Source organism: Rhodanobacter sp. UC4443_H10 (genome assembly GCF_052978325.1).
Genome location: NZ_CM129668.1, coordinates 1 through 228220 on the forward strand (window position 1 = coordinate 1; position 228220 = coordinate 228220).

Here is a 228220-nt window from a genome sequence, read left to right on the forward strand (position 1 = left end):
GTCATTCCGGGTGAAAACACGGTGGAATTGACGGCGGTATTAAGATGCACCAAGCGCTGCAACTTGTTGGTCTGAGGAGGCCGGAGCCATATCGTGTACGGGGACGAGCAGGTGGTGGGTTGCGGGGTTAGACTGCATTTCGAAATCTACATAGCGTTGGACGTCACCGGTTACATCTTGGGGGACTTGAATGGAGCCACACGGTATTGTCATACACTGGGATTCTGCCGACGAATATGTGCAGCTTGACGTTGCCGCACTCTTGGCGGGCGCGGAGATCACGGCAACATCAGAATGGTGGCCGAATGAGCGTCGAATGGTCACTTACAACACAACGTCTCAGGTGCGTAGGTCCGGCAATAGCGAAGTCGAAATAACGGTGTTCTACGATCATTCGAAGAACACCCATATCGGGTTTGACGATGCATGTTGGGGTAAGTCTGTCATTCGTTTCCGAGAGTCGGCGCCGAATGGCAGCGCAACTTGGTACGATAACGACGACAAAGATCGGAACGGCGAAGCCTCTTGGGAGCGCCTTGCTAGTGATTTGTTCAAAGAGGCGAAGCGTGAGTATTACTCACGGCTTCAACGTGAGCAGGATATCTTCCGCGCCGCGTTACTGGCATTTGATAGGTGCTGTGTCATATCTAAAGAGTCAATGAATGAGGCGCTGGAAGCTGCGCACATTATTCCGTCGAAGATGTGCGGCGCAGAGGTAGTGGGAAATGGAATACTTCTTCGCTCCGATATCCACAGGCTTTACGACAGCGGATGTTTCGTCATTGATCCATCAGGCACGGTTATTGTAGTTCGCGAAGTTTCAAAAAATTACAGCTCAATTCTTACCGGAGCACGCCTGCCTAGTAAAACAGTTCAACGAGTCAGCATTGCGCTGGCGCATCAGTGGAAGACAGCCGCCCAACAGATCGCTGCAGCCGACCGGCAACTCGCTACTCGGGCTGCCGGCGGTTGAGCTCAAGCGTTAGGTGGTAGAACAGACTCTTCTAGCGCGGGCGGAAGTAGCCACAGAGCAAATCTAGTCGAGGTCCTAAGGGGAGCACAGTGGCGGACATCGGTAGTGCGGCGGATTGGGCAGCTGTTGGTGTAACCACCATCGGTTTGGTCGTTAGTGTCGGTGTAGTTCTCTACCAGCTGGGAAAGCAACACAAAGGGTCGCTCAAACTACAACGATCCAATGCCCGAGAAGCACTGAGGCTGCGGGTCTATGAACTTCTCGGTGAAAAGGCTCGATCATTCTCAGACGCCGATTCTGAGGCGGGGGCGTATGCGAGGTCTATTATTCGCGACATTGAATCCGCAACTTGGGCGGCGCAGGTCGGGTTACCTCACGAGGCGTCGAGTCTGAGGGCCCAGCAGCTATCAAAGCTCCATTACGAAGCTTCTTCGGCGCTGACAGAACTCATCGTAACCATAGAAGACTGGGAGATCGCGTTCCCGGCGGCCGAACTTTTCCGAGTAGCGTTCTCTTCGGCAAATCGCGACATCGAAGATGCGTTTGCGCCTTTATTCCAAGAAGTCGTTCGCCTTCTCCCTGTTGAGATGCTCGATGGCACAACAATTTCCCAACCTCTACCTAGCAATGAGAAGCTTGCCGAGCTCAAGGCATTGGTAAATAGTTACGGAGATGCCCGAACTACCTTGCGGACCTACACCCATGATCTCACCGTGGAAGCACAGAACCTCCTACTCTCTAAGTTGTTCAGAAGGCGCGTCAAGATCCGTGAACCCATTGACCCCGCTTATAAAGTCGTCACGGCGGCCAATACGGAGGCACTTATGACGTACTTCAAGGCTGAAACAGCAGCAGGTAGGTCGTGGGAAGAAGCGAAACGCAGCGTGCGCGAGCGACTGCTGGCCGAAGGCAGAGCGCCCCGACAGTGAGAAGTGCGGGTAATAATCTCGGTTGACCCTGATTTCCACCGGACTGGCAATGGCGGCCAAACGCGACGCTGCCGCTCAATCGTGCCTTGGCGGCGAAGCAGGTCGCCGCTTCACCCCGGCGCCCAGCGCCGCGATCAGCAACACCGTCAGCACGATCTCCGCCACCGCCAACCAGCGTTCGCCGGCCGAACTCCATGCCTCGGACACGCCGTGGCAAAAGTAGAACAGGCTGAGGATGCCGACCCAGAGCAGGGCGCGGCGCACGTCGCGGATGGCGAGCAGGGGCAGCAGTAGCGGGATGACGGTGATCGCCAGCAGCAGGGTCAGCGGCATGCTCTGCGATGGCACCAGCCACGCATGCCAGACGAGCTGCAGCACGACGAGCAAGGCCCAGGCGGTCAGGCCCACGCGATAGACGGGAAGGATGGGCGCGTGCGTGGCGGAGGTCATGGCGTGTCCGCCAGGCGGCGGGCCACGTCGGCCAGGCGGCGGCCCAGCGCGCGGGCCAGCTCGCGCTCGTGTTCGCTGATCGGGTTGTCGCCCTTGGCGCCGGCGACGTGGCTGGCGCCGTAGGGGGTGCCGCCGCTCTGCGTGCTCGTCAGTGCCGGCTCGGTGTACGGCACGCCGACGATCAGCATGCCGTGATGCAGCAGCGGCAGCGCCATCGAGAGCAGGGTGGATTCCTGGCCGCCGTGCATGGTGCTGGTGGAGGTGAACAGCGCCGCCGGCTTGCCGGCCAGCGCGCCGCTGGCCCATTCGGCGCCGGTGGTGTCGAGGAAATATTTCAGCGGCGCGGCCATGTTGCCGAAGCGGGTGGGGCTGCCCATGGCGAGTGCGACGCAGTCGAGCAGATCCTGCTTGGTCACGTATGGCGCGCCGTCCTCCGGTTCCGGCGGCTGCGCGATGTCGGTCACCGGCGCCACCGGCGGCACCTGGCGCAGGCGCGCGCGCATGCCGGGTACCTCCTCGATACCACGCGCGATCAGGCGCGCCAGTTGGGCGGTGTGTCCGCTGCGGCTGTAATACAACACCAGGATTTCTCGGGCCATGCGGCGATTCCACGCGTTGAGGCGTTCACGGGCAATGGGCTAGTGTACCGGCCGATACCCCGAACACCGGAAGCGGCAGGCTGCCGCGACAACCCGAGGATAGCGATGGCCCGCCGCTTCGATCCCGATCGCATGCGCTATTTCCGCCGCTTCGTGTGGCAGCGCTTCATCGACGACAAGTGCTTCGAGACGGCCGGCGCGCTGTCCTACACCACGCTGGTGTCGCTGGTGCCGCTGACGGTGGCGGTGCTGGCGATGTTCGCGGTGTTCCCGGTGTTCGCGGGCGCGCGCGACACGCTGCTCAATTTCGTCTTCAACAATTTCGTGCCGACGGCCGGCGAAAAGGTGCAGGCGGCGCTGCAGAGTTTCGCCGACAACGCCAAAGGGCTCACCGGCGTCAGCATCCTGGTGATGCTGTTCAGCGCGCTGTCGATGATGATCAGCATCGAGGACCGGCTCAACCGGATCTGGCGCGTGCACCAGGCGCGTCGCTGGAGTTCGCGCCTGCTGCTGTACTGGGCCGCGCTGACGCTGGGGCCGATCCTGGTCGGCGGCGGCATCGCCACCACGTCGTACGTCACCGCGATGCCGTTCCTCAGCGTGGCGGCCGGCCAGATCCACTCGATCGGCGCCAGCCTGCTGGCGACGCTGCCGTTCCTGGTGACCTTCTGCACGTTGTGGCTGATGTACGCAGTGATCCCCAACACGCGGGTGTCGCGTCGCGACGCGGCGATCGGCGCGCTGCTGGGCGCGGTGCTGTTCGAGATCGCGCGCTGGGGCTTCGGCCAGTTCGTGGGGCACGCGCAGACCTACCAGCAGATCTACGGCGTGCTGGCGACGATCCCGATCTTCCTGCTGTGGATCTACCTGTCGTGGGTGATCGTGATCCTGGCCGCCTCGGTGGCGGCGTCGATCTCCGCCTACGAGTACGTGCCGCCCTCCGCAACCCTGCCGGCAGGGGCCGAGTTCCTGGGCCTGCTGGTGGTGCTGGGGGTGTTCGTCGACGCGCAGCGCAAGGGTGCGTGCGTGGACGTGGCCGAGGTGCGCCTGGGCGCGCCGAGCCTCAGCGCGGGTGCGGTCGCCGGCTATTTCGACGACCTGCAGGACGCCGATCTGATCCAGCGCGGGGAGGCGGGCGGCTGGCTGCTCTGTCGCAGCCTGGACAGCACCGACCTGCTGCGGCTGTATCGTTGCACTCATCATCGCCTGCCGCTGCAACCGCGCGAGGAAGCCACGGCGATGAACGTGGTGCTGCCGGCGGAACTGCTGCTTCTGCTCGACGAGGTGGCCGCCGCGTTGCACTCGAAGCTGGGCACCCGGCTCGACCAGATCTATCCCCCGGCCGCCGACCCGGCCGCCGACACCGAGGAACTCCCCGCATGATGCTGCTGAGCCGTTTCGCCGCCGTCGCCCTGGCGCTGGCTTTCGTCACTCCGTTGCAGGCCGCGATGCCGGAGCAGCCAACGCTCAAGGTCAGCACGCTCGATGGCAAGAGCTTCGACCTGGCCGCGCAGCGCGGGCACTGGGTCATCGTCAACTACTGGGCGACCTGGTGCGTGCCGTGCATCAAGGAAATGCCGGACATCTCGCACTTCGTCGCCGCGCACCAGAACGTGCGCGCGATCGGGCTGGCCTACGAGGACAGCGACACGGCCGACATCAAGGCGTTCCTGGCCAGGCACCCGGTGGTCTATCCGATCGCCCAGGTCACCGTGGACAAGCCGCTGAAGGATTTCGACGCGCCGCGCGGCCTGCCGATGACCTACCTGATCGACCCGCAGGGCAAGGTGGCGCAGCGGAAGCTGGGGCCGGTCACCGAGGCCCTGCTCAAGCAGTGGATCGGGGCGGACTGATGCCGACGGCGCGGTTTCTCGTGGACGGTCGCGTGCAGGGCGTGTTCTTTCGCGCCAGCACCCGCGAGCAGGCGCTGACGCTGGGCATTGCCGGTCACGCGAGGAACCTGGATGACGGTCGCGTCGAGGTGCTTGTCGGCGGGCGCGCCGAGGCGCTCGACGCGCTGGAGCAGTGGCTGTGGCAAGGCCCTCCCGCGGCCGAGGTGACCGCGGTCGATCGCGAGGATCTGCCCGAACGGGAGCTGCACGGTTTCCACACCGCCTAGCCTGCTCTGGGAGGGGCTCAGGCGCCGCCGAGGGCCTGCAACTGGTCGGCCTGGTGTTCGCGGGTCAGCGTGTCGATCAGTTCGCCCAGGTCGCCCTGCATGATCTCGGGCAGGCGGTAGAGGGTGAGGTTGATGCGGTGGTCGGTGATGCGGCCCTGCGGGTAGTTGTAGGTGCGGATGCGCTGGCTGCGGTCGCCGGAGCCCACCTGCAGGCGCCGTTCCTGCGCCTGCGCGGCGGCCTGCTTGCCTTGCGCCTCGTCGAGCAGGCGCGCCTTCAGCAGGCTCATCGCGCGCGCGCGGTTCTTGTGCTGACTGCGTTCGTCCTGGCACTCCACCACGGTGCCGGAGGGCAGGTGGGTGATGCGGATTGCCGAGTCGGTCTTGTTGACGTGCTGGCCGCCGGCGCCGGAGGCGCGGAAGGTGTCCACTTTCAGGTCGGCCGGGTTGATCTCGATCTCGTCGATCTCGTCCAGCTCCGGCAGGATCGCGACGGTCGCGGCCGAGGTATGGATGCGGCCCTGCGATTCGGTTTCCGGCACGCGCTGCACGCGGTGCGTGCCCGATTCGAACTTCAGTTGCGAGTACGCGCCCTTGCCCTCGATGCGCGCCACGATCTCCTTGTAGCCGCCGTGCTCGCCGGCGTGCTCGCTGAGCACCTCGACGTGCCAGCGGCGGCTCTCGGCGTAGCGCACGTACATGCGGAACAGGTCGCCGGCGAAAATCGCCGCCTCGTCGCCACCGGTGCCGGCGCGCACTTCCAGATAGAGATTGGCCTCGTCGCGCGGGTCCTTCGGCAGCAGCAACAGCTGCAGTTCGCCGTCGAGATCCTGCAGGCGGCGCTCCAGGCGGGCGACGTCGTCGACGGCCATCTCGCGCAATTCGGGATCGTCCAGCATCGCGCGCGATTCGGCCAGATCACGCTCGGCGCGCTCGTGCTCGCGCAGCGAACCGGCGATCGGTTCCAGCTGGGCGTACTCCTGCGACAGCTCGCGAAAGCGGCTGTTGTCGGCCAGCACCTCGGGCTGCGACAGCAGCAGGCCGATTTCCTGGTGGCGCTCGGCGAGTGCTTCGAGCTTGCGGCGGATCGAGGGGGTCATGGGGAGGGGCGAGAAGTGAGTGGAGAGGAGTGAGAAAAGAGAGGGCCGGAGCGATGCTTTCTCTCACTTCTCACTTCTCATCACTCGCTTCTGAATCAAGCCCGTACAGCCGCCCCGCGGCGTGCAGCAGGTCGAGATCGCCGCTCAGGGCGGCTTCGCGCAAGCGCGCGCTGGGATGGTGCAGCAGCTTGTTGGTCAGCGTGTTGGCGAGAAAGGCCAGTGCCTCGTCCGGCGACTTGCCGTGGGCGAGCATCGCGCGGGCCTTGCCCAGCACCTCGTCGCGGTAGACCTCGGCGTGCTGGCGCATGTCCAGGGCGGGGTTCTTCGTGGTCAACGCGCGGCGCCAGGCCATGTAGCGGTCGACTTGCAGGTCGATGATCGCATCCGCCTCGCGGGCGGCCGTTTCGCGCGAGCGGCGGTTGTCGTCGATCACCTGGCGCAGGTCGTCGATGCCGTAGAGATAGACGTCCGGCAGTTCGGCGACGGATTCCTCGATGTCGCGCGGCACCGCGATGTCCACCATGAACATCGGCTTGCGCCGGCGGCTCGCCATTGCCTGCCCGACCATCGTGCGGGTGACGATCGGCTGCCGCGCCGCAGTGGAGGAGATCACGATGTCCGCCTCGGCCAGGTGCTGCGGCAGGTCGGCCAGTGCCACCGCGTAGCCGCCGTAGCGGCCGGCCAGATCCTGCGCGGTTTCCAGCGTGCGGTTGGCCACGATCAGGCGGCGGGCGTGGCGTTCGGTCAGGTGGCGCGCGGCCAGCTCGATGGTGTCGCCGGCGCCGATCAGCAGTATGCAGGCCTGTTCCAGGTCGGTGAATACCTGCTCGGCCAGGCGCACCGCGGTGAATGCCACCGACACCGTATGCGCGCCGATGCGGGTGTCGGTGCGCACCCGCTTGGCCACCGCGAAGGTGTGCTGCAGCAGGCGATCCATGGGCGCCTTCAGCGCATGCGCCAGGCGCGCCTGCTGGTAGGCGTCCTTCACCTGACCCAGGATCTGCGGCTCGCCCAGCACCATCGAATCCAGCCCGGTGGCGACGCGGAACACGTGGCGTACCGCATCGCGTTCCTCATGCCGATAAAGGAACTCATCGAGTTTGCCGGGGGTCAGATGATGATGACGGTTCAACCACACCTGCGGGATGTCCTCGGCACCTTCGGCCACGCCCACGTACAGCTCGGTGCGGTTGCAGGTGGACAGGATCATCGCCTCCTCGATGCCCGGCTCGCTGGCCAGCTCGCGCAGCGCTGCGCTGGCGGCGTCCTCATCGAACGCCACCTGCTCGCGCAGGCTGACCGGCGCGGTGAGGTGATTGAGCCCGAGGGCGATCAGTGGCATGGGATGGCGGATATCTCGGCGGCAGGAGTTTGGCGGCGTAGGCTAAGCTTGGCGCGAGCGCCGATCATCGCGGATACGGCTGCAGCAGGTCGGTTGACGGAGAACAGTGTGCGGAGCGGGTCGAACAAGTTCAAGCAACTGCGGCATTTTACGGCACTGGCCGCAATGGCGCTCGCGCTGGGCGCCTGCACCACGGCGCCGCTGCGTCCGCAGGCCGCGCCGACGCCGCAGCCGCTGGCGCATCTGGTGGTGGCCACGCCGGATGCCGACCACGACTTGCTGGCGCAGTTGCTGGCCGGCGAAATGGCGTTGGGGAACACCGATCTGCCCGCCGCGTCGGCTCATTACGACAAGGCGATGGCCCTCAGCACCGATCCCGCCGTTGCCGAGCGGGCAGCGGAGCTGGCCATCGCCGTGCATCACGGCGAGGCGGCCGGCCGCGCGCTGGACCGCTGGCAGGCCTTGGGCGCCAAGCCCGCATCCATTGCCCGCGCGCGCGCCGAGCTGGCACTCGACCAGGGCAATGCGACCGAGGCGGAACAGCAGCTGGAACGCTTGGTCACCAGCGGCGACAAGGATGCCTGGCGCCAGTTCGGCCGCGTGCTGCTGGGCGCGCGCGACCAGGCGCAGGCGGCGCGCCTGCTGGAGGCGCTGGCCGTGCCGGCGCGATTGCCGGCCGACCCCAAGGCCTGGCTGGCGATGAGCGAACTGGGCGACAAGCTCGGCCGCCATGCCTATGCGCAGCAGATCGCCACGGCGGCGGTGCAGCGCTTCCACAACGCCGAGACCTACGCCTGGGCCGCGCAAATGAAAGCCAAGGACGGCGACCGTGCCGGCGCGCAGGAGCTGTTGCGCAAGGCGCTGGCACAGGCACCGTCCGATACGCGCCTGCGCCTGGCCTACGCCGGCCTGCTCAGCGCGTCGGGTGACGACGCGGCCGCCAGCCGGCTGCTCGCGCACGGCACGCAGGACGCCGACACCTACGCCATGCGCGCGGGGTTGGCCGCCCGCCACCAGGACGCGAAGGCCCTGGCCACGCTGTACCGCCAGTTGCAGCAGGCCCCGCCCGACGTGCGCGTGCAGAGCAGCTACCTGCTCGGTCAGCTGGCCGAGATGCAGCATCGCGAGGCCGAGGCGCTGGACTGGTACGAGCAGGTCGGCGACGACGATCCGCATGCGTTCGACGCCGCGATACGCAGTGCGCTGATCCTGCACACGCAGGGCAAGCGCGAACAGGCGCATCAGTTGCTCGCCCAGCTGGAAATCGACTACCTCGAACAGCCCGAGCAACTGAGTCAGGCCTTGCAGGCCGATGCCGAGCTGTACCTGCGCGAGCAGGACTACGCACAGGCGGAAACCGCGTTCGGCCGCGCCCTGCAGGTGATGCCCGACGATCCCGGCCTGCTCTACGGTCGCGGCCTGGCCTATGCCCAAGCCGGCCAGATCGACCTGGCGGTGAAGGATTTCCAGCACCTGCTGAAGATCAAGCCCGGCGACATCGATGCCAGCAACGCGCTGGGCTACACCCTGGCCGACGCCAATCGCGACCTGGCCGAGGCGAAGAAGCTGCTGCAGGTCGCGCGCGCGGCCAAGCCCGACGATCCGGCCATCGCCGATTCGTGGGGTTGGCTGCAATATCGCCTCGGCCATCTGGCGCAGGCCGAGCAAACCCTGCGCGGCGCCTGGCTGGCGCGCAAGGACGCCGATGTCGGCGTGCATCTGGGCGAAGTGCTGTGGAAGCAGGGCCGTCGCCACGATGCGCAGCAGGTGTTCGACGAGGTGCGCAAGCTCGACCCGCACAGCCTCGCCCTGCGCGATGCCCTGAAGCGCCTGCTGCCGGTCGGAGCGCATCCTTGAGCCGGATCACCGCGTACGGCGCGGCATTGCTGCTGCCGTTGCTGTTGGCCGCCTGCGCGCCGGCGGTACGCATGCCCGGCGACGCCGGCCTGCTTGCCGCCCAGCGCGCGCGCGAACACGCGCTGTCCGACGCCGGGCACTGGTCGCTGCAAGGCCGGCTGGGCGTGTCGGATGGCCACGAAGGCGGCAGCGGCAGCTTCAGCTGGAGCCAGGACGGCGCGCGTTACGAGTTCGTGCTGCGCGCGCCGGTGACCGGCAAGAGTTTCCGGCTCAGCGGCGATGCGCACGATGCCTTGCTCGAAGGGCTGGACGGCGGGCCGCTGCGCGGCAACGACGCCGAGGCGCTGATGCGCAAGGCACTGGGCTGGGAAGTGCCGCTGCGCGAGTTGCGCGCGTGGGTGCTGGGCCTGCGTGCCGCTGGCGGTCCGGCGGAAATCCGCTTCGGCGAGAACCGGCTGCCGTCGCTGCTGCGGCAGGACGGCTGGTCGGTGGAATACCGCAGCTGGGACGAAACCCGCGATCCGCCGTTGCCGACCAAGGTCTACGCCGCGCGACCGCCGTACAAGGTGCGGCTGTCGATCGAATCCTGGCAGTTTCGGTAAGCGCCGTCGGTTGGGTTAGGCTTTGCGCCCTGCCGACGGTGCGCCGCTGCCATCCATGAACGTCCACATCGACCGTGCCCAGCCGGGCCATGTCGCCGCCCTGTGTGCGATCGAGCGCAAGGCCGTGCAGCTGTTTCGCGGCCATCCGGCGTGGCCGGCGTACGCGGCGGTGTCGATGCCGGTCGAACTGCTGCGGCAGGCTGTCGAGCGCGGCCTGGTCTGGGTGGCGCCGGATGAAGCGGGCGATCCGCTCGGCTTCATCTGGCTGGACGAGGAGCCGGGCGACGGTGCGATCGGCGTCGCCGAGATCGACGTGCTGCCCGGGCATGGTCGCCGCGGCATCGGCGCGGCCCTGCTCGAACACGCCTGCAACTGGGCGCGCGAGGCGGGCTATCGGCGGGTGGATCTGGGCACCCTTGCCGACGTGCCGTGGAACGCGCCGTTCTACGCACGGCATGGTTTCGCGGTGGTCGACAAGAACGCCCCGGCGTTCGCCAACGCCCGCCAACGCGATCGCGAGCACGGTTTTCCCGACGACCTGCGCGTCTTCATGAGCCGCCCGCTGGCCACGCCGGCGCGCGGTGAATGGACCGCATGGCCCGCGCCGGCCAAGCTGAACCTGTTCCTGCGCATCACCGGTCGCCGTGCCGACGGCTACCACGAGCTGCAGACCGTGTTCCGCCTGCTGGACTGGGGTGACGAAGTGCGCCTGCGGGTGCGCGACGATGGCGAAGTGAAGCGCCTGCACGGCGCGCTGGGGGTGGCCGAGTCGGACGACCTGGTCGTGCGCGCGGCCCGCTTGCTGCAGCAGCATGCCGGTTGTGCGCTGGGCGCGGATCTCGCCGTCGACAAGCGCATCCCGATGGGCGGCGGCCTCGGCGGCGGCAGTTCCGACGCGGCCACCGTGCTGGTGGCGCTCAATCACCTGTGGCGGCTGGATCTGGACGAGGACAGCCTGGCCGCGCTGGGCGGCCAGCTCGGCGCCGACGTGCCGGTATTCGTGCGCGGACGTTCGGCCTGGGCCGAGGGCGTCGGCGAGCGGCTCAGCCCGATCCATCTGCCGCGAAGGCATTACGTGGTGCTCGACCCGCGCGAGCAGGTGCCTACTGCAGCGCTCTTTCAAGCGCCTGAATTGACACGAAATGCGCCGCGGGCGACAATTTCGTCCTTTGTTTCCGGCGCAACGGTCGAGAACGCCTTCGAGCCGGTCGTGCGGGCGCGTTACCCGCGGGTCGCGGCAGCGCTGGCGTGGCTGGGCGGTTTCGGCACGGCGAGGCTTTCGGGTACCGGCGGCTGCATGTTCCTGGAGCTGCGCTCGCTCGCGCGTGCCCACGCCATCGCAGAACGTTGTCCGGCGACATTCAGGGTACACGTGGCGAGCGGGATGGATGTCTCGCCGCTGCATCAGGCGCTGGCGCGGCAACGCGCAAGTTGACGGATTTCAGGCAAAGGCACGACCGAATACACCAAGACACTGGGGCGTCGCCAAGCTGGTTAAGGCACGGGATTTTGATTCCCGCATTCGCAGGTTCGAATCCTGCCGCCCCAGCCACTTCATTGTTGGCTGAGTTTTCGAGGTAGCACCGTGGACACGTCCACCCCGATGATGCTGTTCACCGGCAATGCGCATCGCGCATTGGCCGAGGATGTCGCCCACCGCCTGGGCGTGCCGCTGGGCAAGGCCCTGGTCGGCACCTTCAGCGACGGCGAGGTGCAGATCGAGATCGAGGAGAACGTGCGCCGGCAGGAAGTGTTCGTGATCCAGCCAACCGGTGCGCCCAGCGCGGTGAACCTGTTCGAGCTGCTGGCGCTCACCGACGCGCTCAAGCGCGCCTCGGCGGCCAGCGTCACGGCGGTGATCCCGTACTTCGGCTACGCCCGGCAGGATCGCCGGCCGCGCTCGGCGCGGGTGCCGATCACCGCCAAGCTGGCCGCCCGCATGATCGGCGCCGCGGGCGTGGACCGGGTGCTGACGGTGGACCTGCATGCCGACCAGATCCAGGGCTTCTTCGACATCCCGGTCGACAACGTGTACGCCTCACCGGTGCTGCTGGCCGACATCTGGCGCAAGTACAGCATGGAAGACCTGATCGTGGTCAGCCCGGACGTGGGCGGCGTGGTGCGTGCCCGGGCGATCGCCAAGCGGCTGGACGACGCCGACCTGGCGATCATCGACAAGCGCCGTCCGCGCGCCAACGTCTCCACCGTGATGAACATCATCGGCGACGTCGAAGGCAAGACCTGCGTCATGGTCGACGACATCGTCGATACTGCCGGCACCTTGTGCGCGGCCGCTGCAGCTCTCAAGGAGCGCGGCGCCCGCAAGGTGGTCGCCTACTGCGTGCATCCGGTGCTGTCCGGCGCGGCGATCAGCAACATCGAAGGCTCCCAGCTCGACCGGCTGGTGGTCACCAACACCTTGCCGTTGCGCCCCGAAGTCCAGGCCTGCAGCAAGATCCGCCAGCTCTCCGTCGCCGAACTGCTGGCTGAAACCATTCGCCGCATCGCCTTCGGCGAGTCGGTGAGTTCGCTGTACGTGGATTGAATCCGGGAATAGGGAGTAGGGAATAGGGAATCGAAGAGCCGCACCCACGCTTTTCCTATTCCCTATTCTCCATTCCCTATTCCCCTCCAAGGGCTCTCCTGGTCGCGGGAGAGTCACCCATCCGTCGCAAGGCGGAAAACGCAACCCAAGGTAATAAAACAATGACCCAGACTCATGAAATCAAGGCGCAGAGCCGCAAGGACGAGGGGAAAGGTGCGAGCCGCCGCCTGCGTCGCGCGAGCTTCGTGCCGGCCGTCGTCTACGGTGGCAGCCAGCCGCCGGAAAGCATCCAGATCGAGCACAACACCATCCTGCTCGCCGCCAAGAACGAATGGTTCTTCTCCTCGATCCTCGACCTGAACGTCGACGGCAGGGTGCAGAAGGTGCTGGTGCGCGACTGGCAGAAGCATCCGTTCAAGCAGCTGATGATGCACATGGATTTCCAGCGCATCGACGAGAACGCGAGGCTGCGCGCCAACGTGCCGCTGCATTTCCTGAACAAGGAACTGTCGCCGGCCGGCAAGATGTCCGGCGTGGTGATCTCGCACAACCTGACCGAAGTGGAAGTCAGCTGCCTGCCGAAGGATCTGCCGGCGTTCATCGAGCTGGATCTGGGCGCGCTGCAGGCCGGCGACATCATTCACCTGTCGCAGCTGAAGCTGCCGGCGAACGTGGAACTGCCGGCTTTGCTGCTGGGTGAAGCCCACGACGTCGCCGTGGTGACCGTGAACGCGGTCAAGGAAAGCGCCGCGGATGTCGCGGAAGACGCTGCCGAAGCCGAGGCCGAAGCGACCAAGGCCGCGGCTGCCAAGCCGGGTGCGAAGTCCGACGCCAAGCCGGCTGCCGACAAGAAGTAAGTCGTGCGGCCCCGCGCCAGACCGGCGCGGGGCCATGCATGGCTGGCTGCGCAATGGCTGGATTGAAACTCATCGTCGGGCTGGGCAATCCCGGCGCCGAATACCTCAGAACCCGGCACAATGCCGGGTTCTGGCTGGTGGACGCCCTCGCCGGCGGCCAGGGCGAGCGGTTCGCCTTCGACGGCAAGCTGCATGGCGAGAGCTGCCGCGTGCGCCTTGGCGGCGAACCGGTCTGGCTGCTCAAGCCCGCCACCTTCATGAACAAGAGCGGCATCGCCGTGGTTTCGGCGCTGCGCTATTACAAGATCGAACCCGAACAATGTCTGGTCGCGCATGACGACCTGGACCTGCCGCCCGGCACCGTGCGCCTGAAGTTCGACGGCGGCCACGGTGGGCAGAACGGCCTGCGCGACATCATGGGCCACCTCGGCCACGGCAAGTTCCATCGCTTGCGCGTGGGCATCGGCCACCCCGGCCACAAGGATCAGGTCACGCCGTGGGTGCTGGGCCGGCCTTCCGCCACGGACGAAACCGCCATCCTGGACGGCGTCGCGCGCGCCCTGGACGTGCTGCCGCTGGCGGTGGACGGGCAGTTCGACAAGGCGATGCAGCAGTTGCACACGACGAGGGAATAGGGAATGGGGAATAGGGAGTCGCAAGAGCATCCCGACCCCCGCTTTTCCTATTCCCTATTCCCTATTCCCTATTCCCGGAATCAAATCCATGGGCATCAAATGCGGCATCGTCGGACTGCCCAACGTCGGCAAGTCCACCCTGTTCAACGCGCTGACCAAGGCCGGCATCGCGGCGGCCAATTTTCCGTTCTGCACGATCGAGCCGAACGTGGGCGTGGTGCCGGTGCCGGACCCGCGGCTGAATGCGTTGGCGGCGATCGTCAACCCGCAGAAGGTGGTGCCGACCGCGGTGGAGTTCGTCGACATCGCCGGCCTGGTCGCCGGCGCGTCGAAGGGCGAGGGCCTGGGCAACAAGTTCCTGGCCCACATCCGCGAGGTCGACGCGATCGCCCACGTGGTGCGCTGCTTCGAGGGCGACGTGATCCACGTCGCCGGCAAGGTCGATCCGATCGCCGACATCGAGACCATCGACACCGAGCTGGCGCTGGCCGACCTGGAGTCGGTGGACAAGGCGCTGAACCGCGCCGAGCGCGCGGCCAAGGCGAACGACAAGGATGCGTTGGCGAAGAAGCCGGTGCTGCAGAAGCTGGCCGCCGGGCTCAACGAAGGCAAGTCCGCGCGCAGCCTCGGCCTGGACGAGGAAGAGAAGGCGCTGGTGCGTGACCTGTTCCTGCTCACCCTGAAGCCGCTGATGTACATCGCCAACGTCGCCGACGACGGCTTCGAGAACAACCCGTTGCTGGATGCCGTGCGCGAGCGCGCCGTCGCCGAGGGTGCCGAGGTGGTGCCGGTGTGTGCGGCCATCGAGGAGGAACTGGCGCAACTCGACGAAGCCGACCGCGACGAGTTCCTGAAGGACATGGGCCTGGACGAGCCGGGCCTGAACCGGGTGATCCGCGCCGGCTACAAGCTGCTCGACCTGCAGACCTATTTCACCGCCGGCGTGAAGGAAGTGCGCGCGTGGCAGGTGAAGCGCGGCGCCACCGGGCCACAGGCTGCAGGCGTGATCCACAGCGATTTCGAGAAAGGCTTCATCCGCGCCGAAACCGTCTCCTACGACGACTTCATCCAGTACAAGGGCGAAGCCGGCGCCGCCGCCGCCGGGCGTCTGCGCAAGGAAGGCAAGGACTACATCGTCAAGGACGGCGACGTGCTGCACTTCCTGTTCAACGTCTGACGACCAGCGGGCTATGCCCGCCGCAAGATCGTGGGAGCGCACTTGTGCGCGATGCTCTTCGTCACGCTGCGGAAAGCATCGCGCACAAGTGCGCTCCTGCGGGAAGGTTGGCTGCTAAAGCGCGCTGCCGCCGAACTTGTAGGTGAACTGCACGTAGTAGCTGCGGCCGGCCGCGTCGAACCACGAGATGTCGTAGTACGGGTATGACGTGTAGCTGGGGTCGCGTGGCGGCATCTTGTCGAACAGGTTGTCCACCGCCAGCGACAGCTGCGCGTGGTCGCTGAACTTGTATTGCAGCGTGGCGTTGTAGCGGTAGGTGGCGTGTACCCAGGCCGGTTCGCCCGCGCCGGTGTCGACGATCTGGTCGTACGAATCCGAGTTCGGCAGCCGTCCGAGGCGCGTGCCGAACAGGGTGGCCGACCAGGCCTTGCGCTCCCATGACACGCTGGCGCTGGTCTTCTCGCGCGGGATGTCGAAGCCGCTGTTGACTGCCAGCTCGTCCAGGGTGGGGTCGCCGGGATATTGCTGGAACAGGTGATTGCGCGTCCAGGTATGGCTGCCCGCGAGGCGGAATGTGCCGATCGCGGTTTCCAGCTTGTAGTGGGCGCTGGCGTCGATGCCGCTGGTGCGCTCGTTGGCCACGTTGATCGGGTTGACGTAGATGCCGTACAGGCCGCCCGGATCGACCGCGCTGTCGGTCGGATAGCGGTTCACGCGCGAGATCGCGTCGAGGCAGCTGGGCGAATTCGCGTCCACCGGATTGCCGCCGACGTCGGTGCCGATGCGGCAGTTCGCCTCCAGCTGCAGGATGCGGTCGGTGCTGAGGTCCTGCACCTGGTTCTTCATGCGGATGTTGAAATAGTCCACCGACAGATCCAGATTCGGCGTCGGCGACCACACGAAGCCGCCGGTCCACGAGGTGCTGGTTTCGGAGTTCAGGTCGCGGTTGCCCTGGCGCGTGCGGATCAGGCCTTCGTCGGCGTAATCGCAATCGGTGATGTCGACATCCGGCTCCTCGGTGCGGCAGCGGTAGTAGTCGTTGCCGGAGGTTTCGTCGTTGCCGATGCCGGCGTAGACGTAGTGCAGGTCCGGCGCACGGAACGCGGTGCCGTAGGAGCCGCGCAGCAGCAGGCTGTCGAGCGGGCGCCATTCCAGCCCGGTGCTGTAGGTCAGCTTGCCGGTCTTGTGGCCGGAGAAGCGGTACTGGTCGTAGCGGCCGGCCAGGCTGAGGTTGAGCGATTCCAGCAGCGGCAGGCGCAGCTCGCCGGCGGTGGCCCAGCGGTTGCGGCTGCCGTGGCCGTCGGAATCCTTCCAGCTGTAGTAGTAGTACTGGGTGGCCAGCGGGTCGGGGTTGAGGTCGTAGGCCTGGTTGCCGAACTCGACCACGCCGGCGAAACCCGCCGGCCCGGCGGGCAGGTTGAACAAGGCGGTGTTGGTCAGGGTGAACGCCAGCGTGTCGCTGCGCGATTCGGGGTGGTAGTTGGTGCGCGCGGTGATCGCGTCGTACTCGGCGCGGGTCAGCGGCGTGTACAGGCGGACGGGATCGGCGTCGAAGATCGGCAGGCCGCTGTCCGGGTCCACGCCCAGTTGCGGGCCGAGGTAGAGATCGTTGGCCTTCGCGGCGACGGTCTGCGGCCAGCTGATCAGCGCCTTGTACTGCGAGTGGCTGAGCGAGGCCTCGTAATCCCAGGCCTGGCCGAACGTGCCCTTGAAGCCGGTGGTGAGGCTGAAGGTCTTCTGCGTGTTCTCGATCATGCCGCGGCCGAGGCCGCCCATTTCCTCGGGCGTGAACTGGCGATACCAGTTCTCGATGCCGCCGCTGTGCGCGTTGTAGAAGTAGCCGTCCTCGTTGCCGTCGGGCGCCTGGTAGTTCCATTGCTCGACGTCGCGGAACAGCTCGACCTTGCTCCAGCCCAGCTGCATGTCGCCGAACCAGCTCAGGTTGTCGTTGATCTTGAAGTTGGCCGAGGTGTAGGTGTTGATGCCGCGGCGCTGGCTGAGGATGGTGCCGTAGCCGATCGACTCGGCGCTGCCACAGAAATTGCCGTAGCGCGGCCGGTTCGCATACACCGTGGTGCCGCCGTTGAGGTACGACAGCGCGTCGCAGGTGGCCTGGCCGGGGTCGATGTAGTCGTCGTTCCAGTCGCCGTTGAGGAAGGTACGGCGCGGCACCTGCGAGCGCGCGGTGGGCGCGTCGGCGGTGGAGTCCTGGATCTTGCGGTCGTAGGCCCACAGCGGCTTCTGGTCGATCAGCTCGGCGCCGAACACCAGGTTGAAGTCACCCTGCGAGAAGCCGGTGGAGAAGTTCAGCTTGGTCGACGCGCCGCCGCCGCGGGTGGTGTCGCCGTAGCGCAGGTCGATGGTGGTGCCGTCGGCGTGGTCCTTCAGGATGAAGTTCACCACGCCGGAGATCGCATCCGAACCGTACACCGCCGAGGCGCTGCCGGTGAGCACCTCGATGCGGTCGATCATGCCGATCGGGATGTTGGAGATGTCGGTGAAGTTGCTGCGGCCCTTGAACGGCAGCGGAAAGTCGGCGATGCGCCGGCCGTTGACCAGTACCAGGGTGTGGTTGGGGCCGAGCCCGCGCAAGTCGACTTCCTCGGCGCCCGGCGAAAAGTCGGCGCCGCTGGAGGATTGCTGGCTCTGCGTCTCGCCGCTGTTCTGGGTGATCGCGCGCATCACGTCGGGCACGCTGGCGAAGCCGGCGGCCTTGATCTCCTGCGCGGTGACCACGGTGACCGGCGCCGGGCCCTCGACCTGCACCCGCGGGATGCGCGAGCCGGTGACCTGCACTTCGTCCAGCCGTGTGGCCTGTTCCGGGTCCGGTTCGGCGGAGCCGCTGCCGGCAGGCGCGGGTGCGGTTGGCGGCGCGGTTCGGCGGGCCGCCTTGACGATCACTACCGCGCCGGACTCGTCGTGCTGCGTGGTGAAGCCGCTGCCGGCCAGCAACCGCCGCAGCGCCTCGTCCGTCGACAGCGTGCCGCGCACGCCGGCGGTGCGCAGTCCGCGCAGCTGGTCGGCCTGGTAGATGAACTGCGCGCCGGACTGGCGGGCCAGCGTATCCAGCGCGGTGACCAGGTCACCGGCCGGGATGTCGACCGGCCGCGTCGCCGGGGCCTGTGCGGCGGCGAGGGCCGGTGCCGAGCAAGCAAGGATCAACAGCGCGCCGCGTAGCGAACGAGTCATGTGCAGTTCTCCCCGGGCAGGCGCGCACGATGCGCACCGCGTAGATGCCATGACGAGCGGGCGCGGAAAATCCCCCCAGGCACCGCTCCGCTCAGCGCGGACTCAACACGATGGTGTTCCCGCGCGCGGTGGCCTTGACCGGGAAGCCGCGCGTCAGCAGCCGCACGAAGGCGTCGGTGTTGGACCAGCGGAAGTTGCCGCCCACGCGCATGGCGCCGACCCGCGCATCGTCGATCACGATCTTGCGCTGGTTGTAGCGGTTGAACTCGGCCACGGCGGTGGCCAGCGGGGTGTCGTGGAAGCTGACGAAACCGTTGCGCCAGCTCAGGTATTCCTGCGCCTGCTGCACGGTTCCCGAATGCACGACCACGCCGCCATCGCTGGCGATGGCCACGCTGCCGGCCGGCAACAGGGTGGTGGCCTGGTGCGGGCCGTCGGGACGACCGTCGGATTCCAGCCGCACCAGGCCCTGGGTGACCACCACGCGCAGATCCGCCGCGTCACGGCGCACCGCGAAGCGTGTGCCGACGGCGATCACCCGGCGCGCGTCGGCGCTGACCACGAACGGTCGTGCGCGATCCTTGGCCACGCTGAAGAACGCCTCGCCTTGCTCGAGATCGACGTGGCGTTCGCGGCGCGACCAGGTCAGCCGGATGCGGCTGTCGCTGCTGAGCGTGGCCACCGAGCCGTCCGCCAGTTGCACCTCGCGCAGCTCGCCAACGGCGGTTCGATAGGACGCCTGCTCCACCGCGCCGTACCCATGCCAGGCCAGCGCCAGCGTCACGACCACCAGCAGCGAAGCGGCGACCGCCAGCAGCCGGGCGTGCGGCCAGGATCGGCGTCGCGTGGCTGCCCGCCAGCCGCGCGGAGTCGCGGCAGGGTGCGGTTGCGCCAGCGCAGGTGCACCGGTGTGCGGCGTCGCCCAACTGCCACGCGGCGGCACGCCGCCGGCGCGCCAGCCGGCACCCAGCGCCTGCAGCCGGCCGCTTTGCTGCCACGCCGCGTCGAGCCGCACGTAGGCCACCCGGTGCGCGGTTGACGCATCCAGCCACGCGTCCAACCGGCGCTGGTCGCGCTCGTTCCAGTGCTCGCCGTCGCGTCGGGCCAGCCAGCTCGCGGCGATGTGTTCGATCTCCCTGCTACTGGTCATGACCAAGCTCGATGGCGGTTTCCTGTTCGCCTGCACGGGTGTGGCGATGGGCGTGGCGATCGCCGTGCACATACTGAGCGATCAGCCGCGCGCCCTTGGCGATCTGCTTCTCCACGGTCTTCTCGCTGATGCCCATGCGGGCGGCGACCTGTTTCTGCGACAACTGCTCGACGCGGCGCAGCCAGACCACCTCGCGGCAGCGGTCGGGCAGGCGGTCGAACGCGTCGGCGAGGCGTTTCAACTCCTGGTGTGCGTCCAGCCGGCGGTCCGGCGTGACCTCGTCCACCGAGACGTTCAACGCGTCGATATCACCCACGGCCTCGATCGAGACCACCCGTTCGCGGCGCAGGCGGTCGGTCATCAGGTGGCGCGCCGTGGTGAACATGAACGACTTGGGTTGGGTCGGGCGCGACCGTGCCGCGGCTTCGTAGACGCGCACGTAGATCTCCTGGCGCAGGTCGTGGACCTCCTCGCGACGGAACCAGCTGCGCCGCAGATAGCGCATCAGGGCGCCCTCGTGGACGAGGATTTCGCGGGCAAACCAGCTGTTGAGGGAATTGTCCACGTGGCGACCTTAGCGCCAATCCGGGGCGGCTGGACAGCGGGGCGAACGTGGGGGATATCCGCGGGCCGCTCGTCCCGGACGATAACCACGGACGGGCATGCGCCCGCTCTGTCATGGCCCGGGGAAGTGCCGATGAAAACGTTCCGACCAACTTTCCGCTGGCTGTGGCTGGCGTGCTGCCTGCTGTTGGCGGGCTTCGGGCCCGGCAGCGTGGCCAAGCCGTCGGGTGCGGGCTACGACTATTACCGGATCGGCAAGCTCGACGCCGCGCGCCCCGGAACCACCGAGCCGGCGCTGCTGCTGATGGGCGGTGGTGACTGGCCGCCGGCGGCGTTCGCATGGTTCGCCGCCAGGGGCGGGCACGGGCATTTCGTGGTCCTGCGCGCCTCCGGTGCCGATGAATTGCAGAAGGAGCTGTACGAAGACATCGGCGGCGTGGCCTCGGTGCAGACCCTGGTGTTCCACGACCGCGCGGCGGCCAGCGATCCGCGCGTGCTGGAGATCGTGCGTTCGGCCGACGGCATCTTCATCGCCGGCGGCGACCAGGCCAACTATGTGCGGTTCTGGAAAGGCACGCCGTTGAACGCCTTGCTGGAACGCCATGTGGCGCAGGGCAAGCCGCTGGGCGGCACCAGTGCCGGCCTGGCGATCCTCGGACGCTTTGCCTATGGCGCGCTGGACGGCGGCAGCATCACCTCGGATGAAGCGCTGGCCGATCCGCTGGGCAAGGCGGTGACCGTGGTCGAAGGTTTCCTGCATCTGCCGTACCTGCAGCACGTCATCACCGACACCCACTTCCATGCGCGCAAGCGGCTGGGCCGGTTGGTTGCGTTCATCGCCCGGTTGCGCCACGAGGGGCATGCCGACGTGATCGGCCTGGGCGTGGATGAGGATGCCGCGTTGTGCGTGGAGGCCGATGGACAAGGGCATCTGGTCACCCTGAACGACGGTTTCGCCTGGCTGGTGCGCCCCGCGGGTCCGCCGGCGCGGGTCGTTGCCGGCCAGCCGCTGGACTATCGGGGCATTCGCGTGACCGGCATCGGCCCGCACAGTCGGATCGACCTGCGCGATCTGAGCGTGCAACGCCCGGCGTTCGAGGTCACCGCTGACGTGCGCGACGGCAAGCTTGAGTTGCACGGCGATGCCGTGCCGGCCGCGACGCCGGCACGTTAGCTGGCTTCGGCGCGCGCATGGCGACGCCGGTTGCCGGCGTAGCGATCGTGGTGAGTGGGTGAAGCGGGCATAATCGCCCTTCCGATCTTGCTTTCGCGGACCCGCCATGCCCGGAAAACAGCAGGAAGTCAGTTTCCGTTTTCTCGCCCAGCCCACCGACGTCAACTTCGGCGGCAAGGTGCACGGCGGCATGGCGATGAAGTGGATCGACCAGGCCGGTTATGCCTGCGCGGTTGCCTGGAGTGGAGCGTATTGCGTCACGGCCTCGGTCAGCGGCATCCAGTTCGTGGCGCCGATCCTGATCGGCGACCTCGTCACGGTGAGGGCGCGCCTGATCCATACGGGCCGCAGCAGCATGCATCTGGCCGTCGACGTGATGGCCAGCGACTTGCGCAAGGGCGACCAGCGCCTGGCGACCAGCTGCGTGATGGTGTTTGTGGCGCTGGACGGCGCCGATGGCAAGCCCACCCCGGTGCCATGCTGGGAGCCGCGCAACGAGGCCGACCGGCGCCTGCAGGCCAAGGCCCGGCAACTGCTCGAGTTGTCCCGGGGGATGGAACAGTTGGTCGATCCGCAAGACCTTGCCGACACCTGACGGGCACGACCGGATGGCGCGCCGACATGCGATATGCGTGCCATGAGGTGTTGACAGTTCCCGGCACGATCCACACAATACGCGTTCTTTGTTGGAGGGATACCCAAGCGGCCAACGGGGGCAGACTGTAAATCTGCTGGCTTACGCCTTCGGTGGTTCGAATCCACCTCCCTCCACCAGCAACAAGCGACGCGAAAGCGGCGCGCAAGACACGATTTCCGCGCAGGGCGGGAGTAGTTCAATGGTAGAACCTCAGCCTTCCAAGCTGATGATGCGGGTTCGATCCCCGTCTCCCGCTCCATTGCACTGCAAGTGTCAGAAGCTGTTGATCGACGCGATCGCGGCATAAGTTTCGAATCATCCGGCAGGACGCCGGTCTGTTCTTCGTCATCATGGAGGATGGCTGAAGTTATGAAGAGTCCGACAGGATGTCGGTCTTGTCTTTGCCGTCATGGAGGACGGCTGAAATACACGCTCATGTAGCTCAGTCGGTAGAGCACTTCCTTGGTAAGGAAGAGGTCACAGGTTCGATTCCTGTCATGAGCACCAGCTTCCGGCCTTCACGGCCAGCCCGTAAACGGGCTGTTCTTTTTCTACAATTGATTGACTCCATCGGGGTTTAGCGCGCATGGCAAAGGGTAAATTCGAACGCACCAAGCCGCACGTCAACGTCGGCACGATTGGTCACGTGGATCACGGCAAGACGACGCTGACGGCGGCGCTGACGAAGGTCGGTGCCGAGCGTTTCGGTGGAGAATTCAAGGACTACAGCGCGATCGACGCGGCGCCGGAAGAGAAGGCGCGCGGCATCACGATCTCGACCGCGCACGTGGAATACGAGTCGCCGACCCGCCACTACGCGCACGTCGACTGCCCCGGCCATGCGGACTACGTGAAGAACATGATCACCGGTGCGGCGCAGATGGACGGCGCGATCCTGGTGTGCTCGGCCGCGGACGGCCCGATGCCGCAGACGCGCGAGCACATCCTGCTGTCGCGCCAGGTCGGCGTGCCGTACATCGTGGTGTTCCTGAACAAGGCGGACATGGTCGATGACGCCGAGTTGCTCGAACTGGTCGAGATGGAAGTGCGCGAGCTGCTGAGCAAGTACGACTTCCCGGGCGACGACACCCCGATCATCCACGGTTCGGCGCTGAAGGCGCTGGAAGGCGACCAGAGCGAAATCGGCGTGCCGGCGATCATCAAGCTGGTGGACGCGCTGGACAGCTACATCCCCGAGCCGGTGCGCACGATCGACAAGCCGTTCCTGATGCCGGTGGAAGACGTGTTCTCGATCTCCGGCCGCGGCACCGTGGTGACCGGTCGTATCGAGCGCGGCGTGATCAAGGTGGGCGACGAAATCGAAGTGGTCGGCATCCGCGACACGCAGAAGACCACGGTCACCGGCGTGGAAATGTTCCGCAAGCTGCTGGACCAGGGCCAGGCGGGCGACAACGCCGGCCTGCTGCTGCGCGGCCTGAAGCGCGACGACGTGGAGCGTGGCCAGGTGCTGGCCAAGCCGGGCACGATCACCCCGCACACGGACTTCGAGGCCGAGGTGTATGTGCTGTCGAAGGACGAGGGTGGCCGTCACACGCCGTTCTTCAAGGGCTACCGCCCGCAGTTCTACTTCCGCACGACCGACGTGACCGGTGCCGTGACCCTGCCGGAAGGCGTGGAAATGGTGATGCCGGGCGACAACGTGAAGATGGTGGTGAGCCTGATCCACCCGATCGCGATGGACGAAGGCCTGCGTTTCGCCATCCGCGAGGGCGGCCGCACCGTCGGCGCCGGCGTGGTGGCCAAGGTCATCAAGTAAGTACTCTCATCCCGGCAGCGAGCTGCCGGGGTAACTCCCGCCGTTGAACCGGACACGGCTGCGCCGCGCCGGTTGACGCCGGGGCAAGTCAAGGGCAGCTCCGGAGACGGACTGCCCGAAGCTGTTGATGAATAGTCCGGCGTGGATGCCGGTTTTGCTTTTGCCGTCAGGGATGACGACATAAATTTACGCCAGTAGCTCAATTGGCAGAGCAGCGGTCTCCAAAACCGCAGGTTGGGGGTTCAAGTCCCTCCTGGCGTGCCACTTTTCCCGAGGATTCGGACGGGTGACGATGGCAGGGTCGACCGCAAGGCTCGGCGTGCTGCCGCCACTCGACAAGCGCACATGATTACCAAGGCAGAACAGCCCAAGGGCACCAACGCTGGCGACATCGGCAAGCTGATACTGGCGGGGCTGGTGCTGGCAGCGGGCATCTTTGCCTATTCCTGGTTCGGTCGTGACGGCAGCGTCCCCGTGTCGATGCGCCTGCTGGGCGTGCTCGCCGCGCTGGTGATCGCCGTGGCGATCGCCGCGTTCACCGGGCTGGGGCGGCGGGTCAGGAATTTCCTGGCCGAATCGCAGTTCGAGATGCGCAAGGTGGTCTGGCCCACGCGCGACGAGACGATCAAGACGACCGGCGTCATCCTGCTGGTGGTGATCGTCCTGTCGCTGCTGCTGGGGTTGATCGACCTGATCCTGAAGTCGGTCATCCTCGACTGGCTGTTGAAGCTGGGTGGTTGAGATGAGCATGAGCAAGCGCTGGTACGTGGTGCACGCCTATTCGGGCTTCGAGAACCAGGTCAAGCGTTCTCTCGAGGAGCGCATCAAGCGCGCCGGGATGGAAGAGAAGTTCGGCGAAGTGCTGGTGCCGACCGAGGAAGTGATCGAGATGCGCGGCGGGCAGAAGCGCCGCAGCGATCGCAAGTTCTTCCCCGGCTACGTGCTGGTGCAGATCGAGTGCAGCACCGAGGGCAAGGCGCCACGCATCGACGACGAGTGCTGGCACCTGATCAAGGAAACCCCCAAGGTCATGGGGTTCATCGGCGGCACCGCCGATCGCCCGTTGCCGATCAAGGACAGCGAAGCCGACGCCATTCTCAGTCGCGTGCGCGAGGGCGTCGAGAAGCCCAAGCCGAAGGTGCTGTTCGAGCCGGGCGAGATGGTGCGTGTCACCGAGGGCCCGTTCAACGATTTCAACGGCGTGGTCGAGGAAGTCAACTACGAGAAGAGCCGCCTGCGCGTGGCCGTGTTGATCTTCGGGCGTTCGACCCCGGTGGAACTGGAGTTCGGTCAGGTCGAAAAGGCCTGAGTCCAGGGAAAAGATTGCCCGGAGCGCACTCGCTCGGCATCTTCGTCTTTTCCTCCGCTGGCGGGGGAGGGTAGCGCCGGTCAGGCCGACACTCTCCGCTTCCGATTTCGGTCTTGGTGCCGCAACTGGCACGGGGCTTGCTGATGATCCGGTAAATCTCTATACTGCGCGGTTCACGCGGGGTCTTTTTGGCCCGGCGTGTCCGCGTTTCGGATCTGCACGAGGCAGGTCTTCCTTCCATCCACGGAGCGGTGAACAGCGAGGAGCCGCAAGGCGCCTGGACTCGCGAGGAAAATCCCATGGCAAAGAAAGTTGTCGGTTACATCAAGCTGCAGGTCAAGGCCGGTCAGGCCAACCCCTCGCCGCCGGTCGGTCCCGCCCTCGGTCAGCGCGGCCTGAACATCATGGAGTTCTGCAAGGCGTTCAATGCCGCCACGCAGAAGCTGGAGCCGGGTCTGCCGATCCCGACCATCATCACGGCCTATTCCGACCGCAGCTTCACCTTCATCACCAAGACCCCGCCCGCCACCATCCTTCTGAAGAAGGCCACCGGCGTCGCCAAGGGTTCGCAGAAGCCGAACACCGACAAGGTCGGCAAGGTCACCCGCAAGCAGCTGGAAGACATTGCCAAGCAGAAGGAGCCGGATCTGACGGCTGCCGATCTCGACGCCGCGGTGCGCACCATTGCCGGTAGCGCCCGCAGCATGGGCCTTGTGGTGGAGGGTTAAGACATGGCAAAGCTCACGAAGCGCATGAAAGCCGCGCAGGCCGCGGTGCAGCCGGGCAAGTTCTACGGCCTGGAAGAGGCCCTGAAGATCGTCAAGGACAACGCCAAGGCGAAGTTCGCCGAGTCGGTCGACGTGGCCGTGCGCCTGGGTATCGACGCAAAGAAGTCGGACCAGGGCGTGCGTGGCTCCTCGCTGCTGCCGCATGGCACCGGCAAGACCGTCAAGGTCGCCGTGTTCTGCCCGCCGGGCGAGAAGGCCGAGGCGGCCAAGGCCGCCGGTGCCGACGCGGTCGGCATGGACGACCTGGCCGAGCGCATGCAGGGCGGTGATCTCGACTTCGGTCGCGTGATCGCCACGCCGGACGCGATGCGCGTGGTCGGCAAGCTCGGCCAGTTGCTCGGCCCGCGCGGCCTGATGCCGAACCCGAAGGACGGCTCGGTCACCGCCGACGTCGCCACCGCGGTGAAGAACGCCAAGGCCGGCCAGGTGAAGTTCCGCAACGACAAGGCTGGCATCGTCCACGCCACCATCGGCAAGGCCAGCTTCGAGGCCGCCCAGCTGGCGGACAACCTCAACGCGCTGATCGCCGATGTGATCAAGGCCAAGCCGTCGACGGCCAAGGGCGTGTTCCTGCAGAAAGTGGCGTTGTCCAGCACGATGGGCGTCGGCGTTGCCGTCGATACCTCGTCGCTGACGATCGCCGCCAAGTAATCAAGCCCCGCGTCGACCTCGAAGTCGACGCGGGCAGTTTTTGAGGGCAGTCCCGGCCCGTTCGCGAAGCCGGGATCGCTGTCAAAGACCGCAGGCGCAACCAACGCGCGACGACGACGGGCAGGGAGCTCGAACCTGGCAGGGAATCGCCGCGTCGCCAACGGGGTTGCTTAATCGGAGTCGCCACGATCCGGCCTGCGCAGATGGTGCTGCCCCTACTGGAACGGTTCGTTGTTCAGTTCTGGAAAGGCCAACACCCGGGGCACGAGGTGTCCCCGGCGCCAGGGATGGCGTCGCCCAGGACCGCAAGCGGCAGGAGCCGCGAGCGGAGTTCATTTGGAGGAGTGCAATGGCTCTCAATCTGTCTCAGAAGCAAGAAGTAGTCGCAGAGCTGGCTGAAGTTGCCGCGAAGGCTCACTCCCTGGTCGCTGCCGAGTATGCGGGCACCACGGTCGCTCAGATGACCGCGATGCGCAAGAAGGCCCGCGAATCCGGTGTGTACTTGCGAGTCGTCAAGAACACGCTGGCGTCGCGCGCCGTGGCCGGTACCGAGTTCGAGGTCGTCAAGGACGCCCTGGTCGGTCCGCTGCTGTACGCATTCTCGACGGAAGAACCCGGCGCTGCCGGGCGTCTGATCAAGGAGTTCGCCAAGGACAACGACAAGCTGCAGGCGAAGCTCGTCTCGGTCGAAGGCAAGCTGCTGCCGGCCTCGCACGTCGACGTGCTGGCCTCGCTGCCGACCCGCGAACAGGCGTTGGCCATGCTGGCCCGCGTGCTGGCCGAGCCGGCCACGATGTTCGCCCGCGTCGTCAAGGCGGTGGCCGACCAGCAGGGTGGTGGCGAAGTCGCCGCCGAAGCCCCGGCTGAAGCCGAACCGGCCTGATCGATCTGCGTCTCATCAAACCGAACCGAAATACATCCAGAGGTAAATGCAATGTCCCTGACCAACGAACAGATCGTTGAAGCCGTCGCCGCCAAGTCGCTGATGGAAGTGATGGACCTGGTGAAGGCGATCGAAGAGAAGTTTGGCGTGACCGCCGCCGCCCCGGTGATGGTCGCTGCCGGCCCGGCTGCTGCCGGTCCGGCTGCCGAAGCGCAGACCGAGTTCGACGTGATCCTGAAGAGCGCCGGTGCCAAGAAGGTCGACGTGATCAAGGCTGTCCGCGCGATCACCGGCCTGGGCCTGAAGGAAGCCAAGGACCTCACCGAGGCCGGCGGCGTCCTGAAGGAAGCCGTGTCGAAGGAAGACGCCGACAAGTTCAAGAAGGATCTGGAAGCTGCCGGCGCCACCGTCGAATTGAAGTAATCGGCGTTTGTACGCCGCTGCTTCGACTTGATGTCAAGCGAGCCTGGGAGCGAAAGCTCCCGGGCTTTGCCCGTTTGAACGGGAATGGGGAATGGAGAATGGCGAATCGTCAGTAACGGCCTTCGGGCCTTGACCGATTCCCCATTCTCGATTCCCGAATCCCCGGCCCGGATGGCGTTGGCCGTCCGGCAAAGACAAATCATCCCTTCAGCCGGTGTGTGCACCGCCGGCGTCACTGCGAACCGAGGCGCTACCGATCATGGCCTACTCGTTTACCGAGAAGAAACGCATCCGCAAGGACTTTGGCAAGCGTCCGCCCGTACTGGGCGTGCCCAACCTGCTGACCATCCAGACCGATTCCTACCGTGAGTTCCTGCAGGAGCACGTCGCGCCGAAGCAACGCGGCGAGAAGGGTTTGCATGCCGCGTTGAAGTCGGTGTTCCCGATCTCCAGCTATTCGGGCAATGCCGCACTCGAGTATGTCGACTACCGCCTCGGCGAGCCGGCGTTCGACGAGCGCGAATGCCGCAACCGCGGCATGACCTTCGGCGCACCGCTGCGCACCACCGTGCGCCTGGTCATCTACGACAAGGACAGCCCGGCCTCCAAGAAGGTGGTCAAGTACATCAAGGAGCAGGAGGTCTACATGGGCGAGATTCCGCTCATGACCGACACCGGCACCTTCATCATCAACGGCACCGAGCGCGTGATCGTCTCGCAGCTGCATCGTTCGCCGGGCGTGTTCTTCGACCACGACCGCGGCAAGACGCACAGCTCGGGCAAGCTGCTGTTCTCGGCTCGCGTGATCCCCTACCGCGGCTCATGGCTGGACTTCGAGTTCGACCCGAAGGACGCGCTGTTCACCCGCATCGATCGTCGCCGCAAGTTGCCGGTGACGGTGCTGCTGCGTGCGCTCGGCTACAACAACGAAGAGATGCTGGGCATCTTCTTCGAGCACAACGTGTTCCACCTGGGCAAGAAGGGCGGCACCACGCTGGAGCTGGTTGCCGAGCGCCTTCGCGGCGAGACGCTGAGCTTCGACCTGGCCATCGGCGGCAAGGTGCTGGTGGAAGCCGGCAAGCGCATCACCGCGCGCCATGTGCGCCAGCTGGCGGCCGAGAACATCACCGCGCTGGAAGTACCGGATGACTATCCGGTCGGCCGCATCGTGGCGAAGGACATCGTCGACAGCAAGACCGGCGAGCTGCTGGCGTCGGCGAACGACGAGATCACCGCCGAGCAGTTGGAGAACTTCCGCAAGGCCGGCATCGAGATCGTGCCGACGTTGTACGTCAACGACCTGGACCGCGGCGCCTACATCTCGCACACCCTGCGCATCGACAACACCACGACGCCGCTGGAGGCGCTGGTGGAGATCTACCGCATGATGCGTCCGGGCGAGCCGCCGACCAAGGACGCCGCGCAGAACCTGTTCTTCAACCTGTTCTTCACCTTCGACCGTTACGACCTGTCGAGCGTGGGCCGGATGAAGTTCAACCGCCGCGTGGGCCGCAAGGAAATCCTCGGCCCGGGCGTGCTGTACGACTACAAGTACTTCAGCGAGCGCAAGGAAGAGGAGTCGCAGCGACTGGTCGCCGAGCAGGGCGAGAGCTCCGACATCCTCGACGTGCTGAAGGTGCTGATCGACATCAAGAACGGCCACGGCACCGTGGACGACATCGACCACCTGGGCAACCGCCGCGTGCGTTCGGTGGGCGAAATGGCGGAGAACACCTTCCGCATCGGCCTGGTGCGCGTGGAGCGTGCGGTTCGCGAACGCCTCAGCCTGGCCGAGGCCGATGGCCTGACCCCGCAGGACCTGATCAATGCCAAGCCGGTCGCGGCGGCGGTGAAGGAGTTCTTCGGTTCCTCGCAGCTGTCGCAGTTCATGGACCAGAACAACCCGCTGTCGGAAGTTACCCACAAGCGCCGCGTCTCCGCGCTCGGGCCGGGTGGCCTTACCCGCGAACGCGCCGGCTTCGAGGTGCGCGACGTGCATCCGACCCATTACGGCCGCGTCTGCACCATCGAAACGCCGGAAGGCCCGAACATCGGCCTGATCAACTCGCTGGCCGTTTACGCGCGCACCAACGCCTACGGCTTCCTCGAGACGCCGTACCGCAAGGTGGCCGGCGGCAAGGTCACCGACACGGTCGATTACCTGTCGGCGATCGAGGAGGGCGACCACGTGATCGCGCAGGCGAACTCGCCGCTGGACAAGCATGGCGCCTTCATCGAGGACTTCGTGTCCTGCCGCTTCCGCGGTGAATCCGAGCTGCGCCCGGCGTCCGAAGTGGACTACATGGACGTCTCGCCGATGCAGACCGTGTCGGTCGCCGCGGCGCTGGTGCCGTTCCTTGAGCACGACGACGCGAACCGCGCGCTGATGGGCGCGAACATGCAGCGTCAGGCGGTACCGACCCTGCGTTCGCAGACCCCGCTGGTCGGCACCGGCGTCGAGCGAGCCGTGGCGCGCGACTCCGGCGTCATCGTCTCGGCCAAGCGCGGCGGCGTGATCGACCAGGTCGACGCGGCGCGCATCGTGGTGCGCGTGAACGAGGACGAGGTGGGCGACAACGACGCCGGCGTCGACATCTACACGCTGACCAAGTACACCCGCTCCAACCAGAACACCAACCTCAACCAGCGTCCGCTGGTCAACGTCGGTGACGTGGTGGCAAAGGGCGACACGCTGGCCGACGGCTCGTCGACCGACCTGGGCGAGCTCGCGCTCGGCCAGAACATGCTGATCGCGTTCATGCCGTGGAACGGCTACAACTTCGAAGACTCGATCCTGCTCTCCGAGCGTGTCGTGCAGGAAGACCGCTACACCTCGATCCACATCGAGGAGCTGTCCTGCATCGCGCGTGACACCAAGCTGGGCGCCGAGGAAATCACCGCCGACATCCCGAACGTGGGCGAGCAGGCGCTGGCGCGGCTGGACGAGTCCGGCATCGTCTACATCGGTGCCGAGGTGAAGGCCGGCGACATCATGGTCGGCAAGGTCACGCCGAAGGGCGAGAGCCAGCTGACCCCGGAAGAGAAGCTGCTGCGCGCGATCTTCGGCGAGAAGGCATCCGACGTGAAGGACTCGTCCTTGCGCGTGCCGCCGGGCATGGACGGCACCGTCATCGACGTGCAGGTGTTCACCCGTGACGGCATCGAGAAGGACAAGCGCGCCAAGCAGATCGAGGAAACCGAGGTCAAGCGGGTGCGCAAGGATCTGGACGACCAGTTCCGCATCCTGGAAGGCGCGATCTACAGCCGCATGCGCACCCAGCTGGTCGGCAAGACCGCACAGAGCGGTCCGGGCGGCCTCAAGCGCGGCACCGAGATCACCGACGCCTACCTCGACGGCCTGAAGAAGGACGACTGGTTCAAGATCAACGTCAAGGACGAGGACGTCACCGAGTTCCTCGAGCGTGCCGCCGACCAGATCAAGCGCCACAAGGAAGAGTTCGACAAGCGCTTCAAGGAGAAGCAGGGCAAGATCACCCAGGGCGACGACCTCGCGCCGGGCGTGCTGAAGATGGTCAAGGTGTTCCTGGCCGTGAAGCGCCGCATCCAGCCGGGCGACAAGATGGCCGGCCGCCACGGCAACAAGGGCGTGGTTTCCAACGTGGTGCCGGTCGAGGACATGCCGTACATGGCCAACGGCGAGGCGGTGGATATCTGCCTCAACCCGCTGGGCGTGCCTTCGCGCATGAACATCGGCCAGATTCTGGAAGTGCATCTGGGCTGGGCCGCCAAGGGCCTGGGCAAGAAGATCCAGAAGATGCTCGAGGCGCAGGAGAAGGTGGTCGAGATCCGCAAGTTCCTCGACCAGATCTACAACACCCACGTCGCCGGCGCGGTGCAGCACGTCGACCTGAAGTCGCTCACCGACAAGGAGATCCTGGCGCTCGCCACCAACCTGCAGGAAGGCGTGCCGATGGCGACGCCGGTGTTCGACGGCGCCGAGGAGACCGAGATCAAGGCGATGCTGAAGCTGGCGGATCTGCCCGAATCGGGCCAGACCACGCTGTACGACGGCCGCACCGGCGAGGCGTTCGATCGCCCGGTCACCGTGGGCTACATGCATTACCTGAAGCTCAACCACCTGGTTGACGACAAGATGCACGCACGCTCCACCGGCCCGTACTCGCTGGTCACCCAGCAGCCGCTGGGCGGCAAGGCGCAGTTCGGCGGCCAGCGCTTCGGCGAAATGGAAGTCTGGGCGCTGGAAGCCTACGGCGCGGCCTACACCCTGCAGGAAATGCTGACGGTGAAGTCCGATGACGTGCAGGGCCGCAACCAGATGTACAAGAACATCGTCGACGGCAACCACGAGATGTCGGCAGGCATGCCGGAGTCCTTCAATGTGCTGGTGAAGGAAATCCGCTCGCTCGCCATCAACATCGACCTGGAAGAGGTCAAGTGATTGACGGGGTTCGGGATACGGGATTACCAGACATTCGTCTGTTAAAAGCCGGGATTTGCAAAAGCAAACCCGGTCCCGGCCCCGGATCCGGCGAACCTGATCTTGTTCGAACCGCGGACCTCGACCCAAGAATTTGCTCCGACCGGAGATTCAAATGAAAGACTTGCTCAACCTCTTCAACCAGCAGCGTGCGACGCCGGATTTCGACGCGATCAAGATCGCGCTCGCATCGCCGGAGCTGATCCGCTCGTGGTCGTACGGTGAAGTGAAGAAGCCGGAGACGATCAACTACCGTACCTTCAAGCCGGAGCGTGACGGCCTGTTCTGCGCGGCCATCTTCGGTCCGGTGAAGGACTACGAGTGCCTGTGCGGCAAGTACAAGCGCATGAAGCATCGCGGCGTGGTCTGCGAGAAGTGCGGTACCGAGGTCACCCTGGCCAAGGTGCGTCGCGAGCGCATGGGCCACATCGAGCTGGCCAGCCCGACCGCCCACATCTGGTTCCTCAAGTCGCTGCCCTCGCGCATCGGCCTGATGCTGGACATGACCCTGCGCGACATCGAGCGCATCCTGTACTTCGAAGCCTTCGTGGTGATCGACCCGGGCATGACCGCGCTGGAGCGCGGCCAGCTGCTCAGCGAGGACCAGTACCTGGAGGCGACCGAGGAACACGGCGACGAGTTCGACGCGCGGATGGGTGCCGAGGCGGTATTCCACCTGCTGAAGTCGCTCGACCTGCCGGGCGAAGTCATCCGCCTGAAGGAAGAGATCGCCTCCACCAATTCCGAGACCAAGCTGAAGCGGCTGACCAAGCGCGTCAAGCTGATCGAGGCGTTCCTGGAATCCGGCAACAAGCCGGAGTGGATGGTGCTGACCGTTCTTCCCGTGCTGCCGCCGGATCTGCGTCCGCTGGTGCCGCTGGATGGCGGCCGCTTCGCGACCTCCGACCTGAACGACCTGTACCGCCGCGTCATCAACCGCAACAACCGTCTGAAGCGGCTGCTCGAGCTCAATGCGCCGGACATCATCGTGCGCAACGAGAAGCGCATGCTGCAGGAATCGGTCGATGCGCTGCTCGACAACGGCCGCCGCGGCCGTGCCATCACCGGCACCAACAAGCGCGCGCTGAAGTCGCTGGCCGACATGATCAAGGGCAAGCAGGGCCGCTTCCGCCAGAACCTGCTCGGCAAGCGCGTGGACTACTCCGGTCGTTCGGTGATCGTGGTCGGCCCGACCCTGCGCCTGCACCAGTGCGGTCTGCCGAAGAAGATGGCGCTCGAGCTGTTCAAGCCCTTCATCTTCGCCAAGCTGCAGGCGCGTGGCGAAGCCACCACCATCAAGGCGGCGAAGAAGCTGGTCGAGCGCGAAGAGGCCCAGGTGTGGGACATCCTCGAAGAGGTGATCCGCGAACATCCGGTACTGCTGAACCGTGCGCCGACCCTGCATCGCCTCGGCATCCAGGCGTTCGAGCCGAAGCTGATCGAAGGCAAGGCGATCCAGCTGCATCCGCTGGTCTGCACCGCGTTCAACGCCGACTTCGACGGCGACCAGATGGCTGTCCACGTGCCGCTGTCGATCGAGGCGCAGCTGGAAGCGCGCACCTTGATGATGTCGACCAACAACATCCTGTCGCCGGCGAACGGCGAGCCGATCATCGTGCCGACCCAGGACGTCGTGCTGGGCCTGTATTACCTGACCCGTGAGCTGATCAACGCCAAGGGCACCGGCATGGTGTTCTCCGGCATTGGCGAGGCACGTCGCGCATACGACAACCGCGCAGTCGAGTTGCACGCCAAGGTCAAGGTGCGCATGAAGCTGGTGCACATCGCCGAAGACGGTACCCGCACGCAGCAGACCAGGATCGTCGATACGACGGTCGGTCGCGCCTTGCTGGCCGAGATCATGCCCGAGGGCCTCCCGTTCGAGCTGGCCAACACCGAGCTGACGAAGAAGAACATCTCGCGTCTGATCAACTCCAGCTACCGTCTGCTGGGCCTGAAGGACACGGTCGTGTTCGCCGATCAGCTGATGTATGCCGGCTATCGCTACGCGACTCGTTCGGGCATCTCGATCGGCATCGACGACATGCTGATTCCGGCCGAGAAAAAGCCGATCCTGGAAGAGGCCGAGAAGGAAGTCGTCGAGATCCAGCAGCAGTACCAGTCCGGTCTGGTCACCGCCGGCGAGCGCTACAACAAGGTGGTCGACATCTGGTCGCGCACCAGCGAGCTGGTGGCCAAGGCGATGATCGACGGCATCGGCACCGAGAAGGTGGTCGATGCCGACGGCAAGACGGTCAACCAGAAGTCGATGAACTCGCTGTACATCATGGCCGACTCCGGCGCGCGTGGCTCGGTGGCGCAGATTCGCCAGCTGGCCGGCATGCGCGGCCTGATGGCGCGCCCGGACGGCTCGATCATCGAGACCCCGATCAAGGCCAACTTCCGCGAAGGCCTGAACGTGCTGCAGTACTTCAACTCGACCCACGGCGCCCGCAAGGGCCTGGCCGATACCGCGCTGAAGACCGCCAACTCCGGTTACCTGACCCGTCGCCTGGTCGACGTGGCGCAGGACGTGGTCATCACCATGGACGACTGCGGCACCGAGGACGGCATCACCATGCAGCCGATCGTCGAAGGCGGCGACGTGGTCGAGCCGTTGCGCGACCGCGTGCTCGGCCGCGTGGTGGTCGAGGACGTCTACGCTCCGGGCGACGACGACCAGCCGATCGTCACCCGCGACACCCTGCTCAACGAGGCACTGGTCGAGAAGCTGGACAAGGCCGGCGTGCAGATCATCAAGGTGCGTTCGCCGATCACCTGCGAAGCCGAACATGGCGTGTGCAAGCTGTGCTACGGCCGCGATCTGGCCCGTGGCCATCTGGTCAACATGGGCGAGGCCGTGGGCGTGGTGGCCGCGCAGTCGATCGGCGAGCCCGGCACCCAGCTGACCATGCGCACCTTCCACATCGGCGGTGCGGCTTCGCGTGCGGCGGCGGTGGACAACGTGACGGTGAAAACCACCGGTTCGCTGAAGTACAACAACCTGAAGTCGGTGCAGCACAAGCAGGGCCATCTGGTGGCGGTGTCGCGTTCCGGCGAACTGAGCGTGATCGACGCCAGCGGCCGCGAGCGCGAGCGCTACAAGGTGCCGTACGGCGCCACCATCGCGGTCAAGGACGGTGCGGCGGTCAAGCCGGGCCAGACCGTGGCCAACTGGGACCCGCATACCCATCCGATCGTCACCGAGGTGGCCGGCGTGGTGCGCTTCATCGACTTCCTCGACGGCGTCACCGTGCAGAGCCAGACCGACGAACTCACCGGCCTGGAGTCGGCGGTGGTCACCGATCCGAAGCGCCGCGGCGCGCAGGCGAAGGACCTGCGTCCGATCGTGCGCCTGGAAGACGCCAAGGGCCGCGAGCTGAAGCTGCCGGGCACCGACATTGCCGCGCAGTACTTCCTGCCGGCCGGTGCGATCGTGTCGATCCAGAACGGCGCCGAGGTGGGCGTGGGCGACGTGATCGCGCGCATTCCGCAGGAAAGCTCGAAGACCCGCGACATCACCGGCGGTCTGCCGCGCGTGGCCGACCTGTTCGAGGCGCGCAAACCGAAGGAGCCGGCGATCCTGGCCGAGCGTTCGGGCATCGTCAGCTTCGGCAAGGACACCAAGGGCAAGCAGCGCCTGGTCATCAAGGACGTCGACGGCAACGAGCACGAGGAACTGATTCCGAAGTGGCGTCAGGTCATCGTGTTCGAGGGCGAGCATGTGGAGAAGGGCGAAACCGTCGTCGACGGCGAGCCGAGTCCGCATGACATCCTGCGCCTGCTGGGCGTGGAGCCGCTGGCCGGTTACCTGGTCAAGGAGATCCAGGACGTGTATCGCCTGCAGGGCGTGAAGATCAACGACAAGCACATCGAGGCGATCATTCGCCAGATGCTGCGCAAGATCGAGATCGTCGAGCCGGGCGACAGCCATTACCTGCGCGGAGAGCAGATCGAGCGCGTGCGGATCAACGCCGAGAACGAGCGGGCCGTGGCCAAGGGCGAGCGACCGGCCGAATACCAGTCGATCCTGCTTGGCATCACCAAGGCTTCGCTGGCGACCGAGTCGTTCATTTCGGCCGCCTCGTTCCAGGAAACCACCCGCGTGTTGACCGAAGCTGCGGTGCGCGGCACCCGTGATACCTTGCGGGGCCTGAAGGAAAATGTTATTGTCGGCCGTCTCATTCCGGCAGGCACGGGCTTGGCGTACCACGCATTGCGTCGTCGCCAGGGCGGTTTGACCGCCACGGAGCTCGAGACGCTTTCCGGAACCACGCCTGCGACCCCGGTCGCAGAGGTGACCGGTGCAGATGGTGGTGCCGAGTAAGCCCGTTCGAGGCTTCACTCGCTGACATACGAAATGAGGCGCAGGGACGCGCCTCGTGTTCGGGTCAAGGACGGCAGGGCGTCAGCTTGCCCATGGCAAGCGGCTCATGTTAAATTCCCGCTTCTTGGCAGACCGAGCTTGATCGGGCTGCCTTTATGTTTTCAGGAACAGCTACGCATGACGACAGTCAACCAGTTGGTGCGCAAGAACCGCAGTCCCAAGACCTACAAGAGCGGTTCGCCGGCCTTGCAGAGCAGCCCGCAGCGCCGCGGCGTCTGCACGCGCGTTTACACCACCACCCCGAAAAAGCCGAACTCGGCCCTGCGCAAGGTCGCCAAGGTGCGCCTGACCAACGGTTTCGAGGTCATCAGCTACATCGGCGGTGAAGGGCACAACCTGCAGGAGCACTCCGTGGTGCTGATCCGCGGCGGCCGTGTCAAGGACCTGCCGGGTGTGCGCTACCACACGGTGCGCGGCAGCCTCGATTGCGCCGGCGTGACCAAGCGCCGCCAGTCGCGTTCCAAGTACGGCGCCAAGCGCCCGAAGAAGTAACGCCCGGGCCTGCCAGGCAGGCAGGCGGGCAGGGTCGACCGCCCGGGTTGCCGGGTCGGGCACCTGCAAGAGTGAGACATCTGGAAAGTGCGGCCATGGACGGGCGCTTTGGCTTCGCAGGCGGGATGCCTGCAAAAACATCGATGCGGCCATAACGGCTGCTTTTCGTGCGGGCAGGGTTGCCTGCGAAAACAACGGACAACAAACATGTCGCGCAAAGGTTCACATCCCGCCCGTCTGGTTCTGCCGGATCCCAAGCATGGCAGCCAGCTGATTGCCCGCTTCATCAACATGGTGATGAAGAGCGGCAAGAAGTCCGTGGCTGAGAGCATCGTTTACGGTGCGCTGCAGCACATCGGCGAAAAGAATGCCGAGCCGGTGGCCCTGGTCGAGAAGGCACTGAACAACATCGCCCCGGCGGTCGAGGTGAAGTCCCGCCGCGTGGGTGGTGCCACCTACCAGGTGCCGGTCGAGGTGCGTCCGGGCCGTCGCATGGCGCTGGCGATGCGCTGGGTCATCGATGCTGCCCGCAAGCGTGGCGAAACCTCGATGCCGCGCAAGCTGGCTGCCGAGCTGCTGGAGGCCTCCGAAAGCCGCGGCGGCGCCGCCAAGAAGCGTGAAGAGACGCACCGCATGGCCGAGGCCAACAAGGCCTTCTCGCACTATCGCTGGTAATTGAGTTGCGCTTGCCGCCAAACAGTGGCGGCGAGCGACAAAAGCCGCCGTCCATGGCGGACCAGGGATACCGGGCCGCTTCAATGGCGGCCAAAAGCAAGCCGCCTTCAAGGGCGGATTTCTCACAAGCTCTCGGCCCGGACGGCCGCGTCCAGACATGGGGCAGGGCTGCCCGGCAAAGGTAATCATCCATGGCACGCAACACTCCCCTCGACCGCTACCGCAACTTCGGCATCATGGCCCACATCGATGCCGGCAAGACCACGACCACGGAGCGCATCCTGTTCTACACCGGCGTCAGCCACAAGATCGGCGAGGTGCATGACGGCGCGGCCACCATGGACTGGATGGAGCAGGAGCAGGAGCGCGGCATCACCATCACCTCCGCGGCTACCACGGCCTTCTGGAAGGGCATGGATGGTTCGATGGAGCAGCATCGCTTCAACATCATCGATACCCCCGGACACGTCGACTTCACCATCGAGGTGGAGCGCTCGCTGCGCGTGCTCGACGGCGCCGTATTCGTGCTGTGCGCGGTCGGTGGCGTGCAGCCGCAGTCCGAAACCGTGTGGCGCCAGGCCAACAAGTACAAGGTGCCGCGCCTTGCGTTCGTCAACAAGATGGATCGCACCGGCGCCAATTTCGAGAAGGTCGTCGGCCAGCTGAAGTCGCGCCTCGGTGCCCACCCGGTGCCGATGCAGGTGCCGATCGGTGCCGAGGACAACTTCACCGGCGTGATCGACCTGTTGCGCATGAAGGCGATCAGCTGGGACATGGAAACCCAGGGCATGAAGTTCGAGCTGAACGACATCCCCGCCGAGCTGGCCGACAAGGCGGCCGAGGCGCATTCCTTCATGGTGGAATCCGCTGCGGAAGCCACCGAAGAACTGATGAACAAGTACCTCGAAGGCGGCGACCTCTCCACCGAGGAGATCATTGCCGGCCTGCGCCAGCGCACGCTCGCCAACGAGATCATTCCCGTGTTCTGCGGTACCGCGTTCAAGAACAAGGGTGTGCAGGCGATGCTCGACGCCGTGGTGCAGCTGTTGCCGTCGCCGGCCGACCGCCCGCCGGTGGCCGGTATCGACGAGAACGAGCAGGCGGCCACGCGCAAGGCCGATGACGCCGCGCCGTTCTCCGCGCTGGCGTTCAAGATCATGACCGACCCGTTCGTGGGCTCGCTGACGTTCTTCCGTGTCTACTCGGGCACGCTGAACTCGGGCGATGCCGTGTACAACCCGGTCAAGAGCAAGAAGGAGCGCATCGGCCGCATCCTGCAGATGCACGCGAACGAGCGTCACGAGCTGAAGGAAGTGCGTGCCGGCGACATCGCCGCCGCGGTCGGCCTCAAGGACGTGACCACCGGCGACACGCTGTGCGCGCAGGATCACGTGATCACCCTGGAGCGGATGACGTTCCCGGAGCCGGTGATTTCGATGGCGGTCGAGCCGAAGACCAAGTCGGACCAGGAAAAGATGGGCATCGCGCTGGGTCGCCTGGCTGCCGAAGATCCGTCGTTCCGCGTCCGTACCGACGAGGAATCCGGTCAGACCATCATTTCCGGCATGGGCGAGCTGCACCTGGACATCCTGGTCGATCGCATGCGCCGCGAGTTCAACGTCGAGGCCAATGTCGGCAAGCCGCAGGTGGCTTACCGCGAGACGATCCGCGCTTCGGACGTCAAGTCGGACTACAAGCACGCCAAGCAGTCGGGCGGCAAGGGTCAGTACGGCCACGTCGTGATCGAGCTGTCGCCGATGACGGAAGAGGAGCGCAAGAGCCCGGACGTCAAGGACGATTTCCTGTTCGTCAACGAGATCACCGGCGGCGTAATCCCGAAGGAGTTCATCCCCTCGGTCGAGAAGGGCCTGCGCGAGACCATCACCAGCGGTCCGCTTGCCGGGTTCCCGGTGGTGGGCGTCAAGGTGAAGCTGGTGTTCGGTTCGTACCACGACGTCGACTCGTCGGAAATGGCGTTCAAGCTGGCCGCCTCGATGGCGTTCAAGCAGGGCTTCAACAAGGCCAATCCGGTGCTGCTCGAGCCGATCATGAAGGTCGAGGTGGTGACTCCGGAGGAATATGTCGGTGACGTGATGGGCGACATGAGCCGCCGTCGCGGCCTGCTTCAGGGCCAGGACGACACGCCGTCGGGCAAGACCATCGACGCGATGGTTCCGCTGGGCGAGATGTTCGGATATGCGACCACCATCCGCTCGCTGACCCAGGGTCGTGCAACCTTCACGATGGAGTTCGACCACTACGCCGAGGCACCGAACAACATCGCCGAGCAGGTGATCAAGAAGGCCTGATTGGCGCGATCGTCCTGATCGCAAGAGCAAGATCAAACAGCGGCCATCCATGGCCGTACTCTTCAAGAAAAGCAGTGCGACCTTCGACGGGTCGCGTAGGTTGAAAGCGACGCGGCGGACGCCGCACTGACGAACGTTCCAGCTAGAGGTCTCAAGTCATGGCAAAGGGTAAATTCGAACGCACCAAGCCGCACGTCAACGTCGGCACGATTGGTCACGTGGATCACGGCAAGACGACGCTGACGGCGGCGCTGACGAAGGTCGGTGCCGAGCGTTTCGGTGGAGAATTCAAGGACTACAGCGCGATCGACGCGGCGCCGGAAGAGAAGGCGCGCGGCATCACGATCTCGACCGCGCACGTGGAATACGAGTCGCCGACCCGCCACTACGCGCACGTCGACTGCCCCGGCCACGCGGACTACGTGAAGAACATGATCACCGGTGCGGCGCAGATGGACGGCGCGATCCTGGTGTGCTCGGCCGCGGACGGCCCGATGCCGCAGACGCGCGAGCACATCCTGCTGTCGCGCCAGGTCGGCGTGCCGTACATCGTGGTGTTCCTGAACAAGGCGGACATGGTCGATGACGCCGAGCTGCTCGAACTGGTCGAGATGGAAGTGCGCGAGCTGCTGAGCAAGTACGACTTCCCGGGCGACGACACCCCGATCATCCATGGTTCGGCGCTGAAGGCGCTGGAAGGCGACCAGAGCGAAATCGGCGTGCCGGCGATCATCAAGCTGGTGGACGCGCTGGACAGCTACATCCCCGAGCCGGTGCGCACGATCGACAAGCCGTTCCTGATGCCGGTGGAAGACGTGTTCTCGATCTCCGGCCGCGGCACCGTGGTGACCGGTCGTATCGAGCGCGGCGTGATCAAGGTGGGCGACGAAATCGAAGTGGTCGGCATCCGCGACACGCAGAAGACCACGGTCACCGGCGTGGAGATGTTCCGCAAGCTGCTGGACCAGGGCCAGGCGGGCGACAATGCCGGCCTGCTGCTGCGCGGCCTGAAGCGCGACGACGTGGAGCGTGGCCAGGTGCTGGCCAAGCCGGGCACGATCACCCCGCACACGGACTTCGAGGCCGAAGTGTATGTGCTGTCGAAGGACGAGGGTGGCCGTCACACGCCGTTCTTCAAGGGCTACCGCCCGCAGTTCTACTTCCGCACGACCGACGTGACCGGTGCCGTGACCCTGCCGGAAGGCGTGGAAATGGTGATGCCGGGCGACAACGTGAAGATGGTGGTGAGCCTGATCCACCCGATCGCGATGGACGAAGGCCTGCGTTTCGCCATCCGCGAGGGCGGTCGCACCGTCGGCGCCGGCGTGGTGGCCAAGGTCATCAAGTAACGGTTCTTGCGGGAATTCCGGCATGGATGCCGGTTTGATCTTTGCCATCAGGGAGGATGGCTGAAGTAAAGGTCACGGGGTCGCGGGACGAACGGAACCACGCGCTGCCGGGACAACTCCCGCCGTTGAACCGGCCGCGGCTGCGCCGCGCCGGTTCACGCCGGGGCGAGTCGAGGGCGAAGTTGTTTCGCACCTCTTCACTAATCCCGGATTTACCGGTATACTTCGCAGCTCACTTGTCGGACAGACGTGTTTCTGGACGACCAACCGCGAAATGAGGCACAGGACGTGCTTCGAGTTCGCTGGCCGTGGATCGGCCTTCGCAAGTCGACGTGATCGCGGGGCTAGCCCTGTTGACACGTCGTTTTGCGCGAGATTCGGATTGTGCCAGGCGAGCGGATCGATGCTCGCCTGGTGTTTTTCAAAGGGGCCGGCAGATCATCGAGGGCCCCGGACAAGTGGCAAAAGGGTAGTGCGGAGTGGTGAGAAGCCGCTCCGGCATCACAGAACGTTCTTTCGACAACAGGACACGGTTATGGCGAACCAGAAGATTCGCATTCGGCTGAAGGCATACGATCATCGACTGATCGACCGCTCCGCCAGCGAGATCGTCGAGACGGCTAAGCGCACGGGTGCCACGGTACTCGGCCCGATTCCCCTCCCGACCAAGATCGAGCGTTACACCATTCTGACGTCGCCGCACGTCGACAAGGATGCACGCGACCAGTACGAGACCCGTACGCACAAGCGTGTACTCGACATCGTCGACCCGAACGACAAGACCGTGGACGCGCTCATGAAGCTTGATCTCGCCGCTGGCGTCGATGTTCAGATCAAGCTCGGTTGAGCGACAGACAGGATACGAAGATGAGTATCGGATTGGTTGGTCGCAAATGCGGCATGAGCCGACTCTTCACTGAAGACGGCCGCTCGATTCCGGTGACGCTGATTGAAGCGACGCCGAACCGCGTGACCCAGGTGAAGACGGACGACAACGATGGCTACAGCGCCGTCCAGGTTTCCGCAGGCAGCAAGCGTGCGAACCTGCTGACGCAGCCGCTGAAGGGCCACTACGCGAAGGCGAAGGTCGAGCCGGGTCGCGGTCTGTGGGAGTTCCGCGTTGCTGCCGAGGATCTCGGCAAGTACGCGGTGGGCTCGGAGATCAAGGCGGACGACGTGTTCTCCGTCGGCCAGATCGTGGATGTCGCCGGCGTGTCGAAGGGCAAGGGCTTCCAGGGCACGATCAAGCGCTGGAACTTCAAGATGGGCGACGCTACCCACGGCAACTCGCTGTCGCATCGCGCACCGGGCTCGATCGGTCAGCGCCAGACCCCGGGTCGCGTGTTCCCCGGCAAGAAGATGGCCGGCCAGATGGGCAACGTGAATCGTACCCAGCAGGGCCTGGAAGTGGTCAAGGTCGACGCCGAGCGTCATCTGATCGCGGTCAAGGGTGCGGTACCGGGTGCCACCGGTAGCGACGTCGTCATCCGCCCGACGACCAAGAGCTGAGGAGAGACACCATGGAACTCAATGTCATGGGTGCCAAGCCGCTCAGCGTGTCGGACGAAGTGTTCGGCGGCGAGTACAAGAAGGCCCTGGTGCACCAGGTCGTGGTTGCCTATCAGGCCGCTGGCCGCGCCGGTACCAAGGCGCAGCTGTCCCGCGGCGAAATGTCCGGCACCACCAAGAAGTTCAAGAAGCAGAAGGGCGGCGGCGCCCGCCACGGTGACTACCGTGCCCCGATCTTCGTCGGTGGTGGTGTCACGTTCGCCGCCAAGCCGCGCAGCTACGAGCAGAAGGTCAACCGCAAGGCTTATCGCGTCGCGATCCGCTCGATCTTTTCCGAGCTGGTTCGCCAGGGTCGCCTGAAGGTGGTCGAGAGCTTCGGCATCGAGACGCCGAAGACCTCCGCGATGGTCGCCAAGCTGGCCGAGCTGGACGTGTCCGGTCGCGTGTTGCTGGTGTCCGAGGATGCCTCCGAATCCGTGTTCCTGGCTGCGCGCAACATCCCCTACATCCATGTGCTGGATGTGATGGGCCTGAACCCCGTCAGCCTCGTCGGCTCCGACCACGTGGTGGTCACGGTCGATGCGGTGAAGAAGATCGAGGAGTGGCTGGCATGAGCAACGAACGCATTCTCGATACGCTGCGTGCGCCGCATATCTCCGAGAAGTCGGCGCGTCTTGCCGAGCACAACCAGTATGTGTTCCTGGTCGCCCCCGCGGCGACCAAGGCCGATGTCCGCGCTGCGGTGGAAAAGCTGTTCGACGTCAAGGTCGAGCAGGTGAACCTCGTCAACGTCAAGGGCAAGGTCAAGTCCTTCCGTTTCCGCGCTGGCAATCGCCAGGGCAAGCGCAAGGCCTACGTGCGTCTTGCCGATGGCCAGGCCATCGACGTGTCCGCCAAGGCCTGAGCCAGGAGTTCTGTGAAATGGCACTAATCAACCACAAGCCGACCTCGCCGGGTCGCCGCGACGCAGTCAGCGTCCGCACGGAAGGCCTGTACAAGGGCGCGCCCTATGCTCCGTTGACCGAGGCGCAATCCCGTACCGGCGGCCGCAACCATCATGGCCGGATCACCACGCGTCATCGTGGCGGCGGTCACAAGCAGCATTACCGCATCATCGACTTCAAGCGTGACAAGGAAGGCATCGCCGCCCGCGTCGAGCGCATCGAATACGATCCCAACCGCACCGCGCACATCGCGCTGCTGTGCTACGCCGATGGCGAGCGTCGCTACATCATCGCGCCCAAGGGCGTGCAGGTGGACGATCGCCTGGTGTCGGGTCGCGAGGCGCCGATCAAGGCCGGCAACTGCCTGCAGCTGCGCAACATCCCGATGGGCAGCACGATCCACTGCGTGGAGCTGCGTCCCGGCAAGGGCGCGCAGATCGCCCGCAGCGCCGGCGCCTCGGTGCAGCTGGTTGCCCGCGAGTCCGGTTACGCCACGTTGCGCCTTCGCTCCGGCGAGATGCGTCGCGTCTCGGTCGATTGCCGCGCCACCATCGGCGAAGTCGGCAACGGCGAGCACAGCCTGAAGAAGCTGGGCAAGGCCGGCGCCAAGCGCTGGGTAGGCATTCGCCCGACCGTCCGCGGCGTGGTGATGAACCCGGTCGACCACCCGCACGGTGGCGGCGAAGGCAAGACCTCCGGCGGTCGTCATCCGGTCAGCCCGTGGGGCACGCCGGCCAAGGGCTACAAGACCCGCAACAACAAGCGCACGCAGCACTTCATCGTGCGTCGTCGTACCAAGTAACAGGAAGCCGACATGCCTCGCTCTTTGAAGAAAGGTCCCTTCGTCGACCTTCACCTCGCGAAGAAGGTGGAAGCTGCGGTTTCCGCCAACAACAAGCGCCCGATCAAGACCTGGTCGCGCCGCTCGATGATCCTGCCGGAAATGGTCGGCTTGACCATCGCCATCCACAACGGCCGTCAGCACGTGCCCGTCCTGATCAACGAGAACATGGTCGGGCACAAGCTCGGCGAGTTCGCGGTGACCCGCACGTTCAAAGGCCATGTCGGCGACAAGAAGGGCAAGTGATGAGCACTGAAGCCAAAGCGATCCTGCGCGGCGCCCGCATTTCGGCGCAAAAGGCACGCCTGGTGGCCGACCTCGTCCGCGGACTTCCCGTGGGCCGGGCCAGCGACGTGCTCACCTATACCAACAAGAAGGCTGCGCACCTGGTTCGCAAGGTGCTGCTGTCGGCCGTCGCCAACGCCGAGAACAATCTCGGTGCCGACGTCGACGAGCTGAAGGTGTCCAGCATCTTCGTCGACGAAGGTCCGGCGATGAAGCGCATGTACGCCCGCGCCAAGGGCCGCGGTTCGCGCATCCTGAAACGTACCAGCCACATCACTGTGGTTGTCGGCAACTGACTGAGGATATAGACGATGGGTCATAAAGTTCATCCCACCGGTATCCGCCTCGGCATTGCCAAGGACTGGAACGCGAAGTGGTTCGCCAACAAGGGCGATTACGCCAAGTATCTCGTGGCCGACATCAAGGTCCGCGACATGCTGAAGAAGAAGCTGGCCGCCGCCGGCATCTCGAAGATCCAGATCGAGCGCCCGGCCAAGACCGCGCGCGTGACGATCCACACTGCCCGCCCGGGCGTGGTGATCGGCAAGAAGGGCGAGGACATCGAGAAGCTGCGCAAGGAAGTCAGCGACATGATGGGCGTCCCGACGCACATCAACGTCAACGAGGTGCGCAAGCCCGAGCTGGACGCGCAGCTGGTGGCAGAGTCCATCGCGCAGCAGCTGGAGCGCCGCATCATGTTCCGCCGCGCGATGAAGCGCTCGGTCGGCAACGCGATGCGCCTGGGCGCCCTGGGCATCAAGATCAACGTCTCCGGCCGCCTGAACGGCGCCGAGATCGCCCGCTCCGAGTGGAGCCGCGAGGGTCGCGTGCCGCTGCATACGCTGCGCGCCGACATCGACTACGGTTTCGCCGAGGCGAGCACCACCTACGGCATCATCGGCATCAAGGTCTGGGTGTACAAGGGCGAGATCTTCGATCTGGCCGCTGCCAGCCAGGAGTCGAAGGACGAACCGTCGCCGTCGCGCCGTGAAGGTGGCGAAGGCCGTCGTAATGATTCGCGTCGCGAGGCCGGTGAAGGCCGTCGCGAGCGGTCTGCGAAGTAAGGGAGAGTTGCCATGTTGCAACCCAAGCGAACCAAGTACCGCAAGCAGTTCAAAGGCCGCAACGACGGTCTGGCCCAGTGCTCCAACCTCGTCAGCTTCGGCGAGTACGGCCTGAAGGCGACCACGCATGGTGCGCTCACCGCGCGCCAGATCGAGGCGGCTCGTCGTTGCATCACCCGCTTTGTCAAGCGTGGCGGCAAACTGTGGATCCGCGTGTTCCCGGACAAGCCGATCACCAAGAAGCCGATCGAAGTGCGCATGGGCGCGGGCAAGGGCGGCGTCGAGTTCTGGGTCGCCCCGATCCAGCCCGGCCGCATGCTGTATGAAATCGAGGGCGTCGACGAGACGACGGCACGCGAGGCGTTCCGCCTGGCCGCCGCCAAGCTCTCGGTGCAGACCCAGTTTGTGACACGGGCGGTGATGTGATGGCCAGCAAAGATATCAACAACCAGTCGGCCGACGAGCTGAACCAGCATCTGCTGGACCTGCGCAAGGAGCAGTTCAACCTGCGCATGCAGAAGGGTTCCGGCCAGCTCACCCAGCCGCACCAGCTTCGCCGCGTTCGGCGTGACATCGCCCGCACGAAATTCGTGCTCGGCAGCAAGAAGTAAGGGACGGCCGAGATGAGCGAAAACCAGAAGAAGGCACGCACCCTCGAGGGTCGCGTCACCAGCAACAAGATGGACAAGACGGTCACCGTCCTGGTCGAGCGCCAGGAGCAGCATTGGCTGCTGGGCAAGACCATTCGTCGGTCGACCAAGCTGCATGCGCAGGACGACCTGGGCGCGAACGAGGGTGACCTCGTGCGTATCGCCGAGTGCCGTCCGTTGTCCAAGACCAAACATCACCGCGTGGTTGAAATCATCACGCGCGCCAACGTCTAAAGGGAGGGTGCAGCCATGATCCAGATGCAAAGCACGCTTTCCGCAGCGGACAACAGCGGCGCCAAGGAAGTGATGTGCATCAAGGTGCTCGGCGGCTCCAAGCGCCGTTACGCCTCGATCGGTGACGTGATCAAGGTCACCGTGAAGGATGCCATTCCCCGCGGCAAGGTGAAGAAGGGCGAGGTGTACAACGCCGTGGTGGTGCGTACTGCCAAGGGCGTGCGCCGTCCCGACGGCTCGCTGATCCGTTTCGACGGCAATGCGGCTGTCCTCCTCAACAACAAGCTCGAGCCGATCGGTACCCGTATCTTCGGGCCGGTTACCCGCGAGCTGCGCAACGAGAAGTTCATGAAGATCGTCTCGCTCGCGCCCGAAGTGCTCTGAAGCGGAGTCAAGACAATGAACCGTATCCGCAAGGGTGATCAGGTCCTCGTGATCACCGGCAAGAACAAGGGTCAGCGCGGCGACGTGCTGCGTGTTGCAGGCGATCGCGTATTCGTCTCCAACGTGAATCTGGTCAAGCGTCACACCAAGCCGAACCCGCAGGCCAACCAGGCTGGCGGTATCGTCGAGCGTGAAGCCTCGATCCATCTCTCCAATGTGCAGCTGTTCAACCCCGCCACGAACAAGGGTGAACGCGTCGGTTCCAAAACGCTCGCTGATGGGCGCAAGGTCCGCGTGTTCCGTTCGAATGGCGAGGTCGTGGACGCGTAAGGAACACGATCATGACGCGCCTTGAAAAATTCTACAAAGACCAGGTAATCGGCAAGCTCACCGAGCAGTTCGGCTACCAGAACGTGATGCAGGTTCCCCGCATCACCAAGATCACGCTGAACATGGGCGTGGGCGAAGCGGCGGGCAACAAGAAAGTGCTCGAGAACGCCGTGGCCGACATGGCCAAGATCGCCGGCCAGAAGCCGATCACCACGAAGGCCCGCGTTTCGGTGGCTTCGTTCAAGATCCGCGACGGCTGGCCGATCGGCTGCAAGGTCACGTTGCGCCGTGCGCAGATGTGGGAGTTCCTCGATCGCCTGATCAACATCTCGCTGCCGCGCGTGCGCGACTTCCGCGGTGTTTCGGCCAAGGCGTTCGACGGTCGCGGCAACTACAACTTCGGCATCAAGGAACAGATCATCTTCCCCGAGATCGATTTCGACCAGGTGGATGCTCTGCGCGGCATGGATATCTCCATCACCACGACGGCGCGAACCGACAACGAGGCGAAGGCCCTGTTGACGGCCTTCAGCTTCCCGTTCCGGAACTGAGCGGTCATCCTTGACGAACCCGGCCGTCCGCGGCCGGACTCTTTGAAAGAGCAGCGATAAATTATGGCCAAGAAATCAATGGTGAACCGCGACGTCAAGCGGGCCAAGCTGATCCAGAAGTACGCCGCCAAGCGCGCCGAACTGAAAGCGATCGTGCTCAACCCGACGGCTTCGTACGACGAGAAGATGGAAGCGCAGGCGAGCCTGCAGAAGCTTCCGCGCGATGCCAGCCCGGTTCGCGTGCGGACGCGTTGCGCCCTGACCGGTCGTCCGCGTGCCGTCTACGCGAAGTTCGGCCTGGGTCGCAACAAGCTGCGCGAAGCCACCATGCGCGGCGACGTGCCGGGCCTGCGCAAGGCCAGCTGGTAATTCACAACCTGCAGGATCGGCGCGTCGGCTGTTCCGGCACACCGATCCGACCGGCGGCACCGCATGCCACCGGTGGATGCGACTAACGCATCCGATGTTCGCCAAAACCCGAAATTGCTGCTATAGTCGGCGGTCTGCGCAACGCAGGCTGGCTTCTTTGCCGGCTCACAATCTGATTGATTTCCGGTTTTATCGGATATCGGTGCACTCTGAAGGATGTTTTCATGAGCATGACTGATCCCATCGCCGATCTGTTCACGCGCGTCCGCAATGCCCAGGCCACGGGCAAGCCGGTCGTGCGTATGCCGTCGTCGAAACTGAAGGTGGCCATCGCCGACCTTCTCAAGAACGAGGGCTACATCCTCGACGCCAAGACTTCCGTCGAGGAAGGCAAGCCGGTGCTCGAGATCAAGCTCAAGTATTTCGACGGTCAGCCCGCCATCGAGAACATTTCCCGTGTCAGCCGTTCCGGCCTGCGCGTTTACCGCGGCAAGGACGAGCTGCCGAAGGTCCTCGGCGGCCTGGGCATTTCGATCATCTCGACTTCCGCTGGTCTGTTGACCGATGCGCAGGCCCGTGCCAAGGGCCTGGGCGGCGAAGTCATCGGCCAAGTGGCATAAGGAGTCTTTCAATGTCACGTGTAGCCAAACAACCCATTTCCCTGCCGAAGGGCGTCGAGCTGACGATCGCCGGAGGCAACATTTCGGTGAAGGGCCCGAAGGGCACCTTGTCCGTGCATCAGCTGCCGGGCGTCACGGTCGCCGTCGACGGCGGCGTGGCGAATGTCACGCTGGGCGAAGGCGTGGACGACAAGTTCGGCGGTACGGCGCGTGCGCTGATCGCCAACATGGTCACCGGCGTCTCGCAGGGTTACGAACGCAAGCTTGAGCTGGTCGGCGTCGGTTATCGCGCTGCCATGCAGGGCAAGGCGCTGAGCCTCAGCCTGGGCTTCTCCCACCCGGTGGTGTTCGACGCGCCCGAGGGCATCAGCATCGAAACGCCGACCCAGACCGAAGTGCTGATCAAGGGCACCGACAAGCAGGTCGTCGGCCAGGTCGCAGCCAAGATTCGCGGCTTCCGCCCACCCGAACCCTACAAGGGCAAGGGCGTGCGCTATGCCGGCGAGAAGATCACCCTGAAGGAAGCCAAGAAGGCGTAAATGCGCTGTCCCTGCGCGTAGAGACCGGTCATCCATGGCCGGACTTTTCACAAAGAGCAGATGACAGCCATCCGAGCCGATCCGCTTTCGAGGAATTGAGAGATGAACAAGAACGAAAATCGCCTGCGCCGCGCCAAGTCCACCCGCAGCCACATCCGCAAGCTGGGCGTGGCCCGCCTGTCGGTGCATCGCACCGGGCAGCATCTTTATGCGCAGGTGTTCGACGCCTCCGGCAAGAACGTGGTAGCGGCTGCCTCCACCGTGCAAAAGTCGGTCGCCGAAGGCCTGAAGGGCACCAAGAACCTGGCTGCTGCGGCGGCCGTGGGCAAGGCTGTGGCCGAGCGCGCGAAGGCTGCCGGTGTGGAGTCGGTGGCGTTCGATCGCTCCGGTTTCCGCTATCACGGCCGCATCAAGGCGCTTGCCGAGGCGGCGCGCGAGGCGGGCTTGAAGTTCTGAGGCGCCGGGATGCGGGACGCGGGATTCGGGATTCGAAAGAGCCCGCTTCCGCGAGTCGCCAATCCGGTTGCTGATCCTGGCAGCACATACAACTACAAGCGGCCAAGCCGCAAGCAAAAGCCCCGGATGGTCCGGGCACACGGAATAGAACATGTCTTCTAACGATCGCGAAAATTCGGACGGCCTGCTCGAGAAGCTGATTGCCGTCAACCGGGTGGCCAAGACCGTCAAGGGTGGCCGCCAGATGAGCTTCACCGCACTGACCGTGGTCGGTGACGGCGAGGGCAAGGTCGGCTTCGGCTATGGCAAGGCGCGTGAAGTGCCGGTGGCCATTTCCAAGGCGATGGAGCGTGCCCGCCGCCAGATGGTCAACATCGAACTGAACAACGGCACCCTGTGGTACGCCATCAAGGCGAACCATGGTGCGGCCCGCGTGTACATGCAGCCGGCTTCCGAAGGTACCGGCGTGATCGCCGGCGGCGCCATGCGTGCGGTGCTGGAAGTGGTCGGCGTCAAGAACGTGCTGGCCAAGGCCGTCGGTTCGCGCAATCCGATCAACCTGGTGCGCGCCACCATCAAGGGCCTGCAGGCGGTTGCCTCGCCCAAGAAGATCGCCGCCAAGCGGGGCAAGAGTCTGGAAGAGGTGCTGGGCAATGGCTAAGAAGAACGAATCCGCTGCCACCGTGCGCGTGCGCCTGGTCAAGGGCCTGCGCGGCGTGCAGGCGCGCCATCGCCTCAGCGTCAAGGCGCTGGGTCTGGGCAAGGTCAACGACGTGCGCGAGCTGAAGGACAGCCCGCAGGTGCGTGGGCTGATCAACACGGTCTACTACCTGGTCCGGGTCGAGGAGTAATCATCATGCGTTTGAATGACATCAAGCCGGCCGCCGGTTCCCGCAAGACCCGCCTGCGCGTGGGTCGCGGCATCGGTTCGGGCCTGGGCAAGACGGCCGGTCGCGGCCACAAGGGTCAGCATGCCCGCGCGGGCGGCACCCACAAGTTCGGTTTCGAAGGCGGCCAGATGCCGCTGAACCGCCGGTTGCCGAAGGTCGGCTTCCGCTCGAAGCTGAAGGCGCAGAGCCAGGAAGTATTCCTGTATCAGCTGGCCAACCTCAAGGGCGACGTGATCGACGTGGTCGCGCTGCATCAGGCTGGCCTGATCGACAGCCGCGCCAAGAAGGTCAAGGTAGTGCTGAAGGGCGAGATCGGTCGCGCGGTGAAGCTGTCCGGTCTGCTGGCCACGGCGGGCGCGAAGGCGGCCATCGAGGCGGCCGGCGGAAGCGTGGAGTAAGACGGTGGCCGTAGCCAAGGGCAACGCACTGGGCAAACTCGGCAAGCTGACGGAGCTTCGTCAGCGCATCCTGTTCGTGGTGGGTGCGTTGATGGTGTTCCGTCTCGGCTCGTTCATTCCGGTTCCGGGCGTCAACCCGGAGGCGATGACGAACCTGGTCAACGGCAACGGCCTGATGGACATGTTCAACATGTTCTCGGGCGGCGCGCTGGAGCGGTTCTCGGTCTTCGCGCTCGGCGTGATTCCGTACATCTCGGCGTCGATCGTGTTCCAGATGATGGGCGCGGTGGTGCCGAGCCTGCAGACCCTGCGCAAGGAAGGCGAGGCCGGCAAGCGCAAGATGACGGCGTACACCCGTTACGCCACGGTGCTGCTGGCGGCGTTCCAGTCCTTCGGCATTGCGGTTGCCTTGCAGGGCCAGGTGGCCGCGGGCGGCGCGCCGGTGGTGTACACGCCGGGCTTCGGCTTCGTGTTCTCGTCCGTGGTAGGCCTGACCGCCGGCACCATGTTCCTGATGTGGCTGGGCGAACAGATGACCGAGCGCGGCATCGGCAACGGCATCTCGCTGCTGATCTTCGCCGGCATCGTGGCCGGCTTGCCCGGCGCGGTGGTGCACACGCTGGGCATGGCCAACAACGGTGAGCTGTCGCTGCTCATGCTGCTGGTGGTGTTCGGGCTGGTGCTGGCCGTGACCGCCTTCGTCGTGTTCGTGGAACGCGCCCAGCGGCGCATCACGGTGAACTACGCACGACGTTCGGGCGGACAGAAGGCCTACCAGAACCAGAGCTCCAGCCTGCCGCTGAAGATCAACATGTCGGGCGTGATTCCGCCGATCTTTGCGTCGAGCTTGCTGATGTTCCCGGCCACCGCGGTGAGCTGGTTCAGCACGGGTCATTCGTCGCGCTGGGTGCAGGATCTGACGCAGTCGCTGAGTCCGGGCAACCCGTTGTATGAAATCACCTTTTCGGTACTGGTGATCGGTTTTGCATTCTTCTACACCGCGATCGTGTTCAACGCGGAAGAGACGGCGGACAACCTGAAGCGCTCCGGCGCCCTGATTCCCGGCATTCGTCCGGGCAAGGCCACGGGCAGCTACATCGACGCGGTGATGACACGCCTGACGGCGGTCGGCGCGATCTACCTGGTGCTGGTCTGCCTGGTGCCGTCGTTCATGCAGCAGGCGTGGCACGTACCGTTCTATTTCGGCGGCACCTCGCTGCTGATCGTGGTGGTGGTGGTGATGGATTTCACGGCGCAGATCCAGGCGCATCTGGTCAGTCATCAGTACGAAAGTTTGCTCAAGAAAGCCAACCTCCGTCGCAGTTGACGCGGCGAGGGACGCTCCAGGTCGGAGAGTTGCGGTGCCTTGGCGCCGCAGGGCTTTCCTGTTCGGGTAATTCAGGTTAAAATTGCGCGTTTACCGCGCACGAAACGCATTCGGAGAGAGTACTCATGGCGCGCATTGCGGGTGTCAATTTGCCGGTTCAGAAACACGTCTGGGTCGGTCTGCAGAGCATTTATGGTATCGGCCGCAGCCGCGCCAAGCAGGTTTGCGTGGACGCGGGCGTGGTCCCGACCACCCAGATCAAGTCGCTGAGCGAAGGCGAAGTGGAAAAGATTCGCCTGGAGATCGCCAAGTACACCGTCGAAGGCGATCTGCGCCGCGAGGTGGGCATGGCGATCAAGCGGCTGATGGACCTGGGCTGCTACCGCGGCCTGCGTCATCGTCGCGGCCTGCCGGTTCGCGGGCAGCGTACCCGTACCAATGCGCGTACCCGCAAGGGTCCGCGTCGCGCAATCAAGAAGTGATTGCCTGCGGATTTGTGCGGTCACCGATGACCGCGAAGATCAAAAAAGCGGCCATCCGTGGCCGCACTCATCGAGAAGAGCCTTCAAACCATGGCTAAGCCGGTCAAGACCAAGAAGAAGATCAAGCGCGTTGTCACGGATGCCGTGGCCCACGTGCAGGCCTCCTTCAACAACACCATCGTTACCATCACCGATCGCCAGGGCAATGCCCTGTCGTGGGCGACCGCCGGCGGTGCCGGTTTCCGCGGCTCGCGCAAGTCCACCCCGTTCGCTGCACAGGTCGCCGCCGAGAAGGCCGGCCGCGCCGCGGGCGACTACGGCGTGAAGACGGTGGAAGTGCGCATCAAGGGTCCCGGCCCGGGCCGCGAGTCGGCGGTGCGTTCGCTGAATGCGCTGGGCTACAAGGTGCTCAACATCATCGACGTCACGCCGATCCCGCACAACGGCTGCCGTCCCCCCAAGAAGCGGCGTGTCTGAGGGCGGTCGTTTTCGATCGCGAGAATCAAGCACCGGCCGCGGCCGGACTATCTGAAAGAGAAGAAACATGGCCCGTTATCGTGGAGCTACCTGCAAACTCGCCCGGCGCGAAGGTGCGGATCTCAGCCTGAAGAGCCCGGCGCGTGCGCTGGATTCAAAGTGCAAACTGGAAAACAAGCCCGGCCAGCATGGCGCGAACAAGCGCATGCGCATGTCCGACTACGCCGTCCAGCTGCGTGAGAAGCAGAAGGTCAAGCGTATCTACGGCGTGCTCGAGCGCCAGTTCAGCAACTACTACACCAAGGCGACCACGCTCAAGGGCAATACCGGCGAGAACTTGCTGCGTCTGCTCGAGAGCCGCCTGGACAACGTCGTGTTCCGCATGGGCTTCGCGGTCACCCGCGCCCAGGCCCGCCAGCTGGTTGCCCACAAGGCGGTGCTGGTCAACGGCAAGAAGGTGAACATTCCTTCCTACCAGGTGCGCCCGGGCGACGCGATCGCGCTGACCGAGAAGGCGCGCAGCCAGCTGCGCGTGCAGGAAGCGGCCACCGTGTTCGACACCATGGACCTGCGCCCGGTCTGGGTCGAAGTGGATTCCAAGAAGTTCGAAGGCACGTTCAAGTCGGTGCCGGATCGCGGCGACCTGCCGTCCGACATCAATGAAGCATTGATCATCGAGCTTTACTCGAAGTAATTAACCGGAGCTCTGCATGGCAGTTTCGTCAACTAGTGTGCTGCGGCCACGTGGCCTCAGCGTCGAACAGCTCGGAGCCAACCGCGCCAAGGTGGTGGTCGAGCCGCTCGAGCGTGGCTTTGGCCATACCCTGGGCAACGCGCTGCGCCGCGTGCTGCTCTCCTCGATCCCCGGCAGCGCCATCGTCGAGGTGGAAATCGACGGCGTGCTGCACGAATACACCACGCTTGAAGGTCTGCAGGAGGACGTCATCGAAGTCCTGCTGAACCTCAAGGACGTGGCGATCCGGCAGCATTCGGGCGATGAAGTGACCCTGACCTTGTCCAAGAAGGGCAAGGGCGTGGTGACCGCCGGCGACATCGTGGTCGACCATACGGTGGAGATCGTCAACCCCGAGCACGTCCTGTGCCACCTGACCAAGGACATCGCGCTCAACATGCGCCTCAAGGTGCGTCGCGGCGTCGGCTACCAGCCGGCCAGCGCGCGCCAGCATCCTGACGACGAGGCGCGCCCGATCGGCCGCCTGCAGCTGGATGCCTCGTTCGCGCCCGTATTGCGGGTGGCCTACGAAGTGGACGCCGCGCGTGTCGAGCAGCGCACCAACCTTGACAAGCTGGTGCTGGACATCGAGACCAACGGCACCATCGACGCCGAGGACGCGGTGCGCAAGGCCGCCGAGATCATCAACGACCAGCTGTCGGTGTTCGGTGACTTCTCGCGTCGCGAAAGTGCCACGGACAAGGCCGAGAAGAGCGGCTTCGAACCGCTGCTGCTGCGTCCGATCGACGATCTGGAGCTGACCGTGCGTTCGGCGAACTGCCTGAAGGCCGAGAGCATCTACTACATCGGCGACCTGGTGCAGAAGACCGAGGTCGAGCTGTTGAAGACGCCGAACCTGGGCAAGAAGTCGCTGACCGAAATCAAGGATGTCCTGGGCGGGCGCAGCCTGTCCCTCGGCACCAAGCTGGAAAACTGGCCGCCGCCGGGGCTTTCGCACGGCATGCAGCTGGGCTAGGGCGATCCTCCTTGATCGCTGTTGTAGCCGGATATTGGCCAGGGTGTGTACAGCACCTTGGCCATGCAGCAGAAGCGGCCATCCATGGCCGCACTTTTCACAAGAGCCTGCTCCGATGGGGCTCACATAAAAGCGGGTAACCGCGGGGTGTCGGACACAAGCGCCGGCACTTCATAACAACAGACCTACAGAGAGTATTCCGTCATGCGCCACCAGAAATCCGGACGCAAGCTCAACCGCACCAGCAGCCACCGCGAAGCGATGTTCAAGAACATGGCCTCGTCGCTGTTCAAGCATGAGCTGATCCGCACCACCCTGCCGAAGGCGAAGGAACTTCGCCGCGTCGCCGAGCCGCTGATCACGATGGCCAAGACCGATGGCGTCGCCAATCGCCGCCTTGCATTCTCGCGTCTGCGCGACAAGGAAGCGGTGGGCAAGCTGTTCGTCGAGCTGGGCCCGCGTTACAAGGAGCGTCCCGGCGGTTACCTGCGCATTCTCAAGTGCGGCTTCCGCGACGGCGACAACGCGCCGATGGCGTACGTCGAGCTGGTGGGGCGTCCGCAGGTCGAGTCCGTCGACGCGGAGTGAGATGCCGGCCGGACGACCTGACGGTCGCCTGCAGCGTCATGCAAACCCGGCCTGGTGCCGGGTTTTGCGTTTTCGGCCCGACGCCGGTCCGTCTTCGCGGTTGCTGCAGCGTTGCGTGCTGACAGCGCTGCGCCGAACGGGTAATGTCATCGTTTCGCATCGCAGCAAAGCCCCTATGAACCCATTGCGCTGGTCGTACCGCTTCAGTTTCGCCGTCGGTTTCCTGGTGTGCGCCGCCCTCATGGGCTTCGCGCTGTATGCCGAATATGCCTGGGAAATGACGCCGTGCCCGCTGTGCATCTTCCAGCGCGTCGGCTTCATCGTGATGGGCGTGTTCTTTCTGCTTGGCGCCTTGCACGCGCCGCGCGGCGGGCTGCGCTGGATCTATGCCGCGGGCGTGTGGCTCGGTGCGGTGTTCGGCATCGTGGTGGCGGCGCGGCACCTGTGGATCCAGTCGCTGCCCGCCGACCAGATTCCGTCCTGCGGGCCGCCGCTCGATTACATGTTCAGCGCGTTCCCGTTTGCCAAGGTGTTGCGCATGGTGTTTACCGGTTCCGGCGAATGCGCGGCGGTCGAGCCGATCCTGGGCTTGCCGATGCCGGCGTGGACGCTGCTTTGGTTCGTGCTGCTCGCCGTGCTGACGGTGGTGGCGGTGCGCCGCCGGACGTCGCACGCATGAACAAGCTGCGGGATTCCGACGTCGGCGTCGTGGCTGCTGATGTGGCTCGTGCCGGCACGGCGCCGTGGACGCCGGATTCCTGGCAGCGTCGTCCGGCCCTGCAGCAACCGAGCTACGACGACCCGGTCGAGCTGGCCAAGGCAGGTGCGCTCCTGGCCCGATTGCCGCCGCTGGTCACCTCGTGGGAGATCCTGGCGCTCAAGGAGGCGGTGGCCGAGGCGCAGGAAGGGAAGCGCTTCCTGTTGCAGGGTGGCGATTGCGCGGAGAGCTTCGCCGACTGCACCAGCCCGGTGATTTCCAACCGGCTGAAGGTGCTGCTGCAGATGAGCCTGGTGCTGGTGCACGGGCTGAAGAAGCCGGTGCTGCGGGTGGGGCGCTTTGCCGGGCAGTACGCCAAGCCGCGTTCGGCCGATAGCGAAACGCGCCACGGCGTGAGCCTGCCGAGTTTTCGCGGCGACGTGGTCAACAGCCAGGAGTTCACCGCCGCCGCGCGGCGTCCCGATCCGCAGCGGTTGATCCAGGCGCATGCGCATTCGGCGTTGACGATGAACTTCGTGCGCGCGTTGATAGACGGCGGTTTTGCCGACCTGCGCCATCCCGAATATTGGGACCTGGCCTGGGTCGAGCATTCGCCGCTGGCCGCCGAGTACCGGCAGATGGTCGCCGCGATCAGCGATTCGCTGCACTTCATGGAGACGCTGGCCGGCCCGATCGCCGGCTTCTCCAAGGTGGATTTCTTCACCTCGCACGAGGCGCTGCTGCTGCATTACGAACAGGCCCTGACTCGCCAGGTACCTCGCAATCCGGGCTGGTTCAACCTGTCCACGCATTTCCCGTGGATCGGCATGCGCACCGCTGCACTGGATGGCGCGCACGTGGAGTACTTCCGAGGCATCCGCAATCCGGTGGCGGTCAAGATCGGCCCCTCGGTGACTCCCGATCAACTGCTGCCGCTGATCGACGCACTCGATCCGCACGCCGAGCCGGGCCGGCTGACCCTGATCCACCGGATGGGGCAGGCGAAGATCGCCGATGCGCTGCCGCCGCTGCTGGATGCGGTGAAGCGCGAAGGTCGACGCGTGCTGTGGGTGGCGGACCCCATGCACGGCAACACCGAGAGCACCTCGAACGGCCACAAGACGCGCCGCTTCGACAACATCCGTGGCGAACTGGATCGAGCCTTCGACATCCACGCGGCGGCTGGCACGCGGCTGGGTGGCGTGCACCTGGAGCTGACCGGCGAAGACGTGACCGAGTGCATCGGCGGCGCGCGCGACCTCAAGGAGGGCGACCTGGATCGCGCCTACAAGTCGATGGTCGATCCGCGCCTGAACTACGAACAGTCGCTGGAGCTGGCGATGCTTATCGTGCGCAAGTCGACCGGCGGGGCGGGCTGACGCACTGCATGCTCAGCGCGGGGACGCCGCGGGCGGATCGCCCACGGTGGGCAGAAACTGCGGCGCTTGCCATGCCTTGGCGTGCTGCTCGAAACCGTAGGCGATCGAGATCAGCACCGGTTCGCTCCACTTCGCGCCGAACAGCACGATGCCGACCGGCAGGCCGTGGGCGAAGCCGGCGGGCACGGTGATCGACGGGTAGCCGGCCACGGCTGCCGGTTGCGAGGCGCCGCCCACGGTCGGATCACCGCTGACGATGTGATCGCCCAACACCGGGTCGGTGACGAAAGCCGGGCCCCACGACGGCGCCAGCAGCGCGTCCAACTGCTGCGATTGGAGCGCCGCGTCGATGCCTTCCGGCCCGGACAGGCGCTTGGCCGTGGCCAGCGCATCGGCATAGGCCTTGTCGCTGGGCGGTCCCTTCTGCTCGGCCTTTTCGAACAGCTCCTGGCCGAACCACGGCATTTCTTCGGCGGCATGCGCCTGGTTGAACGCGATCAGATCGGCCAGCGTCTTCACCTTCAGGCCGTGGCGGCTGGCCAGATAGGCGTTGACGTCGTGCTTGAAGTCGTACAGCAGCACGGTGAATTCCCGGTCGCCGAGTTCGGCCAGGTGCGGCAGCGTGACCGGATCGACGACGATGGCGCCCTGCGCTTTCATCAATGCGATCGACTGCGCCAGCACGCGGTCGGCGTTCGGCTCGGCGCCGGCGAGCTGACGCACCACGCCGATGCGCTTGCCCCTGAGTCCGTTCGGGTCGAGGAACTTCGTGTAGTCAGTGGCGTGCCGGTCGGCCTCCAGGGTGGCCGGGTCGCGCGGGTCGCTGCCGGCGATCACGCTGAGCAGGGTCGCAGCGTCGGCGACGCTGCGCGCCATCGGGCCGGCGGTGTCCTGGTTGTGACTGATCGGCACGATGCCGCGGCGGCTGACCAGACCGAGGGTGGGCTTGATGCCGACGATGCCGTTCATTGCCGCGGGGCAGATGATCGAGCCGTCGGTTTCGGTGCCGATCGCCACCGTGGCGAGCCCGGCCGCCACCGCGACGGCGGAACCGGCGCTGGAACCGCAGGGATTGCGATCGAGCACGTACGGGTTCTTCGTCTGCCCGCCGCGCCCGCTCCAGCCGCTGCTGGCGTGACTGGAACGGAAGTTCGCCCATTCGCTCAGGTTGGTCTTGCCGAGGATCAGCGCACCGGCCTTGCGCAGCCGCTCGACCAGGCTGGCGTCGCGGGCGGCCGGTGCATCGATCAGTGCGAGCGAGCCGGCGGTGGTGAGCATGTGGTCGCCGGTCTCGATGTTGTCCTTGAGCAACACCGGGATGCCGTACAACGGGCCGTGGGATGTCGTGCGCTTGGCGTCGAGCGCGTCGGCCAGCGGCAGCACGTCGGGGTTCGTCTCGATCACTGCGCGCAGGGTGGGGCCGGAGCGATCGATCCGCTGGACGCGATCGAGCAACGCGCGGGCCAGCTGGCGGCTGTCCAGCGCGCCGGCATCCATGCGTTGCTGGAGTTGGTCGATCGACGCGTAGGCGACATCCGGCGGCGTGGCTTCCGTGGCCAACGCGAGGCCCGGGAGCAAGGCGATGGTCAGTGCGGCGATACGGACGGCTGGACGGTTCACGGTAACCCCCGATTTCGGGACACGGCGTGTGGTCGCCCGGCCAGCTTAGCGCCGTTGCGGTTTGGGCGCTGCGGCCGTCAGCGTACAATCGTCGGATGATCACGAACCTCAGCCTGCGTCACGCCAAGCCGTTCGGTGTCGCCATGCTGTTTGCGGCCGCCCTCGGGTACGGCGCCGCCAGTTGCGCCGCCGACCGACTCCCGATTCCCGATACCTTGCAGCAGCGCATCGCCGCCTGCACCACCTGCCATGGGAAGCAGGGCGAGGGGCGTGCGGCCAGCGGATATTTCCCGCGCCTGGCCGGCAAGCCGGCGGCCTACCTGGCGCGGCAGCTGCAGGATTTCCAGGACGGTCTGCGCAAGTACGCTCCGATGGAATACACCGTGCGCGAGCTGACGCCGACGTACATGCACGAAATCGCCGAGTACTTCGCCGCCCAGCGCGTACCGTTCGCGCGCTCGCCGACGCCTGCCATGCCCGCCGCGGTGTTGCAGCGTGGTGCACAATTGCTGGACAAGGGCGATCCGTCGCGACGCATTCCCGCCTGCAGCAGCTGCCACGGCAGCCAGTTGACCGGCGTGGAACCGTCGATTCCCGGGCTGGTCGGTCTGCCTTACGACTATGTCAGCGCGCAACTGGGTTCATGGCGCACGCACACCCGCGCCACGGTGGCGCCGGACTGCATGGCCGAGGTGGCCAGCCGGTTGAGCGAGTCGGACATCAGCGCGGTCGCCGCCGCGCTGGCCAACCGTGAACTGCCGACCGATACCCATCCGCTACCGGCCGGTACGGTGAAACCGCCGCTGCATTGCGGGGTGCTGGATGCGGCGATCGAAGCGGCACCGCCGGCCACGACGGTCAACTGAAGCTGCGGACGCGTCAGCGCGCGCCATCGCCCCGGTACAACGCACCCAGTGCCAGCCACGGCTGCAGGTTCCAGTGTCCGCGTGCCTGGCCGGAGGGCGAAGGCAGCACGAACAAGCGCGTGGCGCCGAAGGTTTCCTCCTGCATGCCGTAGTCGAGCGCGCCACCCAGCGCCGCGCGGGCGGCGTTCTTGCTGGTGAAGGCGAGCAGGCGCGGTCGGCAGCGCCGGATCTTGCGGCGCAGCGCGGCGGCGTCGAAGGCGTCGCGGGGCAGTGCGGCGTCGTTGCCGCTGTGGTGTTTGGCCAGGTCGGTGAGGCCGATGCCGAGCGGCAGCAGGTGCCTGAACTCGGCCGGCGCAAACAGGCGCGGGGTGAGCCCGGCGTCGAACAATGCGCGCCAGAACAGGTTGCCGGGATGCGCGTAGTAGGCTCCTTCGGCAGCCGAGCGCGCACTGGCGGCGGTGCCGCAGAACACCAGGCGCAATCCGGGTGCCAGCAGGTCGGGCAGGATGGTGTCAGGCCGGGCCGGCATGCTCGTCGAGCAGGAAATCGGTGTACTGGAAGCGCCCGTCGCGCAGCACCGACTCGCCCCGGCGCAGCCGCAGCGGGTGGCGGAACAGCGGTCCGGCGTAGCTCAGCGTGTGGAACTCGCCGTGTTCGCCGCAGGGATCCACGCCGGCCGGCAGGGTGTCGAGCAGGCCCGCATCGTAGTCGCGGCCGCAGAAGCCGGCGTCCAGTTGCCCGGTGTCCACGCAGCACAGCACGGCGCGGTGGCCCTCGCCCACGAAGCGGCGCGACAACGCCGCCGTGTCCTCGCCCCACAGCGGGAACACCGCGCGCCAGTTCTCGCGGCCGAGCTGGCGCACGCGGTAGTCGCGCACGTCCTCCAGGAACAGGTCGCCGAACGCGCAGTGGCGGATGCCGGGCCAGCGCATGCGGGCCTCGACCAGCGCGCGGGCGTGGGCTTCCTCGTAGGCTTCGTTGCTGCCGGGCCAGTCCAGCAGGACTTCGACCAGCGGCAGGCCGAGCGCGGCGGTCTGCGCCAGCAGCACTTCGCGATGGACGCCGTGCATCGCCACGCGCTGATAGTTGCGGTTGAGCGTGGTCAGCAGGCCGACCACCTGCCAGGCCGGGTCGGCCAGCAGCCGCTGCAGCGCCAGCAGGCAATCCTTGCCGCCGCTCCAGGCCAGCAGAATCGGGGTGGTCATGCGCGACTGGCTCCAGAGGGGCGGGAACGTCTCGCGCCGGAAGCGAGACGAAAACGGACCCATTTTGCAGTATCGGTGCGGCCGGGTCGATTTCCGCGCGCCGTTCATCGACAGCCTGCATGGCCAACGGCTATAAAGATGGCTTGTATCCTGGGGGTGTGCGGTGAGTGAAGAAATCCTGATCAACGTGACACCGCGTGAAACCCGGGTCGGCGTGGTCGAGAACGGCATGTTGCAGGAGGTGCACGTCGAACGGGCCTCGCGGCGCGGCTACGTCGGCAACATCTACAAGGGCCGCGTGCAGCGCGTGATGCCGGGCATGCAGGCGGCGTTTGTCGAGATCGGGCTGGAGCGCGCCGCGTTCCTGCATGCCTCGGATATCGTGCGCCCGGCGCTGTCGGCGGTCGAGGATGACGATGCCGGCAGCAACGGCAACGGCCACCTGCCCTCGATCAGCGAACTGGTGCACGAGGGCCAGGAGATCGTGGTGCAGGTGGTGAAGGACCCGATCAGCACCAAGGGTGCGCGGCTGTCGGCGCACCTGTCGATTCCCTCGCGCTACCTGGTGCTGCTGCCGCATTCGCGCACGCTGGGCATCTCGGCCCGCATCGAGGATGAAGTCGAGCGCCAGCGCCTGCGCGAGGTACTCGGCACGCTGATCGGTGCCGATGCAACCGATGGCAACCGCCTCGGCTACATCGTGCGCACCAATGCCGAGGGCCAGGGCGCGGAGTCGCTGGCATTCGACGTGACCTACCTGGGCAAGGTGTGGCGCGTGGTGCAGGAGAACATCGCCAAGGCGCGCGTGGGCGAGCGGGTCTACGAGGAGTTGTCGCTGCCGCTGCGCAGCCTGCGCGACATGCTCAACGAGGACATCGAGAAGGTGCGCGTCGATTCGCGCGAGACCTTCGAGCGGGTGGCCCGGTTCGTGCACAAGTTCATGCCGCAGCTGGACGATCGCGTCGAGCACTACGACGGCGAGCGCCCGATCTTCGACCTGTACGGCGTCGAGGACGAAATGCAGCGCGCGCTGAAGAAGGACGTGCCGCTGAAATCCGGCGGCTACCTGATCGTCGACCAGACCGAGGCGATGACCACCATCGACGTCAACACCGGCGCCTATCTCGGCACGCGCAACCTCGAGGAAACCGTCTACCGCACCAATCTGGAAGCCGCGCAGGCGGCGGCGCGCCAGCTGCGCCTGCGCAACCTGGGCGGCATCATCATCATCGACTTCATCGACATGACCGATGAGGAGCACAAGCGCCAGGTGCTGCGCATGCTCGGCAAGGGGCTGGCGCGCGACCATGCCAAGACCACGGTGTACCCGATGTCGGCGCTGGGCCTGGTCGAGATGACCCGCAAGCGCACCACCGAGAGCCTGGCCCGCCAGCTGTGCGAGCCTTGCCCGGCCTGCAACGGCCGCGGCGTGCTGAAGACCGCCGAGACGGTGACCTACGAGATCTTCCGCGAGATCACCCGTGCCGTGCGCCAGTTCAACGCGGAGAAACTGCTGGTGATGGCCAGCCCCTCCGTGGTGAACCGCATCCTGGAGGAGGAGTCCGCGGCGGTCGCCGAGCTGGAGGAGTTCATCTCCAAAAGCATACGCTTCCAGGCGGAAGAGCATTACTCGCAGGAACAGTTCGATGTGGTCTTGCTGTAAGTCGACGCCGGCCCACGGCGCATGAACAAGGTGTGGCGTCGTCGATTGCACGGTGGCGCGCGCGGCCTGGGTTGGGTCGCGGGCGTGCTGGTGATCCTGTTCGCCGTGCTGACGGCGCTGGCGCAGTTGCTGTTGCCGCTGCTGGCGCGCCATCCCGAATGGGTGGCCGCGCAACTGAGCCAGCGCCTGCAGCGGCCGGTGGGCATCGCCTCGATGGCGGGGCGATGGACGGCGGGCGGTCCGGAATTCGTGCTGCATGACGTGCGCATCGGCCCGGCCGCCGGGACGAATGGCGCGGCACTGCAGTTGCCGGAGTCTCGCCTGAAACTGGACCTGGGTGGTTGGCTGCTGCCGTCACGGCATCTGTTCAACGTGTACCTGCGCGGCTTGCAACTGGATCTGCTGCACGACGCCAGCGGCTGGCGCGTCAGCGGGCTTGGCACCGCCGCCGGTGCGGACCAGCCGGCGCTCTCCCTGCGCCACCTGTCGCTGGATCTGTGGCTGGATGACCTGCGCGTGGTAGTGACCGATGCCACGCTGGGCGAGCACTACGCCTTGCTGTCGCGGCAGTTGCGGATCAGCTTGCAGGGTGACCGCATCCGCTTCGGCGGCAGCCTGCGGCGCGAGGGCGTGGCCGAGGCCAGCGTGCGCGCGGTGGGCGACCTGCGCCAGGACGAACGCTCCGGCAAGCTGTGGGTCAGCGCCGATGCGGCCCATCTGAAACCCTTGCTCGACGGCATCGACCTGAAAGGTTACGGGATCGAACACGGTACCGGCTGCCTCAGCGCATGGCTCGACTGGCGCCAGGGTCAACTGGGCGACAGCGTGGTGCGTGTCGACCTTGACACGCTGTCGGTGCGCGGACCCGCCGGCGGCGTGGCCGAGGTGGCGACGCTGCATGGCTTGGCCGGCATCCATGCCGAGGGTGCCGGTTACGCGCTGCGCTGGGCCGGCGACGACGGCAGTGCCGCGGTGGTGGAACTGGATCAGCCGGGCACGCCGCAATTGCGCGTGGAGGCCGCCGCGCACAAGCTGCAGTTGGCACCGCTGCTGCCATGGCTGGCGTTGAAGCCGGATCTGCCCCCGGGCCTCGCGCGCTGGCTCGGTCGCGGGCATCCGCGTGGCGAACTCGAGCGGCTCGCGCTGCACTGGACACGGGCCGGCGGATTGCAGCGCCTGGCAGTGGCGTTCGATCGGCTCGGCATCGATCCGGTGGACAAGTCGCCAGGCTTGAGCAACCTGCGCGGCACGCTGCGTGGGGACGCCGAAGCCTTCTCGCTGGAGCTGCCGGCGCAAGCCACCACGGTGACGTTTGCGCAGGTGTTCCGCCACCCGTTCGCGTTGTCGAACCTGTCCGGCACGCTGGCGTTCTGGCCGCAGGATGGCGACTGGCACATCGGTGCCGACAGTCTGGAATTCGTCGGCGCCGGCTATGCCGGCAGCGCACGCGGCGAGGCGGTGCTGCCTGCCGGCGGCGGCGCGCCGTGGCTGGGTCTGTACGCGTCGATCGACCACGCCGAGGTTCCCGCGGCGAAACTGTTCTGGCCGGTCAACGTGATGCCGCCGGCGACCGTGGCATGGCTGGACCGCGCGCTGGTGGCCGGCACCGTCGAGCAGGCGCAGGTGCTGGTGCGCGGCGATCTGGCGGACTGGCCCTTCCACCACAACGAGGGTCGCTTCGAAGCGCGGGCCGAGATCCACGGCCTGACCCTCGACTATGGCGACGAGTGGCCGCAGGCCGAAGGCGTCGATGCGGTGGCCAGCTTCGTCAACGGCGGCATGCTGGTGCAAGCCGGCGCCGGCCATTCGCTGGGCGTGAAAGTGGACAGCGCGGTGGCGCTGATCCCGGACTTCGGCCAGCCCCTGCTTGACCTCAACGTGCGCGGTGGCGGCAGCGGTGCGAGCCTGCTGAACTTCTCCCGCAGGAGCCCGGTCGCCCGCCGCGCGTCCGATACGCTGGCCAAGCTCACGCTTGGTGGCCGCGGCACGTTCGAGTTCCATCTCAGCCTGCCGTTGACGCACATTGCCGATGCGCAGCTCGACGGCACCGCGCAGTTGCACGATGCCGACCTCGCGGCACCGGACTGGCAACTGGCATTGGCCGGCATTGCCGGTCCGCTGCGCTTCGACCTGCACGGCCTGCAGGGCGGGCCGCTGGATACCGTGTTCCATGGCCAACCCGCGCAGTTGCAGCTGGCGATTGCCGGCGCCAACGCCGCGCCGGACACGGTGTTCTCGGCGACCCTCCAGGGCAATTACCAGGTCGCCGAGCTGGTGCAGGGTTATCCCTCGCTGGCATGGCTGGCGGACCTGGCGCACGGGCGTGGCCCGTTCAGCATCGGCTTCACGCTCGCCCATCCGCCGGGCAGCGAGGAACTCGCGCAGACGCTCAGCATCGATTCGCCGCTCAGCGGCATCGGGCTGGCGCTACCCGCGCCGCTGGACAAGCCCGCCGTGGGCAACCTTCCGCTGCATCTGCAGATGAGCCTGCCGACCGCCGGAAGCGACGTGCAACTGGAGCTGGGCCAGGTGCTGCGCGGCCACCTGCGGCTGGCCGATGACGCCGCCGGACGACCGCTGGCCGGCACCTTGGCATTCGGCAGGCAGATGCCGCCGGCGCTTCCCTCGAAAGGCTTGCGCATCCGCGGCCATGCGGCCCGGCTGGATGTCGCCGGCTGGGTCCAGCGTGCGGTGGCGGGTGCGGGCGGCGACGGCCCGGCGCTGGAAAGTATCGACGTCAGCACCGACCAGGCGATCGGTTTCGAGCGCCCCCTCGGTGCGCTGACCGTGCGTGCCGCGCCCCAGCCCGGCTTGCTCAGCGTGGACGTGGATGGCCCCGCCATGGCCGGCAACATCAAGGTGCCCACCGACGAACTGGACAAGCGTGGCGTCACTGCGCGCATGGAACATCTGCACTGGCCACGGCAGCCCGCCGCGTCGGCCACGGCGGCGAGTGCGCCTGCCGTCGCGGCGACCGCGGCCGCCCCCGGGCCGGCACCGGCGGCAATCGTCGATGACCCGGCGAACACCGGCATCAATCCCGCGGCGCTGCCGCCACTGCATCTGTGGGTGCGCGACCTGCGCCTGGGCGATGCCAGACTGGGCGAAGCGCGGCTGGAGACGTGGCCCACGCCCAAGGGCATGCACATCGAACAGCTGCGCGCGCTGTCCGAGCGCGTGCAGGTCACCGCCAGCGGTGATTGGGACGGCACCGCCACCGACAGCCGCACCCACATGCGGATCAGCTTCTCCGCCGAAGATCTCGGCGCGATGCTCTCGGCATTCGGCTACGACGGCCTGGTCGATGGCGGCCGGACCCGCGACGAACTCGATGCCAGCTGGCCCGGCAGCCCCACCGCGCTGTCGCTGGCCACGATGGACGGCACGCTCAAGGTGCAGGTCAACGATGGCCGTATTCCCGAGGCAAGCTCGCCCGGCGTGGGGCGCCTGCTCGGCCTGGTCTCGCTGGCCGACCTGCCGCGCCGGCTCACGCTGGATTTCGGCGACGTGTTCGGCAAGGGGCTGGGCTTCGACACGATCAGCGGCGATTTCCGCCTGGCCGACGGCAACGCCACTACCGACAACCTGATCATCAAGGGGCCGGCGGCCAACATCAGCGTCACCGGTCGCACCGGCCTGCGCGCCCGCGATTACGACCAGCAGATGGTGGTGGTGCCGCACGTCGGCAACAGCCTGCCGGTGGTCGGCGCGGTGGTCGGCGGCCCGCTCGGCGCGGCGGCCGGTTTCGCGGTGCAAGGCCTGCTCGGCAAGGGGCTGAACAAGGCGGCCAGCGCGCGCTACCGGATCACCGGGAGCTGGGACGACCCGAAGATGACCCTGGTCGAGAAGCACGACGTGGTGGTGCCGCCGAGCCTGTTGCTCGAACCCGCGCCGGCTTCGTCCGGCGGCATCGCGCCGACCGGGTCCGTGCCTGCTCCGGCCAGCGCCGGTTCGTCGGGGCCGTGAAGCTTTAAAGCCTCCCCCGCCAGCCCCATGTGGGGTAGTTCCGGATCGACCACAGGCACGCTGACCCATGGATTCACTGATCGCCCTCGCCGAAAGCAAGCTGCTGTCCCCTGGCGGCATCGCCACCGGCGACCTCGACCGCGTGTTCGGCCAGCTGATGGGTCCGTCGATCGACGCCGCCGACCTGTACTTCCAGCATTCGCGCAGCGAGTCGTGGACGCTGGAGGAGGGCATCGTCAAGGACGGCAGCCACTCGATCGAGCAGGGCGTGGGCGTGCGCGCGATCTCGGGCGAGAAGACCGGCTTCGCCTATTCCGACGAGATCGTGCTGCCGCAACTGCTGGAGGCGTCCAGGGCAGCCCGCGCGATCGCGCACGGCGGCAACGGCGCCGGCAAGCCGCTGGCACTGCACGACGCGCGCGCGCTGTATCCGGCGATCGATCCGGTGGAGAGCCTGCCCAATCCCGACAAGATCGCGCTGCTGCGCGAGGTCGACGCCTACGCGCGCTCGCGCGACCCGCGCATCAAGCAGGTCATCGTCAGCCTCGCCGCGACCATGGACACCATCCTGATCGCTGCCTCCGACGGCACCCTGGCCGCCGACGTGCGCCCGCTGGTGCGCATCAACGTGCAGGTGATCGCCGAAGCCAGCGGTCGCCGCGAGCAGGGCTATTCCGGCGGTGGCGGCCGTTACGGTTATCGCGAATTGCTCGAGAACGGACGTGCGCTGCGTTTCGCCGACGAGGCCGTGCGCCAGGCGCTGGTGAACCTCGATTCAACCGACGCGCCCGCCGGCCAGATGACCGTGGTGCTCGGCCCCGGCTGGCCCGGCGTGCTGCTGCACGAGGCAATCGGCCACGGCCTGGAAGGCGACTTCAACCGCAAGGGCAGCTCCGCGTTCTCCGGTCGCATCGGCCAGCGCGTGGCGGCGAAGGGCGTCACCATCGTCGACGACGGCACGCTCGCCGGTCGCCGCGGTTCGCTCAGCATCGACGACGAAGGCACGCCGACCGAATGCACCACCCTGATCGAGGATGGCATTCTGAAAGGCTACATGCAGGACAAGCTCAACGCGCGCCTGATGGGCATGGCGCCGACCGGCAACGGTCGTCGCGAATCGTTCACCGCGCTGCCGATGCCGCGCATGACCAATACCTACATGCGGGCCGGATCGCACGATCCGGCCGAAATCATCCGCTCGGTGAAGAAGGGCCTGTACGCGCCGAACTTCGGCGGCGGCCAGGTCGACATCACCAACGGCAAGTTCACCTTCTCCGCCTCCGAGGCCTACCTGATCGAGGACGGGAAAATCACCCGCCCGGTGAAGGGCGCCACCCTGATCGGCTCCGGCCCCGACGTGCTCAACCGCGTCTCGATGATCGGCAACGACCTGGCGCTGGACGAGGGTGTGGGTGTGTGCGGCAAGGACGGCCAGAGCGTGCCGGTGGGCGTGGGCCAGCCGACCCTGAAAATCGATTCGATGACGGTCGGCGGCACGGCCTCGTAATCCGGGCATGCGACGCGGCTGACTCCGTGCGCCGAACTGGCGTACCATCGCCGGGTCACGCCATCGAGCCACGGAGTTCGCCATGCCTCCCGCCGCACGCCTCACCGACATGCACGTGTGCCCGATGGTGACCGGCGTGGTGCCGCACGTCGGCGGCCCTATCGTCGCGCCGGGCGCGCCCACCGTGTTGATCGGCGGCTTGCCGGCCGCACGGGTGAGCGACATGGTCACCTGCGTGGGCCCGCCGGACACCATCGTCATGGGCGCACCCAAGGTGTTGATCGGAGGCCTGCCTGCGGCGCGCATGGGCGACAGCACCGCACACGGCGGCACCATCGTGCTCGGCTGCTTCACCGTCATCATCAACTAGACGTCGTTCGGTTCCGGTATCCCGTCCGCGGCGGACGGGGCTTGTGCCGGACGCGACTGCGCGTGGCAAGGGGGCGACTTGAAGCGTGTTTCGTCGGATCGAAGCCGACGCCGGCCGCACGGCAGTGCGCTGGCTGCCGGTGTGCTGGCCACCCTGGGCGACGCGATCGCCGCGCATCGCGACGGCCAGCTCGACGCGGCGGAGGCGCTCTACGGCAAGGTCCTGCAGCGACAATCCGGGCAACCCGATGCCCTGCATTTCCTCGGCGTGCTGTGCCACCAGCGCAACCGCAGCGAGGAAGGCATCCGGCTGATCCGCATGGCGCTGCGCGCGACCCCGCAGCATGCCGATGCGCACAACAACCTGGGCAACATCCACAAGGAGTGCGGCCAGCTGGCCGAGGCCGAGGCCTGCTACCGGCGCGCGCTCGGCCACCAGCCGCGGCACCACGACGCGCTGAGCAATCTGGCCCTGGTGCTTGAGGCGCAGGGCCGCGTGGACGACGCCGGCGAGATCTACGCCCGCTTCCTGGCGCAGGAGCCGCAACTGGGCCACGCGCACTACCTGATGGGCATGTTCCGCCGTCGGCACATCAACCAGATCGAAGACGTGGAGGAAGCGGTGCGCTGCTTCACGCGTGCATCGCAGCTTGATCCGCAGAACCTGCGCGCGCGTGATGCGCTCGGCGTGTCGCTGTACATGCTCGGCCGCAGCGGCGAGGCGATCGAGGTCTATCGCGACTGGATGGCGCGCGAGCCCGACAACCCGGTGCCGCGGCACATGCTGGCCGCGTGCGGCGGCGAGGCGGCGCCTGCACGCGCGGAGGACGCTTATGTCCGCCAGGTGTTCGACGGCTTCGCCGCAAGCTTCGACGAGATGCTGCTGAAGAACCTCAACTATCGCGCGCCGCAGGTGCTCGTGGGCGCGCTGGCGGATCGTCTCGGTGCGCCGCAGGCCACGCTGGACGTGCTCGATGCCGGTTGCGGCACCGGTCTGTGCGGGCCGCTGATCGGACCGCATGCGCAGCGCCTGGTAGGCGTGGACCTGTCCGGCGGCATGCTGGAAAAGGCGCGCCAGCGCGGTGGTTACGACGAGCTGGTGGAGGCGGAACTGGCCGGGTGGCTGCGCGCGAGCCCGCCCGTCTGGGATGTCGTGCTGTCCGCCGACACCCTGATCTATTTCGGCGACCTGGTGCCGGTGCTGTCGGCCGCCCATCACGCGTTGCGCCCGGGCGGCTGGCTTGCCTTCACGCTCGAAGTGCTGGACGGCGAAGGCGATCGTCTGGAGCTGTCCGCCAGCGGACGTTATCGGCACACGCGCGGGTGCGTCGAACGCGTGCTGTCCGCCGCCGGATTTCCCGATCCGTCGATCAGCGCGGATTCGCTGCGCAAGGAGTTGGGCAGGCCGGTGGCCGGCTGGGTGGTGCTGGCGCAAAAGCCCGCCGCGAACGGCAATTGAAGAGGCGCGCAAGCGCCGCAGGGCGCCAATGGACTCCCCAAACAGGCCAGACGTATGATACCCGGACTGGTTTGCCGGCCCATGCCGTCGGGACCGTTGGGGGAGGACGGACATGCCGCATCAAATGACACTGAAGTCAGATCTCGGTGACAAGCTGCAACCAGCCAGCTTTTCCGGCAGCGAACAACTGGGGCAGCTGTTTTCGTACAACCTCAAAGTACTCAGCAAGGATGGCGAAGTTGCGCTGCTGCCGTTGCTGGGCAGCTCGATGACCGTCACGTTCGACACCGGCGACTACACCCGGCATTTCAACGGCATCGTGGCGGAGATTTCGCAGACGGGGTTCGAGAGCTTTTCCGGCAAGCGCCAGGCGGAGTACGCGTTGACCCTGGTGCCGAAGCCCTGGTTGCTGCTGCACAAGATCGATTGCCGCATCTATCTCAAGAAGTCCGTGCCGACGATCGTCAAGGACGTGCTCGCCGAAATCGGCTACAGCGACGTCAAGCTGAGCCTGAGTGGGGACTACCCGGAGCGCGATTACTGCGTGCAGTACCGCGAGAGCTACTTCAACTTCATCAGCCGACTGATGGAGCAGGAGGGCATCTACTATTTCTTCCAGCACCGCGATGGCGTGCACACGATGGTGCTGGCCGATTCGCTCGGTGCGCACGGAGCCACCGGCGGCTTCGACGAATTGCCGTATCGGCCGCAGACCGGCACCAGCAAGGCGTCAAGCGAGCCGGCGATCACCGAGTTCAGCACCGCGCGTTCGGTGCAGACGATCAAGTATTCGCTGACCGACTACGACCCGCTGGACCCGAAGAAGTCGCTGCTGGGGTTCGAGTCGATCAGCAACGCCGACGGCAACCATCGGGTGCCCAAGCTCGATTCGTTCGACTACCCCGGCGACCACCTGACCGCCGCCGCCGGCAAGCATTACGCGCAGGTTCGGCTGGAGGCGATCAACGTCGCGCAGTCGCTTTGCACCGGCGCGACCAACGTCTGCGGCGTGCTGACCGGCGCGCTGTTCAAGCTGACCAAGTTCCCGCGCGCGGAGTTGAACCAGGAATACCTCGTGGTCGGCTCCACCGTGCACATCGAGAATGCCGCCGAGGTCTCCGGCGCGCAGGGCAGCAACCAGTTCTTCTGCCATTTCTCGGCGATCCAGAGTCGCCAGCCGTTTCGCAGCATGCCGACCGCGGTCAAGCCCGGCATCGTCGGCCTGCAGACCGCGGTGGTCTCCGGCAGCGACACCGCCGAAGACATCTCGGTGGACAAGTACGGCCGCATCCAGGTCACGTTCCACTGGAACAAGCCGGACAAGGAAAACTTCCACATCTCCTGTCCGGTACGCGTGGCCTCCTCGTGGGCCGGCAAGAACTGGGGCGCGGTGAGCATTCCGCGCGTCGGCCAGGAAGTGGTGGTGAGCTTCCTCGAAGGCGACCCGGACCGGCCGCTGGTGATCGGCAGCGTCTACAACGCCGACAACATGCCGCCGTACACGCTGCCCGACAACATGACCCAGAGCGGCATCAAGAGCCGCAGCCACAAGGGCGGCGGCGCGGAGGATTTCAACGAGCTTCGCTTCGAGGACAAGAAGGGCAGCGAAGACTTCTTCATGCATGCGCAGAAGGACATGCATGTGGAGGTGGAGAACGACCGTGTCGTGACGGTGGACCACGACGAGAAGATGACCGTCAAGAACGACCAGACCGAGGACGTCACCGGCAAGCGCACGACCACCGTGGGCAAGGACGACAAGCTTGACGTCACCGGCAACGGCACCACCACCATCGGGCAGAAGTTCAAGCTCAGCGCGGGCACCGAGATCGAGCTGGTGACCGGGGCGGCGAGCATCGTGATGAAGTCCTCCGGCGCCATCGACATCAAGGGCGTGAACGTCAGCATCAAGGGCGTGAGCGTCAAGATCGACGGCGACGCCACGGTGGCGGCCAAGGCCGGTGCCTCGGCGGAGTTTTCCAGCAGCGGTGCGACCACGGTCAAGGGCACCATGCTGTCGCTCAAGGGCGACGCCATGGCGCAGTTGTCCGGCGGCATCATCATGATCGGCTAGAGGGCGCACAGATGTCATCCGTGATGCAGGCATCGATCCAGATGGAGTTGTCCGAGCCGGCCAGTGCGCTGCTGCGGCCGGAGATGACCGCGCACGCGGCGGTGCAGGCGCTGGTCGAGGCCGGCCAGGTGCAGGATGCGCTGAAACTGCTGGCGCGGATGCTGCCCAAACGCTACGCCGTGGCATGGCTGTGCCAGTGCGCACGCGACCAGACGCTCGATGCGGAAGACCGCGCCGGCGCCTCGCTGGCCGAGAAGTGGGTGCGCGAGCCGAACGAGAGCAATCGCCGCGCGGCGTTCGAGTTCGCCACCGCAGGCGGTTACAAGTCCGCCGGCGCCTGGGTCGCCGCTGCCGCGGGCTGGTCCGGCGGCAGTCTCGCGCCCGCCACGCAGGAGGCGCCGGTGCCGCCGGCCGACCATCTCACGGCATGCGCGGTGGTGGCCGCGATCAACATGCTGGCGGCGCTGGATGTCGATACCTTCGCCGCGCGTCGCGCCGCCTTCATCAAGCCGGCCTTGAGCCTGCTCAACGGCGACGGCGCGGCGGGAGCCTGAGGCCGGTCGCGCGCGTTCGCGGCTTGCCCGCTGCACCTCGGGACGATACGATGGCGCGGACGGTTTCCGCGCGTCAGTCAGGCCATGCCGGCAGTTCCGATCACGCGCTTCGCGCGTGGCGGCGACCGATCCACGGAGCCGCGGTTTTTCGCGAACAGTCAGCAGCCAGGCCGGACGGCGAGCCCGGTCGGGACGTGGATGGAATCCATCGTGCGCGGCGCCGGCTGATTCACCTTGACCAGGGAACACTCGAGCAAACCGATGTCGCAGAGCCTGATCCTCGCCGTTGCCGGTCATCAGGCTGCCCAATTCGGCAGCCGCAGCAGCGGGACGTTCGCGGGCGTCGGCGGCAGCATCGGTCGTTCCGAGGATTGCGACTGGGTGCTCGGCGCCTCGGGCGTGTCGCGCGTGCATGCGATGGTGCGCTACCTCAACGGCATCTACTTCATCGAGGATCGCAGCACCAACGGCATGTTGCTCAACGGTGCGCCGCTGGTGAAGGGCGAACCCTCCGCGCTGACCGACGGCGATCGCCTGCTGATCGACACCTTCGAGGTGGAAGTGCACCTGGGCGATGCCGGCGCCACGATCCCGCCGCCCGACCTGCTGGCGCCGCCGACCTCCGCCGCGATCGGTGCCGACATCGACCCGCTGGATTTCGGGCTGTCTTCGCCGATGGCGTCGCTGCCGCCGCAGCCCTCGCCGAACACGATTCCGGCCGATGCCGACCTGATCCCCGGTGCGGTCGGTGTCGGTGGTGCGCTGGACCCGTTGAGTTTCCTCGGCCCGGGCGATCCCGCTTCCGAACTGCTGTCCGGTGCCACCACCGGCAATGCCAGCGCCAGCTGGAACCACACCGCCAGCACGCAGGATCATTTCCACCCGCCGATGACCAACGAGCAGCGGCAGGCCAACCAGCTCCCGGAAAACTGGGACCTGACCATGGGCGACTTCTCCGCGCCGGTGCCGCCTGCGGCGCCGGCGCCGGCGCCGGTCGCCGCGGCGCCGCGCGTGATGCCCGCCGCGCCGATGCCGATGGCCGCGGTCGATCGCGCCGAGGCCACCGGGCCGCACGCCTTGCCGACCGGCATGGACGAGATTTTCCGCGTCGTGGTCGACGGCGTGATGGACGTGCTGCGTGCGCGCGCCGAGATCAAGAACACGTTCCGGCTGCCGGTCACCATCATCCAGCGCTCGGAGAACAACCCGCTGAAGTTCGCGCCCAACCCGGAGGAGGCGCTGCAGAAGATCATGGCGCCCAGCGGCGGCGCCTTCATGTCCGGCACCGCGGCGTTCGAGGATGCCTTCGACGACATCCGCTGTCACCAGATGGCGATGCTGGCAGGCGTGCGGGCGGCATTCGAGTCGTTGCTGGTGCATTTCAACCCGGATCGCTTCGAGCAGGAGGCCGATGGCGGCTCCAAGCGTTCGGCGTTCGCCGGCAAGGGCAAGTACTGGGAAAGATATCGCGAGCATTTCGAAGGCTTGAACAAGGACCCGGACGATTGTTTCCGGCGCCTGTTCGGCGACGAGTTCGCGCGTGCGTACGAAGAACAGTTGTCACGCCTGAAATCGGCGCGGAGAATGCGGCAGGCAACGCATCGCTAGCGGGTACATGGCGATTGCGGACGCGCCGCGTTCGATGGGGTGCAGGAAGGGCAGGGCCGCTCTTTCTCGACGGATTTCCGGGCGCCGGGGGCGCCACGGACGCGGATGTTTTTCCATGCAGCATCGGTCGGCGACAGCGGGTCGACGCGGCATATCCCGGCAGCGCAGCCGGGGGAACTTCTGACAGGGGCAGCGCGACGCATGGAAAACAACAAGGTTGTGTGGAGTGAGGGGCTGTTCCTGCGCCCGCAGCACCTGCAGCAGCAGGAGCGTTACCTGGAGCGTTTCGTCGAACTGCGCGCCGGCAGCCTGCGTCCTTACACCTGGGGCTTCTCCGAACTGGAGCTGGAAACCGACCTGCTGGCGATCGGCAAGCTCGGCATCAAGCGCGCGCGTGGTGTGTTTCCCGATGGCACGCCGTTCGACATGCCCGGCGACGATCCGCTGCCGCTGGCGCTGGACGTCAACGACAACTGGCGCGACCAGACCGTCTTCCTGACCCTGCCGCTGCGCTCGCCGGCGCAGCCGGACAGCGGCCGGCCCGAGGCGCCGGCGGAAAAGCTGTTCCGTTATCGTGTGCGCGAGACCGAGGTGCGCGACGCCTCCGGCAGCGTCGACGGGCTCACCGTGCTGGAGGTGGGCGGGCTCAACAGCCGGCTGTTGCCGCAGTCGCAACCGCTCGAAGGGCTGGCGCAGATTCCGGTGGCGCGCATCGTCGAATGCCGCTCCGATCGGCGGGTGATCCTGGAAGAGGCGTTCATGCCGACGGTGCTGAGCTGCCAGGCCGCGTCGCGGTTGAGCACGTTTCTGTCCGAACTGCTGGGCCTGCTGCACCAGCGCGGCGAGGCGCTGGCCAGCCGCGTGGCGGTCACCGATCGCGGCGGTGCCGCCGAGATCGCCGACTTCCTGCTGCTGCAGGTGGTCAACCGCTATCAGCCGCTGATCGCGCACCTCTGTGCCGCGCCGATCCTGCATCCGGAGGATTTCTACCGGGTGCTGGCCGAGATGGCCGGCGAGCTGGCCACTTTCACCGCTGCCGGCAAGCGTCCCCCGGCATTTCCGGCGTACCGCCACGAGGCGCTGTACGCGAGCTTCGAGCCGCTGATCGCGGCGCTGCGCACCAGCCTCAGCGCGGTGATGGAGCAGACTGCGATCCCGATCCCGATGCAGCAGCGCAAGTTCGGCGTGTGGGTGGCGGTGGTGCCGGACCTGAGCCTGATCGATACCGCAGCCTTCGTGCTGGCGGCGAAGGCGGACCTGAAGTCCGAAGACTTGCGCCGCCAGCTGCCGGCGCAGTCGAAGATCGGTCCGGTGGAGAAGATCCGCGACCTGGTGAACCTGCAGCTGCCGGGCATCCCGGTGGCGCCGATGCCGGTGGCGCCGCGGCAGATTCCGTACAACTCCGGCTACCTGTATTTCGAGTTCGACAAGAATTCGCCGATGTGGCGGAGCCTGAAGACGTCGGGCGGCATCGCGTTCCATTTTGGCGGCGAGTTCGCCGGTCTCGACCTGCAACTCTGGGCGATCCGAGGTTGAGCGCATGAGCAGCAATGGTCCCCACGACGACGATCCGCAGCAGGACCGGACCATAGTCCGCCCGCGCGGCGCACCTGCACCGGCTGCGCCGACCCCCGCGCCCGCTCCTGTTCCCGCAGCGCCTCCCGCCACCCGGCCGACTGCCGCGCCGGCACGGCCGGCGGCGGGTCACGCACAGGTTCCCGCGGCCGCAATCGGCGATTTCCTGGGTGCCGGGCTCAATACCCTGGTTCAGGCGGCCAGCCCCTTGCTGCTGTTGTCGGTGCAGTTGCGCAACAGCGCGTCACAGCCCGACGCGGCGCGCCTGCGCGAGCAGGTCATCGCCCAGGTGCGCCAGTTCGAGAGCAACGCGCAAGCCGCCGGCATTGCGGCGCAAACCATCACCGCCGCGCGTTACGTGCTGTGCACCACGCTCGACGAGGCGGTGATGAACACGCCGTGGGGCGGGCAGAGCGGTTGGGCGGCCAAGACGCTGCTGGTGGCCTTCCACGGCGAGTCGTACGGTGGCGAGAAGTTCTTCCTGATCCTGGATCGCCTGTGCGCGGATTTCTCGCGCCACATCGACCTGATCGAACTGATGTACATCTGCCTCACGCTCGGTTTCGGCGGGCGTTACCAGATCGAGGCCGACGGCCGCGCCAAGCTGGCCGACATCCAGGAGGAGCTCTACCGGCGCATCAAGGCGCAGCGCCCGCCGGCGGCGGACGAACTGGCACCGCACTGGAAGGGCATCGAGGACCGGCGCAACCCGCTGGTGCGCTACGTGCCGCTGTGGGTGATCGTGGCGGCCGGCGCCTGCATCCTGCTGGGCGCGTTCCTGTACTTCTACACCCGCCTGAACGAGTTGTCCTCGCCGGTCAGCGCGCAGGTGGCGCAGATCGGCTTGCGCAGCGCGGTGCCGCCGGACGAGTCGCGGCTGCGCCAGACCCAGCCCAAGGTCGAGCGCAAGAGTCTCAAGCAGTTGCTGGCGCCGCAGGAGCAGGCCGGCGCGTTGACCGTGGAGGAGAAGCCCGACGGCTCGGCGCTGGTGCGGCTCGATGCACCGGCGATGTTCGCCTCCGGCGGTACCGAGGTTACAGCGCGGCAGATCCCGATGCTGCACGCGATCACCGCGGCGCTGAACCAGGTACCGGGCCGGGTGGTGGTGGTTGGCCATACCGACGACCAGCCGGTTCACTCGCTGAAGTTCAAGGACAACTACGCGTTGTCGGCGGCGCGCGCGCGTTCCGTGGTGCAGATCCTCAGCGAGGGCATCGACAACGCCGGGCGGCTCGAATCCAGCGGTGCCGGTTCGTCGCAGCCGATCGCGCTGCCGCCGGACCTGCCAGCCAACCGGGCGCGCAACCGTCGCGTCGAAATTCTCTACAGCCCGGAGGACTGAACATCGTGGGCAAGCTTCTTGCGCTGTTCAAATCCCGCCTGTTCATCACCCTCGTCGGCCTGCTGCTGCTGGGTCTGCTGATCTGGTTCGGCGGCCCCTACCTCGGTTTCGGCGAGTCGCATCCGCTGGAAAGCCAGGTCGTGCGGCTGCTGGTGATCCTGGTGATCGTGGTGATCTGGGCGGTGTGGCTGCAGGTGCGGCAGATGCGCGTGCGCGGCAAGGCGCGGCAGATGGCCAGTGACCTCAGCGAGCAGGGTGCGCCGGCGACTGCGGGCATCGACGATCGCGCCGCCAACGAACGCGCGCAATTGCAGGGGCGCTTCCAGGAAGCGGTGGACACCTTGCGCAAGAACCGCAGCGGCGGCACCAACCTGTACGCGCTGCCCTGGTACGTGGTGATCGGCCCGCCGGGTTCGGGCAAGAGCACCCTGCTGCAGAACTCCGGCCTCAACTTCCCGCTGTCGAACAAGTTCGGCAAGGAAGCGATCCGCGGCGTCGGCGGCACCCGCAACTGCGACTGGTGGTTCACCGACGAGGCGGTGTTCCTGGATACCGCCGGACGCTACACCACCCAGGACTCCGACCGCGGCGCGGATGCGTCGGCGTGGACGGAGTTCCTCAACCTGCTGCGCAAGTACCGCAAGCGGCGGCCGATCAACGGCGTGATCGTGGCGATGAGCCTGTCGGACCTGCTCACCCTGGATGAGGCCGGGCGGCAGCAGCACATCATGGCGGTGCGGCAGCGGCTGGACGAGCTGGCCAAGCACCTGCGCATCGGGGTGCCGGCCTACCTGGTGTTCACCAAGTGCGACCTGGTGGCCGGCTTCACCGAGTTCTTCGACGACCTCACGCCGGAGCTGCGCAGCCAGGTCTGGGGCATGTCGTTCCCGGTCGACCAGACCATGGCCGGCACCGCGGCCAAACAGTTCCTGGCGGAGTTCAACCTGCTGCTGGAGCGGCTCAATACGCGCATCCTCGATCGCCTGCATCGCGAGCGCGACCGCCAGCGGCGCGCCGCGATCCTGTCGTTTCCGCAGCAGCTGGGCGCCTTGCGCGAGATCACCCGGCAGTTCGTCGAAGGCGTGTTCACGGGCCATCAGTACGACGCGCCGCTGCTGCTGCGTGGCGCGTATTTCACCTCCGGCACGCAGGAAGGCACGCCGATCGACCGCATGATGGGCGCGGTGGCGCGCACCTTCGGGCTGGACGCCTCGCGCCTGCACGTGCCCGGCGCGCAGAGCCGCACTTTCTTCGTCGAGCGTCTGCTCAAGGACGTGCTGTTCCGCGAATCGGGCTTCGCCGGCACCGATCCCAAGCTGGAGCGCCAGAAGGTGCTGCTGCAGGCGGCCTGCTACATCGGCGTGCTGCTGGCCTGCGGCCTGCTGGTGTTCGGCCTGGCCACCAGCTATCGGCGCAACGGCAATTATCTGGCCGACGTGCACACGGCGCTGGCCAAGTATCCGGCGCAGAGCGATCTCTCGCTGGCGCCGAACCAGCAGGCGTATTTCGCGCTGGTGCTGGAGCGGCTGGAAGCGCTGTCCGCGGCGGTCGACGTGGCCGACCAGCACCAGGGCGACGTGCCGCTGTCGATGCGCCTGGGCCTGTACCAGGGCAACGCGGTGGGCGACGAGGTGCGCGATGCGTACTACCGCGAGCTCAACGCGATCCTGCTGCCCGGCGTGGCCTCGCAGTTCCGCGCCGGGCTGGCCGCCAACGCCGGCGACCCGCAGATGCTTTATTACTACCTGAAGGGTTACCTGATGCTGGGCGAGCCCAAGCATCTGGACCACGACCAGATCGTGGCGCTGGCCGGGGTCGAGTGGCAGCGCCTGTTTCCGAACGACCCGGTGCTGCAGAAGGCGCTGAGCAAGCACTTCGACGCACTGGTCGCGCACGAGGGGCGCCTGCGCCCGCTGAGCCTGGACGACAACCTGGTCGAGCAGGCGCGCAGCACGCTGCGCACCGCGGACCTTGCCACGCTGATCTACGGCAACCTCAAGCTCACCGCCGGCAGCGGCAACTACCCGCCGCTGCGGCTGGACAAGGAACTGGGCCTGCTCGGCAACGTGTACCAGCGGCGCAGCGGCAAACCGCTGTCCGATCCGATCCCGGCGTTGTTCACCCAGCCGGTGTTCAAGCATGAGGTGGACAAGGGCATTGAACAGTCGGTGGCGCAGTTCGCCGCGGACGACTGGGTCTTCGGCGCCACCAAGATCGACGCGGTGCAGAAGGCTCAGCTCGCGCAACAGGTGCTCGGGCTTTACGAGCAGGACTACATCAAGGCCTGGGACGATGTTCTCGCCGACCTGCAACTGCAGCCGATCAACAACATCCAGGACGCCAGCGCCATCGCCGCCAAGCTGGCCGGCCCCAACTCGCCGCTGAAGCTGCTGCTCAAGGTGGTGCGCGACAACACCAGCGATCTGATGCGCGCGCCGCCCGGCGATGCCGCCGACAAGGCCGAGGACGTGGCCAAGAAGCTGGCGCAAAAGCGTGCCACGCAAACTGCGCTGGCGCGGGCGCTGGCGCAGGCCGGGGCCACCGGTGCGGCGGGTGGCGATGCAGCCAGCGAGAAACCGGGCAAGGTCATCAGTGACCATTTCGCCGAGATCGACAAGCTCACCGAGGGCGCGCCTGGCGCGCAGCCGATCGACCAGACCCTGAAGACGCTGGACGACCTCAGCAAGACCTTGCTGACCATGGGCGATTTCAGCAACGCGGCCGGCCAGCCCAACCCGCAGTTGCTGCTGGCCCAGCAGGCTGCGGCGCAACTCCCGCCGCCGGCCTCCAACTGGTTTGCCGCACTCACCGGCAAGAGCCAGGCGCTGGTGGCCAGCGGCACCAAGAGCGCGCTGGACGACCAGTACCAGCAGGCCGTCGGCAAGGACTGCGCTGACTTCACCCGCGGACGCTACCCGTTCTCGCCGTCGAGCAACAACGACATCCCGCTGCAGAACTTCGGCGAGCTGTTCGGCTATGGCGGTCGCTTCGACAGCTTCTACAACCAGACCGCCGGCAAGCTGATCGACGCCAGTGGCCGCAACTGGCAATGGAAGACCGGGCCCGGCGCGATCAGCGGCTCGGCCGGAATGCTGGGTCAGTTGCAGGGCGCCGACCGGATCAAGCAGATGTTCTTCCGCAGCGGCAACCTGCCGGAAGTCGATTTCACCTGGCTCACGCCGGTGCTTGATGCCGGCATCGGCAAGCTGGTGATCGACGTCGACGGGCAGAAATACGAATACCAGCCGGGTGGCGCGACCAACGTCAGCATGAAATGGCCCGGACCGCAGCCGGGCCGCGTCTCCATCTCCGCCTACGACACCGCCGGCAACCTGCTCACCACGTTCGACTATCGCGGCGACTGGGCGTTCTTCCGCGCACTGCAGGCGGCCAACCTGCAGAAGCAGTCCGACCTGCGCTTCGTGGCCAGTTTCAATTTCGGCGGCCACGTGGCGAAGGTGACGCTGCAAGCCAACAACCTGAAGAATCCGTTCCTCAGCAACGCCCTGTCCAGCTTCCGGTGCGGAGGCTGAGCGCGTGCCGTCCGCGGCCGCAGGCTTCTTCGGCAAGCTGCCCTGCGCGGGAGACTTCGTGCAGCGACGGCTGCCGGCCAGCTTCGTCGATGCCTGGGACCGGCACTTCGAGACAGCCGTGGCGCACAGCCGCGACGCGTTGGGCGATACCTGGCACGAGGCGTTCCACGCCAGCCCGGCGTGGCGTTTCGCACTCGCGCCGGGCGTATGCGGCGAGGCGGCGTGGGTCGGCGTCATGGGGCCGGGCGCCGATCGCGTGGGTCGCTGTTTTCCGATGGTGATCGCTGCGCCGCTCTCCGACGTTGCTGCAGCCATCGGCGATGGCGCGGAATGGTTCGAACGCGCCGAGCAGTTGCACCGCGCGGCGCAGGCCGATGCGGGCATCGGCGTGGACGACTTCGACGCGCAGGTCGCGGCCTTGGGCAGCCCGCTCGATGCCGGCCAGACGCGGCCCGATCCGTGGCGTGAGGTGGACTGGACAGCGGCCAGCCACTGGCGCCTGCCGTTGCCCGCGCATGGCGGCGCGACAGCCTTGGCTGATCTGTGGAAGCGCCTCGGCGCCTTTCCCGGGCGCTGGTGCCTGTGGTGGACCGATGGCGCGGGGCGCGTCCCGGCCAGTGTGCTGGCGACCGATGGCTTGCCGGGCGCCGAGGCTTACGCCGGCTTGCTCGACGCCGGGCAGGGCACGGCCGCGTGGCAGACGCTGGGCAGCTTCGAGCTTGCAACTCCGCGCGCAACCGCGCCACCACCGGTGGCCTCCATCAACTCCTGGCTGCCGGACGATCTCGACCTGCTTGCCGACCTGGGCGGCAGCTCGCCCGCCGCATCCACGGCCATGCCGCTCGGCGACGTGACCCTCGCGGCGGATGTCGCCGCGGCAGCGAACACGCCGGTCGCCGCCCTCGCCGTGCTGCAACGGCCGGAGGTCGGCCTGAGCCTGGTCGCCGCCGAGGTCGGCGTGGCCGATCCGCGCCAGCAGGCCGTGGCGGCAGTGGCGGCGATTGCCGGCGACATGCTCGGCGCCGAACTGATCGGCGGCATGCAGGTGCTGCGCACGCGCATCATGGCGTTGAACCCGCAACTGCGGCAGTTCGGCGAGGATCTCGTCGACCCGGTGCCGGAGGATTGCGCGGTGATCGCCGCGCACGTGGCCGACGGCCAGGCCGCATTGCTGCGTATCGGCGCGGCGGCAGGCTGGCATTGGCGGCACGGCCGGCTGCAACCGTTCTTCGCGCGCAGCGATGCGCCACCGGCCGCCAGCGCGAGCAACAGCAGCGACGACCTCGACGACCTGCTGTTCAGTCCCGTGTCGCTGGCTGCGCCCGGCCTGGGCGCGACCGCGCAGCCGACTTGCGGCGAAGTCAGTTGCGCGCTGCAGGCCGGCGACCGGCTGCTGCTGATGGCCTCGCACCCCTTGCTGCAGCTGCCGCCGGACTTGCTGGCGCGCAGCCTGGCCGCAGGCACCTGCAGCGAGGCGCGCGCACGCATCGCGGCGGCTGCCGGACTGGGCGCCAGTCCCGACCACTGGCCGTTGGCGGTCATTGAGGTGCACGCATGACCACCCGTTATGTTTCCGCCGGCCGCACGGTGACCGGCAAGGTGCGCAAGCACAATGAGGACGCGATCCTGGTGCGTGATGAAGTCGGCCTGTGGGTGGTGGCCGACGGGTTGGGCGGGCACGCTGCCGGCGACTACGCCAGCAACATGATCGTCGAACGCCTCGGCGCGTTGCCGCGTGCCGGCAGCGTGTTCGATTTCATCGAGTCGATCGAGGACACGCTGGTCGGGATCAATGCGGAGCTGCTGCAGACCGCGGCCTCACGCGGCGTCGACCTGATCGGCTCGACCGTGGTGGTGCTGGTGCGCGACACCGATTTCACGCTGTGCGGCTGGGTCGGCGACAGCCGCGCCTACTGCTACGAGAACGACCGCCTGCGCCAGATCACCCGCGACCACGTACATGGCGGCGACGTCGACGTCACTCATTTTGGTGCCGCACCGCCGCCGGCTGCCGGTTCGGGCGTGCTGACCCGCGCCGTGGGCGCCGAGGACCAGTTGTTCGTCGACTGGGTGGTGGCGGGGAGCCAGCCCGGCACCACGTTCGTGCTTTGCTCCGATGGCATCAACAAGGAGATGTCCGACAGCGAGCTTCACGAACAGTGCCGCGTGCATCCGCAGCCCCAGGATCTGGTCGAGAGCCTGTTCGAGCTGGCCATGGGCCGCGCCGGGCGCGACAACATTTCGGCCGTCGTCGTCGGCCTGCAAGCATGAAGACAGCAACCAATCCATGAATTCCATTGCCGAACTGGTCAGCGCCTACCAGGCCGAAAAAATCAAGCTGCCCGCGCTGTTCGAAGCGCTGGGCGCGCTGCCGTCGTTGTCCGCCGACGAGCATCGTGCCGGCGTCGAATGGATCGGCCAGGAGCAGGCGGCGGGCCGGATCGATCCGCTGATCGCCAAGGCCTTGCTGGCCAAACTGGCGACATTGCAGCCGGGCCCGGCGAGCCCGGACGAAGACGTCACCATGGTCAAGCCGACCACCCGGCGACCGCCACCGCCGTCCGCGGACGACGAGGCCACCCGCGTGGCGCCGCCCTCGCGCCCGCCGGCGCCGCCGCTGGACGAGGCTACCGTGGTCAAGCCGGCCTCGCGGCCACCGCAGCCGCCGACCGACGAGGCCACCATCGTCAAACCGGTGTCCAGCGCGCCGCTGCCGCCGCGCGAGGGACAGATCACCAGCCACACCGGCACCCAGGGCACGCGTCAGGGCATGACCGGCACCAGCTCCAGCATGGGCAGCCAGTCCAGTTGGCAGCACATCGGCGATGCGGAGGCCGCCGATTTCGTCGCGGTCGGCTCGCTGCTCAAGGGTCGCTTCTATCTCGAACGCGAGATCGGTCGCGGCGGCATGGGCGTGGTGTACAAGGCGCGCGACGAACGCAAGGTGGAGGCGCGCGATCGCGATCCGTACGTCGCGGTCAAGGTGCTGAACGACGAGTTCCGCCGTCACCCCGATTCGCTGATCTCGCTGCAGCGCGAGTCGCGCCGCTCGCAGCAGCTGGCGCACGACAACATCGTGCGCGTCTACGATTTCGACAAGGATCGCACCATCGTCTTCATGACGATGGAGTACGTCGATGGCTCCGACCTCAAGCAACTGATCCGCGAAAAGGCCTACAACGGCATGCCGCTGGAGCAGGCGCGCCCGCTGATCGAAGGCATGGCCCGCGCGCTCAGTCGCGCGCATGCGGCCGGCGTGGTGCATTCGGATTTCAAGCCCGCCAACGTGATGGTCACCCGCGAGGGCGTGCCCAAGGTGTTCGACTTCGGCATCGCCCGCGCCGGCAAGCACATGGGCGATGCGGTGGGCGAGCAGACCGTGTTCGACGCCGGCACGCTCGGCGCGCTGACCCCGGCCTACGCCAGCCTGGAGATGATCCAGGGCAAGGACCCGGTACCCAGCGACGATGTCTACGCGCTCGGCTGCGTGGCGTTCGAACTGCTCACCGGCACCCATCCCTACGGCAAGGTCAGTGCCGAGGTGGCGATGCGCGAAGGGCGCAAGCCGCCGCCGGTGAAGGGCCTGACCAAGCAGCAGTACAAGACGCTGTGCGCCAGCGTGGCGTTCCGCGCCGAGGACCGCCTGAAGAGCGCCACCGAGCTGGTGGACGGCCTGCGCGACGTGGGCTTGCGCGAGCGGGCGCTGCCGTTCCTGATCTACGGCGTGCCGGCGGTGCTGATCGTCGCCGGCGGCGTGTGGGGCTGGGTCACCTGGCGCCACGACCATCACGTCAACGAAGTGATCCAGCGTTTCACGTTGACCCGGCCGGATCGCTACGCCAGCGAGTCGCAGGCGCTGCAGGCACTGGACACGCTCAGCGACGACGACCGCAAGCGCATCGTGGTCGACCAGAGCGACCTGATCCAGAAGTTCCTGCTCAGTCGGATCGACGCGTACTGGAACCCGACCGAGGGTCGCTACGACTACGCCGGTACGCAGAAGGTGTTCACGCTGCGCGACGACCTGAAACTGTATTCGCCCGCGCTGGACATCAAGCGTAGCGAGATCGAGAAGCAGCGCAACGACCTGCTCAACGCGCTCGACACGCAACTCAGCCAGCAGATCGGTGCCGGGGCGATCTTCGAGAACCAGCCGGACAACGTGGTCGCCACGCTGGACAAGATCCGCGCCATCGACCCGACCAGCGCGCTGCTGAAGAACACCGAGCTGGAACTCAAGTACGACGCGGCGATCGGCAAGTCGCTGGATGCCGGGCAGGTCGACCAGGCCGCGACCGAATTCAAGCTGGCCAGTCGTCTGTTCCCCGATTCCACGCGGATCAAGCAGCGCGGCGCGCAACTGGATGAGCTGGGCAAGGCGCTCGCCGCGCAGCAACTGGCGCAACAGCAGGCCGCGCAGTTGCAGCAGCAGCGCGAGCAGAGCCTGCTCTCGCTCAGTGGCCTGCTCGATCATCCCGACAACAGCGACGACTGGCGCAACCGCGCCGCCACCGCCTACCAGGGCGCCGCCAAGCTGCTGGCCGACGACGCCCGCCTGCCGGCGCAGGCGGAGCGCCTCAAGCAGGCGCTGGCCGCCCAGGCCGCCGAACGCCAGGGCGCTGGCGATCTGGACGGCGCCATCGCCATCGCGGGCTTCGGCGTCAACCTGTTTCCCGGCGATGCCGATCTGTCCTCGACTCGCCAGAAACTGCTGGAACAGCAGAACCAGCTGGCGCAGAAGGCCGCCAGCGAAGCCCAACGCAATGCGCTGGCCAAGCGCCGCGTCGACGACCTGCTGGCCAAGCCGCTGGGCACGGCCGTGTGGTTGCAGGACGTCAGCAGCGCGCTGGGTACCGCGCGCGAGCAAATGGGTGTCGGCGCACCGGCTTATGCCGAGGTGCGCGGCAACGTCGATGCCAGCCTGATCAAGCTGGCGCGCGAGCGGATCGCCGCTGGCGATCTCGATGAAGCCCAGCGCATCGTCCAGGCCGGTCAGCGAATGGACCCGGCCGAAGCCGGCTACGCCACCGTGCTGGCCGAGGTCGGTGCGGCCCGCAGCGCCGCGCAGGCGCGCCAGCAGCAACAGCAGGTGCAAGCCATTGCCGCTGCTCGCGCCACCCTGGCCGGGCTCGCCGCCAAGCCGTTGCTCACGCCCGACTGGCAGCAGGCCGTGGCCAGCGCGATGGCCTCACTCAAGGGCGATACCTCGCCGGAAACCACCCGCACGGTCGGTGCGTTGGCCACCTCGATTGCCGACGTGGCCGCCTCGCAGGCTGATCCGCAGCATCTGCCGCAGGCGCGCCTGGCGGTGGACTTCGGGCTGAAGTATGTGCCGCAGTCGCCACGCTTGCTGGCCGAGAGTGCCAAGCTGGATGCGCTGCAGGCCGACCTCCAGGCCAAGGCGGCGCGCGACAGCGCGGATGCGGAAGTGAAGTCGCGCATCGAGTCGATGCGCAGCGCGGCGGCCGCGGCGGACGTCGGCAAGGCGAGTCAGTCGCTGGCGCGGATCAAGGCGCTGCAGCCGGACAACCCGTTCCTGCAGAACGAGGGTCCGAAGCTGCTGGCCGATGCCTATCTCGGCCTGGGCCAGGAAACGTTCCAGAAGGGGCGCTACGAAAAGGCCGCCGAGGTGCTTGGCCAAGGCCTGCAGGTGCTCGGCGGCAATGCCCAGTTGCGTGGCGCGAAGGCACGCTACGACGTGGTGGCAGCGATCATGGCCGCGGCCCGGCAGCCGACCAGCACGGCCGATTACGCACGGTTGAAGCAGCAGCTGGCGAGCGTGCGGCGCAACGATCCGAAGGCGCTGGCCGCGCTCGAGTCGGACATGCGCATTCGTGGCCAGCTGACCGGCAAGACGCTGGAGGAGCAACTCGACCGGGTCAAGCCGAGTGCCGCGGCCGCACCGGCGCCGGCACCCGCACCCGCCACGCCCGTTGAGTCGACGCCGGCCACGGAGCAGGGCGCCCTGCCGGGGCGGCCCGTGCCGGTCCCCCGGCCCGGCGCACCGACACCGGCGCAGCCGGGCAAGGTCGCCAATGTGCCGAGCGGGCCAAGCGGCCCCGATCCGTGCGCCAAAGCCGGGATGGCCGGGACCGGCAAGTTCTGCCGCGACAGCTTCGGGACGTCGTATGGCCCCTTCATGGTGGTGGTGCCTGGCGCGGGCGGTGGACGGCCGTATGCGATGTCGCGTGCGGAGGTATCGATCAACGAGTTCAACGCGTTCTGCCGCGCATCCGGCAAGTGCGCAGCCAAGTCGGTCAGCGATCCGGATCTCGGCAATGCGCCGATCACCAACATCCCGCTCAGCCAGGCGCAGGCTTATGCGCGGTGGCTCAGCGATGTCAGCGGCTTCAGCTATCGCCTGCCGACGGATGCCGAATGGCTCAATGCCGCCAGCGCCGGCGGCCGCTTCAAGCAGGCCGAGGACAGCAACTGCGTGCCGCCTTCGGCTGGCGGCGGCGACGGCAGTGGCGCGCTGGTTTCCGCCCGCGGGCGTTCGCGCAATCCCTGGGGTCTGGTCAACATGACCGGCAACGCCTGGGAGTGGGTCGTCAGCGGTGGCAGCGTGGCCGTGCGCGGCGGCAGCTACACCAGCTATTGGTCCGATTGCAGCGTGGGCACCCAGCGCAGCGATGGCGGCTCGCCGCAGCGCGACGTCGGCTTCCGCATCCTCAGGGAGGTGAAATGATCGATTTCGCTGAACGCGGGCGTGCCGTGAACCAGGATCTGCGTGTGCTCGACGACGCCCATCGGCTTGGCCGGATCACCCGCGCCGAGTATCGCGCGCGTCGCCGGCGATTGCTGGAAAGCCTGTACGACCCCAGTGCGGTGGTCACCGCCCGCAACACCCTGGTGCCGCCGACGGCCACCACCACTCCGCGACCGCGCAGGGCGCCGGCGGCGCCGCGTGACGATGCCTCCGCCGACTCGGCCAGCCATGCCCTGACCAGCCTGCTGGCGATGCGACCGGCCACGCGCTGGAAGTCGGTGGCGGGCGGCGTGCTGCTGCTCGTCATCGCGTTGGGTGCGCTCGCCTACTGGTTGTTGCGCGGCTAGCTTGCGCCGGGCTTGCCGGTTCCGGCATCGGCTGCTGCGGCGCGTCACGAGGGCGGGACGGAGGGCGGAAAAATCGCTCGCCAAACCGTCGCGTGCAGGCCTGCGGTGACTGGTTCCGCAGCGCGACGAGGGTGTATCCTGATCGGACGATCCAAGCCCGGGGGCAGCAATTGCCCGATCCGTGGGGGGCTTCGATTTCGCAGCTGGCGCGCCTTCGATGTCCAGGCGCGCCGTCAATGGAAAGATGATGCAGCCGGGGGAGTGTATCGTGCGAATTGTCCGTCTCGCCGCAGCGTTGACATCGGCCTTGGCATTCACCGGCGGCGTGGTTCACGCCCAGGAAGCAGCAACGGCTGCGCCAGGTCAGTCTTCACCCGCACCCACTTCGACTCCCGCGCAGGCGACGCCATCGCCGCCGCCGGGCGGCGTCGTTCCGCCGGTACGCGATCGCGATGCGGCGGCCGTGCAGACGGTCGCGGTACGCGGCTTTCGCGTCAGCGGCGTCGGCAGCCATGCGCAACTCGGCATCACGCCGGCCAGCATCCAGGCACTGGCCGATGCGCAGTTCCGCGAGCTGGCCGCAGGCGCGGGCACGGCCGAGTTGAGCTTCGCCCAGATGCAGGGCGTCGCCGACAAGATCACCGAGCGTTATCGCACCGCCGGCTTCATCGTCTCCAACGCGTTCCTGCCGGCGCAGACCATCGGCTCCGACCAGGTCGTCGGCATCCAGGTGCTGGAAGGGCAGATCGGCAAGATCATCGTCAAGGGCACCAAGCGCTATCGGCCGGACGTGATCTCGGCGGCGGCGCAGGAATTGCGCGGCAAGCCCCTGCTGAAGAGCGACGTCGATTCCGCCTTGCTTTATGCGCGCGACCTTCCCGGCGTCACCGTGGCCTCGACCTTCCAGCCCGGCGAGCAGACCGGCGACACCGACCTGATCATGATCGCCCACGAGAAGCGGCCGGTTCAGTTCACTCTCGGCGCCAACAACTACGGCACCGACCTGACCGGCAAGTACCGCGTGCAGGCCGGCGTGGAATGGGCCAATCCGCTGCACCTGGGCGACACCTTCACGGCCAACGTCGATTACGCGCTCGACCCCAACGACAACATCTACGGTGCGCTGACCTACCGGGTGCCGTTCACGAGCACGCCGGGGTTGTCGGCGGTGGTCGGCGCCTCGCGCAACGAGCTGCAGATCAATACCGGCACCTTTGCCGCGCTCGACGTGAAAGGCCCCAGCTCGCTCTACTACGGCGGCCTCGACTGGAAGTACATCAATCGTGACGACCTGCAGCACGTGGCCACCCTGCACCTGCTGAGGGAACGCTCCCAGCTCGACAGCCTGGGCTTCCACCTGTCCGACGAGAAGTTCACGGTGGCGGAAGCCACCTGGGGCATGCTGCATACCGATCGCCGCTTCCACGGCGTGGACATCATGCAGGTGGCCCTGCGCAAGTCGATCAGGGACGATTCGCGCGAGCCCGACCTGATCAGCCCGCAGCATGACCGCAGCTTCCTCGTCGCGAAGCTCTCCTACACCCGGTTGCAGTTCCTGACCAAGTCGCAGCGCCTGAACTTCAAGTTCATCAGCCAGTACACCCGCGACGCGCTGGTGCCGCTGGAGCAGTTCGCGATGGGCGGCCCGGACAGCGTGCGCTCCTATCCGATCGCCGACGCACTGCGCGACCGCGGCTTCTACACCGCGCTGGAATACCACGTCGATGCTCCCGGTTTCGGCGACAAGGTGTCGCCGTTCTACGGCAGGCCGTGGCGCGAGCTGCTGGAGTTCGAGGTGTTCTACGACTACGCCAGGGGCTACTCGGCCGGCGCCAACCGCATGACCACGCCGGACAGCGCGGAGCTGAGCGGCGCCGGTGCGGGCTTCATCTTCCGCCTGCCGCGATTCAAGCAATTCGAGCTGCACTTCGACGCGGCCAAGACCACCAGTTCGCAGAACGCGTCCAACGGCAAGGGTTTCCACATCTATACCCGCTTCAGCTTCACGTTCTGAGGGATGACGACGACATGAGCAAGCACATCAGCACCCGGCGTGAATCGCGCAACGGCGCTTCCGTGGATCGGATCGCACGCTTGCCCTCCGGCAGCCTGCCGCTGCACAGGACCTGGCCGATCAGCTTGTGCATCGGGCTCGCGATCGGCTCGATCGCCGTCAGTCCTGACGCCTTCGCCGGCGGCCCCACCGGCGGCACGGTGGTCGGCGGCACCGGCAGCATCACCCAGAACGGCAACGAGACGGTGATCAACCAGATCTCGCAGCGACTGGCGCTGAACTGGGAGACATTCAACCTCAAGGCCAACGAATCGGTGCTGTTCAACCAGCCCGGGCGCTCGGCGGTGGCGCTCAACCGCATCCTCGATCAGAACCCCAGCCAGATCTTCGGCAAGATCAACTCCAACGGTCAGGTCTTCCTGATCAACACCCACGGCATCATCTTCGGCGCCACGGCACAGATGAATGTCGGCGGCCTGATGGCCAGCACGCTGGACCTCACCCCGAAGGATTTCCTTGCCGGCAACTACAGCCTCAACGCGGTCGGCGCGGGCGCGGGCATCGTCAACCACGGTTTGATTCAGGCCGCCAGCGGCGGCTCCGTCGCACTGGTCGGCGGCAGCGTGGCCAACGACGGCGTGATCCTGGCCAACTACGGCAGCATCAACCTCGACGGCGCCGAACACGCCGTACTCGACTTCGACGGCAACGGCCTGATCAACATCCAGATCACCGGCGAACTGAAGCAGCGCCTGGACGACAAGGAAGCGGCAGTCAGCAACTCCGGCACCCTCAAGGCCGAAGGAGGCACCGTGGTGCTGCAGGCCTCGGCAGCCAAGGATCTGTTCACCAACCTGGTCAACAACTCCGGCGTGATCGACGCCAGCGGCATCAGCACCGACGGCGGCGTGGTGCGGCTGGTGGGCAACGGCGGCAATGTGCAGAGCAGCGGCAGTGTCACCGCCACGGGTGACCATGGCGGGCGCATCGAATTGCTGTCGGACCATGACGTGATGGTCACCGGCGGCACGGTGGATGCTTCAGGTCGCCTGGGTGGCGGAGCCATTCGCGTCGGTGGCGGCGTCCGTGGAGGCGAAGGCCTCGCCGTGGCCGCGCGCACGTACATCGGGCCGGATGCGTCGCTCAACGCCGATGCAACCGGCAAGGGCGACGGCGGCAGCATCGCCGTGTTCTCGCGCGACAACTCGGTCATCGCCGGCGGCTTGTCCGCGCGTGGCGGCATTGACGGCGGCAACGGCGGTTTCGTCGAGACGTCGAGCCACGGCGCGCTCACCATCACCGGTACGCCGCAGGTCTTCGCGCGCAGCGCCGACGGGTTGGGCGGCAACTGGCTGATCGATCCGAACAACATCACGATCGTCGCAGGCGGTGGCAACACCAAGATCAATGCCACCAACCCCTTTGTGTCGACCAACGACGGAGCGTCGCTCGGCGTCGACCTGATCACCGCCGCCTTGACCGGTGGCGCCAGCGTCACGGTCACGACGGGTACGGGGGGCGCCAATTCCGAAGCTGGCGACATCACCCTCAATGCCGACCTCGACTACAACGGCAAGGGAACCAACTCGCTCACGTTCAATGCGGCGAACGACATCGTCATCAACAACAAGATATTCGATTCGGTGCTTGGCGGCGACGTGCTGAACCTGTCGTTGCTCGCCGGCCGCAACATTTCGCTCAACAACGACATCTCGCTGGGCGGTGGTACGGCCACGCTGACTGCGACTGCAGGCAGCATCTCGCGCACTGCGGGCACGATTTCCGGCAGCGCCCTGACTCTCACGGCGGGCGGCACCAATGGCGCGATCGGCGCATCGGGCGCCATCCAGACGGACGTCGACAGCATCGTGTTCAGCGCGAAGGGTACCGGCGCGGTCAACATCGTTGACGCCAATGGCGTGAATGTCAGCGGTACCGCCGGCAGCGGCAACGTCGGCATCACCACCACCACGAGCGATCTGGGCGTGGTGGGTTCGGGCATCGTCACCGCCGGTGGTGCGGTGACGCTCGGAGCCGCCGGCGGCGGCGCGCGCATCAACATCGGCACGGGCGTCGCAGTGGATACCACCAATGGTGTCGCTACCGGCGCAAACGTCAGCCTGGTTGCAGACAACGCCGACATACTCGGAACCATCAATGCCGGCACCGCCGGTATCGTGGCCATCCGGCAGGCTACGGCGGGACGGCTCATTTCGCTGGGCCCCGACGCTCCGTTTCCCGCAGATCCCCAGCTTGGCGTGACGAGTGCCGAACTGGATCAGATCACCGCCAACACGATCGTGATCGGTGACGCCAACAGCGGTGACCTGGGTATCACGGCGGCCATCGCTCCGGCCCACGCCACCACCCTCTCGCTGAATACCGGAGGGACCATCTCGCAAGTGGGGGGAGCCACCATCACGGTCGGCACCCTGACTGGCAGCTCGGCCGGTGCCACCACGTTGGGAGAGGCCAACCAGATCGGCAATCTCGGAAGTTTCACCGCCTCAAGCTTCAGTCTGACCAATGCCGCTGCGCTCACGCTTGTCGGCAACGTGACGACCAGCGGATCACAAACCTACAACACGGCATTGGTGTTGGGCGGCGACCGCGTGTTGAGCGGCAGCGACATCACCTTTGCCTCGACTGTCGACGGCACGCATGCGTTGACCGTGAACGCCAGCGGAATCACCAGGTTCGACGCTGCGGTCGGCGGCACGACGGCGTTGACCAGCCTGATCACGGATGCCGCCGGCAGCACCACGTTGAGTGGCAATGTCGCCACCAGCGGCATGCAGAGCTGGGGCGACGCGCTGACGCTCGGTTCCAATGTCATGCTGACTGGAACGACGATCAGCCTGGCGGCCGTGACAGGTGCCGGCAACAACCTGACGGTGACCGGCAATGCGGTGCTGGCAGGGGCGGTGGCTGGTGTGGGCGTGCTGCAGGTAAGCGGCACGACGAATCTCAATACCGCCAGCGTGAGCACCAGCGGCGACCAGGCCTACAACGGCTCGGTGACGCTGGGTGCCAATGCAACGCTGGCCAGCAGTGGCAGTGGCACGATCGGCTTCGGCTCCACGGTGAATGGCGCGCACACGCTGGCGGTGAACACCGGCGGCGCCGCCAGCTTCGGCGGCGCGGTCGGCGCAACGACGGCACTGACCAGCCTGACGACGAACAGCGGCACGTTCAGCGCGGTCGACCTGACCGTCAACGGCCCGTTGTCGGTCACCACCACGGCCGGAGGGATCACGCAGGGAGCCGGTTTCTACACGGTCAACGGAACATCGACTTTCAACGCCGGCAGCAACGCGATCACGCTGACCTCGCTCAACGACTTCATCGGTGCGGTGAGCCTGACCGGCGGCACCACGCAGATCACCGATGCCAACGCGCTGGCGCTGGGTACCTTGCAAACAGGCAGCCTGACGGTCAGCAGTGGCGGGGCGCTTGACCTGGGCCATGGTTCGGTTGCCGGCGACCTGTCGGCAACTTCAGGGACGTCCATAACGCTCAATGGAGCGCTTGCCGGACTCGGCAACGTGGCGTTCAGCGGATCTGCGCCAAGCGGTACTGGAAGCATCGCCGGCACCGGATCGATTACAGGCATCGGTGGGTCACCGTTTGCGCTTGTCGGCGCCAACCAGGGCACCTCCGGCGGGATCAGCTTCACGGGTTTCATCGCGGCCGACGCCACGGCGGTCACCGGTGCTGCGGGTTTCGACGATGCCAGCAAGGTCAGCCAGGGCATGACCTTCGTCAACGCCACCAGCGTGGGCGGCAGCGGCACGATCGCGAACGTGGTCGGCAGCTTCGCCGACAACACCGGGACCTCGTCGGCGAGCGGCATCGTCTACAGCGGCTTCGATGCGGTGACGGGCACCGGTGGCAGCGTGACCGGCGTGACCGGCAGCTTCAATCTCGGTACGAAGGTGTCCAGCGCGTCGACGCTCGACTACAGCGGCTTCGGCGTCACCACGCTGACCGGCAGCGGGGCCGGTGCCACGATCGCGGGCAGCGGCCAGACCTACACGCTGGACAACACGGTCATCGACCAGGGCAGCAGCGGTGGCGTGACCTGGACGGGGTTCGGCAACATCGCCGATACCAGCGGCACGGTGGCCTTCGGCACCGGCGGCAGCGTCAGTGGCAACGTGACGGCGGCGACGCTGAACTACGGCAGCCACAGCGGTGCCGTGACGTTCGACCTGGCCGATGGCAGCGGCGCGACCACGGGCATCGGCGGGACGTGGGCGGGCGTCACGGCGGTCACGGGCAACGGCAATGGGGCGATTACGGGCAGCAGCACCTTTGCCCTGAGCGGAGCCAACGCGGGCTCGGCGGGCGGTGTTGCCTTCACCGGCTTCACGGCTGCCGACGCGGCGACCATCACCGGTGTCGCGGGTTTCAACAGCGCGGCCAAGAGCAGCCTCGGCATGACCTTCGCCAACGCCACGAGCGTGGCGGGCAGTGGCGCGATCACGAACCTGGGCGGCACCGCGTTCAACCTGAGCGGCACCAAGACGGGCAATGCCGGCGGTGTCGGCTATAGCGGCTTCACCGCGGCCGACACGACGACGGTCACCGGCGCCGCGGGCTTCAACGACGCCACCAGGACCAGCGAAGGCATGACCTTCGTCAACGCCACCAGCGTGGGCGGCAGCGGCACGATCGCGAACGTGGTCGGCAGCTTCGCCGACAACACCGGGACCTCGTCGGCGAGCGGCATCGTCTACAGCGGCTTCGATGCGGTGACGGGCACCGGTGGCAGCGTGACCGGCGTGACCGGCAGCTTCAATCTCGGCACGAAGGTGTCCAGCGCGTCGACGCTCGACTACAGTGGCTTCGGCGTCACCACGCTGACCGGCAGCGGGGCCGGTGCCACGATCGCGGGCAGCGGCCAGACCTACACGTTGGACAACACGGTCATCGACCAGGGCAGCAGCGGTGGCGTGACCTGGACGGGGTTCGGCAACATCGCCGATACCAGCGGCACGGTGGCCTTCGGCACCGGCGGCAGCGTCAGTGGCAACGTGACGGCGGCGACGCTGAACTACGGCAGCCACAGCGGTGCCGTGACGTTCGACCTGGCCGATGGCAGCGGCGCGACCACGGGCATCGGCGGGACGTGGGCGGGCGTCACGGCGGTCACGGGCAACGGCAATGGGGCGATTACGGGCAGCAGCACCTTTGCCCTGAGCGGAGCCAACGCGGGCTCGGCGGGCGGTGTTGCCTTCACCGGCTTCACGGCCGCCGACGCGGCGACCATCACCGGTGCTGCGGGTTTCGACGATGCCAGCAAGGTCAGCCAGGGCATGACCTTCGTCAACGCCACCAGCGTGGGCGGCAGCGGCACGATCGCGAACGTGGTCGGCAGCTTCGCCGACAACACCGGGACCTCGTCGGCGAGCGGCATCGTCTACAGCGGCTTCGATGCGGTGACGGGTACCGGTGGCAGCGTGACCGGCGTGACCGGCAGCTTCAATCTCGGCACGAAGGTGTCCAGCGCGTCGACGCTCGACTACAGCGGCTTCGGCGTCACCACGCTGACCGGCAGCGGGGCCGGTGCCACGATCGCGGGCAGCGGCCAGACCTACACGCTGGACAACACGGTCATCGACCAGGGCAGCAGTGGTGGCGTGACCTGGACGGGGTTCGGCAACATCGTCGATACCAGCGGCACGGTGGCCTTCGGCACCGGCGGCAGCGTCAGTGGCAACGTGACGGCGGCGACGCTGAACTACGGCAGCCACAGCGGTGCCGTGACGTTCGACCTGGCCGATGGCAGCGGCGCGACCACGGGCATCGGCGGGACGTGGGCGGGCGTCACGGCGGTCACGGGCAACGGCAATGGGGCGATTACGGGCAGCAGCACCTTTGCCCTGAGCGGAGCCAACGCGGGCTCGGCGGGCGGTGTTGCCTTCACCGGCTTCACGGCCGCCGACGCGGCGACCATCACCGGTGCCGCGGGTTTCAACAGCGCGGCCAAGAGCAGCCTCGGCATGACCTTCGCCAACGCCACGAGCGTGGCGGGCAGTGGCGCGATCACGAACCTGGGCGGCACCGCGTTCAACCTGAGCGGCACCAAGACGGGCAATGCCGGCGGTGTCGGCTATAGCGGCTTCACCGCGGCCGACACGACGACGGTCACCGGCGCTGTGGGCTTCGACAGCTCGGCCAGGAGCAGTCTCGGCATGACCTTCGCCAACGCCACGAGCGTGGCGGGCAGTGGCGCGATCACGAATCTGGGCAGCACCGCGTTCAACCTGACTGGTACCACGGCAGGCAACGCCGGCGGCATCGACTACAACGGCTTCACCTCAGCCGACACCACCACGGTCACCGGTGCCGCGGGCTTCGACTACACGGCCAAGACCAGCCTGGGCATGGCCTTCGCCAACGCCACGAGCGTGGCGGGCAGTGGCGCGATCACCAACCTGGGCAGCACGGCGTTCAACCTGACCGGCATCATGGCAGGTACGGCAGGCACCACCAGCTTCAACGGCTTCGACGCGGCCGACACCACGGCCGTCACCGGCGCCGCAGGTTTTGACAGCTCGACCAGGAGCAGCCTGGGCATCGCCTTTGCCAATGCCACGAGCGTGGCGGGCAGCGGCGCGATCACGAACCTTGGGGGTACCGCGTTCAATCTGGTCGGCACCAAGACCGGCAATGCCGGTGGCGTCAACTACAGCGGCTTCACCGCGGCCGACACCACGTCCGTCACCGGTGCCGCCGGTTTCGACAGCGCGGCCAAGAGCAGTCTCGGCATGACCTTTGCCAATGCCACGAGCGTGGCGGGCAGTGGCGCGATCACGAACCTTGGCGGCACCGCGTTCAACCTGAGCGGCACCAAGACGGGCAATGCCGGCGGTGTCGGCTATAGCGGCTTCACCGCGGCCGACACGACGACGGTCACCGGCGCCGTGGGCTTCGACGACAACGGCAGGACCAGCGAGGGCATGGCCTTCGCGAACGCCACCAGCGTGGGTGGCAGCGGCTCGATCGCGAACGTGGTCGGCAGCTTCGCCGACAACACGCGTATCTCGTCAGCTAGCGGCATCGCGTACAGCGGTTTCGGTACGGTTACGGGCACCGGCGGCAGCGTGACCGGGGTGACCGGCAGCTTCGATCTCGGCACGAAGGTGTCGAGCGCCTCGGGCATCGACTACAGCGGCTTCAACCTCACTACGCTGGCCGGAAGCGGCGCCGGCGCCACGATTGCCGGCAGCAACCAGACCTACAACCTGACCGGCACAGACGCCGGCAACAACGGCACGCTGAGCTGGACGTCGTTCGGGAACCTGAGCGACAGCGGTGCCGGCACCTTCATGTTCGCGAACGGTGCGGGCGTGTCGGGCATGCTGACTTCCGCTGCCGCAGGCACATTGGATTACAGTGCGTACACGACCGCGGTGAATGTGGACCTGGGAGGCACGGCGACCGGTACCGGGGGCTGGAGCGGGATCACCGCGGCGAAGGGCGGTTCTGCCTCTGACACGATCAGCGGCAGCAGCCAGACCTACAATCTGACCGGCCTCAATGCCGGCAACAGCGGCACCGTGAGCTGGACCTCGTTCGAGAACATTGCCGATGCGGGTATCGGCACGTTGACCGCCAGCAACCAGACCTGGAGCCTGACCGGGCACAACCAGGGCACGGCGACCAATCTGGCAGGCGCCTTCTCCGGCATCGGCAATCTGATCGACACCGGCACCGGCCACTTCCTCATGCACTCGGGCGCTGACGGGGACATCTCCGGCAGCCTCGACGCCGGCATCGACGGAAGCCTGGACTATTCGGGCTACACCACCGCGGTCAACGTGAACCTTGCCGGTGCGGGCTCGACAGGCGTAGGCGGTACAAACTCCGGAATTTCAGCGGTAACGGCGAGTTCGAACCTCGGCATCAGCGGCAATGCGAGCAACGGGCTGACGATCACCACGACGGGCGCCGGAACCACCACAACCCTGGGCGCGACCACGGTCGGAGGCGATCTGAACATCACCGCCAGTGGGGCGGTCTTGCAGACCGGCGGTGCGCTGAGCGTTATCGGCACGAGCACCATCCATGGCGGTTCGAACGCGATCACCCTGACAGGCGGCAGCAACGACTTCGGCGGCACGGTGAATCTCACCGGCGGTGCCACCCAGATCAATGACCTCAATGCACTGACCCTTGGCACGGTGAACACCGGGGCGCTGACGGTGAGTGCGGGCGATCTCACCCTGGCTGGTGCGGTCAATGGCACGGCGGTCAGCCTGACCTCTTCCGGCGCGATCAGCGAAGGCGCAGGCGGCAGCCTCACGGCCACTTCGCTGACCGGTCATTCGGCCGGTACGACGACCCTTGCCGGGACCAATCACATCGGCTCGCTGGGCAGCTTCAGTGCGGCGGGCTTCGCGTTGATCAACGCCCAAGCCTTGACGGTGAATGGCCCGGTAAGTGGCGGTGCGGGTACCGCGCTGACCACGACCGCCGGCAACCTGACGATCAATGGTGCAGTGAGCGGCACCACGACAACGCTGAATTCCGCCGGTGGGATCAGCGAAGGCGGCAGTGGCAGCATCACGGCAGGCACCTTGAGGGGTCAATCCATCGGTGCGACTGCGCTCAACGGCGCAAACCACATCGGCACCTTGGGCAGCTTCAGTGCGGCGGGCTTCGCGTTGACCAACGCGCAGACCCTGGTCGTGGGCGGCACCGTCGACGGGGGGGCCAGCACGGCGTTGACCACGACGAGCGGCGACCTGGCGATCAACGGTCTGGTGAAGGGCGCCACCACCACGCTGGTCTCGGCGGGCGCGATCACCGAAGGCGCCGGCGGCAGCATCACGGCGAACCTGTTGACCGGTCATTCGATCGGAAACACCACACTCGATGGCAACAACCACATCAACATACTGGGCGGCTTCAGCGCAGACTTCAGCCTGACCAACGGTCAGACGCTGACCGTCGAAGGCCCGCTCGATGGTGGCCCGGTCGTGGCGCTGACCACGACGGCCGGCGACCTGATCATCAATGGCACGGTGACCGGCGCCACCACCACGCTGACCTCGGCCGGTGCGATCATCGAAGGCACCCATGGCGTCATCACCGCCGATAACTTGACCGGCAGCTCCGCTGGCAGCACCAGCCTGCTCGGCGCCAACCAGGTGGCAGCCCTGGGCGCATTCGTCAGCGGTGGCGACTTCGCCTTCAACACCATCCGGACCTTGACGGTGAATGATGCACCGTCGGCCAATGGTGGTGCCGGCGACCTTACGCTGACGGCCAGCGGGGCGAACTCGGACCTGATCCTGGCCAGCACCCTGACCGGCAACACGGTTACCTTGGGTGCAGGCCGCAATATCAACCAGACGGCTGGTGCGATCCATGCGAACACGTTGACTGGCAGTTCGGTCGGCAGTACCGCGCTCGGTGGCGCCAACCACATCGGCACGCTGGGCAACTTCACGGCGGCGAACTTCGCGCTGACCAACGCGCAGGCGCTGGCGGTGACGGGCTCCGTGGACGGCGGCGCGAGTACTTCGCTGAAGACCACCAGCGGCAATCTGGCGATCAACGGCACGGTGAAGGGCACGACCACGACGCTGGCCTCTGCTGGCGCAATCACCGAAGGCGCCGGCGGCAGCATTGTCGCCGGCATGTTGACCGGCAGCTCCGCCGGTGCCACCACGCTCAACGGCGCCAACCGCATCGGCACCCTGGGAGGCTTCACGGCCGCCGGCTTCGCCTTGACCAACGCACAGACATTGGCCGTCAGCGGCACGCTGGATGGCGGCGCCAGCACCTCGCTGAAGACCACCAGCGGCGATCTGGCGATCAATGGTCCGGTGAAGGGAACGGCCACCTCGCTCACCTCGGCCGGCGCGATCACCGAAGGCGCGGCGGGCGTCATCACGGCCGGCACCCTGACCGGCAGTTCGGTCGGCGCGACCACGCTCAACGGCGCCAACCAGATCGGCACGCTGGGCAGCTTCACGGCAGCCAATTTCGCCCTGACCAGTGCGCAGGCGCTCACTGTCGACGGTCCGCTGGATGGCGGCGCCAGCACTTCGCTGAAGACCACCAGCGGCGACCTGGCGATCAACGGCTCGGTGAAGGGAACGGCCACCACGCTGACCTCGGCCGGCGCGATCAGCGAAGGCGCCAGCGGCATCATCACGGCCGGCACGCTGAGCGGCAGCGCGGTGGGTCCGACCGTGCTGGGCAGCGCGGGTTCGCCCAACAAGAACATGGTCGACACGCTGGGCAACTTCACTTCGCTGGCCGGCTTCAGCATGACCAACGACAAGACGCTGACACTGGCGTCGGTGGCCGGCAGCGCCTTCACGGTGAACGCGGGCACCTCGCCGTTCTACCTGTCGGTGACCCATGGCGACCTGTTCCAGCTCGGCACGACACCGCTGTATGACGGCATAGGCGTATGGGGTTCCACCGGGCGCCTCGGTTCCAGCTCCCAGCCGATCTACGTGGTGGGCACGGGCCTGCAGAACATCGCCAACGTCGGCCTGCCGCCCGCTTACTTCTATGCGGTGGACAGCTCCGGCAACCTGCTGCCGCTGGGCGGTGGTTTCGCCATCAACGTGCCGACCGCCTCCGGTGCGGGCAGCGCGCAGAACGGCAACCACGGCGACTCCTACATCGACCCGAGCGTGATCACCGCCAACTACCGCTCGTACGGCATCGTGCCTTCCGGCGTGCGCCTGCCGCCCGACCAGCAGAGCGGTTGCGATCCGGATCAGCCGGACCAGGCCGCCTGCCAGGACCCGGACGCACTGGGCATGGTCATGCCATGGCCGAAAGCGCCGCAGTGACCGGCATCGGCAAACTCGGCGCAGGCATCGCGGTGGCGATGCTTGCGCTGGGCCTGACCGGCCCCGCCGCGGGCCAGGCAGCGCCGCAGATCGCGCCGCGGCTGACCGGGGAACTGATCATCACGCAGCTGGACACGGCGCAACACGACCTCGCCGCACGTGCGACCGGGTCGCCTGGCTCCAGTCTCGCGGCAACCAGCCAGAAGCTGGCCGACCTGGGCCGGGACTTGCGCAAGGCGCTGGGCAAGGATCTGGCCAAGCCGATCGACATGCTGGGCAACGAAGAGAAGGCGCAGGCCTACCGCGCCGAAGCCGCCGTGCAGCGCACGCAGGCGTTCCTGGAGGCCAGCAAGGGCTGCCTGGGCCAGGATGTCGCCGCGATGGCGGCTGCACTGGCCCGCACCGTGGCGTTGAAGGCGGCTGCCTCCGGCGGGTCGAAATTGCCGCCGGTGATCAATGGCGTGGAGACGCTGGATCGACGCCCGCTGTTCGTCCTGCATGGCGACGGCGCCGGGGCAGCGTTCGCACTGACCGGGGAAAACCTGCTTGACGCACAGTGCGCCAGCCCGGTGGTCAGCGCGACCGACGCACAGGGCAAGCCGCAGGCGGTGCAGCCGGTGGTGACCGGCGTGTTGCCCAATCGCATCGAATTGAAATTGCCTGCCGGTGCGCTGCCATCGGGCAGCTACGTGCTCAACGTGGTGGCGCAGCGCAAGGTGTTCCTGATGGGCTGCACGGCGCAGCCGCCCACCTCGGCCGTGCTGGAGGTGGCGCCCGCGCCGAAGGTCTCGGTGAGCTACGCGCTGACCCAGACCTGCCCGGCGCCCGGCGGCGGACAGGGTCGCGCCATGCCGGCGGTCACCGGCAGCATGCCCGAGGGTGTAGGGCGGGGCACGGTGGCCAAGTACGTGACGGTCGACGGTTGCGCCGATCCGCTCAGCTACGCGATCAGTGCGACGGTGACGTTCGGCGACGGACACGGCAGCACGGTGGGGCCGATCAGCCAGATCGCCTCGGCCGGCATCACGGCCGGGCTTCCGGGCGGCTTGTCGCTGAGCTGGGACCCTTCGGTGCACCAGCTCGTGGTTCGCCCCGCAGCCAGCAGTTGCAAGGGCGTTTACTGACGAGGTGCCGCGCCCGCCGGACTTGTTCCCGGCGGCGGGCTATTCGTCTTCCGGCGTACCCGACACCACGCGCAGTTCGGAAATGCCGCCCGGCGCGAGATCCCTGAGCAGGTCCATGAAATCCATGCCGACCAGCCGCTGTGCGCGCCGCAACAGCAGCGGTACCGGGCTGGAGGGTTCGCAGCGCATGTAGTAGTCGCAGATCTCGTCGAGCCGGCGCATCACGTCCTGCGGCCCGGCGATCGGACCCGAGGCCCGCGCCGCGTTCGGTGCACCACCCTCCGCGCCACCTTCGCCAGCCCCTTCGCCTTGCACTTCGGCCGGCAGTCGACGCGCCAGCTGCGGGTCGAGGAATTTCTTCAGCTCGTAGATGTCGCTGAGCAGGTTCTTGAAGTCCGGACCCATCGTGCCGACGTGGTCGTTGAACAGGGCGTCGATGGCCTTGGCATGCTCCAGTGACTCGCTGATCGCGGCGGTGGTCTGGACCAGCTCCTCCTCCGCGCAATCCATGCAGCACGCTTCCATCTCGGTGATGCTCGGCTCGGGGCCGTCGCCGGGCGTGGTGACCTTCAGCGTGCCGTTGGCGATGCGCAGGTCGCGCAGGCTGAAACGGCCCATGCGCGGCGACTGCACGAACGGCGTGGTGCGGAAATAACCGAGCACACCCTGCAGGTCGTTCAGCGGCACCACCGCGTTGACGCGCATGGTCGGGTCGTTGTTGTCCTCCGCGTCCAGCTGCGGATGCACGGTGTCCCAGAATTGTTCCAGCAGGCCACGGATCAGCCCCAGCCCGGCGCTCCAGCCGGGCATGCCGGAGCTGCGCATCCAGGCCGTGGTCAGGTGCACCGCCGGGCGCAAATCCTTGGAGCGTTGCAGGATCGCCTCGGACAGCTCGACGACTTTCTCCCAGTCCGGCTCCTCGGCAGCCTTGACCGCATCGCCCACGGCGCGCTCGGCCTTGGGCGCGGCGGCGCGCTCCAGGGCGAGAAACTCCGGGTCGTACTCGAGATCCGGTCCGGCCGGCGATTCGTCGGATACCGGGGCCAGCAACGGCTCCAGATTGTATCGCGCCATGGATCTCCCCCCGTGGTCGAATGGTCCCCCATTATCGCCCATCGGCGGCGCAAAACCAGTCGCAGGCGTGGTGGCCGGCGACGCCGGGATCAACGTGCAAAGCGGCGAATCCAGGCCACGTAATCATCGACGAAACCTTGCAGGAACTTGCGCGTGGAGTCGTTGGCGATGCTGCCGTCATCGGCGATCAAGTCCTCCTTGAAGTGGATGAATACCTCCGGCTGGGCCAGCGTGGGCACGTCCAGATAGGCCAGCACGTTGCGCAGGTGCTGCTGCGCCATCGCGGTGCCGGTCGAGCCGATCGAGGTGCCGATCACCGCCGCCGGTTTGCCGGCGAACGAGTTGGTGCCCCAGGGGCGCGAGGCGATGTCGATCGCGTTCTTCAGCACGCCCGGGATCGAGCGGTTGTACTCGGGCGTGACGAACAGCAGCCCGTCCGCCCCTTCGATATCCTTCTTCAGCCGCGTGGCGGTGGCCGGGTAGGCGGCGTCGAAATCCTGCGAGTACAGCGGCAGGTCGTTGATCTGGATGTGGCGGAACGCAAGGTCGCCCGGTGCCAGTTTCTCCACTGCGCGGGCCAGTCGACGGTTGAACGAATCTGCACGCAGGCTGCCTACCAGCACGGCAATCTTGATCTGGCTCATGTTCGGCTCCTCGTGGGGATGTGGAAGAATGGACGTCCGGCCAATGTACTGCGCCGTCGGGTTAAAAGCGCATGAACCCGACCGCACCCGCGCTGGCAGCCTGTACTCTTTGCCGTTCGCCGCAGCGGCCGCCTTTCATCGACCGAATCGAATCGCCATGCAATCCATCGAAACCCTGATCGACGACGCCTTCGAGCGTCGCCACGCACTCACCCCATCCGAGATCGAAAGCCATCTGCGGCCGGCCGTGGGGCAGGTGCTCGACCTGCTCGAATCCGGCGAGCGCCGCGTCGCCGAGCCGGACGGCCACGGCGGCTGGACGGTGAACCAGTGGCTCAAGAAGGCCGTGCTGCTGTACTTCCGCATCAACGACAACCGCGTGGTCGACGGCGGCCCGGCGCAGGCGTTCGACAAGGTGCCGCTGCGCTTCGCCCACGGCAATGACGCCGAACTGCAGCAGCTCGGTGCGCGCGTGGTGCCCGGCGCGCTGGTGCGCCGCGGCGCGCACATCGCGAAGGATGCGGTGCTGATGCCCAGCTACGTCAACATCGGCGCCTGCGTCGGCGCCGGCACCATGGTCGACACCTGGGCCACGGTGGGTTCCTGCGCGCAGATCGGCGCGGGCGTGCACCTGTCCGGCGGCGTCGGCATCGGCGGCGTGCTGGAGCCGTTGCAGGCCAACCCCACCATCATCGAGGACGGCTGCTTCATCGGCGCGCGCTCCGAGGTGGTCGAGGGCGTGGTAGTGGAGAAGGGCAGCGTGATCGGCATGGGGGTTTTCCTGGGCCAGTCCACCCGCATCTACAACCGCGCGACCGGCGAGGTGAGCTACGGCCGCGTACCGGCCGGCAGCGTGGTGGTGGCCGGCAGCCTGCCGGCGAAAGACGGCTCGCACAGCCTGTACTCCGCCATCATCGTCAAGCAGGTGGATGAAAAAACCCGCAGCAAGACCAGCATCAACGACCTCCTGCGAGCTGCCACATAGGAGCCCACTCGCGGCCGATGCCCTGGCGGGCATCGGGATTCGGGATTCGCAGAAGCAAGAGCATCGCCCGCGAGCGGGCTCCTACAGGAAGGAAGATCGGGATGACGACTGTTTATGGATTGCCCACTTGCGACACCTGCCGCAAGGCGCGCAACTGGCTGGTCCGCTTCGAGGTGCCGCATGATTTCGTCGACTACCGCGCCAACCCGCTGCCGGCGTCGACGCTGAAGGACTGGGCGGCGCAGCTCGGCGGCTGGGAGAAGCTGGTAAACAAGTCCTCCACCACCTGGCGCAACCTGCTGCCGCAGCGCAAGAACCCCGGCAGCGACCCGGAGTGGACACTGCTGCTGAAGGAATATCCCGCGCTGATCCGCCGTCCGGTGGTGGTGCGGGACGACGGCACGGTGAGCGTGGGCTTCACCGACAACGGCTTCAAGAAGCTGTTCGGGCGCTGACGTGTCGATGCGGCTTTCGAAGATCGGGTTGGTGGCGACGATCGCACTGTGGCTGGCGCTGGTCGCGTTCGGCAACCTCACCGACTACGGCAGCAACCTGGTCTTCGTGCAGCATGTGCTGGCGATGGATTCGATCTTCCCCGACGCCGCCATCCACTACCGCGCGATCCATGCACCGCTGCTGCAGCATGCCGCCTACGTTCTGATCATCGCCGCCGAAGCACTGGCCGCCGTCCTGTGCGGCGCCGGCGCCTGGCGCATGTGGCGCGCGCGCCGTGCGCCTGCGACGGCGTTCCGGTGCGCCGGTCAGCTCGCCGTGGCCGGCCTGGGCGTCGGCGTGCTGTTGTGGCTGGGCGGCTTCATGGCGATCGGCGGCGAATGGTTCGGCATGTGGATGTCCACGCAGTGGAACGGGCTGGGCAGCGCATTCCGCTTCGTCGTCGTGTTGCTGCTGGCGCTGGTCTGGCTCGGCCAGCGCGACGACGAGCTCGGTGATTGACGATGACCCACGGCCGCACCCGCCGCTTCCGCAACAACCTGCGCATCGAGCGCGACAACGCCGCGCTGTACGCGCGGCTGGCCGAGCTGGCCGACGACCCGCAACTTCAGCACGCCTACCGGCGCATCGCCGCGGGCGAGCGCGGCAATGCGCAATTCTGGGAGGCGCGCCTGCGCGAACTGGGCGAGGCCGTGCCGCGGCAGCGGATCGGCCTGCGCGTGCGCGCGCTCAGCTGGTTTGCGCGACGCTTTGGCACCGAGTTCGTGATGCCGACCGTGGTGCGGTTGGCGCACGCGGATCATGAGGCCACGCCGGTCGACCGCAGCGGCCACCGCGACCACTTTCCGTTGCCGCGTCCGGCCGGTCCGCACGGGTTGCGCCATCGCGCGCAGAGCGGCAACACCTTGCGCGCCGCCGTGCTCGGCGCCAACGACGGGCTGGTGTCCAACGTCAGCCTGGTGATGGGCATGGCCGGCGCCGCCACCGGCGATCGCGCCGTGCTGCTGGCCGGCCTGGCCGGCCTGGTCGCAGGCGCGTGCTCGATGGCCCTGGGCGAGTGGCTGTCGGTCAACAGCTCGCGCGAGTTCTACCAGGCGCAGATCACCGAGCGCGCCGAACGCCTGGCGGTGGCCCCGGAAGATGGCCGCGAACACATCGCCGGCATCTATCGCGACAAGGGGCTGGAACCGGCGGCGGCCGAGCACCTCGCCGAACACGTGACCGAAACGCCGCGCGCGGCGCTGGACATGCTGGTGCGCGAGGATCTCGGCGTCGACCCGGCCGAGCTGGGCGGCTCGGCCTACGGCGCGGCGACCTCCTCGTTCTGCCTGTTCGCCTGCGGCGCGCTGTTTCCGGTGGCGCCGTATTTCTTTCTGGGCGGACAAGCGGCATTGCTGGCCAGCGTGGCTTCCACTGCTGGCGGATTGGCGCTGATCGGTATCGGCACCTCGCTGTTCACCGGGCGCAGCATGCTGTTCTCGATCGCCCGGCAATTCGTCATCACCAGTGTCGCGGCCGCGATCACTTTTGGCGTGGGGCATTTGCTGGGCGTGGTGCTGAGCTAGCTTGGTATGCTGCGGCATCCCCCGGCACTGCGCAGGAACCCCATGTCCGACGTGCTCGAACTTGCCCGCGACCTCATCCGCCGTCGTTCGGTGACGCCGGAAGACGCCGGTTGCCTGCCCTTGATCGGCGAGCGCCTGGAACACGCCGGCTTCCGCGTCGAGCACCTGCGCTACGGCGAGGTCGACAACCTGTGGGTCACCCATGGCGCCGCCGGTCCGACACTGGCCTTTCTCGGCCACACCGACGTGGTGCCCAGCGGTCCGGAAGCCGCGTGGCAAAGCCCGCCGTTCGAACCGACCATCCGCAATGGCCGTCTATACGGCCGCGGCGCGGCGGACATGAAAGGCTCGGTGGCGGCGATGGTGGTCGCGCTGGAGCAGTTCGTGGCCGCGCATCCCGATCATCGCGGCCGACTCGGCCTGCTGCTGACCAGCGACGAGGAGGGTCCGACCAATCTCGACGGGGTGCGCCGCGTGGTCGAGCATTTCCGCGGGCGCGGCGAGCGCATCGACTGGTGCGTGGTGGGCGAGCCATCCTCGAAGGAAACACTCGGCGACCTGATTCGCGTCGGACGTCGCGGCTCGCTGTCCGGCACGCTCGTCGTGCGCGGCGTGCAAGGCCACGTGGCGTATCCCGAGAAGGCGCTCAACCCGATCCACGCCTTCGCTCCCGCCATGGCCGAACTCGCCGCCGAGCGCTGGGACGAGGGCAATGCGGATTTCCCGCCCACCTCGTTCCAGGTCTCCAACCTCAACGCCGGCACCGGCGCGAACAACGTGATCCCCGGTGAACTCGTCGCGCTGATCAATTTCCGCTACTGCACCGCCAGTCGCGCCGACGACCTGCGCGCGCGCACCGAGGCGATCCTGCATCGCCATGGACTCGACTTCGCACTCGACTGGAATCTCTCCGGCGAACCCTTCCTCACCCCGCCCGGCGGCGTGTTGCGCGAAACCGTGGTGGCAGTCTGCCGCGAGCTGTGCGGCATCGATCCCGAACAGAGCACCGGCGGCGGCACCTCGGACGGCCGCTTCATTGCCCCGATGGGTGCCGAAGTTGTCGAGCTCGGCCCGGTCAACGCCACCATCCACAAGGTGGACGAGTGCGTGGACGTGGCGGAGCTGGAGAAACTGCCGGCAGTGTATCGGGTGTTGTGCGAGCGGTTGCTGGCCCGGACCTGACCTGACGATGACGCTTCAACAGGCGAGTCTCGACCGCCGTGGCGGTGCCTGCATCAGGCAAGTCAACGCATCCGGATCAGCGCCTCAATGTCGTGGTTGGCCATCCGCATCCCGCCGCACCGTCGGCGGCGTGGCCTCGTGCGGCTGGCCGCCCTTGAGCCCCTGGCGGAAATCGGCGATGGCGCTGCCGAGGTCGCGGCCGACGTTGCGCAGCTTGCCGGTGCCGAACACCAGCAGCACCAGCACCAGCAGCACGATCCAGTGCGAAAAACTGTTCAGTCCGAGCATGGGTGAATTCTCGTCAGGGAAGGGGGTGGGCTGGCGTCGCCGGCGCGGCAGATGCAGCCGGTGAGTGCAGCGTGGCGGGCAGGGCGGAGGATGCCGCGGGTGCGGCCAGGCATTGCAGCGGGCCACGCGCGCCGGCGGCCTGGGCAGGGCAGCGGTAATCCAGCGTGGCCACCAGCGCGGGCGTGACTTCGTCGAAAGCGAGCACGGCGCCGCCGTGTTGGTGCACGAAGGCTTCCGCTGCCGCGCGGCTGGCGAATGGCGCCAGCGTCGGTCCCATCGAGCCGGGCAGCGGCTGCCAGGCCACGTAGAACGCGCGGCGCGCGTCGATGAAGCTGGCCGCGGCATGGCTGGGCTGGCGCCAGTCGATATGCGCGCTGTCCTGCACGTACAGCTCCTGCAGCGCGGACTGGTTCTCCGGTTGCAGCACGTAGGCGAAGAAATCGCGGGTGGAGTCGAACACCAGCGGCTTGGTGCGTCCGCTCACCCAGGCTTCCGCTCGGGGTCCAGGCGAGCCGTCCAGGTACATGCCGCACACGGCACAGGCGTCGTCCGGGTGGGTGTCGACCGCGTGCTGCGCAGGCGCGTGGCCGCCGTCGCAGCCGGCGAGCAGGGCCAGCGCAAGGGCCAGCGCGGCCGGGCGGGTGCAGCGGAGCGTGGGGTGGATGCGCATGCGGTTCTCCTCAGACTTCCTTGCGCCGGAACGCGAACAGCGCCCACGCAAACGGCAGCACCGCCCAGGCCAGCATCGCCAGGCCCAGCAGCAGCGGCGGGTAGCCGTGGTGGGCAGTCATGCCGGTGAGCAGGTCGTTGCCGGCGCCGTCGCCCAGCGCGGTCAGGTTGACCAGGCGGAACACGTCGACCGGGTTGAGCAGCAGCAGGTACGGATACACCGCCCGCTCGACCGGATTGCCGCCGCTGACCACCAGCAGCGCCAGCAGCGCGAGGTCGAACAGCACCACGCTGGCGAGCCAGCCGATCAGCGCCAGGCCGGCGGCGCGCGACTTGTCGGCGGTCTGCACGCTGATCAGGCAGGCCAGCCCGACGAAGCAGGCGCCCAGCAGCGAGGCGCTGAGGATGAAGCGGCCGATGTGCAGCCACGCCTGCAGCGTCTGCGCGGGCGGCTGCATCCACTGCATGATCGCCACGGCCACGCCGAAACCGGCGAGCGTGGCGGCGGCCAGCGCGCCGCAGTGGCCGAGGAACTTGCCGGCCACCAGTTGGCCGCGTGAGAGCGGGTAGCTCAGCATCAGCAGCAGGGTGCCGTCGTCGCGCTCGCCGACGATGGCGTCGTAGGCGATCAGCAGGCCGATCAGCGGGATCACGAACGCGCCCAGCGTGGTCAGGCTGGCCAGCGTGGCGTCGAACGAGGTGAAGCCCACGCGCCCGGCCGCGGCGCTGCCGAACCAGGCGATGCCCAGCGCCAGCAGCGCGAACAGGATGGTCAGCGCCACCGTCCAGCGGTTGCGGAAGTCGTCGCGGAACTCCTTCCCGGCGACGGTCAGCACGGTGTTCATGCGCAGACCTCCGCCGTGGTGTGCTGGCCGGCGCCCAGCCAGTCGTAGAGCTGCGCCAGGGTAGGCTCGCGCACGTCGAGGTCGGCCACCGCGGGGTCGGCCAGCAGTTCACGCAGCACCGGCAGCTTGCCGGCGCGCGGCACTTGCAGTTCCAGCAGGCCGTCCGGGCGCAGCAGTGCGGGCAGGCCGCGTGCGTCCAGCCGGACCAGCAGCCCACCGGCAGCGTCCTCGCGCGGGCGCAGCAGCAGGCGTGCGGGCAGCGCGGCCTGCTCGCCCAGCGCGTCGAGGCTGCCGGCGGCGAGCAGGCGGCCCTGGCGCAGGATCAGCGCGCCGTCGATGTGCGGCTCCAGCTCGGCCAGCAGGTGCGAGGAGAGCAGCACGCTGCGCCCGTCCGCGCGCAGCTCGCCGACGATGCGGTACAGCTCGCGCGAGGCCTGCGGGTCGAGCCCGGTGGTCGGCTCGTCCAGCAGCACCAGTTCCGGCGAGCCCAGCAACGCCTGGGCCAGGCCCAGGCGCTGGCGCATGCCCTTGGAGTAGGTGCCGATGCGCCGGTCGGCGGCGTGCGCCAGGCCCACGCGCTCCAGTAGCGCCGCGACCTGGCCGCGCGGCGCCTGCTTCAGCCGGGCCAGGTAGTCGAGCAGTTCGCGCCCGCTGAGGCTGGCGTAGAAGGTGGCGTTCTCGGGCAGGTAGCCGATGCGCCGGCGCAGCGCGTGCGCGCGCCACGGCGACTGGCCGAGCACATCGAGCCGGCCGTCGCTGGGCGCGATCAGGCCGAGGATCAGCTTGATCAGGGTGGACTTGCCGGCGCCGTTGTGGCCGAGCAGGCCGATCACCCGGCCGCGCGGCACGCAGGCGCTGATGCCGTCGAGCGCGGCCAGCGTGCCGTAGCGCTTGGCCAGCGCCTCGAATTCAATCGCGTGGTTCATGGTCGGGCCGGAAGGAGGAGGGGGCTTTCATCAGCGGGCGGCTGTCCTGCACCGAGGGCGGCGTGAACACGGGGAACGCGCGCTGCACGTAGCGCAGCAGCAGCACCGCGGGGCTGGACATCAGGTTGCGTGCGGAGGGGTATTTCCACAGCAGCACGTCGACGCCGTCGTTGGGGCGGAACGGCACGTCGCCGACGCCGTCGGCATCCAGGTCCCAGCCGAGGTAGTCGCTCCAGAAATTGCCGCGGCCGTGCGCCGACCACTCCTGGGCGAGGTTCTGCACGTACTTCACCTGGATGCGGTTGTCCTGGAAATGGTTGCCCCACAACCGGTTGTTCTCCGAGCCGGCGGTGACGTGGATGCCGATCTGCGAGTCGGCGACGAGGTTGTCGTGGAAGTCGTTGAACTGCGACAGGTAGACGAACAGGCCCTTGCCCTCGGTGCCGTCGATCAGCCCGCCCCGGGTGTCGCGCTGGCCGTTGATCCGGCGTATCAGGTTGCCGGCGATCTCGCTGTGCGAGATGTAGTTGAGCAGGAAGCCGTAGGATTCGTCGTCCTCGGCGGTATTGCCGATCACCTTGAGGTGATCGGACGACATCAGCGCATAGCCGGCCAGGTTGCCGCGGCTGACGTTGTCCCGCAGCAGGTTGTGCTGGGAATACATGTAGTGGATGCCGTAGCGCACCTCGTGCACCACGTTGCGCGCGATGGTGTTGTGCGGGCTGACGTAGACGTAGATGCCGTCGCGCGAGTCGGCCACGTCGTTGCCCTCGATGGTGCAGCCGGTGTCGTTCCACATGTGGATGCCGTCGCCGCGGTCGGCCACGCGCAGCGAGCGCATGCCGCGGATCACGTTGTGCGCCACGCGCACGTTGGCCGCGCCGTCGAGGTAGACGCCGAACAGGCTCTGCTCGATGTGGTTGCCCTCGAGTGTGACGTCGCGCGCCTGGCGCTCGACGAAGATGCCGGCGTTCATCGCGGTGAGATCGGTGCCGCTATGGCGGATGGTCAATCCACGCACGGCGACCTGCGCGGCGCCGATGCGCACCACGTCGCCTTCGCCGCCGCCGTCGAGAACGGCGCCGGGTTCGCCGACGAGGGTGACCGGCTTGTCCAGCCGCAGGTGCACCACGTGCACGCCGGTCGGCACGCTGATGGTGGTACCCGGCGGCGCCGCGACCACGATCTGCTCCAGCGACTCGCGCGCATGCACCGGCGCCGCCGGCGGCCATGCCAGCATCAGGAACGCGAGGAAACGAAGTGCATGCATGGAAACGGCGATCCGCTCGTGCCGCCGCGCACTGCGCGGCGGCACGACGCGGCTCACGCCTCGACCAGCATCCGCCCGCTCATCTCCATGTGCATCGCATGGCAGAAGAACGTGCAGTAGTACCAGAACACCCCCGCCTTGTCGGCGGTGAAGGTGGTCGAGGCGGTGGCGCCCGGGCTGATCTCCATGTTGATGCCGTAGTTGACGATGCAGAAGCCGTGGCTGACGTCCTCCACCGCGTCGATGTTGGTCACCACCACGGTCACCTCATCGCCCTTCTTCACCTTGAAGCTGCCCATGCTGAAGATCGGCGCGGCCGAGGTCATGTACACGAACACCTTGCGGCCCTCGCGGATGACCTTGCTGTCGGACAGCACGTTGACGCCGTGCTTCTTCGCCATCGCCACCGTCTCGGCGAAGAACGGATCGTCGCGATCCCAGCTCTTCCTGACCTTGTCGATCAGCTGCCGGCGGTGCAGCAGGATCACGTCGTGCGGTTCGGCGTAGACCGGGCCGTCGGCGACCAGCTTCATGGTCTCGCCGGAGATGTCGATCAGCTGGTCGTTGTCCGGATGCAGCGGGCCGGTGGGCAGGAAGCGGTCCTTGGAGAACTTGTTCAGCGACACCAGCCACTTGCCGTCGGCATCGCGGGTCTCGCCCATCGAGGTGTGGCAGTGGCCGGGCTGGTAGGCCACGTCGATCTTCTGGCGCAGGTAGTTGACCTTCTTGCCGTCGTGGGCGGCGATCGCGTCGGCGATGTTCCACTTGGCGATCTGGCTGTCGATGAACAGCGTGGTGTAGGCGTTGCCGCGGCCGTCGTAGGCGGTGTGCAACGGACCCAGGCCCAGTTCGGGCTCGGCCACCACCGTATCGCGCGGGTCCTTCAGCTTGCCGGCGAAGCAGTCGTCGATGCGGCTCCACTCCATCACGGTGACGGTGGGCGAGAGCTTGCCGTTGGCCACCACGTACTTGCCGTCGGGGCTGGCGTTGATCCCGTGCGGGTTCTTCGGGATCGGGATGTAGAGGGTCAGCGGCGAGCCGTGGCGACCGTCCAGCACCGGCACCTTGGAGCTGCCGATGGTCTTGAACTCGCCCTTCTTCACCGCTGCCTCGATGCGCGCGATGTTGAACACCACAGCCCAGTCGCGCTCGGCCTGCATCGTGCCGGGCAGGTCCATGCCGCCCTCGCTGTTGTAGCAGGTGGAGATGGCGTACTTGCCGGCGTAGTCGGCCTCGGTGTTGTCCAGGTTGCCGTCCACCAGCACCTGCCAGACGACTTCCATGGTGTCGCCGTCGAGCGCGCTGAACATGGTCTGGTACTTTTTCGGATCGTCCAGGTCGCGCCCGTCGTTCGGCGCCGGGACCAGGAACTCGCCGTTGGCGAACACGTAGCCGGTGCGCGGCGCGCGCTGCACGCGCAGGCCGTGGATCGCCTGCACGTTGGGCACGTCGGTGATGCGGTCGGTGCGCATCACGTCGCAGCGGATGCGCGCGACGCGGGTGTGCGCCTTGTCGTTGATGAAGATGTAGCGGCCGTCGTAGTGGCCGTCGGTCTGGCTCATGTGCGGGTGGTGGCAGTCGCCGCCGGGCGGGAAGTTCGGGCCGAGCACGCGCTTGCTCTCGTTGGTGACGCCCCAGCCGATGGTGAAGTCGGGGTTGAACACCGGGATGCGCATCAGCTCGCGCATCGAGGGCACGCCCACCAGGCGCACCTCGCCGGACTGGCCGCCGCTCCAGAAGCCGTAGTACTCGTCGAGCTGGCCGGGCGGCACGTGGTCGGAAGCGGCTTCGTGCTCGCCGTGCTCGCGCTGGCGTTCGCCATCGTGTCCGGCGGCGGCACCTTCCGCGCCACCGTGGTCCCCTTTGCGACCGCAGCCCGCCAGTGCCAGTCCCGCCGCGCCGGCCAGGCCGGCCAGTGCGCTGTTCTTCATGAAGTTGCGACGCGCGGGGTCGGTGCCTTCCGCGTCAGCTTCGGGTTTGTTCTTCGATTCGTCGTGCATGGCTTTTCATCCGCAGAGGCAGGTGACGTGGGATCAGTCGGCGACGGGCGCCGGCTCTCGGGTTTCCGGCGCGTTCGCCGGGGTAATCAGCGTGATCGGCGTGGGCAACGGTCGTGCGGCGCGTTCGCGCTTCTTGCGTTGCTGTACCACCGGTGGGCACTTGTGGTCGTTGACGCGGGTGACCTGGCAATCCAGGCAGTAGTGGCATTCGTTGAAGTCGATGCGGCCATCCGCATGGATCGCCTTGACCTCGCACTCGTTGGCGCAGACCTGGCAGGGGCTGCCGCACTCGGGGCGTCGGCGCAGCCATTCGAACAATCGCCAGCGTCCGGACACGGCCAGTCCGGCACCCAGCGGGCAGACATAGCGGCAATAGAACTTGTGGTTGAACGCGGATACGCCGACCAGCAGCACCGCGTAGAGCACGTAGCTCCACGAGCGCGCGAAGTGCAGCGTGAACGTGGTCTTGAACGGCTCGATCTCGGCGTAGTGCTCGGCCGTGTTGAGCGACTGCAGCGACATGCCGAACAGCACCAGCAGGATGACGTACTTCAGCGCCCACAACCGCTCGTGCACCGCCCGCGGAAACTCGAACTGCGGCACGTGCAGCCGCTTGGCCGCCTTGTTCACCAGCACCTGCAGCGCACCGAACGGGCACAGCCATCCGCAGTACACGCCGCGCCCGAGCAGCAGCAGGGTGGCGGCGACGAATACCCACAGGATGAAGATCAGCGGGTCCATCAGGAAGGTTTCCCAATGGAAGCCGTGCAGCACCGACTGGATGAAGGTGAAGATGTTCACCACCGACAGCTGCGCCAGCCCGTGCCAGCCGATGAACACCAGCGTGTAGATCAGGAAACCGGTGCGCACGCGTTCGAGCAGCACGGGCCGCGTCACCAGCCAGTCCTGGAACAGCAGGACCAGCGTCAGCACGGTCAGCCCCGCCAGCAGCACGGCGATGTCGATGCGCCGGCCGTACCAGATCTTCTGCCACAGTGCGGCGTCGGCCGGCAGTGCATCGGACTGCGAGTCGGTGCTGCTCTCCGGTCGGGTGGTGTAGACCGCCGGCATGCGGTAGTCGCGGGTGAAGGTGTGGTAGATGCTCTGCAGCGGGCCGACCTGGCGGTTCACCATCAGTTGCAACGTCCACGGCCGGGTCGCGTCGAAACCGCTGCCGCTGTTGCGCACGATGAAGATCGCCTGCTCGGCGAACGCCGGCTTGCCACGCAGCGGGGTGTCGTTCAACTGCACCAGGTCGGTGTCCTTGAACAGCACCAGCTTGCCGTCCTGCAGCACGTGCACGCGGTCGAAGATGCCGCCGCGCACATAACCCACGCCCTTGAACGAATAGATGCCGTTGGCCATCACCGCGATCGCCGAGTCGCCGGGCTTGAGCTGCTTCATCAGGTCGGCGTGGGCGGTCGGGCCGAGCAGGTTGCGGCCCACCGTGGGCGGGGTGACGTCGGCGAAGTACAGGTCGATGAAGACATCGCCCTCGTGGCCGGGCGCCGGCGCGGTGGGATCGTCGACCAGGCCGCTCTCCGGCTGGCCCTTGAAGGCGTCGGTGATCGCCTGGCGCTTGAGCTGCAGGTGGGCGATCGCGCCGTTGCCGGTCAGCGTGTCCCAGTCGGCCCGCTGGTAGTAGTCGGTGCGCACCGCCGCGGTCCTGGCGTCGGTGTCGGTCGCGCCGGCGATCAGCTTGCGCGAGGCGGCCACCTTCAGCGCCGAGTTCATGATCGTCTCGTTGACCACCATCGAGGTCACCGTGGCGCTGCTGATCGCGTCGATGCGCACGCTGCCGCTGGCACCGCCGCCGACCACGATCTGGTCGTCCACGCGATGGCCGATGTAGCGCGCCACGAAGTCGTACAGCTTCTGCACGGGGATGCCGACCAGCAGGATCGGCTCGTGCTGCTCCAGCACGCGGGCGTCGCGGATGCTGCCGTCGGTGCCGATCGACACCAGCAGGTTGATCGGCGCGCCCGAGTACGCCGGCACCGGCGCCACCATCACCGTCTCGAACACGTAGCCGATGATCTTGTCGCCCCGGTACACCGCGGCCGCCGGCGGCGTGCCTTCGATGTCGCCGTAGCGGGTGGCCTGCGGAAATACCTCGTGCAACTGCGGGTGCTTCGCATCGATGCCGGCCAGCGCGGCGGGTGCCGGCAACAACAGGCACAGCGCCAGCAGCAGGCGGGTGACGAGCGGGCGTGACAAGCGCATCACGCGCGCTCCGCCGTGCCGGCGATCAGCGGCAGGTCGCGCGAGCGCCAACGCTGCCCGCCCGTGCGCGAGAACGCCAGCCACTGCTGGTCCTGCGCGTCCATCAGTGCAGACAGGCGCGGCAGCTCCAGCGAGAACGCCGCCGTGCTCATGCCGTCGGCCAGCACCGAACGCTGCGCCATCACGGTGACGCTGGAATAGCTTTGCGGCGACCAGCCGGTGCGCGGGTTGACGATGTGGAACAGGCGCCGGTCGGCGGAGAAGAACACGCGGTAATTGCCGGACGTCGACACCGCCGCGTTGCGCAATTGCAGCACCACTGCCACGCGGCTGACGTCGCGTGGATCGACGATGCCGACGTTCCAGTGCCGCGCCGGGTCGTTGCCGCAGATCGCCTGAATGTCGCCACCGGCGTCGATCAAGCCGTACTCGATGCCGGCGCCGCGCAGCGCGGCGATGCCCTGGTCGACCACGTGGCCCTTGGCGATGCCGTCCAGCGTGATCGCCATGCCCGGGCGCAGCAGCCGCGCGCCGCGCGCATCGAGTGCGAGGTCGCGGTAGCCGACCAGCGCGTCGCGGCTTTCAGCCACGCGCTGCTCGTGCGCGTCGGTGGCCGCCGTGCCGCGCAGCGTTTCGAAGTAGCGCAGCACCGGCAGCACGGTCGGGTCGAACGCGCCGTCGGTCAGTCGCGACAGCGACAGCGCCTGGCGCAGCACCGCATCCAGTTGCGCCGGCACCTGCGCCAGCCGGCCCTCGCGGTTGAGTCGCGCCAACGGGCTGGCGGGATCGAAGCGAGTCAGCTGCGCGGCGGTCGCGGCCATGCGCGCGAACGCCGCCTCGATCGCCACGCCCGCGGCTTGCACGTCATCGGCCAGGCAGGTCACCGCCACCGAGGTCTGCATCAGCGTGCGCTCGCGGCGCACCTGCCACAGGTTCTGCTTGCGCTTGAGCACCGCCCAGCCGCCGCCGGCCAGCAGGCCGCCGGCGATGGCGAGCTGGCCGGCCTGCTTCAGCCAGCGCCGGCGTTCGGGCGAACGCAGGTCGTCGGAAGCGGAGGGACGGTGCATGGGATGTCTCCCGGGATGAGTGATTGAACGCGTGCGGGCGGGCGAGGTCAGGCCGTGGCAGCCACGCGTGGCGGCGGCTCGGCGACGACGTCATCGCGCTCGGCATCGCGCACGCCCAGGCGCCGCTGCAAGGCCGGGCTGGTGGTCGTGTACTGCAGGTTCACCTTGTCGCCGGGGTGCAGGTGCGCGTGCACGGCGAACGCGCACAGCGCGCTTTCATGGAAGCCCGACAGGATCAGCTTCTTCTTGCCCGGGTAGGTGTTGATGTCGCCCACCGCGAAGATGCCGGGCACCGAGGTCCGGAAGGTCGCCGGGTCCACCACCAGTTGCTGGCGTTCCAGCGCCAGTCCCCATTCGGCGATCGGCCCCAGCGCCGGATGCAGGCCCCAGAACACCAGCAGGTGCGAGGCCGCGATGCGCTGGACCATGCCGCTGCGCGTGCGTACGCGCACCTGCGCCAGTGCGTCGTTCGCCGTTTCCAGGCCGACGATGTCGCCTTCGCAGAACTGCATGCGCCCCTCGTCGCACAAGGCCTGCATGCGTGCCACGCTGGCCGGCGTGGCACGGAAGCTGGACGAGCGGTGCACCAGCACCACGCTGCGCACGCGCTCGACCAGCTCCAGCGCCCAGTCCAGTGCCGCGTCGCCGCCGCCGGCGATCACGATGTCCTGGTCGTCGAACAGCGCCGGCTGGGTCACCTTGTAGTGCAGCGTGCGGCCCACCAGCGGCGCGGCTTCCGGCAGGTTCAGCGTGCGCGGTGCGAACGCGCCCAGGCCACCGGCGATGATCACCGCGCCTGCGTCGAACGCCAGCCCGCCGCTGGTCTGCAGGCGGAAGCGACTGTCCTGCATGCGTTCCAGCGAGGTGACGGTGTGGCCCAGGTGGAACTGCGGCGCGAACGGCCGGATCTGCTGCTGCAGCCGCGCGATCAGCTCGTGCCCGCTGCACACCGGCACCGCCGGGATGTCGTAGATCGGCTTGTCCGGATACAGCTCGATGCATTGCCCGCCGGCATGCGGCACGGCATCGACCACGTGCGCATCCAGCCCGAGCAGGCCCAGCTCGAAAACCTGGAACAGGCCGACCGGGCCTGCGCCGATGATGACGGTGTCGCAGCTGATCATGGATCGCGCCCGCTTGTGGACAGGGCGGATCATGCGCGTGCGCCACGCGCTCACGTTTGACTGTGGTCAACTTGGCCCGGGTGGCCCATGCGGTCGAATGTCGCGCCGGCATTGACGCACGCCGCGCGACGGGGTGCCTCCGCGATCAGTCGAGTTCCGGCGGCGCACAGCGCTGCCGCATGCCGCCGGTTACCTCAACCCAGGCGTGCCCACGCCCGCACCGGGAACGTGCCCATGCCTGCCATGCGCATCGGCACGGCGGAGAAGCGCAGCTTCTCGGCGGGCAGCATGGCGAGTGAGGCGAGGTTCTCGACGATCGGGATGCCGGCGGCCAGCAGGATCGAGTGGGCGGGGCGTTGCGGATCGCCGGTGTCGTCGATGTTGAGCGCGTCGACGCCGACCAGCACCGCGCCGTGGTCGCGCAGGTACTCGGCGCCGTCGCGGCTGAGGAAAGGTTGCGCCTGCAGGTAGGCACTGGTGCCCCAGCGGGCGGCCCAGCCGGTATCGAGCAGTACGGCGCGCCCGCGCACGTCCAGTGCCGCGAGCGCGGCGCGGTCGATGCTTCGACCGCGCATGCCCTGCAGGTGGATGACCACGGCATCCACGTCGGCGATGTCGCCGAGCGGCAGCTGGGCGACGTCGGCGGCGCCGGGGTAGCGGTGGGAGGGTGCGTCGATCGCGGTGCCGGAGTTGGCCACCATGTCGATGCGCGCAATCTGGAACGTCACGCCCTCGGCGTAGCGGCCGATGCTGGCCTGGTGGCTGAGATGGTCCGACACGCGGGGCGCGGGCAGACCGGGGTAGACCTCCTCGCCGCTGTGCACGACGTGGGCGAGGTCGATCAGGTCCGGCCGGACGGCGTTGCCCGGCGCGGCTTGCGGCTGGCGCTTGTGACGTTCGCGGATGATCGACTTGTTGAGGATGCGCACGGCGCCGACCATCAGCAACCGCATGTCGCGCACGATGTAGTCGGCCAGCGCCGCGTCGTCGATGTCGTCGCCGTCGATGTCGAGCCGGAATCCCTGGCCCTGGATGCCGCCGCCGTTGGAGAAGTCGACTTCGAAGTCGAAACAGGCGCGGCATTCTTCGGTGGATCGACTCATGTGGTTTGCTCCGGTCTCGCCTACATTCTCCCGTGTTCCAGCGGTCGCTGCCGATGCATCAGGGCCCACTCGGCGTGTTCGGCCAGGGCGGCCTCGCCCAGCGCGTGGAGGATGACGCGTTGCTCGGTGGCGTTGGTGGTTCGGGCCAGCGCCTTGCGCGCCTCGTCGAAAATGCGTTGCATGAAGCGGTATTGCTTGATGAGTTCCTTGTCGGCCTTCTTGAACGCATAGGCCTCGCGCACGGCGGCGAGGATCGACAGCACGCCCATGATGACCACCAGCGTGTTCTTGGTATCGGCGGCCAGGTGGTGTGCGAGCGCCGCCAGCACGATGCTGATGCCGATGCCGGCAAGCAGGCTGGCGAAGCCCAGCATTTCGGTAAAGCGATGCTGGCGCGTGCGCTGCGCGGCCTTGCTGCGGAAGTAGTCCACCTGGCCACCATGCGCGTCGTCGCCGACCCATTCGCTGATGACCTCGCGCAACTCGCTCTCCGGGTTGCCGCTGCCCGGCACGCGGTCGAGTGCGGCGCTGCGCATCACGTTGCGCGTCCAGCCAAGCTCGATGTCCTGTTTCTGCATGAAGCTGTCCTGCGCAAACTCGGGATCGCCGGTGAGCGAGATCCCGGCGCGGCGCCAGTAGCCTTGCACGCGCAGGCCTTCCGCCAATGCCCGGTAATCCAGGTATTTGCGATGCCAGCCGCGGCGCCTGGCGAGCGTGGCCACCCATACGCCGCCGGCGAACAGCAGCAGGAATACGTAGATGAAGTCGTCCTGGTCGGGCAGGTTGTCGTAGATCGTGAAGGCGATGGCCATGATTGCTGCCAGCGTGTAGAGGGTCCGCATCGCCAGCAGCACGCGCTGGCGGAAGTGCACCGCCAGCCAGTCCGCTGCGCGAAACAGGGCCGCCTCCGGTCGCGCCAGCGTCGCGGTGTCGCTCGATGCCTTATCGGTAGCGGCGCTGCAGTGGATCTCGCTGCGGTATTTCAGGCAATCTGCGTCGAACTCGGCCATGCGCGCGAAAGTCTGGTGGAACATCGCAGGCATCGGCACGTCGGGCAATGAAACTTCGGTCTGCGTGCGCCACAGCAGCTGCCCTGGCTGCAGTGGCGGGAGCGGCGCGCCGTCGTCGGTATCGCGCGAGCAGACGATCTGGCAGACCAGCCGCTCGTCGCCGCTGCCCAGCAGGTGATGACGGCCGCCGCGGCGGCGCTCGGTCAGGCCCGGCATCACGCCGTTGAGAAAAAACTCCGCCACCTGGGCAGTACCGCCGAGCCGGGTCGACGTCTTGCCGTCCCAGATCGCCAGCAACAGATGGCAGTGCCGTGCGATGAACACGCCGGCCCGTCCGTACTGCCGATCGCGCTGGGGGCCAGGGCTGCCGATGCCGCGGGGGGTGCTGTCCGGCAGCAGCGGCAGCTCGATCACCCGGGCACGCGCGGCGAGCGCATCGAAACGGTCGCGGGTGGCCGCGTGGTGGAAGTCCTCGACATAGAGTTCGCGCGGCAACGGCAGCGGCGCGATCAATCGCGCGCCGAGCGCCAACGCCTCTTCCGCCACCAACTGGTCGCCGCCCTCGGCCAGCGCGGACAGCACCACCAGCGGCAGCGCGGGAAAATCGCGCTGCAGTTGCGCCAGGAATTCCCGCACGCGGCGCCGCACCAGGTCGACTTCGCGGGCGGGAATGTTGCGGTGGCTGGTGACGCCGATCACCAGCGGTACGCTGGCAGGTGCGAGGAGGCGAGGTCGATGTTCCATGGTGGGCAAGGGGTCGCGTCAGGTAATTTCGATTTTCGGATGGCGCCAACGCCTTGAGCGGATGAAGGCGGCAAGCCTTGCTCAGGCCTGCCGCCTGCGCCGCCTTGCTAGTTGTTTTTGATCCTCGGGTCTGTGGTGGTGTCGGGAGATACGCAACTCTGACTGCCAATCGCACAGGCGAACCAGTTGCTGATGGCATCCATGACCGAGTCCGAGGAACCCGCGGCCGGCGTACCGGCACTGGCAAGTGCCGAAGTCGCCGCCAAGGCGATGCCAAAAGCTACAGACAATGCGATGCGCTTTTTCTTGGTTTCATCCTCACGTTATGCGGAAATGCCTCATTGAACATCGATTATTTCGGTACAAGAGCCGGCGTGTTTCGTTATCCGCTCGTGGCTGGTCTCCTTCAGTTCGCTAATCGGTCGGCATCGGGCGCGCAGATATTGCGGTGGCTGGTCACGCCGATCACCGCGATACGCTCGCAGGTGCGAGGGGGCAAGATCGATGTTCCATGCGAGGCACTGGGTTAGTGTCAGAGGTTCTTGATCTGTGGGTTGGTCGTTGTGTTCGGCGAGAGCGTGCCCAACTGTTCCACGTTCTGGTCGGAGTCGCGGTTGCTATCCTGGGTCTGGTCGTCTGGCTGCGGTTCGGCCGGGATGTTCTGATTGTCTTTGCTGGTCTTTGGCATGATGGTCTCCAGGCTTGACTGGTATGCGATGTTGCCGTTCGGATCGAGGTACCCTTGGCATTGCTTCCTCGCTGTCCCTGCGCCAAAGCGCCTGCATGGTGGCGCTACAGGTTCTTGATCACCGGATTCGTCGTGGTGGCCGTAGGCAGCGTGCTGATGGTCGAGTATGGGGCGCCATTGATCGTCGCGCAGAGCTGGTAGATCCACTCGCCGCTCGAGCTGGTGCTGTCGTTGGCATCGGTGATGGTGATCTTGTCGCCGTTGTTCGCGAGTTGCGCCTGACCGAACACGCCGGATGGAGGCGATTGGATCCAGGCGAACCCGGGATGGGTCGGATCGCTGATCGCATTGAATGATCCCGGGCTCACGCCGGGGCCGCTCAGGTGCCAGGTGATCGTCACCGACTGGCCGTGGGCGATCTGGTTTCCGTTACCCGACTGGTCGACGTCGAGGCTGCCGTTTTTCAGTGTCACCTCAAGTGTTACGTTGGGCATGTCGTACTCCTGCAGGGATCGATGGGCGGCGTGGAAGGCGGGCCGCAGCGCCTTGATTCAGGGCTTCGGGTGCGGCGTGCGCACCGCTGCCGTGACGGGCGCCGGAGTGCTGGCGTCGACCTGCATGATCTGCGCGATGCGCGTCGCGAAGGCGGGGTTTTCCGGGTAATCCACGCGGGCACGCCGCAGGATCGCCAGCAGCGCCGGGTCGCGGTAACCGGCATTCCAGAGGCGCTCGATCAGCAGCCTTGCTTCGGCATTTTTCTGCAGGCCAAGCAACGCCTCGACCTGCAGCGCGAGCAGGCGCGGATCGTCCTTGCCGTCCTTCACCGATTGGCTCGCCTCCCATGCCTCCTCGCGCAGCCGTCGTGTCGCTGCTGCGTCGCTGGCGGTGTCGGCGAGCAGCAGCTTCGCGGACAGCGTATCCAGCACCAGGCCGCGGTCATCCGGTTCCTTGGCGAGTAACGGTTGCAGGATGTTCATGGCGACCTGCACCTGCGCCTGCGCCGCCGCGGACTGTCCGCCGGCAAATGATTGCGCGGCCTGCTCGCTGCGTGCCGCGGCGTCAATCTGCTGCCATGTAACGTTTGCTGGATCCTGTCGAGTGAGCCTGGACAGGATGGCCAGCGCTTGTGCGGCCAGCGTCCGTGCCGCCGGCAGGTCCCCGTGCAGGCGTTTCAGGCGGCTCAATTGCACGAGATAGAGCGCCGATTTTGCCTGAAAGCCGGTTTGCGTCGGCGCGATCGCGATCAGCTGGGCGGCGATGTCGACCGCCTGCTGGAGGTCGCGGATGCCCGCGTCGACGTCGCCGGTCAGGGCCAGCGTGCGGCCTAGGATCGCGCGCACCCGCAGCATGTTTTCGCGCTGGTCATTGTTCTTGGGGTCGGCGGCGGCAAGCCGGGTTTCGATCGCGTCGTCGGCGTGGTACTCGGCGATCGCCTCTGCCAGATCGCCACGCTGCAAGGCCAGCTTGCCGAGATTGTTGTGTGCAATCCCCAATGCAGCCGACCAATCAGTGTTGACGGGATTGGCCGCGACCAACCCGCGACCCAGTGCCAACGCGTTCCGGTAGGCGCTGGCGGCGGCGGCCGGCTGCCCGCGTGCTTCCAGCACGTGACCGATATTGCTGTTGACGTTCAGCAGTTCGAACTTCAGCGACAGGTCATTGCCGGCACGCGCCTGTGCCTGCTGCAGCACGTTCTGCGCGGATTCGAAATCCCGCCAGGCGGCGTCCAGCTTGCCCTGATACCAGTCGGTCATGCCGACGAAGGACCACGACCGGGCATGGGCGACCTGCCGCGCCGCGTCGCCGGGTGCTTCCTCGGCGAGGCGCCCGGACAGCTGCAGGGCTGCCCGATACGACTCCATCGCGCCGGACAGGTTGCCTTGATCCAGGCGCACGCTGCCGATCTTCTCCAGTGCCTTGGCGCGCTGCTCCAGGGTCTCGTCGGTGACATCCGTGGCCGGCAGCGACTGGAAGTAGGCCATCGCTTTGTCGTCGACGCTCTGCATGATGTCCAGCCGGGCTGCTTGCGCCAGCTTGTCGTTCAGATCGCCGAGCATGAAGCCGACCAGGGCCTCGGCCTGCTTCTGCCGGCGCTGCGCGGCCTGGCTCGCTTCCACCGCGGCGTGGCGCGAAACGATGGCGAGGACCGCCAGCGTGGTGGTCACCGTCATCACGGTCACCGCCAGCGCCGCCACCATCGTCATCCGTCGCGCGCGCCGCCGCAGCTCGCGCTGCTTGAGCACGTCGAAGCCCACGTCGAGCATCCCGGCGATCAGTTTCAGCTTGGCGTTCGCCTTGCCGTCCTTGTCCGGGCGGGCGTCGGCAGCGATGGGCTCGGCGCGTTGCGTGGCCAGCCGGCCGGTGGCGTCGAGCTCGAAGCGCAACGCGGGGGCGAAACATTCCTCCGCCTCGCGGCCGGGCAGGTCGCTGGCGTTCGGTTCGCCGTCCACGATCAGGCACAGGATGCGCTCGTCACGACCGAGGCGCTTGTACGCCAGCACTTCCTCGCTCACCCAGTGCGACGCCGCCGAATGCGGCGAGCAGATCACGATCAGGTTGGCCGATTGCTCCAGCGCCTCGATGATCTTGCGGCCGAGGTCGTGTGCGGTGGCCAGTTCGTCGCGGTCGCGGAAGATCGGCGTGAGGCGTTTCGGGATGGGGCCGGCCGTGGTGATCTGCCCGACCAGGCGTTTCGGCACCGCATAGGTTTCCAGCGCCTTGTGGAGCCAGTCGGCCCAGGTCTTGTCCTGGTGGCTGTAGCTGATGAAGGCGTAATACCGGAACCCTGGTGATCCCGTGCCCTGCGTCATGACATCCGGCACTCCCGTGCCTGGTCATGCAGTCCCTTGCGGGTTGTCCCCGCGTCGAGACGGCCGGCAGCAGCTCAATCACTACCGTGTCGGTGGTCTGTGCGTCGGCGCAACATAGCACCAATCATGAGAACTGCGTCACACTTTTCGGCACGCCGCGCCGGGTGGCGGGGTGGCGGGAGCCATGCCGCCCCGCGGCGGCAACGCGTCGGACCTGCGAGGCCCGGGCGCCCGGGCATGCGAGGTCGTGGTCTCAGCCGGCTTCCGGTTGCAGCGTCAGCGTGTGCGTGGCCTGGCCCGGCAGCAGCGGAGTGGGACGCCCCTGAACCCAGTCCTGGTGCCCTGCGCCGAAGAACGGCGAGAGCGGGTTGTCGCTCTGGCCGCCGGGCATTTCCAGGATGCCGCGGTCTTCGTGGCCGGGGGAGACGTCGAGCCGTTCGGAGGCGCCGAAGCCCGGTACCGCCACGCGCGGCATGTTGTGGTCGCCGGGCAGCGGCTGGTCGGGCATGTCGATGACGCGCGCCAGCCATGCGGGCAGGGCGGCGGCCAGCGGATGCCTGATGTCGCTGCGATTGATCTCGCCCCAGTGGCGCGCGGCGAGGCCGCCGGGTTGCCGGTCGAGCTGCCGCGCCACCTGGAGCGCGGAGTCGGTGAGCAGGGCAGGCCAGTCGGGATACTTCGGATCGAGCAGCCAGTCGGGTCGCGCGTGGATCAGCATCCACACCGCCGCTTCCGGGCTGTGCTCGCCGGGCCAGCGGAAATCCGCATGGCGTTGTTTCACCCGCGCGACGAACGGCGCCAGCACCGCCTGGCTGACCTGTGTGCGGAAAGCGCGCACCAGCCGGTAGTCGACGCTGTCGACGGCGGCGCGGCCGCGCCAGTGGCGGGTGAGCCGGCTCATTTGCTGCAGCAGCGGGTCGTGGCTGTCGGCCAGTGTGCGTTGCAGCAGCGCCTGCCAGCGGGTGAGGAACACCGCGCGGTTGTCGAGCTGGATGTCGAGCAGGTCGCCGGGAGTGAAGCTGGCGCGCGCGTGCAGGTCGTCGCGGATCTGCTGCGCGCGCGCGCCGAGGTCGTGGCCGCCGTTGCCGAGCAGGGCCAGCGCGGCGCCGTCCACGGTGCGGTTGTTGGCGGTCCACAGCCGTCCGTCGGCGGGATTCTCGATGCGCGGATACTGCGCAGGCGCGGCCCAGCCCTGCCAGCCGCTGCCGGGCACGGACCAGTCCGCCGGCTGTTGCGGGTCGAAGCCGGCGCGCAGCGGGATGCTGTTGCCCGCGATCGTCCAGCCGATGTCGCCGCCGCTGTCGGCCACCAGCAGGTTCTGCGGCGGCATGCCCAGGGCAGGCGCCAGCTGCAGCGCATCGGCCACGTTCGCCACGTGCTCCATCTGCAGCAGGCCGAGGTTGTAGGCGCGCGGCTGCTGCGCGATCCAGGCCAATGCCAGCGGCGTGCCGTCGGTGTCGGTGGCCATGATCGGACCCCAGCGGGTGTCCTCCACCTCCAGGATGGTGTCGGGCCGGCCCTTGACCTTGATGCGTTCGGCGTGGGTCTGCAGCGTGGCCCAGCCGCCGGGCACCTTGTAGCGGCCCGGGTCGGCCGGGTCGCGCTGCACGCGTACCCAGTCGGCCCAGTCGCCATAGCTGTTGGTGAAGCCCCAGGCGACCTGGCCGTTGGAGCCGGCGATGATCGCGGGGGTGCCGGGCAGGCTGACGCCGTTGACGTCGCGCTGGCCGTGCGGCGCGCCGGCGTCGGCATAGCGCAGGCGCATGCGGAACCAGATGTTGGGCACGCGCAGGCCCAGGTGCATGTCGTTGGCCAGCATCGCCGCGCCGTCGCCGGTGAGCCGGCCGGCCACGGCGAAGTTGTTGCTGCCCGGGCGCGGCGCGTCCAGTGCCGGCGCCAGTGCCGCGGCAAGGCCGGTGCTCGTCGCGCTGGCCGGTGCCAGGCGCAGGTCGAACACCTGCGCGTCGGGCACCACCGGCGAGCGTGACAGTCGCCCGCGCAGCGGCGCCTCCCAGTTCGGGTCGGGCGCGAGCAGGAAATCCACCAGCGACGCCGGCAGCACGTCGCGCATCTGCGCGATGCGCAACTCGCGCTCGTTGCGGCCGCCGCTGTTGAGGTCCAGGTACATCGCCGCGATGACCAGTGCACTGTCCTGCGGCCGCCACGCCTGGGGCTGGCTGCCCAGCAGCAGGTATTCCCACGGCCGCACGTGCAGGTCGGCCAGGCCTGCGTTGACGCCGGCGGCGTAGCGGCGCAGCACCTCCTGCTGTGCCGGCGGCAGCTGCGCCCACGCCGCGTCGGCCACCGCGCGCAGGCGATGGCGGCGGTGGTCCAGATCCAGCGGCAGGGCGGCCGGCCCGACCAGCGCGGCCAGTTCGCCGGCGCTGGCCCGGCGCATCAGGTCCATCTGGAAAAAGCGCTCCTGCGCGTGCACGTAGCCCATCGCCCAGGTGATGTCGGCGCGGTTGCCGGCAAGGGTGACCGTGCCCCGCGCGTCGCGGCTGATCGTCACCGGCGCGCGCAGCGCCGCCACCGTGCGCGTGCCGTCCAGCCGCGCGCGGCCGCCGGCGAGCAGCCACCAGGCGGCGGCGAAGGCGAGCAGCAGCAGGACCAGCAGGCTCAACAATCCGGCGCGCGCGATGCGCCAGCGGCGAGTCGTCATGGGGTTTCCGTCGGGGATCAGGGCTTGGCGAACACGGCAAAGATACCGGCATAGGGCTTGACCATGAAGGCCGGCGCGCCGGCATAGCCTTCGCCGTCGACGTACAGCTGCGAAATGCTGCCGTCCAGGTAGAGCGCGTCACGGCAGCCCAGCTTGTCGCGGAACAGCCGTCCAAACGTGTGGAAGTTCACCGGCGCCTCGCTCACCGCGAACACCACTTCATGCGGCGATGGCGCGCACACGCCGCTGCGCCACTTGAGGCTGGCCGAGTCGTCGATGAACTGCTCGTTGAGCTTGCCGTCGATCAGCAGCATCGGGCCGGACTGGGTCGCCGCCTGCACTGCCTTGTCGTCGGCCTTGAACGCCTCGCTGGTGCGTACCGCGGCATGGCCGTCCGGGTAGATCGCGAACACGCCATTGGGCAGCAGCGAGAAATTGCCCGATGCGGGATTGCCGTGGACCAGGTTCAGTGGCACCAGCGTCTTGCCGTCCTCCACGTACAGGCCCAGCGGCGCAAACTTGTGGTCGTAGATGCCGGCATTGGCCGCGAACAGCAACCGTTGGCCATGTGCCTCGCCCCACTGGCGCAGGCTCTCGACGCTGCCGAACGGCTGGCCATCCTGCGGATTGCGCCAGTGCAGGCCCAACTGTTCGCGCTTGAGGTTGATGTGCACGACCCGGTACTGCTGCCCGGCAAACGCCACCTCGTCGCTGTCCAGCGCCCGCGCCTTCGACGTGCAGCCGGGCAGGGTGAGCAGCAGGCCGAGCAACACCGCGGCCGGCATCCAGCGGCGGCGGCTTCGGGCGGTCGAGTGGCATGGGATGCGGAAAGTCATCCCCTGATGGTCGCGGCGCAGCGGCGATCGCGCAACCCCGCGCGCGCAACGTTCTCCCGCCGTGGGTCCGGCGCGTCGCCATTCGCCGTTAAACTCGGGTTTTTGCCGCGGGAGCGCGATGCCCTACACGCCGATCGTCGCCACCCTGGGTTACGTGTTGTCGCCGGATCGCAGGCAGGTGCTGATGATCCACCGCAACACGCGGCCGGACGACCAGCACCTGGGCAAGTACAACGGGCTGGGCGGCAAGATGGAGCCGGGGGAGGACATCGCCACCTGCATGCGGCGCGAGATCCGCGAGGAGGCCGCGATCGAGTGCGAGTCGATGCGCCTGCGCGGCACGCTGAACTGGCCCGGCTTCGGCAAGCACGGCGAGGACTGGCTGGGCTTCATCTTCCTGATCGACGCGTGGCGCGGCACGCCGCTGCAGGGCAATCACGAAGGCGCGCTGGAATGGGTCGCGCGCGAGCGGCTGCTGGAGCTGCCGATGTGGGAGGGCGACCGCCATTTCCTGCCGCTGGTGTTCGACGACGACCCGCGGCCGTTCCATGGCGTGATGCCGTATCGCGACGGCCGCATGCAGTCGTGGTCGTTCAGCCGGTTCTGAAGTCGCCTCGCTTGCGCCCGCTCCTCCGCAGGAGCCCGCTGGCGGGCGATGCTCTTGGCTGGGAGACTCGCAAGAGCAAAAGCATCGCCGCGCCAGCGGGCTCCTGCGGTGACGTGCGCATGGGCGGGATCACGCCACGTCGGCCAGCCACGCCTCGCTGGAAAACCGTTCGCGCGCCAGCGCTTCGGCGCGGGCCAGCTCGCCGGCGCGCAGGACGTCGTCGGCGAGTCCGTGGCGCTGGCGGAAGGTGGCGATCATCCGCTCGATCACCGCCTCGCGCGGCAGGCCGGTCTGGCTGCGCAACGGGTCGACCCGCTTGGCTGCGCTGGTGGTGCCCTTGTCGGACAGTTTCTCGCGGCCGATGCGCAGCACGTCGAGCATCTTCACCGCGTCGATGTCGTAAGCCATGGTGACGTGGTGCAGCACCGCGCCGCCGCGATGCGCCTGCGCGGCGCCGGCGATCTTGCCGCCTGCGGAAGTGATGTCGTTGAGCGGCTGGTACCACGCCTTGATGCCCAGCGTGCCCAGCGCCTCGATCACCCACTCGTCCATGCACGCATACGCCTGCTGGAACGACAGGCCCTTGATCAGCGACAGCGGCGCGCAGATCGAATAGGTGATGGTGTTGCCCGGCTCGATGAACATCGCGCCGCCGCCGGAGATCCGCCGCACCACCTCGATGCCGTGGCGCCGCGCGGCTTCCATGTCGACCTCGTTGCGCAGCGACTGGAAGCGGCCGATCACCACCGCCGGGGAGGCCCACTCCCAGACGCGCAAGGTCGGCGGACGATGCCCGGCGCCCACCTCGTGCACCAGCACGTCGTCCAGTGCCATGTGCAGGCTGGGCGATTGCGGCGTGGTGTGGATCAACTGCCAGTCGTGGTCACGCCATTCGCTGCGCATCATGCGGCATCTCCATCCACGGCACGGCGCACGGCAATCGCGATCGCCTGCGCGGAAAGGCCATACATCATCACATCGTCCGCCAGCCCGTGCTGGATGGCGGTGGCGAGGGCAGCCTCGTCGGCATCCTGCGGCCGGCCTTCCAGCGCCCGGTTGATCGCGTGCAGCGCGCTGTCCGGCTCCAGGAAGAAATCCCCGCTCACCTGCACGCCGGCAAGCCGGCCGTCGCGAACCTCCAGGTCGACCACCACCAGCTTGCCGCCGGGCATCTTGTATTCGCCGTGCATGGGCGCGTTCCGCGTATCGTCTGGACAGACGTGCAGTTTGCCTCGTTGTCGGCACCGATGCCAAAGACGGCGACTTCAGACCGCTGCAATGTCCGTGTCTCCGACGAGCATGTGCAGGCCGTGCCTCGGGATCGGCTCAATCGGGCGCTGGAAGAACCCGCTTCGTGAGTCGCGGTCCAGGGTTTGGACGTTGGCTACGACCCCGGCCACACCAGCGAGCGGTGAATCTGCGCGCCGGCCCAGGCGCCGTCGCCCACCGCAAGCGAAACCGAGTGCGGGATCTTCGCGGCGTCACCGCAGGCGAACACGCCCGGCACGGTGGTCTCCCTGGTTTCGCCGGTGGATATCTGCAGGCCCATCGGCGTCTCGACCAGTTCACAACCGAGCTGTGCCGCGATCGGCGTCGAGGGTTCGTTCCGCGGCGCGGTGAACAGGCCGGCGAAGCTCATGCGTCGTCCGTCGGTAAGCACGACGTCGGCGTCTTCGTCGATCCGCACGATTCGCGTCGCTTCGACCGTCACGCCGCGGCGCGCCAGTTCCCGCGCGGCAGCCTCGTCGAGTTCGAACGTACCGTTGGGGAAGAACGTGGTGTTTCCCCACTCCGGCAGCAGTTGCGCCTGATGGATCGACATCGGCCCTGTCGCGATGACGCCGATGCGGCCCTGATCCAGTTCATAGCCGTGGCAATACGGGCAGTGGAAGATGCTCCTGCCCCAGCGCTCGGCCAGGCCGGGGATTTCGGGCAGCCGATCCGACACGCCGATCGCCAGCAGCAAGCGCCGGGCTGAATGCGGGGTGCCGCCACAGGCCACCTGGAAGTCGTCCCTCGTGCCCGTTGCTTGCTCGACCTCGCCATCCAGCCAGGTCAGCGTGGGATACGCGTGCAGTTGCTCGCGGGCAACGCGGGCCAGTGCGGCGGGATCGACGCCGTCCTGGCCCAGGAATCCGTGGGAATGACTGGCGCTGCGATTGCGTCGCTTGCCGCCGTCGATGATGAGCACGCTGCGGCGCGCCCGCAGCAGCTGCAGGGCCGCGGCCATGCCCGAGTAGCTGCCGCCGATGATGATCACGTCATGCTTCATGCCGGTGCCTCGACCGACGGGCGCCATGGCGGCGCGCGAAATCCGCGGCCAGCGCGGCCAGGGTGACCGACTCGAACCGTTGCAGCAGCAGTGCCTCGGCGTCGGCGAAGGCGGTATCCAGCGCCGCATTGATCGCCTGCTCGACGAGGCATTCGGGATGTTCATTCCGGTTGCCCACGGCGAACAGTGCAGGCTCGCCCAGCGCTTCGTGCAACTGGCGCAGCGTGACCTTGGAGAGATCCGTCGAAATGCGCCAGCCGCCGGCGTGTCCGCGATCCGCCGTGACCAGGCCGGCCTCGCGCAGCAGGCCCATGGTGCGGCGGACCACCACCGGATGCGTGCCCAGGCACTGCGCCAGCGCATCGGACGTCATCGGCGCATCGCACTCGGCCATGTGCAGCAAGGCATGGAGTACGGCGGAAAGTCGGCTGTCTCGTTTCATGTAACAAACGATGTTACGTTAGTGCCTCCATGTCAAGCGGGCGAGGGCAGCATGTCTTCTTTCAACGATCCCCAGGCGGTGGCGCGATACACGGACGGGCCGCTGCGGCAGGTGCCGGGATTGCATGCGCTCCACCAGATGACCGGCCTGCTCCTGCACGAGCACGTGCCCTCCGATGGGCGCGTGCTGGTGCTCGGCGCCGGTGGAGGTCTTGAGCTCAAGGCCTTCGCTGAGACCTACCCGCACTGGCGTCTGCTCGGCGTCGACCCGTCGGCGCCGATGCTGGAATTGGCCGTCCAGACGCTGGGGCCGCTGGCGCCGCGGGTGGAGTTGCTGGAGGGCACCATCGATGCGGCTCCGGCCATCGAATTCGACGGCGCGGTTTGCCTGCTGACCATGCACTTCCTGTCCGTCGCGGAGCGCCTGCAGGCGCTCCGCGAGCTGAGGCGCCGATTGAAGCCGGGCGCCCCGCTCGTGGTGGCCCATCACAGCGTTCCCGCTGCTCCCCACGCAAGGAAGCGCTGGCTGCAAAGGCACGTGGCCTTCATGGCTTCCAACGGCGTGCCGGTTGCGGACACGGCCAGGACGATCGAAGCGATGGCCAGCCGTCTCCCGCTGCTTTCTCCCGAAGCCGAGGTCGACTTGCTGGAGCAGGCCGGCTTCGAGCGGCATGAGCTGTTCTATGCGGCTTTCACGTTCAAGGGATGGGTGGCGTATGCGGCTTCGTGAAAATCCTCCAACCTCACGCCTCGATCGGCAAAGGCTTGCGCGACAGACGGACCGCGTGGATGCCGGGCCTCATCCTCTTGCCGGCCGGCAGCCATTCGATCGGGTCGCCGCGGGCGCACCGCATCCGGCGGGAAGCCACATGCTTCAGCGCGCGGTCATTCCGCCATCCACGCGGTAATTCGCGCCGGTCAGGAACTTGCCGCGATCCGACACGAGCAGCGCCACGACTTCGGCGATGTCCTCGGTGGCGCCGATGCGGCCAAGCGGCAGAAGCTGCAGCCACGCGTCCGTGGAAAATCCCGGCGTCGTCCTGGCGAATTCATCGGAACCCGGTGTCGCGATGACGCCGGGGGACACGACGTTCACGCGGATTGCCGGCGCGAGTTCCAGTGCGAGCGTGCGTGAGTAGTACTCGAGCGCGGCCTTGGCGGCGCCGTAATGCACGAAGGGGGCGAACGGCATCGCTGCCGCCGCGGAGGAAATGTTCACGACCGCTGCAGCTTTCGACTCCCGCAGCGCCGGGAGCAGGGCGTTGGCAAGGCGGATCGCCGCCTGGAGGTTGAGCGCGAAGCTGTCGGCCCATGCCTCGTCGGGGATCGTCCATGAGCCTTCCAGGAAGGCGTGCGCGCCGCCCGCGTTGTTCACCAGGATGTCGAGGCCGCCGAGTGCTGCGAGGGCCTGCGTCGCGACGGCCGCCACGCCTTCGCTCGTGGCGACGTCGCCGGACACGAACGTGGCGCCCGCGGGCATGTCCTTGTCGGCTTTACGTGCGACGACAACGACCTTGGCGCCGGCATCGAGCAGGCGCTGCGCGATCGCCGCGCCGATGCCGCGTGTGCCTCCGGTGACCAGGGCACGGCGGCCGGCAAGTTCTTTCGGGAAATCGGATGGGTTGGACATGGGATGTTCCTTGGTAGAGGTCGATGTTCATCGCGCCGTGATCCGGCCCGCGGGGTGGTCACGATCGTGTCGTGATCGCCCGGCATCGCTCACGGCTCCTTCTTGAATTTCGAATAGGTCGTGGAAAATCAGTGGGGCGGATGACTCGCGTCAGCGCTTCTGAAAAGCTCGTGGTGAATGCCGGCCGGGCCTGGCGCGTCAGATCTGCGCCAGCCCGCCATCGACGGCGAGCTCGCTGGCGGTCATGAAGCCGCTGTCCGACGACGCGAGAAAGGCCGCCGCCGCCCCGATCTCCGCCGGTTCGGCCATGCGCTGCAGCGGGTTCATCGAGGCGAACACCTTCATGCCTTCCTCGCCCACCGCGGCCTTGGCCAGTTCGGTCGCCGTCGGCCCGGGCGACAGCACGTTGACCCGGATGCCGGTGCCCTTCAGGTCCTGCGCGAAGGTCTTGGCGAGGTTGCGCACGGCGGCCTTGCTCGCGCTGTAGACGCCGAACGCCGGGGCGCCGGTGGTGCCGGCGCTCGATCCGGTCAGGATGATCGAGCCGCCCGGGCCCATCAGCGGCAGTGCCTTCTGCACCGTGAAAATCGTGCCCTTCACATTGGTGTCGAAGGTTTCGTCGATGTGTTCGGCGGTGATCTCGCCCAGCGGAAGCAGGCTGCCCGTCCCGGCGTTGGCGAACACGATGTCGAGCGTTCCGCGCTCGGCCTTCACCGTTGCGTAAAGCCGGTCGAGATCGGTCGGGTCCGAGACCGAACCCTGCACTGCGCGGGCGTTGGGGCCGAGTTCGGCCACCGCGGCGTCGAGCGCTTCCTGCCGACGGCCGTAGATGAAGACGAAGGCGCCGTCCTCGATGAAGCGCTTTGCCGCCGCGCGGCCGATGCCGGTGGCGCCGCCGGTGATCACCGCGGTCTTTCCATGCAACTTGCTCATGTCATGCATCCTGGATGGGATTGCAACTGCCGAAGCAGTGATGGGGATGGCGCGCCGATCGCGATCCTTGTCGCGATGGCCGTACGCGCTCAGGGCTGCTGCTTGAACAGGTCCTGGAAAATCAGCGGGCCCCAGACGCGGCCGCGTGCCTGCACCAGGGTGCCGCCTTCGTCGAACCTGCCGAGGTTGACGGGGGCGAAGCCGAGTCGCTTGGCAAGGTCCGCCACTTGCGCGGTGGCCGCTTCGTCGTCGCCCGACAGGAACACCACCCGGTGGCCGCCCTGGACGTTCGGGTCGGTGGCCAGCGTGCGCGCCAGCAGGTGATTGAAGCCCTTGACGAACCGGGCGCCGGGGAACGACCTGGCGGCGAAGGCCGAGGAGGGGAGGCCGTCGAGCGTTTCGACGGGGGCATTCGTGTTCATCGCGTCGATGATCGTCTTGCCCTTCCAGTCCGGAAGCGCCTTGCCGACGTCCTGGTGCGCCTCGAACAGCACCGCCAGGATGATCACGTCCGTCTTGACCGCTTCCTGCAAGGTCCCGGGGATGACCTTGGGGCCGATCGCCTGCGCTTGGGGCAACAGGGCTTCGGGCGGCCGCCGACTGGCGACCGTGACCTCGATGTCGTTGCGGGCGAACGCGCGGGCGAGGGCCTGGCCTATGGAACCGAAACCGATGATGGCGTAGCTCATGGGGATGATCCTTCTTGAGTGGAGTGATCCGGCCTGTTCGAGCCGGTTGCCCCACCCATCTGGGTCGCTTGACGCATCAATCCAATTGACGAAATATCGCTTGATACGATCTATTTTCTGGATAGCCGATGCTCGACAACGTCACCATCAACCAGCTGCGTGCGTTCGTTGCGGTGTGCGACCAGGGCAGCTTCTCGGGTGCCGCGCGCAAGCTCGCGCGGGCGCAGTCGGCCATCAGCCACGCGATCAAGGCGCTGGAGAGTGCGTTCGACGTCGAGCTGTTCGAGCGCAACACGCGCAAGGCCCAGCTCACCGCGGCGGGGCGCAGCCTTCTGCCGGACGCCCGGGCGGTGATCTCGCGTACGGAGGAAATGAAGAACCGCGCCGGCGCGATCGCCAAGGCCGGCGTGCCGCAGGTATCGGTGGCGGTCGACGCCTACTTCCCGCGCGCCCACCTGGTCGACGGCTTGCGCACGCTGCAGGAAGAGTTTCCGACCGCCGCGATCAACCTGCGCATCACCACCATGCAGGGCGGCGAAAAGCTGGTGCTCGAAAAAGTGTGCGCGCTGGCCGTCACCATCAACGACGTGCCGGAAGTGAACCCGCAAGCCATCGAACGCCACTGGCTGCGCGAGGAGGAGATGGTGACGGTATGCGCGCCGTCCTATCCGCTCGCTTCGACACCCAAACCCATCCCGGTGGACGAGTTTGGCCGCTACATACAGGTCATCGTCACGGACAACCAGCCCGGCGCCGAAGAGAGCCAACAGGGTGTAGCCGGCAAGCGCCAGTGGCTGGTCAACGACCTGGGCGCCAAACGCGACCTGCTCAAGGCCGGCCTCGGCTGGGGACACTTGCCACGGCACCTGGTCAGCGAGGATCTGGCAAGCGGAGCGCTCGTCGAGCTTGAGCGTCGCGCCTGGCACATGGGCCCGCTGACGTTCGTGATCTCGCAGCGGCGGGGGCACGATTTCTCGCCGTGCGAGTTGCGGCTGATCGAGTTGCTCGGGAAACCTCGGCGTTCGCTCGTTTGAAGAAGTGGGAGAAAAGTGTCGGGGGCAATGCGCGACGGATGATGAGGGGTGGAATGGCAGGTTGAGGCCCATCAAAGGAGACCTGGTGAGCTGGGCCGGGTTTGACTGATCCTCTCGGACGCACGCAGGGTGCCGAGCGAGAATTGCACGTCGAAGTCATGCATTTTCCTGAAGCCCGCGGAGCTCCCGCTTTCCGCGGCCGATCCCGATGCCGAGTCGGTGCTGCCCATTGATGCCGAGGAGGTTTCCATCTGCGTGGAACAGGCACTGCCTGCCTTGACCTGGTCATCCGCTACGGATGCATCCGGGGAAGTGGGCGAGGGCCAGGTGGAATTTTCCCGACCCGGTGGGCATGCGACCCGGTCACTGGCGCCGCACTGCTCGCGTCGCTCGGACTGCACCCCGCTGGTACGGCGGCTGTGCGATCAGTTCGGTTGGGTCGCCTTTGACGAGTCGCCCCTGCTGTTCAAGCCTCACCGTCCACCCCGGCACCGGGTTGAGGGAGACGTGGCTCATTGCCTTTTTCAGCTCCCCCATTCCGCAACCACGCGCGCGGGGACATGCCCACAGACTGGGTGAAAACCCGCGACAGTGACGACGCGTTGCGATAGCCGAGCTGCAGGCTCGCCGTTTTCAGCGAAGCGCCTTGGCGAAGCAGGGCCTGCGCGACGGCAACGCGCCATTGCGTGAGGTATTCGACCGGCGTGTGGCCGACGTGCTGCTTGAAGGCGGCGGCAAATGCACTGCGCGACATGCCGGCGGTCTCGGCCATGGCGGCCAGCGACCAGTCTGCGCCGGGCTGCTCGTGGATCGCCGTCAGTGTGCGCGCCAGCTTCGGGTCCGACAGGCCGGTCAGCATGCCCGGCGGCAGTTTCGCCTCTGCGGGATGGTCGAGCAGCCAGCGCAGCAGTTGCAGTACCAACACGTCGAACAGACGGTCGGCCAGCAGGCGCTGGCCGCAGCGTACCCGCTCGGCTTCCGCGAACAGCAGCGCCAGCGTCTGCTCCAGGCCGTCCACCGCCCGCAGCGGCAGCACCAGCAGCGGCGGCAGGGCGCGCGCCAGCGGATGCCGCGCGCCGCCATCGAAATCAAGCGTGGCGCAGACGAAATCCGAACCCTCGGCCGGCGGGTTGTGGAAGCTGTGCGCCAGCGGGCGCGGGTAGAACAACAGGCTCGGTTCGGCCACCTCGATGCGGCGCGGTACACCGCTGCGCGGGCGATGCGTCACCACCAGTTCGCCCCGTCGCAACACGTGCAGGAAACCCCGTCCCGGCCGGGCGTCGAATTGCGCCAACCCGCACAGCGCCCCGGCATGAAACAGGTGCGCCCGCACGTGGAAGCGCTCCATCAGTGACGACAAGCGGTCGAGGGTAGCCATGGTTTGCTTCCGCATCCTGGACGATCAGTGGTATTTCATGGACAAAATAACACCTGTGGAGGGCGCTCCGGGGCGACGCTGGCCCCACGTCGCCAAGCACCCGCCAAGGCGGCACATCCCCGATGAGGAGTCGCCATGTCCACACACCCGCCGTTGCATCCACGTCAGCCGCTCGGCACCCGCGCGCGTCTTGCCATCGCCGTGGCACTGCTGCTGGGCGGTTCGGCCAGCTTCGCCCATGACGGCACCACGCACGCTGGTGGCATCGCCAGCGCACCGGCCAAAGCCGTGCAGGCACCGTTCGACATCGTGCATACCAGGGTCAGCACCGAGGGAAACATCGCCACGTTTCACATCGCCGTATCCGGCAAGGCCGGCGACAGCAAGCCGGTGAAGACCGGCAAGCTCGCCGGCAGCAGCGTGTTCTCCTACGTGTGGCCGACCACGCTCGATCCCTACCTGGTCGGCTTCGAGCATGGCAGCGGCATTCTCGCGTTCGCGGTCACCGCGCATCCCGACTTCGACGACACCCCGCTGTTCGACGAGAACGGCGATGGCGACCCCGGCAACGATGGCAACCTGTGGCACTCGCACTGGGTGGTGCTGCAGCCCGACGACGCCTGCGGCAAGGGCGCGCTGAAGGTGGTCGACATCGCCGAGGGCAGCAAGCCGCGACTGCCCAGGACCTGGCCAGGCCTGCCGATCCTGATCGACAGCCCCGGCTGGAGCCCCGTCTTCGACGACCACTCGCTGGAGGTGCGGGTGCCGTTCGACGACATCGGCGCCGTCGACGCCGCCGGTTTCGACGGTGTCACCGCCGCCTTGCGCGTCAACGCCAGCGTGCACGATCCGCTGCTGTGCGTTGTCGACGTGTTCAAGGTGGCCTCGGGCGACTTGTCACGACCGGGCAGGGTCAATCGCTGATCGGGGACGGGCGGCGGCTGGCTGTTCTGTCGTGCGCGGTGCGCCTCGTCTCACGCATCGGCCGCCGCCCTGACCCTCCGCCGACCTATTCCGCCAAGCAGGTGATTCGCGCGACTGCGTGGTGTGGCGGTGAGGGGGTGAGACGGGCGCGCTTCGCCTCGACGGCCGCGGGGAGTACCGTGCATCGCATCGGCTGCGTCGCCAGCCATCTGCTTTCCCCTGCTTCATGCCCGACGACCTGGCCTACCTTTCCGTCGATACGCCGCTGGGCGTTTTCCTCGTCGCCGAGCGCGACGGAGCCCTGAAAGGCGGCTGGTTCGAGGGGCAGAAGTACTTTCCGGCCATCTCGCCGGAAGCCGGGTGGCGGAAGGCCGCGACGCCCTTGTTGCACGAGGCGGGGCGGCAGCTGGACGCCTATTTCGCCGGCGAGCTGACGCACCTGGAGATGCCGCTGGCGCCGGAAGGCACCGCGTTCCAGCAGCAGGTGTGGCGCGCGCTGTGCGCGGTGCCGTACGGGGAGACGACGACGTACGCGGCGTTGGCGCGGGCGATTGGCCGGCCCGAGGCGTTCCACCCGGTGGGCGCGGCGGTGGGGCGCAACCCGATTTCGCTGTTCGTGCCTTGCCACCGCGCGCTGGGCAGCAACGGCTCGCTGACCGGCTACGCGGGCGGGCTGGCCCGCAAGCGCTGGCTGCTCGATCACGAAGGACGCGAGCGCCGCTTGTTCGATTGAGCCGGGAATGACGGCCCCGACCAGGACGCCTTGTCGGGCGGCTTTGGCATCCAGGTGCAGATCACGGCGGCGCGCGGCCGCCGCTTGAACCCGGCGCCCTCCGCCCGATTTGCTGCCGTTGATTGGCCGGGTCGCGAGGCTCGCGAGCGGTCTCGGACCTTAGCCCTGCACTGGCTGCGGCTCGCCCATCCCGCCCTGCAGCACCTGTCGATCGATCTCCGCCCGCAGCAACGCCGTCGCGATATGGATCTCCCTGCTGCCGGCCTGGTTCAGCGTCTGGACGAATCGTTCCAGGCTGCCTGATGCGACACCTTCACGCAATGCGGGCAGCATGACGAGCCAGTCGCCCTTGATGCCCCGCTGCTCCAGGTAGATGTCCATCAATTTCTCCGCCTCGAACCAGAACGGGGATGTTCCGACCTTGACGGGTATGGCGATGGTATTCACGCTCCAGGCACCCCACTCCGCGACGTGCGTGCCGGCTTGGGGTGCTCCGGCCCTCGCGAGCCCCCCGCACAGCAGCGACAGGGCTGCCTCCCGCGCCTGCGCGCTGATCCCCGCCTGCAGCAGCGCGGTAACCGCGGCGGCTCGTTGAAGGGCCACCGCCATCCACAGGGCGTGCTCGCGCTCCTCGTCCGAGGTGCACCGCGCCACGACCTGGGTGGCGGCCTGGGGCGTGTCGTCGTTCCACAACAATTCGATGATCGCCTGCTTGAACTCGAACTGCCTGCTCTGTGCTTCCGTTGTCATGGGCGTTCCTGGTGTGCTCGTGATTTCGTGGTACGACGGCGGCAACCGGCAGCGTCCGCGTAGACAGTCGGCGCGAACGCCTGACGGTCGTGGGCAGGTTCAACCGCGTCTTCCGCGCTGGTGGCTGTGGTTGCCGATGCCGGCAGGTGCCGCAGTGGAGAAGGACTTTCGCTGGCGCCGCGTGCCGCTGCCAGCTTGCGGGGGCGGCCCGCGCCTGGCCTATTGCTTGGTGCGTCAGCGAGAGGAAGCGATGAAGCTGTTCGGTGCGTAAAGCACCCAGTCGGCTTCCTCGCCGTTCACCGCCACGTGAGCATTGAACGCGACGCAGCTGTGATCCGGGCAGGGACTGGCGTACGCCATGTTGCCCGGGGCGGGAGCGAGCAGCGCATAGTCGTGCCTGGCATTGATCTCGCGGCAGAACTCGGGTGCGCCGCCGATGATCTTGATCACCACCGGGTTTGCATAATATCTGTGGTCCAGCACCTGCAGCTTGAATTCTTCGGAGGTACAAGCCCAGGCGCCAGACTTGAAGCTGACCGAAGTGGCCTGGGCGGGCGGCGCAAGCAGCGCTTCCTGCGCGAGGGTCGGCATCAGGCCGTTCCTCCCGAAATGCCAGAGAAGAATGCCGCCAAACACCACCAGCCCCACCAATGCCCGCTTCAACATCTTTGTCTCCCCCTCGATCCTCCATGGATCGTCGTGACGCAGAATTGCACCGCATTTCAGGGGCGTCAAACCAGGCAAGCGAAACCGGGGCGGAGAAAGTCAGTGCCCTCTGCTCGATGTCCGCGTGCTTCGGCGGCCCCGGACGGCGCAAGCTCACCAGGTGGCCGATGGTCTTTTCCCCCATGGCCTCGATTGACTTCCTCCATCCCGCTTTCGGCGGCAGTTGAACCCGGCGCGTGCTGTCGCCAGAATGGCCCGGCGGCGCAGGTGGCGGTCGCACAGGGTATGGGGAATGTACCGGTCGGCTGTGCCGTCGGATTGCAGCGCCCGCGAATCGGGCGCGAGGGGACGCTCATTTGATTTTCTACGCAACGGGCCTGCTGCTCGTCGTCGGCGCGGTCTGGCTGTTCAATCGACTGGTGCGGCTGCGCAACCAGGTTCGCAACGCGTGGAGCGATGTCGACGTGCAGTTGCAGCGTCGCCACGATCTGGTGCCCATGCTGGTCGAAGCGGTCAAGGGTTACGCCAGCCATGAGCGGCAGTTGCTGGAACGTGTCGCCGCCGAGCGCAGCGCGGCGATGCGCGGCGGAACCCCGGCGCAGCGGATCGCGCCCGAGATTGCGCTGGGCCAGCAGCTGGTGCGCCTGGTCGCGCTGGGCGAGGTTTACCCGGAGCTCAAGGCCAGCGGCAACTTCAGCCAGCTTTCGGACGAGCTGGTGGAGGTGGAGAACACCTTGCAGCACGCCCGGCGCTTCTACAACGGCTCGGTGCGCGAGTACAACACGGCGCGCGAAACGTTTCCCACCTTGCTGATCGCCGCGCCGCTCGCCTTCAGGCCCGCGGAGTTCTTCGCCGCCGACGCCGATGCCAGGGCCAATGTCCAGGTCAGGCTCGGGGAGCCTGCATGAGGCTTGCCGGCGGTCTCGTGCGGCATCGGATCTCGCGCATGTTGTGCCTCGTTGCCGTGACGCTTGCCGCCGGCAGTGCGATGGCGCAGGACGCCGGTCAGTCCGGTGTCGAACCCACCACGATGACGCGCGATACGTCGATCTGGGTCAACCACGACTACTCGATCGAGGTCAGCGAGACTACGGAGGTCAACGCGGCGACCCCGTGGGAGTTCCATCGCGACCTGGTTCTTCCGGGCCGCAAGCTCGCACTTCGCGACGTGTTCCTGATGGGGGCGGCCGAGAACGGCGACGGGGTGACGACCGAGGTTGCGCCGCTGGGCGATGGCGTGCGTATCACCGTGCATCCGACACGTCGCGTGGGGATGCAGTTGTTCGAACTCGATTACCGCGTCCTGTACAAGGCGGTCGACGATGGCAAGCTCGTTTGGCCGCTCACCTCGGCCACCGATCGACTGTCGCTGCAGCGTGCGAAATTGGTGGTGAAGCTGCCGCAGGAAACGCCTTCCAGTCAGATCCATGCGCAGTTCCAGCTCGACGGTGCGCCTGTCGCGGCAGGGGATCGCCGAGTCACCGGAACCAAGGTCGACCTGGGTTGGCACGATGCCGTCGCGCCGGGGCAGGTGTTGGGCGCGGTGCTCACGTTTCCCGAGGTGGCCGAGGCATCGACCCCCCTTTTGTCGGCGGGGCCGGCCTGGATGTTCAACGGCACCGTGTGGCTGGCCGTGCTGGCGTTGTACTACCTCCTGGCGAAAATTTTCTTCACCGGCGGCGGCGACGGCAAACCCGTGATCGTGGAGTACGAGCCGCCGACCGGCTGGTCCGCCGGCGCCGTGCGGTTGCTGTGGCACGGTGCCTGGGATGAAAAATGCTTTGCCACCGGCGTGCTCGGCATCGCCGCCAAGGGTGGGCTCACGCTGGCCCGGCAGGACGATGGCACATGGGTGGCAACGCGAACCGGCGGTGACCTTGCCCCGGCCTTGACGATGGACGAACACCGGTTGCGTTCGGCGTTGTTCGCGTTTGGCCCCACGGCGGAGTTCTCCGAGGCCCATGCCGACAGCACCGGCCTTGCCGAGCTTGCTTTCCGGCGTGCGCTGGAGAATCGCTGCGCGGGCGAACGTCCAGGCGATCCCGCCTGGCTGTTGATCCCCGGCTGGCTGACCGCGCTGACCGGCGCCACGCTGTTGTTCTTCGGCATCGACAGTCGTTTCGTGATCCTGGGCGAGATTGCGGCTCCCAGCCTCGTCGGTGCGCTCGTCGTGGCGATGCTGATGGACGTGGTCCCGCTTGCGCTCCTGCGCGCCACTCGTGCGCAGGTGTACGTCGTGGCCGCGATCGCCGCGATCGGATTGCTGGGCGGCGGCGACCGGCTGGACTGGCTGACGGGCGCCGCGCTGCTCGCCGGCCAGGTCGCCGCGGGGTGGTGGTTGCTGCGCCAACCGCCGCGGGAGACGCCGTTGCGGCGCAAGCTGCACGGCTTCCGCTGGTACCTCGGCACCGCCGAACAGCAGGACATGGATGCGCGCTACAAGCCGTCGCTCCATCCCGAACTCCAGGCGAGCCTGCTGCCGTACGCGATGGCGCTGGATGTGGCGGTGACGTGGAACGCCCGCTTCGCGCATTCGCTCGAAGAGGCGGGAGGGCAAGAGGATTTTATTGCCAGCCTGAATCCCGACCATGACGACGCCGCGCTGGAACTGCTGGCTTTTGCACAGGCGATGGCGCGTCGCATCCCGAAATGAAGGGCGCATGCGATGGAAACGCGGCGGCCGGTCGCTGGACAGGCCCGGGAGGCTAGGGCGAAAGCTTGCGGCAAGTCACGGGCCAGCCTGCGTCCCGTAGCCATCCCGCCGGAAACACGACAGCGCGCCGATTCGCGGATGCCCGCACCCCGGACGACTGTCGAGTCCGGTGCGCCGCCAGTGAAGCAGGGAAGATGTACGCTGCGTGGTTGAAGTGATGCCCGCGGCAGCTGGCGCCGCGGGTCGTGCAGCAGGGATGGAGATTGCGATGACGTCCGCAGCAGCCCCCGAGTGGCGCACCAGCGCCTGGTTGAACACGCCCGAGCCATTGACCCTCGGCCATTTTCGCGGGCGGGTGGTGCTGCTGCACGCGTTCCAGATGCTCTGTCCGGGTTGCGTGGCGCATGGCATTCCGCAGGCGCAGCGCGTGGCGAAGCTGTTCGAGGGCGCGTCGCTGGCAGTGGTCGGCTTGCACACGGTGTTCGAGCACCACGCGGCGATGGGGCCGGAGTCGTTGCGCGCGTTCCTGTACGAATACCGCATCGCGTTTCCGGTCGGCATCGATGCGCCCGGCCCGGCCGGCGATCCGATTCCGTGCACCATGCGCGCGTATGCCATGCAGGGCACGCCGACCACGATCCTGATCGACGCGCAGGGGCGGCTGCGTCGCCAGGTGTTCGGCCAGCACGATGACCTGCTGCTCGGCGCGGAGATCGGTACGTTGCTGGCGGAACTGGAGCAGTCGCGCCCGCAGATGGCAGACGCGGCGCTCGCGGCAGAGGCTTGCAGCGAAGATCGCTGCGGGATCACGTCGGGTGCGCGGCAGCCGCCGTCGTAGCGGCGCCTGGCACGGCAGAAGAATGATGAGGAAGCGCGGACTAGGCTGATCGCTCCGGCGCATCGGGACGCAGATCCATCGCGCCCGGCGTGGTGTGCACCAGCGGCACGAAGTTGTCGTCCGGCGTCACTTCGCGCTTGCGGCGCATGAAGCGGTACAGCGCGTAGCCGGCCAGCAGGCTGTCGAGCACCGCGAACCAGCCGAACAGGAGCGTCGGCCGCGTCAGGCTCATCAGCGTGCCCGCCAGCAGCGGCCCCACCGCCGAGCCGATGCCGTTGACCAGCAGCACCGTGCTCGATCCGGACAGCAGCTCGTCGCGGCGCAGATAGTCCACCAGGTGCGCCACCGCGATCGGGTACACCGCGAAGCTCATGCCGCCGAAGGCGAATACCAGCAGCATGGCGATGGTGTGGCCGGCATTCGGCAACACCAGGTTGGCCAGCGCCGCCAATGCCGCGGTGGCGCTGATCAACGCCAGCGCCAGGCGCCGGTCGATGCGGTCGGACAACCGTCCCAGCGGCAGTTGCAGCACCACGCCACCGGCGATCGCCACGCTCATGTAGGTGCCGACTTCGGCCGCGCCGAGACCGCGCGCGGCCGCATACAACGGCAGCAGGCCCCAGAACGCGCCCAGCACCATGCCCGAGATCAGTGCGCTGACCAGCGCGGTCGGCACCAGCCGGAACATGCGCCCGACCTGGACGCGCGGCGCGGCATGGATGGACGGCTGCGGCTGCGGGGTCATCACCACCGGCAGGTTCGCCGCGCAGACCAGGATCGCCACCACGCAGAACAACACGAAGCCCTCGCCGCCGATGTGCAGGAACTGCTGCGCGATCGCGCTGGCACCGAGGTTCAGCATCATGTAGACGGCGAACACCGAACTGCGATGCTTCGGATCGGCGGCGGTGTTCAGCCAGCTCTCGATGATCGCGTACAGGCCCACCAGCAGCAGCCCCTGCAACACGCGCAGCACCAGCCATGCCGCGCAGGCCGAGGTCAACGCCTGCACCAGCACCACCACCGCCAGCAGCGAGGTGCAGAAGGCGAAGGTGCGGATATGGCCGAAGCGATGCGTCAGCCGGGGCACGGTGTAGGTGCCGACCAGGAAACCGGTGTAATAGGCCGAGGTCAGCACGCCGATCATCGCCACGGAGAAGCCCAGCACCTCGCCCTGCAACGCGATATGCGTGTGCAGCAGGCCGACGCCCATCAACAGGAACACGGTGCTCGACAACAGCGGTGCGGTGGTGCGGATGCTGCTCAACATGCGAAAGACCCGGGGATGGCACGCGCCGCGCGACCGGCGGAGCCGGTGCGGCTTCGGCAGGGTAACCGGACGGGAAAGCGTTTGTCGCCGCCCGGCAGTGTGCGGGCCATGGCGTACGCACGGCGAAGCGTGGCCCGGAACAATCGACACGACGGCGTTGAACGCGTTGCGCCGCCCCGGTCCCGTCGACTTCCCAACCCCAGGAGCGGGCTCCTGCGAGGGCGTGGAATTCCGGGGGCCGTGGCGCCGACGACGACGGCCGCGCACCTTGGCCGGAATGACGGCACGATGAGACGGCGAGGGGTCTCTTCGCTATCAGTATCGGGCCGTCGTCAGCGGCGCATCGGCCCACTGCCATGCGGTCGCCTGCAGCTTCGACGTTTCGCGCGCGGCGTCGACCTGCCCGAGCTTTTGCTGGGCCTGCGCCAGGCCGAACAATGACCAGCCGTTGAGCGGGTAGGTTTTCAGGTCCTGGTTGAATGCTTCCGCCGCGCCCGCGGCATCGCCGGTTTCGAGCAGCGCGGCACCGAGGTAGGGGCGGACCGGGAGCGGCCAGTCGGCCGGTTCGTTGTAGGCCAGCGCATCCTCGGCGGCTGCCGCTTCGTGCAGCGCGGCGATGGCCTGCGCGTGCTTGCCTTGTGCGCGCAGCAGTTCCCCGCGCAGCAGGGCGTCGGCCACGCGCAGCACGCCATCGGCGTGGTTGATGTCGAAGAAGCTTACTTTCGCCATTGCCGGATCGACGGCGATCGCATGCAGGGCGTCGGCTTCGCGAGCGGCTTCGATCAGGGTGCTCTTGCGCGCGTGTGCCATGCCGCGGGCGAAGTGACGGATCGCCGCGGGGTATGGCAGTTCCGGTGACGCGGCGGTGTCGGCAAGAATCGCGTCCCAGTCGCCGAAGCGGACTTGCGTGAGCAGAGGCGTGACCACGAATTGCTGCATGAACTCCATTGGCGCCGCGCCCATTGCGGCACGGTCGGCGCGCCGGGCAGTCTGCTCGGCAGCCTGCAGCGCCAGCGTGCGCGAGCCGGTCAGGCCTGTCGTCATCGTGGCGAAGTGCCAGTTGTGCGGCACGTAGCCCAGCGGATAGACGCCGTTGCTGCCGCGGCACATCGCCAGGAAATCCTTGTCGGCGGTGGTGGCGGCGAGGTTGGTCAGGGTCGCGTCGTGGTAGCGGCCGACGCGGATGTAGGTGTGCGCGGGCATGTGCACCAGGTGGCCCGAACCGGGCGCCAGCGCGGCCAGCGCGTCGGCGTGGGGTTCGGCGCGCTGTGGCTCGGGCGAGGATTCGGTGGCGTGGATGTAGTAATGCATCGCACCGATGTGGCGCGGGTTGCGCGCCAGCACGCGTTCCAGTTCGCCGAGCAGGCGCGGGGTGAACCGGGCCGGAGTGCCGTCCTTTTCCCAGTACGCCCAGGGCGAGAGATCCATCAACGCCTCCGCGTACAGGGTGGCGGCATCGTCGTCCTCGGGGAATTGCGCGACCACGCGCGCCATCGCTTCGGCATAGGCGCGGTCCAGCGGTGCGCGATCTTCCGGCGCCGGGTCGGCATAACGCAGTTGCAGTGCCTGGATCAGCGCGCGATCGACCGGACGTGCGGTGGCGGCCAGGCTGGCCGCGCGCGCGGCGAGGGCGGTGGCGTCCTTCGCGTGGGCTGGGTCCATCGGCAGGTTGATGTTCGGCCCCAGCACCAGCGCCTGGCCCCAGACGCACATCGCGCATTGCGGGTCCAGTCGCGCCGCCTCGGCGAAGTTGCGCCCGGCCGCCTCGTGGTTGAAGCCGTACGCCATGCGCAGGCCCTGGTCGAAATGGCGTTGCGCCAGGGGCACCGGGGTGGCCACGTCGTGGTGCAGGTCGCCGAAGGTATCGAACAGCGGCGGCGCAGCGGTTTCGGGCGCGGATGCGGCGTCGCCGGCCGCCCTCGGCGCGGGATTGCAGCCCGCCAGCAGGACTGCCAGCAGCGGCAGGAACAAGCATCGACGGATCATCGTGATTCTCCCATGGTCGGTTCGGAAACAGGGGGGAAGCAGCGGACAGAGTAGCCGAGGTTTGCGGAAATGGATGCCCGATTTTCTCAGGCCACGCACGGGCCGGTTCACTGCCCCTGCGGCCGATTGGACGTCCATCCATACCTTCCACGTTCACATTGTCCCTGACAGCTTTGGCTCTCCGGCCGGCTGTTGCGGTCCCATCCGGGAAAGCTCACCATGCGCGACGTGCACGAGTGCCTTGTCGTACTCGACCGCATGAGTGTGCGATGGGGTAGTGAGGGGAAGTACCAGTTTTGGGGCAGGCACGAACGCCGCCGTTTGCCTGGATGTCCGCCTGGGACACCGGCGCCTGTGCCATTGGACTCACCTGTGCTCTCGGCACCGCGACCCACTCGGTGACCGAGCCCGGTTGAGCCATCCGTTGTGGAAAGAACCAATCGGGGATGCCATGACCACGAATCACGCGCAGGCGCTTGACCTACCCACCAGTCCGAACCTCATGGCGGCCGTCGACCGCTGGATCTGGGTCTTCATGGCGGCGTTCTTCATCGCCATCACGCTGACCGGATTCGTGCCGGACTCGCTGCAGAAAGTCGCCATGATCCGGGCCGGGGCAAGGCCGCCGTTCCCGCCGGTACTGCATGTGCATGCCGTGTTGATGGGCTCGTTTCTGGTCCTGCTGCTCGTCCAGTCCTGGCTGATGGCGACCGGCCGGCGCCAGCGGCACATGCTGCTGGGGCGCCTGGCTTTCGTGCTGGTCCCGGCCATCATCGTCACCGGTTTCCTCCTGGTCCCGACGATTTACCGACAGGTCTGGAACGGGGCGCACGTCGCGCCGTCGCCGGTGCGTGAACAGCTTCAGCAGACGCTCCTTTTCCTCGACAACATCGCCTTGCTGCAGCTGCAGGCCGGCATCCTGTTTGCCGTTTTCATCTGGCTCGCCTTGCGTGCGCGACGCACCGATCCGGACTTCCACAAGCGGATGATGTTCCTGGCCATAGCCTTGCCGCTGCAGGCGGCGATCGATCGCATCGGCTGGTTGCCGCCGATCCATCCCGGTCCGTTCTCGACCGACCTCTACACGCTGCTTGCGGTGTCGCCGCTGTTCCTGTGGGACGTGGTCAGGCAGCGCCCGGTGCAGCGGGTCTATCTGGTCTGGCTGGGCCTGTTCCTGCCAGTGGCTGTTGCCGTCAACCTGTTGTGGGACATGCCGGGCTGGCACGCGCTGGTGCCGAAGGTGCTGGCGCCCTGACGGAGGCCGGCGCGGTCGCGACGCATCGCGCGGGTAACATCTGAAGCGCGGGACGCTCGACGCGTGGTCCGCCGAGTCGTCCATTGCGTTTTCCCGTCATCCGGAGGCATGCATGTCGCGAGTGTTGCTGTGCGGTGCCACCGGCCTGGTCGGGCGCGAGGTGCTGCGGATGGCGCTGGATGATGCCGCCGTCACCCGGGTGGTGGCGCCGACGCGGCGGCCGCTGCCGGCGCATCCCAAACTGGTGAACCCCGTGGTCGACTTCGAGCAGCTGCCGGCCGATGCCGCGTGGTGGCAGGCCGATGCGGCGATCTGCACGTTGGGTACCACGCTGCGCGATGCCGGCTCGCCTGCGGCGTTCCGGCGGGTGGATTTCGATTACGTGCTGGCGTTTGCGCGACTGGCGCGGGCCGGTGGCGCGCAGGCCTTCGCGCTGACCTCGTCATGGGGTGCCGACGCGGCATCGCGCTACTTCTACCTGCGCATCAAGGGCGAGGTGGAGCAGGCGGTGCAGGCACTGGGTTATCCCTCGCTGACCGTGCTGCGGCCCTCGCTGATCGGCGGCGAGCGCGAGCGGCGGCGGCTGCGCGAGCAGCTCGGCATGCGTGTGCTGCAGGCGCTGGCGCCGATCGTGCCGCGACGCTGGCGCATCGTCCCGGCGCCGCGAATCGCGCAGGCATTGCTGCAGTCGGCGCTGGCGATGACCCCCGGCTGCGCGGTGATTTCCCCGGAGCAGTTGCTGTCGCCGGCATGAAGCGGCGGGCGCCGGCCTACAGCGGATGCTGGCGATAGAACAGCTCGAGTTGCCGGTAGACCTCCGGCAAGTGCTCGCGCAGGTTGGCCGGAGCCTCGAAGAACTGCTCGCTGCACACGGCGAAGAACTCGGCCGGGTTTTCCAGCGCGTACGCGTCGATCGGCAGCTCGTCGCCGTTGTTGCGTGCCTGCTTGAGGCGATGCCATGCGTCGGAGAACACCTGCGACCACCGCCTGGCATCCATGCGCCGGTGCAGTGGCGGGAAGCCGTTCGCCTCGCCGTTGAGCATGTCGAGCTTGTGCGCCATCTCGTGGATGACCACGTTGTGGCCGGGCTTCTTTCCGCTGTCCAGCACTTCCGCCCACGACAGGATGACCGGACCGCGGCCCCACGCCTCGCCGGCCAGCAGGCTGTGGCCCTGGTGGACCACGCCGGCGGCGTCCACGTGCTGGCGCTGCGGCATGAACGCATCCGGGTAGACGATGATGCTGTGCCAGCCGTCGTACCAGTCCATGCCCAGTTTCAGGATGGGCACGCAGGCATGCGCCGCCAGCAACACGCGGTCGACGTCACCCAGCGGCAAGCCTTCCACCGGCTCCAGCGATTTGCGTTCGAGGAACAGCGTGGCCAGCACGCGCAGCGCAGCCTGGTCCGACGCGCCCAGCCGGCGCGCGGCGGTGCAGCGTTGCAGCGCTTCGCGCCAGAGCGCTTCGGCGATCGGGCGCCGGGTGACGGTGCGCCGTGCGCGCCAGTTGCGGAAGATGTCGAACATGGCCACATGCTGGAGGGGGAGCTCCGGAACATCTGGGCCGTCGCGCCGTTACTCAAGCGGGCGGGCGATGCATAAGCACGGGCGGTGCGGCGATTCAGACCGGCGCGGGGTGCGCTTCCAGCGTGGCCTCGAACTCCGCCGGCGGCAGCGGGTGGCCGATCAGGTAACCCTGGAACACGTCGCAGCCCTGGGTCAGCAGGAACTGCCGTTGCGCGATGGTTTCCACGCCTTCGGCGATCACTTCCAGGCCCAGGCCGCGGCCCATGCCGATGATGGTCTGCGCCACCATCGCGCCGTTGGCGTCCTCCGGCAGGCAGGCAACGAAGGACTGGTCGATCTTCAGCTGGTCCAGCGGCAGGCGCGAGAGATAGGTCAGCGAGGAATAGCCGGTGCCGAAGTCGTCCAGCGAGATGCGGATGCCTTGCGCACGCAGCGCGGTGAGCTTGACCGCCGCCTCGGCGAGGTCGTCCATGATCGTGGTTTCGGTGATTTCCAGTTTCAGCCGCGACGGATCGGCACCGGTGGCCGCCAGCGCCTGGCACACGCCGTCCACGAAGTGCGGCTGGGCGAACTGCCGCGCGCTGACGTTGATCGCCATGGTCAGCGACTGCGTGGCCGGCCGGCTCGACCAGGCCACCAGCAACTCGCAGGCGCGCTGCAGCACCCAGTCGCCCAGCGGCAGGATCAGCCCGCTCTCCTCGGCCACCGGGATGAACACGGTGGGCGACACCGCCACGCCGCGGCGCGTCCAGCGCAGCAGCGCTTCGGCGCCGAGCACGCGGCCGTAGCGGTCGACCTGCGCCTGGAGGTTCAGTGCCATCGCGCCTTGGGCGATCGCGTCGCGCAGGTCGTGCACGAGGCCGTCGCGCTGCGCCAGTTCGGCCAGCATCTCCGGCTCGAAGCGGCATACCTGGTCGCGGCCGGCCGCCTTGGCGCTGTACATCGCCAGCTCCGCCTCGCGCAGCGCCGATTCGGGCGTGTCGTGGCCGGCCGCCAACTCGGACCAGCCGATGCTGGCGGTGATCGTCACCGGCGCGTCGCTGGCCAGCCGGAACGGCTCGTGCAGCGCCTCGCGCACGCACTCGGCGCACTCGCGGGCGCGCTGCGCGCGTTCGCTGCGGTTGCTCCGCTCGCACGGCAGGGCGAGCGCGAACGTGCCGCCGCCCAATCGCGCCAGTACGCAGCCGTCTTCCAGCAGCCGGCGCAGGCGCTGCGCGATCAGGGTCAGCAGGTGATCGCCGGCGGCGTGGCCGCGCAGATCGTTGACGCGCTTGAAGTGGTCCAGGTCGACCAGCAGCAGCAGCGCGCGAAAACCTTCGGCCTGACCCAGCAGGTGCTTGAGGTGGTTGCGCAGGAAATGCCGGTTCGGCAGATCGGTGAGCGGGTCGAAGAAGGTCATGTGGTCGACGCTGGCGTGGGCCTCGCGCTCGCTGGTCAGGTCGACCATGGTGCAGACGCGGTGGGTGACCTGGCCTTGCGCGTCGGCGACTGCCGAAGTGGCCGCGCGCACCACCCGCGGCTGGCCGTGCTTGACCTGGATCCAGCGCTCCTCCTGCCAGAAGCCGTCGGGGCCGAGCTGCTCGTGGTGCTCGTGCGCCGGCGCGTTGTCGTCGCGGCGCGCCCAGACCTGCGACGAGGGCTGCCCCCGCACCTCGTCCAGGCGATAGCCGGTGAGCCGGGTGAACGCCTGGTTGACGCGCTGGATGGTGCCGTGGGCGTCGGTCACCATCAGCGCCTCCTGGGTCTGGAAGGCCACCGCGGCCAGACGCAGTTCGCTGTCGGCGCGTTTGCGCTCGGTGATGTCCTGCGCGTAGAGGATCGCGTAGAGCGCCGCGCCGTCCTCGTCGTGGATCACCGAGCAGTCCAGTTTCGCGGGAAAGCGACGCCCGTCGCGGGTGATCTGTTCGGTTTCCCAGACCAGGTGCGCGAGGCGGTCGGCCTGCGCCCATTGTTCGTGCTGGCGGGCAAGGACGTCGGGCGGGAACAGTGCGTCGACAGGCGTGCCGACCATTTCCTCGGGCGCGTAGCCGCGCTCGCTGGCGAACACCGGGTTGACCGCGGTCAGCAACCGCGTGCGCGAGTCGCAGATGGCCACGCCGAAGGCGGCGTTCTGGAACGCGTGCGCCCACAATCGCAGTTGCGCCTCGCTGTGCAGGCGCCGGGTGACGTCGCGCGCCACGGTGAGCACGCCGTGGATCGCGCCGGTGGGATCGTGCAGCGGCACCTTGCTCAGTTCCAGTTGCCGGCTGTCGCCGTCCGGTGCCTCGTACGGCACGATCGCATTGCTCGGCTGTCCGTTCGACAGCACGCCCTGGCTCATCGAGCGCGACGCGGCGGCGAAGCGCGTGTTGCGCTCGTCGAAGGCGTCGAACGTCGTGCGGCCGAGCAGCGATTCGCTCGTGCGCCCGAACAGGCCGCAGGCGCGGTCGTTGCAATCGGTGAGCACGCCCTTGCCGTCGCTGACCCACATCGCGTCCGGGCTGGCGTCGAACAGGGCGCGCAGGTTGCGCTTCTGCGCGCGCAGCTCGCGGGTGCGCACGGCCACCGTGCGGCGCAGCGACCATACCCACAAGGCCAGCAACACGGCCAGCGCCAGTCCCACGATCAGCGCGATGCGCGCCGTCCGCGCGAAAGGTTGCGACATGGCGGGACGATCCAGCCAGCGCTCACGCAGGGCGGCGCGTTCGGCCGGCGTGATCATCGCCATGCCGCGCTCCACCGTCTGCAGCATCGCGCTGTTGCCCGCGCGCACGGCGCGGCGGGGCTGGCCGGTATAGAGGATGTAGGCGAGGTAGAACTTGTCCAGCGCGGCGTAGCGGTAGAGGTAGTAGTTGGCCGGGTTGGTGTCCATGCAGAACACGCCGATGTTGCCGCCGACCGCAGCCTGGATGATCTCCTTGTAATTGGTGTATTCGTGCAGGTCGGTGATGCCTTGCCTTCGCATGTGTTCGGCGCAGGCGTCGCCGCGCTCCACCGCCACGGGAAAGCCGCGCAGGCCGGTGCTGTCGGTGATGCCGCGGATGCTGCGCGCCACGTAGATGCCCACGGCCTGCTTCGCGTACGGTGCGGAGAACTCGTACAGGGGCACGCGCTCCGGCGTGAGGTAGATCATGTCGATCACGTCGGCCTTGCCGGCCAGCAACTCCTTCTGCGCCTCGCTCCAGGCCATCGGCTCCAGCTCCACCTGGATGCCGGTGCGCTGCTGGAACAGCCGCCACATGTCGACTTCGTAGCCCTGCGGCTTGCCATTGCCGTCGAGGAACAGGAAGGGCGGGTAGTTGTTGTCGGTGACCACGCGGATGCGCGCGGGGGTGGGCGACATGGCGGCGGACGTCGAGGCGCTCGGCGGCGGCGACGCGGCCACTGCCGCAAATGCCGCGGCCAGGCCACAGAACGCTCCTCCGATGCATGCCGTGCGCCATCGCTTCATGCAGATGCCTCTTGCGGTCGCGGTCCCCGTTGCGAAGTTCAACCATACCCCAGTCGGCGCGGTCCGGCGCAGGCCGGCCCGGTTCGCCGCGGGGCATCTCTGCCTTGTAGCGGCGTCGCCGGGAATCTCTTGAACATGGCGCGCATGCCGTGCGCGTGAGCCGGCGGCTGTTCCGGCCTGGCGCCGAGGCCAGCCAGCCGGTGCCGAACCCGGCGGTGCGCCGCCTGGCCGCGGTCATCCGCCGCCGCATCGCCGGCAAGGGCCATCTGCTCGACGTCTCCCCGCAGCTTTGTTTCAAGGCGTACCTGCATGCCGAGAGTGCGGCGACGGTGCCACGCCGCGAAACGCTGTCGCAATTTGCGGCGCGACGGTGTTCTTCCGTGAGGACAGCTTCTGTCGAACGGAGGATGCACCCATGAACACGACATGCGCGATCGCCCTGCTGGCGCTTTCACTGGAACTGGCCCCGACCCCCGCCGCGGCCGCGCCGCCTGCTGCTGCCGCCGTGCAGCTCGCGCCCGGCGACCTGAAATGGATGCCGGCGCCGCCGGTGCTGCCCAAGGGTGTGCAACTGGCGGTGCTGAGCGGCAATCCGTTCGCGGAAGGGTTCACCACCCTGCGCCTGAAGATCCCGCCGCACACCGTACTCGCGCCGCACTGGCACCCGACCGCGGAGGGTTTCACCGTGCTGCAGGGAACCTTCCACATCGGCATGGGCGACCAGGTGGACAAGGCCGCGGCCAAGGCGCTGCCGGCGATGAGCTACGCGTCGCTGCCGGCGATGCATCACCACTACGCCTATACCGCGGACGAGGGCGTGGTCATCGACCTGAGTTTCTACGGGCCGTTCCAGATCCACTACGTGCATCCGGCCGACGATCCGTCGCGGGTGGCCGCGACGAAGCCCTGACGGCGGATCGTGCGGCGTCCTAGGTCCTAGATGCCTGCGTGGTACGGTCGGCCGGCCACGCAGTTGTCTACTTCCTGCTGGCTGATGTGCGCGTAGGGCCGCAGGTTCACCACCGCTTGCACCATCCGGTCCTGGCGCTGCACCACGTCAGCCAACGCAGCGCAGAATTCGGGGGAGTGGGACAGAGCGAGGCCTTGCTGCTCCAGTTTGTTCTCCATCTTGTCCAGGCGGCCGGTCATCATCGCGAACACGGTCCTGGCCATGACGTGCCGGGTCATGTGCGCGGCCTTGTCCAGCGAGAGATCCACCAGCGCGATCACCGCCTCGCGGTAGCGCAGCGCCTCGGCCTTCTGCGCAGCGGAGAGCACCAGCGGATCGTTGCCGATCTTCACCACGCCGGAGGCGTCGATGCTGGCGTCGGGATGGCCCTTGGCGTTCATGCCCAGCGGCTCGCGATGCACCTCGGCACGCGCCGATTCGATCTCGCGCGTGGCCACGCCCGAGCAGCCCGTGCCAAGCATGGCCACGAGGATGAGGAGGGCGCCAGCCAGGCGCGGTCGATTTGCCTGAAACATGCGGGATTCCCGGGGCGGTTACTGCAGCACTTTTTCCGCGTCGACGATGGCCACGCCCTGCATCTGGCCCAGCAGGCTGTCGAACCACGGCTTGTGGGTGGCGCCGACGATGCACAGCACGCGGGCACCGGGACGTTCGCGAAATGCCGCGCGCACGTTGGCCACCATGCGCAGGTTGCGCGTCTCCCAGCCGGCGACGTAGATGCGCGCCAGGTGGCCGGGCGACTCATCGCGCATCGCCGCGCCCATGTCGGCGTCGATCTGCCTGCGCAGGACCTCGGGCCGGTTGATGAAGCGGTACAGCGCGAGCATGTCGCCGCGACCGGTGAGCGTTTCCTGTTGTCTGCGATCGGCCGCCACTTCGCCCGCGCTGGCGGCCCAGGCATTGCGGATCGCGTTGGCGTAGGCGGGCACGTCGGGCACGTCCACGTTGTCGCCGGAGTGGTCGTCGACCGGATACACGCGTTGCAGGCCCAGCCGTGCGGCGAGGCGCGCGGCGATCTGCAGGTCCTCGCCGTTTCGCGTCTGCAGTTCGCGCAGGCGGGTAGCCAGCGCATCGTCCAGGCCATCACCGGCGTGTCGTTCGGCCTGTGGCAACTGCAGCCACTGGGTCAGCGCCGAGGCATCGTCGCCGCTGGCGAGAAACAGCGCGGCCAGGTGCCGGCGCTGCGCCGCGTGCGGCCGTGCCGGCCAGTGTGCGAGCGACTCCTTCACCGCGGCCACCGCAGCGGGAACGTCCAGGCCGGTGGCTTTCTTCGCCGCCGTGGTGTCGCTGCAATAAGTCGCGACGTCCTGCGCCGCGTAGAGCGCCGGGTTGCGTTTCATCATCGCGCAGCTTTCGCCGGGGATCGCCTCGACGGTGATGATGTCGGGCCTGAACGCGGCCAGCTTCGCCAGCACCGGCTGCAAGGTATCGGCCTTGAACCCGTCGGGCATCTGCGCCAGGTGCACGCTGCCCAGCACCAGCACCTGCGACGACGGACCGGCCATGCCCTGGTCCAGCCCGGACAGGTCGACCTGCGCCAGCGCCGTGCCCGACCACAGCAGCGCCGCCAGCAGGCCACAGCTCGTCCATCGATTCGTCATGCGTCGCTCCGTAGCGGCAGGTGTGGGGAAGTATTGGCGCTGGGCCCGACCTCGCCGGCCATTGCATCCGCGCGACCGCGCGCCGCCGTCACGCCATGGTGCGGGCATGCACCGACACGGGCACGTGCGAAAAGTCACGAGGGATGTCGGGAGCGCCGCAGGAAAAAAAGCGAGGCGCGCGGCGTGGGTTCATTCCGCACGGCAGTGTGCAAATAGGAATGAAGCGTGGTGGGTATCACCTGACCCGGGGGAACGCGGTAGCGGGTCATTCGCGCCCCGGTTCGCGGCGCGTGGACGTGCGGCGGCCGCGCTGCGGCGCGGTCGCGGTGTCGTTGCGTGCTGGCATGTCGCTTGCTGGACATGGCGTCGGGGGCGGGCGATCGGACTCCGGCGGCGGGCAGGCCGCCGGGTTCCGGTTGTCGCAGCCGCCTTCGCCCGGGCAACCGGCAATCCAGCGCAGGAGGCTTCTTCATGGCCACGACTCGCAAGATCACAAGCAACGCGAACAGGGGCTCGGCCAAACTGTTCGCCCTCAAGCCGCACGATCACGCCGGCATCGCCAAGGCGCTCGGCGTGGCACGCGGCGATTACGAAGTGAAGTGGTGGTGGAAATACGGACAGCCGGCGATCGACCTGATCCAGGCACAACTGGAGGTCAACGCCAAGCAACTCGGTCCGGTGGTCAGCCAGCTGATGCGGCTGAACGGTCCGACGCTGCAGGTCAGCGCATCGTGCTTCCCCTACGGCATCCCGGTGCCGGAGTGGTTCCGGCTCGAAGTGAATATCCGCAACGCCGGTCGCTAGAGGCCGACTGATGCATCCACGCGGCCGGGAGCCATCGCCCGGCCGCCGTTGCCTTGCCGCGAGAACGTCATGGGCCCGACCGGCGACGTCGTCAACGTCATCCAGATCCACCCCACGCTGCGCTGCAACCTGCGTTGCCGGCATTGCTACTCGACCTCCGGTCCGGAGCAGCGCGGCGAGCTGGACGTGGAGCTGCTCGAGCGCTTCCTCGCCGACGCAGCGGGCGAGGGTTACAACGCGATCGGCATGTCCGGCGGCGAACCGCTGACCTGGAAGCCGCTGCCGCGCCTGCTGGCCTGCGCGCGGTCGCTGGGTTTCGCCACCTCGGTCACCAGCAACGGTTTGCTGCTCGATGCGCGGCGGCTGGCGCAACTGGCGCCGCATCTCGGGCTGCTGGCGATCAGCCTCGATGGCGTGCCGGAGAGCCACAACCGCATGCGCAACCGCGCGCATGCGTTCGAGCAGATGCGCGCCAAACTCGACCTGCTGCGCGCGGCCGGCGTGCCGTTCGGTTTCATCTTCACGCTGACCATGGACAACCTGCCCGAGCTGGATTGGGTCGCCGGCTTCGCCGCGGCCGAGGGTGCGCGGTTGCTGCAGATCCATCCGCTGGAACAGGTCGGCCGCGCCCGCGAGTACGAGCTGCGTCCGCCGGACGACCTGGAGCTGGCGTACGGTTTCCTCGAAGTGGCGCGGCTGCAGCGGCAGTACCGGGAGCAGCTGACCTTGCAGTACGACGTGGCCGATCGCCAGCTGATCGCGCGCGAACCCTGCCGCGCCTTTGCCGGCCCGGCGGTGGCCGCGGACGTGGCCGTCGATGCGCGGCTGGCCGCGCTGGTATCGCCGCTGGTGGTGCAGGAGGATGGCTGGGTGGTGCCGATCCAGCACGGCTTCGCCACCACCCATGCGATCGCGCGACTCGATCGCGGCCCGTTCCGCACGCAGGCTGCGCGCTGGAAGCGCGAACGCTATCCGCGCTTCCGCCATCTCGCCGAGCAGGTCTGGGCCGGCATGCGCGACGCGCCGGAGCACCTGCCGTTCACCAACTGGTATGCCGCGATCACCACGGCCAGCGCGCACCGACCGGCGCGGCGGCCGCTGACGACGCCGGTGCGGTTGACGGCCTAGGCGAACCCTCGGGGGACGACATGCGCAGATGCATCACCATGGGGTTGATCGCGGGCCTTGCCTGCCTCGGCAGTGTCGATGCGCTGGCGCAGCCGCCAGCGCAATCGCTGCAGCAGTTGCACAAGCACGAGGCATTGGTGCCGGTGGCGAAGGCGGCGAGCAGCGTCACGCATGTGTCTGCCCCGAGTGCGGAGCAACACGTGGCGTTGAGTGATGCGATGCTGCACGTAGTGGCGGGGCAGCCGCCGCTGCCGGCGTCGGCAACCACCACCAGGCCGGCCGCCGTACTCAGCCCGGCTGCCGCACGGGCGGCGCAGAAGTTCCATCTCGACCCGCTGGCCCTGAGCAGCGGCGAGGTGAAGGCGGTGTCCGGCAGCCATGCCGAAGTGGTCAATCCCGATACGGTTGCCGAACAGGCACGGCCGGGTTCGGTCTTCGTCACCCGCACCGGTACCGGCGCGACCCGGGTGGCGCTGTCGGCGCCGCTGCGCGCGGCGCTGCCGGCCGGGGCGCAGACATCCGCCGTGCGGCTGGGTTATGTGGTGAGCGCCACCACCGGGGCGGAGGCCAGCCCGGTGCGGCTGGCTGCGCTCATCGCCGACAACACCGGGCTGGTGCTGGACGCTGCGCATTCCGCCTGGCGCGGCGGCTTCTCGGTGGCGCTGTCCAATCTCGACGATCCCGCCGATCGGCGCCCGCTGAACACGCCGGTCACCGTGGCGATCACCGCGGCCGGTGCCTCCGACGTGACGCCCGCGCCGCTCAGCATCGCCGACGTCGGGCGCTGGCATGCGGTGCGCGTGACCGTGCCGGATTTCCCCGGCGACCGCTATCACGTGTCGGTCAGCGCCGACCCGCAGGATCGCGGCAACGCGATCGACCTGCCGGTGGTGAAACCCACCATCGAGGTGATCGCCGCCAATCCGCAGATCGCCGGCTGGGGCATCGGCCAGACCGCGATCACGCTGCGCGCCCGCGGCCTGGTCACGCCCGACGGCTATCCGGTGACGCTGCGCAACGAGCACGGCTCGCTCGACCCCACCTACGTGAAGCTCGACGCGCAGGGCGTGGCCACCGCGCGGCTGCGCTCTGATTCGGCCAGCTCCACCAGCGTGAGTGTCGCCGACGCCGGCGTGGTTTCCCAACCGGCCACCGTGGTGTTCACCGCGCCGTGGCTGTTCCTGGCCGCGGCTGTTGCCGGTGGTCTCCTCGGTGCGTTCATCCGCGGCAAGGGGCGCCGCCGAGCCTGGTACGCGTTGGCGATCGGCGTGGCGTCGGCGATCCTGATGACGCTGGCCTACGCAGTCGGCATCGACTGGGTCAGCCGCGCGCTGCCGTCGGCGCACCTGGCCACCTCCGGCGAGGCGGTGATCTTCGTGCTGGGCGCGATCGCCGCGCTGCTCGGCGTGGGCGTGCTGCTGCCGGCGGGCGGGGGAGGGAAGGACGCTTGATCGGGGGACGCAGACGGCGGCGATAATGACGGGACTCTCCTGTGCGAGGCGCCGCGATGTCCGTTCGATCCGACGAGGCCGCTGCGAGCCCGTTGCCGCGCATCACCGGGCGCAGCAGCTCCCACTACACCCGTCTGGCGCGCATGTTCGCGCTCGAGCTGGACGTGGCCTGCGAGTTTGCGCCGGTGTACGACCTGGCCTCGCTGGACGAGCGCAGCTACACGGGCAACCCCGCCCTCAAGTTGCCGGTGCTCAGTCATGGCGGGACAGTGGTTTTCGGGACCGAGAACATCTGCCGCACGCTGGCGGAGCTCGCCCCGCGCTCCGCCGTGATTCTCTGGCCCGAGAATCTGCGTGACGCGCCGGCGCGCAACGCGCAGGAGCTGGTCTGGCACGCCATGCAGGCCCAGGTGCAGCTCGGGTTCGGCACGCAGATCGCGGGGCTTTCGCCGGACAGCATCTACTTCGTCAAGGCGGCCACGGGCCTGCGCAACGCACTGGCGTGGCTTGACGAGCGGGCGCCCTCGATCATCGCCACCCTGCCGCCGCACGATCTGGGCATGCTGGAAGTGTCGCTGTTCTGCCTGCTCGAACACCTGGCCTTCCGCACCACCGTGCCACTCGCGCCGTATGTGCGGCTCGGCGATTTCGCCCGCGCCTTCGGGCAGCGGGCTTCGGCGCGAAGCACGACTTATCGGTTTGACACGCCCGCTCGGGATTGAAGCGGTCGGCCCCGGCGAAGCGCTGCACCGAGCCTGGCGACGTCAGCTCGCCTCCGCGCGCACCAGCCACACCTCGCCGCGGCGTGCGCGCGGCAGGCCGTTGAACAAGGCGAACCAGGGTGCGAGCAGGCGCACGGTCCAGCCCAGCCGGCGGATGCGGCGGAACGGGCTGGAGACGGCGCGTTCGGCGCGGATGGTGAAGCCGGCTTCCTGCAGCGCCTTTTCCAGCACCCACGGGCTGAGCGGGGTGATGTGGCCCTGTTCGCGGTAGTCGATGTCGCGAAACCACTGGAACTGGCCCGTGCGCAGGAACAGCGCCTGCGAGACCGGGTTGGCGATGTTCGGCGTGGACAGCACCAGTTGCCCGCCGACCGGCAGCAGGGCGCGGATCTGCCGCAGCACCTCGCGCGGGTTTTCCAGGTGCTCGACGATTTCCAGCGCCATCACCGCGTCGAAGCCCTGCGGCCATTGCGCGGCGAATGCGCCGTTGAGGTCGGCCGCGACGAAGGGCACGTCGGTCGGCTTGAAGCTTTCGGGAAACAGGTCGCTGGCGGTGACGTGGAAACCCAGGTCGGTCAGCCGCAACGACATCGCGCCGCTGCCGGCCCCGAACTCCAGCACGCGCGCGCCCGCGCCCGCCGCGCCGACCAGCAGTTCGGTGGCCGCCTCATGCAATCCGGGGGCGGCGTAGATCGGCAGGCCCTTGTACTCGCGCATCGGCTGGCCCGCGAAGCCGGTGCGGAAGTTCTCGGCGCGCGCGCTGGCCTGGTCGGCCACGGAGGGAGTGGGCATGGGCGTCGTGGTGGGCGGCTGGAGGGTTGAGGGGCGGCGGTCACACGCGCCCGGTCACCGGGATCAGGGCGCCGGTGATGGCGGCGGACTGTTTCGACAGCAGGAACACGATCACGTCGGCCAGTTGCTCCGGTTTGACCCAGCGCGTGAAGTCGGCCTTCGGCATGTCGGCGCGGTTGGGCGGCGTGTCGAGGATGCTGGGCAGCAGCGCGTTGACGGTGATGTCGCGCTCCTTGAGCTCCTCGGCGAGCGATTCGGTGAAGCGCATCACGCCGGACTTGGAGGCGGTATAGGCCGCCACGCCGGCGCCGGCCTTGAGCGCGGACGCGGCGCCGATGTTGATGATGCGTCCGCCGGCATGCAGGTGTTTCAGCGCGGCCTGGCTCGCCGCGACGGCGGTGCGCAGGTTGACCCGGTAGAGCAGGTCCCAGGTGTCCGCGTTGCCGTCGGCCACGCTCTCGTAGCGAAACATGCCGGCGATGTTGACCAGCGCGTCGAGCCCGCCCATGGCCTCGGCGGCAGTGTCCAGCGCGTTCGCCGCGGCGGCGGGATCGGCCAGGTCGACGCCGCCGATGCAGCTGGCCGCGCCGATGCCTGCGCTCGGTGCGGGGGCACGATCGATGGCGGCGACGCGGGCGCCGGCGGCCAGCGCCGCCTGCACCGTGGCGAGGCCCAGGGTGCCGAAACCGCCGGTGACGGCGACGCGCAGGTGGTCCAATTGCATGGTGTTCTCCCGAGGCTGTCCGCCGGACAGGATAGCCTGCCGCGCAGGCCGTACAAAGAAAACGCCAGCCGATCAGCCGAACGGCAGTTCGATCGACGGGCTCTGCGGGGTGAACCAGCGTGCGCCGTCGTCGGTGATGTGCATGTCGTCCTCCAGCCGCACGCCGAACTCGCCGGGGAGGTAGATGCCCGGCTCGTCGCTGAAGGTCATGCCCGTTTCGAGCGCGCGCTTGTTGCCCTGCACGAGGTAGTACCACTCGTGCATGTCCATGCCGATGCCATGGCCGAGGCGGTGGCTGAAGTACTTGTAGCCGGGGCCGTGGCCGGCGTCGACGATGACCTTGCGCGCGGCGGCGTCCACCGATTCCATGGTGGCGCCGGGGTGAGCGGCCTTCAGCGCCGCCTGCTGCGCGCGGTGCACGATGTCGAACACGCGCTTCATCTTGTCGCTGGCCTTGCCCAGCACGAAGGTACGGGTGAGGTCGCTCTGGTAGCCGCCGACCTTGCAGCCGTCGTCGAGCATGATCACGGTGCCCTCGCTGATGTGCTGCGGCAGCGGCGAGCCGTGCGGCGAGGCGGTGAACGCGCCGACGTTGACGCTGGCGTCGCCGCGCAGGCCCTGGCGTGCGTAGGCCGCATCCACCAGGGCGGAAATCTGCTGCTGGGTCATGCCCGGCTGCAACGCCTTCCACACCGCGTGGTACACCGCCAGGGTGGCGTCGTTGGCCAGTTGCATCAGCGCCAGCTCGGCCGGGCTCTTGATCGCGCGGCAACCGGCGGTGACCGGCGTGGCGCTGACCAGCTTCACGTGCGGCGCCGCGGCGGCGATGCCGAACTGCGTGGCCGAGCGCAGTTGCTCCTCGATGCCCAGCGTGCCGGTGGCCATGCGCCATTCGGCGAGCACGCCGGCGATCAGCGCGTACGGGCTCTCGAACTCCTGCCAGGTGCGCACGTCCTTCCTGCCGAAGGCGATCTGCTCCAGCGTGCGTTCGCGCTCGAACGCCGGCGTGATGTAGACCGGGTCCCCCGATTTCGGCAGCAGCATGCCGGTGGTGCGTTCGCTGACCCACCAGTGCATGCCGGTGAAGTATTCGAGCGAACTGCCGCCGCCCATGAACACCGCGTCCATCCCGTGCTCGGCCATCAGCCGCTGCGCCTTGCGCAGGCGTCCTTCGCGCTCGGCATCGGTGATCGGCACGGCGCGCGGCGCCACCGGTTCCAGCGCCAGGATCGAGGGCGGCAGTGCACTGCCCGTGTCGCCCGCACTGGCGGTACCGGCGCCCAGCAGCGGCAGCGCAGCGGCGCCCAGCGCGGAGTGTTTCAGGAAGCGGCGTCGCGATGGCTGGAGGGTTTCATCGTGGCTCATGGGTGTTCGCCTGGCATGGAGAATGAAAGGTTCGCACACCCGGCGCGGTCACGCGCGCGCAGGCGGTCGCACGTCGGGCAGGAACACCGCCAGCAATCCCAGTAGCGGCAGGAACGCGCAGACCTGGTACACGAACACGATGCCGTAGTGGTCCGCCACCACGCCGAGCACGGCCGCGCCGATGCCGCCGAGGCCGAACGAAAGCCCGTAGAACATGCCTGACACCATGCCGACGCGGTGGGGCATCATGTCCTGCGCGTAGACGATGATCGCCGGGAAGGCCGATGCCAGCACCACGCCGATCACCACGCTCAGGCCCACCGTCCATGCCAGCCCCACGTGCGGCAGCAGCAGGGTGAACGGCGCGATGCCGAGTATCGACACCCAGATCACCTGCTTGCGCCCGATGCGGTCGCCGAGCGGGCCGCCGAACAGGGTGCCGGCGGCCACGGCCATCAGGAACACCGCCAGCAGGTGCGTGGCGGTGGTCATCGACAGGCCGAAGTGGTGGATCAGGTAGAACTCGTAGTAGCTGCTGATGCTGGCCAGGTAGAAGAACTTGGAGAACATCAGCACCATCAGCACGCCCAGCGTGCGGCGCACCACCGGCGCGGGGAACGGCGGCTGGTCCGAGGCCAGGCGCTTGCGCACGCGCTCATCGATGTGTCGGCTGTACCAGCGGCTGACCTGCAGCAGCACCACGATGCCCAGCAGCGCCGCCAGCCCGAACCAGCCCACGTGCGCGCGGCCCAGCGTGAGCACCACGCCCGCCGCCATCAGCGGCCCCAGCGCCTGGCCCAGGTTGCCGCCGATCTGGAACACCGACTGCGCCAGGCCATAGCGTCCGCCCGAGGCCATCCGCGCCACCCGCGAGGATTCCGGATGGAACGCCGACGAGCCGCAGCCGATCAGCGCCACCGCCAGCAACAGCACCGGGTAGCTCGGCGCCACCGACATCAGCAACAGGCCGGCCAGGGTGAAGCACATGCCGACCGGCAGGGTGTACGGCAGCGGATGCCGGTCGGTGACCATGCCCACCACCGGCTGCAGCAGCGAGGCGGTCAGCTGGAAGGTCAGCGTGATCGCGCCGATCTGGAAAAAGCTCAGCGCAAACTCGCCCTTGAGCAGCGGGTAGATCGCCAGGATCACCGACTGCATCATGTCGTTGAGCACGTGCACGAAACTCACCGCGCCCAGCACGCCGTAGCGCGTGGTCGACAGCGGCGTGGTGGTCGCCGCCGCGATCACCGGCGGCGCGCCGCCCGCTTCGCTGGCGGTGGCGAGGGGGGAAGTGTTCGACACGGTGTCTTTCATGCGGGGAAGCATCACGGGTGGAGGGGTGCCTGCCGTGCCCACGCCGCACGCCGGATCGGGCCGCCGGCCGCACCGGGCAGCGCAGTCACGCGGTCGGCCATCAGCGCCGCTCAGGATACGCCGCGGGTCGCCGTCGTCCAAGCAAATGCCTGCGTCGTGCGCATTCGCATTCCGGCAACCCGTGCCGCGTCACGCGGAAGCCTTGTCGTGGAAAGCAGGTCGCGTGCTACCTGCCGGTACATGGCCGCAGGCTCCTGCGGACAGGGGTACGCTGCCATGCGCCAGGGCAGTGGTGCTAGTTTGATGCACTTCCCGCCGCATCACGGAGTCGCCCATGCCCGCTCGTCCTTCCGCCCGCTCGTCGGCCATGCGCCGGCTGGCCTGCACTTGCATGCTGGCGACTTCGCTGGCGCTGTTTGCCGGCACCGCGCTGGCGCAGCAACAGCGCAGCCTGCAGGTGCCGGACCCGCAGGACACGCCGTACGCCGGCACGATCGCGCTGCATGTCGATGCCAGCGACACGGCGCAGGGCATCTTCCGCGTGCAGGAGACGATTCCGGTCACGGCCGGTGCGCTGACCCTGCTGTATCCGCAATGGATTCCCGGCGACCACTCGCCCACCGGCCCGATCGACATGCTGGCCGGACTGAAGCTCAGCGCCGACGGCAAGCCGGTGGCGTGGAAGCGCGACAAGTACAACGTCTACGCGTTCCACCTCGACGTGCCCGCAGGCGCGTCCAGCCTGGACGTGCAGTTCCAGTACCTGTCGCCGCGCCGCGGCGGCTTCGAGATCACCGACCGCATGATGGACATGGCGTGGAGCAAGGTCGCGCTGTATCCGGCCGGGCACTACACCCGCGGCATCACGGTCGCGCCCAGCCTCACGCTGGCGCCGGGCTGGCAGTTCGGCACTGCGCTGGAAACCTCGGCGCGCAAGGGCGACACCGTCACGTTCAAGCCGGTGACCTTCAACACGCTGGTGGATTCGCCGGTCTACGCGGGGCGTTATTTCAAGCGCGTGGACCTTGCCCCGGACAGCAAGGTGCCGGTGCACCTGGACATCGTCGCGGATGCGCCGAAGTACCTGGAGATCACCCCGCAGCAGCTGAAGGCGCACCGTGCGCTGGTGACCCAGGCGGTGAAGCTGTTCGGCTCGCAGCACTACGACCACTACGACTTCCTGTTCTCGCTGTCGGACGTGCTGGCCGGCAACGGCACCGAGCACCACCAGTCCAGCGAGAACGGCCTGGACGCGGACTACTTCACCGCCTGGTCCGACACCGCGCCCAACCGCGACCTGCTGGCGCACGAGTACACCCATTCGTGGAACGGCAAGTTCCGCCGTCCGGCGGATCTGTGGACACCGAACTTCAACGTGCCGATGGGCGATTCGCTGCTGTGGGTGTACGAGGGCCAGACCCAGTACTGGGGCTTCGTGCTGACCGCGCGCTCCGGCCTGTGGACGGCGCAGCAGTTCCGCGATGCGCTGGCGATGGTCGCGGCCAATTACGACCGCAACCGGGTCGGCTTCGGCTGGCGCACGCTGGAGGACACCACCAACGATCCCACCGCTGCGCTGCGCGCGGCGCTGCCGTACCGCAGCTGGCAGATGAGCGAGGAGTACTACAGCGGCGGCCAGATGATGTGGCTGGCGGTGGATGCAAAAATTCGCAGCCTCACGCACGGGCGCAAATCGCTGGATGATTTCGCCCGTGCCTTCTTCGGCGTCGACGACGGCAGCTTCGTCACCAGGACCTATACCTTCGACGACGTGGTGGCGGCGTTGAACGGCGTGGCGAAGAATGACTGGGCGAGCTTCCTGCACGCGCGCGTGGACACGCTGGATCCCCCGCTGGCCGGCGGCCTGGCAGCTACCGGCTGGAAGCTGGTCTACACCGAGCAGCCCAGCGCCTACGAAAAGCAGTACGAGAGCCGCCCGGAATCGCCGCGGCACATCTTCAACTTCGCCTGGTCGATCGGGCTGACGCTCACCAAGGGCGGCGAGATCAACGACGTGCGCTGGGACGGCCCGGCGTTCAGGGCCGGCGTGAGCACCGGCGCCACCGTGGTCGCGGTGAACGGGCAGGCGTACGGCACCGACGTGCTCAAGGACGCGATCACCGCGGCCAAGGGCAACCAGACGCCGATCAAGCTGCTGCTGAAATACCAGGGCAGCCTCCGCACCGTGGCGGTGGACTACCACGGCGGGCTGCAATATCCGCACCTGCAGCGCATCGAGGGCACGCCGGATTACCTCGGCGACATCATCGCGGCACGGAAGTAGAGCCGCGAGCGCGGGTGTAAAGCCCCTCTCCCTCTGGGAGATGGGTTGGGGTGAGGGTTCGGCTGGAGCGAGGAATCCAACCCCAATCGAACCTCATCCGATTTGCTTCAAGAGATCTGGAGGACAGAACCATGAGCCCACGTCACTGGATTGCGATGTTCGCCTGCGCGCTGGCAGTGGGGGTGTCGGTCACGGCATCGGCAGGCACCACACCGCTGCGCGTGATGACCTTCAACGTGCGCGTGCCGGTGGACCAGGGTGCCAACGCGTGGGAGAACCGGCGCGAGCTGATGGTGCAGGTGATCCGCGCGCAGCACCCGGACGTGCTCGGCACGCAGGAGCTGACCGAGGAGCAGGGCGAATACCTCGCCGCGCATCTGCCCGGCTACGCCTGGTTCGGCCAGGGTCGCGAGGGTGGCAGCAAGGGCGAGCACATGGGCGTGTTTTACCGCACCGATCGGCTGGAGGTGCTGCGCTCCGGCGATTTCTGGCTGTCCGACACGCCGGACGTACCCGGCAGCATCACCTGGGGCCAGCCGTATCCGCGCATGGTCACCTGGGCGCGGTTCCGCTTGCGCGATGGCGGCGGCACGTTCGACTACCTCAACACGCACTTCCCCTACCGCGACCAGGACGTGCGCCCGCGCATGCTCAGCGCCGCCGAAATCCTGCGCTGGATCGACCAGCTGCCGGCCGATGCGCGGGTCATCCTCACCGGCGATTTCAACTGTGCGCCGGACACGCCGGTGCACGCGAAGCTGACCGCCGGCTTGCATGACGCCTGGATCGAAGCCGCCACGCGCTCGGGCCCGGCAAGGACGTTCCACAACTTCACCGGCACGCCCGACCGGCGCATCGACTGGATTCTCAGCCGCGGCTTCAAGGCGCGCACGGTGAGCACGGTGACCACGCATGAAGGTGCGCGCTATCCCTCCGATCACTTCCCGGTAGTGGCCGAGCTGGTGGTAACGCCCGTCGCAGCCAGAACGCCGGCGCACTGACCTGAGGCCGCAACGCTTGAGCCCCTCTCCCTTTGGGAGAGGGGTTGGGGTGAGGGTACGGGGCTGGAGCGAGTTTTCCGCTCCGACCGCACCCTCATCCGCCCTTCGGGCACCTTCTCCCGAAGGGAGAAGGGAAGATCATGCGCGTTCTGAGTCACATCGGCAGTTGTGGGCGCCCATCCGCCGGCTTCGTCGCCGTGACCAGCATCGTGGACATCCACGGCCCGCCCCACCAGGTGCGCCAGCCCAGCGAGCGCCGTGCGCTGTCGATGCCGCGTGCGCGCAGATGTCGCTGGTACTGCGCGCTCTTCGAGATGTCGGCAATCAGCAATCGCCCGCCGGGTCGCAGCACGCGCCAGGCCTCGTCGATGGCGCGGTCGCGGCCGGCGGTATCGCTGATGTTGTGGATCGCCACGTTGGAGATCACCAGGTCGAAGCTGGCGTCGGCGAACGGCAGCTCGCGCATGTCCGCCGTGCGCAGCTCGACGCGATCAGCGACGCCTTCCGCCTCGGCGTTGCGCACCGTCACGTCCATCGCATTGCCCGACTGATCCTTGCTGCTCCAGATGTCGACGCCAGTGGCGCGGCCATGGGGCAGGTGGGTGGCGGCCATCAGCAGGATCGCGCCGCGGCCGCAGCCCAGATCCAGCACCTCCTCGTCGCCGCGCCAGGCCTGGGCGTCGAGCAGCTCCCGCCACACCACGAACTTGCCGCGCAAGGTGGTGTGCAGGTAGAGCGCGAGGATGATGGCGATCAGGGCGGCGGTGATCCACAGGCCATCCACGTGCGCGAACACCATCAGGCCGAGGCAGACGAGCAGGCCGGCGGCCATCATGGCGGGCACGTACGGGGCATCGATGCCGTAGCTTCCGTTTCGACGTGACATGGCGGGCCGCTCCCTCGCGGTGGTGATCGACAGCGCATTCTTCTGCCGCGGCGGTTGCCGTGCCAGTGACGCGTGTCATGCCGCGAACGTGCAGCATGACGCCCGGCAGGCAGGCGACTAGAATTGAACGGTTGCGGCCGCGTCGCATGCTGGCGTGCACGGCTTTCGCCCATCCCTCCCGGTTGACGACGCGCTCGCGTTCTCGACCCCGCTACCGGAATCGCCATGCGTTCGACCCTCGGCTTGCGTCTGTTTTCCCTCGCCCTGTGCCTGCTTGTCCCGCTGCCGCTGTTGGCCAAAGATGCGCCCAGCGTGGGCCAGCAACGCGAGGACGTGCTGTTCTGGACGCAGGCGCAGCGCACGGCGCAGTTTCCGCGCATGTACGAGCTGTTTCCCGCCGACCGCGTGGCGCACGGCAGCCACGTGCACGCCTTGCCCGAGGGTGAGCCGCTGGTTCCGCGCTGGGACGCCGCCGGCGTCACGCTGGCCGGCTACATGAGCGAGCACCACCTGGCCGGCGTGATGGTGCTGCAGCATGGCCGCATCCGTATTCAGCGCTACGCACCCGGCTTCGGACCCGCGCAGCGCTGGACGTCGTTCTCGGTGGCCAAGTCGGTCACCTCGACCCTGCTCGGCATCGCGCTGCGTCGCGGCGACATCCACGGCATGGACGACACGCTGGAGACCTACATCCCGCAATTGCGCGGCACCGCCTACGCCAAGGTGACCGTGGAGCAATTGCTGACGATGACCTCCGGCGTGCGCTGGAACGAGGATTACGACGACCCGCATTCCGACGTGGCGCAGATGTACCGCAGCGCCTGCGAGAACGGCCAGCCGCATGTGGTCTCGTACCTGGCGAAGTTGCCGCGTGCGTATCCCGCCGGCACGCACTGGAACTACAACACCGCCGAGACCGACCTGCTCGGCATCCTGGTCCAGCGCGCCACCGGCCAGTCGCTGGCGGGCTATCTGTCGCAGACGATCTGGAAGCCGTACGGCATGGCCTCGGACGCGTACTGGCTGAAGGACGAATGCGACGGCAGCGACACCGGCGGCAGCGGGCTCTCCGCCACCCTGGCCGACTACGCGCGCATCGGCCAGTTCATGCTCGACGGCGGCCGCATCGACGGCCGGCCGGTGATCGCCGACGCGTGGCTGCACGGTGCCATGCGCAAGCAGCAGGAGGTGGCCAGCCCCCGCCACGGCTACGGCTACCTGTGGTGGACCGACGCCGACGGCAGCTACGCCGCGATCGGCATCTTCGGCCAGATGGTCTACGTCGATCCGGCGCGGCAACTCGTGATCGTGCAGGTGGGTGCGTGGCCGCAGGCGACCTCGAAGGCGCTGGTAGCCTCGCGCCGTGCCTTCATCAAGGCCGTGCAGCACGGCGCGGATGCACCCGTTGGCGAGCGCCGGTCTCCCAGCCATTCCCGCTGAGCGTCCCGTTCGCCCCGGCCCACCACCGGGCGCTGCACCGTTCCCGCGAGCGCCGCCTGCATGTCCCCATTGATCCCGCTGAGCGTAGCCCGTGCAGCGGGCGGAGTCGAAGCGCCGCCGCACCCGCTCACCGCCGTAAGGCAAGCACCCCGTCCAGCGCCAGCTCCGCCCGGAACCCCGCCTGCTCCAGCCGGCGCGCCACCTCGCGCGGCACGTCGCGTCCGCTGGTCAGCTTGTTCGGGCTGCCGGTGTAGTGGAACAGCCGCCCGCCGCGACGCAACACCCGCGCCAGCTCCCCGTAGAACACCTGCGAGTACAGCCCGCCGGCGATGCCGAAGCGCGGCGGATCGTGCAGCAGCGCATCGAACGAGGCATCGGCGAGTTGCCCGATGGCCTGCGCCACGTCGGCGTGCTCCATCTGCAGACGACCGTCGCTGGCGGCCGGGTCGGGCGACCACGGGTTGAGCGTGCGCAGCCACAGCACGTCGGCGTTCTTCTCGAACGACTGGACGCGCGCCACGCCGGACTCCAGGCAGCACGCCGCGAAATAGCCAAGGCCGCCGCAGGTATCGAGCACCGCCTTGCCGCGCGGTTCGACCAGCGCCACCTTGCGCTGCGCATCGGCGAGCGGCGAGGCCTTGGCCGTGGGCAGCATCTTGATGCCGTCGATTTCGAACGTGGGCACGCCCCACTCGGTGGGCACCAGCTTGATCAGCGAACCGGCGAAGCGCGCCACCGGCGCGAAGTCATCGCCATCGAAAAAGTAGACCGTGCGCTCCTTCAGCTTGCCGGGGTAGGGATGGAGCGCGTCGCGCCAGCGCCAGCCGTCGGCCAGCAACGCAACCGTGTCGTGGCTGAGGCCCAGGTCGAGCGAACCGGTCCAGGTGGCGGCGCCGGCATCGCGCGCGGCGAGCAGGTCGTCGGCGATCGGGCGGGTCAGCAGCGGACCGTGATAACGGGACAAGTGGCGATTCCTGTGCCGGCAAATCGGGCCGGCTGGCCGGGCGGGCAGGTCATCCCGTCACGGTGATGGTACAGGCCCGCGCCGGTTGCCTTGCGTTGGGCAGACGGCCCGGCGGAGGCCGGAAAGGTTTGACCCTTGCCGGCCGCGGCGTATAGTAGCTATACACATGACTACTAATAAGCCAGGCAGTGACATCCTGCACGCGCTGCACCAGCTCGGCTTCACCGAGTACGAGGCGCGCGCCTATGCGGCGCTGGTCGCCGGCGGCGAGCTCAACGGCTACGCGCTGGCCAAGGCCAGCGGCATTCCTCGCGCCAACGTCTACGCGGTGGCGGGCAAGCTGGTGGCGCGCGGCGCGGCCGTGCGGGTCGAACGCACGGCTGGCGCGGCCTATGTCGCCACGGCGCCGAAACAGCTCCTGCGCGACATCGATGCCGATCGGCGCAGGGCGTTGGGCGATGCCCGCGAGGCGCTGTCGCGGCTTTCCCGCGAGCGTCATCCGCCGATGGTATTGAACCTGCGCGACGACGAAGTACTGGAGCGCGCCGGACAGCTGATCGAAGCCAGCGCGACCAGCCTGCGCATCGCGCTGCAGCCCACCGAGGCCGCGCACCTGGCCGCGCCGTTGCGTGCCGCACGAGAGCGCGGCGTGGCCATCACCACCTTGTGCCTGGAAGGTTGCGAGGTGGAATGCGGCGGCTGCGTAGGTGACCTCCATCGCTGCGCCATGGTTTCCGGCGGCGCGCGCTGGCTGCTGGTGGTCAGCGACGATCACGCGGCACTGCTGGGCTATTTCACCGGCAGCGGCATCACGGCGATATTCACCGAGCAACCGCTGGTGGTTTCGCTGACGGCGGCCTACATCCAGCAAAGCGCCACGCTGGCGATCCTGGGCAGCGAGCTGGCCGGACGTTTCGAAGGCCTGCTGTCGGCCGAGAGTCGCCGCCTGCTCGACGGCCTGTACCCGGCCGGAGATTTTCTCGCGCACATGCGCGAACTGAATGACGCCACGCCACGAACGGCGTGACGCGTTTCCATGCAAGAGGAGTGATGACCATGAACATGCGCAAAAACGTATTGGCAGCAGCGTTGGCCCTGGGCGGCATCGCCTTTGCCAGCGTGGCGATTTCCGCCGAAGCCCCGGCCGCGGCACCGCAGGCGCAGATGAACGCGTCGGCGATGAACTGGTTCGGCGGCGAGACTTACCTCGGCGCCCCGGCACTTGATGTGACCGCCGCGCTGGTCAAGGCCGGTGGCGGCGCCGACAACTTCAGCTTCTCCACGGCGCTGGTCTCGATGCTGGGCGAAAAGACCGTCAACGCGGAGGTGGCCAAGCTCACCAAGCAGTACGGCCATGAGAGCGTGACCAACTTCATCAACGGCATGACCTTCGCCGTCAACGACGGCCTCAAGCGCGCCACCGAAGCCGGCGTGACGTTGCCTGCGGCGCCGGCCGACCTCAAGGGCGCCAAGCTCGCCGGCACCCTGGTCAGCGCCGGCACGGCTGCCGACGGCAGCTGGTGGTCCGGCCTGCTGTTCGACAAGGCACTCTCGCACGACATCCACGTCAAGGTGATGCAGGACATCGACGCCAAGTACGGCCACGGGGCCGACGAGAACACCCACAAGATCCTCAACCAGGCGATGTACGACGTTGCCCAGGCGCTGAAGGCGAAGAACGTGAAGCTGGCCTCATTGCACTGAAGGCTTTCCACGGAATCGATGCAGAAACGGAGGCACAGGCCTCCGTTTCCTTTTTCAACCCGGCGCGTCGCCGGTGGCTTCAGCGCTCACCGGAACCGGCAGCCGCAGCCGGGTCGCTGCCGCGAAACGGAATCGGCGCAGCGGCATCCACCGGCAGCGTCGGGTGCGTGCGGCCCAGCGTGATGTTCTTGCTGGCGCGGACCTGGTGGTTCGCGTAAGTCCAGATCTCGCCAGTCTGGGTAATGAACACCGTCCAGTAGAGATCGGATTCCGGGCCGTAATCGATCAGCACATGGGCAAAACCATCGCCCTTGGGCGTGGTCATGGGGATCGGCGGATCGAGTTGCAGCATGGCCATGGGCACGGGTTTCGCGAGTCGTGGGTGGAGCGGCGCGCTGCCGGACCGGGGAGGTCGGGGCAGGCGGCTGGACCGGCGCCACAGGCATGTACCGCTGCAGCGGTCGTCGACACCATGCGCGCGCCATCGTCGACACGCCGTGAGCGGCGGCGTTCAGCCTTCCAGATGCTCCCGTTTGCCGAGGTCGGCGAGCAGGCCTCGGGCGAAGTCGAATGCGCGCGCCGCCAGGCTGCCGGCGGCCTCCCGATACACCGCATCGCCCACGCCGATGCGCAACACCATCAGGTTCGGATCGTCGCGCCGGTCAGGAAAAGCACCTTCTGCGAGAGCTTCCACGGCTCGTCGATGGTGCCCGCATCCCGATCCATGCGCGCGCTCGCGCACCGGCGCGCGCGGTGCGCATGGCGACCTCGATGCCGCCGATCAGCTCGCCCAGCTCATGCAGGTCGGGCGCGCGTGGCGCGACGTTCTTCATGGGAAGCTCGGCGCCGGGAAAGCCGCAGCATCGCGCCGCGGCCTTCAAGGGTGCACGGTGCCTCGGCATGGGGTCACTCCGCGGCCGACATCACCGCCTTGAGCTTGTCCTGGTCCATGTACTGTTCGAGGTCGGCCATGCCCTTGGCAACCTCAGGGTTCGAGAACAACTCCCTGCCGGCCACCTGTCCGAGCATGTTGAAGGCCGCGCCCACGGCGCCGCTCCCCTCGTACTTGACGGCGGCCTGCATCTCCTTCTTGCAAGTCACCGTCAGCAGCGTCTCGAACAGCTGCGCCATGTCGATGTTGAACTGCTTGCGTTGCGCTGCGGGTATGGACACGTAGCGCGAGACCGCCGGGTTGAGTGACATGGCGGAGAACATCCAGTTGACCAGCACGGCCTTCTGCTCGGACGTCGTGCGCGATACCAGGCACTTCGAAAGGTCGTCGGTGTATACGCCGGCCGAGGCCGGTCGCGGCGCAACGGCCATGAGCGTGAACAGCACCGGCGCCAGCGGGGTGGCAGTACGTCGATTCCTCATCCTTGTGATCTCGCTTGAAGTCGGTAATGGATCGGTGGCGCGAGGCCTCGCACGCAACCGTCGGAAAGGAGAGCGCAGCCCTGCCGCGACGCCGCCGGCCGTGCGCCCGCGGCGCGCTGGAGAGCAACAGGGGAGGTCCCCGCGAGCACTATAGCCGCGGGCACGGGCCAGGCGAAGCACACGTACTTGACCCGATAGCCCGTACCATTCGTGGGGGGCGAGGTGCCGGCGAAAACACGAACGTGATCCGTCAGTGCTTGCCCAAAGGCTGCAACCGGGCCACCTTCGACGACGCCTTCATCCAGCACATCGAAGACAAACCCGGCAACCGCCCGCGGAAGCGGCTAGGCTTTCGCACGCCGCAAGAAGTGTTCGAGCGGTCGTTCAAGCGCGCTGCACTTCGGAGTTGAATCCGCCGTCCGCGGCAGATTTTCGGACACGACCATCATCACGGGGGACCCTGGACATGAAGAAGACCACGCTGGGCGCGGCACTCGTTTCGCTTGTCTGCCTCTTGTCAGCCGCCGCGTTCGCGATGCCTCCGGCGGGCCAGGCTTCGGCGAAGGTCACGCCCGACATGATCCAGACCGGGTCCGACATCCCGCCCGACTGGAAGCAGCCGCACGGCAACTTCGACTACATCAAGCGCGACATGATGATCCCGATGCGCGACGGCGTGAGGCTGCACACCGTGATCCTGATCCCGAAGGGCGCGCACGACCTGCCGATCCTGCTTGAGCGCACGCCGTACAACACCGACAGCTTCGTGACCGGCAACAGCCCGCACATGGCCGACGCGGTGTGGTCGGGCGACAAGGACTGGGCCGACGGCAGCACCATCCTGGTCTGGCAGGACGTGCGCGGCAAGTACGGATCGGAAGGCAATTACGTCATGACGCGCCCGCCGATGGGGCCGCTGAACCCGACCACCACCGACGACACCACCGATGCCTGGGACACGATCGACTGGCTGGTGAAGAACACGAAGGAATCGAACGGCAAGGTCGGCATGATCGGCTCGTCCTACGACGGCTGGACGGTCGCGATGGCGCTGCTCCACCCGCATCCCGCGCTGAAGGTCGCGGCGCCGGAAAGCCCGATGATCGATGGCTGGATGGGTGACGACTGGTACCACTACGGCGCCCTGCGCCAGGTGAACCTCGACTACTTCAGCGGCCAGATGAGCAAGCGGGGCGAGGGGAAAAACATCCCGCGAGAAAGCTACGACGACTACACCAATTTCCTCGATGCGGGCTCGGCCGGTGCCTACGCCGAGGCCAACGGCTTCAGGCAATTGCCCTGGTGGAATCGCTTCTCCGCCCACCCGGCCTATGACGCCTTCTGGCAGTTGCAGGCACTCGACAGGCTGCTCGTCGCGCATCCTTCCAGCGTGCCCACGATGTGGCTGCAGGGCCTGTGGGACCAGGAGGACATCTACGGCGCCGTGCATGCCTGGGAGGCGCTCAAGAAGGCCGGGCACGGCGCCAACAACCACCTTGTCATCGGGCCGTGGTGGCACAGCCAGATCAACCGCGCCGGCTGGAACATGGGGCCGCTCAAATGGCCGGGCGACACCACCGCGCAGTTCCGCCAGAACGTGATGATCCCCTGGTTCAACCACTACCTGCGCGGCACCCCGCTGCCCAAGCCGCTGCCAGAAGCCATGATCTACAACGCGGTCGGGCAACACTGGGACAGTTTCGCGAACTGGAAGCCGGCCAGCGAGCAGTCGCTCACCCCGCTCTACCTGCAGGCAGACATGGGCCTCGGCTTCCAGCAGCCGACCGGCGGCAGCGACAGCTACGTCTCCGACCCGGCCAAGCCCGTGCCTTACCTGCCGCGCCCGATCCCGCAGAAAAACGACCGCTGGCGCACCTGGCTGGTCCACGACCAGCGCTTCGCCGAAACCCGGCCCGACGTGCTCGCCTACGTCACGCCGGTGCTGACCCGCACCGTGAAGGTCCAGGGCGCGCCGGTCGCCGACATCTTCGCCAGCACCACCGGCACCGACGGCGACTTCGTGGTCAAGCTGATCGACGTCTACCCCGGCACCGATCCGACCGATCCCGCGATGGGCGGCTACGAGCTGCCGGTCTCGCTGGACATCTTCCGCGGCCGCTATCGCAGGAGCTTTGCCGACCCGTCGCCGATCCCGGCGAACCAGGTGCAGGAATACAAGTTCCGCCTGCCGACCGTGAACTACGAGTTCAAGCCCGGCCACCGGATCATGGTGCAGATCCAGTCCAGCCTGTTCCCGCTCTACGACCGCAACCCGCAGAGCTACGTGCCCAACATCCTCTTCGCCAAACCATCCGACTACCGCAAGGCCACGGTGACGATCGAGCACGGGGGCGATGGGCGCAGCGCCGTGCTGTTGCCGGTGATAGCGGGTGTGGCCAACGGCGATTGACCCGAACCTCGATCCGCTCTCGGCGCATCTGCCTGACGAGGAAACTTACGCGGCGTCGATCGGCTTGAACATGGTGATGTCCGTTTCCACGAAGCCGAGCTTGACATACAGCGAATGGGCCGCCTGGTTATGGCCGAAGACGTGAAGGGCGATTCCCTCCAGGCCAAGATGGGCGACTTTCTGCTCGAGCGCGGCGAATGCACGTGCCGCGTGGCCTTGGCGACGATATTGCGGAGCGATGACGACATCGTAGATGTAGGCTACCCGACGTCCGCCTCGCTCCTTCACCGCGAACCAGAGGGTCCCCACCGGCTCGTCGACGGGTCCGGTTATGGTGAAAAGGCAGTTGTCGCGCGTCGCCGCTCCCTGGGGCAAAAGCTCGTCAAGCTGCGTGCGCGCGCGGTCAACCGCGTTCTCCGGAGGCCAGTCGCCCGACCTCACTTTCTCTTGCGCATAGCCAGGAATCACGGCGTCACGCCAGGCTGCGAACTCGGCTTCGGTGATTGGACGCAAAACCGGCATGTCGCCCCCCTTGCGCGGCGGATTCTACCTCACGGACAGTGGGATCAACGCCAGGAATTTCCGCTCCCGCGCCTCGGTGAACTGTCCGTCTGACGAGGTGGCGCTTCTGAGAGTTCCTACGCAAAAGTGGACACCGGTTGGTTAGCCGTACTGTGCCTCGAACTCGATGGGAGAACGATAGCCCAAGGCAGAGTGTAAGCGCTTGCTGTTGTAGAAATCGATGTAGCTGCGCACGGCGCTTCGCAGCGAGCCTTCGGTGCAGAAGCTGTCGCGGTGATACATGTCCGATTTCATCGACTTGTTCCACGACTCCATATGCGCGTTGTCGGTCATTCGATGCGGGCGGTTCACGCTCTGCACCAAGCCCGCCCTGGCCAGCATGCGTTTGAAGTCGCTGGCCAGAAACTCCACCCCGCGATCACTGTGCAGCAACGTGCCGGGCGGCGGTTTGCGTTGGCGCAACGCCGCTGCCAACGCCCGGCGCGTCAGGTTGGCCGTCCGGTCCGTTCCCAGCGACCAGCCCAGCAGGCGCCGCGAATAGCGATCCATGACGGTGGCGAGGTAGCGCCATGAACCCGATACTTTCAGATAGGTGACATCGGTGACCCAGACCTGATCGGGCCGATCCACCGTCAGCTCGTGCACCTGGTTGTCGACGCTGGCGAAGAAGCGATCGACACCCGGACAACGTCGATACAGATCGGCAGAGCAGCCACGGATGGCATGGTCCCGCATCAAGCGCTCGACCCGGCGGCGTCCGACGGATTCACCGTTGCGTTGCAGGCCGGCGTGGACGCGCGGGCTACCGTAAGTCTGCCGGCCTTCGGCGTGCACGTGGCGAATGCTCTCAAGCAGTCGTGCATCCTCCTGCGCACGCACGCTCGACGGTCGATCCCGCCAGGCGTAATACCCGCTTGGACTGACCCCGTACAGCCGGCACAACAGCCTCACCGGGTGGTGCTCTTGCTGACGGATGAAGCCGAAGATGTCGGCCTTGGACTGGAAGTGAACGCGATCGCTTTTTTTAAAAGGTCATGCTCGATCTTCAGCTGCTCGTAGGCCTTCTTCACCCGACGCAGCTCCTTCAGCTCCGCTGCCACGGCTTTGTCGACCGCCACACCCTTCGTCATGATCAATCCCTCGCGCGCCTGTTTGCGCCAACGAGACAGCATGAACGGGTGGATGTAAAGCGACTGGGCAACGTCACCCACCGCGACGCCCGGTAACAGGCTCAAACGGACAGCGGTTGCCTTGAATTCCTGGGTATAGCGGTAGGTGGTTCGTGGACCTGGTTTGGGCATCTTGTGGACTCCTGAAGTGGTAGTTCAGGGTGTCCACTAAAGCGTAGGAACTATCCCGTCCGCCTTGAACGAACTGTTAGGCAGCCTGTAGCTCACCTGAGCTGCCCTGTGATTGCTGCAAGCAGCAGCGTACCGCCAACGCACACTACGAAGATGCCCAGTGATATAAAACATTTGCGACGATACCGCAGCCCCTCCTCAGTGAGCATGTCGGAGCTAAGTAGTACGTTGGCAGGATTCCATAGCGTGTCGCGACCCCAGAGCTTGATGCCCGGACGAGCGCAGCGAACGGTCTTGATGGCGTAGACGACACACGCGAGCAAGGTGATGAGAGCTGTGAGCCAAACGGCGACAAAAACTGCAAGCGCCGCACCCACAAAAATCTGGGACATTCCTGTCTCCCTGCCTAACGCTAAGTAGACCCCAAAAATGGGGTGTTGCTCGGAGCATGCGGCTCCACTTTCCATCGTTCAAGCGGGGGATTTCTGCGACGGATCATCCGGTTGCGCCGCGGTGTGGGGGCGGGTACGGGGTTTGCGGCTCGGTGTTATCCGGCACATTTGAGGGTGTATGAGTTACACCCTCGGGAGTGGGGGTGTAACGGGGACGAAAGTGCCGGGTTTTCGTGTGGTGGGGCGCCGGATTTTCGGGCGCGGTCTGGCCAGCGGGCCAATGGGGGCTTGCGGTGCGACATGCGCCTGGGTCGCCGGATCGCGTCGGGACCGGCAATCATCCGGTAGCGGTCGGGTCAGCCGCCGCGACTCCACTCGCGTGCCGCCTCCGCAAACGCCACGCAATCCGCGAAGCGGTTGTACAGCGGCGCGGGCGAGATGCGGATCACGTCGGGTTCGCGCCAGTCGCCGATGACGCCGTGGGCCATCAGATAATCGAACAGTGCGCGGCCGCGTTCGCGGCCGTCGATCACGCGGATGGAGAGTTGGGCGCCGCGGCGTTCGGGGTCCGCGGGGGTGACGACCTGCAGTACGTCGGCCAGTTGCGTCTGCACCAGCCATTCGAGGTAGCCGGTGAGCGCCAACGATTTTTGGCGCAGAGCATCCATGCCGGCGCGGCGGAAAATTTCCAGCGACACGCGCAGGGGGGCCAGCGCCAGGATCGGCGGGTTGGAGAGCTGCCAGCCGTCGGCGCCGGGCGTGGGCACGAACCGGGGGCCCATCTGGAAGCGCGTGGTCTTGTCGTGGCCCCACCAGCCGGCGAAACGCGGCAACACGGCCTTGGCGTGGCGCTCGTGCACGAAGGCGCCGCCGACGGCACCGGGTCCGCTGTTCAGGTATTTGTAGCTGCACCAGATCGCGAAGTCGGCGCCGCTGTCGTGCAGTTGCAGCGGCAGGTTGCCGACGGCGTGGGCGAGGTCGAAGCCCACGGTGCAGCCGTGCCGATGCGCCAGCGCGGTGATGGCCTTGAGGTCGAACGCCTGGCCAGTGCGGTACTGCACGCCCGGCAGCATCACCAGGGCGATGCGCGAGCCGTGCTCGGCCAGCGCGCGCTCGATGGCGGCGATGGAGACGATGCCGTTCGGTTCGTCGGCTTCCAGTTCGATCAATGCGGTGGCGGGATCGAAGCCGTGGAAGCGGATCTGCGATTCCACCGCGTAGCGGTCGGTGGGGAAGGCGCCGGCCTCGATCAGGATCGCCGGGCGCTCGGCGGTGGGGCGGTAGAAGCTCACCATCATCAGGTGCAGGTTCACGCCCAGGGTGTTCATCGCCACCACTTCAGCCGGCTGCGCGCCGACCACGGCGGCGAGGTCGTCGCGCACGAACTCGTGGTAGTCCATCCACGGCAGGCGACCCTTGAAGTGGCCTTCCACGCCCAGTTCGCCCCAGTAGTCCAGCTCCGCGTTGACCGCCTCGCGCACGGCGCGCGGCTGCAGGCCGAGCGAGTTGCCGCAGAAATAGGCGCTGTCGCGGCCTTCGTGCGGCGGGATCAGGAACTCGTCTCGGAACGCGCGCAGCGGATCGGCGGCATCGCGGGCGGCGGCCCACGCAGCGGTGGGCTGGTAGTCGGGCATGGTGGTGTCCTGTTTCGGTGGGAGCGGCTGGCGCGCTTTTCGTCGGCGTGACGGAGAGCATCGTGCGCGAGCGCGCTCCTGCAGGGGTTGCGGATCTATTTCAGTTGGACGGCCAGCGCATCGCAGCCCTTGTCGAAATCGGCCTGCCATGCGCTGCCGGCCTGGGTGCGCGTCGGGCGCACGCAGCGCAGCTGGATCGCGTAGCCGTGCTTGAACCAGTAGTGCTCGGTGTAGCTGAAGGCGGTGCCGTTTTCCTGCGCGGTGTAGAGGTTGCTGTTCGGTACCGGCGGCACCTTGTCCTGCTGGTAGCCGGGCAGGGCCAGCGCCTTGGCCGTGGCCTGGGCCATGAACTGGTGGAAGCTGCTGATGTCCGGCACCCGGGTCACGGTGACGGTGACGCGGGCCAGGCTGCTCTTGCCGGTGGGCGAGGGGTCGGGCACCTGGAACACCTGCGCCTCGGGGTCGCCTTCGGTCTGCATGATCGGGAGCCAGTTGGCGGGCGTGTCGAAGGTGATGTTGCCGCCGGCCATGCTGACTTCCGCGGCGTGCGCCGTGCCGGCCAGCAGCAGGGTGGCGACGAGCGCCAGTGTGGTCGTGCGAAGCAGGTTCATGCGGACTCCGGTCGAGAAGGGTCGGGGGCGAAACGATGCCTGGGCAGGCCCAGCCACTCCAGCGCGGTGCCATGGAACAGTCGCTCGCGCCCGGCCTCGTCCAGGCCGAGCGCCTCGATGCCGCTGCCCGGCACCTGTTCGCCCAGCGGGAAAGGATAGTCGGTGCCGAGCATGACCTGTTCGACGCCGGTCACATCCAGCAGGTAACGCAGGGCATCGTCGTCGTGCACGCAGGAGTCGAAATAGAAGCGCTTGAGGTATTCGCGCGGGTTGCGCGGGTTGTCGGTGGCCACCAGATCCGGGCGCATGCGAAAACCGTGCTCGATGCGGCCGATGGTGTACGGAAAACTGCCGCCGCCGTGGGCCAGCATCACGCGCAGCTTCGGCAGCCGCTCCAGCACCCCGCCGAAGGCCAGGCAGCAGGCGGCGCGGGACTGCTCCGCGGGCATGCCGACCAGCCACGGCATCCAATACTTGGGCATGCTGGCCATGCCCATCATGTCCCATGGATGCACCAGGATCGCCGCGCCGAGATCGGCGGCCGCCTCGAAGAACGGGAACAGCTCAGGCGCATCCAGGTTCCAGTCGCCACAGTGCGAGCCGATCTGCACGCCTTGCAGGCCCAACTCGTCGATGCAGCGCTCGAGTTCGCGCACCGCCAGCTCCGGCGCCTGCAGCGGCACCGTGCCGATGCCCGCGTAGTGGCGCGGGTAGTCGCGGCAGATGCCGGCCATGTGGTCGTTCAAGTGGCGATGCAGTTCCAGCGCCTGGTATCCCGGTGCCCAGTAGGAGAACAGCACCGGCACGGTGGAAATCACCTGCACGTCGACGCCGAAGCGCGCGTAGTCGTCGATGCGCGTCTGCGGATCGAACGCCGAATCCCACACTTCGCGGAAAAACCTGCTGTCCTTGTAGATGCGGTGGCGGCCGTCGGTATGGGTCATCACCGGGAAGCGGTCGTCGCCGTACTTGGCTGCCAGGTTCGGCCAGTCGCGGGGCAGGATGTGCGCGTGGGTGTCGATCTTGAGCATCCGTGCAGTGTAAAACCTCCGGGCGCCGCCGTCGCCTCACTGGTTTTTGCGGGAGCGCACCTTGTGCGCGAGCTCTTTCGCCACGGGAGGATCCAGCGCGCGCAGGGTGCGCTTCTACCGGTCGGGCAGGGCCGGCTCGGGCCGGTGGCGGTTGATGACGTGGGCAAGCGTATCGATGTTGTCCACCAGGCGATCGCTGATGCGGCCCAGCAGGTCGACACTGGCAGCGTCCGCGCCCGCAGTGCGGCGAACCAGCGCGCGTTGCGCGGCACGCAGGTCGGGCAGCCCGGTGAGCGGTGCCTGCTGGCGCAACGCGTCGGAGATGGCATGCAGTGCGCGGATGCATTCCCCGATAAAGTCGGCCAGCCCGGTCGACGGCGGCAACCTGGCGAGGTCGCCCAGCATCGCTTCCAGCGTCATCGCGGTGCGCGCCAGCCGGTTGCCGTTGGCGAGCAGCTGGCGTGCCAGCGCCAGCAACGCAGGAGGCGTCGCCGGCTCACTGCGCATGCGCTCGATCGACGCCTGCGCATTGATCCGGGCCGTGCGTGCGGCGGAGCGAATTTCGCCGCGCACCACGCCGCCGCATCCGGCCAGGTGGCCCAGGTAATCAGCATAGGCGTCGAGCATGCTGGCCAGGGCCTCGCGCGCGCGACTGCGCTCCCAGGTCGGCCACGCCACGTAGGCGAACAGCGCAATGCCGCAGCCCAGCGCGGTGTCGATCACGCGGTCGAGCACCGCGGCATCGGGCGCCACGCCCTCGAACGAAAGCAGGATCACCACGGTGCCGGTCAGTGCGGCCACCGCGATGCCGTAATGCGCGCCGGCCAGGTAGCGGAACGCCATGCACAGCACGGCCATCAGGGCGAGATGCGCCCATGGCTGGTCGGGCGTGATGGACAGCAACATCGTGGTAAGCACCAGACCGAGCACGGTGCCGAGCACGCGCAACAGGCCGAAGTTGAAGGTGGCGGCGAAATCCGCGCGCAGCACGATCGCCGCCGTCATCGGCACCCAGTAGCCGTGCGGGAGATCCAGCCAGCGCGACAGCGCCAGCGTTGCGGTGAGGCACACTGCCATGCGTATGGCGTGGCGGAACGCCACCGAGCGCGGCGTGAGGCTGGCGCGCAGGGTGGCCCGGATCGCCGTGCTGCGCAGGGTCGCCGGCAGGCGCGTTTCCGCTGCGCTGGCGCGCAGCTCGCCGCGGCTGCCGGCCCAGTCGGCGTTGCGCACGGCTGCCGCAAGCTGGCCGATCAGCGCATCCCGATGCGGCGCCAACCCGTCGCCCTCGTCGTGCCGCGCGCGCAGGGCCTGCAGCAGCGTGTCGGCGCGTGCGGGCGAATCGCCGTGCTCCAGCGCGTCGGCAATCGCCGCGAGCACCTCGGCCGCGCCATCCCGGAAGCCGGCCTGCAAGGCAGGGCCGGCATGCAGCTCGGCGATGGCGGTGAGTTCCAGGCGGATTCGCTCGGCCAGTTCCAGCAACACGCCAAAGGCTTCCATCGCGCGCCCGTGGGCGCGGTGGCGCCCCAGCAGGGTCTGCTGAAGGGTGGTCATCGCCTCGGTCAGCGCCGGCACGTCGGTGGCGTCGTGGCGTGTTTCGCGCGCCAGCGTGGCCAGCCCGCGGTACACCTCGACCAGCGCATGGCGCTCGGGCCAGTAGCGCTGCAGCGGCCACGCCGCCAGCGAGAACGCGGCCAGCAGCAGGCCGCCGGCGAAGATCAGCGCCGCGCCGCCCAGTGCGCCGGGCAGCGGCTGCGGGGTGGCGGCGGTGATCACCAGCAGGATCATGCTGGTCATGCCGGCGCGTGCCGTGTCCGGGCCGAACACCACCAGCAGGCCGCCGAAGAAACCGAGCGCCGCCGTAATCGCCAGCAGTGGCAGCAACTGGTCGCCGAGCAGGAAACCCGCCAGCGAGGCCAGGCCCGCGGCCAGCGCGTTCAGCAGCAACTGCCGCAGGCGCTGGCGATACGGCCCGGGCTGGTCGGAGAACATCGCATTCAACGCGCCGCTGGCCACCGCCAGGCCGATCGTCTGGTGGCCCGTCGCCATGCCGGCAGCCAGCGGCAGCACCACGGCAGCGGTGTTGCGCACGACCACCCGCCACGGCACGTTCGGCCGCTTGACCTGGGTCAGGCTTTCGATCGCGTGGGCGCGCAGCGAATAGCTGTTGGAAGACATGGAGAGGGCGCCGCGGGGAGCGGAAAACGAGTATCGCAAAAAGCCGTGCTGCCCGTGCCCGCGAATCGCCGGGGTAGGGCGGACACTGTCCGCCGGCTCTTCGTCCCGCCGCGCACGGTGGCGGGAGCGGCGGGCGGTGCCCGCCCTACGGTTTGAGGTTGCTCAAGCCCGGCCGGCGAACTCGCCGGTGAGCGTGTTAACCCACACCTTTTCGTCGACGCTGATGTACTCGGGCACCTGCACTTCGATGCCGGTGTTGAGCTTGGCAGGCTTGTTGCGCTTGGTGGCGCTGGAGCCTTTCATTTCCGGCGCGGTATCGACCACGGTCAGCACCACGCTGGTCGGTACCTGCAGGCCGACCGGGGCGTCGTCGATCAACTGCACGTAATAGCCTTCCATATCCTCGACGATGTAGCCGGCGTTGTCGCCGACCAGTTCCGGCGAAAGCAGGTACTGGGTGTAATCCTCCGCGTCCATGAACACAAACGCGTCGCCGTCCATGTAGGAGAAATTCGCCGCGCGGCGGACCAGGTCCATTTCCTTCAGGTCGTCGTCGGCGCGCAGGCTGAGGTCGTACTTGCGCGCACCGGGAATCGAATACATGGTGAAGCGGAAGGTGACGTTGCCGCCCCGCGCGGTGGGCGCGCTGCGCTCGATGTCGCGCACCTGGTAGACGGTGCCGTCGTGCTCGACCACGTTGCCTTTCTTTACGTCGGAAGCTTTCATGGGTTTGGGGCCGGGAATAGGGAATGGGGAATAGGGAATAGGGAATGGCGAGAGCGGTACTGGGCGACAGTGGGGCAGGGTGGCGGGAACCGGCTTTTCCTATTCCCTATTCTCCATTCCCTATTCCCTGGCGGCTACTTCGCCGCCAGCCGCACCGCGCCGTCCAGCCGGATCGTCTCGCCGTTGATGTAGCGATTGCCCAGGATGAAAGCGACGGTGCTGGCGTATTCGTCCGGCCGGCCCAGTCGCGAGGGGAAGGGGATCGAGGCGGACAGCGATTGCTGCACGGCCTCGGGCATGCCGTCGACCATCGGGGTCCAGAAGATGCCCGGCGCGATCGTCGCCACGCGGATGCCGAAGCGCGCCAGTTCGCGCGCCATCGGCAAGGTCATGCCGACCACGCCGCCCTTCGATGCCGAATAGGCGGCCTGGCCGATCTGGCCTTCGTAGGCGGCGACGCTGGCGGTGTTGATGATCACGCCGCGCTCGCCGTCCTCGCCGGCTTGGTTGTTCTGCATCAGCGCCGCGCCGGCCTTGGCCACGTTGAAGCTGCCGACCAGGTTCACCATCACGGTGCCGGAGAAGTTGGCCAACGGCATCGGGCCTTCCTTGCCCAGCACGCGGCCCGCGCCGAGGATGCCGGCGCAGTTGATGACCACGTTGAGTCCGCCCAGCGCGTGATGTGCAGCGGCCACGTTGGTGGCCACGCCCTCTTCGGAGGTGACGTCGGTGCGGAAGAAGCGGGCGGCGTCGCCCAGTTCCCTCGCGGCGGCCTGGCCCTTCTCGTCGTTGACGTCGAACAGTGCGACGCGGCCGCCGTGGGCGACGAAATGCTGCGCCACCGCGTGGCCGAGACCGGAGGCGCCGCCGGTGATGATGGCCTTGACCTGATCGAGCTGCATGGGTGATCCCCCGAAACGGATGCGGAAAGCCGCCAATGGTAGCCGAGCCGCCGCGTATGCTGCAGGCTGAACGCAAAACACGCCCGGCTGGCCGATTCATGCCCGGTTGGGGGTGTCGGCACCAGCGTGTCGTCTGACCGCACAGCATCGTCAGGCGGTTGTCGGTACGATGCACGCGGTTCCTGGCCCACCAAGTGGAGATCCATCATGAAAAAGTTGCTTGCTCTGTCTGTTGCATGCGGCACGATGCTGATGCTGGCCGGCAGCCCCGTATTGGCGCAGGAACACGGTCGGGGCCACGACCGCGATCGCCACGGGCAGAACGACCGTGACCGCAGCTACGACCATGATGGCGACCGTTACGTGCGCTACGATCGCGACAACGACCAGGGGCGTGGCCACGGTCGCGGCCATGGCCGCTACAAGAACTGGCACGACCGCGGTCGCCACGAGGGCTGGTACAAGCGCGGCGGCTACCTGCCGGTGGAATACCGCAGCACCCGCTACGTGGTGTACGACTGGCGCGACGCCCGCCTGCGGGAACCGCCGCGTGGCTACCACTGGGTGCGCAGCGACAGTGGCGACTTCCTGCTGGTGGCGATCGCCACCGGCGTGATCGTCGACCTGCTGCTCAACCAGTAAGCCGGCTTGACCGTGAAGGCGTGCCCGCATTCGTGGGCACGTTTTTTTTCAGGCAAATCGGCGCAGATATGCAGGAGCGCAAGGCGGGCAGTGCCCGCCCTACGTGTTCGGGTGGTCTTCCAGCAACTCTTGCAGCGTGGCCTGTGGCAACTGCGGGAAAGGGGTGACGGGCGCGGGCGGATTCGCCGCCTGCAGCTCCTTCTGCCATACGCCCACGTCCCACCACCGGCCGAGCTTGTAACCGCACTGTCGCCACACGCCGGTCGACGTGAAGCCCATCGCCTCGTGCATCGCCACGCTGGCCACCCCGGGCAGGGTGATCACGCCGACGGCCTGGGTGATGCCCTGCAGCCGCATCACGTCCAGCAGCACGCCATACAGCTGGCGCGCGATGCCGCGGCGCTGTGCGTCGGCGCGCACGTAGATCGAGGTCTCGGCGATCCAGTCATAGGCGGCGCGTTCGCGGAAGCGGCCGGCGTAGGCGTAGGCCAGCACCTCGCCGGCTTCTTCCCACACCAGCCACGGGTAGTGTTCGAGGCGCGCGCGCAGGCGTTCGCGCATGGCTTCCACGCCGGGCAGTCCGGTTTCGAAGGTGGCCACGCCGTCGCTGACCGATGGTGCGTAGATCGCGTGAATGGCGGCGGCGTCTTCGTCGCGGGCAGTGCGAATGGGTGTCATGGGCTCACAGCTCGCGGATGAAGAAGCGGTCGCAGCTGAAATGCCCGGTGCCGCCCATCGGCGCGCACAGCGCGGTGAAGCCGCTGCGCTTGTACAGCGCCTGCGCCGCGTCCATGCCGGTCAGCGTCTCCAGGTAGCAGCGCCGGAAGCCGTGCGCGCGGGCCGCGTCGAGGCAGCGCTGCATCATCGCCGTGCCGGCACCGATGCCGCGTGCGGCGGGCAGGAAATACATCTTGCGCAACTCGCACACGTCCGGCTCCGCGTTTTGCAAGGGCGCGACGCCACCACCGCCGATCACCGTGCCGTCGCGCTCGAGCACGAAATAGCTGCTGCGCGGTTGTGCGTAGGACTCGTACATCGTGTCGACTTCGGCGTCATGGATCGCGAAGCCGGGGCCGTCGGCGCCGAACTCGGGCATCACGGCGCGGATGATCGCGGCCATCGCCGCGTTGTCGCCCGGTGCGATCGGGCGGATCAGGAAGTTTTCGCTCATGGGGTGTGGTCGGGAGTGAGATAGGGGAGGCCGGCCTTCATCACGAAGACCGGATGCTGGAGTGCGTCGATCTGCGTGCTCGGATCGCCGCTGAACGCGGCGAGGTCGGCCGCCAGGCCGGGTGCGATGCGGCCGAAGCGCTGCGACTGGCGCAGGATTCTTGCCGCCACGTCGGTGGCCGCGTGCAATGCCTGCGCGGGCGTCATGCCGCCGGCCACCATTGCTGCCGGCTCGCGCCAGTTCTCGCCGTGCGCGAACACGCCGACGTCGCTGCCGTTGCCGATCGTGACGCCCAGTTTCAGCGCGGTGCGGAAGGCGTGGTCGGCTTCGCGCATGCGCTCGGTCGGTTCGCTCTTGCCGGGCACGTAATGCTGGAAATATTCCGCGGTGGACTCGACCGCGGTGAGCGTGGGCTCGTAGGCGATGCCGTGCTGCTTCATCAGCCTGAAAGTGGCCTCGCTGGCGCCGTAGCCGTGTTCCACGCTGTCCACGCCGGCCTCCACCGCCATGCGCACGCCGGCGTCGCTGGCGGCGTGCACGGCCACCGGGCGACCGATCTGGTGCGCGGTGTCGACCAGCGCCTTCAGTTCGGCGGCGGTGAAGGTTGGCGCGGTAGCGCCGTCCGGACCGACCCGGTAGTCGCCGTAGATCTTGATCCAGTCGGCACCGCGCGCGGCCTGTTCGCGTACCGCGGCCATCGCTGCATCGACGCCGCTGACTTCCTGCGCGCCGCCGGGCAGGGTGATGTCCGGACGGAAGCCGCGCGGGCCGGGGCCGTAACTGGCGGTGGCGACGATCGCGCGGGTGGCCACGAACAGCCGCGGGCCGGGGATCAGGCCTTCGTCGATGGCGCGCTTGACCGACACGTCGGCGTAGCCGGCGCCTTCGGTACCGAGATCGCGCAGCGTGGTGAAGCCGGCAAGCAAGGTGTCGCGCGCATGCTTCGCCGCCAGCAGCGTGCGGTAATCCTGCGGCTCGGTCAGCACCTGGTCGTTCCACAGCGTCTCGTTGTACGGATGCAGGAACAGGTGCGAGTGCAGGTCGATCAGGCCCGGCGTGAGCGTGGCGCCGGGCAGTTCGACGCGGTGGGCGCCGGCCGGTGCGTGGATCGAGGTGGCCGGACCGGCCGCGGCGATGATGCCGTCGTGCACCAGCACCGCCCAGCCGGCATGCGCGGCATCGCCGTCGGCCGTCCAGACACGTTCGGGCAGCAGCAACCAGTCGCCCGTCGGCGTGGCGGCGCCGGCGGACAGGCTGCAGAGCAGGATCAGCAGTGCCGCTGCCGCCCCCCACCAGGTCATCAGGCTCGTGCGCATCGCTTCGTCTCGTCAACCGAAAGCCGATGATAGTGATCGCCGTCGGGATTTCGCGAGTGGCTCAGGCCGCGGCGGTGCGTGCCCGGGTGACCCGGCTGGCGGTTTCCTTGTGCAGTTGCGCGGCCAGCCAGGCGCCGGTGGCGATCAGCAGGTCGAGGTCGATGCCGGTCTCGATGCCCATGCCGTGCAGCATGTAGACCACGTCCTCGCTGGCCACGTTGCCGGTGGCGCCCTTCGCGTAGGGGCAGCCGCCGGTGCCCGAGACCGCGCTGTCGATCACGCGCACGCCTTCCTCCAGGCAGGCCAGGATGTTCGCCAGGGCCTGGCCGTAGGTGTCGTGGAAATGCACGGCCAGCGCGGCGATCGGCACTTCCTGCGCCACCGCGTGCAGCATCGCGCGCGCCTTCGCCGGCGTGCCGACGCCGATGGTGTCGCCCAGCGAGATTTCGTGGCAGCCCAGCTCGTGCAGGCGTCGCGCCACGCGCACCACGTCGCTTGCCGGCACCTCGCCCTGGTACGGGCAGCCGAGCACGGTGGAGACGTAGCCGCGCACTTGCATGCCGTCGGCCCGGGCCTGTTCCATCACCGGGACGAAGCGCTCGATCGACTCGTCGATCGAGGCGTTGATGTTCTTGCGGTTGAACGCTTCGGATGCCGCAGTGAACACGGCGATTTCGGTGGCGCCGACTGCGCGCGCGCGCTGGTAGCCCTGCAGGTTCGGCACCAGCACCGGGTAGCTCACGCCCGGCACCTTGCGGATGCCGGTGAACACCTCGGCGGCGTCGGCCAGTTGCGGCACCCACTTGGGGCTGACGAAGCTGGTCGCCTCGATGGTCTTGAGGCCGGTGGCGGAGAGCCGGTCGATCAGTGCGATCTTCACCTCGGCCGGCAGCAACGTCTTCTCGTTTTGCAGGCCGTCGCGGGCGCCGACTTCGACGATGCGGACGTGGTTGGAGGTGTTCATGAAAAAGCTCCGGAGGACGCGATGTCCTTCTCCCTCCGGCGACTGAAAGGAGTCCCCTTGGGGTGAGAAGGTGCCCCGAAGGGGCGGATGAGGGTGCGAGGCTAATGCGGACATTTCGCTCCGGCCGAACCCTCACCCCAACCCCTCTCCCACTGGGAGAGGGGCTTAGAAGCTACTCGGCGAAGCGGACCAGCACCGCGTCGGCCTCGACAAACTCGCCCTGCGCGGCATTCACGCTCTCGATGGTGCCGGCGCGGGGTGCCTTCAAGGCCAGTTCCATCTTCATCGCTTCCATCACCAGCAGTTCCTGGCCCTGCTCGACTGCGTCGCCGGCTTGCGCCTTCACCAGCACGATGCGGCCGGGCATCGGCGCGATCACCTGGTTGCCACCGGCGGTGTCCTTGGCTTCCCACGCGAACGCGGCCGCGCGACCGAGGCTGTAGCGCTGGCCGTGGGCGTCGTGCAGCAGCACGTGCGCGGCGTCGACGTGCAACGGCACGCGGCGCGCTTCGCCATCGAAGCGGGCGCCGAGGTTGTCGTCCGACAGGCGCGCGCCTTGCACCTCGCAGTTCGTTTCGGCGCGGCGCAATTGATAATTGCCGGCGTGCCCGCGCGCCTCGATCTCGAAGCGCTGGTCGCGCCAGGCCAGCGCCACGATGCGCTTGCCGGCGTGGCCGACGCGCCATGCGTCGGCGCGGGCCCAGGGCGAATGCGGGTCGGCCGCGTTGCCGGCCACGTGCGATTCGTCGTGCAGCAGCACGGCGGTCGCGGCGGCAAACAGCGCACCCTCGGCAGGAGCCGCGTCGCCGACCAGGAATTCGTCCAGGTGGCGATCCAGGTAGCCGGTGTCGATGCGGGCCTCGACCACGGCCGGATGGCGCACCAGTCGTTCGAGAAAGGCGATGTTGGATTTCGGGCCGATGATCTCGCATGCCGCGAGTGCCTCGCGCATGCGCTGCAGCGCCTTCGGGCGATCCCCGTCCCACACGATCAGCTTGGCGATCATCGGGTCGTAGAAGATCGTCACCGTGTCGCCTTCGACCACGCCACCGTCGAGGCGCACGTGTTGCGAGGGAGTCGGCAAGCGCAGCGACTGCAGCTTGCCGGAGCCGGGCAGGAAGTTCTGGTCGGGGTCTTCGGCGTACAGGCGTACCTCGATCGCGTGGCCGTGCGAGACCACGTCCTGCTGGGCCAGCGGCAGCGGTTCGCCATCGGCGATGCGCAGCTGCCATTCCACCAGGTCCACGCCGTGGGTCAGCTCGGTGACCGGATGCTCGACCTGCAGGCGGGTGTTCATTTCCATGAAGTGGAAATCGCCCGCGGGACCGACGATGAACTCCACCGTGCCGGCGCCCACGTAGTTCACGGCGCGCGCGGCGGCCACGGCGGCGGCGCCCATGGCGGCACGCTTTTCCGGGGTGAGGAAGGGCGAGGGGGTTTCCTCCAGCACCTTCTGGTAGCGGCGCTGCGCGGAGCACTCGCGCTCGCCCAGGTGGATGATGTTGCCGTGGCGGTCGCCGAAGATCTGGAACTCGATGTGGCGCGGGTGCTCCACGTAGCGTTCCAGCAGCATCGAAGCGTCGCCGAAGGCGGCCTGCGCCACGCGCTGCGCGGTGGCCAGCGCCTCGGGGAACTCGGCGTCCGAGCGCACGATCTGCATGCCCTTGCCGCCGCCACCGGCCGAGGGCTTGATGATCAGCGGATAGCCGATGGCATGCGCCTGTTCGGCGAGGCAGGCGTTGTCCTGCTCGTCGCCGTCGTAGCCGGGCACCAGCGGCACGGCGTGCTTGGCCATCAGCTGCTTGGCGGCGGCCTTGGAGCCCATCGCCTCGATGCTCTCCGGATCGGGGCCGATGAACACGATGCCGGCGTCCTTGCAGGCGCGCGAAAAGGCCGTGTTCTCGGAGAGGAAGCCGTAGCCGGGATGGATCGCCTGCGCGCCGCTCTTTTTCGCAGCGTCAAGGATGGCGTCGATGCGCAGATAGGACTCGGCCGGCAGCGGGCCGCCAATCGGCAAGGCCTCGTCGGCCTGCCGCACGTGCTGTGCGTCGCGGTCGGCTTCCGAGTACACCGCGATGGTGCGGATACCGAGGCGACAGCAGGTGCGGATCACGCGGCAGGCGATTTCACCGCGGTTGGCGATCAGTACACGTTCGAACATGCGATTTCCCTGGCCAGACGGTCGGTGCAAAGCCTTCAAAAGTTAGCAGATGCGCGATGTTTCTCCGCTGCGCGGCGCAGCAAAGGCGTTATTCGCCTTCCCAGTAATCGCGCGCATCCGCGAGGCGTCCGAGGTGGCGGAAGCGGCCCGGCGTGCCGTCGGCGAAGGCGCCGAACTTGGCCGAGTCGGGGTATTCACATACTTCGGCCGGCGACTGCGTGCTGATCGCGAGATAGCGCATCTCCGCCGCGCCGGTGTTGATGATCTGGTGCGCGGTTTCCGGACCGCCGGTGGGGCAGGCGATGATGTCGCCGGCGCGGACCGGGTGGCGCTCGGCGCCATAGCGCAACTCGCCGCTGCCTTCGAGGATGATGAACATCTCCTCTTCGGCGCGGTGACTGTGGAACGGGCAGGCGCGCTTGCCCGGCGCCACCACGGTGAGGTTGCAGCCCAGCTGGCGCGCGCCGATACGGCTGGCGACCTCACCCCAGCGCAGGTCGTAGCGTTCGGCGGTGGCGCCTTGTGGCAGGCCGACGGGGATCGGCGTGTCGGCGGCGGATTGCACCACCACGTCGGCAAGGTTGAGGATCGGTCTGGTCATGCTCGTGGCTCCGTGGTCAACCGGTGACCCATGACGGCGCGCGCTTGTCGAGGAACGCGCCCAGGCCGTGCTGGCCTTCCGGCGAGACGCGCAGGCGGGCGATCAGCTCGGCGTTTTGGGTGTCGATGCGCTCGGCCGTGGCCGGATCGGCACCGGCAATGCGCAGCGCCAGCTGCTTGGCTTCGCGCTGGGCCAGCGGACCGGCCTTGGCGAGGAAATGCAGCTGGCGCTCGATCGCCTCATCCAGTTCCGCGCCCGCCACCACGGCGTGCAGCAGGCCGATGCGCTGCGCCTCCGCGGCGTCGAACACCTCGCCGCTGACGAACCACCGGCGCGCCTCGCGCAGGCCGATTGCGGCGATCACGTAGGGCGAGATCACCGCCGGCACCAGGCCCAGCTTCACTTCCGACAGCGCGAACTTGGCGCCCTCGACGCCAATCGCCATGTCGCAGCAGGCGACCAGGCCCACGCCGCCGCCATAGGCCGCGCCGTTGACGCGCGCGATGGTCGGCTTGGAGAGGAATTGCAGGTTGCGCATCAGCCGCGCCAGGCGCAGCGAGTCCTCGCGATTCTCCTGCTCGCTGGCGGCGGCCATGCCGCGCATCCAGTGGAGGTCCGCGCCGGCGGAAAACGTGCTGCCTCTGCCGCTGAGCACGACGCAGCGGACCGCCGGATCGGCGTCGGCCCGGGCCAGCGCCTCGGTGAGCGCGGCGATCAGGTTGTCGTCGAACGCGTTGTGTACCTGAGGCCGGTTCAGGGTGAGCCAGGCCACGGCGCCGCGGCGCTCGTTGAGGATGGAGTCGGTCATCGGTCGTCCCGGCAAATAACCCGATGATAAACGCAGCGCGCCGCGACCACCGGCGTGATGCAGGCGCAGGGGCAAAGGAATACAATGCGAACCATTCTTGTTTGGATTCCGCCCGTGCGTCTGTCCGAATTGCCCAAGGGTGCCCTTGCCGTGGTCGAACGCGTGCTCGATGTGCATGCGGCCGATCCGATCGCCCAGCGCCTGCGCGACCTCGGCTTTGTCGACGGCGAACCGGTGCGGGTGGTGGCGGTCGGCCCGATGGGCGGCGACCCGGTGCTGATCCAGATCGGCTTCACGCGCTTTGCGCTGCGGCTTGCCGAGGCGGCGCGGGTCAGCGTGCGCACTGGGGTGGCTGCGTGAGCGCATCGACCCTGCGCATTGCCCTGGTCGGCAATCCGAATTGCGGCAAGACGGCGCTGTTCAACCTGCTTACCGGCGGGCGCCAGAAAGTGGCCAATTACGCCGGCGTCACGGTGGAACGCAAGGAAGGGCGGTTCATGGCGCCGTCCGGCCGACTGCTGCAGATCCTCGACCTGCCGGGCACCTACAGCCTGGAGGCGAACAGCCCGGACGAGCAGATCACCCGCGACATCTGCGCCGGCACCTATCCGGGCGAGGCGGTGCCCGACCTGATCGTCTGCGTGGCCGATGCCACCAACCTGCGCCTGCACCTTCGTTTCGTGCTGGAGGTCCAGCGCCTCGGCCGGCCGGTGGTGCTGGCGCTGAACATGATGGACACGGCGCGCTCGCGCGGCATCGTCATCGACGTGTCGGAACTGCAGCGCCGGCTGGGCCTGCCGGTGGTGGAAACCGTGGCAGTGAAGCGCGGCGGCGCGCAGGCGCTGATCGAACAGGTCGACGGCGAAGTTCCCGCCGCCGCACCGCGGCGAGCCAGCGATGCCGCCAGCCGCGCCGACCTGCATGCCCAGGTACGCGAACTGCTGGCGGCCACGGTGACGATGCCGCGCGTCACCGCCGAGATCGACGACGCACTGGACCGCTGGACCCTGCACCCGGTGTTCGGTCTGGCGATCCTGGCGGTGGTGATGTTCCTGGTGTTCCAGGCGGTGTATTCGCTGGGCAAGCCGATGACCGACGCGATCGGCGACGGCTTCGGCTGGCTGGGCGGGCATGTCGCCGCGTGGATGCCGGCCGGGCCGCTGCAAAGCCTGGTCAACGACGGGCTGTTCGGTGGCCTGGGCACGGTGCTTGGCTTCCTGCCGGAAATCCTGGTGCTGTTCCTTTTCATCATCGTGCTGGAGGAATCGGGCTACCTGCCGCGCGCGGCGTTCCTGCTGGATCGGCTGATGCTGTCGGTGGGGCTGACCGGGCGCTCGTTCATCCCGCTGCTGTCGAGCTTCGCCTGCGCCATCCCCGGCATCATGGGCACGCGCAGCATCACCGACCCGCGCGACCGGCTCGCCACCATCCTGATCGCGCCGTTGATGACGTGCTCGGCGCGGCTGCCGGTGTACGCGCTGCTGATCGGCGCGTTCATCCCGACCCATTACGTGTTCGGCGTGTTCAACCTGCAGGGCATCGTGCTGTTCGCGCTGTACCTGGCGGGCATCCTCGGCGCGATGCTGGTGGGCTGGGTGATGAAGCACATCCGCCGCGACAAGAGCGAGCATGCGCTGATGATGGAGCTGCCGTCGTATCGCGTGCCCAAGCTGCGCGACGTGGCGATCGGTCTTTACGAGCGCGGCATGATCTTCCTCCGGCGGCTGACGGGCGTGATCCTGGGCCTGACCGTGCTGATGTGGTTCCTCTCCACCTTCCCCGGCGCGCCCGAGGGCGCGACGCTGCCGGCGATCGACTACAGCTTCGCCGGCTACATCGGGCGCGGCCTGCAGTACGTGTTTGCGCCGATCGGCTTCAACTGGGAGATCAGCCTGGCGCTGATCCCGGCGTTTGCCGCACGCGAGACCGCGGTGGCGGCGCTGGCCACGGTCTACCTGGTGGGCGGCGAATCCGGCGGGCTCGGCCAGGCGCTGGCCGGGCAGATCCCGCTGGCCAGCGCGCTGTCGCTGCTGGTGTGGTTCGCCTATGCGCCGCAGTGCATGTCCACGCTGGCGATCATCAAGCGCGAGACCGACTCCTGGCGCAACGTGGCGATCTCGTTCGGCTACATGTTCGTGATGGCCTACACCGCGTCGTTCATCGTCTACCAGGTGACGAGGGCGCTGACGTGAGGAGCCGCCCATGAGTGCCGGCCTGTTGCTGCAGTACGTGGTGATCGCGCTGGCCGTGCTGGCCAGCGTGTGGATCGTGCTGCGCAAGCTGGCCCGGAAAACGACCAACCGCTGGCTGGCCGCCGGCTCCATCCATTTCAACCAGCCCGGCCGCGGCGCCCTGGCGCGGGCGTTGGGCCGGCGCCTGCAGCCGACCGAAGCCACCGGCGACTGCAGCGACGGCTGCAGCACCTGCGGCGCCTGCGGCCCGAAACCGCCGGCGGCGGCGCAGCCCGGCGAGGCGATGCCGCTCGAATTCCGCCCGCGGCAGTAGGGCGGGCAATGCTCGCCGGCTCTTGTGGCGTGTGGGCGAAGCGGCGGGCGGTGCCCGCCCTACGTGCAGACACGAAAAAGCCGGCTTGCGCCGGCTGTTTCATGCAACCCGAATCGCGTGGCCGGCTTACGCCAGTTCGCGGATCTTCGCGTTGAGGCGGCTCTTGTGGCGGGCGGCCTTGTTCTTGTGGATCAGGCCGCGGGCGGCGTAGCGATCCATCACCGGCTGGGCGACGGTGAATGCGGCAATGGCACCGGCCTTGTCCTTGGCCTCGATGGCCTTGACGACCTTCTTCAGGGCGGTGCGGACCATGGAACGTGCGCTGATGTTGCGCAGGCGGCGCTGTTCGGACTGGCGCGCGCGCTTCTTCGCGGACTTGATGTTGGCCAAGGTAGAACTCCGGGATGCAGTGTGTTGGGTGGAAAAAGACGCCAATTATGCGGTCGATTCATCGACGCGTCAATCACTTGGCCGGCTTTATCCGCAGCCGGCGTGGCGCGCGGCGGCGGGGGCGCCGGCATTTTGCCATAACCGGGCCGTGATCCTGCCGGCGCGGGCTGTCAAACTGTGCGCCCCGTGCGAACGACGCCGAAGGTAGAACTGCCGCCCATGAAGTCTCCCAGCATGCTCCGCGGGCTGCTCTCCTTCAGCAGCATGACGATGATTTCGCGGGTGCTCGGCCTGGTGCGCGACATGTCGATCAATGCCGCGTTCGGCGCCAACGGCGCCACCGACGCGTTCTGGGTGGCGTTCCGCATCCCCAACTTCATGCGCCGGCTGTTTGCCGAGGGCTCGTTCTCCACCGCCTTCGTGCCGGTATTCACCGAAGTGAAGGAGAAGGGCACGCATGCGCAGCTGAAGGAGCTGATGGCGCGGGTGTCGGGCACGTTGGGCGGGGTGCTGCTGCTGATCACGGCGCTGGGCATCATCTTCGCGCCGCAGGTGACCGTGCTGTTCTCGCCCGGCGCGATCGACGAGCCGCGCAAGTTCGAGCTGACCGTCGAGCTGTTGCGGCTGACTTTCCCGTTCCTGCTGTTTGTGTCGCTGACCGCGCTCTCCGGCGGGGCGCTGAACAGTTTCCACCGCTTCGGGCTGCCGGCGCTGACGCCGGTAATCCTCAACCTGTGCATGATCGCCGGCGCGCTGTGGCTGTCGAAGAAGCTGCAGACGCCGATCCTGGCGATGGGCTGGGCGATCCTGGCCGCGGGCATCCTGCAGTTGCTGTTCCAGTTGCCGGCGCTGCGGCAGCTCAACCTGCTGACCCTGCCGCGCTGGGGCTGGCGCCATCCGGAGGTGCGGAAGATCATGCGGCTGATGGTGCCGACCCTGTTCGGCTCCTCCGTGGCGCAGATCAACCTGCTGTTCGACACGGTGATCGCCTCGCTGCTGGTGGTCGGCTCGCAGAGCTGGCTGTCGCAGGCGGATCGTTTCCTGGAACTGCCGCTGGGCGTGTTCGGCGTGGCGCTGGGCACGGTGATCCTGCCGTCACTGGCGCGCCATCACGTCACCACCGACACCGCCGGCTTCTCGCGGGCGCTGGACTGGGGGCTGCGGATCACCCTGCTGATCGCGGTCCCGGCGATGTTCGCGCTGATGCTGCTGGCCGGGCCGCTGGTGGCCACGCTGTTCCAGCATGGCCACTGGACCGCGCACGACACGCACATGGCGACCTTGTCGATCACCGCGCTGAGCTTCGGCCTGCCCGCTTTCGCGCTGGTGAAGGTGCTGCTGCCGGCGTTCTATGCGCGCCAGGACACGCGCACGCCGGTGCGCGCGGCGGTGGCTTCGCTGCTGACCAACATGCTGTTGAACGTGGTCTTCCTGGCGCTGCTGTTCGAACTGTGGGCGCCGGCCGGCTTGAAGCAGCTGTCGTGGCTGGATGGCATCGCCCGCGTGCCCGGCCTGCACATGGCGCTGGGCTTGGCCAGCGCAGTAGCCGCCTACGTCAACCTGTGGCTGCTGTGGCACTGGCTGAAAAGGGCCGGCGTGTACCAGCGCCAGCCGGGCTGGTCGCGCCACTTGCTGCGGCTGGCCGCGGCCTGCGCGGTGATGGTGGCGGTGCTGTTGCTGGGCCGCTGGCTGTGGCCGGACTGGGTCCACGGGGTGCCGGTGCTGACCCGGCTGTGGCATCTGGCCGTGCTGGTGCTGGCCGGCGGGGCCAGTTATGTCGCCGTCCTGTTTGCCGGCGGCTTCCGCCTGCGCGATCTGCGCGCGGCGTGAGGCCGCGACACCGACCGTTCTATATACTCGCGCGATGATGAGACTCTCCAGGGATGTCGCCGGCCCTTGCCTGGCGCCCGGTGGCAGTGTGGTCGCGGTGGGTGCGTTCGACGGCTTGCATCGCGGCCACCAGGCGCTGCTGGCGCAGGTGGTCGCGCGCGCGCGCGAGCTGGATGGCAGCCCGCTGGTAGTGAGCTTCGAGCCGCTGCCGCGCGCGTTCTTCTCGCCGCGGCCGGTGCCGCGGATTTCCAGCGTGCGCGACAAGTTGCGCGGCTTCGCCGCTGCCGGCATGCAGCAGGCCCTGCTGCTGCGCTTCAACCGGGCGCTCACCGCGATGTCGGCCGAGGATTTCGTCCGCCGCGTGCTGGTCGAGCGGCTGGCTGCGCGCGAGGTCTGGGTGGGCGCGGATTTCCGCTTCGGCCACAAGCGTGCCGGCGACGTGGCGCTGCTGCAGGCGATGGGTCCCCAATGCGGCTTTCTCGCCTGCACGATGCCGGAAGTGCAGTGGCACGATGCGCGGGTGTCGGCCAGTCGCGTGCGCGAATTGCTCGCGGCGGGCGAGTTCGCCGCGGCCGAGCCGCTGCTTGGCCGCCCTTTCGTGATTGACGGCAAGGTGCAGCGCGGCAACCAGCTCGGCCGCACCCTGGGTTATCCCACCGCCAACATCCATCTGCGCGATCGGGTCAGCCCGGTGCTGGGCATCTTCGCGGTGCGCGTGGGCCTGGGCGAGGGCGAATGCAGCTGGCCCGGCGTGGCCAGCCTGGGCGTGCGCCCCACCGTGAACCAGGTCAGCGAGCCGCTGCTGGAAGTCCACCTGTTCGACTTCGAGGGCGACCTGTATGGCCAGCGCATGGCGGTGGAGTTCGTCGGCAAGCTGCGCGACGAGCAGAAGTTCGACGGGCTGGAGCCGCTCAAGGCGCAGATGGCGCTCGACGCGCGCCGGGCACGAGAGCTGCTGGGCATGAATCCGCGGCTGGTCGGGGCGTGAACGCAGTCCCGGGTATTTCCCGTGTGCCCGCGCATCCATTAACTTAGAAGCCTTTGCCCGCCCATGGGCGGGCCGCAACACCTTCAACGGCACCTACGCGATGACCCACGATTACAAGAGCACCATCAACCTGCCGCATACGGATTTCCCGATGCGCGGCGATTTGCCGAAACGCGAGCCGGGCTGGCTGGCGCAGTGGGAGCAGGTGGGCCGCTATGCGCAGATCCAGCAGAAGACTGCCCATCGCGAGCGCGCGTTCGTGCTACACGACGGCCCGCCGTATGCCAACGGTGCGATCCACATCGGCCATGCGGTCAACAAGATCCTCAAGGACATGGTGGTCAAGTCCAAGCTGCTGGCCGGTTACCGCGCGCCGTACGTGCCGGGCTGGGATTGCCACGGCCTGCCGATCGAGATCGCGGTGGAGAAGAAGTTCGGCAAGCCGGGCGACAAGCTCGACGCCGCCGCGTTCCGGCAGAAGTGCCGCGAGTACGCCACCGAGCAGGTCGACACGCAGCGCGCCGGCTTCAAGCGGCTTGGCGTGCTCGGCGACTGGGAGCACCCCTATCGCACCATGGATTTCAAGTACGAGGCCGACATGCTGCGTGCGCTGGCGCGCATCGTGGCCAACGGCCACGTGCTGCGCGGCGCCAAGCCGGTGTACTGGTGCTTCGATTGCGCCTCCGCGCTGGCGGAGGCGGAGATCGAATACGGCGACAAGGTTTCGCCTGCGGTCGACGTGGCCTACGACGCGGTCGATGCGAAGGCGCTGGCCGCGAAATTCGGCGTCGACGCAGGCGATGCCATCGTCGCCATCCCGATCTGGACCACCACGCCGTGGACGCTGCCGGAAAGCCAGGCGGTGTCGCTGGGCGCCGATCTCGAATATGCGTTGATCGAAGGGCCGGCGCGCGACGGCCGCCGCGTGCTGCTGGCGGTCGCCAGCGCGCTGGTCGACAACGTGGCGCAACGCTACGGCATGGAGCAGGCGACCGTGCTCGGCCATGCCGAAGGCAAGGCGCTGGAACGACAGATGCTGCGCCATCCGTTCTACCCGCGCGAAGTGCCGGTGATCCTCGGCGACCACGTCAGTGCCGAGGACGGCACCGGCGCGGTGCATACCTCGCCCGATCACGGCGTGGAGGATTTCGTGGTGGCGCGCGAGTACGGCATCGGCCTGCTCAACTATGTCGGTTCGCGCGGCGCGTATCACGCCGACACGCCGGCCGCCGACGGCGTCGAGCTGGCCAACATGCACATCTGGAAGGCCAACGACGCCATCGTCGACGTGCTGCGCCAACGCGGCGTGCTGCTGGCCTTCGCCAGGATCGAGCACAGTTACCCGAACTGCTGGCGACACAAGACGCCGGTGATCTACCGCACCACGCCGCAGTGGTTCATCTCGATGGAGCAGGCGAACCTGCGCAAGACCGCGCTGGCCTCGATCAAGGACGTGCGCTGGGTGCCGGGCTGGGGCGAGGAGCGCATCGCCGGCATGGTGGCCGGCCGGCCGGACTGGTGCATCTCGCGCCAGCGCACCTGGGGCGTGCCGATTGCGCTGTTCGTGCACAAGGTCACCCAGGAGCCGCACCCCGATTCCGTCGCGCTGCTCGATCAGGTGGCCAGGATCGTGGAGCAGGGCGGTGTCGATGCGTGGTTCGCGCTCGATCCGGCCACGCTGCTGGGCGATCAGGCGAACGACTACGAGAAGGTCACCGACGTGCTCGACGTGTGGTTCGATTCCGGCGTCACGCATTTCGCCGTGATCGGCCAGCGAGCGGAACTGCAGCGCGGCAGCGCGGACGAGTACAAGGTGATGTATCTGGAAGGCTCCGACCAGCACCGCGGCTGGTTCCAGTCGTCGCTGCTGACCTCCTCGGCGATCCACGGCCGCGCGCCGTATGACGAGGTGCTCACCCACGGCTTCACGGTGGACGCCAACGGCCGCAAGATGTCCAAGTCGCTGGGCAACGTGGTGGCGCCGCAGAAGGTGATGGATACGCTGGGCGCCGACGTGCTGCGCCTGTGGGTGGCCTCCGCCGACTATCGCAACGAGATGTCGGTTTCCGACGAGATCCTCAAGCGCGTCTCCGACAGCTACCGGCGCATCCGCAACACCGCGCGCTTCCTGCTCGGCAATCTGGACGGCTTCGATCCGGCGCAGCATCTGCTGAAGGTGGAAGACAGCCTGCTGCTCGACCAGTGGGCCGTGCAGCAGGCGTTCGACGTGCAGCAGGCCGTGGTGGCGGCCTACGAGCGTTACGACTTCCCGGAGGTGGTGGCGCGCGTCCAGAACTTCTGCACCAACGAGCTGGGCGCGCTGTACCTGGACATCACCAAGGACCGGCTCTACACCATGCCGACCGACAGCCGCGGCCGGCGCAGCGCGCAGAGCGCGATGTACCGTATCGCCGAGGCAATGGTGCGCTGGCTGGCGCCGATCCTGGGCTTCACCGCCGAGGAAATCTGGCAGCAGTTGCCGGGCGAGCGCGGCGACAGCGTGCTGTTCGAAACCTGGTACGACGGACTGGCGGCGACCCAGGCCTCGCCGGAGCAGCGCCGCTACTGGGCCGACCTGCTGGCGATCCGCGACGGCGCCTCGCGCGTGCTCGAGGGCATGCGCAAGGCCGAGCAGATCGGCGCGGCGCTGGAGGCAAGGCTCGTCGTGCATGCCGACGCCGCACTCGCGGCGCGCTACGCCGAGGTGGCCGACGAGCTGCGCTTCTTCTTCATCACCTCCGACTTCACCCTGGCACCCCTGGCGCCACGGACGGACGAGGCGATGAAGGTGGAAGTGGAAGGCGCCGAAGCATGGGTTTCCGCCACCGTCAGCAATGCCGCCAAATGCGTGCGCTGCTGGCACCGCCGCGACGACGTCGGCAGCCACGCCGAGCATCCCGAGCTGTGCGGCCGCTGCGTCAGCAACGTCGAAGGGCCCGGCGAGGATCGTCGCTGGTTCTGAACCACGTTTTGTGGATTGCAGGAGCGGCGGGCGGTGCCCGCCCTACGACGGAGCGGTAGGGCGGGCACCGCCCGCCGGCTCTTCCCGCGCCGAACGCCGAAACTTCTCATTGCCGAGCCTGTTCCATGAATCCCAAACCCAACGCACTCCCCTGGCTGTGGCTGTCCGTCACCGTCATCGCGCTCGACCAGTTGAGCAAGTGGTGGGCGATCCGCGCCCTGCAGCCGATGGGCCTGCCGCATGAAGTGATCCCGGGCTTCCTGAACTGGACGCTGGCGTTCAACACCGGTGCCGCGTTCAGCTTCCTTGCCGATGGCGCGGGCTGGCAGCGCTGGTTCTTCGTGGTGTTGGCGGTGGCGATCAGCGCGGTGCTGGTGGCCTGGCTGGGGCGCACGCCGCGGCGCGACTGGCGCACCGCCTTGCCGCTGGCCTTCATCGTCGGCGGCGCGATCGGCAACCTGATTGATCGCCTGCACGCGGCCCAGGTCACCGATTTCATCCAGGTGTACTTCCGCCAGTGGAGCTATCCGGTGTTCAACCTGGCCGATTGCGCCATCACGGTGGGCGCGGTGATGCTGGTGGTGTTCGGCCTGTTCGCCGGCAAGCCCGCGGACGGCGTGCGACAATAAGCCCCTTGGTGGGAGCCCGCTTGCGGGCGATGCCTTTTCCCGCGACGCCAGGAACAAAAGCATCGCCCGCAAGCGGGCTCCTACGGGACTCTGAATCGAGGTCGTCTTGGACATCCTGCTCGCCAACCCCCGCGGCTTCTGTGCCGGCGTGGATCGCGCCATCGCCATCGTCGAACGCGCACTGGAATCCTACGGCGCGCCGATCTACGTGCGGCACGAAGTGGTGCACAACCGTTACGTGGTCGACAAGCTGCGCGCCGACGGTGCGGTGTTCGTGGAGGAGCTGCACGAGGTGCCCGACGGCGCCACCGTGATCTTCAGCGCGCATGGCGTGTCGCAGGCGGTGCGCGAGGAGGCTGCACAGCGGCAGCTGAAGGTGTTCGACGCCACCTGTCCGCTGGTGACCAAGGTGCACATGGAGGTGGCGCGACTGGGCCGGATCGGCCGCAGCGTGGTGCTGATCGGCCATGCCGGCCACCCGGAGGTCGAGGGTACGATGGGGCAGTGGAACCCGGCCAACCCCGGGCAGATCCTGCTGGTGGAGTCGCTGGAGGATGTCGCCACGCTGGTGCCGAAATTCCCGCACGCGCTGTCCTACGTCACCCAGACCACACTGTCGGTGGACGACACCAAGGCGATCATCGAGGCCCTGCGCGCGAAATTCCCGAGCATCGAGGGGCCGCGCAAGGACGACATCTGCTACGCCACGCAGAACCGCCAGGACGCCGTGCGCAGGCTCGCCGACTCGGTGGACCTGATGCTGGTGGTCGGCTCGGTCAACAGCTCCAACTCCAACCGCCTGCGCGAGCTGGCCGCGAAACAGGGTGTGCCCTCCTACCTGATCGACGGCGCCGAACACATCGAGCGCCATTGGCTCGACGGCGTGCAGCGCATCGGCCTGACCGCCGGCGCCTCCGCGCCGGAAAAACTGGTACGCGACGTGATCGCCCGCCTGCAGTCGTGGGGTGCGGGTGCGGTGCGCGAACTGGACGGTGAGCCGGAGAGCATCACCTTCGCCCTGCCCAAGGAGCTGCGCGTGGTCGGCACCAGCGGCTCGGCCAGCTTCTGACGACCTTGTTACGGTGAGCTCGCAGGGCGGCACCGCCCGCCAGCTCCCGCATCGTCGCGAGAAGCGGCGGTACCGTTCGTCAACGCCGGCATCGCCGACCCTGCGCGGTTGCGCGGGGACGGCGGGCACCGTAAAATCCACGGCTCTTTGCCGGAATAGCTCAGTTGGTAGAGCGGCGCATTCGTAATGCGTAGGTCGTAGGTTCGATTCCTATTTCCGGCACCAGATACGGCACACGCAAGCGGCTCGATCTCCGGATCGGGCCGCTTGCTTTTGCGGCCGTGAAACCCGGTGCAGGCACGGCCGCGGATGTCCGTCCGTGGGGTGGCGCCGGGGCCTCGACGGTCAATTCTCCACCAGCGACCACGCCACCGTGCTCCCCGCGCGCATCGGCACGCAGGTGGCGTCGCCCAGAGCGAGCTCGGTCGGTACGGTCCAGGGCTTGCGTTCCAGCAGCAGGCGCTCCTGGTTGCGCGGGAGGCGATAGAAATCCGGGCCGTGGAAGCTGGCGAAGGCTTCCAGTCGGTCGAGTTTGCCGGCCTGGTCGAACGCTTCGGCGTACAGCTCGATCGCGGCGTGCGCGCTGTACACGCCGGCGCAGCCGCAGGCTGATTCCTTGGCGTGGCGCGGGTGCGGCGCGCTGTCGGTACCGAGGAAGAATCGTGGATCGCCGCTGGTCGCCGCCTTCACCAGGGCGGCGCGGTGGGTTTCGCGTTTCAGGATCGGCAGGCAATAGTGGTGCGGGTTGAGGCCGCCGGCGAACAGTGCGTTGCGGTTGAGCAGCAGGTGGTGCGCGGTGATCGTGGCCGCCAGGTTGGCCGGGGCGGCGGCGACGTACTCGGCCGCGTCGCGCGTGGTGATGTGTTCCAGCACCATGCGCAGGGCAGGGAAGCGTGCGCGCAGCGGCATCAGGTGGCGTTCGATGAACACGCGCTCGCGGTCGAAGATGTCGATCGCGGGGTCGGTCACCTCGCCATGCAGCAGCAGCGGCAGGTCGTGGCGCTCCATCGCCTCCAGCACGTGGGCGACGCGCTCCAGGTCGCGCACCCCGTCCTGTGAATTGGTGGTGGCTCCGGCGGGGTAGTACTTCACCGCGAACACCGTGCCGCTGGCCTTGGCCCGCTCGATCTCCTGCGCCGGCGTGGCCTCGGTGAGGTACAGCGTCATCAACGGCTGGAAGTTGGTGCCGGGCGCCAGGCTGGCGAGGATGCGGCGTCGGTAGTCCTCCGCCTGCGCCACCGTGGTCACCGGCGGCTTCAGGTTGGGCATCACGATGGCGCGGCCGAACCGGCGTGCCGTATCGTCGACCACCGAGGCCATCGCGGCGCCGTCGCGCAGATGCACGTGCCAGTCGTCGGGGCGGCAGATGTCGAGGCGGTCAGCGGTCATTGGCAGGAATCCGTGTCGCGGCGTGCGGGCGGAGTGGCGGGGCGGGTGTGGCGAAGAGGCATGCGGATTGTCCAGAAGATTTGCGGCAGTGAGTTGGACCACTGGCCATTATCGCCCGCCAGCGCATTGAAGCCTCCCCCTTTGGTCGCTGGCGAGAGAAGGCGAGGAAAGCCCCTCTCCCTGCGGGAGAGGGGTTGGGGTGAGGGTTCGGGGCCGAGGCGTGGCTGCAGGTTTCTCCCCGCACCCTCATCCGGCCCTTCGGGCCACCTTACTCACCCGCAAGGGGACTCCCTGCGGTCGCCGAGGGGAGAAGGGCTTTGAAGGCTTCCCCGCCGCGTGATCGGGTTCACCCTTTCCGACAACGACCGCACCGCTCATCGGCCAATTCCTACCGCCGGTCGGCTGGGGGCTGGCCGCGCCTCGCGCGATGGGTACATTGCACTCAGGGGTATCAGGGAGAATTCCATGCAAGTCCTGTCGCGTCAGCGAGGCATCTCGTTGATCGAGGTGATGATGGCCGTGCTGATCTTCAGCATCGGCCTGATCGGCCTGGCCAGCCTGATGGTGATGGCCACGCGCTCCAACCACGCCGCTTACGTGCGCACCCAGGTGGTATTCCTCGCCAACAGCATGGCGGCGCGGATGAGTGCCAACCCGATCGGCGTGTGGAACGGCAACTACAACAGCGGCAGTTATCCGGTCTCCTCCAGCTCGATCGGCTGCGGCTCCGGCTCGGCCTGCGATGCAGCGGAGCTGGCCACCCACGACCAGCGCCTGTGGAGCAGCCAGTTGAAGACCTTCCTGCCCGGCCCGTCGGCCAGCATCGACTGCGGCGGCGTGGGTACCGCCGGCTACGACCCCACCTCGCAGCTGGCCATGCAGCCGCCTTATGGCGGCAGCTGCAAGATGAAAATCACCTGGAACGAGCAGGGCACCGGTGACCAAACCAAGCGTGCCAGCGAGCCACAGTCCTTCTCGTGGGAGTTCCAGCCATGAGCGCGTTCCGCATGCTGCCTCGCCATTCGCGCGGCTTCACCTTGATCGAACTTATGGTGGCGATGGTGCTGGGCCTGCTGGTGGCCGCTGGCATCGTCACCGTGTTCGCCTCCACCTCGAGCAGCAACAAGGCGCAGAACCAGCTGGCGCAGTTGCAGGAGGCGGGGCGCTTCGCAGTGACCCGCATGGGCACCGACCTGCGGATGGTCAACGGACAGTACTGCACCAACACCGGCGGCGTGGCCAAGATCGGCACGGGCGGCAATGCGCTCGATCACATCCGCGCGCCCAAGGTCTACGCCAAGAACCTGATCGGCGCCGCTGGCGCGGTCAGTGGCGCGTTCGGCGACGTCACCACCGCCTGGGGCGCCGGTTCGTATCCGGCTGCACCCGCGGCGCCGTACACGATGCCGTCGTTCCTGTTCATGCGTGGCTACGAGTGCACGCTCACCGCCTGCACGCCGGTCGATCCGAACACCACCATCAGCACCATCCCGGCGATGGGTACCGCGATCAACAATCGGGTCAAGGGCGCCGACGTGCTCACCGTGCGTTACGTCAACCCTGCCGCCGGCTGGGCCATCGTCCCGGCGGGCGTCACCGGCAGCACCTTGGCCACCAGCAGCAGCGCGGCCACCATCACCTCGATCACGCTGGTCCAGCGTACCGGCGAACCGCCGGTGAGCAATGCCGCCAACGGCGACCTGTTCATGCTGGCGGACTGCTCCAACGCGCAGATCTTCCCGGCCACCGCCAGCAGCGTCGGCGTGATCACCCCCTTGGCCAACACCACCGATGGCTTCGGCACCGGCGCGGCCAACCTGCCGACCGCGCAGGAGCCGGAGTCGGCGCCCAAGGTGTTCGACGTCAACCGCGATTTCCAGACCGTCACGTATTACCTCAAGCTGGTCAGCGTCAACAATGACGGCAACGCACCGTTCACCGGTGCACTGATTCGAAGGGTCAACGGCGGTACGGCCGGCCGCGGCGGCTCGGAGGATGAGCTGGTGCGAGGCGTCGAGCGGCTGGATTTCCGCTACGGCGTGCAGGACAACACCGGCAAGACCAGCTTCCTCACTGCCGCCCAGGTCGACGCCGCCCCCGCGGCAAGTTGCCCACCGGCCGAGTTGAATGCGATCACCGCCACCGGTTGCCTGTGGCGCAGCATCAAGAGCATCGAGGTCAGCCTGCTGATGGACGGCCAGACGCCGCTGTACACGCTCACCGGCAACCAGCTGAATTACCGCTACAGCGCCGACGCCAACACCGGCCTGCTGCCACCGTCCGGTCATGCCATCAAACCCAGCGACCAGGGCTTCCCCGACCAGTTGCTGCGGCGCGAGTTCAGCGTGCTGGTGCCCGTGCGCAACTACAACCCGTGATGAAAGCGGCGGCGCCCACCGGTGCCGCCGCATGATGTTTTCCTGGAGCCAAGTCATGGCGATGCCGAACAAACCACGATCAATGCGAACCGGCCCGCACGCCCAGCGTGGCGCGGTGCTGGTGGTGGCGCTGATCTTCCTGATCCTGCTGACCATCCTGGCGATCAGCGCCTCCGGCCGCTCGCTGTTGCAGGAGCGCATGGCCGGCGGCCTGCACAACGCGCAGCAGGCGGACATGAGCGCGCTCACCGCGCTGCGCGGGGCCGAGTGGAAGCTGTGGACCAGCACCACCAACGTCACTGCCCATCTCAATTGCGGCACCGGCATCTTCACCGACTGCTACGTCTACGACCCGGCCAACCCGATCGCCAACGTGGTCGACTTCCGCACCAAGCAGGGCTGGGTCACGGCAGGCTCCACCGAGTACAAGGGCTACGGCGGTTCGGTCGACTACACCGGCGCCACGACGGGCGATCTCGCGCAGAACCCGCGCTACATCATCGAGGACCTGGGCGTGGAGCTGCCGCCGGGGGTCAGCGGCGGCCTGCATGAATCCGGGGCCACCGGCAGTTCCGGCACCGGCACCGCCAGTTCCAGTCGGCACATCTATCGCATCACCGCGCGCGCCACGGGCGGCAGCGCCAACACCGTGCGCGTGATGGAAAGCACCTTCGCGGCCAAGAGCAACTGAGTCGGAGTATTCAAGCCATGTCTAGTCGTCGGTTTCTTCCCGGACGCATGTCGTCGGCGCTGATGGGCGCCGTGCTCACCGCCGTGGGTGGCCTTTCCGCACCGGCCCCGGTGCCCGCGACGCTGTCGGTGATGGCGCTGGTCGCCGCCGGCAGCAGCTTCGTTTCCGCGCCCGCTTCCGCGGCCACGGCGGCGACGAGCGGCATCGTGGAGCTCAGCCCCACGCCGCCCAACGTGACCCAGGCGGTGCCGCCGAACATCGTGGTGACGTTCGATGATTCGGGGTCGATGGCCAGCAACTACATGGGCGACAACCGGCCGTTCGATGGTGGTAGCTGGAGCGGGCCGTGGCGCTGCGCCGGCGTGATCGATCCGCGCACCACGTCCAGCAGCGACGTCCGTTCCAAGGCCATGAACGGCGTGTACTACAACCCGAACGTCGTGTATTCGCCGCCAGTGAAGGCAAACGGATCGTTGTTCCCGAATGCGGACAAGACGTTGGCTGCGGTGTGGCTGGACGGCGTTGGCGTCAACCGACCGTATTCGCCGGTGACGGCCGACACCTACTCCAGCTACCGCAACAACCCCAATGGCACGACCGATCCCACCGGCCTGACGGATCTCACCGGTGTTCTCACCTACAAGACCACTGTCACCTACTACGCCATGTTCGGAACTACCTGCGCGGCGAACGCGGACACGGGTAGCTGCCAGACGAACACCTCTGACACTTCCAGTGGCGGCACCCACCGTTTCTGGACGGACAACGTCGCCAACACCAGCGGCAGCGGTATCGCCACCGTGTATTCGGGCACCAATCTGAAGACTCGGGACAGCAGCGGTTCCGGATACACCCGGAGGGACGGCGACAAGACCAGCGCCACCGCGAATTACGTTACCTGGAAAGTCTCGACCACCGACACCTCGACGGTGACCAGCGACAATCGCTGGAAGTGCGGTTATGGCAGCTCGCCGATGGACGGCAGCAGCGCTGACTCCGATGGCAACACCTATCCGAACGGCGGCCCGTACTACTACCGCTACAAGTCCACGGCGCCCACCATCACGGTCGATACTTTCGGCAACCCGGACAGCGCCGGCCGCGCCAATCTCTACACCAGCGCCAACTGGGAGGCTGTGGCCGTCCCCAACACGACCGTCACCATCAATGGCCAGTCGGTCAACCAGTGGCAGAACTTCGCCAACTGGTATGCGTACTACCGCACGCGCAACCTGATGGCGAAAACCGCGTTGTCGCGCGTGTTCGGCTCGCTCGGTGCAACCACGGTCACCGGCGGCTTCGGCAACAGCATTCGCGCCGCGTGGCAGAACATCAACGATGGCACGTTCAAGCTGCCTAGCAGCGCGATCATCACCAGCTTGATCGATGCGTCCGGATGCGATGCGAGTTCGACGATAACCTCCAGTCCTTCGGCCATCCAGCAATCCGGCGCGATCAAGACTCCGCCCGATTGCTACCGCAGCGCATTCTTCAACTGGATGTTCCAGACCGACGCCAGCGGCGGTACGCCCAACCGCGCTTCGACCATTCGCGCCGGCAAGTTCTTCCAGCGTGGCAATGGCAATACCGGCGGCACCGGCAACCTCCAGGATCCGTACTGGGATCCGCCCAAGGTCAGCGGAGCCGACGGCCTGGAGCTGGTGTGCCGGCAGAACTACCACATGCTGGTGACTGACGGTTACTGGAACGAGGGCGATCCAACTCTGCCCACCCCGTTCCAGACGTCGCAGTCGGCCGTCTCGGGCAATTTGCCTGACGGCACCGCCTATCCCGCCAATACCGCCGAGTCCCGCGTGTATTGGGACGTGCAGGGCAGCGTCTACACCTCATCGCTGGCCAATATAGCGTTCAACTACTGGGCGACCAATTTGCGCCCCGACCTTTACAAGCCATCCCAGGGCAAGATCGTGCCGCCGTACATGCCCGACACCACGACGGGCGTGGTCACCGGCGCCACCTCGCCGGCCCTGGAGAAGTATTTCAACCCGAAGAACGACCCCGCCAACTGGCCGCACCTGGTGCAGTACATGGTGACCCTGGGCGTACCCGGCAACCTGACCCATTCGACCGACGCCGACTGCACGGATGCCAACAACGATCTATGCCGTTTGCGGCGCGGGCAGACCAACTCCAGCGGAAGTACGGGTTGGCCGCGGCCGATCAACAACGATCCTGCAGCGATCGACGACACCTGGCACGCCGCCATCAACAGCCGCGGTGACTACTTCAATGCAGCCAACCCGCAGAACCTGGTCGACCAGCTGACCAACATCCTCACCAACATCAGCGCGCGCAACGTGCCAGCGACCACCAGTGCGCTGAACACCAGCGTGCTGGTGCAGGGCGCGATCGGCTTCACCTCGGGCTACAGTTCGGGCGACTGGACGGGTGTATTCCAGGCCATCACGGCGAACGTCGACGGCACCGTGGCGGGCCTGCAGTGGGATGCGGGCGTGATCCTCACTGACGCGACGAAAACGCCGCCGGCCAACCGGCAGATCCTCAGCGCCAAGGAGAAGGCGGATGGGTCGTTCGATGGCGGCACCGCTTTTCGCACCTTCACCGGCCTGGACAACCTGACCGCCAGCACGGGCAGCAGCTATCTGAGCGCGCAGGCCCTGCTCAGCGGCCTGCCGGCCAGCACCGGCAGCACGGACACGGGCCAGGCCCGGCTGGATTACCTGCGCGGTTCGAGGGCGCTGGAGAGCACTGTCTACCGCACGCGCAGCAGCCTGCTCGGCGCCATCATCAACTCGCAGGCCCTGTACGTGGGGGCGCCGTCGAGCGGCTACCACAGCGGCTGGCCGGCAGGCTCGCCCGAGGCCACCGCGATGGCCAACGACAACACCACCTGCGTCGTGACGGCGCCCACCCTGACCACCTGCCACAGCTACGAGGCATTCGCGAAGATCTACCAGGACCGCACGCCGGCGGTTTACGTGGGTGCCAACGACGGCATGCTGCACGCGTTCAACGCCAAGATGGTGCTGAACACGGCGACCCCGCCGGTGGCAGTGCCCGACACCGACGCGGGCAAGGAGATGTTCGCCTACGTGCCGCGCACGGTGTATCCGAACCTGGGCAATCTCACGGCCAGAACCAATTTCAAGTTTGCGCCGACCGTCGATGCCACTCCGGTGACGCGTGACGTGTTCTTTGGCGCCGATACCTCCACCCCGGCCGTGACCACCAAGGGCTGGCATACGTTGCTGGTGGGCGGCTTGCGCCTGGGCGGCCGCGGCGTCTATGCGCTGGACATCACCAATCCCGGCGACGTCACCGAGGCGAATGCCAGCCAGAAGGTGCTGTGGGAGTTCAACGCCGATACGCCGGCGGTGAGCGGCGTGGGCGATCCGGCCGACCTGGGCTACACCTTCGGCCAGCCCAACATCGGCCGCCTGGCCAATGGCAAATGGGTGGTGCTGGTGCCGGGTGGCTATTTCCCCGACTGCAGCAAATCCGATCGTCCCGCGAACTGCGTGACGCTGGCGGCAGCCTCCAAGGGCTACAGCGCGCTGTTCGTGCTGGATGCGCAGACCGGCGCGATGATCCGCGAACTGAAGACGCTGACCACGATCAGCGGTGTCACCAGCGGTGGGTTGTCGTCGGTAGTGCTGGGCGACTACAACAACGACCAGATCGACGACGTGGCGTTTGCCGGCGACCTCAACGGCAACCTGTGGCGCTTCGACCTGACCGATCCCAACCCGGCCAACTGGCAGGCGCATGTGACGCTGGCGTTCAAGCCCGCCGTGCAGGGCGACCAGCCGATCACGGTGATGCCGCGGCTGTTCCCCGATCCGGCCACCAACCGCTTCATCGTGGTGTTCGGCACCGGCAAGTACCTGGGTGCGGACGACAACACCAGCAACAGCGCCAAGACCCAGTCGATCTACGGCATCCGCGACAAGCTCGACACCAGCGGCAACCCGATCACGGCGGTCAAGGCCGACCTGCAGCAGCAGACGCTGTACGAGGCGCAGTCCGCCAATGGGCTCAACACGCTGCGCGGCCTGACCGACAATCCGCTGACCCTGGCGCAGAACGGGTGGTACATCGACCTGGATCTGTCCAGCGCCCCGGGCGAGCGCATGGTGGTCACCGCCGGTGCGTTGTTCAACACCAACCGTGCCATCATCACCACCCTGATCCCGGGCAGCCAGGACCCCTGCAGCGCCACGATCGGCGGCGCCCTGATGGTGCTCAACGCGGCCACCGGTGGCGCGGGTGGCGGCCTGTCCAGCCCGTCCGGTCCGACCGGTGGCTGGAACACAGGGGTAAGTACCGTGGGCGGCCTGGTCAACAATCCGCCTACCGGTGGCTCGGTGCCGGTGGCGTCGGTGATCGGCGGCGGCAAGCTGCTGATCCCTGGCCTGGAGCTGCAGGGCGGCGGCAACCTCAATATCGATGACGCGATCTGGCGTCGACGCTCATGGCGGGAGTTGAACAATGACCTGTGACGGCAAGCCAAGGGGAATGGCGATGGGGCGCATGCGCGGCTTCACCCTGCTCGAACTGATGATCGTGGTGGTGATCATCGCGGTGCTCGCCGCGGTGGCGATCCCGACCTACGGGCGCTACGCGTTCCGCGCGCATCGGGCGGACGGGCAGGAGCTGCTGCTGCGCGTGGCCACGGCGCAGGAGCGCTACTACTCCACGGCCAATGCCTATGGCGGCCTCACGGACATCGGCTTCGACAATCCGGCGATCTCCGAGAAGGGCTTTTACTCGGTGACGGTGGTAGCCAGCTCCTCGTCGCAAGCCTTCGTGGCCACCGCCACGCCGGTCGGCGGGCAGGCCAACGACGTGTGCGGGCCGCTGACGATCGACAACGCGGGCGTGAAGAGGCCCGACCCGGCGTCGGCCTCCTCCAACAGCAACGGCAGCTGCTGGTGATCGCCATGAATGTCATGCCCAACCGCGCGCGCGGCTTCAGCCTGCTGGAGCTGATGATCACGATTACCGTGATGGCGATCCTGCTGGCGATCGCCGTGCCCAGTTTCCGTGACGTGATCCATCGCAACCAGGTCAGCTCGGCCAGCAACGCCTTGCTGGCCAGCGTGAACTACGCGCGCAGCGAAGCGATCACCCGCGGCCAACTGGTGTCGATGTGCCCGGGCGACAAGACCTCGGGCTGCACCTCGGGCGGCACGGTGTACGACCAGGGCTGGATCGTCTACACCTACCCGGCCGGCGCGGCCTCGGCCAACAAGGCCTACGCAGCAGCCAGCTCGATCCTGCTGCGCGCCACCGATCCGCAGACCAACGTGTCGATCCAGGCCAAGAGCGGCACCATCGTCACCTTTGGCCAGCAGGGCCAGCTCAAGCCGAGCACGCCGCTGGTGTTCGCCACCTGCTACCGCAGCGGCAGCAGCGGTACCGGCACCATCACCGCCAAGGTACCCGGCGTCCAGCTCGATGTGAACGGCTCGGGCAGCGTCACCACGAAATCGCTGACGACCGGGAGTTGCACGCCGAGCTGAGCCGGCCCAGGCATTGAACATGGCGCCGTCGCGGATTCCGCGGCGGCGCTTTTTTTTGACACGAGTGTCATCGAAGTCCCTGCGGCCGAGGCTCATCTCCAACAGTCCTGCGGTTCACGCTCAAGGCGATTGGCAGCGAGCGGTGTCGAGTTGCGAGGCGGCGAGGCGCTCACGTAGATCGCCTGGCGCGCGAGATGGCGGTGTAAACCAATTCGCGCGTGAGGATGCGGTTGTCTTCGTCGGGCGGCAATTCAGGCGGATGGGAACGCCCTCGATTCTGCATTTTGCGCGGGAAAACGCTCCTTCTCCGGGCCGTGTTCGGTCCCTGCGCCCTCCCGGGCTTTATGCCACGGCTTGCAGGCGCTGCACGGTCGGCTGCTTCCTTTGCTCGGCCAGCGACAGCTCGTAGTTGGCCTGCAGCGTCATCCAGAACCGGGCGGTACTCACGCCGGCGCGCTCCAGCCTGATCGCCAGATCCGGGCTGATCCCGGCACGGCCGTTGATGACGCGCGACAACGTGGTGCGGGACATCCCGAGCCGGTGTGCGGCATCAGTGACTTCGATGCCGAGCGGCAGCAGCACGTCTTCGCGCAGAAGCTCTCCGGGGTGCGGGTGATTCTTCATCTTGGCCATGACCTCTTTCAGTGGTAGTCCTGATAGTCGACCAGCTCCACGTCGGTGCCGACAAACCGGAACGTGACACGCCAGTTGCCATTGACCCACACGGACCAGTGGCCTTTCAGTGCCCCTTTGAGTGGATGGAGTTTGTAACCAGGCTGGTTCAGTTCAGCCTGTGACGTGGCTGCGTCGAGCGCCGCCAGAATGCGACCGAGCTTGGGAACGTGCGCAGCCTGCACTCCACGAGCAGAACCTGTCCGGTACAGGGTTTCAAGTCCCTTGTGGCGGAGGCCGATTATCATGGCTCAAGTGTAGCGTGTGGCGATACACGCTGCAATGAAGGTCACATTCTTTACGGCGAACGGATGGCAGCATGCTCCGCCCTCCAGGTGCGTTTCCTGCCTTCGCGGGAATGACGGTGGGGAAAGATTGATGGTCGGGGCGACAACGGGATGACGAAGGGGCGGCAAGGAGGCTGCAAAGGGGGAGTGGCGGCAGGGAAGGGCCGCCGTGTGGCGGTCAGCCGGCGAGGTGCGCGGGGTCGTCGCGATCGCCGCCATCCTGCGCCAACCGCTCGGCCAAGCCGGAGTGGCGGCGGGTACGGCGCGCCACCGCGTCAGCGATGATCGCTTCGCTGCCGAGCAGGCTGAACCAGCGGCGGGCGCGAGTGATGCCGGTGTAGAGCAGTTCGCGGGTCAGCACCGGGTTCATGGTTGCAGGCAGCACCAGGGCGGCATGCTCGAACTCGGAGCCTTGCGATTTGTGCACGGTGAGCGCGTAGGCCGTTTCCACTTCGGGCAGGCGCGAGGGAGCGACCAGGCGCAGGCGCGTGCCGCCGCCTGCTGCCGCGGCGAGGAAGGCCACCGCCAGCCGGCTGCCGCCGCCGGCGACAGGCAGCCGCAGGCACAGCCCGATGTCGCCGTTCATCAGGCCCAGCGCGTAGTCGTTGCGGGTGACCATCACCGGGCGACCTTCGTACCAGCCGCTGCTGGCGTCGATCAATCCCTGCGCGTGCAGCGCTTCGGCGACGAGCTGGTTGAGCTTGTCCACACCATGCGGGCCGTGGCGCAGCGCGCACAGCAACTGAAATCGATTGAACGCCTGCAGGGCGCTGGTGGCCCAGTCCGCGTGGGCGTCGTCACCGGCGTCGGTGGCCGGGCGGCAGGAGTGCAAGGTATCGAGGTAGTGGCGGTAGCCGCAGGCGCCGCCGGGCGCCGCGGTGCCATGGATGACGAGCGCTTGCAGCGTGCCGACGTCGGCAGCGGGCAGCCAGGCGAGGTCGTCGCAAGGTGCGCCCAGCAGCGCCAATGTGGCGGCCGCATCACCCATGTTCACGTCCTGTGCCAGCCGGCCGATGCCGCTGGCGGCGCTGAAGCGATGGCTCACGCGCAGCATGGCGATGTGTTGATCCAGCGGCTGTGCATCGGCCTGCACGAAGTCGCCGATGTCGTCGCCGCTGGTGGCCGCGATCCACCGTGCGGTGGTGGCATCGTAATGACCACCGTCGGCACGCCGGCACAGGTCGCCCAGTACCGCGCCGGCCTCCACCGAGGCGAGCTGGTCCTTGTCGCCCAGCAGGATCAGCCGCGCCGACGCGGGCAGCGCGTCGAGCACGGCGGCCATCATGTCCAGGTCGATCATCGACGCCTCGTCGATCACGAGTACGTCCAGCGGCAGCGGGTTGGTGCGGTCGTGGCGGAAGCGCCGGGTATCGGGGCGGGCGCCCAGCAGGCGATGCAAGGTGGCCACCTCGGCGGGCACGGTGGCGCGCACGGCGTCGTCCACATCCAGTCGGGCGAGCTGAGCGCTGATCGATGCATTGAGCCGCGCCGCCGCCTTGCCGGTGGGTGCGGCGAGGCGGATGCGCAGCGCCGGCGCCTGTGCGCGCCATTGCAGGGTCTGCAGCAGCCCGAGCAGGCGCACCACGGTGGTGGTCTTGCCGGTACCGGGGCCACCGGTGATCACGCCGAAGCCGCTGCGCGCGGCCAGCGCACAGGCGATGCGCGGCCAGTCGAGTGTGTCGCCGGCAGCGGTCGGGAACAGTCGCGCCAGTTCCTCGGCCAGGTACGGCGAGGGCGGTTCCGCGCGCGCCACGCGGTCCAGGATGCCCTTCGCCACCTGGCGCTCGTGGTTCCAGTAACGGCGCAGGTAGAGTCGCCCGCCGTCGAGGACCAGCGGCGCACTGGCCGGTTCGCCACCGTCGCCGGCGGCGAGCAGCGAAGACGCGGGCGGGTCGTCGCGCAGCGTGTCGGCCAGTGCACGCCAGTCATCGGGCCAGTCCTGTTCGTCGGCCAGCGCGTCGAGTCCGGCGAGGTCGAGGCAGAGATGACCGTCGGCCAGTTGCCGGCTGAGCACCGCGGCCAGCCAGGCGAGTGCGGGTGCGATGTTCGGTTCCCGTTCGATCAGGAAGCGCGCGAAGGCCACGTCCAGCGGGCGCAGGCGCTGCTGTTGCAATGCGTGGTCAAGCAACGAGGAGAGCATGTCATGCCGCATGGGCGGTGCCCCCCGAGGCGAAGAGCTGGTCGAGGGCGTCGACCAGGGCGAACGGCAGCCGTTCGCGATGCACGCCGCGACCGCTGCCATCCACCCCGCGCAGGTAGAGGTAGAGCACGCCGCCCATGTGGGTGTCGTAGTCGTAGTCGGGCAGGCGGGCCCTGAGCTGGCGATGCAGCGCCAGTGTGTAGATGGCGTACTGCAGTTCGTAACGGCTCTGCAGCACCGAGGTGCGCATGGCCTGATCGGTGTACGCGGCGGCGTCCTTGCCGAGATAGTTGGATTTGTAGTCGGCCACGTACCAGCGGCCCTCGTGCTCGAACACCAGGTCGATGAAGCCCTTGAGCATGCCGTTGACGAGGTTGGGCGCCAGTGCGGGACGTGGTGCGCCATCCAGCGTGTGCGCGGTGACGAGGCGATCCAGCGCCTGCGCCTGCACGAGATTGGCCTCGAACCAGAACTCCAGTTCGGCTCGGTAATGCAGCGGATCGGCAAGCGCGGTCAGCGCCATGTGGGTGCCGCCAGGCAGCGGCAATGGCGTGCGCAGCAGCGCGGGCAGCCAGGCGGTGAGCGGTTCGATCCAGCGCTTCCAGCCGCGTGCCTGGCAGCGGCGGGCGAGGGTGTCGCGCAGCAGCGGCGACGGTGCGGCGGCGCGTGCGAAACCTTCCTCGGCGCAGTGCTCCAGCAGCTCGTGCAGGAACGTGCCGGGCGCGGCGCCACGCTCGAAGCCGTGAATGCCCGGCGCGGATGCGGAGGTTTCGGTGTCGGCTTCCGTCTGCACGGCTTCGGCCAGCGTGGCCTGGCTCGCGGTTTCCGGTGCGGCGTGCGGTGCGGTTTCGTCGTGCCGGGCCAGTGCGCTGTAGCTGGCGATCCACCACGGCGTGTGCGCGGGCAGCGTGCACTGGCGCGCGGGGCGTGGCTGGCTGGTGTTGTCCTCGGGCTGGTAGCGCCGGGTTCCCGCGGCTTCGGGAAGGGTGACGAGCTGGATGGCGGACTGGCCCCGGGTCAGCGTTTGCAGCGTGGGCATCAGCTCGCCGGCCTCGATGATGTTGCCGCCGGCCAGCACGTAGCCGAAGGCGGATTTGTGCAGGCCGGAATCCTTCTTTGCGCCGTCCTTGATGCAGCCGACGCCCAGCCAGCACAGATAGCGGCCGCGGGTGAATGCGACGTAGAGCAGGCGCAGGTCTTCCTGCAGGCGCGCGATCTCGGCGGCTTGCCAGGCGTCATTGCCGGGGCGCAGGTCGAAGTGCGCCACGGCGTGTTCGTCGTGCCAGAGCAGCGGTTTCTTGCCGTCGGTTTCCCTGTAACCGCAGACAAAGGGCAGCAGCACCACCGGGTACTCCAGGCCCTTGGATTTGTGGATGGTCACCACCTTGATCAGGGCGGCTTCGCTTTCCAGTCGCACGATCTGTTCTTCGGGTGCCTCGCCACCGGCGGGGTTGGCAATCTGCGCGGCGAGGTGGCGGATCAGCGCGTGTTCGCCGTCCAACCCGGTAGCGGCTTGTTGCAGCAGCTCGGCCAGGTGCAGCAGGTTGGTGAGCGCCCGCTCGCCGCCGTCGCGTGCGAGCAGGCGCGCGGGCACGCCGAAGCGGTGCAGCAGTTCGTGCAGCATGGCCAGCACGCCATGGCGTCGCCACAACGCATGCAGCTGGCGGAAGTGCTCGCCGCAGGCTTCCCAATGGGCCTCGTCGGTGTTCAGGCGATCCAGCTCGGCCAGGCTCTGGCCCATCATCGGCGTGGCCAGCGCGGTGCGCATGGCGCGGTCGTTGCCGGGGTTGGCACAGGCGGCGAGCCAGGTTTGCAGCTCCTTGGCCTCGCCGCTGGCGTAGACCGATTGCTTGTCCGAGAGGTACACGTGGGCGAGGCCGCGCGCGTGCAGCGCCGCGCGCATCGCGGCGGCATCGTTCCTGTCGCGCACCAGAATGGCGATGTCGCCGGGTCGCAACGGCGTGAGCCGGCCCTCCTCGCCGACGAAGCCGCAGCGGCCTTGCCGCGCGGCGGTGAGCCATTCCACCAGCTGCGCGGCGGCGTGGGCGGCAAGTGTCTCGCGATAGTCGCCGGCGCCGATGGTGATGGCGGACGTCTGGACGGCCATTTGCATGGCCGGCAGGTCGGCGCCGTCGAGTTGAAGCCGATCCTTGCGGCCCCTGGCGTTCACCGCGACGAAGGGAAGCTTTGCGCCGAAGCCGAAGGCGCCCGTGACGCGCCCGCTCGTGGCGTGCTGGTCGGCGAACTCGAAAATGTGGTTGACCGCCTTCACCAGCGCATCGGTGGAGCGGTAGTTGGTGTCCAGCGTCCAGTGCGGGCTGGCGGCCTTGTCGCGCGCGGCGAGGTAGGTGTGGATGTCGGCGCCGCGAAAGCCGTAGATCGCCTGCTTGGGGTCGCCGATCAGCAGCAGCGCCTTGCCTTCGGCGCCGTGGAAGACGCGCTGCAAGATGCGCCACTGCAGCGGGTCGGTGTCCTGGAACTCGTCCACCAGCGCCACCGGGTATTGCGTGGCGATCAGGCGCGCGAGGGTATCGCCGGTAGCTCCGCGCAGGGCGGCATCCAGGCGCTTGAGCATGTCGTCGTAGCCGAGCAAGGCCTGCTTGCGGCGGGCCTGGTCCGTACGCTGCGCCACCCAGGGCGCCGCATGGGCGAGCAGCAGCGGCGGCAGCGACGCGGCCTGCCGGCGCGCGGCCAGCAGATGCTCGACCGCCGCAAAGGCGTCATGCGTGGGCGGCTGCTTGCCGGCCATCGTGCGCTCGGCGAAATAGGCCGGCGTGAAGCGCTCCAGCGTGGCGTCGTCGAGCGCGTTGCCCTGTGCCCAATCGAACATGCTGGCGAGATGGCCGGGCAAACCGCGGGCTTGCAGTCGGCGGCCGTCGAACACTTTGGTTTGCGAGGCCGCGAGAAGCAGCGCTTCAATGGCATCGGCGTGCTGCAGCCACAGGCTTCGCGCCTGCATCTCGGCGGTGTGCAGGGCCTTGGCCTGCGCGGTCAGCAGGTCGCCGGGATCGCGCAAGGCAGTCAGCGGCTGGCCGTCCAATTGCAGACGCTCGACGTGGGGCAGCAGCGGCTTCAGCGCGGCCTGCAGCGCGTCGGGCGTATCCCACGACTGCGCGTACAGCGCGGCAGCTTCGATGCCCAGCGTCAGCACATGGCCGCGCCAGTAGTCGCGCACGGCTTCGGCGAGCAGGTCCGCCTCGTCGGCCACGGCATCTGCGCTGGCGGTCTCGCCACTGGCGAAAGCGTGCTGGGTGAGCATGCGCTGGCACCAGCCGTGAATGGTGAACACGGCGGCCTCGTCCATCCACTGCGCGGCGAGTTCCAGCTGGCGCGCGGCGCGGGCGCGCGGTTCGGCGCCGGGGTATCCGGCGATCAGCTCGCGCAGGAAATCATCCGGCGCGGCCTGGTCGCGGAAGGCGGCGGCAGCTTCGGCCAGGCGCGTGCGGATGCGCTCGCGCAGCTCGGCGGTGGCGGCCTTGGTGAATGTCATCACCAGGATCTGCGCGGGCAGTAGCGGCGCGCCCCCGCCGTGGCCAAGCACCAGGCGCAGGTACAGCGCGGCGATGGTCCAGGTCTTGCCGGTGCCGGCGCTGGCTTCGATCAGCTGGGTGCCGGTCAGCGGCAGGCGCAACGGGTTCAGGGCTTGCGCGGCGCTCATGCGGATTCTTCCATGACACGTGCGCCGTCCAGCAGGGGGCGGTACAGGTGCAGCCAGCGTTCGAAGCCGGCGTCGTGCAGGGTGGCGAAGTCGGGCCAGCGGCGGGCGAGGGCGGGTTCCTCGTCGACCTCGCCGTGGCCGTGCGGGCCATCGCTGTGGTCGTAGACCCTGCTGGCATGGACGAAGGGATCTTTCTGCTTGTCGGGGCCGGCCCCCTGGTTCGCGGCCTCGACCTGCAGCCAGGCGAAGGCGCTCTTGCGCACGATCGGCAGTGGCGTGGTCATGCCGGTGGCAAAGGCGGCGAGCAGGTCGTCGAGGTGGTGCTTTGCGGTGGCGACGTCCAGCGGCAGCAACTGCACCAGCGCGTCCGGTGCCACGATGCAGGTGGTGGCGGGCAGGGCGTTGGCGTTCGCCAGCAGGTGCGCGACCCAGTGGGCGAGCAGTTTGTCGTGGCGCAGCGCCTTCTTGTCCACGAGCTTGCTGGCCGTGGCGATGAGGCGGGTGAGATTGCCGTGCTCGTCCTTGCGCAGGTCGTCCAGGCTGTCTTCCACGATCAGGCCGTGCGCGGTGGCGCGCAGCAGGCAGGTGTCGCCGGTGCGCGGGTAGTGCGCGTCCAGTGCCTGCCAGCGCGTGGCGACGCGCTCGACGGCGGCTTCCATCGGCTCCAGCGTCAGCGCGCCGAAGCTGCCCGGCGGCAGCGCACCTTGCTCGTGCAGGCGTTGCATGGCTGGCGCCACCGCGTCGTGGCCGTCATGGATGGCGGTGCGCAGCAGGGCGTCGGTGAACTGGTGGTTCTCCAGATGATCCAGCGCGAAGGGCTCGTTGTCCGTGTCGACCTCATCGTCGCCGGCAAAGTGCACCCCGAGGCGTTCGGCATAGAACACCTTGGCGGGCGACTTGAGGAAGCGCTGCAGCAGGGCGAGGTTCAACGGCGTTTCCCGCTGCCAGGGCTGGAGCGGGGCGTCGCCGCCGGCCGGTGCGACCTGGCGTGCGCGAAGCCATTCGCCGGCATAGGTGAACAGTCGCGCATCGCTGGCGGTATCGAAATAGCTGGGACTGAAGGCTTGCAGCGGGTACTCGGTGGTGAGGGACAAAAGGGGGTCGGAGTCACTTTTCGTGGCGGCCGACGCTGGCGAGCGGTCATCGGAAAAGTCACTCTGCCCCTCTATTTCCCACCCCGCGGCGAGGTAGTCGCGCAATTGCCCCACCAGCACCGACGGCGGCAGCTCGCTGTTGTCGCGAGCGCTCTTGCCCACCCAGCTCACGTACAGTGCGTCGCGGGCGGCGAGCAGGGCTTCGAGGAAAAGGTAGCGATCGTCTTCGCGGCGGGAGCGGTCACCGGGGCGTGACTGGCCGGGCGTGGCCATCAGGTCGAAATCCGGCGCGTTGGTGCGGCGCGGGTAGGCATCGTCGTTCATGCCGAGCAGGCACACCACGCGGAAGGGAATGGCGCGCATCGGCATCAGGGTGGCAAAGCTCACCGCGCCGCCGAGGAAGCGTTGCGAAAGATGGCTTTCGTCCACCGCGCCCAGCCAGTATTCACGCACGACGGCGAGTGGCAGGGCGTGGCCGAAGCCCGCCTCAAGGCAGGTTTGCTCCCATGTTTCCAGCGCATCGGCCAGACGTTGCAGCAGGATGGCGTCGCCGTCGTCGCGGCCGGCATCGAAGAACGCCGTGAGCAGGCCGCGCAGGCGATCGCCCCACGCCGCGGGCGTGGCCGGGGTGGCGAGCAGGCGGCCGTAGTGGTCGAGCTGTTCCAGCAGTTGCGCCAGCGGGCCGACCAGGGCGGCGTCCAGGCCGGCCACTTCGCCGTAGGGGGCAATGCCGTCCAGTGATTCGCCATCGCCCACCGCGTAGCCCAGCAGCATGCGGCGCAGACCGAAGCGCCAGCTGTTCTGTTCCTCCGGCGGCAGGCCCAGGTTTTGCTTTTGCGCGCCGTCCAGGCCCCAGCGGATGCCGGTGCCTTCGATCCAGCGGCGCAACACGGGCAGGCCGGCCTCATCCAGCTGAAAACGGCAGCGCAGTGCGGGCGTGTCCAGCAGGTCGAAAATGTCGCCCGCGGCGTAGCGTGATTCGGGCAGGCGCAGCAGTTGTTCCAGCGCCACCAGCAGGGGCGCGGTGCCGCGCGCGGGGCGGTCGGCGATGCTGCAGGGCATGTGGCGCGGGTCGTTCGGCGGCAGGCGGCCGAACACGGCCTGGATGTGCGGTGCGTAGGCGGCGATGTCGGGCACCATCACCATCACGTCGCGGGGCGCCAGCGGCTTGCCATCGCGCACGGCCTGCTCGAACCGGGCGAGCAGGTTGTCGTGCAGGATCTCCACTTCGCGCTGCGGGTTGTGCGCAACGTGGAAGCGCAGCGAGTCGTCGCCGGCGCTCAGCTGCCGGCGTTGCGCGGGGTCGGCGGGCAGCGGCTCCAGGTCGAGGATCGCCTGCTGCACCTGGTGCAGCAGGGTGCCCGTGCCCGGATCGTCGAACAGGTCGATGTCGCGGCCCAGTGCGGCGAAGCGTGCGCGGTACGCGGCCGGCGCATCGAAGCTGTCCAGCAGGCGGATGTAGTCACGGCCCTGCTTGCCCCAGGCGGCCAGCAGCGGGTTGGCGTGCTGGTGCAGGTCTTCGAAGCGCGGTTCGGGCGGCAGGCCGGGCTTGCCGGCGTGGCGGCGCTGCGCCGCCTTGAGCAGCTCGCGATCCTCGATGATGTCGGCCCAGTAGTGGCGACACGGGTTGGCCACCACCAGCAGCACCTGGCTGAAACGGGCCAGCGCGGTGAGCGCCTCCAGCGTCTGCTGCGGCAGGGAGGAGATGCCGAACACCACGATGCGCCGCGGCAGCGCCGCCGGCCGTTCGGCTGCGGTGGCGAGGCGCTCGACGAAGCTGCGATGCACGGCGGCGCGATGCTGCCGGCGTTCGGCGGGACCGACGTCGTCCAGCAGCAGGCGCCACAATCGCGGTTGCCAGCGCTGGCTGGCCTCGATGGATGTGCGCCGGCCACGCAGGTCGTCGCGCAGCACGTCGTCGCCGTGTTCCCAGTCGTCCAGCCAGTCCGCGCGATAGACCTGGTACTGGTCGAACAGGTCGGCGACCTGCGCGGCGAGCTGGTACTGGCGCAAGCCGTCGGCTTCGGCGTGTCCGGCCAGCAGGTAATCGCGCAACGGGCCGAAGTCGGGGTCGTCCACGTGCTGCGGAATCAGCCGCAGCAGCCGCCAGGTCAGCCGCGACTTGTCGAACGGCGAGGTGGTGGCCACCGCCTCGCGGCCCAGCACCGCGCGATAGGCGGTCCACAGGAACCGCCCGGGCAACTGCATGTCGATCGCCGCGCTGATGCCCAGCCCGCCATCCGCCGGTGCGCGGGCCAGCGCCAGCTTCAGCCACTGCGCGATGCCGTTGCTCTGCACCAGCATCAGCTCGTCTTCCAGCGGCCGCAGCGGCGTGCGTGCCAGCCAGGTGGCGAGCAGATCGCGCAGGTCTTCCAGGCGGTTGCCGTGCAGCACCATCAGGCCCGCTTCGATCGAACTCCCGGCAGAGATCGTGGCGGTGCTCACCGGGGGCGTGGCTCGTGTGCGCTCATGCGGCGATTGTCTCCAAGTGGAGCGGCATTGTCGCCCGTCCGGGTCTCGACGCCTGCGACGGGTGGGCCGTGTCGATCCGCAGCGCGCTGGTTCGTCGGTGAAGTGAAGCCGGCGCACGGTGATCCGGCCCCACGGGAGATACTTGCGATGCGATGCATGGTGATAGTCAAGGCCACCGCCGAATCGGAAGCCGGCGTGATGCCGAGCCAGGAGTTGCTGGCTGCGATGGGCAAGTTCAACGAGGAGCTGGTCAAGGCCGGCGTGATGCTTGCCGGCGAAGGGTTGGCGCCCAGCGCGCGCGGTGCGCGGGTGACGTTCTCGGGCAGGCAGCGCCATGTCGTCGACGGGCCGTTCGCCGAGACCAAGGAGCTGGTCGCCGGCTTCTGGCTGTGGCAGGTGAAATCGCTCGACGAGGCGATCGCCTGGGTGCGGCGTTGCCCCAATCCGATGGAGGGCGAGTCGGTGATCGAGATCCGCCCGGTGTTCGAGGCGGAGGATTTCGGCGAGGCGTTCACGCCCGAGCTGCGCGAGCAGGAAGCCCGCCTGCGCGCGCAACTGGGCCGCGAGTAGGGCGGGCACCGCCCGCCAGCGCGACGGGCGGCAGCCCCCACCAACGGCGCTTGCGCCCGCCGCGGACCGGTGCTGTGATCGGCGGTCATGAGCATGACCGACACCCATCGCACCATCGACGCGGTCTGGCGCATCGAATCGGCCCGGCTGATCGCCGGCCTCGCGCGGATGCTGCGCGATGTCGGGCTGGCCGAGGAACTGGCGCAGGACGCGCTGGTGACGGCGCTGGAACAGTGGCCGCAAACCGGCGTGCCGGACAACCCCGGCGCCTGGCTGATGACCACCGCCAAGCGCCGTGCCATCGATCGCCTGCGCCGGCACAAGCTGGTCGAACGCAAGCACGAGCAACTTGTGCACGAATGGGATCGCGAGCACGAATCCGCCGAGGCCGTCGCCGAACGCACGCTGGACGACCCGTTCGGCGACGATCTGCTGCGGCTGATCTTCACCGCCTGCCACCCGCTGCTCTCGATGGAGGCACGGGTGGCGCTGACCCTGCGCCTGCTCGGCGGGCTGGGCACGGACGAGATCGCGCGCGCCTTCCTGGTGCCGGAGGCAACGATTGCCCAGCGCATCGTGCGGGCCAAGCGCAGCCTGGCCAAGTCGGACGTGGCCTACGAGGTGCCGCGCGGCGACGAGCTGGCTGAGCGGCTGGCCGCCGTGCTCGGGGTGATCTACCTGATCTTCAACGAGGGCTATGCGGCCACCACCGGCGACGACTGGATGCGCCCGGGCCTGTGCGAGGACGCGCTGCGCCTGGGCCGCGTGCTGGCCGGGTTGATGCCGCGCGAGCCGGAGGTGCATGGGCTGGTGGCGTTGATGGAGATCCAGGCCTCGCGCGCCCGCGCGCGCACCGATGCGCGCGGCGAGCCGATCCTGCTGCTCGACCAGGACCGCGCGCTGTGGGATCGCCTGCTGATCGGCCGTGGGCTCGCCGCGCTGGAACAGGCGCGCCGGTTGGGCGGCGAGCTGGGCCCGTACGCCCTGCAGGCGGCGGTGGCGGCCTGCCACGCGCGCGCCGCCACGGCCGCGGAAACCGACTGGTCGCGGATCGCCGCGCTGTACGCCGTGCTGGCCCGGGTCGCGCCCTCGCCGGTGGTGGAGCTCAACCGCGCGGTGGCGGTGGGCATGGCCAGCGGTGCGGCCGAGGGCCTGGCCCTGGTCGATGCGCTGGGCGACGAGCCGAGCCTGCGCCATTACCACCTGCTGCCCGCCGTGCGCGGCGATCTGCTGGCGCGGCTGGGGCGCGGCGAGGAGGCGAGCCGGGAGTTCGAGCGCGCCGCCACGCTGACCCGCAACCGTCGCGAGCAGGCCATGATGCGCGAGCGGGCGCGTGCCTGCCGGTAGCGGCGCTGGTCGGCCCGTTCTGACTCAAACGGCATGGATTTCCCCAGCCGCTGTCTGGCGGCATGGCGCGGGAATGCAGGCGGTGCCTGCAGGCAAGGGGTTTTCGTTGTGCGGTTGCGGTGGCGTGGAACTTGCTTCTACTGCGCCGTGAACCGGTTTCCGGCGGGCTCTCGGTGGGGCGCAGCGCCTGGCTGCCGCCCGTCTTTCGGCCATCGGCCGGCTGAGCGGGGCGTCGGAGAGGATATTTGGGGGGAATGATCGGCATGGCGGTGCAGGGGCAGGATCGGCAGGATGGCGAACTTCGCGAGCGCTTCTACCAGAGCGTGGCGGAGACGCTTACCCTGCTGCACCCGGCCGCCGGCTACGATCGCCGCCGCGCCCTGCTCGAAGTGGCCACCACCGTGGTCAGCACGATGGATCTGCCGCTGGTGTGGATCGGCCGGCGCGAACTGGGCCAATCCACGCTCGAGCTGATCGCCGCCGGCCCCGCCGCGGAGTACGCCAGCGTGTGGCCGGTCAGCGACGATCCGCGCGAACCGGGCGGCCGCGGCCCGGCCGGAGCCGCCTTGCGCGACGGCCGTCCGCAGCTGGCCTCGATCGACTCGCCCGGGGACGCGGACTGGCAGGGCTCGGCCCATGCCTACGGCCTGGACTCGGTCATCGTGGCCGCCGCCGGCACCGCCGACGGTGGCCAGTTGGCGCTGGCCGCGTACTCGCGCCGCGGCGGCCCCGCGCTCACCGACGAACTGCTCGACTGGGCGCAGCGCCTGGCCGACGAGCTGGCCCGGTTCTGGGACGACCAGGCGCAACTGGAACGCAACCTGCGGCTGGGCCGCTTCCGCGATGCGCATCGCACGATCCAGCGCGCGCTGCTGGCGCACCCCGAGCCGGCGGCGATCTACATGACGCTGGCCAATGCACTGGTCAAGGACGCCGCGGCCAGTGCGGTGATGGTTTATGTGCCCGAGGGCGAGGTGTTGCGCCGGGAAGTGGGTGCCGGGCCGCTGGTCGAGCGGCTGGCGACGCTGCCCGAACCGCCGCGACAGGTCGACGAACCGCCGATGCCGGTAGCTACCCAGGCGTGGATGGAGGGTGAACCGGTGGTGCGGCTGCGCCCGTCGGCGTGGCCCGACGTGTCGCTCGTGTGGCACGGCGAGTCGCTGGGCGAGGTGGCGGCGATCGGTTGCTGGCCGATCTTCCAGACCCTGCCCCGCGACAGCGGTGTCGAGTACCACGCCGCCGCCGTGTTGTTGCTGGCGGCGGCCGAGATCGACGCGTTCGATGCCGACCTGTGGCGCCTGCTCGACGAGATTTCCGACACCGTCGGCCTGGCGCTGCGCCAGTACTCGCAGCGCCAGGCCCTGTTCCGCGAACAGGAGCGGCAGACCTACCTGGCGCTGCACGACGCACTGACCGACCTGCCCAACCGGCGCGCACTCGATTACCACCTCGAACGCGCGCTGGCGCGGGCGGCCCGGCACCACCATCTGGTGGCGGTGGGCATGCTCGACCTGGACGACCTCAAGCCGATCAACGACCGCCACGGCCACGCCGCCGGCGACCGTGTGCTGGTCGAGGTGGCACATCGCCTGCACGACGCACTGCGCTCGGAGGATTCGGTGGCGCGCGTGGGCGGTGACGAATTCGTGCTGGTGCTGGAGGACCTCGCCAGCGAGGACGACCTGGCCATGCTGCTGGAGCGGCTGTGGCAATCGCTGCAGCAGCCGATCGCGCTGGGCGGACAGAACAACATCGACATCACCGTCAGCCTGGGCGTGGCCTTGTATCCGACCCACGCGCAGGACAGCGGCGAGCAACTGCTGCGGCTGGCCGACCAGGCGATGTACCAGGTCAAGGCACACAAACAGCAGCGCGCCAACTGGTGGGCGCTGGCGCGCAGCGAAGGCGCCCCCGTTGCGGCGGCGGGCGATGAGGCCGGCATCGCCGAGGCGCATGGCCCGCAGGCGGCCGCGGTGCTGCGCGCGTGTGCCGAGGTCTGGCAGGCGCAACTGCCGGTGGTGGCGCAGCGCTTCCATGCCGCCCTCGGCGCCCATGAAGGCATCGCCGGCCTGCTGGCGAGTTTTCCCGCGTC

At 67.6% G+C, this 228220-nt stretch carries 199 protein-coding genes and 6 tRNA genes (1 of these 205 cut by a window edge); 127 read left to right on the forward strand and 78 right to left on the reverse strand.

Annotated elements, in window-relative coordinates; translation table 11 throughout:
* Window positions 1-190: 190 nt before the first annotated feature.
* Window positions 191-973: an HNH endonuclease gene (locus ACVCMB_RS00005; protein ID WP_447105812.1), complete on the forward strand. Its 783-nt coding sequence runs from the start codon at window positions 191-193 to the stop codon at window positions 971-973.
* Between the two features lie 89 nt (window positions 974-1062).
* The gene (locus tag ACVCMB_RS00010) at window positions 1063-1902 is read left to right on the forward strand and encodes a hypothetical protein (protein WP_447105813.1); all 840 of its coding nucleotides are present in this window, start codon (window positions 1063-1065) and stop codon (window positions 1900-1902) included.
* Window positions 1903-1977: 75 nt separating this feature from the next.
* On the opposite strand, the gene ACVCMB_RS00015 is transcribed toward ACVCMB_RS00010, so the two are convergent.
* Together ACVCMB_RS00015 and wrbA are read right to left on the reverse strand one after the other, a co-directional pair.
* The gene (locus tag ACVCMB_RS00015) at window positions 1978-2352 is read right to left on the reverse strand and encodes a DUF2069 domain-containing protein (protein WP_447105814.1); all 375 of its coding nucleotides are present in this window, start codon (window positions 2350-2352) and stop codon (window positions 1978-1980) included.
* Complete coding sequence (wrbA, locus tag ACVCMB_RS00020) at window positions 2349-2951, reverse strand: NAD(P)H:quinone oxidoreductase (protein ID WP_395117223.1); 603 nt, start codon at window positions 2949-2951, stop codon at window positions 2349-2351. The genes ACVCMB_RS00015 and wrbA overlap by 4 nt, the downstream gene beginning before the upstream one ends.
* A gap of 105 nt (window positions 2952-3056) precedes the next feature.
* Here wrbA and ACVCMB_RS00025 point away from each other — a divergent pair, with 105 nt between their 5' ends.
* From ACVCMB_RS00025 to ACVCMB_RS00035, 3 genes are read left to right on the forward strand one after another with little or no spacing between them, the layout of a single operon-like run.
* Entirely contained in the window at window positions 3057-4334 is a 1278-nt protein-coding gene (locus tag ACVCMB_RS00025; protein ID WP_447100701.1) for a YihY family inner membrane protein, read from the forward strand.
* Complete coding sequence (locus tag ACVCMB_RS00030; RefSeq protein ID WP_395117225.1) at window positions 4331-4804, forward strand: TlpA family protein disulfide reductase; 474 nt, start codon at window positions 4331-4333, stop codon at window positions 4802-4804. The genes ACVCMB_RS00025 and ACVCMB_RS00030 overlap by 4 nt, the downstream gene beginning before the upstream one ends.
* On the forward strand, window positions 4804-5070 hold the full coding sequence (locus tag ACVCMB_RS00035) for an acylphosphatase (protein WP_395117226.1): 267 nt from the start codon (window positions 4804-4806) through the stop codon (window positions 5068-5070). Before ACVCMB_RS00030 ends, ACVCMB_RS00035 begins: the two co-directional genes overlap by 1 nt.
* 17 nt (window positions 5071-5087) lie before the next feature.
* Here the strand turns inward: ACVCMB_RS00035 and prfA are convergent, their stop codons facing one another.
* On the reverse strand, window positions 5088-6167 hold the full coding sequence (gene prfA / locus ACVCMB_RS00040; RefSeq protein WP_395117227.1) for a peptide chain release factor 1: 1080 nt from the start codon (window positions 6165-6167) through the stop codon (window positions 5088-5090).
* A gap of 70 nt (window positions 6168-6237) precedes the next feature.
* Window positions 6238-7509: a glutamyl-tRNA reductase gene (gene hemA / locus ACVCMB_RS00045; RefSeq protein ID WP_447105815.1), complete on the reverse strand. Its 1272-nt coding sequence runs from the start codon at window positions 7507-7509 to the stop codon at window positions 6238-6240.
* Between the two features lie 165 nt (window positions 7510-7674).
* On the opposite strand from hemA, the gene ACVCMB_RS00050 reads away from it, so the two are divergent.
* The 8 genes from ACVCMB_RS00050 (at window position 7675) to ychF (ending at window position 15182) form a co-directional block, all read left to right on the forward strand.
* On the forward strand, window positions 7675-9366 hold the full coding sequence (locus tag ACVCMB_RS00050; protein ID WP_447100699.1) for a tetratricopeptide repeat protein: 1692 nt from the start codon (window positions 7675-7677) through the stop codon (window positions 9364-9366).
* A complete protein-coding gene (gene lolB / locus ACVCMB_RS00055) occupies window positions 9363-9968 on the forward strand; it encodes a lipoprotein insertase outer membrane protein LolB (RefSeq protein ID WP_447100698.1) in 606 nt (201 codons plus the stop codon). The genes ACVCMB_RS00050 and lolB overlap by 4 nt, the downstream gene beginning before the upstream one ends.
* A 55-nt stretch (window positions 9969-10023) precedes the next feature.
* Window positions 10024-11403 (forward strand): 4-(cytidine 5'-diphospho)-2-C-methyl-D-erythritol kinase, encoded by a 1380-nt coding sequence (ispE, locus tag ACVCMB_RS00060; RefSeq protein WP_447105816.1) that lies wholly within the window; start codon window positions 10024-10026, stop codon window positions 11401-11403.
* A gap of 40 nt (window positions 11404-11443) precedes the next feature.
* A tRNA-Gln gene (locus ACVCMB_RS00065) sits at window positions 11444-11520 on the forward strand.
* 51 nt (window positions 11521-11571) lie between these two features.
* Window positions 11572-12513 carry a ribose-phosphate diphosphokinase gene (locus ACVCMB_RS00070; protein WP_395121353.1) on the forward strand — a complete coding sequence of 314 codons (942 nt, stop codon included), beginning with the start codon at window positions 11572-11574 and terminating at the stop codon, window positions 12511-12513.
* Window positions 12514-12674: 161 nt separating this feature from the next.
* Window positions 12675-13370 (forward strand): 50S ribosomal protein L25/general stress protein Ctc, encoded by a 696-nt coding sequence (locus ACVCMB_RS00075; RefSeq protein ID WP_447099339.1) that lies wholly within the window; start codon window positions 12675-12677, stop codon window positions 13368-13370.
* A gap of 53 nt (window positions 13371-13423) precedes the next feature.
* The gene (gene pth / locus ACVCMB_RS00080) at window positions 13424-14005 is read left to right on the forward strand and encodes an aminoacyl-tRNA hydrolase (protein ID WP_447099338.1); all 582 of its coding nucleotides are present in this window, start codon (window positions 13424-13426) and stop codon (window positions 14003-14005) included.
* Window positions 14006-14093: 88 nt separating this feature from the next.
* Entirely contained in the window at window positions 14094-15182 is a 1089-nt protein-coding gene (gene ychF, locus ACVCMB_RS00085) for a redox-regulated ATPase YchF (protein ID WP_395117239.1), read from the forward strand.
* Between the two features lie 114 nt (window positions 15183-15296).
* Here ychF and ACVCMB_RS00090 read toward each other — a convergent pair whose 3' ends face one another.
* The 3 genes from ACVCMB_RS00090 to ACVCMB_RS00100 all read right to left on the reverse strand — a co-directional run bounded on the left by ACVCMB_RS00090 (window position 15297) and on the right by ACVCMB_RS00100 (window position 20086).
* Complete coding sequence (locus tag ACVCMB_RS00090; RefSeq protein ID WP_447105817.1) at window positions 15297-18371, reverse strand: TonB-dependent receptor; 3075 nt, start codon at window positions 18369-18371, stop codon at window positions 15297-15299.
* Between the two features lie 91 nt (window positions 18372-18462).
* Window positions 18463-19521 (reverse strand): FecR family protein, encoded by a 1059-nt coding sequence (locus ACVCMB_RS00095; RefSeq protein ID WP_447105818.1) that lies wholly within the window; start codon window positions 19519-19521, stop codon window positions 18463-18465.
* Window positions 19511-20086, reverse strand: coding sequence for an RNA polymerase sigma factor (locus ACVCMB_RS00100; RefSeq protein WP_395117244.1), 576 nt, complete (start codon window positions 20084-20086; stop codon window positions 19511-19513). Before ACVCMB_RS00100 ends, ACVCMB_RS00095 begins: the two co-directional genes overlap by 11 nt.
* Before the next feature lie 132 nt (window positions 20087-20218).
* Here ACVCMB_RS00100 and ACVCMB_RS00105 point away from each other — a divergent pair, with 132 nt between their 5' ends.
* From ACVCMB_RS00105 to ACVCMB_RS00340, 48 genes are all read left to right on the forward strand, one after another.
* Complete coding sequence (locus ACVCMB_RS00105; protein ID WP_447105819.1) at window positions 20219-21259, forward strand: cyanophycinase; 1041 nt, start codon at window positions 20219-20221, stop codon at window positions 21257-21259.
* 106 nt (window positions 21260-21365) lie between these two features.
* A complete protein-coding gene (locus ACVCMB_RS00110) occupies window positions 21366-21854 on the forward strand; it encodes an acyl-CoA thioesterase (RefSeq protein WP_395117248.1) in 489 nt (162 codons plus the stop codon).
* Between the two features lie 93 nt (window positions 21855-21947).
* Window positions 21948-22033, forward strand: a tRNA-Tyr gene (locus ACVCMB_RS00115).
* Between the two features lie 48 nt (window positions 22034-22081).
* Window positions 22082-22155: transfer RNA gene (locus tag ACVCMB_RS00120), tRNA-Gly, on the forward strand.
* A gap of 172 nt (window positions 22156-22327) precedes the next feature.
* Window positions 22328-22403 (forward strand) — tRNA-Thr (locus ACVCMB_RS00125).
* 79 nt (window positions 22404-22482) lie between these two features.
* Window positions 22483-23673, forward strand: a complete 1191-nt coding sequence (tuf, locus tag ACVCMB_RS00130; RefSeq protein ID WP_395117250.1) for an elongation factor Tu — start codon at window positions 22483-22485, stop codon at window positions 23671-23673.
* A gap of 188 nt (window positions 23674-23861) precedes the next feature.
* Window positions 23862-23937: transfer RNA gene (locus ACVCMB_RS00135), tRNA-Trp, on the forward strand.
* Between the two features lie 81 nt (window positions 23938-24018).
* On the forward strand, window positions 24019-24414 hold the full coding sequence (gene secE / locus ACVCMB_RS00140) for a preprotein translocase subunit SecE (RefSeq protein WP_395117252.1): 396 nt from the start codon (window positions 24019-24021) through the stop codon (window positions 24412-24414).
* 7 nt (window positions 24415-24421) lie between these two features.
* Window positions 24422-24982, forward strand: coding sequence for a transcription termination/antitermination protein NusG (gene nusG, locus ACVCMB_RS00145; RefSeq protein WP_136258106.1), 561 nt, complete (start codon window positions 24422-24424; stop codon window positions 24980-24982).
* 299 nt (window positions 24983-25281) lie between these two features.
* Entirely contained in the window at window positions 25282-25710 is a 429-nt protein-coding gene (rplK, locus tag ACVCMB_RS00150; RefSeq protein ID WP_027491701.1) for a 50S ribosomal protein L11, read from the forward strand.
* Window positions 25711-25713: 3 nt separating this feature from the next.
* Window positions 25714-26421, forward strand: coding sequence for a 50S ribosomal protein L1 (gene rplA, locus ACVCMB_RS00155; protein WP_395117254.1), 708 nt, complete (start codon window positions 25714-25716; stop codon window positions 26419-26421).
* Between the two features lie 349 nt (window positions 26422-26770).
* The gene (rplJ, locus tag ACVCMB_RS00160; protein ID WP_136258108.1) at window positions 26771-27304 is read left to right on the forward strand and encodes a 50S ribosomal protein L10; all 534 of its coding nucleotides are present in this window, start codon (window positions 26771-26773) and stop codon (window positions 27302-27304) included.
* 51 nt (window positions 27305-27355) lie between these two features.
* Window positions 27356-27727 carry a 50S ribosomal protein L7/L12 gene (rplL, locus tag ACVCMB_RS00165; RefSeq protein ID WP_136258109.1) on the forward strand — a complete coding sequence of 124 codons (372 nt, stop codon included), beginning with the start codon at window positions 27356-27358 and terminating at the stop codon, window positions 27725-27727.
* Window positions 27728-27983: 256 nt separating this feature from the next.
* Complete coding sequence (rpoB, locus tag ACVCMB_RS00170; RefSeq protein WP_395121355.1) at window positions 27984-32147, forward strand: DNA-directed RNA polymerase subunit beta; 4164 nt, start codon at window positions 27984-27986, stop codon at window positions 32145-32147.
* Between the two features lie 154 nt (window positions 32148-32301).
* Window positions 32302-36513, forward strand: a complete 4212-nt coding sequence (rpoC, locus tag ACVCMB_RS00175; protein WP_395117258.1) for a DNA-directed RNA polymerase subunit beta' — start codon at window positions 32302-32304, stop codon at window positions 36511-36513.
* Window positions 36514-36690: 177 nt separating this feature from the next.
* A complete protein-coding gene (rpsL, locus tag ACVCMB_RS00180; protein ID WP_007083021.1) occupies window positions 36691-37065 on the forward strand; it encodes a 30S ribosomal protein S12 in 375 nt (124 codons plus the stop codon).
* Window positions 37066-37272: 207 nt separating this feature from the next.
* Entirely contained in the window at window positions 37273-37740 is a 468-nt protein-coding gene (gene rpsG / locus ACVCMB_RS00185; RefSeq protein ID WP_007514548.1) for a 30S ribosomal protein S7, read from the forward strand.
* A gap of 191 nt (window positions 37741-37931) precedes the next feature.
* Window positions 37932-40049: an elongation factor G gene (fusA, locus tag ACVCMB_RS00190; RefSeq protein WP_395117261.1), complete on the forward strand. Its 2118-nt coding sequence runs from the start codon at window positions 37932-37934 to the stop codon at window positions 40047-40049.
* 158 nt (window positions 40050-40207) lie between these two features.
* On the forward strand, window positions 40208-41398 hold the full coding sequence (gene tuf, locus ACVCMB_RS00195) for an elongation factor Tu (protein ID WP_395117250.1): 1191 nt from the start codon (window positions 40208-40210) through the stop codon (window positions 41396-41398).
* 535 nt (window positions 41399-41933) lie between these two features.
* Entirely contained in the window at window positions 41934-42245 is a 312-nt protein-coding gene (rpsJ, locus tag ACVCMB_RS00200; protein WP_007082173.1) for a 30S ribosomal protein S10, read from the forward strand.
* Between the two features lie 20 nt (window positions 42246-42265).
* The gene (gene rplC / locus ACVCMB_RS00205; protein ID WP_395117262.1) at window positions 42266-42907 is read left to right on the forward strand and encodes a 50S ribosomal protein L3; all 642 of its coding nucleotides are present in this window, start codon (window positions 42266-42268) and stop codon (window positions 42905-42907) included.
* Window positions 42908-42918: 11 nt separating this feature from the next.
* Entirely contained in the window at window positions 42919-43521 is a 603-nt protein-coding gene (gene rplD, locus ACVCMB_RS00210; RefSeq protein ID WP_395117264.1) for a 50S ribosomal protein L4, read from the forward strand.
* Window positions 43518-43811: a 50S ribosomal protein L23 gene (gene rplW / locus ACVCMB_RS00215; protein WP_395117266.1), complete on the forward strand. Its 294-nt coding sequence runs from the start codon at window positions 43518-43520 to the stop codon at window positions 43809-43811. Before rplD ends, rplW begins: the two co-directional genes overlap by 4 nt.
* 17 nt (window positions 43812-43828) lie before the next feature.
* Window positions 43829-44653 carry a 50S ribosomal protein L2 gene (gene rplB, locus ACVCMB_RS00220; RefSeq protein ID WP_395117268.1) on the forward strand — a complete coding sequence of 275 codons (825 nt, stop codon included), beginning with the start codon at window positions 43829-43831 and terminating at the stop codon, window positions 44651-44653.
* 12 nt (window positions 44654-44665) lie between these two features.
* Window positions 44666-44938, forward strand: a complete 273-nt coding sequence (gene rpsS, locus ACVCMB_RS00225) for a 30S ribosomal protein S19 (RefSeq protein ID WP_108473256.1) — start codon at window positions 44666-44668, stop codon at window positions 44936-44938.
* A complete protein-coding gene (gene rplV / locus ACVCMB_RS00230; RefSeq protein WP_007082179.1) occupies window positions 44938-45273 on the forward strand; it encodes a 50S ribosomal protein L22 in 336 nt (111 codons plus the stop codon). The genes rpsS and rplV overlap by 1 nt, the downstream gene beginning before the upstream one ends.
* Before the next feature lie 15 nt (window positions 45274-45288).
* Window positions 45289-46041 (forward strand): 30S ribosomal protein S3, encoded by a 753-nt coding sequence (gene rpsC / locus ACVCMB_RS00235; protein ID WP_136259089.1) that lies wholly within the window; start codon window positions 45289-45291, stop codon window positions 46039-46041.
* 12 nt (window positions 46042-46053) lie between these two features.
* Window positions 46054-46467, forward strand: coding sequence for a 50S ribosomal protein L16 (gene rplP / locus ACVCMB_RS00240; protein ID WP_136259088.1), 414 nt, complete (start codon window positions 46054-46056; stop codon window positions 46465-46467).
* Entirely contained in the window at window positions 46467-46652 is a 186-nt protein-coding gene (rpmC, locus tag ACVCMB_RS00245; RefSeq protein WP_136259087.1) for a 50S ribosomal protein L29, read from the forward strand. Before rplP ends, rpmC begins: the two co-directional genes overlap by 1 nt.
* A 12-nt stretch (window positions 46653-46664) precedes the next feature.
* Window positions 46665-46925, forward strand: a complete 261-nt coding sequence (rpsQ, locus tag ACVCMB_RS00250; RefSeq protein WP_136259086.1) for a 30S ribosomal protein S17 — start codon at window positions 46665-46667, stop codon at window positions 46923-46925.
* Window positions 46926-46940: 15 nt separating this feature from the next.
* On the forward strand, window positions 46941-47309 hold the full coding sequence (gene rplN / locus ACVCMB_RS00255) for a 50S ribosomal protein L14 (RefSeq protein WP_395117270.1): 369 nt from the start codon (window positions 46941-46943) through the stop codon (window positions 47307-47309).
* A 15-nt stretch (window positions 47310-47324) separates the two neighbouring features.
* Window positions 47325-47639 carry a 50S ribosomal protein L24 gene (rplX, locus tag ACVCMB_RS00260; protein WP_136259084.1) on the forward strand — a complete coding sequence of 105 codons (315 nt, stop codon included), beginning with the start codon at window positions 47325-47327 and terminating at the stop codon, window positions 47637-47639.
* 8 nt (window positions 47640-47647) lie between these two features.
* The gene (gene rplE, locus ACVCMB_RS00265) at window positions 47648-48190 is read left to right on the forward strand and encodes a 50S ribosomal protein L5 (RefSeq protein WP_395121356.1); all 543 of its coding nucleotides are present in this window, start codon (window positions 47648-47650) and stop codon (window positions 48188-48190) included.
* A 63-nt stretch (window positions 48191-48253) separates the two neighbouring features.
* Window positions 48254-48559 (forward strand): 30S ribosomal protein S14, encoded by a 306-nt coding sequence (rpsN, locus tag ACVCMB_RS00270; protein WP_395117272.1) that lies wholly within the window; start codon window positions 48254-48256, stop codon window positions 48557-48559.
* A gap of 224 nt (window positions 48560-48783) precedes the next feature.
* Complete coding sequence (gene rpsH, locus ACVCMB_RS00275) at window positions 48784-49179, forward strand: 30S ribosomal protein S8 (protein ID WP_395117275.1); 396 nt, start codon at window positions 48784-48786, stop codon at window positions 49177-49179.
* A gap of 11 nt (window positions 49180-49190) precedes the next feature.
* Window positions 49191-49718 (forward strand): 50S ribosomal protein L6, encoded by a 528-nt coding sequence (gene rplF, locus ACVCMB_RS00280; RefSeq protein WP_447099333.1) that lies wholly within the window; start codon window positions 49191-49193, stop codon window positions 49716-49718.
* Between the two features lie 102 nt (window positions 49719-49820).
* Window positions 49821-50174 carry a 50S ribosomal protein L18 gene (rplR, locus tag ACVCMB_RS00285; protein ID WP_136259079.1) on the forward strand — a complete coding sequence of 118 codons (354 nt, stop codon included), beginning with the start codon at window positions 49821-49823 and terminating at the stop codon, window positions 50172-50174.
* 151 nt (window positions 50175-50325) lie between these two features.
* Window positions 50326-50835, forward strand: coding sequence for a 30S ribosomal protein S5 (rpsE, locus tag ACVCMB_RS00290; protein WP_136259078.1), 510 nt, complete (start codon window positions 50326-50328; stop codon window positions 50833-50835).
* A complete protein-coding gene (gene rpmD / locus ACVCMB_RS00295; protein WP_136259077.1) occupies window positions 50828-51025 on the forward strand; it encodes a 50S ribosomal protein L30 in 198 nt (65 codons plus the stop codon). Before rpsE ends, rpmD begins: the two co-directional genes overlap by 8 nt.
* Entirely contained in the window at window positions 51025-51462 is a 438-nt protein-coding gene (gene rplO / locus ACVCMB_RS00300; protein ID WP_447099479.1) for a 50S ribosomal protein L15, read from the forward strand. Before rpmD ends, rplO begins: the two co-directional genes overlap by 1 nt.
* A gap of 4 nt (window positions 51463-51466) precedes the next feature.
* The gene (gene secY / locus ACVCMB_RS00305; protein WP_447105820.1) at window positions 51467-52789 is read left to right on the forward strand and encodes a preprotein translocase subunit SecY; all 1323 of its coding nucleotides are present in this window, start codon (window positions 51467-51469) and stop codon (window positions 52787-52789) included.
* Between the two features lie 125 nt (window positions 52790-52914).
* Window positions 52915-53271 (forward strand): 30S ribosomal protein S13, encoded by a 357-nt coding sequence (rpsM, locus tag ACVCMB_RS00310; RefSeq protein WP_136259074.1) that lies wholly within the window; start codon window positions 52915-52917, stop codon window positions 53269-53271.
* 90 nt (window positions 53272-53361) lie between these two features.
* A complete protein-coding gene (gene rpsK, locus ACVCMB_RS00315; protein ID WP_007513384.1) occupies window positions 53362-53748 on the forward strand; it encodes a 30S ribosomal protein S11 in 387 nt (128 codons plus the stop codon).
* A gap of 67 nt (window positions 53749-53815) precedes the next feature.
* Window positions 53816-54442, forward strand: coding sequence for a 30S ribosomal protein S4 (gene rpsD / locus ACVCMB_RS00320; protein WP_136259073.1), 627 nt, complete (start codon window positions 53816-53818; stop codon window positions 54440-54442).
* A 16-nt stretch (window positions 54443-54458) separates the two neighbouring features.
* Window positions 54459-55457, forward strand: a complete 999-nt coding sequence (locus ACVCMB_RS00325; protein WP_395117283.1) for a DNA-directed RNA polymerase subunit alpha — start codon at window positions 54459-54461, stop codon at window positions 55455-55457.
* A 204-nt stretch (window positions 55458-55661) separates the two neighbouring features.
* Window positions 55662-56045, forward strand: a complete 384-nt coding sequence (gene rplQ, locus ACVCMB_RS00330) for a 50S ribosomal protein L17 (protein WP_395117285.1) — start codon at window positions 55662-55664, stop codon at window positions 56043-56045.
* A gap of 115 nt (window positions 56046-56160) precedes the next feature.
* A complete protein-coding gene (locus ACVCMB_RS00335) occupies window positions 56161-56724 on the forward strand; it encodes a disulfide bond formation protein B (RefSeq protein WP_447100693.1) in 564 nt (187 codons plus the stop codon).
* Window positions 56721-58121 (forward strand): class II 3-deoxy-7-phosphoheptulonate synthase, encoded by a 1401-nt coding sequence (locus ACVCMB_RS00340; RefSeq protein ID WP_447105821.1) that lies wholly within the window; start codon window positions 56721-56723, stop codon window positions 58119-58121. The genes ACVCMB_RS00335 and ACVCMB_RS00340 overlap by 4 nt, the downstream gene beginning before the upstream one ends.
* A 12-nt stretch (window positions 58122-58133) precedes the next feature.
* Here the strand turns inward: ACVCMB_RS00340 and ACVCMB_RS00345 are convergent, their stop codons facing one another.
* A complete protein-coding gene (locus tag ACVCMB_RS00345; RefSeq protein WP_447105822.1) occupies window positions 58134-59741 on the reverse strand; it encodes an amidase in 1608 nt (535 codons plus the stop codon).
* Window positions 59742-59836: 95 nt separating this feature from the next.
* Between ACVCMB_RS00345 and ACVCMB_RS00350 the strand changes: the two genes are divergently transcribed.
* The gene (locus tag ACVCMB_RS00350) at window positions 59837-60607 is read left to right on the forward strand and encodes a c-type cytochrome (protein ID WP_447105823.1); all 771 of its coding nucleotides are present in this window, start codon (window positions 59837-59839) and stop codon (window positions 60605-60607) included.
* Window positions 60608-60620: 13 nt separating this feature from the next.
* Here the strand turns inward: ACVCMB_RS00350 and ACVCMB_RS00355 are convergent, their stop codons facing one another.
* Both ACVCMB_RS00355 and ACVCMB_RS00360 read right to left on the reverse strand, forming a co-directional pair.
* Window positions 60621-61136: a mismatch-specific DNA-glycosylase gene (locus ACVCMB_RS00355; RefSeq protein ID WP_447105824.1), complete on the reverse strand. Its 516-nt coding sequence runs from the start codon at window positions 61134-61136 to the stop codon at window positions 60621-60623.
* Window positions 61120-61812 carry a Dph6-related ATP pyrophosphatase gene (locus ACVCMB_RS00360; RefSeq protein WP_447105825.1) on the reverse strand — a complete coding sequence of 231 codons (693 nt, stop codon included), beginning with the start codon at window positions 61810-61812 and terminating at the stop codon, window positions 61120-61122. The genes ACVCMB_RS00355 and ACVCMB_RS00360 overlap by 17 nt, the downstream gene beginning before the upstream one ends.
* Before the next feature lie 163 nt (window positions 61813-61975).
* Here ACVCMB_RS00360 and rng point away from each other — a divergent pair, with 163 nt between their 5' ends.
* The 18 genes from rng (at window position 61976) to ACVCMB_RS00450 (ending at window position 102479) form a co-directional block, all read left to right on the forward strand.
* A complete protein-coding gene (gene rng, locus ACVCMB_RS00365) occupies window positions 61976-63475 on the forward strand; it encodes a ribonuclease G (RefSeq protein ID WP_395117297.1) in 1500 nt (499 codons plus the stop codon).
* Window positions 63476-63496: 21 nt separating this feature from the next.
* Entirely contained in the window at window positions 63497-67441 is a 3945-nt protein-coding gene (locus tag ACVCMB_RS00370) for a YhdP family protein (protein ID WP_447105826.1), read from the forward strand.
* A 67-nt stretch (window positions 67442-67508) separates the two neighbouring features.
* Complete coding sequence (gene tldD / locus ACVCMB_RS00375; RefSeq protein ID WP_395117302.1) at window positions 67509-68948, forward strand: metalloprotease TldD; 1440 nt, start codon at window positions 67509-67511, stop codon at window positions 68946-68948.
* Between the two features lie 82 nt (window positions 68949-69030).
* On the forward strand, window positions 69031-69318 hold the full coding sequence (locus ACVCMB_RS00380; protein ID WP_395117304.1) for a PAAR domain-containing protein: 288 nt from the start codon (window positions 69031-69033) through the stop codon (window positions 69316-69318).
* 144 nt (window positions 69319-69462) lie between these two features.
* A complete protein-coding gene (locus ACVCMB_RS00385; RefSeq protein WP_447107194.1) occupies window positions 69463-70776 on the forward strand; it encodes a tetratricopeptide repeat protein in 1314 nt (437 codons plus the stop codon).
* Between the two features lie 112 nt (window positions 70777-70888).
* A complete protein-coding gene (locus ACVCMB_RS00390; RefSeq protein ID WP_395117306.1) occupies window positions 70889-72850 on the forward strand; it encodes a type VI secretion system Vgr family protein in 1962 nt (653 codons plus the stop codon).
* Window positions 72851-72861: 11 nt separating this feature from the next.
* Window positions 72862-73404, forward strand: a complete 543-nt coding sequence (locus tag ACVCMB_RS00395) for a DUF6931 family protein (RefSeq protein ID WP_395117308.1) — start codon at window positions 72862-72864, stop codon at window positions 73402-73404.
* 261 nt (window positions 73405-73665) lie between these two features.
* On the forward strand, window positions 73666-75012 hold the full coding sequence (tagH, locus tag ACVCMB_RS00400) for a type VI secretion system-associated FHA domain protein TagH (protein WP_447105827.1): 1347 nt from the start codon (window positions 73666-73668) through the stop codon (window positions 75010-75012).
* 201 nt (window positions 75013-75213) lie between these two features.
* The gene (tssK, locus tag ACVCMB_RS00405; protein ID WP_395117312.1) at window positions 75214-76548 is read left to right on the forward strand and encodes a type VI secretion system baseplate subunit TssK; all 1335 of its coding nucleotides are present in this window, start codon (window positions 75214-75216) and stop codon (window positions 76546-76548) included.
* Between the two features lie 4 nt (window positions 76549-76552).
* The gene (icmH, locus tag ACVCMB_RS00410) at window positions 76553-77929 is read left to right on the forward strand and encodes a type IVB secretion system protein IcmH/DotU (protein WP_395117314.1); all 1377 of its coding nucleotides are present in this window, start codon (window positions 76553-76555) and stop codon (window positions 77927-77929) included.
* Window positions 77930-77934: 5 nt separating this feature from the next.
* Window positions 77935-81462 carry a type VI secretion system membrane subunit TssM gene (gene tssM, locus ACVCMB_RS00415; protein ID WP_447099320.1) on the forward strand — a complete coding sequence of 1176 codons (3528 nt, stop codon included), beginning with the start codon at window positions 77935-77937 and terminating at the stop codon, window positions 81460-81462.
* Window positions 81463-81466: 4 nt separating this feature from the next.
* Complete coding sequence (gene tagF / locus ACVCMB_RS00420) at window positions 81467-83020, forward strand: type VI secretion system-associated protein TagF (RefSeq protein WP_447105828.1); 1554 nt, start codon at window positions 81467-81469, stop codon at window positions 83018-83020.
* Window positions 83017-83733 carry a PP2C family protein-serine/threonine phosphatase gene (locus tag ACVCMB_RS00425; RefSeq protein ID WP_395117320.1) on the forward strand — a complete coding sequence of 239 codons (717 nt, stop codon included), beginning with the start codon at window positions 83017-83019 and terminating at the stop codon, window positions 83731-83733. The genes tagF and ACVCMB_RS00425 overlap by 4 nt, the downstream gene beginning before the upstream one ends.
* A 16-nt stretch (window positions 83734-83749) precedes the next feature.
* The gene (locus tag ACVCMB_RS00430) at window positions 83750-88150 is read left to right on the forward strand and encodes a bifunctional serine/threonine-protein kinase/formylglycine-generating enzyme family protein (RefSeq protein ID WP_447105829.1); all 4401 of its coding nucleotides are present in this window, start codon (window positions 83750-83752) and stop codon (window positions 88148-88150) included.
* Window positions 88147-88518: a hypothetical protein gene (locus tag ACVCMB_RS00435; protein WP_395117324.1), complete on the forward strand. Its 372-nt coding sequence runs from the start codon at window positions 88147-88149 to the stop codon at window positions 88516-88518. Before ACVCMB_RS00430 ends, ACVCMB_RS00435 begins: the two co-directional genes overlap by 4 nt.
* Window positions 88519-88762: 244 nt before the next feature.
* Window positions 88763-90532 carry a ShlB/FhaC/HecB family hemolysin secretion/activation protein gene (locus ACVCMB_RS00440; RefSeq protein ID WP_447107195.1) on the forward strand — a complete coding sequence of 590 codons (1770 nt, stop codon included), beginning with the start codon at window positions 88763-88765 and terminating at the stop codon, window positions 90530-90532.
* Between the two features lie 14 nt (window positions 90533-90546).
* On the forward strand, window positions 90547-101355 hold the full coding sequence (locus ACVCMB_RS00445; protein WP_447105830.1) for a filamentous hemagglutinin N-terminal domain-containing protein: 10809 nt from the start codon (window positions 90547-90549) through the stop codon (window positions 101353-101355).
* Complete coding sequence (locus ACVCMB_RS00450) at window positions 101334-102479, forward strand: hypothetical protein (RefSeq protein ID WP_447105831.1); 1146 nt, start codon at window positions 101334-101336, stop codon at window positions 102477-102479. The genes ACVCMB_RS00445 and ACVCMB_RS00450 overlap by 22 nt, the downstream gene beginning before the upstream one ends.
* A gap of 39 nt (window positions 102480-102518) precedes the next feature.
* Here ACVCMB_RS00450 and tssA read toward each other — a convergent pair whose 3' ends face one another.
* Entirely contained in the window at window positions 102519-103553 is a 1035-nt protein-coding gene (tssA, locus tag ACVCMB_RS00455) for a type VI secretion system protein TssA (protein WP_447105832.1), read from the reverse strand.
* A gap of 89 nt (window positions 103554-103642) precedes the next feature.
* A complete protein-coding gene (locus tag ACVCMB_RS00460; RefSeq protein WP_447100678.1) occupies window positions 103643-104197 on the reverse strand; it encodes an NADPH-dependent FMN reductase in 555 nt (184 codons plus the stop codon).
* Between the two features lie 28 nt (window positions 104198-104225).
* Between ACVCMB_RS00460 and dapD the strand changes: the two genes are divergently transcribed.
* The 5 genes from dapD (at window position 104226) to dapE (ending at window position 108382) form a co-directional block, all read left to right on the forward strand.
* The gene (dapD, locus tag ACVCMB_RS00465; protein WP_447105833.1) at window positions 104226-105182 is read left to right on the forward strand and encodes a 2,3,4,5-tetrahydropyridine-2,6-dicarboxylate N-succinyltransferase; all 957 of its coding nucleotides are present in this window, start codon (window positions 104226-104228) and stop codon (window positions 105180-105182) included.
* A 101-nt stretch (window positions 105183-105283) separates the two neighbouring features.
* A complete protein-coding gene (locus tag ACVCMB_RS00470) occupies window positions 105284-105637 on the forward strand; it encodes a Spx/MgsR family RNA polymerase-binding regulatory protein (protein WP_395117336.1) in 354 nt (117 codons plus the stop codon).
* A gap of 7 nt (window positions 105638-105644) precedes the next feature.
* Entirely contained in the window at window positions 105645-106136 is a 492-nt protein-coding gene (locus ACVCMB_RS00475; protein WP_447099475.1) for a DUF2165 family protein, read from the forward strand.
* 2 nt (window positions 106137-106138) lie between these two features.
* Window positions 106139-107200: a VIT1/CCC1 transporter family protein gene (locus ACVCMB_RS00480; protein ID WP_447105834.1), complete on the forward strand. Its 1062-nt coding sequence runs from the start codon at window positions 106139-106141 to the stop codon at window positions 107198-107200.
* A gap of 42 nt (window positions 107201-107242) precedes the next feature.
* Window positions 107243-108382 carry a succinyl-diaminopimelate desuccinylase gene (dapE, locus tag ACVCMB_RS00485; RefSeq protein ID WP_447105835.1) on the forward strand — a complete coding sequence of 380 codons (1140 nt, stop codon included), beginning with the start codon at window positions 107243-107245 and terminating at the stop codon, window positions 108380-108382.
* Window positions 108383-108466: 84 nt separating this feature from the next.
* Here dapE and tatA read toward each other — a convergent pair whose 3' ends face one another.
* The 11 genes from tatA to ACVCMB_RS00540 form a co-directional block, all read right to left on the reverse strand.
* Window positions 108467-108670 carry a twin-arginine translocase TatA/TatE family subunit gene (gene tatA / locus ACVCMB_RS00490; RefSeq protein WP_447105836.1) on the reverse strand — a complete coding sequence of 68 codons (204 nt, stop codon included), beginning with the start codon at window positions 108668-108670 and terminating at the stop codon, window positions 108467-108469.
* Window positions 108671-108683: 13 nt separating this feature from the next.
* Window positions 108684-109340, reverse strand: a complete 657-nt coding sequence (locus tag ACVCMB_RS00495; RefSeq protein ID WP_447105837.1) for a nitrous oxide reductase accessory protein NosL — start codon at window positions 109338-109340, stop codon at window positions 108684-108686.
* A gap of 10 nt (window positions 109341-109350) precedes the next feature.
* Window positions 109351-110184 carry an ABC transporter permease gene (locus ACVCMB_RS00500; RefSeq protein ID WP_447105838.1) on the reverse strand — a complete coding sequence of 278 codons (834 nt, stop codon included), beginning with the start codon at window positions 110182-110184 and terminating at the stop codon, window positions 109351-109353.
* The gene (locus ACVCMB_RS00505) at window positions 110181-111110 is read right to left on the reverse strand and encodes an ABC transporter ATP-binding protein (RefSeq protein WP_447105839.1); all 930 of its coding nucleotides are present in this window, start codon (window positions 111108-111110) and stop codon (window positions 110181-110183) included. The genes ACVCMB_RS00500 and ACVCMB_RS00505 overlap by 4 nt, the downstream gene beginning before the upstream one ends.
* On the reverse strand, window positions 111094-112380 hold the full coding sequence (locus tag ACVCMB_RS00510; RefSeq protein ID WP_447105840.1) for a nitrous oxide reductase family maturation protein NosD: 1287 nt from the start codon (window positions 112378-112380) through the stop codon (window positions 111094-111096). Before ACVCMB_RS00510 ends, ACVCMB_RS00505 begins: the two co-directional genes overlap by 17 nt.
* Window positions 112381-112433: 53 nt before the next feature.
* The gene (gene nosZ / locus ACVCMB_RS00515) at window positions 112434-114380 is read right to left on the reverse strand and encodes a TAT-dependent nitrous-oxide reductase (RefSeq protein WP_447105841.1); all 1947 of its coding nucleotides are present in this window, start codon (window positions 114378-114380) and stop codon (window positions 112434-112436) included.
* Window positions 114381-114413: 33 nt separating this feature from the next.
* On the reverse strand, window positions 114414-116603 hold the full coding sequence (locus ACVCMB_RS00520; protein WP_447105842.1) for a 4Fe-4S binding protein: 2190 nt from the start codon (window positions 116601-116603) through the stop codon (window positions 114414-114416).
* Window positions 116603-117670, reverse strand: a complete 1068-nt coding sequence (locus ACVCMB_RS00525; protein WP_447105843.1) for an FAD:protein FMN transferase — start codon at window positions 117668-117670, stop codon at window positions 116603-116605. Before ACVCMB_RS00525 ends, ACVCMB_RS00520 begins: the two co-directional genes overlap by 1 nt.
* Before the next feature lie 47 nt (window positions 117671-117717).
* Window positions 117718-118794, reverse strand: a complete 1077-nt coding sequence (locus tag ACVCMB_RS00530; protein WP_447105844.1) for an NAD(P)/FAD-dependent oxidoreductase — start codon at window positions 118792-118794, stop codon at window positions 117718-117720.
* A 194-nt stretch (window positions 118795-118988) separates the two neighbouring features.
* Complete coding sequence (locus ACVCMB_RS00535) at window positions 118989-119897, reverse strand: cyclase family protein (RefSeq protein ID WP_447105845.1); 909 nt, start codon at window positions 119895-119897, stop codon at window positions 118989-118991.
* A gap of 20 nt (window positions 119898-119917) precedes the next feature.
* The gene (locus tag ACVCMB_RS00540; RefSeq protein ID WP_447105846.1) at window positions 119918-121651 is read right to left on the reverse strand and encodes a hypothetical protein; all 1734 of its coding nucleotides are present in this window, start codon (window positions 121649-121651) and stop codon (window positions 119918-119920) included.
* 201 nt (window positions 121652-121852) lie between these two features.
* Between ACVCMB_RS00540 and ACVCMB_RS00545 the strand changes: the two genes are divergently transcribed.
* Entirely contained in the window at window positions 121853-121996 is a 144-nt protein-coding gene (locus tag ACVCMB_RS00545; RefSeq protein ID WP_395117365.1) for a hypothetical protein, read from the forward strand.
* Between the two features lie 187 nt (window positions 121997-122183).
* Here ACVCMB_RS00545 and ACVCMB_RS00550 read toward each other — a convergent pair whose 3' ends face one another.
* From ACVCMB_RS00550 to ACVCMB_RS00570, 5 genes are all read right to left on the reverse strand, one after another.
* Window positions 122184-122339 (reverse strand): hypothetical protein, encoded by a 156-nt coding sequence (locus ACVCMB_RS00550; protein WP_168709697.1) that lies wholly within the window; start codon window positions 122337-122339, stop codon window positions 122184-122186.
* A 104-nt stretch (window positions 122340-122443) separates the two neighbouring features.
* Window positions 122444-122833 carry a hypothetical protein gene (locus ACVCMB_RS00555; RefSeq protein WP_136259908.1) on the reverse strand — a complete coding sequence of 130 codons (390 nt, stop codon included), beginning with the start codon at window positions 122831-122833 and terminating at the stop codon, window positions 122444-122446.
* Window positions 122834-122890: 57 nt separating this feature from the next.
* On the reverse strand, window positions 122891-125149 hold the full coding sequence (locus ACVCMB_RS00560; protein WP_447105847.1) for a TIR domain-containing protein: 2259 nt from the start codon (window positions 125147-125149) through the stop codon (window positions 122891-122893).
* Between the two features lie 253 nt (window positions 125150-125402).
* Complete coding sequence (locus tag ACVCMB_RS00565; protein WP_447105848.1) at window positions 125403-127811, reverse strand: penicillin acylase family protein; 2409 nt, start codon at window positions 127809-127811, stop codon at window positions 125403-125405.
* 17 nt (window positions 127812-127828) lie between these two features.
* Window positions 127829-128596 carry a phosphodiester glycosidase family protein gene (locus ACVCMB_RS00570; RefSeq protein WP_447107196.1) on the reverse strand — a complete coding sequence of 256 codons (768 nt, stop codon included), beginning with the start codon at window positions 128594-128596 and terminating at the stop codon, window positions 127829-127831.
* Window positions 128597-128765: 169 nt separating this feature from the next.
* Between ACVCMB_RS00570 and ACVCMB_RS00575 the strand changes: the two genes are divergently transcribed.
* A complete protein-coding gene (locus tag ACVCMB_RS00575) occupies window positions 128766-129254 on the forward strand; it encodes an NUDIX hydrolase (RefSeq protein ID WP_447105849.1) in 489 nt (162 codons plus the stop codon).
* Window positions 129255-129383: 129 nt separating this feature from the next.
* On the opposite strand, the gene ACVCMB_RS00580 is transcribed toward ACVCMB_RS00575, so the two are convergent.
* The 4 genes from ACVCMB_RS00580 to ACVCMB_RS00595 all read right to left on the reverse strand — a co-directional run bounded on the left by ACVCMB_RS00580 (window position 129384) and on the right by ACVCMB_RS00595 (window position 131968).
* Window positions 129384-130160 (reverse strand): lipoate--protein ligase family protein, encoded by a 777-nt coding sequence (locus tag ACVCMB_RS00580; protein WP_447105850.1) that lies wholly within the window; start codon window positions 130158-130160, stop codon window positions 129384-129386.
* A complete protein-coding gene (locus tag ACVCMB_RS00585; RefSeq protein WP_395117375.1) occupies window positions 130157-130444 on the reverse strand; it encodes a biotin--protein ligase in 288 nt (95 codons plus the stop codon). Before ACVCMB_RS00585 ends, ACVCMB_RS00580 begins: the two co-directional genes overlap by 4 nt.
* A 194-nt stretch (window positions 130445-130638) precedes the next feature.
* Window positions 130639-131526, reverse strand: a complete 888-nt coding sequence (locus ACVCMB_RS00590; RefSeq protein ID WP_447105851.1) for an NAD(P)/FAD-dependent oxidoreductase — start codon at window positions 131524-131526, stop codon at window positions 130639-130641.
* Window positions 131516-131968, reverse strand: coding sequence for an Rrf2 family transcriptional regulator (locus tag ACVCMB_RS00595; protein ID WP_447105852.1), 453 nt, complete (start codon window positions 131966-131968; stop codon window positions 131516-131518). The genes ACVCMB_RS00590 and ACVCMB_RS00595 overlap by 11 nt, the downstream gene beginning before the upstream one ends.
* 51 nt (window positions 131969-132019) lie before the next feature.
* Between ACVCMB_RS00595 and ACVCMB_RS00600 the strand changes: the two genes are divergently transcribed.
* Window positions 132020-132697: a class I SAM-dependent methyltransferase gene (locus ACVCMB_RS00600; RefSeq protein WP_395117381.1), complete on the forward strand. Its 678-nt coding sequence runs from the start codon at window positions 132020-132022 to the stop codon at window positions 132695-132697.
* A gap of 144 nt (window positions 132698-132841) precedes the next feature.
* Here the strand turns inward: ACVCMB_RS00600 and ACVCMB_RS00605 are convergent, their stop codons facing one another.
* The 3 genes from ACVCMB_RS00605 to ACVCMB_RS00615 all read right to left on the reverse strand — a co-directional run bounded on the left by ACVCMB_RS00605 (window position 132842) and on the right by ACVCMB_RS00615 (window position 135219).
* Entirely contained in the window at window positions 132842-133597 is a 756-nt protein-coding gene (locus ACVCMB_RS00605) for an oxidoreductase (RefSeq protein WP_447100645.1), read from the reverse strand.
* A gap of 198 nt (window positions 133598-133795) precedes the next feature.
* Window positions 133796-134530: an SDR family NAD(P)-dependent oxidoreductase gene (locus ACVCMB_RS00610; RefSeq protein ID WP_447099295.1), complete on the reverse strand. Its 735-nt coding sequence runs from the start codon at window positions 134528-134530 to the stop codon at window positions 133796-133798.
* A gap of 89 nt (window positions 134531-134619) precedes the next feature.
* Entirely contained in the window at window positions 134620-135219 is a 600-nt protein-coding gene (locus ACVCMB_RS00615; RefSeq protein ID WP_447105853.1) for an NADPH-dependent F420 reductase, read from the reverse strand.
* Window positions 135220-135347: 128 nt separating this feature from the next.
* Between ACVCMB_RS00615 and ACVCMB_RS00620 the strand changes: the two genes are divergently transcribed.
* Window positions 135348-136253 (forward strand): LysR family transcriptional regulator, encoded by a 906-nt coding sequence (locus ACVCMB_RS00620; RefSeq protein WP_447099293.1) that lies wholly within the window; start codon window positions 135348-135350, stop codon window positions 136251-136253.
* Window positions 136254-136719: 466 nt separating this feature from the next.
* Here ACVCMB_RS00620 and ACVCMB_RS00625 read toward each other — a convergent pair whose 3' ends face one another.
* Window positions 136720-137631: a helix-turn-helix transcriptional regulator gene (locus ACVCMB_RS00625; RefSeq protein WP_395117394.1), complete on the reverse strand. Its 912-nt coding sequence runs from the start codon at window positions 137629-137631 to the stop codon at window positions 136720-136722.
* Between the two features lie 135 nt (window positions 137632-137766).
* Between ACVCMB_RS00625 and ACVCMB_RS00630 the strand changes: the two genes are divergently transcribed.
* A complete protein-coding gene (locus ACVCMB_RS00630; RefSeq protein WP_395117396.1) occupies window positions 137767-138555 on the forward strand; it encodes a hypothetical protein in 789 nt (262 codons plus the stop codon).
* A 226-nt stretch (window positions 138556-138781) separates the two neighbouring features.
* On the forward strand, window positions 138782-139288 hold the full coding sequence (locus ACVCMB_RS00635; protein ID WP_447099290.1) for a methylated-DNA--[protein]-cysteine S-methyltransferase: 507 nt from the start codon (window positions 138782-138784) through the stop codon (window positions 139286-139288).
* Between the two features lie 159 nt (window positions 139289-139447).
* Here ACVCMB_RS00635 and ACVCMB_RS00640 read toward each other — a convergent pair whose 3' ends face one another.
* Entirely contained in the window at window positions 139448-140038 is a 591-nt protein-coding gene (locus ACVCMB_RS00640; protein WP_447105854.1) for a hypothetical protein, read from the reverse strand.
* A gap of 234 nt (window positions 140039-140272) precedes the next feature.
* The gene (locus ACVCMB_RS00645) at window positions 140273-140704 is read right to left on the reverse strand and encodes a hypothetical protein (RefSeq protein WP_395117402.1); all 432 of its coding nucleotides are present in this window, start codon (window positions 140702-140704) and stop codon (window positions 140273-140275) included.
* 356 nt (window positions 140705-141060) lie between these two features.
* On the opposite strand from ACVCMB_RS00645, the gene ACVCMB_RS00650 reads away from it, so the two are divergent.
* The 3 genes from ACVCMB_RS00650 (at window position 141061) to ACVCMB_RS00660 (ending at window position 144195) form a co-directional block, all read left to right on the forward strand.
* Entirely contained in the window at window positions 141061-141612 is a 552-nt protein-coding gene (locus ACVCMB_RS00650; protein WP_395117404.1) for a LemA family protein, read from the forward strand.
* Window positions 141609-143357, forward strand: a complete 1749-nt coding sequence (locus ACVCMB_RS00655) for a hypothetical protein (RefSeq protein WP_447105855.1) — start codon at window positions 141609-141611, stop codon at window positions 143355-143357. Before ACVCMB_RS00650 ends, ACVCMB_RS00655 begins: the two co-directional genes overlap by 4 nt.
* 268 nt (window positions 143358-143625) lie before the next feature.
* Complete coding sequence (locus ACVCMB_RS00660) at window positions 143626-144195, forward strand: TlpA family protein disulfide reductase (RefSeq protein ID WP_447105856.1); 570 nt, start codon at window positions 143626-143628, stop codon at window positions 144193-144195.
* A gap of 40 nt (window positions 144196-144235) precedes the next feature.
* On the opposite strand, the gene ACVCMB_RS00665 is transcribed toward ACVCMB_RS00660, so the two are convergent.
* Window positions 144236-145465 (reverse strand): MFS transporter, encoded by a 1230-nt coding sequence (locus ACVCMB_RS00665; protein ID WP_447105857.1) that lies wholly within the window; start codon window positions 145463-145465, stop codon window positions 144236-144238.
* Window positions 145466-145780: 315 nt separating this feature from the next.
* Window positions 145781-147451, reverse strand: coding sequence for a tetratricopeptide repeat protein (locus ACVCMB_RS00670; RefSeq protein ID WP_447105858.1), 1671 nt, complete (start codon window positions 147449-147451; stop codon window positions 145781-145783).
* Window positions 147452-147902: 451 nt separating this feature from the next.
* Here ACVCMB_RS00670 and ACVCMB_RS00675 point away from each other — a divergent pair, with 451 nt between their 5' ends.
* A complete protein-coding gene (locus ACVCMB_RS00675) occupies window positions 147903-148706 on the forward strand; it encodes a hypothetical protein (protein WP_447105859.1) in 804 nt (267 codons plus the stop codon).
* Window positions 148707-148818: 112 nt separating this feature from the next.
* Window positions 148819-149460, forward strand: coding sequence for an NAD-dependent dehydratase (locus ACVCMB_RS00680; RefSeq protein WP_447105860.1), 642 nt, complete (start codon window positions 148819-148821; stop codon window positions 149458-149460).
* Between the two features lie 16 nt (window positions 149461-149476).
* Here the strand turns inward: ACVCMB_RS00680 and ACVCMB_RS00685 are convergent, their stop codons facing one another.
* Both ACVCMB_RS00685 and ACVCMB_RS00690 read right to left on the reverse strand, forming a co-directional pair.
* Window positions 149477-150232: a M90 family metallopeptidase gene (locus ACVCMB_RS00685; protein WP_447105861.1), complete on the reverse strand. Its 756-nt coding sequence runs from the start codon at window positions 150230-150232 to the stop codon at window positions 149477-149479.
* 94 nt (window positions 150233-150326) lie between these two features.
* The gene (locus tag ACVCMB_RS00690) at window positions 150327-153554 is read right to left on the reverse strand and encodes an EAL domain-containing protein (protein WP_447105862.1); all 3228 of its coding nucleotides are present in this window, start codon (window positions 153552-153554) and stop codon (window positions 150327-150329) included.
* 263 nt (window positions 153555-153817) lie between these two features.
* Between ACVCMB_RS00690 and ACVCMB_RS00695 the strand changes: the two genes are divergently transcribed.
* Together ACVCMB_RS00695 and ACVCMB_RS00700 are read left to right on the forward strand one after the other, a co-directional pair.
* Window positions 153818-154081: a hypothetical protein gene (locus ACVCMB_RS00695; RefSeq protein WP_447105863.1), complete on the forward strand. Its 264-nt coding sequence runs from the start codon at window positions 153818-153820 to the stop codon at window positions 154079-154081.
* Complete coding sequence (locus tag ACVCMB_RS00700; RefSeq protein ID WP_447105864.1) at window positions 154078-154572, forward strand: cupin domain-containing protein; 495 nt, start codon at window positions 154078-154080, stop codon at window positions 154570-154572. The genes ACVCMB_RS00695 and ACVCMB_RS00700 overlap by 4 nt, the downstream gene beginning before the upstream one ends.
* A gap of 26 nt (window positions 154573-154598) precedes the next feature.
* Here ACVCMB_RS00700 and ACVCMB_RS00705 read toward each other — a convergent pair whose 3' ends face one another.
* Both ACVCMB_RS00705 and ACVCMB_RS00710 read right to left on the reverse strand, forming a co-directional pair.
* The gene (locus tag ACVCMB_RS00705; protein ID WP_447105865.1) at window positions 154599-155147 is read right to left on the reverse strand and encodes a hypothetical protein; all 549 of its coding nucleotides are present in this window, start codon (window positions 155145-155147) and stop codon (window positions 154599-154601) included.
* A gap of 18 nt (window positions 155148-155165) precedes the next feature.
* Window positions 155166-156233 (reverse strand): DUF5694 domain-containing protein, encoded by a 1068-nt coding sequence (locus tag ACVCMB_RS00710; protein WP_447105866.1) that lies wholly within the window; start codon window positions 156231-156233, stop codon window positions 155166-155168.
* A gap of 471 nt (window positions 156234-156704) precedes the next feature.
* Between ACVCMB_RS00710 and ACVCMB_RS00715 the strand changes: the two genes are divergently transcribed.
* From ACVCMB_RS00715 to ACVCMB_RS00730, 4 genes are all read left to right on the forward strand, one after another.
* On the forward strand, window positions 156705-157037 hold the full coding sequence (locus tag ACVCMB_RS00715; RefSeq protein WP_447100631.1) for a hypothetical protein: 333 nt from the start codon (window positions 156705-156707) through the stop codon (window positions 157035-157037).
* A 69-nt stretch (window positions 157038-157106) separates the two neighbouring features.
* On the forward strand, window positions 157107-158165 hold the full coding sequence (locus ACVCMB_RS00720) for a radical SAM protein (protein ID WP_447105867.1): 1059 nt from the start codon (window positions 157107-157109) through the stop codon (window positions 158163-158165).
* 20 nt (window positions 158166-158185) lie between these two features.
* Entirely contained in the window at window positions 158186-159616 is a 1431-nt protein-coding gene (locus ACVCMB_RS00725) for a hypothetical protein (protein WP_447105868.1), read from the forward strand.
* A 92-nt stretch (window positions 159617-159708) separates the two neighbouring features.
* Window positions 159709-160338 carry a glutathione S-transferase family protein gene (locus ACVCMB_RS00730; RefSeq protein WP_447105869.1) on the forward strand — a complete coding sequence of 210 codons (630 nt, stop codon included), beginning with the start codon at window positions 159709-159711 and terminating at the stop codon, window positions 160336-160338.
* Window positions 160339-160380: 42 nt separating this feature from the next.
* On the opposite strand, the gene ACVCMB_RS00735 is transcribed toward ACVCMB_RS00730, so the two are convergent.
* The 4 genes from ACVCMB_RS00735 to ACVCMB_RS00750 form a co-directional block, all read right to left on the reverse strand.
* Window positions 160381-161130, reverse strand: a complete 750-nt coding sequence (locus ACVCMB_RS00735; RefSeq protein WP_447105870.1) for a class I SAM-dependent methyltransferase — start codon at window positions 161128-161130, stop codon at window positions 160381-160383.
* A gap of 40 nt (window positions 161131-161170) precedes the next feature.
* The gene (locus ACVCMB_RS00740; RefSeq protein WP_447099273.1) at window positions 161171-161854 is read right to left on the reverse strand and encodes an SDR family NAD(P)-dependent oxidoreductase; all 684 of its coding nucleotides are present in this window, start codon (window positions 161852-161854) and stop codon (window positions 161171-161173) included.
* Between the two features lie 72 nt (window positions 161855-161926).
* Window positions 161927-163219, reverse strand: a complete 1293-nt coding sequence (locus ACVCMB_RS00745) for a M24 family metallopeptidase (RefSeq protein ID WP_447105871.1) — start codon at window positions 163217-163219, stop codon at window positions 161927-161929.
* Window positions 163220-163267: 48 nt separating this feature from the next.
* Window positions 163268-164521, reverse strand: coding sequence for an MFS transporter (locus tag ACVCMB_RS00750; RefSeq protein WP_447105872.1), 1254 nt, complete (start codon window positions 164519-164521; stop codon window positions 163268-163270).
* Window positions 164522-164900: 379 nt separating this feature from the next.
* On the opposite strand from ACVCMB_RS00750, the gene ACVCMB_RS00755 reads away from it, so the two are divergent.
* Together ACVCMB_RS00755 and ACVCMB_RS00760 are read left to right on the forward strand one after the other, a co-directional pair.
* Window positions 164901-166817, forward strand: coding sequence for a M61 family metallopeptidase (locus ACVCMB_RS00755; RefSeq protein WP_447107197.1), 1917 nt, complete (start codon window positions 164901-164903; stop codon window positions 166815-166817).
* A 131-nt stretch (window positions 166818-166948) separates the two neighbouring features.
* A complete protein-coding gene (locus tag ACVCMB_RS00760) occupies window positions 166949-167818 on the forward strand; it encodes an endonuclease/exonuclease/phosphatase family protein (RefSeq protein WP_447105873.1) in 870 nt (289 codons plus the stop codon).
* Window positions 167819-167972: 154 nt separating this feature from the next.
* Here ACVCMB_RS00760 and ACVCMB_RS00765 read toward each other — a convergent pair whose 3' ends face one another.
* A complete protein-coding gene (locus tag ACVCMB_RS00765; RefSeq protein WP_447105874.1) occupies window positions 167973-168704 on the reverse strand; it encodes a class I SAM-dependent methyltransferase in 732 nt (243 codons plus the stop codon).
* 225 nt (window positions 168705-168929) lie between these two features.
* On the opposite strand from ACVCMB_RS00765, the gene ACVCMB_RS00770 reads away from it, so the two are divergent.
* Window positions 168930-170144 carry a serine hydrolase domain-containing protein gene (locus ACVCMB_RS00770; RefSeq protein ID WP_447105875.1) on the forward strand — a complete coding sequence of 405 codons (1215 nt, stop codon included), beginning with the start codon at window positions 168930-168932 and terminating at the stop codon, window positions 170142-170144.
* 127 nt (window positions 170145-170271) lie between these two features.
* On the opposite strand, the gene ACVCMB_RS00775 is transcribed toward ACVCMB_RS00770, so the two are convergent.
* Entirely contained in the window at window positions 170272-171108 is an 837-nt protein-coding gene (locus ACVCMB_RS00775; RefSeq protein ID WP_447105876.1) for a class I SAM-dependent methyltransferase, read from the reverse strand.
* A gap of 166 nt (window positions 171109-171274) precedes the next feature.
* Between ACVCMB_RS00775 and ACVCMB_RS00780 the strand changes: the two genes are divergently transcribed.
* Together ACVCMB_RS00780 and ACVCMB_RS00785 are read left to right on the forward strand one after the other, a co-directional pair.
* The gene (locus ACVCMB_RS00780) at window positions 171275-172135 is read left to right on the forward strand and encodes a TrmB family transcriptional regulator (RefSeq protein WP_447105877.1); all 861 of its coding nucleotides are present in this window, start codon (window positions 171275-171277) and stop codon (window positions 172133-172135) included.
* A 29-nt stretch (window positions 172136-172164) separates the two neighbouring features.
* A complete protein-coding gene (locus ACVCMB_RS00785) occupies window positions 172165-172812 on the forward strand; it encodes a hypothetical protein (protein WP_395117454.1) in 648 nt (215 codons plus the stop codon).
* 79 nt (window positions 172813-172891) lie between these two features.
* Here ACVCMB_RS00785 and ACVCMB_RS00790 read toward each other — a convergent pair whose 3' ends face one another.
* From ACVCMB_RS00790 to ACVCMB_RS00805, 4 genes are all read right to left on the reverse strand, one after another.
* Complete coding sequence (locus ACVCMB_RS00790) at window positions 172892-173170, reverse strand: hypothetical protein (RefSeq protein WP_447100620.1); 279 nt, start codon at window positions 173168-173170, stop codon at window positions 172892-172894.
* A gap of 153 nt (window positions 173171-173323) precedes the next feature.
* Window positions 173324-173506, reverse strand: coding sequence for a hypothetical protein (locus tag ACVCMB_RS00795; protein ID WP_447105878.1), 183 nt, complete (start codon window positions 173504-173506; stop codon window positions 173324-173326).
* The gene (locus ACVCMB_RS00800) at window positions 173475-173645 is read right to left on the reverse strand and encodes a hypothetical protein (protein WP_447105879.1); all 171 of its coding nucleotides are present in this window, start codon (window positions 173643-173645) and stop codon (window positions 173475-173477) included. Before ACVCMB_RS00800 ends, ACVCMB_RS00795 begins: the two co-directional genes overlap by 32 nt.
* Before the next feature lie 73 nt (window positions 173646-173718).
* Complete coding sequence (locus ACVCMB_RS00805; protein WP_447105880.1) at window positions 173719-174186, reverse strand: hypothetical protein; 468 nt, start codon at window positions 174184-174186, stop codon at window positions 173719-173721.
* Window positions 174187-174652: 466 nt separating this feature from the next.
* Between ACVCMB_RS00805 and ACVCMB_RS00810 the strand changes: the two genes are divergently transcribed.
* A complete protein-coding gene (locus ACVCMB_RS00810) occupies window positions 174653-176596 on the forward strand; it encodes a CocE/NonD family hydrolase (protein ID WP_447105881.1) in 1944 nt (647 codons plus the stop codon).
* A gap of 45 nt (window positions 176597-176641) precedes the next feature.
* Here the strand turns inward: ACVCMB_RS00810 and ACVCMB_RS00815 are convergent, their stop codons facing one another.
* From ACVCMB_RS00815 to ACVCMB_RS00860, 10 genes are all read right to left on the reverse strand, one after another.
* On the reverse strand, window positions 176642-177118 hold the full coding sequence (locus ACVCMB_RS00815) for a GNAT family N-acetyltransferase (protein WP_447099264.1): 477 nt from the start codon (window positions 177116-177118) through the stop codon (window positions 176642-176644).
* 141 nt (window positions 177119-177259) lie between these two features.
* The gene (locus tag ACVCMB_RS00820; RefSeq protein WP_447107198.1) at window positions 177260-178105 is read right to left on the reverse strand and encodes an IS3 family transposase; all 846 of its coding nucleotides are present in this window, start codon (window positions 178103-178105) and stop codon (window positions 177260-177262) included.
* The gene (locus ACVCMB_RS00825) at window positions 178066-178419 is read right to left on the reverse strand and encodes a transposase (protein WP_447105882.1); all 354 of its coding nucleotides are present in this window, start codon (window positions 178417-178419) and stop codon (window positions 178066-178068) included. Before ACVCMB_RS00825 ends, ACVCMB_RS00820 begins: the two co-directional genes overlap by 40 nt.
* A gap of 92 nt (window positions 178420-178511) precedes the next feature.
* Complete coding sequence (locus ACVCMB_RS00830; RefSeq protein ID WP_447099262.1) at window positions 178512-178811, reverse strand: hypothetical protein; 300 nt, start codon at window positions 178809-178811, stop codon at window positions 178512-178514.
* 356 nt (window positions 178812-179167) lie between these two features.
* The gene (gene kynU, locus ACVCMB_RS00835) at window positions 179168-180445 is read right to left on the reverse strand and encodes a kynureninase (RefSeq protein ID WP_447105883.1); all 1278 of its coding nucleotides are present in this window, start codon (window positions 180443-180445) and stop codon (window positions 179168-179170) included.
* Between the two features lie 95 nt (window positions 180446-180540).
* A complete protein-coding gene (locus tag ACVCMB_RS00840) occupies window positions 180541-181056 on the reverse strand; it encodes a hypothetical protein (protein WP_395117465.1) in 516 nt (171 codons plus the stop codon).
* The gene (locus tag ACVCMB_RS00845; protein ID WP_395117467.1) at window positions 181053-182087 is read right to left on the reverse strand and encodes an amidohydrolase family protein; all 1035 of its coding nucleotides are present in this window, start codon (window positions 182085-182087) and stop codon (window positions 181053-181055) included. Before ACVCMB_RS00845 ends, ACVCMB_RS00840 begins: the two co-directional genes overlap by 4 nt.
* Before the next feature lie 114 nt (window positions 182088-182201).
* Complete coding sequence (locus tag ACVCMB_RS00850) at window positions 182202-184262, reverse strand: FUSC family protein (protein WP_447105884.1); 2061 nt, start codon at window positions 184260-184262, stop codon at window positions 182202-182204.
* A 162-nt stretch (window positions 184263-184424) separates the two neighbouring features.
* Entirely contained in the window at window positions 184425-184988 is a 564-nt protein-coding gene (efpL, locus tag ACVCMB_RS00855; RefSeq protein ID WP_447105885.1) for an elongation factor P-like protein EfpL, read from the reverse strand.
* 134 nt (window positions 184989-185122) lie between these two features.
* Window positions 185123-185890, reverse strand: a complete 768-nt coding sequence (locus ACVCMB_RS00860; RefSeq protein WP_447099253.1) for an SDR family NAD(P)-dependent oxidoreductase — start codon at window positions 185888-185890, stop codon at window positions 185123-185125.
* A 207-nt stretch (window positions 185891-186097) separates the two neighbouring features.
* Between ACVCMB_RS00860 and ACVCMB_RS00865 the strand changes: the two genes are divergently transcribed.
* Window positions 186098-186532 carry an RcnB family protein gene (locus tag ACVCMB_RS00865; RefSeq protein WP_447105886.1) on the forward strand — a complete coding sequence of 145 codons (435 nt, stop codon included), beginning with the start codon at window positions 186098-186100 and terminating at the stop codon, window positions 186530-186532.
* 99 nt (window positions 186533-186631) lie between these two features.
* On the opposite strand, the gene ACVCMB_RS00870 is transcribed toward ACVCMB_RS00865, so the two are convergent.
* The 7 genes from ACVCMB_RS00870 to ACVCMB_RS00900 form a co-directional block, all read right to left on the reverse strand.
* Window positions 186632-187210 carry an N-acetyltransferase family protein gene (locus ACVCMB_RS00870; RefSeq protein ID WP_447105887.1) on the reverse strand — a complete coding sequence of 193 codons (579 nt, stop codon included), beginning with the start codon at window positions 187208-187210 and terminating at the stop codon, window positions 186632-186634.
* 4 nt (window positions 187211-187214) lie between these two features.
* Entirely contained in the window at window positions 187215-187703 is a 489-nt protein-coding gene (locus ACVCMB_RS00875) for a GNAT family N-acetyltransferase (RefSeq protein ID WP_447100608.1), read from the reverse strand.
* Window positions 187700-189019 carry an amidohydrolase family protein gene (locus ACVCMB_RS00880; RefSeq protein WP_447105888.1) on the reverse strand — a complete coding sequence of 440 codons (1320 nt, stop codon included), beginning with the start codon at window positions 189017-189019 and terminating at the stop codon, window positions 187700-187702. The genes ACVCMB_RS00875 and ACVCMB_RS00880 overlap by 4 nt, the downstream gene beginning before the upstream one ends.
* Before the next feature lie 61 nt (window positions 189020-189080).
* Window positions 189081-189983 (reverse strand): hydroxymethylglutaryl-CoA lyase, encoded by a 903-nt coding sequence (locus ACVCMB_RS00885; RefSeq protein WP_447105889.1) that lies wholly within the window; start codon window positions 189981-189983, stop codon window positions 189081-189083.
* A 172-nt stretch (window positions 189984-190155) separates the two neighbouring features.
* Window positions 190156-192144: an acetyl/propionyl/methylcrotonyl-CoA carboxylase subunit alpha gene (locus ACVCMB_RS00890; RefSeq protein ID WP_447105890.1), complete on the reverse strand. Its 1989-nt coding sequence runs from the start codon at window positions 192142-192144 to the stop codon at window positions 190156-190158.
* Between the two features lie 88 nt (window positions 192145-192232).
* A complete protein-coding gene (locus ACVCMB_RS00895) occupies window positions 192233-192745 on the reverse strand; it encodes a cupin domain-containing protein (protein WP_447105891.1) in 513 nt (170 codons plus the stop codon).
* A 16-nt stretch (window positions 192746-192761) separates the two neighbouring features.
* Window positions 192762-193553, reverse strand: coding sequence for an enoyl-CoA hydratase/isomerase family protein (locus ACVCMB_RS00900; protein ID WP_447105892.1), 792 nt, complete (start codon window positions 193551-193553; stop codon window positions 192762-192764).
* A 114-nt stretch (window positions 193554-193667) separates the two neighbouring features.
* Between ACVCMB_RS00900 and ACVCMB_RS00905 the strand changes: the two genes are divergently transcribed.
* Genes ACVCMB_RS00905 through ACVCMB_RS00915 form a run of 3 tightly spaced genes read left to right on the forward strand, consistent with a single transcriptional unit; the run spans window position 193668 to window position 196058 of the window.
* Entirely contained in the window at window positions 193668-193913 is a 246-nt protein-coding gene (locus tag ACVCMB_RS00905; protein WP_395117501.1) for a FeoA family protein, read from the forward strand.
* Complete coding sequence (gene feoB, locus ACVCMB_RS00910) at window positions 193910-195745, forward strand: ferrous iron transporter B (protein ID WP_447099245.1); 1836 nt, start codon at window positions 193910-193912, stop codon at window positions 195743-195745. Before ACVCMB_RS00905 ends, feoB begins: the two co-directional genes overlap by 4 nt.
* Window positions 195746-195755: 10 nt before the next feature.
* Window positions 195756-196058: a DUF6587 family protein gene (locus tag ACVCMB_RS00915; RefSeq protein WP_447105893.1), complete on the forward strand. Its 303-nt coding sequence runs from the start codon at window positions 195756-195758 to the stop codon at window positions 196056-196058.
* A 126-nt stretch (window positions 196059-196184) separates the two neighbouring features.
* Here ACVCMB_RS00915 and rpsT read toward each other — a convergent pair whose 3' ends face one another.
* The gene (gene rpsT / locus ACVCMB_RS00920; RefSeq protein ID WP_072760571.1) at window positions 196185-196448 is read right to left on the reverse strand and encodes a 30S ribosomal protein S20; all 264 of its coding nucleotides are present in this window, start codon (window positions 196446-196448) and stop codon (window positions 196185-196187) included.
* 219 nt (window positions 196449-196667) lie between these two features.
* Between rpsT and murJ the strand changes: the two genes are divergently transcribed.
* The 6 genes from murJ (at window position 196668) to ACVCMB_RS00950 (ending at window position 204151) form a co-directional block, all read left to right on the forward strand.
* Window positions 196668-198278 (forward strand): murein biosynthesis integral membrane protein MurJ, encoded by a 1611-nt coding sequence (gene murJ, locus ACVCMB_RS00925; protein WP_447105894.1) that lies wholly within the window; start codon window positions 196668-196670, stop codon window positions 198276-198278.
* A 34-nt stretch (window positions 198279-198312) separates the two neighbouring features.
* Window positions 198313-199266: a bifunctional riboflavin kinase/FAD synthetase gene (locus ACVCMB_RS00930; RefSeq protein WP_447105895.1), complete on the forward strand. Its 954-nt coding sequence runs from the start codon at window positions 198313-198315 to the stop codon at window positions 199264-199266.
* Between the two features lie 100 nt (window positions 199267-199366).
* Entirely contained in the window at window positions 199367-202228 is a 2862-nt protein-coding gene (ileS, locus tag ACVCMB_RS00935) for an isoleucine--tRNA ligase (RefSeq protein WP_447105896.1), read from the forward strand.
* 125 nt (window positions 202229-202353) lie between these two features.
* Window positions 202354-202857 carry a signal peptidase II gene (lspA, locus tag ACVCMB_RS00940; RefSeq protein ID WP_447105897.1) on the forward strand — a complete coding sequence of 168 codons (504 nt, stop codon included), beginning with the start codon at window positions 202354-202356 and terminating at the stop codon, window positions 202855-202857.
* A gap of 106 nt (window positions 202858-202963) precedes the next feature.
* A complete protein-coding gene (gene ispH / locus ACVCMB_RS00945; RefSeq protein ID WP_395117515.1) occupies window positions 202964-203926 on the forward strand; it encodes a 4-hydroxy-3-methylbut-2-enyl diphosphate reductase in 963 nt (320 codons plus the stop codon).
* A 149-nt stretch (window positions 203927-204075) separates the two neighbouring features.
* Window positions 204076-204151 (forward strand) — tRNA-Thr (locus ACVCMB_RS00950).
* A 120-nt stretch (window positions 204152-204271) separates the two neighbouring features.
* Here the strand turns inward: ACVCMB_RS00950 and pyrC are convergent.
* Window positions 204272-205315 (reverse strand): dihydroorotase, encoded by a 1044-nt coding sequence (gene pyrC, locus ACVCMB_RS00955; protein WP_447105898.1) that lies wholly within the window; start codon window positions 205313-205315, stop codon window positions 204272-204274.
* Between the two features lie 465 nt (window positions 205316-205780).
* On the opposite strand from pyrC, the gene pilV reads away from it, so the two are divergent.
* The 6 genes from pilV (at window position 205781) to ACVCMB_RS00985 (ending at window position 213888) form a co-directional block, all read left to right on the forward strand.
* Window positions 205781-206311 carry a type IV pilus modification protein PilV gene (gene pilV, locus ACVCMB_RS00960; RefSeq protein WP_395117519.1) on the forward strand — a complete coding sequence of 177 codons (531 nt, stop codon included), beginning with the start codon at window positions 205781-205783 and terminating at the stop codon, window positions 206309-206311.
* Window positions 206308-207693: a PilW family protein gene (locus tag ACVCMB_RS00965; protein WP_447105899.1), complete on the forward strand. Its 1386-nt coding sequence runs from the start codon at window positions 206308-206310 to the stop codon at window positions 207691-207693. The genes pilV and ACVCMB_RS00965 overlap by 4 nt, the downstream gene beginning before the upstream one ends.
* Window positions 207694-207775: 82 nt before the next feature.
* The gene (locus tag ACVCMB_RS00970) at window positions 207776-208384 is read left to right on the forward strand and encodes a pilus assembly PilX family protein (protein WP_395117523.1); all 609 of its coding nucleotides are present in this window, start codon (window positions 207776-207778) and stop codon (window positions 208382-208384) included.
* A 17-nt stretch (window positions 208385-208401) separates the two neighbouring features.
* A complete protein-coding gene (locus ACVCMB_RS00975) occupies window positions 208402-212865 on the forward strand; it encodes a PilC/PilY family type IV pilus protein (RefSeq protein WP_447105900.1) in 4464 nt (1487 codons plus the stop codon).
* Between the two features lie 22 nt (window positions 212866-212887).
* Complete coding sequence (locus tag ACVCMB_RS00980; RefSeq protein ID WP_447105901.1) at window positions 212888-213301, forward strand: type IV pilin protein; 414 nt, start codon at window positions 212888-212890, stop codon at window positions 213299-213301.
* A 5-nt stretch (window positions 213302-213306) separates the two neighbouring features.
* Window positions 213307-213888 (forward strand): GspH/FimT family pseudopilin, encoded by a 582-nt coding sequence (locus ACVCMB_RS00985; protein WP_447105902.1) that lies wholly within the window; start codon window positions 213307-213309, stop codon window positions 213886-213888.
* 342 nt (window positions 213889-214230) lie between these two features.
* Here ACVCMB_RS00985 and ACVCMB_RS00990 read toward each other — a convergent pair whose 3' ends face one another.
* From ACVCMB_RS00990 to recC, 5 genes are all read right to left on the reverse strand, one after another.
* Window positions 214231-214521: a HigA family addiction module antitoxin gene (locus tag ACVCMB_RS00990; protein ID WP_447105903.1), complete on the reverse strand. Its 291-nt coding sequence runs from the start codon at window positions 214519-214521 to the stop codon at window positions 214231-214233.
* An 8-nt stretch (window positions 214522-214529) separates the two neighbouring features.
* Window positions 214530-214808: a type II toxin-antitoxin system RelE/ParE family toxin gene (locus ACVCMB_RS00995; protein ID WP_447105904.1), complete on the reverse strand. Its 279-nt coding sequence runs from the start codon at window positions 214806-214808 to the stop codon at window positions 214530-214532.
* A 217-nt stretch (window positions 214809-215025) separates the two neighbouring features.
* Window positions 215026-216999, reverse strand: coding sequence for an exodeoxyribonuclease V subunit alpha (gene recD / locus ACVCMB_RS01000; RefSeq protein ID WP_447105905.1), 1974 nt, complete (start codon window positions 216997-216999; stop codon window positions 215026-215028).
* Window positions 216989-220645 (reverse strand): exodeoxyribonuclease V subunit beta, encoded by a 3657-nt coding sequence (gene recB / locus ACVCMB_RS01005; RefSeq protein WP_447105906.1) that lies wholly within the window; start codon window positions 220643-220645, stop codon window positions 216989-216991. Before recB ends, recD begins: the two co-directional genes overlap by 11 nt.
* Window positions 220642-224184 carry an exodeoxyribonuclease V subunit gamma gene (gene recC / locus ACVCMB_RS01010; protein WP_447105907.1) on the reverse strand — a complete coding sequence of 1181 codons (3543 nt, stop codon included), beginning with the start codon at window positions 224182-224184 and terminating at the stop codon, window positions 220642-220644. The genes recB and recC overlap by 4 nt, the downstream gene beginning before the upstream one ends.
* A gap of 174 nt (window positions 224185-224358) precedes the next feature.
* On the opposite strand from recC, the gene ACVCMB_RS01015 reads away from it, so the two are divergent.
* From ACVCMB_RS01015 to ACVCMB_RS01025, 3 genes are all read left to right on the forward strand, one after another.
* The gene (locus tag ACVCMB_RS01015) at window positions 224359-224781 is read left to right on the forward strand and encodes a YciI family protein (RefSeq protein ID WP_395117538.1); all 423 of its coding nucleotides are present in this window, start codon (window positions 224359-224361) and stop codon (window positions 224779-224781) included.
* 87 nt (window positions 224782-224868) lie between these two features.
* Window positions 224869-226128, forward strand: a complete 1260-nt coding sequence (locus ACVCMB_RS01020) for an RNA polymerase sigma factor (protein ID WP_395117539.1) — start codon at window positions 224869-224871, stop codon at window positions 226126-226128.
* 254 nt (window positions 226129-226382) lie between these two features.
* Window positions 226383-228220, forward strand: the start of a protein-coding gene (locus ACVCMB_RS01025; protein ID WP_447105908.1) for a diguanylate cyclase domain-containing protein. The gene runs 1918 nt beyond the window's last position; only the first 1838 of its 3756 coding nucleotides appear in the window; the start codon lies at window positions 226383-226385; its stop codon lies beyond the right edge, outside the window.

Bases quoted from the DNA above. Each gene is read 5' to 3' on its own strand.
- prfA (WP_395117227.1), bottom strand. From the start codon at position 6,167: ATGACCCCCTCGATCCGCCGCAAGCTCGAAGCACTCGCCGAGCGCCAC.
- ACVCMB_RS00615 (WP_447105853.1), bottom strand. From the start codon at position 135,219: ATGAGCTACGCCATCATCGGTTTCGGTTCCATAGGCCAGGCCCTCGCC.
- ACVCMB_RS00975 (WP_447105900.1), top strand. From the start codon at position 208,402: ATGTCTAGTCGTCGGTTTCTTCCCGGACGCATGTCGTCGGCGCTGATG.
- ACVCMB_RS00525 (WP_447105843.1), bottom strand. From the start codon at position 117,670: ATGCACCGTCCCTCCGCTTCCGACGACCTGCGTTCGCCCGAACGCCGG.
- ACVCMB_RS00685 (WP_447105861.1), bottom strand. From the start codon at position 150,232: ATGTTCGACATCTTCCGCAACTGGCGCGCACGGCGCACCGTCACCCGG.
- rplW (WP_395117266.1), top strand. From the start codon at position 43,518: ATGAGCAACGAACGCATTCTCGATACGCTGCGTGCGCCGCATATCTCC.
- ACVCMB_RS00710 (WP_447105866.1), bottom strand. From the start codon at position 156,233: ATGACGAATCGATGGACGAGCTGTGGCCTGCTGGCGGCGCTGCTGTGG.
- rpsK (WP_007513384.1), top strand. From the start codon at position 53,362: ATGGCTAAGCCGGTCAAGACCAAGAAGAAGATCAAGCGCGTTGTCACG.
- rpsH (WP_395117275.1), top strand. From the start codon at position 48,784: ATGAGCATGACTGATCCCATCGCCGATCTGTTCACGCGCGTCCGCAAT.
- kynU (WP_447105883.1), bottom strand. From the start codon at position 180,445: ATGCCCGACTACCAGCCCACCGCTGCGTGGGCCGCCGCCCGCGATGCC.
- secE (WP_395117252.1), top strand. From the start codon at position 24,019: ATGATTACCAAGGCAGAACAGCCCAAGGGCACCAACGCTGGCGACATC.
- nosZ (WP_447105841.1), bottom strand. From the start codon at position 114,380: ATGCACGACGAATCGAAGAACAAACCCGAAGCTGACGCGGAAGGCACC.
- ACVCMB_RS00495 (WP_447105837.1), bottom strand. From the start codon at position 109,340: ATGCGCATCCACCCCACGCTCCGCTGCACCCGCCCGGCCGCGCTGGCC.
- ACVCMB_RS00560 (WP_447105847.1), bottom strand. From the start codon at position 125,149: ATGACGCAGGGCACGGGATCACCAGGGTTCCGGTATTACGCCTTCATC.
- ACVCMB_RS00025 (WP_447100701.1), top strand. From the start codon at position 3,057: ATGGCCCGCCGCTTCGATCCCGATCGCATGCGCTATTTCCGCCGCTTC.
- rpsC (WP_136259089.1), top strand. From the start codon at position 45,289: ATGGGTCATAAAGTTCATCCCACCGGTATCCGCCTCGGCATTGCCAAG.
- ACVCMB_RS00815 (WP_447099264.1), bottom strand. From the start codon at position 177,118: ATGCCGGTTTTGCGTCCAATCACCGAAGCCGAGTTCGCAGCCTGGCGT.
- ACVCMB_RS00395 (WP_395117308.1), top strand. From the start codon at position 72,862: ATGTCATCCGTGATGCAGGCATCGATCCAGATGGAGTTGTCCGAGCCG.
- ACVCMB_RS00520 (WP_447105842.1), bottom strand. From the start codon at position 116,603: ATGCGCTTGTCACGCCCGCTCGTCACCCGCCTGCTGCTGGCGCTGTGC.
- rpsS (WP_108473256.1), top strand. From the start codon at position 44,666: ATGCCTCGCTCTTTGAAGAAAGGTCCCTTCGTCGACCTTCACCTCGCG.
- ACVCMB_RS00505 (WP_447105839.1), bottom strand. From the start codon at position 111,110: ATGAACCACGCGATTGAATTCGAGGCGCTGGCCAAGCGCTACGGCACG.
- rpsM (WP_136259074.1), top strand. From the start codon at position 52,915: ATGGCGCGCATTGCGGGTGTCAATTTGCCGGTTCAGAAACACGTCTGG.
- ACVCMB_RS00655 (WP_447105855.1), top strand. From the start codon at position 141,609: ATGAGGCTTGCCGGCGGTCTCGTGCGGCATCGGATCTCGCGCATGTTG.
- ACVCMB_RS00740 (WP_447099273.1), bottom strand. From the start codon at position 161,854: ATGCAATTGGACCACCTGCGCGTCGCCGTCACCGGCGGTTTCGGCACC.
- ACVCMB_RS00720 (WP_447105867.1), top strand. From the start codon at position 157,107: ATGGGCCCGACCGGCGACGTCGTCAACGTCATCCAGATCCACCCCACG.
- rplC (WP_395117262.1), top strand. From the start codon at position 42,266: ATGAGTATCGGATTGGTTGGTCGCAAATGCGGCATGAGCCGACTCTTC.
- ACVCMB_RS00445 (WP_447105830.1), top strand. From the start codon at position 90,547: ATGAGCAAGCACATCAGCACCCGGCGTGAATCGCGCAACGGCGCTTCC.
- ACVCMB_RS00995 (WP_447105904.1), bottom strand. From the start codon at position 214,808: ATGATAATCGGCCTCCGCCACAAGGGACTTGAAACCCTGTACCGGACA.
- dapD (WP_447105833.1), top strand. From the start codon at position 104,226: ATGGACGTCCGGCCAATGTACTGCGCCGTCGGGTTAAAAGCGCATGAA.
- ACVCMB_RS00865 (WP_447105886.1), top strand. From the start codon at position 186,098: ATGAAAAAGTTGCTTGCTCTGTCTGTTGCATGCGGCACGATGCTGATG.
- tssA (WP_447105832.1), bottom strand. From the start codon at position 103,553: ATGGCGCGATACAATCTGGAGCCGTTGCTGGCCCCGGTATCCGACGAA.
- rplR (WP_136259079.1), top strand. From the start codon at position 49,821: ATGAACAAGAACGAAAATCGCCTGCGCCGCGCCAAGTCCACCCGCAGC.
- ACVCMB_RS00325 (WP_395117283.1), top strand. From the start codon at position 54,459: ATGGCAGTTTCGTCAACTAGTGTGCTGCGGCCACGTGGCCTCAGCGTC.
- rpsL (WP_007083021.1), top strand. From the start codon at position 36,691: ATGACGACAGTCAACCAGTTGGTGCGCAAGAACCGCAGTCCCAAGACC.
- rplN (WP_395117270.1), top strand. From the start codon at position 46,941: ATGATCCAGATGCAAAGCACGCTTTCCGCAGCGGACAACAGCGGCGCC.
- tatA (WP_447105836.1), bottom strand. From the start codon at position 108,670: ATGCTCGGACTGAACAGTTTTTCGCACTGGATCGTGCTGCTGGTGCTG.
- ileS (WP_447105896.1), top strand. From the start codon at position 199,367: ATGACCCACGATTACAAGAGCACCATCAACCTGCCGCATACGGATTTC.
- murJ (WP_447105894.1), top strand. From the start codon at position 196,668: ATGAAGTCTCCCAGCATGCTCCGCGGGCTGCTCTCCTTCAGCAGCATG.
- ACVCMB_RS00680 (WP_447105860.1), top strand. From the start codon at position 148,819: ATGTCGCGAGTGTTGCTGTGCGGTGCCACCGGCCTGGTCGGGCGCGAG.
- recD (WP_447105905.1), bottom strand. From the start codon at position 216,999: ATGCGGCATGACATGCTCTCCTCGTTGCTTGACCACGCATTGCAACAG.
- nusG (WP_136258106.1), top strand. From the start codon at position 24,422: ATGAGCAAGCGCTGGTACGTGGTGCACGCCTATTCGGGCTTCGAGAAC.
- rpsJ (WP_007082173.1), top strand. From the start codon at position 41,934: ATGGCGAACCAGAAGATTCGCATTCGGCTGAAGGCATACGATCATCGA.
- ACVCMB_RS00595 (WP_447105852.1), bottom strand. From the start codon at position 131,968: ATGAAACGAGACAGCCGACTTTCCGCCGTACTCCATGCCTTGCTGCAC.
- pth (WP_447099338.1), top strand. From the start codon at position 13,424: ATGGCTGGATTGAAACTCATCGTCGGGCTGGGCAATCCCGGCGCCGAA.
- ACVCMB_RS00390 (WP_395117306.1), top strand. From the start codon at position 70,889: ATGCCGCATCAAATGACACTGAAGTCAGATCTCGGTGACAAGCTGCAA.
- ACVCMB_RS00440 (WP_447107195.1), top strand. From the start codon at position 88,763: ATGATGCAGCCGGGGGAGTGTATCGTGCGAATTGTCCGTCTCGCCGCA.
- ACVCMB_RS00580 (WP_447105850.1), bottom strand. From the start codon at position 130,160: ATGATGCGCAGCGAATGGCGTGACCACGACTGGCAGTTGATCCACACC.
- rpsE (WP_136259078.1), top strand. From the start codon at position 50,326: ATGTCTTCTAACGATCGCGAAAATTCGGACGGCCTGCTCGAGAAGCTG.
- ACVCMB_RS00645 (WP_395117402.1), bottom strand. From the start codon at position 140,704: ATGTTGAAGCGGGCATTGGTGGGGCTGGTGGTGTTTGGCGGCATTCTT.
- ACVCMB_RS00825 (WP_447105882.1), bottom strand. From the start codon at position 178,419: ATGCCCAAACCAGGTCCACGAACCACCTACCGCTATACCCAGGAATTC.
- ACVCMB_RS00985 (WP_447105902.1), top strand. From the start codon at position 213,307: ATGAATGTCATGCCCAACCGCGCGCGCGGCTTCAGCCTGCTGGAGCTG.
- ACVCMB_RS00425 (WP_395117320.1), top strand. From the start codon at position 83,017: ATGACCACCCGTTATGTTTCCGCCGGCCGCACGGTGACCGGCAAGGTG.
- efpL (WP_447105885.1), bottom strand. From the start codon at position 184,988: ATGAAAGCTTCCGACGTAAAGAAAGGCAACGTGGTCGAGCACGACGGC.
- ACVCMB_RS00035 (WP_395117226.1), top strand. From the start codon at position 4,804: ATGCCGACGGCGCGGTTTCTCGTGGACGGTCGCGTGCAGGGCGTGTTC.
- ACVCMB_RS00785 (WP_395117454.1), top strand. From the start codon at position 172,165: ATGAACATGCGCAAAAACGTATTGGCAGCAGCGTTGGCCCTGGGCGGC.
- ACVCMB_RS00770 (WP_447105875.1), top strand. From the start codon at position 168,930: ATGCGTTCGACCCTCGGCTTGCGTCTGTTTTCCCTCGCCCTGTGCCTG.
- ACVCMB_RS00535 (WP_447105845.1), bottom strand. From the start codon at position 119,897: ATGAGTCGATCCACCGAAGAATGCCGCGCCTGTTTCGACTTCGAAGTC.
- ACVCMB_RS00670 (WP_447105858.1), bottom strand. From the start codon at position 147,451: ATGATCCGTCGATGCTTGTTCCTGCCGCTGCTGGCAGTCCTGCTGGCG.
- rpsG (WP_007514548.1), top strand. From the start codon at position 37,273: ATGTCGCGCAAAGGTTCACATCCCGCCCGTCTGGTTCTGCCGGATCCC.
- ACVCMB_RS00340 (WP_447105821.1), top strand. From the start codon at position 56,721: ATGAACAAGCTGCGGGATTCCGACGTCGGCGTCGTGGCTGCTGATGTG.
- rplX (WP_136259084.1), top strand. From the start codon at position 47,325: ATGAACCGTATCCGCAAGGGTGATCAGGTCCTCGTGATCACCGGCAAG.
- ACVCMB_RS00880 (WP_447105888.1), bottom strand. From the start codon at position 189,019: ATGCGCACGAGCCTGATGACCTGGTGGGGGGCGGCAGCGGCACTGCTG.
- ACVCMB_RS00895 (WP_447105891.1), bottom strand. From the start codon at position 192,745: ATGACCAGACCGATCCTCAACCTTGCCGACGTGGTGGTGCAATCCGCC.
- ACVCMB_RS00745 (WP_447105871.1), bottom strand. From the start codon at position 163,219: ATGAGCCACGATGAAACCCTCCAGCCATCGCGACGCCGCTTCCTGAAA.
- ACVCMB_RS00705 (WP_447105865.1), bottom strand. From the start codon at position 155,147: ATGTTTCAGGCAAATCGACCGCGCCTGGCTGGCGCCCTCCTCATCCTC.
- ACVCMB_RS00755 (WP_447107197.1), top strand. From the start codon at position 164,901: ATGCGCCGGCTGGCCTGCACTTGCATGCTGGCGACTTCGCTGGCGCTG.
- ACVCMB_RS00030 (WP_395117225.1), top strand. From the start codon at position 4,331: ATGATGCTGCTGAGCCGTTTCGCCGCCGTCGCCCTGGCGCTGGCTTTC.
- ACVCMB_RS00555 (WP_136259908.1), bottom strand. From the start codon at position 122,833: ATGCCCAACGTAACACTTGAGGTGACACTGAAAAACGGCAGCCTCGAC.
- recB (WP_447105906.1), bottom strand. From the start codon at position 220,645: ATGAGCGCCGCGCAAGCCCTGAACCCGTTGCGCCTGCCGCTGACCGGC.
- dapE (WP_447105835.1), top strand. From the start codon at position 107,243: ATGTCCGACGTGCTCGAACTTGCCCGCGACCTCATCCGCCGTCGTTCG.
- rpmC (WP_136259087.1), top strand. From the start codon at position 46,467: ATGGCCAGCAAAGATATCAACAACCAGTCGGCCGACGAGCTGAACCAG.
- ACVCMB_RS00005 (WP_447105812.1), top strand. From the start codon at position 191: ATGGAGCCACACGGTATTGTCATACACTGGGATTCTGCCGACGAATAT.
- ACVCMB_RS00640 (WP_447105854.1), bottom strand. From the start codon at position 140,038: ATGACAACGGAAGCACAGAGCAGGCAGTTCGAGTTCAAGCAGGCGATC.
- ACVCMB_RS00860 (WP_447099253.1), bottom strand. From the start codon at position 185,890: ATGCAGCTCGATCAGGTCAAGGCCATCATCACCGGCGGCGCCTCCGGT.
- ACVCMB_RS00625 (WP_395117394.1), bottom strand. From the start codon at position 137,631: ATGGCTACCCTCGACCGCTTGTCGTCACTGATGGAGCGCTTCCACGTG.
- ACVCMB_RS00050 (WP_447100699.1), top strand. From the start codon at position 7,675: ATGGCGCTCGCGCTGGGCGCCTGCACCACGGCGCCGCTGCGTCCGCAG.
- ACVCMB_RS00930 (WP_447105895.1), top strand. From the start codon at position 198,313: ATGATGAGACTCTCCAGGGATGTCGCCGGCCCTTGCCTGGCGCCCGGT.
- ACVCMB_RS00805 (WP_447105880.1), bottom strand. From the start codon at position 174,186: ATGAGGAATCGACGTACTGCCACCCCGCTGGCGCCGGTGCTGTTCACG.
- ACVCMB_RS00475 (WP_447099475.1), top strand. From the start codon at position 105,645: ATGCGGCTTTCGAAGATCGGGTTGGTGGCGACGATCGCACTGTGGCTG.
- ACVCMB_RS00700 (WP_447105864.1), top strand. From the start codon at position 154,078: ATGAACACGACATGCGCGATCGCCCTGCTGGCGCTTTCACTGGAACTG.
- ispE (WP_447105816.1), top strand. From the start codon at position 10,024: ATGAACGTCCACATCGACCGTGCCCAGCCGGGCCATGTCGCCGCCCTG.
- ACVCMB_RS00915 (WP_447105893.1), top strand. From the start codon at position 195,756: ATGAGTGCCGGCCTGTTGCTGCAGTACGTGGTGATCGCGCTGGCCGTG.
- rplV (WP_007082179.1), top strand. From the start codon at position 44,938: ATGAGCACTGAAGCCAAAGCGATCCTGCGCGGCGCCCGCATTTCGGCG.
- ACVCMB_RS00360 (WP_447105825.1), bottom strand. From the start codon at position 61,812: ATGACCACCCCGATTCTGCTGGCCTGGAGCGGCGGCAAGGATTGCCTG.
- ACVCMB_RS00550 (WP_168709697.1), bottom strand. From the start codon at position 122,339: ATGCCAAAGACCAGCAAAGACAATCAGAACATCCCGGCCGAACCGCAG.
- ACVCMB_RS00890 (WP_447105890.1), bottom strand. From the start codon at position 192,144: ATGTTCGAACGTGTACTGATCGCCAACCGCGGTGAAATCGCCTGCCGC.
- ACVCMB_RS00540 (WP_447105846.1), bottom strand. From the start codon at position 121,651: ATGGAACATCGACCTCGCCTCCTCGCACCTGCCAGCGTACCGCTGGTG.
- rpsQ (WP_136259086.1), top strand. From the start codon at position 46,665: ATGAGCGAAAACCAGAAGAAGGCACGCACCCTCGAGGGTCGCGTCACC.
- ACVCMB_RS00105 (WP_447105819.1), top strand. From the start codon at position 20,219: ATGAAAACGTTCCGACCAACTTTCCGCTGGCTGTGGCTGGCGTGCTGC.
- ACVCMB_RS00450 (WP_447105831.1), top strand. From the start codon at position 101,334: ATGGCCGAAAGCGCCGCAGTGACCGGCATCGGCAAACTCGGCGCAGGC.
- ACVCMB_RS00970 (WP_395117523.1), top strand. From the start codon at position 207,776: ATGCGAACCGGCCCGCACGCCCAGCGTGGCGCGGTGCTGGTGGTGGCG.
- ACVCMB_RS00565 (WP_447105848.1), bottom strand. From the start codon at position 127,811: ATGACGACTCGCCGCTGGCGCATCGCGCGCGCCGGATTGTTGAGCCTG.
- ACVCMB_RS00590 (WP_447105851.1), bottom strand. From the start codon at position 131,526: ATGAAGCATGACGTGATCATCATCGGCGGCAGCTACTCGGGCATGGCC.
- ACVCMB_RS00585 (WP_395117375.1), bottom strand. From the start codon at position 130,444: ATGCACGGCGAATACAAGATGCCCGGCGGCAAGCTGGTGGTGGTCGAC.
- ACVCMB_RS00075 (WP_447099339.1), top strand. From the start codon at position 12,675: ATGACCCAGACTCATGAAATCAAGGCGCAGAGCCGCAAGGACGAGGGG.
- hemA (WP_447105815.1), bottom strand. From the start codon at position 7,509: ATGCCACTGATCGCCCTCGGGCTCAATCACCTCACCGCGCCGGTCAGC.
- ACVCMB_RS00610 (WP_447099295.1), bottom strand. From the start codon at position 134,530: ATGAGCAAGTTGCATGGAAAGACCGCGGTGATCACCGGCGGCGCCACC.
- ACVCMB_RS00800 (WP_447105879.1), bottom strand. From the start codon at position 173,645: ATGAAGAACGTCGCGCCACGCGCGCCCGACCTGCATGAGCTGGGCGAG.
- ACVCMB_RS00830 (WP_447099262.1), bottom strand. From the start codon at position 178,811: ATGTCCCAGATTTTTGTGGGTGCGGCGCTTGCAGTTTTTGTCGCCGTT.
- ACVCMB_RS00635 (WP_447099290.1), top strand. From the start codon at position 138,782: ATGCCCGACGACCTGGCCTACCTTTCCGTCGATACGCCGCTGGGCGTT.
- ACVCMB_RS00620 (WP_447099293.1), top strand. From the start codon at position 135,348: ATGCTCGACAACGTCACCATCAACCAGCTGCGTGCGTTCGTTGCGGTG.
- tldD (WP_395117302.1), top strand. From the start codon at position 67,509: ATGGATTCACTGATCGCCCTCGCCGAAAGCAAGCTGCTGTCCCCTGGC.
- ACVCMB_RS00760 (WP_447105873.1), top strand. From the start codon at position 166,949: ATGAGCCCACGTCACTGGATTGCGATGTTCGCCTGCGCGCTGGCAGTG.
- ACVCMB_RS00845 (WP_395117467.1), bottom strand. From the start codon at position 182,087: ATGCTCAAGATCGACACCCACGCGCACATCCTGCCCCGCGACTGGCCG.
- ACVCMB_RS00875 (WP_447100608.1), bottom strand. From the start codon at position 187,703: ATGAGCGAAAACTTCCTGATCCGCCCGATCGCACCGGGCGACAACGCG.
- rpsD (WP_136259073.1), top strand. From the start codon at position 53,816: ATGGCCCGTTATCGTGGAGCTACCTGCAAACTCGCCCGGCGCGAAGGT.
- ACVCMB_RS00870 (WP_447105887.1), bottom strand. From the start codon at position 187,210: ATGACACCCATTCGCACTGCCCGCGACGAAGACGCCGCCGCCATTCAC.
- ACVCMB_RS00765 (WP_447105874.1), bottom strand. From the start codon at position 168,704: ATGTCACGTCGAAACGGAAGCTACGGCATCGATGCCCCGTACGTGCCC.
- ACVCMB_RS00990 (WP_447105903.1), bottom strand. From the start codon at position 214,521: ATGGCCAAGATGAAGAATCACCCGCACCCCGGAGAGCTTCTGCGCGAA.
- fusA (WP_395117261.1), top strand. From the start codon at position 37,932: ATGGCACGCAACACTCCCCTCGACCGCTACCGCAACTTCGGCATCATG.
- ACVCMB_RS00570 (WP_447107196.1), bottom strand. From the start codon at position 128,596: ATGCCGGCCGCGGTGTTGCTCGGCCTGCTGCTCACCCTGCCCGGCTGC.
- lspA (WP_447105897.1), top strand. From the start codon at position 202,354: ATGAATCCCAAACCCAACGCACTCCCCTGGCTGTGGCTGTCCGTCACC.
- ACVCMB_RS00690 (WP_447105862.1), bottom strand. From the start codon at position 153,554: ATGTCGCCCACCCCCGCGCGCATCCGCGTGGTCACCGACAACAACTAC.
- rplL (WP_136258109.1), top strand. From the start codon at position 27,356: ATGTCCCTGACCAACGAACAGATCGTTGAAGCCGTCGCCGCCAAGTCG.
- ACVCMB_RS00600 (WP_395117381.1), top strand. From the start codon at position 132,020: ATGTCTTCTTTCAACGATCCCCAGGCGGTGGCGCGATACACGGACGGG.
- ACVCMB_RS00630 (WP_395117396.1), top strand. From the start codon at position 137,767: ATGTCCACACACCCGCCGTTGCATCCACGTCAGCCGCTCGGCACCCGC.
- tuf (WP_395117250.1), top strand. From the start codon at position 22,483: ATGGCAAAGGGTAAATTCGAACGCACCAAGCCGCACGTCAACGTCGGC.
- ACVCMB_RS00660 (WP_447105856.1), top strand. From the start codon at position 143,626: ATGACGTCCGCAGCAGCCCCCGAGTGGCGCACCAGCGCCTGGTTGAAC.
- ACVCMB_RS00500 (WP_447105838.1), bottom strand. From the start codon at position 110,184: ATGAACACCGTGCTGACCGTCGCCGGGAAGGAGTTCCGCGACGACTTC.
- tuf (WP_395117250.1), top strand. From the start codon at position 40,208: ATGGCAAAGGGTAAATTCGAACGCACCAAGCCGCACGTCAACGTCGGC.
- ACVCMB_RS00780 (WP_447105877.1), top strand. From the start codon at position 171,275: ATGACTACTAATAAGCCAGGCAGTGACATCCTGCACGCGCTGCACCAG.
- ACVCMB_RS00095 (WP_447105818.1), bottom strand. From the start codon at position 19,521: ATGACCAGTAGCAGGGAGATCGAACACATCGCCGCGAGCTGGCTGGCC.
- pyrC (WP_447105898.1), bottom strand. From the start codon at position 205,315: ATGACCGCTGACCGCCTCGACATCTGCCGCCCCGACGACTGGCACGTG.
- rplD (WP_395117264.1), top strand. From the start codon at position 42,919: ATGGAACTCAATGTCATGGGTGCCAAGCCGCTCAGCGTGTCGGACGAA.
- ACVCMB_RS00460 (WP_447100678.1), bottom strand. From the start codon at position 104,197: ATGAGCCAGATCAAGATTGCCGTGCTGGTAGGCAGCCTGCGTGCAGAT.
- ACVCMB_RS00015 (WP_447105814.1), bottom strand. From the start codon at position 2,352: ATGACCTCCGCCACGCACGCGCCCATCCTTCCCGTCTATCGCGTGGGC.
- ACVCMB_RS00090 (WP_447105817.1), bottom strand. From the start codon at position 18,371: ATGACTCGTTCGCTACGCGGCGCGCTGTTGATCCTTGCTTGCTCGGCA.
- ACVCMB_RS00605 (WP_447100645.1), bottom strand. From the start codon at position 133,597: ATGTCCAACCCATCCGATTTCCCGAAAGAACTTGCCGGCCGCCGTGCC.
- rplB (WP_395117268.1), top strand. From the start codon at position 43,829: ATGGCACTAATCAACCACAAGCCGACCTCGCCGGGTCGCCGCGACGCA.
- ACVCMB_RS00840 (WP_395117465.1), bottom strand. From the start codon at position 181,056: ATGAACCTGCTTCGCACGACCACACTGGCGCTCGTCGCCACCCTGCTG.
- ACVCMB_RS00900 (WP_447105892.1), bottom strand. From the start codon at position 193,553: ATGACCGACTCCATCCTCAACGAGCGCCGCGGCGCCGTGGCCTGGCTC.
- rplF (WP_447099333.1), top strand. From the start codon at position 49,191: ATGTCACGTGTAGCCAAACAACCCATTTCCCTGCCGAAGGGCGTCGAG.
- ACVCMB_RS01015 (WP_395117538.1), top strand. From the start codon at position 224,359: ATGCGATGCATGGTGATAGTCAAGGCCACCGCCGAATCGGAAGCCGGC.
- ACVCMB_RS00965 (WP_447105899.1), top strand. From the start codon at position 206,308: ATGAGCGCGTTCCGCATGCTGCCTCGCCATTCGCGCGGCTTCACCTTG.
- ACVCMB_RS00575 (WP_447105849.1), top strand. From the start codon at position 128,766: ATGCCCTACACGCCGATCGTCGCCACCCTGGGTTACGTGTTGTCGCCG.
- rplQ (WP_395117285.1), top strand. From the start codon at position 55,662: ATGCGCCACCAGAAATCCGGACGCAAGCTCAACCGCACCAGCAGCCAC.
- ACVCMB_RS00980 (WP_447105901.1), top strand. From the start codon at position 212,888: ATGGGGCGCATGCGCGGCTTCACCCTGCTCGAACTGATGATCGTGGTG.
- ACVCMB_RS00470 (WP_395117336.1), top strand. From the start codon at position 105,284: ATGACGACTGTTTATGGATTGCCCACTTGCGACACCTGCCGCAAGGCG.
- ACVCMB_RS00380 (WP_395117304.1), top strand. From the start codon at position 69,031: ATGCCTCCCGCCGCACGCCTCACCGACATGCACGTGTGCCCGATGGTG.
- ACVCMB_RS00110 (WP_395117248.1), top strand. From the start codon at position 21,366: ATGCCCGGAAAACAGCAGGAAGTCAGTTTCCGTTTTCTCGCCCAGCCC.
- ACVCMB_RS00810 (WP_447105881.1), top strand. From the start codon at position 174,653: ATGAAGAAGACCACGCTGGGCGCGGCACTCGTTTCGCTTGTCTGCCTC.
- rplK (WP_027491701.1), top strand. From the start codon at position 25,282: ATGGCAAAGAAAGTTGTCGGTTACATCAAGCTGCAGGTCAAGGCCGGT.
- ACVCMB_RS00355 (WP_447105824.1), bottom strand. From the start codon at position 61,136: ATGCCGGCCCGGCCTGACACCATCCTGCCCGACCTGCTGGCACCCGGA.
- pilV (WP_395117519.1), top strand. From the start codon at position 205,781: ATGCAAGTCCTGTCGCGTCAGCGAGGCATCTCGTTGATCGAGGTGATG.
- rpoC (WP_395117258.1), top strand. From the start codon at position 32,302: ATGAAAGACTTGCTCAACCTCTTCAACCAGCAGCGTGCGACGCCGGAT.
- ACVCMB_RS00430 (WP_447105829.1), top strand. From the start codon at position 83,750: ATGAATTCCATTGCCGAACTGGTCAGCGCCTACCAGGCCGAAAAAATC.
- ACVCMB_RS00715 (WP_447100631.1), top strand. From the start codon at position 156,705: ATGGCCACGACTCGCAAGATCACAAGCAACGCGAACAGGGGCTCGGCC.
- ACVCMB_RS00675 (WP_447105859.1), top strand. From the start codon at position 147,903: ATGACCACGAATCACGCGCAGGCGCTTGACCTACCCACCAGTCCGAAC.
- rplA (WP_395117254.1), top strand. From the start codon at position 25,714: ATGGCAAAGCTCACGAAGCGCATGAAAGCCGCGCAGGCCGCGGTGCAG.
- ACVCMB_RS00510 (WP_447105840.1), bottom strand. From the start codon at position 112,380: ATGCATGCACTTCGTTTCCTCGCGTTCCTGATGCTGGCATGGCCGCCG.
- ACVCMB_RS00885 (WP_447105889.1), bottom strand. From the start codon at position 189,983: ATGAACACCTCCAACCACGTCCGCATCGTCGAAGTCGGCGCCCGCGAC.
- tagH (WP_447105827.1), top strand. From the start codon at position 73,666: ATGTCGCAGAGCCTGATCCTCGCCGTTGCCGGTCATCAGGCTGCCCAA.
- ACVCMB_RS00850 (WP_447105884.1), bottom strand. From the start codon at position 184,262: ATGTCTTCCAACAGCTATTCGCTGCGCGCCCACGCGATCGAAAGCCTG.
- ACVCMB_RS00665 (WP_447105857.1), bottom strand. From the start codon at position 145,465: ATGTTGAGCAGCATCCGCACCACCGCACCGCTGTTGTCGAGCACCGTG.
- ACVCMB_RS00735 (WP_447105870.1), bottom strand. From the start codon at position 161,130: ATGCCCACTCCCTCCGTGGCCGACCAGGCCAGCGCGCGCGCCGAGAAC.
- tssK (WP_395117312.1), top strand. From the start codon at position 75,214: ATGGAAAACAACAAGGTTGTGTGGAGTGAGGGGCTGTTCCTGCGCCCG.
- ACVCMB_RS00070 (WP_395121353.1), top strand. From the start codon at position 11,572: ATGATGCTGTTCACCGGCAATGCGCATCGCGCATTGGCCGAGGATGTC.
- ACVCMB_RS00725 (WP_447105868.1), top strand. From the start codon at position 158,186: ATGCGCAGATGCATCACCATGGGGTTGATCGCGGGCCTTGCCTGCCTC.
- ACVCMB_RS00350 (WP_447105823.1), top strand. From the start codon at position 59,837: ATGATCACGAACCTCAGCCTGCGTCACGCCAAGCCGTTCGGTGTCGCC.
- ACVCMB_RS00480 (WP_447105834.1), top strand. From the start codon at position 106,139: ATGACCCACGGCCGCACCCGCCGCTTCCGCAACAACCTGCGCATCGAG.
- rplJ (WP_136258108.1), top strand. From the start codon at position 26,771: ATGGCTCTCAATCTGTCTCAGAAGCAAGAAGTAGTCGCAGAGCTGGCT.
- rplP (WP_136259088.1), top strand. From the start codon at position 46,054: ATGTTGCAACCCAAGCGAACCAAGTACCGCAAGCAGTTCAAAGGCCGC.
- wrbA (WP_395117223.1), bottom strand. From the start codon at position 2,951: ATGGCCCGAGAAATCCTGGTGTTGTATTACAGCCGCAGCGGACACACC.
- ACVCMB_RS00435 (WP_395117324.1), top strand. From the start codon at position 88,147: ATGATCGATTTCGCTGAACGCGGGCGTGCCGTGAACCAGGATCTGCGT.
- ACVCMB_RS00790 (WP_447100620.1), bottom strand. From the start codon at position 173,170: ATGGCCATGCTGCAACTCGATCCGCCGATCCCCATGACCACGCCCAAG.
- rpmD (WP_136259077.1), top strand. From the start codon at position 50,828: ATGGCTAAGAAGAACGAATCCGCTGCCACCGTGCGCGTGCGCCTGGTC.
- ACVCMB_RS00545 (WP_395117365.1), top strand. From the start codon at position 121,853: ATGACCGAGTCCGAGGAACCCGCGGCCGGCGTACCGGCACTGGCAAGT.
- ACVCMB_RS00370 (WP_447105826.1), top strand. From the start codon at position 63,497: ATGAACAAGGTGTGGCGTCGTCGATTGCACGGTGGCGCGCGCGGCCTG.
- ACVCMB_RS00530 (WP_447105844.1), bottom strand. From the start codon at position 118,794: ATGATCAGCTGCGACACCGTCATCATCGGCGCAGGCCCGGTCGGCCTG.
- rpsN (WP_395117272.1), top strand. From the start codon at position 48,254: ATGGCCAAGAAATCAATGGTGAACCGCGACGTCAAGCGGGCCAAGCTG.
- ychF (WP_395117239.1), top strand. From the start codon at position 14,094: ATGGGCATCAAATGCGGCATCGTCGGACTGCCCAACGTCGGCAAGTCC.
- icmH (WP_395117314.1), top strand. From the start codon at position 76,553: ATGAGCAGCAATGGTCCCCACGACGACGATCCGCAGCAGGACCGGACC.
- ACVCMB_RS01020 (WP_395117539.1), top strand. From the start codon at position 224,869: ATGAGCATGACCGACACCCATCGCACCATCGACGCGGTCTGGCGCATC.